The organism is Pseudothauera rhizosphaerae (genome assembly GCF_004801305.1).
GTDB lineage: Bacteria > Pseudomonadota > Gammaproteobacteria > Burkholderiales > Rhodocyclaceae > Pseudothauera > Pseudothauera rhizosphaerae.
The window spans coordinates 1-226758 of sequence record NZ_SSOD01000003.1 but is presented as its reverse complement, the minus strand read 5'-3'; the positions used below and the strand labels follow the sequence as shown (position 1 = coordinate 226758).

General features: G+C 68.7%; 208 protein-coding genes, 3 tRNA genes and 2 pseudogenes (1 of these 213 only partly in view). 107 read left to right on the top strand and 106 right to left on the bottom strand.

Annotated features, from left to right (window positions below; translation table 11 throughout):
- Window positions 1–599, bottom strand: the start of a protein-coding gene (locus E6O51_RS04905) for a YjgN family protein (RefSeq protein ID WP_230976703.1). It extends 748 nt beyond the left edge of the window; only the first 599 of its 1347 coding nucleotides appear in the window; the start codon lies at window positions 597–599; its stop codon lies beyond the left edge, outside the window.
- A gap of 204 nt (window positions 600–803) precedes the next feature.
- Here E6O51_RS04905 and rquA point away from each other — a divergent pair, with 204 nt between their 5' ends.
- Window positions 804–1511, top strand: a complete 708-nt coding sequence (gene rquA / locus E6O51_RS04900) for a rhodoquinone biosynthesis methyltransferase RquA (RefSeq protein WP_136383852.1) — start codon at window positions 804–806, stop codon at window positions 1509–1511.
- A gap of 70 nt (window positions 1512–1581) precedes the next feature.
- Here rquA and E6O51_RS04895 read toward each other — a convergent pair whose 3' ends face one another.
- The 6 genes from E6O51_RS04895 to clpB form a co-directional block, all read right to left on the bottom strand.
- The gene (locus E6O51_RS04895; RefSeq protein ID WP_168735188.1) at window positions 1582–3699 is read right to left on the bottom strand and encodes a putative bifunctional diguanylate cyclase/phosphodiesterase; all 2118 of its coding nucleotides are present in this window, start codon (window positions 3697–3699) and stop codon (window positions 1582–1584) included.
- Between the two features lie 7 nt (window positions 3700–3706).
- Window positions 3707–4474, bottom strand: coding sequence for a substrate-binding periplasmic protein (locus E6O51_RS04890; protein WP_168735187.1), 768 nt, complete (start codon window positions 4472–4474; stop codon window positions 3707–3709).
- Window positions 4475–4541: 67 nt separating this feature from the next.
- Window positions 4542–6194: a DUF342 domain-containing protein gene (locus tag E6O51_RS04885; protein ID WP_230976702.1), complete on the bottom strand. Its 1653-nt coding sequence runs from the start codon at window positions 6192–6194 to the stop codon at window positions 4542–4544.
- A 4-nt stretch (window positions 6195–6198) separates the two neighbouring features.
- The gene (locus tag E6O51_RS04880) at window positions 6199–7059 is read right to left on the bottom strand and encodes an HDOD domain-containing protein (RefSeq protein WP_136383849.1); all 861 of its coding nucleotides are present in this window, start codon (window positions 7057–7059) and stop codon (window positions 6199–6201) included.
- 154 nt (window positions 7060–7213) lie between these two features.
- Window positions 7214–8368: a PQQ-dependent sugar dehydrogenase gene (locus E6O51_RS04875; protein ID WP_136383848.1), complete on the bottom strand. Its 1155-nt coding sequence runs from the start codon at window positions 8366–8368 to the stop codon at window positions 7214–7216.
- 100 nt (window positions 8369–8468) lie between these two features.
- The gene (gene clpB, locus E6O51_RS04870; RefSeq protein ID WP_136383847.1) at window positions 8469–11051 is read right to left on the bottom strand and encodes an ATP-dependent chaperone ClpB; all 2583 of its coding nucleotides are present in this window, start codon (window positions 11049–11051) and stop codon (window positions 8469–8471) included.
- 142 nt (window positions 11052–11193) lie between these two features.
- Between clpB and E6O51_RS04865 the strand changes: the two genes are divergently transcribed.
- From E6O51_RS04865 to E6O51_RS04850, 4 genes are all read left to right on the top strand, one after another.
- Complete coding sequence (locus E6O51_RS04865; RefSeq protein ID WP_136383846.1) at window positions 11194–11433, top strand: AbrB/MazE/SpoVT family DNA-binding domain-containing protein; 240 nt, start codon at window positions 11194–11196, stop codon at window positions 11431–11433.
- Window positions 11430–11864 carry a putative toxin-antitoxin system toxin component, PIN family gene (locus E6O51_RS04860; protein WP_136383845.1) on the top strand — a complete coding sequence of 145 codons (435 nt, stop codon included), beginning with the start codon at window positions 11430–11432 and terminating at the stop codon, window positions 11862–11864. The genes E6O51_RS04865 and E6O51_RS04860 overlap by 4 nt, the downstream gene beginning before the upstream one ends.
- Window positions 11865–11871: 7 nt before the next feature.
- Window positions 11872–12222, top strand: coding sequence for an arsenate reductase (glutaredoxin) (gene arsC, locus E6O51_RS04855; protein ID WP_136383844.1), 351 nt, complete (start codon window positions 11872–11874; stop codon window positions 12220–12222).
- 195 nt (window positions 12223–12417) lie between these two features.
- Window positions 12418–12930 carry a phasin family protein gene (locus E6O51_RS04850; RefSeq protein WP_136383843.1) on the top strand — a complete coding sequence of 171 codons (513 nt, stop codon included), beginning with the start codon at window positions 12418–12420 and terminating at the stop codon, window positions 12928–12930.
- A 150-nt stretch (window positions 12931–13080) separates the two neighbouring features.
- Here E6O51_RS04850 and moaE read toward each other — a convergent pair whose 3' ends face one another.
- From moaE to E6O51_RS04790, 12 genes are all read right to left on the bottom strand, one after another.
- A complete protein-coding gene (gene moaE / locus E6O51_RS04845; RefSeq protein WP_136383842.1) occupies window positions 13081–13560 on the bottom strand; it encodes a molybdopterin synthase catalytic subunit MoaE in 480 nt (159 codons plus the stop codon).
- 3 nt (window positions 13561–13563) lie between these two features.
- The gene (gene moaD, locus E6O51_RS04840; protein WP_136383841.1) at window positions 13564–13821 is read right to left on the bottom strand and encodes a molybdopterin converting factor subunit 1; all 258 of its coding nucleotides are present in this window, start codon (window positions 13819–13821) and stop codon (window positions 13564–13566) included.
- Between the two features lie 42 nt (window positions 13822–13863).
- The gene (locus E6O51_RS04835) at window positions 13864–15069 is read right to left on the bottom strand and encodes a molybdopterin molybdotransferase MoeA (RefSeq protein ID WP_136383840.1); all 1206 of its coding nucleotides are present in this window, start codon (window positions 15067–15069) and stop codon (window positions 13864–13866) included.
- On the bottom strand, window positions 15066–15563 hold the full coding sequence (gene mobB, locus E6O51_RS04830) for a molybdopterin-guanine dinucleotide biosynthesis protein B (protein ID WP_230976701.1): 498 nt from the start codon (window positions 15561–15563) through the stop codon (window positions 15066–15068). The genes E6O51_RS04835 and mobB overlap by 4 nt, the downstream gene beginning before the upstream one ends.
- A gap of 251 nt (window positions 15564–15814) precedes the next feature.
- On the bottom strand, window positions 15815–16123 hold the full coding sequence (locus tag E6O51_RS04825) for a hypothetical protein (protein WP_136383838.1): 309 nt from the start codon (window positions 16121–16123) through the stop codon (window positions 15815–15817).
- Window position 16124: 1 nt separating this feature from the next.
- The gene (locus E6O51_RS04820) at window positions 16125–17849 is read right to left on the bottom strand and encodes a PepSY-associated TM helix domain-containing protein (protein WP_136383837.1); all 1725 of its coding nucleotides are present in this window, start codon (window positions 17847–17849) and stop codon (window positions 16125–16127) included.
- Window positions 17850–17943: 94 nt separating this feature from the next.
- Window positions 17944–20418, bottom strand: coding sequence for a TonB-dependent siderophore receptor (locus E6O51_RS04815; protein ID WP_136383836.1), 2475 nt, complete (start codon window positions 20416–20418; stop codon window positions 17944–17946).
- A 102-nt stretch (window positions 20419–20520) separates the two neighbouring features.
- The gene (locus E6O51_RS04810; protein ID WP_230976700.1) at window positions 20521–21522 is read right to left on the bottom strand and encodes a FecR domain-containing protein; all 1002 of its coding nucleotides are present in this window, start codon (window positions 21520–21522) and stop codon (window positions 20521–20523) included.
- Complete coding sequence (locus tag E6O51_RS04805) at window positions 21485–21994, bottom strand: sigma-70 family RNA polymerase sigma factor (protein WP_330997908.1); 510 nt, start codon at window positions 21992–21994, stop codon at window positions 21485–21487. The genes E6O51_RS04810 and E6O51_RS04805 overlap by 38 nt, the downstream gene beginning before the upstream one ends.
- Before the next feature lie 128 nt (window positions 21995–22122).
- Window positions 22123–23538, bottom strand: a complete 1416-nt coding sequence (locus E6O51_RS04800) for an ABC transporter permease (protein ID WP_136383835.1) — start codon at window positions 23536–23538, stop codon at window positions 22123–22125.
- Between the two features lie 3 nt (window positions 23539–23541).
- Entirely contained in the window at window positions 23542–24519 is a 978-nt protein-coding gene (locus tag E6O51_RS04795; RefSeq protein WP_136383834.1) for an ABC transporter permease, read from the bottom strand.
- A gap of 138 nt (window positions 24520–24657) precedes the next feature.
- A complete protein-coding gene (locus E6O51_RS04790) occupies window positions 24658–26820 on the bottom strand; it encodes an ABC transporter substrate-binding protein (protein ID WP_136383833.1) in 2163 nt (720 codons plus the stop codon).
- Window positions 26821–26977: 157 nt separating this feature from the next.
- Between E6O51_RS04790 and fabI the strand changes: the two genes are divergently transcribed.
- The 3 genes from fabI to E6O51_RS04775 all read left to right on the top strand — a co-directional run bounded on the left by fabI (window position 26978) and on the right by E6O51_RS04775 (window position 30825).
- A complete protein-coding gene (gene fabI / locus E6O51_RS04785) occupies window positions 26978–27769 on the top strand; it encodes an enoyl-ACP reductase FabI (protein ID WP_136383832.1) in 792 nt (263 codons plus the stop codon).
- A 369-nt stretch (window positions 27770–28138) separates the two neighbouring features.
- Window positions 28139–29470, top strand: a complete 1332-nt coding sequence (locus tag E6O51_RS04780) for a sigma-54 dependent transcriptional regulator (protein ID WP_136383831.1) — start codon at window positions 28139–28141, stop codon at window positions 29468–29470.
- 53 nt (window positions 29471–29523) lie between these two features.
- Window positions 29524–30825, top strand: a complete 1302-nt coding sequence (locus tag E6O51_RS04775; RefSeq protein ID WP_136383830.1) for an acetate kinase — start codon at window positions 29524–29526, stop codon at window positions 30823–30825.
- A gap of 9 nt (window positions 30826–30834) precedes the next feature.
- On the opposite strand, the gene E6O51_RS04770 is transcribed toward E6O51_RS04775, so the two are convergent.
- The 9 genes from E6O51_RS04770 to E6O51_RS04720 form a co-directional block, all read right to left on the bottom strand.
- Entirely contained in the window at window positions 30835–31776 is a 942-nt protein-coding gene (locus E6O51_RS04770) for a hypothetical protein (protein WP_136383829.1), read from the bottom strand.
- A gap of 15 nt (window positions 31777–31791) precedes the next feature.
- On the bottom strand, window positions 31792–32508 hold the full coding sequence (locus E6O51_RS04765) for a C39 family peptidase (protein ID WP_230976699.1): 717 nt from the start codon (window positions 32506–32508) through the stop codon (window positions 31792–31794).
- An 11-nt stretch (window positions 32509–32519) separates the two neighbouring features.
- The gene (locus E6O51_RS04760; RefSeq protein ID WP_136383828.1) at window positions 32520–32900 is read right to left on the bottom strand and encodes a hypothetical protein; all 381 of its coding nucleotides are present in this window, start codon (window positions 32898–32900) and stop codon (window positions 32520–32522) included.
- A gap of 70 nt (window positions 32901–32970) precedes the next feature.
- Complete coding sequence (locus E6O51_RS21760; protein WP_168735186.1) at window positions 32971–34593, bottom strand: hypothetical protein; 1623 nt, start codon at window positions 34591–34593, stop codon at window positions 32971–32973.
- Window positions 34594–34620: 27 nt separating this feature from the next.
- A complete protein-coding gene (locus E6O51_RS04740; RefSeq protein WP_136383826.1) occupies window positions 34621–36315 on the bottom strand; it encodes a hypothetical protein in 1695 nt (564 codons plus the stop codon).
- A gap of 330 nt (window positions 36316–36645) precedes the next feature.
- The gene (locus tag E6O51_RS04735; protein WP_168735185.1) at window positions 36646–38688 is read right to left on the bottom strand and encodes a PAS domain-containing hybrid sensor histidine kinase/response regulator; all 2043 of its coding nucleotides are present in this window, start codon (window positions 38686–38688) and stop codon (window positions 36646–36648) included.
- A gap of 143 nt (window positions 38689–38831) precedes the next feature.
- The gene (locus tag E6O51_RS04730; protein WP_136383824.1) at window positions 38832–39473 is read right to left on the bottom strand and encodes a response regulator; all 642 of its coding nucleotides are present in this window, start codon (window positions 39471–39473) and stop codon (window positions 38832–38834) included.
- Window positions 39474–39579: 106 nt separating this feature from the next.
- Window positions 39580–39873 carry a hypothetical protein gene (locus tag E6O51_RS04725; RefSeq protein ID WP_136383823.1) on the bottom strand — a complete coding sequence of 98 codons (294 nt, stop codon included), beginning with the start codon at window positions 39871–39873 and terminating at the stop codon, window positions 39580–39582.
- Between the two features lie 167 nt (window positions 39874–40040).
- A complete protein-coding gene (locus tag E6O51_RS04720; RefSeq protein ID WP_136383822.1) occupies window positions 40041–41942 on the bottom strand; it encodes a SurA N-terminal domain-containing protein in 1902 nt (633 codons plus the stop codon).
- 221 nt (window positions 41943–42163) lie between these two features.
- On the opposite strand from E6O51_RS04720, the gene E6O51_RS04715 reads away from it, so the two are divergent.
- A complete protein-coding gene (locus E6O51_RS04715) occupies window positions 42164–45463 on the top strand; it encodes an EAL domain-containing protein (protein ID WP_136383821.1) in 3300 nt (1099 codons plus the stop codon).
- A 7-nt stretch (window positions 45464–45470) separates the two neighbouring features.
- On the opposite strand, the gene E6O51_RS04710 is transcribed toward E6O51_RS04715, so the two are convergent.
- The gene (locus tag E6O51_RS04710) at window positions 45471–46232 is read right to left on the bottom strand and encodes a hypothetical protein (protein WP_136383991.1); all 762 of its coding nucleotides are present in this window, start codon (window positions 46230–46232) and stop codon (window positions 45471–45473) included.
- A 171-nt stretch (window positions 46233–46403) separates the two neighbouring features.
- Complete coding sequence (locus E6O51_RS04705; RefSeq protein ID WP_136383820.1) at window positions 46404–47120, bottom strand: ABC transporter ATP-binding protein; 717 nt, start codon at window positions 47118–47120, stop codon at window positions 46404–46406.
- Here E6O51_RS04705 and E6O51_RS04700 point away from each other — a divergent pair.
- Window positions 47104–47733, top strand: coding sequence for an arylesterase (locus tag E6O51_RS04700; RefSeq protein WP_136383819.1), 630 nt, complete (start codon window positions 47104–47106; stop codon window positions 47731–47733). The genes E6O51_RS04705 and E6O51_RS04700 overlap by 17 nt on opposite strands.
- Here the strand turns inward: E6O51_RS04700 and selD are convergent, their stop codons facing one another.
- Entirely contained in the window at window positions 47734–48777 is a 1044-nt protein-coding gene (selD, locus tag E6O51_RS04695) for a selenide, water dikinase SelD (RefSeq protein WP_136383818.1), read from the bottom strand.
- Between the two features lie 42 nt (window positions 48778–48819).
- Here selD and mnmH point away from each other — a divergent pair, with 42 nt between their 5' ends.
- Complete coding sequence (mnmH, locus tag E6O51_RS04690) at window positions 48820–49863, top strand: tRNA 2-selenouridine(34) synthase MnmH (protein ID WP_136383817.1); 1044 nt, start codon at window positions 48820–48822, stop codon at window positions 49861–49863.
- Window positions 49864–49976: 113 nt separating this feature from the next.
- Here mnmH and E6O51_RS04685 read toward each other — a convergent pair whose 3' ends face one another.
- Both E6O51_RS04685 and E6O51_RS04680 read right to left on the bottom strand, forming a co-directional pair.
- Window positions 49977–50522, bottom strand: coding sequence for a class I SAM-dependent methyltransferase (locus tag E6O51_RS04685; RefSeq protein ID WP_136383816.1), 546 nt, complete (start codon window positions 50520–50522; stop codon window positions 49977–49979).
- Window positions 50522–51982 (bottom strand): NAD-dependent succinate-semialdehyde dehydrogenase, encoded by a 1461-nt coding sequence (locus E6O51_RS04680; protein ID WP_136383815.1) that lies wholly within the window; start codon window positions 51980–51982, stop codon window positions 50522–50524. Before E6O51_RS04680 ends, E6O51_RS04685 begins: the two co-directional genes overlap by 1 nt.
- 183 nt (window positions 51983–52165) lie before the next feature.
- Here E6O51_RS04680 and E6O51_RS04675 point away from each other — a divergent pair, with 183 nt between their 5' ends.
- From E6O51_RS04675 to E6O51_RS04620, 12 genes are all read left to right on the top strand, one after another.
- On the top strand, window positions 52166–53518 hold the full coding sequence (locus E6O51_RS04675) for a sensor histidine kinase (RefSeq protein WP_230976697.1): 1353 nt from the start codon (window positions 52166–52168) through the stop codon (window positions 53516–53518).
- 189 nt (window positions 53519–53707) lie between these two features.
- A complete protein-coding gene (locus E6O51_RS04670) occupies window positions 53708–56395 on the top strand; it encodes a bifunctional acetate--CoA ligase family protein/GNAT family N-acetyltransferase (protein WP_136383814.1) in 2688 nt (895 codons plus the stop codon).
- Window positions 56396–56439: 44 nt separating this feature from the next.
- Entirely contained in the window at window positions 56440–57285 is an 846-nt protein-coding gene (locus tag E6O51_RS04665; protein ID WP_136383813.1) for a D-hexose-6-phosphate mutarotase, read from the top strand.
- Between the two features lie 154 nt (window positions 57286–57439).
- Entirely contained in the window at window positions 57440–59758 is a 2319-nt protein-coding gene (locus E6O51_RS04660) for a Tex family protein (protein WP_136383812.1), read from the top strand.
- Window positions 59759–59766: 8 nt separating this feature from the next.
- Window positions 59767–60132, top strand: coding sequence for an ArsC family reductase (locus tag E6O51_RS04655; protein WP_136383811.1), 366 nt, complete (start codon window positions 59767–59769; stop codon window positions 60130–60132).
- Window positions 60132–60983, top strand: a complete 852-nt coding sequence (gene hslO / locus E6O51_RS04650) for an Hsp33 family molecular chaperone HslO (RefSeq protein ID WP_136383810.1) — start codon at window positions 60132–60134, stop codon at window positions 60981–60983. Before E6O51_RS04655 ends, hslO begins: the two co-directional genes overlap by 1 nt.
- 20 nt (window positions 60984–61003) lie before the next feature.
- Window positions 61004–61405, top strand: a complete 402-nt coding sequence (locus E6O51_RS04645) for a DUF4870 family protein (RefSeq protein ID WP_136383809.1) — start codon at window positions 61004–61006, stop codon at window positions 61403–61405.
- 106 nt (window positions 61406–61511) lie between these two features.
- Window positions 61512–62279, top strand: coding sequence for a septum site-determining protein MinC (gene minC / locus E6O51_RS04640; RefSeq protein WP_136383808.1), 768 nt, complete (start codon window positions 61512–61514; stop codon window positions 62277–62279).
- Between the two features lie 17 nt (window positions 62280–62296).
- A complete protein-coding gene (gene minD, locus E6O51_RS04635; protein WP_136383807.1) occupies window positions 62297–63109 on the top strand; it encodes a septum site-determining protein MinD in 813 nt (270 codons plus the stop codon).
- Between the two features lies 1 nt (window position 63110).
- Entirely contained in the window at window positions 63111–63371 is a 261-nt protein-coding gene (gene minE / locus E6O51_RS04630) for a cell division topological specificity factor MinE (protein WP_136383806.1), read from the top strand.
- Between the two features lie 7 nt (window positions 63372–63378).
- Window positions 63379–63463: transfer RNA gene (locus tag E6O51_RS04625), tRNA-Leu, on the top strand.
- A 91-nt stretch (window positions 63464–63554) separates the two neighbouring features.
- Window positions 63555–63992, top strand: a complete 438-nt coding sequence (locus E6O51_RS04620) for a DUF1178 family protein (protein ID WP_136383805.1) — start codon at window positions 63555–63557, stop codon at window positions 63990–63992.
- Window positions 63993–64007: 15 nt separating this feature from the next.
- Here E6O51_RS04620 and E6O51_RS04615 read toward each other — a convergent pair whose 3' ends face one another.
- Window positions 64008–65249, bottom strand: coding sequence for an alkaline phosphatase family protein (locus E6O51_RS04615; RefSeq protein WP_230976696.1), 1242 nt, complete (start codon window positions 65247–65249; stop codon window positions 64008–64010).
- A gap of 155 nt (window positions 65250–65404) precedes the next feature.
- Between E6O51_RS04615 and dsrO the strand changes: the two genes are divergently transcribed.
- From dsrO to E6O51_RS04600, 3 genes are read left to right on the top strand one after another with little or no spacing between them, the layout of a single operon-like run.
- Complete coding sequence (gene dsrO / locus E6O51_RS04610; protein ID WP_136383804.1) at window positions 65405–66154, top strand: sulfate reduction electron transfer complex DsrMKJOP subunit DsrO; 750 nt, start codon at window positions 65405–65407, stop codon at window positions 66152–66154.
- Window positions 66155–66164: 10 nt separating this feature from the next.
- Entirely contained in the window at window positions 66165–67262 is a 1098-nt protein-coding gene (gene nrfD, locus E6O51_RS04605) for an NrfD/PsrC family molybdoenzyme membrane anchor subunit (RefSeq protein ID WP_136383803.1), read from the top strand.
- Between the two features lie 60 nt (window positions 67263–67322).
- Window positions 67323–70403 (top strand): molybdopterin dinucleotide binding domain-containing protein, encoded by a 3081-nt coding sequence (locus E6O51_RS04600; protein ID WP_136383802.1) that lies wholly within the window; start codon window positions 67323–67325, stop codon window positions 70401–70403.
- A 38-nt stretch (window positions 70404–70441) separates the two neighbouring features.
- Here the strand turns inward: E6O51_RS04600 and E6O51_RS04595 are convergent, their stop codons facing one another.
- Window positions 70442–71074 (bottom strand): response regulator transcription factor, encoded by a 633-nt coding sequence (locus E6O51_RS04595; RefSeq protein ID WP_136383801.1) that lies wholly within the window; start codon window positions 71072–71074, stop codon window positions 70442–70444.
- Window positions 71067–72773, bottom strand: coding sequence for a sensor histidine kinase (locus E6O51_RS04590; protein ID WP_136383800.1), 1707 nt, complete (start codon window positions 72771–72773; stop codon window positions 71067–71069). The genes E6O51_RS04595 and E6O51_RS04590 overlap by 8 nt, the downstream gene beginning before the upstream one ends.
- A 327-nt stretch (window positions 72774–73100) precedes the next feature.
- Here E6O51_RS04590 and E6O51_RS04585 point away from each other — a divergent pair, with 327 nt between their 5' ends.
- From E6O51_RS04585 to E6O51_RS04570, 4 genes are read left to right on the top strand one after another with little or no spacing between them, the layout of a single operon-like run.
- Window positions 73101–74144: an efflux RND transporter periplasmic adaptor subunit gene (locus tag E6O51_RS04585; RefSeq protein WP_136383799.1), complete on the top strand. Its 1044-nt coding sequence runs from the start codon at window positions 73101–73103 to the stop codon at window positions 74142–74144.
- Window positions 74145–74155: 11 nt separating this feature from the next.
- On the top strand, window positions 74156–77413 hold the full coding sequence (locus E6O51_RS04580; protein ID WP_230976695.1) for an efflux RND transporter permease subunit: 3258 nt from the start codon (window positions 74156–74158) through the stop codon (window positions 77411–77413).
- Between the two features lie 37 nt (window positions 77414–77450).
- Window positions 77451–77660 carry a YgaP family membrane protein gene (locus E6O51_RS04575; RefSeq protein ID WP_136383798.1) on the top strand — a complete coding sequence of 70 codons (210 nt, stop codon included), beginning with the start codon at window positions 77451–77453 and terminating at the stop codon, window positions 77658–77660.
- 19 nt (window positions 77661–77679) lie between these two features.
- Window positions 77680–79053: a TolC family protein gene (locus tag E6O51_RS04570; RefSeq protein WP_136383797.1), complete on the top strand. Its 1374-nt coding sequence runs from the start codon at window positions 77680–77682 to the stop codon at window positions 79051–79053.
- Window positions 79054–79140: 87 nt separating this feature from the next.
- Here the strand turns inward: E6O51_RS04570 and E6O51_RS04565 are convergent, their stop codons facing one another.
- The 4 genes from E6O51_RS04565 to petA are packed head-to-tail and all read right to left on the bottom strand — an operon-like array spanning window position 79141 to window position 83038.
- On the bottom strand, window positions 79141–80133 hold the full coding sequence (locus E6O51_RS04565; RefSeq protein WP_136383796.1) for an SLAC1 anion channel family protein: 993 nt from the start codon (window positions 80131–80133) through the stop codon (window positions 79141–79143).
- A 33-nt stretch (window positions 80134–80166) separates the two neighbouring features.
- The gene (locus E6O51_RS04560; RefSeq protein ID WP_136383795.1) at window positions 80167–80811 is read right to left on the bottom strand and encodes a cytochrome b/b6 domain-containing protein; all 645 of its coding nucleotides are present in this window, start codon (window positions 80809–80811) and stop codon (window positions 80167–80169) included.
- A 4-nt stretch (window positions 80812–80815) separates the two neighbouring features.
- On the bottom strand, window positions 80816–82396 hold the full coding sequence (locus E6O51_RS04555; RefSeq protein ID WP_136383794.1) for a tetrathionate reductase family octaheme c-type cytochrome: 1581 nt from the start codon (window positions 82394–82396) through the stop codon (window positions 80816–80818).
- A gap of 48 nt (window positions 82397–82444) precedes the next feature.
- Window positions 82445–83038 carry a ubiquinol-cytochrome c reductase iron-sulfur subunit gene (gene petA, locus E6O51_RS04550; RefSeq protein ID WP_136383793.1) on the bottom strand — a complete coding sequence of 198 codons (594 nt, stop codon included), beginning with the start codon at window positions 83036–83038 and terminating at the stop codon, window positions 82445–82447.
- A 596-nt stretch (window positions 83039–83634) separates the two neighbouring features.
- Between petA and cydP the strand changes: the two genes are divergently transcribed.
- From cydP to E6O51_RS04520, 6 genes are read left to right on the top strand one after another with little or no spacing between them, the layout of a single operon-like run.
- Window positions 83635–83832, top strand: coding sequence for a cytochrome oxidase putative small subunit CydP (gene cydP / locus E6O51_RS04545; RefSeq protein ID WP_136383792.1), 198 nt, complete (start codon window positions 83635–83637; stop codon window positions 83830–83832).
- A complete protein-coding gene (locus E6O51_RS04540; RefSeq protein ID WP_136383791.1) occupies window positions 83822–85378 on the top strand; it encodes a cytochrome ubiquinol oxidase subunit I in 1557 nt (518 codons plus the stop codon). The genes cydP and E6O51_RS04540 overlap by 11 nt, the downstream gene beginning before the upstream one ends.
- A gap of 14 nt (window positions 85379–85392) precedes the next feature.
- Window positions 85393–86532 carry a cytochrome d ubiquinol oxidase subunit II gene (gene cydB, locus E6O51_RS04535; RefSeq protein ID WP_136383790.1) on the top strand — a complete coding sequence of 380 codons (1140 nt, stop codon included), beginning with the start codon at window positions 85393–85395 and terminating at the stop codon, window positions 86530–86532.
- Between the two features lie 16 nt (window positions 86533–86548).
- Window positions 86549–86680, top strand: a complete 132-nt coding sequence (gene cydX, locus E6O51_RS04530) for a cytochrome bd-I oxidase subunit CydX (RefSeq protein WP_136383789.1) — start codon at window positions 86549–86551, stop codon at window positions 86678–86680.
- Window positions 86631–86951 (top strand): cyd operon YbgE family protein, encoded by a 321-nt coding sequence (locus E6O51_RS04525; RefSeq protein WP_136383788.1) that lies wholly within the window; start codon window positions 86631–86633, stop codon window positions 86949–86951. The genes cydX and E6O51_RS04525 overlap by 50 nt, the downstream gene beginning before the upstream one ends.
- Window positions 86952–86955: 4 nt before the next feature.
- A complete protein-coding gene (locus E6O51_RS04520; RefSeq protein ID WP_136383787.1) occupies window positions 86956–87624 on the top strand; it encodes an MBL fold metallo-hydrolase in 669 nt (222 codons plus the stop codon).
- Window positions 87625–87901: 277 nt separating this feature from the next.
- On the opposite strand, the pseudogene E6O51_RS04515 reads toward E6O51_RS04520, so the two are convergent.
- Window positions 87902–88021: pseudogene (locus E6O51_RS04515) on the bottom strand (GTP cyclohydrolase, FolE2/MptA family); the annotation flags it as partial.
- Window positions 88022–88248: 227 nt separating this feature from the next.
- On the opposite strand from E6O51_RS04515, the gene E6O51_RS04510 reads away from it, so the two are divergent.
- Together E6O51_RS04510 and E6O51_RS04505 are read left to right on the top strand one after the other, a co-directional pair.
- Window positions 88249–88512: a helix-turn-helix transcriptional regulator gene (locus E6O51_RS04510; protein WP_136383786.1), complete on the top strand. Its 264-nt coding sequence runs from the start codon at window positions 88249–88251 to the stop codon at window positions 88510–88512.
- A complete protein-coding gene (locus E6O51_RS04505) occupies window positions 88509–89855 on the top strand; it encodes a type II toxin-antitoxin system HipA family toxin (RefSeq protein ID WP_136383785.1) in 1347 nt (448 codons plus the stop codon). The genes E6O51_RS04510 and E6O51_RS04505 overlap by 4 nt, the downstream gene beginning before the upstream one ends.
- Window positions 89856–89882: 27 nt before the next feature.
- On the opposite strand, the gene E6O51_RS04500 is transcribed toward E6O51_RS04505, so the two are convergent.
- From E6O51_RS04500 to E6O51_RS04490, 3 genes are all read right to left on the bottom strand, one after another.
- On the bottom strand, window positions 89883–93356 hold the full coding sequence (locus tag E6O51_RS04500; RefSeq protein ID WP_168735184.1) for an AAA domain-containing protein: 3474 nt from the start codon (window positions 93354–93356) through the stop codon (window positions 89883–89885).
- A gap of 675 nt (window positions 93357–94031) precedes the next feature.
- A tRNA-Gly gene (locus E6O51_RS04495) sits at window positions 94032–94107 on the bottom strand.
- Between the two features lie 96 nt (window positions 94108–94203).
- Window positions 94204–95220: an isopenicillin N synthase family dioxygenase gene (locus E6O51_RS04490; RefSeq protein ID WP_136383783.1), complete on the bottom strand. Its 1017-nt coding sequence runs from the start codon at window positions 95218–95220 to the stop codon at window positions 94204–94206.
- Window positions 95221–95611: 391 nt separating this feature from the next.
- Here E6O51_RS04490 and E6O51_RS04485 point away from each other — a divergent pair, with 391 nt between their 5' ends.
- From E6O51_RS04485 to E6O51_RS04455, 7 genes are all read left to right on the top strand, one after another.
- Window positions 95612–96337 (top strand): FadR/GntR family transcriptional regulator, encoded by a 726-nt coding sequence (locus tag E6O51_RS04485; protein ID WP_136383782.1) that lies wholly within the window; start codon window positions 95612–95614, stop codon window positions 96335–96337.
- Window positions 96330–97124, top strand: coding sequence for a transporter substrate-binding domain-containing protein (locus E6O51_RS04480; RefSeq protein WP_136383781.1), 795 nt, complete (start codon window positions 96330–96332; stop codon window positions 97122–97124). Before E6O51_RS04485 ends, E6O51_RS04480 begins: the two co-directional genes overlap by 8 nt.
- 68 nt (window positions 97125–97192) lie before the next feature.
- Window positions 97193–97861 carry an amino acid ABC transporter permease gene (locus E6O51_RS04475; RefSeq protein ID WP_136383780.1) on the top strand — a complete coding sequence of 223 codons (669 nt, stop codon included), beginning with the start codon at window positions 97193–97195 and terminating at the stop codon, window positions 97859–97861.
- Entirely contained in the window at window positions 97861–98514 is a 654-nt protein-coding gene (locus E6O51_RS04470; RefSeq protein WP_136383779.1) for an amino acid ABC transporter permease, read from the top strand. Before E6O51_RS04475 ends, E6O51_RS04470 begins: the two co-directional genes overlap by 1 nt.
- Window positions 98501–99229: an amino acid ABC transporter ATP-binding protein gene (locus E6O51_RS04465; protein WP_136383778.1), complete on the top strand. Its 729-nt coding sequence runs from the start codon at window positions 98501–98503 to the stop codon at window positions 99227–99229. Before E6O51_RS04470 ends, E6O51_RS04465 begins: the two co-directional genes overlap by 14 nt.
- A gap of 37 nt (window positions 99230–99266) precedes the next feature.
- On the top strand, window positions 99267–100283 hold the full coding sequence (gene alc / locus E6O51_RS04460; protein ID WP_136383777.1) for an allantoicase: 1017 nt from the start codon (window positions 99267–99269) through the stop codon (window positions 100281–100283).
- Window positions 100280–100783 (top strand): ureidoglycolate lyase, encoded by a 504-nt coding sequence (locus E6O51_RS04455; RefSeq protein ID WP_136383776.1) that lies wholly within the window; start codon window positions 100280–100282, stop codon window positions 100781–100783. The genes alc and E6O51_RS04455 overlap by 4 nt, the downstream gene beginning before the upstream one ends.
- Before the next feature lie 6 nt (window positions 100784–100789).
- Here E6O51_RS04455 and E6O51_RS04450 read toward each other — a convergent pair whose 3' ends face one another.
- Both E6O51_RS04450 and E6O51_RS04445 read right to left on the bottom strand, forming a co-directional pair.
- Entirely contained in the window at window positions 100790–102034 is a 1245-nt protein-coding gene (locus E6O51_RS04450) for a nitronate monooxygenase (protein ID WP_136383775.1), read from the bottom strand.
- A 122-nt stretch (window positions 102035–102156) separates the two neighbouring features.
- Window positions 102157–103113, bottom strand: a complete 957-nt coding sequence (locus E6O51_RS04445; protein ID WP_136383774.1) for an SdiA-regulated domain-containing protein — start codon at window positions 103111–103113, stop codon at window positions 102157–102159.
- 131 nt (window positions 103114–103244) lie between these two features.
- Between E6O51_RS04445 and E6O51_RS04440 the strand changes: the two genes are divergently transcribed.
- From E6O51_RS04440 to E6O51_RS04415, 6 genes are all read left to right on the top strand, one after another.
- Window positions 103245–103718 (top strand): tellurite resistance TerB family protein, encoded by a 474-nt coding sequence (locus tag E6O51_RS04440; RefSeq protein ID WP_136383773.1) that lies wholly within the window; start codon window positions 103245–103247, stop codon window positions 103716–103718.
- A 2-nt stretch (window positions 103719–103720) separates the two neighbouring features.
- A complete protein-coding gene (locus E6O51_RS04435) occupies window positions 103721–104995 on the top strand; it encodes a glycerate kinase type-2 family protein (RefSeq protein ID WP_136383772.1) in 1275 nt (424 codons plus the stop codon).
- 110 nt (window positions 104996–105105) lie between these two features.
- Window positions 105106–105762 carry a leucine efflux protein LeuE gene (leuE, locus tag E6O51_RS04430; RefSeq protein WP_136383771.1) on the top strand — a complete coding sequence of 219 codons (657 nt, stop codon included), beginning with the start codon at window positions 105106–105108 and terminating at the stop codon, window positions 105760–105762.
- An 84-nt stretch (window positions 105763–105846) separates the two neighbouring features.
- Window positions 105847–106458 carry a xanthine phosphoribosyltransferase gene (gene xpt, locus E6O51_RS04425; RefSeq protein ID WP_136383770.1) on the top strand — a complete coding sequence of 204 codons (612 nt, stop codon included), beginning with the start codon at window positions 105847–105849 and terminating at the stop codon, window positions 106456–106458.
- Window positions 106459–106523: 65 nt separating this feature from the next.
- Window positions 106524–107384 carry an HDOD domain-containing protein gene (locus E6O51_RS04420; protein ID WP_136383769.1) on the top strand — a complete coding sequence of 287 codons (861 nt, stop codon included), beginning with the start codon at window positions 106524–106526 and terminating at the stop codon, window positions 107382–107384.
- A 108-nt stretch (window positions 107385–107492) separates the two neighbouring features.
- Window positions 107493–108617, top strand: coding sequence for an HD-GYP domain-containing protein (locus tag E6O51_RS04415; protein ID WP_136383768.1), 1125 nt, complete (start codon window positions 107493–107495; stop codon window positions 108615–108617).
- Between the two features lie 6 nt (window positions 108618–108623).
- Here E6O51_RS04415 and E6O51_RS04410 read toward each other — a convergent pair whose 3' ends face one another.
- Window positions 108624–109568, bottom strand: a complete 945-nt coding sequence (locus tag E6O51_RS04410) for an alpha/beta hydrolase (protein ID WP_136383767.1) — start codon at window positions 109566–109568, stop codon at window positions 108624–108626.
- Window positions 109569–109704: 136 nt separating this feature from the next.
- On the opposite strand from E6O51_RS04410, the gene E6O51_RS04405 reads away from it, so the two are divergent.
- The 5 genes from E6O51_RS04405 (at window position 109705) to E6O51_RS04385 (ending at window position 116127) form a co-directional block, all read left to right on the top strand.
- Window positions 109705–110847, top strand: coding sequence for a trans-sulfuration enzyme family protein (locus tag E6O51_RS04405; RefSeq protein WP_136383766.1), 1143 nt, complete (start codon window positions 109705–109707; stop codon window positions 110845–110847).
- A 189-nt stretch (window positions 110848–111036) separates the two neighbouring features.
- Entirely contained in the window at window positions 111037–113760 is a 2724-nt protein-coding gene (locus E6O51_RS04400) for a DUF2339 domain-containing protein (RefSeq protein ID WP_136383765.1), read from the top strand.
- A complete protein-coding gene (locus E6O51_RS04395; protein ID WP_136383764.1) occupies window positions 113757–115130 on the top strand; it encodes a DUF3999 domain-containing protein in 1374 nt (457 codons plus the stop codon). The genes E6O51_RS04400 and E6O51_RS04395 overlap by 4 nt, the downstream gene beginning before the upstream one ends.
- A gap of 158 nt (window positions 115131–115288) precedes the next feature.
- Entirely contained in the window at window positions 115289–115891 is a 603-nt protein-coding gene (locus E6O51_RS04390) for a YitT family protein (protein WP_211091323.1), read from the top strand.
- An 11-nt stretch (window positions 115892–115902) separates the two neighbouring features.
- The gene (locus tag E6O51_RS04385) at window positions 115903–116127 is read left to right on the top strand and encodes a hypothetical protein (protein WP_136383763.1); all 225 of its coding nucleotides are present in this window, start codon (window positions 115903–115905) and stop codon (window positions 116125–116127) included.
- 7 nt (window positions 116128–116134) lie between these two features.
- Here E6O51_RS04385 and E6O51_RS04380 read toward each other — a convergent pair whose 3' ends face one another.
- From E6O51_RS04380 to E6O51_RS04365, 4 genes are read right to left on the bottom strand one after another with little or no spacing between them, the layout of a single operon-like run.
- Window positions 116135–116647 (bottom strand): DoxX family protein, encoded by a 513-nt coding sequence (locus E6O51_RS04380; protein ID WP_136383762.1) that lies wholly within the window; start codon window positions 116645–116647, stop codon window positions 116135–116137.
- Entirely contained in the window at window positions 116628–117410 is a 783-nt protein-coding gene (locus tag E6O51_RS04375; RefSeq protein ID WP_136383761.1) for an HvfC/BufC N-terminal domain-containing protein, read from the bottom strand. The genes E6O51_RS04380 and E6O51_RS04375 overlap by 20 nt, the downstream gene beginning before the upstream one ends.
- The gene (gene bufB / locus E6O51_RS04370) at window positions 117407–118294 is read right to left on the bottom strand and encodes an MNIO family bufferin maturase (protein ID WP_136383760.1); all 888 of its coding nucleotides are present in this window, start codon (window positions 118292–118294) and stop codon (window positions 117407–117409) included. Before bufB ends, E6O51_RS04375 begins: the two co-directional genes overlap by 4 nt.
- 25 nt (window positions 118295–118319) lie before the next feature.
- The gene (locus E6O51_RS04365) at window positions 118320–118625 is read right to left on the bottom strand and encodes a BufA1 family periplasmic bufferin-type metallophore (protein ID WP_136383759.1); all 306 of its coding nucleotides are present in this window, start codon (window positions 118623–118625) and stop codon (window positions 118320–118322) included.
- A gap of 250 nt (window positions 118626–118875) precedes the next feature.
- Here E6O51_RS04365 and E6O51_RS04360 point away from each other — a divergent pair, with 250 nt between their 5' ends.
- The gene (locus tag E6O51_RS04360; protein WP_136383758.1) at window positions 118876–119502 is read left to right on the top strand and encodes a sigma-70 family RNA polymerase sigma factor; all 627 of its coding nucleotides are present in this window, start codon (window positions 118876–118878) and stop codon (window positions 119500–119502) included.
- A complete protein-coding gene (locus tag E6O51_RS04355; RefSeq protein ID WP_136383757.1) occupies window positions 119496–119729 on the top strand; it encodes a zf-HC2 domain-containing protein in 234 nt (77 codons plus the stop codon). The genes E6O51_RS04360 and E6O51_RS04355 overlap by 7 nt, the downstream gene beginning before the upstream one ends.
- Before the next feature lie 15 nt (window positions 119730–119744).
- Here E6O51_RS04355 and ureG read toward each other — a convergent pair whose 3' ends face one another.
- From ureG to E6O51_RS04300, 11 genes are all read right to left on the bottom strand, one after another.
- Window positions 119745–120368 carry an urease accessory protein UreG gene (gene ureG / locus E6O51_RS04350; RefSeq protein ID WP_136383756.1) on the bottom strand — a complete coding sequence of 208 codons (624 nt, stop codon included), beginning with the start codon at window positions 120366–120368 and terminating at the stop codon, window positions 119745–119747.
- 113 nt (window positions 120369–120481) lie between these two features.
- On the bottom strand, window positions 120482–121201 hold the full coding sequence (locus E6O51_RS04345) for an urease accessory protein UreF (protein ID WP_136383755.1): 720 nt from the start codon (window positions 121199–121201) through the stop codon (window positions 120482–120484).
- Between the two features lie 11 nt (window positions 121202–121212).
- Window positions 121213–121698 (bottom strand): urease accessory protein UreE, encoded by a 486-nt coding sequence (gene ureE, locus E6O51_RS04340; RefSeq protein ID WP_136383986.1) that lies wholly within the window; start codon window positions 121696–121698, stop codon window positions 121213–121215.
- Window positions 121699–121765: 67 nt separating this feature from the next.
- Window positions 121766–123541 (bottom strand): urease subunit alpha, encoded by a 1776-nt coding sequence (gene ureC / locus E6O51_RS04335; protein WP_136383754.1) that lies wholly within the window; start codon window positions 123539–123541, stop codon window positions 121766–121768.
- Complete coding sequence (locus E6O51_RS04330; RefSeq protein ID WP_136383753.1) at window positions 123541–123846, bottom strand: urease subunit beta; 306 nt, start codon at window positions 123844–123846, stop codon at window positions 123541–123543. The genes ureC and E6O51_RS04330 overlap by 1 nt, the downstream gene beginning before the upstream one ends.
- Before the next feature lie 44 nt (window positions 123847–123890).
- The gene (locus E6O51_RS04325; protein WP_211091322.1) at window positions 123891–124193 is read right to left on the bottom strand and encodes a hypothetical protein; all 303 of its coding nucleotides are present in this window, start codon (window positions 124191–124193) and stop codon (window positions 123891–123893) included.
- Window positions 124194–124238: 45 nt separating this feature from the next.
- On the bottom strand, window positions 124239–124541 hold the full coding sequence (ureA, locus tag E6O51_RS04320; protein ID WP_136383752.1) for an urease subunit gamma: 303 nt from the start codon (window positions 124539–124541) through the stop codon (window positions 124239–124241).
- Window positions 124542–124549: 8 nt separating this feature from the next.
- The gene (locus E6O51_RS04315) at window positions 124550–125431 is read right to left on the bottom strand and encodes an urease accessory protein UreD (protein WP_136383751.1); all 882 of its coding nucleotides are present in this window, start codon (window positions 125429–125431) and stop codon (window positions 124550–124552) included.
- Window positions 125432–125573: 142 nt separating this feature from the next.
- Window positions 125574–126872: a TRAP transporter large permease gene (locus E6O51_RS04310; RefSeq protein WP_136383750.1), complete on the bottom strand. Its 1299-nt coding sequence runs from the start codon at window positions 126870–126872 to the stop codon at window positions 125574–125576.
- 7 nt (window positions 126873–126879) lie between these two features.
- Window positions 126880–127398 carry a TRAP transporter small permease gene (locus E6O51_RS04305; protein ID WP_136383749.1) on the bottom strand — a complete coding sequence of 173 codons (519 nt, stop codon included), beginning with the start codon at window positions 127396–127398 and terminating at the stop codon, window positions 126880–126882.
- A gap of 54 nt (window positions 127399–127452) precedes the next feature.
- Window positions 127453–128436: a TRAP transporter substrate-binding protein gene (locus E6O51_RS04300; RefSeq protein ID WP_136383748.1), complete on the bottom strand. Its 984-nt coding sequence runs from the start codon at window positions 128434–128436 to the stop codon at window positions 127453–127455.
- 147 nt (window positions 128437–128583) lie between these two features.
- Between E6O51_RS04300 and E6O51_RS04295 the strand changes: the two genes are divergently transcribed.
- The 4 genes from E6O51_RS04295 to E6O51_RS04280 are packed head-to-tail and all read left to right on the top strand — an operon-like array spanning window position 128584 to window position 131723.
- Window positions 128584–129126, top strand: coding sequence for a winged helix DNA-binding protein (locus E6O51_RS04295; RefSeq protein WP_136383747.1), 543 nt, complete (start codon window positions 128584–128586; stop codon window positions 129124–129126).
- Between the two features lie 19 nt (window positions 129127–129145).
- The gene (pxpB, locus tag E6O51_RS04290; RefSeq protein ID WP_136383746.1) at window positions 129146–129904 is read left to right on the top strand and encodes a 5-oxoprolinase subunit PxpB; all 759 of its coding nucleotides are present in this window, start codon (window positions 129146–129148) and stop codon (window positions 129902–129904) included.
- Window positions 129901–130944 carry a 5-oxoprolinase subunit C family protein gene (locus E6O51_RS04285; protein ID WP_136383745.1) on the top strand — a complete coding sequence of 348 codons (1044 nt, stop codon included), beginning with the start codon at window positions 129901–129903 and terminating at the stop codon, window positions 130942–130944. Before pxpB ends, E6O51_RS04285 begins: the two co-directional genes overlap by 4 nt.
- Window positions 130941–131723 carry a LamB/YcsF family protein gene (locus E6O51_RS04280; RefSeq protein WP_136383744.1) on the top strand — a complete coding sequence of 261 codons (783 nt, stop codon included), beginning with the start codon at window positions 130941–130943 and terminating at the stop codon, window positions 131721–131723. Before E6O51_RS04285 ends, E6O51_RS04280 begins: the two co-directional genes overlap by 4 nt.
- 36 nt (window positions 131724–131759) lie before the next feature.
- Here the strand turns inward: E6O51_RS04280 and E6O51_RS22475 are convergent.
- A pseudogene (locus E6O51_RS22475) lies at window positions 131760–131945 on the bottom strand (phage integrase N-terminal SAM-like domain-containing protein); the annotation flags it as partial.
- Window positions 131946–132089: 144 nt separating this feature from the next.
- Here E6O51_RS22475 and E6O51_RS04270 point away from each other — a divergent pair.
- The 3 genes from E6O51_RS04270 (at window position 132090) to E6O51_RS04260 (ending at window position 134841) form a co-directional block, all read left to right on the top strand.
- A complete protein-coding gene (locus tag E6O51_RS04270) occupies window positions 132090–132461 on the top strand; it encodes a hypothetical protein (protein WP_136383743.1) in 372 nt (123 codons plus the stop codon).
- Window positions 132462–132530: 69 nt separating this feature from the next.
- Window positions 132531–133790, top strand: coding sequence for a DUF5677 domain-containing protein (locus tag E6O51_RS04265; protein WP_136383742.1), 1260 nt, complete (start codon window positions 132531–132533; stop codon window positions 133788–133790).
- A gap of 79 nt (window positions 133791–133869) precedes the next feature.
- A complete protein-coding gene (locus E6O51_RS04260) occupies window positions 133870–134841 on the top strand; it encodes a hypothetical protein (RefSeq protein ID WP_136383741.1) in 972 nt (323 codons plus the stop codon).
- Window positions 134842–135509: 668 nt separating this feature from the next.
- Here the strand turns inward: E6O51_RS04260 and E6O51_RS04255 are convergent.
- The 13 genes from E6O51_RS04255 to E6O51_RS04195 all read right to left on the bottom strand — a co-directional run bounded on the left by E6O51_RS04255 (window position 135510) and on the right by E6O51_RS04195 (window position 149262).
- The gene (locus E6O51_RS04255) at window positions 135510–136226 is read right to left on the bottom strand and encodes an ABC transporter ATP-binding protein (protein ID WP_136383740.1); all 717 of its coding nucleotides are present in this window, start codon (window positions 136224–136226) and stop codon (window positions 135510–135512) included.
- Window positions 136223–136981 carry an ABC transporter ATP-binding protein gene (locus tag E6O51_RS04250; protein WP_136383739.1) on the bottom strand — a complete coding sequence of 253 codons (759 nt, stop codon included), beginning with the start codon at window positions 136979–136981 and terminating at the stop codon, window positions 136223–136225. Before E6O51_RS04250 ends, E6O51_RS04255 begins: the two co-directional genes overlap by 4 nt.
- Entirely contained in the window at window positions 136981–137967 is a 987-nt protein-coding gene (locus tag E6O51_RS04245) for a branched-chain amino acid ABC transporter permease (protein ID WP_136383738.1), read from the bottom strand. The genes E6O51_RS04250 and E6O51_RS04245 overlap by 1 nt, the downstream gene beginning before the upstream one ends.
- 9 nt (window positions 137968–137976) lie before the next feature.
- Entirely contained in the window at window positions 137977–138897 is a 921-nt protein-coding gene (locus tag E6O51_RS04240) for a branched-chain amino acid ABC transporter permease (protein ID WP_136383737.1), read from the bottom strand.
- A gap of 156 nt (window positions 138898–139053) precedes the next feature.
- Window positions 139054–140217: an ABC transporter substrate-binding protein gene (locus E6O51_RS04235; protein WP_136383736.1), complete on the bottom strand. Its 1164-nt coding sequence runs from the start codon at window positions 140215–140217 to the stop codon at window positions 139054–139056.
- Window positions 140218–140314: 97 nt separating this feature from the next.
- Window positions 140315–141502, bottom strand: a complete 1188-nt coding sequence (locus tag E6O51_RS22450) for a GGDEF domain-containing protein (RefSeq protein ID WP_330997907.1) — start codon at window positions 141500–141502, stop codon at window positions 140315–140317.
- A gap of 168 nt (window positions 141503–141670) precedes the next feature.
- Window positions 141671–142360 carry an urea ABC transporter ATP-binding subunit UrtE gene (urtE, locus tag E6O51_RS04225; RefSeq protein WP_136383735.1) on the bottom strand — a complete coding sequence of 230 codons (690 nt, stop codon included), beginning with the start codon at window positions 142358–142360 and terminating at the stop codon, window positions 141671–141673.
- Between the two features lie 149 nt (window positions 142361–142509).
- The gene (gene urtD, locus E6O51_RS04220; protein ID WP_136383734.1) at window positions 142510–143355 is read right to left on the bottom strand and encodes an urea ABC transporter ATP-binding protein UrtD; all 846 of its coding nucleotides are present in this window, start codon (window positions 143353–143355) and stop codon (window positions 142510–142512) included.
- Entirely contained in the window at window positions 143352–144554 is a 1203-nt protein-coding gene (gene urtC, locus E6O51_RS04215; RefSeq protein ID WP_136383733.1) for an urea ABC transporter permease subunit UrtC, read from the bottom strand. Before urtC ends, urtD begins: the two co-directional genes overlap by 4 nt.
- A gap of 21 nt (window positions 144555–144575) precedes the next feature.
- Window positions 144576–146207: an urea ABC transporter permease subunit UrtB gene (gene urtB / locus E6O51_RS04210; RefSeq protein WP_136383732.1), complete on the bottom strand. Its 1632-nt coding sequence runs from the start codon at window positions 146205–146207 to the stop codon at window positions 144576–144578.
- Between the two features lie 125 nt (window positions 146208–146332).
- The gene (gene urtA, locus E6O51_RS04205; protein WP_136383731.1) at window positions 146333–147589 is read right to left on the bottom strand and encodes an urea ABC transporter substrate-binding protein; all 1257 of its coding nucleotides are present in this window, start codon (window positions 147587–147589) and stop codon (window positions 146333–146335) included.
- Window positions 147590–147852: 263 nt separating this feature from the next.
- Window positions 147853–148794, bottom strand: a complete 942-nt coding sequence (locus tag E6O51_RS04200; RefSeq protein WP_136383730.1) for an alpha/beta fold hydrolase — start codon at window positions 148792–148794, stop codon at window positions 147853–147855.
- Between the two features lie 39 nt (window positions 148795–148833).
- On the bottom strand, window positions 148834–149262 hold the full coding sequence (locus E6O51_RS04195; protein WP_136383729.1) for an organic hydroperoxide resistance protein: 429 nt from the start codon (window positions 149260–149262) through the stop codon (window positions 148834–148836).
- 120 nt (window positions 149263–149382) lie between these two features.
- Here E6O51_RS04195 and E6O51_RS04190 point away from each other — a divergent pair, with 120 nt between their 5' ends.
- Both E6O51_RS04190 and sfsA read left to right on the top strand, forming a co-directional pair.
- On the top strand, window positions 149383–150219 hold the full coding sequence (locus E6O51_RS04190; protein ID WP_136383728.1) for an AraC family transcriptional regulator: 837 nt from the start codon (window positions 149383–149385) through the stop codon (window positions 150217–150219).
- Between the two features lie 185 nt (window positions 150220–150404).
- Window positions 150405–151109, top strand: a complete 705-nt coding sequence (sfsA, locus tag E6O51_RS04185) for a DNA/RNA nuclease SfsA (RefSeq protein WP_136383727.1) — start codon at window positions 150405–150407, stop codon at window positions 151107–151109.
- A 39-nt stretch (window positions 151110–151148) separates the two neighbouring features.
- Here the strand turns inward: sfsA and E6O51_RS04180 are convergent, their stop codons facing one another.
- The gene (locus tag E6O51_RS04180) at window positions 151149–152330 is read right to left on the bottom strand and encodes a GGDEF domain-containing protein (RefSeq protein ID WP_136383726.1); all 1182 of its coding nucleotides are present in this window, start codon (window positions 152328–152330) and stop codon (window positions 151149–151151) included.
- A 102-nt stretch (window positions 152331–152432) separates the two neighbouring features.
- Window positions 152433–153644, bottom strand: coding sequence for a formate-dependent phosphoribosylglycinamide formyltransferase (gene purT / locus E6O51_RS04175; RefSeq protein WP_136383725.1), 1212 nt, complete (start codon window positions 153642–153644; stop codon window positions 152433–152435).
- Window positions 153645–153850: 206 nt separating this feature from the next.
- Between purT and E6O51_RS04170 the strand changes: the two genes are divergently transcribed.
- Together E6O51_RS04170 and E6O51_RS04165 are read left to right on the top strand one after the other, a co-directional pair.
- Window positions 153851–156514, top strand: a complete 2664-nt coding sequence (locus tag E6O51_RS04170; protein ID WP_136383724.1) for a chemotaxis protein CheW — start codon at window positions 153851–153853, stop codon at window positions 156512–156514.
- Window positions 156515–156593: 79 nt separating this feature from the next.
- Window positions 156594–157298 (top strand): glutathione S-transferase family protein, encoded by a 705-nt coding sequence (locus tag E6O51_RS04165; RefSeq protein WP_136383723.1) that lies wholly within the window; start codon window positions 156594–156596, stop codon window positions 157296–157298.
- Here E6O51_RS04165 and E6O51_RS22445 read toward each other — a convergent pair.
- Entirely contained in the window at window positions 157295–158404 is a 1110-nt protein-coding gene (locus E6O51_RS22445) for a LuxR C-terminal-related transcriptional regulator (protein ID WP_136383722.1), read from the bottom strand. The genes E6O51_RS04165 and E6O51_RS22445 overlap by 4 nt on opposite strands.
- Before the next feature lie 136 nt (window positions 158405–158540).
- Here E6O51_RS22445 and E6O51_RS04155 point away from each other — a divergent pair, with 136 nt between their 5' ends.
- Entirely contained in the window at window positions 158541–158897 is a 357-nt protein-coding gene (locus E6O51_RS04155) for a hypothetical protein (RefSeq protein WP_136383721.1), read from the top strand.
- A gap of 11 nt (window positions 158898–158908) precedes the next feature.
- A complete protein-coding gene (locus E6O51_RS04150; protein WP_136383720.1) occupies window positions 158909–159295 on the top strand; it encodes a cupin domain-containing protein in 387 nt (128 codons plus the stop codon).
- Between the two features lie 15 nt (window positions 159296–159310).
- Here the strand turns inward: E6O51_RS04150 and E6O51_RS04145 are convergent, their stop codons facing one another.
- The 5 genes from E6O51_RS04145 to E6O51_RS04125 form a co-directional block, all read right to left on the bottom strand.
- A complete protein-coding gene (locus tag E6O51_RS04145; protein WP_136383719.1) occupies window positions 159311–159769 on the bottom strand; it encodes a bacteriohemerythrin in 459 nt (152 codons plus the stop codon).
- Between the two features lie 462 nt (window positions 159770–160231).
- Window positions 160232–160576, bottom strand: coding sequence for a N(2)-fixation sustaining protein CowN (cowN, locus tag E6O51_RS04140; RefSeq protein ID WP_136383718.1), 345 nt, complete (start codon window positions 160574–160576; stop codon window positions 160232–160234).
- 64 nt (window positions 160577–160640) lie between these two features.
- Window positions 160641–161273: a Crp/Fnr family transcriptional regulator gene (locus E6O51_RS04135; RefSeq protein WP_136383717.1), complete on the bottom strand. Its 633-nt coding sequence runs from the start codon at window positions 161271–161273 to the stop codon at window positions 160641–160643.
- Window positions 161274–161276: 3 nt separating this feature from the next.
- Window positions 161277–162227 carry a response regulator transcription factor gene (locus E6O51_RS04130; protein ID WP_136383716.1) on the bottom strand — a complete coding sequence of 317 codons (951 nt, stop codon included), beginning with the start codon at window positions 162225–162227 and terminating at the stop codon, window positions 161277–161279.
- Window positions 162211–165228: an ATP-binding protein gene (locus tag E6O51_RS04125; RefSeq protein ID WP_136383715.1), complete on the bottom strand. Its 3018-nt coding sequence runs from the start codon at window positions 165226–165228 to the stop codon at window positions 162211–162213. The genes E6O51_RS04130 and E6O51_RS04125 overlap by 17 nt, the downstream gene beginning before the upstream one ends.
- A gap of 412 nt (window positions 165229–165640) precedes the next feature.
- Between E6O51_RS04125 and E6O51_RS04120 the strand changes: the two genes are divergently transcribed.
- The 11 genes from E6O51_RS04120 to E6O51_RS04070 are packed head-to-tail and all read left to right on the top strand — an operon-like array spanning window position 165641 to window position 173526.
- Complete coding sequence (locus E6O51_RS04120; protein WP_136383714.1) at window positions 165641–165985, top strand: heavy-metal-associated domain-containing protein; 345 nt, start codon at window positions 165641–165643, stop codon at window positions 165983–165985.
- Entirely contained in the window at window positions 165969–166655 is a 687-nt protein-coding gene (locus tag E6O51_RS04115; protein ID WP_136383713.1) for a ferritin-like domain-containing protein, read from the top strand. Before E6O51_RS04120 ends, E6O51_RS04115 begins: the two co-directional genes overlap by 17 nt.
- 1 nt (window position 166656) lies before the next feature.
- Window positions 166657–166965 carry a hypothetical protein gene (locus tag E6O51_RS04110; protein WP_136383712.1) on the top strand — a complete coding sequence of 103 codons (309 nt, stop codon included), beginning with the start codon at window positions 166657–166659 and terminating at the stop codon, window positions 166963–166965.
- Window positions 166962–167300, top strand: a complete 339-nt coding sequence (locus tag E6O51_RS04105; RefSeq protein WP_136383711.1) for a hypothetical protein — start codon at window positions 166962–166964, stop codon at window positions 167298–167300. Before E6O51_RS04110 ends, E6O51_RS04105 begins: the two co-directional genes overlap by 4 nt.
- Entirely contained in the window at window positions 167284–167727 is a 444-nt protein-coding gene (locus E6O51_RS04100; protein ID WP_136383710.1) for a hypothetical protein, read from the top strand. Before E6O51_RS04105 ends, E6O51_RS04100 begins: the two co-directional genes overlap by 17 nt.
- 10 nt (window positions 167728–167737) lie before the next feature.
- Entirely contained in the window at window positions 167738–169873 is a 2136-nt protein-coding gene (locus E6O51_RS04095) for a heavy metal translocating P-type ATPase (RefSeq protein ID WP_211091321.1), read from the top strand.
- Complete coding sequence (locus E6O51_RS04090) at window positions 169870–170151, top strand: FeoA family protein (RefSeq protein WP_136383709.1); 282 nt, start codon at window positions 169870–169872, stop codon at window positions 170149–170151. The genes E6O51_RS04095 and E6O51_RS04090 overlap by 4 nt, the downstream gene beginning before the upstream one ends.
- Window positions 170148–170375, top strand: a complete 228-nt coding sequence (locus E6O51_RS04085; RefSeq protein WP_136383708.1) for a FeoA family protein — start codon at window positions 170148–170150, stop codon at window positions 170373–170375. Before E6O51_RS04090 ends, E6O51_RS04085 begins: the two co-directional genes overlap by 4 nt.
- Complete coding sequence (gene feoB / locus E6O51_RS04080) at window positions 170375–172699, top strand: Fe(2+) transporter permease subunit FeoB (RefSeq protein ID WP_136383707.1); 2325 nt, start codon at window positions 170375–170377, stop codon at window positions 172697–172699. Before E6O51_RS04085 ends, feoB begins: the two co-directional genes overlap by 1 nt.
- 12 nt (window positions 172700–172711) lie before the next feature.
- Window positions 172712–172933: a FeoC-like transcriptional regulator gene (locus E6O51_RS04075; protein WP_136383706.1), complete on the top strand. Its 222-nt coding sequence runs from the start codon at window positions 172712–172714 to the stop codon at window positions 172931–172933.
- Window positions 172930–173526, top strand: coding sequence for a hypothetical protein (locus E6O51_RS04070; protein WP_136383705.1), 597 nt, complete (start codon window positions 172930–172932; stop codon window positions 173524–173526). The genes E6O51_RS04075 and E6O51_RS04070 overlap by 4 nt, the downstream gene beginning before the upstream one ends.
- A gap of 36 nt (window positions 173527–173562) precedes the next feature.
- Here E6O51_RS04070 and E6O51_RS04065 read toward each other — a convergent pair whose 3' ends face one another.
- Both E6O51_RS04065 and E6O51_RS04060 read right to left on the bottom strand, forming a co-directional pair.
- Window positions 173563–174237, bottom strand: a complete 675-nt coding sequence (locus E6O51_RS04065; protein WP_136383704.1) for a DUF2325 domain-containing protein — start codon at window positions 174235–174237, stop codon at window positions 173563–173565.
- A 116-nt stretch (window positions 174238–174353) separates the two neighbouring features.
- On the bottom strand, window positions 174354–175190 hold the full coding sequence (locus tag E6O51_RS04060) for a sirohydrochlorin chelatase (protein WP_168735183.1): 837 nt from the start codon (window positions 175188–175190) through the stop codon (window positions 174354–174356).
- Between the two features lie 323 nt (window positions 175191–175513).
- On the opposite strand from E6O51_RS04060, the gene E6O51_RS04055 reads away from it, so the two are divergent.
- The 9 genes from E6O51_RS04055 (at window position 175514) to E6O51_RS04015 (ending at window position 188608) form a co-directional block, all read left to right on the top strand.
- Complete coding sequence (locus E6O51_RS04055) at window positions 175514–176773, top strand: MFS transporter (protein WP_136383702.1); 1260 nt, start codon at window positions 175514–175516, stop codon at window positions 176771–176773.
- A gap of 28 nt (window positions 176774–176801) precedes the next feature.
- Window positions 176802–178466, top strand: a complete 1665-nt coding sequence (locus E6O51_RS04050; protein WP_136383701.1) for an MFS transporter — start codon at window positions 176802–176804, stop codon at window positions 178464–178466.
- A gap of 89 nt (window positions 178467–178555) precedes the next feature.
- A complete protein-coding gene (locus tag E6O51_RS04045; RefSeq protein ID WP_136383700.1) occupies window positions 178556–182311 on the top strand; it encodes a nitrate reductase subunit alpha in 3756 nt (1251 codons plus the stop codon).
- 244 nt (window positions 182312–182555) lie between these two features.
- Complete coding sequence (gene narH, locus E6O51_RS04040) at window positions 182556–184103, top strand: nitrate reductase subunit beta (protein WP_136383699.1); 1548 nt, start codon at window positions 182556–182558, stop codon at window positions 184101–184103.
- Window positions 184104–184117: 14 nt separating this feature from the next.
- On the top strand, window positions 184118–184660 hold the full coding sequence (gene narJ / locus E6O51_RS04035; RefSeq protein ID WP_136383698.1) for a nitrate reductase molybdenum cofactor assembly chaperone: 543 nt from the start codon (window positions 184118–184120) through the stop codon (window positions 184658–184660).
- 11 nt (window positions 184661–184671) lie between these two features.
- Window positions 184672–185373, top strand: coding sequence for a respiratory nitrate reductase subunit gamma (narI, locus tag E6O51_RS04030; protein WP_136383697.1), 702 nt, complete (start codon window positions 184672–184674; stop codon window positions 185371–185373).
- 161 nt (window positions 185374–185534) lie between these two features.
- The gene (locus E6O51_RS04025; protein ID WP_230976694.1) at window positions 185535–187499 is read left to right on the top strand and encodes a type IV pili methyl-accepting chemotaxis transducer N-terminal domain-containing protein; all 1965 of its coding nucleotides are present in this window, start codon (window positions 185535–185537) and stop codon (window positions 187497–187499) included.
- Window positions 187499–188185: a response regulator gene (locus E6O51_RS04020; protein ID WP_136383695.1), complete on the top strand. Its 687-nt coding sequence runs from the start codon at window positions 187499–187501 to the stop codon at window positions 188183–188185. Before E6O51_RS04025 ends, E6O51_RS04020 begins: the two co-directional genes overlap by 1 nt.
- Before the next feature lie 15 nt (window positions 188186–188200).
- Window positions 188201–188608, top strand: coding sequence for a putative zinc-binding protein (locus tag E6O51_RS04015; RefSeq protein ID WP_136383694.1), 408 nt, complete (start codon window positions 188201–188203; stop codon window positions 188606–188608).
- 54 nt (window positions 188609–188662) lie between these two features.
- Here the strand turns inward: E6O51_RS04015 and E6O51_RS04010 are convergent.
- Both E6O51_RS04010 and E6O51_RS04005 read right to left on the bottom strand, forming a co-directional pair.
- Window positions 188663–188755, bottom strand: a tRNA-Ser gene (locus E6O51_RS04010).
- A gap of 50 nt (window positions 188756–188805) precedes the next feature.
- Entirely contained in the window at window positions 188806–190029 is a 1224-nt protein-coding gene (locus E6O51_RS04005; RefSeq protein ID WP_136383693.1) for an aspartate kinase, read from the bottom strand.
- Window positions 190030–190481: 452 nt separating this feature from the next.
- Between E6O51_RS04005 and E6O51_RS04000 the strand changes: the two genes are divergently transcribed.
- A complete protein-coding gene (locus E6O51_RS04000) occupies window positions 190482–190778 on the top strand; it encodes a helix-turn-helix domain-containing protein (protein ID WP_136383692.1) in 297 nt (98 codons plus the stop codon).
- Between the two features lie 31 nt (window positions 190779–190809).
- Here E6O51_RS04000 and E6O51_RS03995 read toward each other — a convergent pair whose 3' ends face one another.
- Complete coding sequence (locus tag E6O51_RS03995) at window positions 190810–191661, bottom strand: radical SAM protein (protein ID WP_136383691.1); 852 nt, start codon at window positions 191659–191661, stop codon at window positions 190810–190812.
- 78 nt (window positions 191662–191739) lie between these two features.
- Between E6O51_RS03995 and queD the strand changes: the two genes are divergently transcribed.
- Window positions 191740–192189 (top strand): 6-carboxytetrahydropterin synthase QueD, encoded by a 450-nt coding sequence (gene queD, locus E6O51_RS03990; RefSeq protein ID WP_136383690.1) that lies wholly within the window; start codon window positions 191740–191742, stop codon window positions 192187–192189.
- 66 nt (window positions 192190–192255) lie between these two features.
- On the opposite strand, the gene E6O51_RS03985 is transcribed toward queD, so the two are convergent.
- Together E6O51_RS03985 and E6O51_RS03980 are read right to left on the bottom strand one after the other, a co-directional pair.
- Window positions 192256–192609 carry a DUF5368 domain-containing protein gene (locus tag E6O51_RS03985; RefSeq protein WP_136383689.1) on the bottom strand — a complete coding sequence of 118 codons (354 nt, stop codon included), beginning with the start codon at window positions 192607–192609 and terminating at the stop codon, window positions 192256–192258.
- A 15-nt stretch (window positions 192610–192624) separates the two neighbouring features.
- Entirely contained in the window at window positions 192625–193953 is a 1329-nt protein-coding gene (locus E6O51_RS03980) for an NAD(P)/FAD-dependent oxidoreductase (protein ID WP_230976693.1), read from the bottom strand.
- Between the two features lie 191 nt (window positions 193954–194144).
- Between E6O51_RS03980 and E6O51_RS03975 the strand changes: the two genes are divergently transcribed.
- The 6 genes from E6O51_RS03975 to E6O51_RS03950 all read left to right on the top strand — a co-directional run bounded on the left by E6O51_RS03975 (window position 194145) and on the right by E6O51_RS03950 (window position 199987).
- On the top strand, window positions 194145–195464 hold the full coding sequence (locus E6O51_RS03975; RefSeq protein WP_136383687.1) for a sigma-54 interaction domain-containing protein: 1320 nt from the start codon (window positions 194145–194147) through the stop codon (window positions 195462–195464).
- A 465-nt stretch (window positions 195465–195929) separates the two neighbouring features.
- Complete coding sequence (locus E6O51_RS03970) at window positions 195930–196793, top strand: electron transfer flavoprotein subunit beta/FixA family protein (protein ID WP_136383686.1); 864 nt, start codon at window positions 195930–195932, stop codon at window positions 196791–196793.
- Window positions 196790–197908 (top strand): electron transfer flavoprotein subunit alpha/FixB family protein, encoded by a 1119-nt coding sequence (locus tag E6O51_RS03965; protein WP_136383685.1) that lies wholly within the window; start codon window positions 196790–196792, stop codon window positions 197906–197908. Before E6O51_RS03970 ends, E6O51_RS03965 begins: the two co-directional genes overlap by 4 nt.
- Entirely contained in the window at window positions 197908–199209 is a 1302-nt protein-coding gene (locus E6O51_RS03960) for an FAD-dependent oxidoreductase (RefSeq protein ID WP_230976692.1), read from the top strand. The genes E6O51_RS03965 and E6O51_RS03960 overlap by 1 nt, the downstream gene beginning before the upstream one ends.
- Window positions 199206–199517 carry a ferredoxin family protein gene (locus tag E6O51_RS03955; protein ID WP_136383684.1) on the top strand — a complete coding sequence of 104 codons (312 nt, stop codon included), beginning with the start codon at window positions 199206–199208 and terminating at the stop codon, window positions 199515–199517. Before E6O51_RS03960 ends, E6O51_RS03955 begins: the two co-directional genes overlap by 4 nt.
- Window positions 199518–199525: 8 nt before the next feature.
- Complete coding sequence (locus E6O51_RS03950; RefSeq protein ID WP_136383683.1) at window positions 199526–199987, top strand: ferritin family protein; 462 nt, start codon at window positions 199526–199528, stop codon at window positions 199985–199987.
- A gap of 22 nt (window positions 199988–200009) precedes the next feature.
- On the opposite strand, the gene E6O51_RS03945 is transcribed toward E6O51_RS03950, so the two are convergent.
- The 3 genes from E6O51_RS03945 to E6O51_RS03935 all read right to left on the bottom strand — a co-directional run bounded on the left by E6O51_RS03945 (window position 200010) and on the right by E6O51_RS03935 (window position 202327).
- Complete coding sequence (locus E6O51_RS03945; protein ID WP_168735182.1) at window positions 200010–200498, bottom strand: cytochrome b; 489 nt, start codon at window positions 200496–200498, stop codon at window positions 200010–200012.
- Between the two features lie 19 nt (window positions 200499–200517).
- Window positions 200518–201168 carry an NAD(P)-dependent oxidoreductase gene (locus tag E6O51_RS03940; protein WP_136383681.1) on the bottom strand — a complete coding sequence of 217 codons (651 nt, stop codon included), beginning with the start codon at window positions 201166–201168 and terminating at the stop codon, window positions 200518–200520.
- 145 nt (window positions 201169–201313) lie between these two features.
- Complete coding sequence (locus E6O51_RS03935; RefSeq protein WP_136383680.1) at window positions 201314–202327, bottom strand: zinc-dependent alcohol dehydrogenase family protein; 1014 nt, start codon at window positions 202325–202327, stop codon at window positions 201314–201316.
- Window positions 202328–202430: 103 nt separating this feature from the next.
- Between E6O51_RS03935 and E6O51_RS03930 the strand changes: the two genes are divergently transcribed.
- Window positions 202431–202880 carry a winged helix-turn-helix transcriptional regulator gene (locus E6O51_RS03930; RefSeq protein WP_136383679.1) on the top strand — a complete coding sequence of 150 codons (450 nt, stop codon included), beginning with the start codon at window positions 202431–202433 and terminating at the stop codon, window positions 202878–202880.
- A 266-nt stretch (window positions 202881–203146) separates the two neighbouring features.
- Window positions 203147–203779: a LysE family translocator gene (locus E6O51_RS03925; RefSeq protein WP_230976691.1), complete on the top strand. Its 633-nt coding sequence runs from the start codon at window positions 203147–203149 to the stop codon at window positions 203777–203779.
- A gap of 193 nt (window positions 203780–203972) precedes the next feature.
- Here the strand turns inward: E6O51_RS03925 and E6O51_RS03920 are convergent, their stop codons facing one another.
- From E6O51_RS03920 to E6O51_RS03895, 6 genes are all read right to left on the bottom strand, one after another.
- Entirely contained in the window at window positions 203973–205142 is a 1170-nt protein-coding gene (locus E6O51_RS03920) for a DesA family fatty acid desaturase (RefSeq protein ID WP_136383678.1), read from the bottom strand.
- A gap of 140 nt (window positions 205143–205282) precedes the next feature.
- Window positions 205283–205837, bottom strand: coding sequence for a phospholipase D family nuclease (locus E6O51_RS03915; RefSeq protein ID WP_136383677.1), 555 nt, complete (start codon window positions 205835–205837; stop codon window positions 205283–205285).
- Window positions 205830–207113, bottom strand: coding sequence for an RsmB/NOP family class I SAM-dependent RNA methyltransferase (locus E6O51_RS03910; RefSeq protein WP_136383676.1), 1284 nt, complete (start codon window positions 207111–207113; stop codon window positions 205830–205832). The genes E6O51_RS03915 and E6O51_RS03910 overlap by 8 nt, the downstream gene beginning before the upstream one ends.
- A gap of 8 nt (window positions 207114–207121) precedes the next feature.
- A complete protein-coding gene (locus E6O51_RS03905) occupies window positions 207122–208273 on the bottom strand; it encodes a DUF3108 domain-containing protein (RefSeq protein WP_136383675.1) in 1152 nt (383 codons plus the stop codon).
- 13 nt (window positions 208274–208286) lie between these two features.
- Window positions 208287–208940 carry a phosphoribosylglycinamide formyltransferase gene (gene purN / locus E6O51_RS03900; RefSeq protein ID WP_136383674.1) on the bottom strand — a complete coding sequence of 218 codons (654 nt, stop codon included), beginning with the start codon at window positions 208938–208940 and terminating at the stop codon, window positions 208287–208289.
- 28 nt (window positions 208941–208968) lie between these two features.
- Complete coding sequence (locus E6O51_RS03895) at window positions 208969–209724, bottom strand: hypothetical protein (RefSeq protein ID WP_330997902.1); 756 nt, start codon at window positions 209722–209724, stop codon at window positions 208969–208971.
- A gap of 96 nt (window positions 209725–209820) precedes the next feature.
- On the opposite strand from E6O51_RS03895, the gene mutL reads away from it, so the two are divergent.
- The 3 genes from mutL to E6O51_RS03880 are packed head-to-tail and all read left to right on the top strand — an operon-like array spanning window position 209821 to window position 213170.
- Window positions 209821–211629, top strand: a complete 1809-nt coding sequence (gene mutL, locus E6O51_RS03890; RefSeq protein WP_136383673.1) for a DNA mismatch repair endonuclease MutL — start codon at window positions 209821–209823, stop codon at window positions 211627–211629.
- Between the two features lie 15 nt (window positions 211630–211644).
- Complete coding sequence (gene miaA / locus E6O51_RS03885) at window positions 211645–212601, top strand: tRNA (adenosine(37)-N6)-dimethylallyltransferase MiaA (protein ID WP_136383672.1); 957 nt, start codon at window positions 211645–211647, stop codon at window positions 212599–212601.
- 14 nt (window positions 212602–212615) lie between these two features.
- A complete protein-coding gene (locus tag E6O51_RS03880) occupies window positions 212616–213170 on the top strand; it encodes a DUF1415 domain-containing protein (RefSeq protein WP_136383671.1) in 555 nt (184 codons plus the stop codon).
- 18 nt (window positions 213171–213188) lie between these two features.
- On the opposite strand, the gene E6O51_RS03875 is transcribed toward E6O51_RS03880, so the two are convergent.
- From E6O51_RS03875 to purM, 3 genes are all read right to left on the bottom strand, one after another.
- Entirely contained in the window at window positions 213189–216296 is a 3108-nt protein-coding gene (locus E6O51_RS03875) for an efflux RND transporter permease subunit (RefSeq protein WP_136383670.1), read from the bottom strand.
- Between the two features lie 13 nt (window positions 216297–216309).
- Window positions 216310–217407, bottom strand: coding sequence for an efflux RND transporter periplasmic adaptor subunit (locus E6O51_RS03870; protein WP_136383669.1), 1098 nt, complete (start codon window positions 217405–217407; stop codon window positions 216310–216312).
- Between the two features lie 113 nt (window positions 217408–217520).
- Window positions 217521–218567 carry a phosphoribosylformylglycinamidine cyclo-ligase gene (gene purM / locus E6O51_RS03865; RefSeq protein WP_136383668.1) on the bottom strand — a complete coding sequence of 349 codons (1047 nt, stop codon included), beginning with the start codon at window positions 218565–218567 and terminating at the stop codon, window positions 217521–217523.
- A 142-nt stretch (window positions 218568–218709) separates the two neighbouring features.
- Here purM and E6O51_RS03860 point away from each other — a divergent pair, with 142 nt between their 5' ends.
- The 3 genes from E6O51_RS03860 (at window position 218710) to E6O51_RS03850 (ending at window position 221778) form a co-directional block, all read left to right on the top strand.
- The gene (locus E6O51_RS03860) at window positions 218710–219801 is read left to right on the top strand and encodes an AI-2E family transporter (RefSeq protein WP_136383667.1); all 1092 of its coding nucleotides are present in this window, start codon (window positions 218710–218712) and stop codon (window positions 219799–219801) included.
- Entirely contained in the window at window positions 219798–220469 is a 672-nt protein-coding gene (gene hda, locus E6O51_RS03855) for a DnaA regulatory inactivator Hda (RefSeq protein WP_136383666.1), read from the top strand. Before E6O51_RS03860 ends, hda begins: the two co-directional genes overlap by 4 nt.
- 640 nt (window positions 220470–221109) lie before the next feature.
- The gene (locus tag E6O51_RS03850; RefSeq protein WP_136383665.1) at window positions 221110–221778 is read left to right on the top strand and encodes a histidinol-phosphatase; all 669 of its coding nucleotides are present in this window, start codon (window positions 221110–221112) and stop codon (window positions 221776–221778) included.
- Between the two features lie 16 nt (window positions 221779–221794).
- Here E6O51_RS03850 and E6O51_RS03845 read toward each other — a convergent pair whose 3' ends face one another.
- The 3 genes from E6O51_RS03845 to E6O51_RS03835 form a co-directional block, all read right to left on the bottom strand.
- Window positions 221795–223231 carry an HlyD family type I secretion periplasmic adaptor subunit gene (locus tag E6O51_RS03845; protein WP_136383664.1) on the bottom strand — a complete coding sequence of 479 codons (1437 nt, stop codon included), beginning with the start codon at window positions 223229–223231 and terminating at the stop codon, window positions 221795–221797.
- Window positions 223228–225387, bottom strand: coding sequence for a type I secretion system permease/ATPase (locus E6O51_RS03840; RefSeq protein ID WP_136383663.1), 2160 nt, complete (start codon window positions 225385–225387; stop codon window positions 223228–223230). The genes E6O51_RS03845 and E6O51_RS03840 overlap by 4 nt, the downstream gene beginning before the upstream one ends.
- A 100-nt stretch (window positions 225388–225487) precedes the next feature.
- The coding region (locus E6O51_RS03835) for a calcium-binding protein (protein ID WP_330997899.1) at window positions 225488–226758 on the bottom strand (1271 nt) is incomplete at its 5' end.

Below are 226758 nucleotides of genomic sequence, written 5' to 3'. Positions count from 1 at the left end.
AGCATGGCAAAGGCGATCAGCCGCCCTTTGAGGATCTTCAGCGGGTCGGCCAGGTATTCGAAGCTGGTGCCGTCCAGGCGCGCGTTGCCGTAGAAGTAGCGCTGCGTGCGCACCTTGGCCCATGCCGAGTAGATGCCCAGGGTGACGATGCCGAGCAGCAGGTTGACGATCCAGATGCGGAAGAACTCGAAGCCGTTGCCGGTGAATTCGAAACCGAGTTCGCGGCGTTCGTCGGCAGCACGGGCGGCCGGTATGGCTGTCGCGGCGCCGGCGCCTCCGCCCTGCGAGATCGCTTCAGGCTGTGGAGCCGCAGGCGCCTCGGCGGCGGCTTGCGGTTCCAGCGCGAGCGGCCGGGCAGCCGGCGGGTGCAGGGCATCGAGGCTGACCGCCATGCCGATGCCGGTAAGCTGGCCCAGGTATGCGTCCGCCCTGGCGCGGTCGAGGTTGCGCTTGAGCACGACCCGCGGATGGCCGAAGACCTTGTCCACATCCTCGGCGGTGAGGCCGAACAACTCTCCGAAACGCTGCATGACCTGCTCGCGCTCGAACCCTGCCAGAATGTCGCCCTGGAACACCAGGGCGTAGCTCGCTTCAGCCATCACTCCTCCGCGGAATCGTTTGGGACTGCCCCGGCGGACGGTGCGACGGCCCACTCCGGGCAACCGGGTGCGCCCTGCGTCACGAGCCGGGACATGACGGAATGGTAACATCTGGTTACCGCGGCCGTCATGACGAATAGCACACGGCATGAAACCGTCCGCAGCCCGCCGATCCGCATTCACAAACCGGAGTGACCCCGACCGATGAGCGGCCCCGATCGCGCCAGCGATGCCACCAGCGCACCACCCCCTCCCCTGCTGCCCGAGTACCTGCTGCGTACCTACCGCTGGGCCTACCTTTCCCGCCGCACCCTGCCCTGGCTGGACCGCGACCTCGTGGTTTCGGCCATCCTGTGGGGCAACGCCGGACGCCTGATGCGCGCGGCCTGCGCCGAATTCGCCGTCGGCAGCAAGGTGCTGCAGGCGGCCTGCGTGTACGGCCGTTTCTCGCCCATGCTCGCCGCCCGGATCGGCCCGCAGGGCCGGCTGGACGTGGCCGACGTGTCCCGCCTGCAGCTCGAGAACGCCCGCCGCAAGCTCGCCTCTTTCGCACATACGCACGTGCTGCACGCCGACCTCGCCCACCCGCTCGCGGAACGCTACGACGGCGTGTGCGCTTTCTTCCTGTTGCACGAGGTACCGACGCACCAGCGCCGGCTGATCGTGGACAACCTGCTCGCCGCGGTGGCACCGGGCGGCAAGGCGGTGTTCGTGGACTACCACCGTCCGGCGCGCTGGCATCCGCTGCGCCCCGTCATGCATCTGGTGTTCCGCTGGCTGGAGCCCTACGCGCCGTCGCTGCTGGAAACGCCCATCGAATCGCTGTCGGCCCGCGCGGGCGAATTCGAGTGGCGGCGCATCACGCTGTTCGGCGGCCTGTACCAGCACGTGGTGGCGGTACGGTGCAGGTAGGGTAGGAGCGGGCTTGCCCGCGATCGCGGCCTTTGCTCTCCCGCCGGCCGTATCGCGGGCAAGCCCGCTCCTACGGTTGAACGTCGGCCCCGGCCGGCGTGGCCTGCTGGTGTTCCAGCAGCACCACGAAGGCGCCTGCCGGCATGGGCTTGTGGAAGTGGTAGCCCTGCAGCAGATCGCAACCCAGTTCGTGCAGGAAGGCGTGCTGCGCGGCGGTTTCCACCCCCTCGGCCACCAGTTCCAGGTGCAGGCTGTGGGCCAGGCTCACGGTGGCGGCGCAGATGCTGGCGTCGTTGGGGTCGTTTTCGATGTCGCTGACGAAGGCCCGGTCCAGCTTGAGGCGGTCGAGCGGGAAGAGCTTGAGGTAGGCGAGCGAGGAATAGCCGGTGCCGAAGTCGTCGATGGCCAGCGACACGCCCAGCGCCTTCAAGGCCTGCAGGTTGCCGATGGTGATCTCCGGCTGCTCCATGGCGGCGGACTCGGTCACTTCGAGTTCGAGCCGGGTGGGGTCCAGGGCATGGCGGAGCAGCAGGCGTTCGACGCGGCGCGGCAGATCGGGATCGCGCAACTGCCGGCCTGACAGGTTCACCGCCAGGCGCACGCCGTCGAAGCCGCGTGCCTTCCAGTCTTCCAGGTGTTCGCAGGCGGTGCGCAGTACCCAGTCGCCGATGGCGTTGATCAGTTCGCTCTCTTCGGCGATGGGGATGAAGGCGGCCGGGGAGATCAGCGAGCCGTCCTCCCGCTGCCAGCGGATCAACCCCTCGGCCGCGACGATATGGCAGCCGTCCGGGTTCATCTGCGGCTGGAAATACAGGCGGAACTCGTGGCGCTCCAGCGCCTGGCGCAGTTCGGCCTCCACGTGCAGGCGCTGGGTCACCGCTTCGTTCATGGCCGGCTCGAAGAAGCGGAAACCCGCGCGGCCGGCGGCCTTGGCCTGGTACATGGCGATGTCGGCATGCTTCATCAGCGTGCCGGCGTCGCCGCCGTCGTCAGGGAAGAGGCAGATGCCGATGGAAGCCGACAGACGCAGCTCCAGCCCCTGCACCCGTGCCGGGCGGCTCAGGGCTTCGAGCACCTTCTGCGCCACCGCGGCCGCATCGGACTCATGCATCAGTTCGCCGAGCAGAATGACGAATTCGTCGCCGCCCAGGCGGGCCACCACATCGGCCTCCCGCAGGCAGCCGGAGATGCGGTCGGCCAGGATGCGCAGCAGTTCGTCGCCGCTGGCGTGGCCGAAGGAATCGTTCACCGATTTGAAGCGGTCCACGTCCAGGAACATCAGCGCCAGCCTGTGCCCCTGGCGGTGGGCCTGGCCGATGGCCTGGGCCAGCCGCGCCTCCAGCCCGTAGCGGTTGCTCAGGCCGGTGAGCGCGTCGTACAGCGCGGCATGTTCCAGCGCGCGCTGTGTGGTGGCGAGCCGCTCGACCGCCTCCACCACTTCGCCCAGTTCCGCACTGTGGACGCTGGGCAGGCTGTCGGCCACGTCCTCGCCGCGGCGCAGGCCGGCGAGGCAGTCGGATATCTGCACCAGCGGCGCGAGCAGGTGGCGGCGCATCACCACCACCAGCGCCGCCCCGAGCAGGCCGGCAAACAGCGTGCCGGCCAGGGTCACGCCGAGCACCACGACCGCGCCGCGCGAGATTTCGGCCGAGGCCTGCGACACTTCGCGCACCAGCCTCGCCGCCACCTCGTCGGCCGCCTGCTGCATGGCGGCGCGGCGTTCGTGCCAGAAGGCCGCGCGGCGCTCGGCCATGGGCGCCAGGCCGGCGGGCGCGTGGATCGTGGCCGCGGCCTCCTCCTCGCGCATGGCGAGCAGGCGGTTGGCGGTTTCGAACGCGACGCTGGTGCTGCCCTCCCCGTCGCCCGCCAGCGCTTCGAGGGACGGATGCAGCGCAAGCGCCTGCATGGTGAGCGCGATGCTGCGCCAGCGCAGGGGATCGGCCTCGTCCTGGAACTGGTCGCCGAGCGTGATCATGCGCTCCAGGTTGCCGACCGCGCGCAGTTCGCCCATGCGCGCGGCGGCATTGTCCTGCCCGCCCCGCGCGGCCACGCGGATGGCGGAGACGGAGACGGTGGCCACCACCACCACGCCGATCAGCAGCGCGAGCGCAGCGCCGAGCGCGAGCCACAGCGACAGGCGGCGCAGCGAGAGGCGACGGGGCGCGACGCCTTGCGGAAGGTCGCTCATCGGCGGCTCACAGGATGCTGAAGGGGAAGTAGCGGCGGGCCAGGCGCTCGTGCTCGCCGCTGGCGATGAGGTCGTGCAGTGCATGATCGACGGCGGTGCGCAGGGCGTCGTCGCCCCGGCGCACCACCATGTGCACGCTTCCCCCCAGGCCGTGTTCGCGCAGCGGCGTACCGAGGAAGGCCAGGCCGGCGCCCTGCGGCGTCTTTATGAAAGGCAGCGCCTGCATGGCCGGCAGCAGGGCCACCTGGCAGGCGCCGGAGGCGAGGCCTTCGAGCAGGTCCTGGCCGGTGGGCAGCATGCGCACGTTGGCGGCGTGTTCGCCCGCCTGCCCGCTCAGGTAGCGTTGCTGGGCGGAACCGGCGACGGCACACACCTGCGCCTCGCCCAGCAGTTCGCCCACGGTCTTCATCGGCCGGCCGGCCTTGCCGACGAAGACCGAAGCCGAGCGCCAGAACGGCACGGTGAAGGCGACCTCGCGCTCGCGCTCCGGCGTGCGCAGGAAGTTGGCCGCGCCCAGGTCGTAGCGTCCGGCCGCCACGGCCGGAATGATGTCGGCGAAGGCCGCAGTCTCCAGGCGGCAGGTGCGGCCGAGTTGGGCACAGATCGCGCGCGCCACGTCCACGTTGAAACCGGTCAACTCGCCGTTGGCATCGAGATAGGAAAACGGCACGGAACGCGGCGTCAACACCACGCGCAGTTCTTCCGCTCCGGCCGGTGCGGTGCCGAGCAGCAGCGACAGCAGCAGGACACGGCCGAGCAGTGTGCGGAGGGTCATCGCGGTTTCCTTTGGGAGAGCGCCGCGCAGTATCGCAAACGTCGTACTCCCTGTCATCCGCGTTTCATTACGGAGAGGGCGAATCTCCGGCCGCAAGCAGCCCCAGCACACCGTCGTTGAGGCCGATGGCGGCGGCGCCGTGCTCGCCGCTGACGCTGTAATGCAGCGTTCCCATCTGCACGTTCACCCCTTCGTGCAGGACCTGTTCGGCGGTGACGCGGGCCTGCTGCGAGCGTGCGACGAGCTCGGCGAGGGACTGCTCCTCGTCGCGCAGGGCCTGGATTTCGTCCGCGAGCACCTTGGCGGTGTTGCGGGCGCGCTCCACCATGGCCGGATCGACCCGGCCCGGGTTGTGGCCGGCAAAGGCCAGCAGCTTGCTGATGTCGAGCAGTTGCTTCTCCTTGCCGTCGCGTGTCTTCGCCAATTCGTGCATGCGCTTGTGCGTCGCCGGGCTCACGCCCACCTCCAGGTTCGTGGCGATGCGGTTGGGCGAACCCAGCACTTTGCCGCTGATGGACAGCGTGGCCAGCGCGCGGCCGCCGATGATGTGCCCGCGGCGCTTGTTGCCGACGCGGATGTGGTTGCCCGCGGCCAGGTCGCACTGCATCGCCATGTCGTCGATGAAGATGCTGTCGCCCGCTTCGATGCGCGCCTGCTGGGCGAAGGCCGCGGTGAAGGTGCCGCCGCAACGGATCAGGCTGTCGGCGTGCTCCTTGCGGCCCAGGCCGCCGAGCGCGCCGCCCTTGATGGAGATGCTGCCGCCCGCCTCCAGCACACAGGGGTCGGCGGTGCCGCCGATCTGGATGTCGCCGCTGGCGCGGATGGTCATGCCGGCGGCCACGTCGCCGCGCACCACCACGCTGCCGTCGAAACTGACGTTGCCGGTGGCCATGTTGACCTCGGCGACCGTATATACCTGCTCGACGATCATGCCGCCCGCCACCACCACCGGCTGGCCGGCCACTTCGGCCAGCAGGCGGTCGGGGTCCTCGGGGTCCGGCTGCGCGCCGTTCAGCTTCGCCGCGAAGGCGACCTCCTTGCCCGGATGCGCCGGGATGGCCTGGCCGAACACGGTCACCCCCGGCGTACCGGCTGTCGCTGCCCGCCGCACCATCAGCGGCTGGCCGGGCGCCACGCTGAGGATGTCGCCCAGGTCGCGGTAGTCGGTCTGCCCGCTCGCGTTGAGATGCGGCACGCGGGAGCGGGCTTCGGGCAGCACGCTTTCCAGCCTCCCGTTCTCGCCCGGCACGGCGGGGCGTCCGCGCGCGACGGCCACGCCATCGGCCATGCCGGCGGCGATGGCGCGGGTTATGGCTTCGGGCAGGATGCCTTCGGTCACGCCCCTGGCGGCCAACTCGGCAAACACGGCTTCCTGCGCCACCGGCCTGCCGCCCTGGGCCGGCACGATGGTCAGCAGAGCTTGAAGGCCGTCGGGCGCAATGGCGATGGAGAAGCTCGCATCCACGCATTCACCCAATTTCAGCGCCGCAACGGCGGCACCCGAGTTGTACTGGGCCAGCAGGCCGGTGATGGCCATGGGGTGGTAGCGCAGCGTGCCGTAGCCCTCCTCGGCCAGGCGCGCGCGCAGCCAGGCTTCGTCGATGGGCACGGCCGCCGGGTCCGGCCGCACGCTCGCGAAGAGCGCGCCGGCTTCCGCATCCAGGCGGAAACTCAGCCCGACGCCCTTGCCCTGCCCCACCTCCGCATTCATCTCGGCCATGGTTTCAGCCCCTCACTGCGGCGAGGATCTCCCCGCGCTCTTCATGGGACGCTGCGAGCAGGGCCGCCAGCTCATCCGTGTCGATGCCGAACACCGCCGCGGCGGCGGGGCCGCGTACCGGATTGCGCCCCAGCAGGCCGTCGAAGGGGTTGGGCGCCTCGGACACCAGCGAGGCCAGTTGCACGACATGGCCGAGGTCGGCAGGCGGCCATTCGCCGTCGTAGGTGTGCTCCACTTCAAGGCAGTCGAGAATGCTCTCCGGCATGTCGAACACTTCCAGCACCGCCAGGCCGACGCTCTGGTGCATGTCGTCCACCAGCGCGGCGAAGCGGTCGATGCTGGCTTCCATGGCCGGGTAGTCGGAGGCGCGGGCGAGCAGGAAGAACTGGCCGATGTGGGTCATCATGCCGGCCAGCAGGGCCGCGTCCGGGTTGGCCGCTCGGGTCTGCCGCGCCAGCGCGAAACACCACGACGCCACATCGACGGAACGCAGCCACAGCCCGTGGGCCAGCATGCGCATGTTGGGCGAGCGGTGATCGCCGGCGAGTTGCTCGGTGGCCACCGCGAGCGCAAGGCTGCGCAGCGCGGACAAACCGATGCGGTGCACCGCGTCGCGCACCGTTTCGACGCGGGCGCGGTACGGGTTGAGCGCCACGGTGTTGGCCATGCGCACGGTCTTGGCGCTGAGCACCGGCTCGGCCTGCACCACCGTGGCGATCCGGTCGAGCGTGGAATCCGGATCGTCGGCCAGGCGCTTGATGCGCAAGGACACTTCCATGGACACCGGAAAATTCAGCCGGCGCTCCTCGATTTCCGCGGCAATGCGCTCGGCGAACGCCTCCGCCTGTTCCTCGAAACCCTGCATGACGCCTCCTCCCCGCCGGGAGCACAACACTCTGTGCGGGTTTTTATGTCGTATGGCCGAGTTTAGCGCGCCGCTGCAGCGATGCGGAATAGGCCGACGCCCGGGACGGAAGGCTTTGCTGACATCGGTCAACTGCCGCAGGGCGGATGGAAGCCTACGGGCGTGCCGGCTGCAGGCGCAGGATGCGCCCGTCCGTTTCGTCCAGCAGGTAGAGCAGCCCGTCCGGCCCCTGGCGCACGTCGCGGATGCGGTGGCCCAGCTCGCCCAGCAGGCGCTCCTCGCCGACCACACGCTCGCCGTCCAGCGCGAGGCGTACCAGCATGCTGCCGCGCAGGGCGCCGACGAACAGGCTGCCGCGCCACCGGGGAAAGGCGTCGCCGGTGTAGAAGGCCATGCCCGAGGGCGCGATGGACGGCGTCCATTGGGTGAGCGGCGCTTCCACGTCGGCACGCGCCGTGCCCTCGCCGATGCGAAAGCCGGTGACGTACTCGCGCCCGTAGGTGACGACCGGCCAGCCGTAGTTGCGCCCGCGGCGCACGATGTTGACCTCGTCGCCGCCCTGGGGGCCGTGCTCATGGGCCCACAGGGCGCCGGTCTGCGGATGCAGGGCCGCGCCCTGCACGTTGCGGTGGCCGTAGGACCAGGTCTCGGGCAGCGCGCCCGGCCGGCCGACGAAGGGATTGTCCGGCGGCACGCTGCCGTCGGGCGCGATGCGCACCACCTTGCCCAGGTGGCTGTCCAGGTCCTGTGCCCGGTCGCGGTGGTTGAAGCGGTCGCCCAGGGTCACGTAGAGCAGGCCGTCGCGCCCGAACACCAGGCGGGAACCCCAGTGGTTGCCGCCGGACGGGTCATCGTTCTGGGCGAAGATGCGCTCGACATTGGTCAGGCGCAGCCCGTCCAGGTCGAGCACGGCGCGCGCCACGGCCGTGCGCGCACCGCGGGCGGTGGGCTCGGCGTAGGAAAACCAGATGCGCCGGTCCGTGGCGAAGTCCGGCCCCAGCACCACGTCCAGCAGTCCGCCCTGCCCCCGCCCATACACCGCGGGCACGCCGGCGAGCGGCGCCGACAGGCTGCCGTCCCGCGCGACGATGCGCAGCCGCCCGGGGCGTTCGGTGACCAGCATGCGCCCGTCGGGCAGGAAAGCGAGGGACCAGGGCGTGTCCAGCCCATCCGCGATCTGCACCACCTCCACCGGGCCGGCGGCACTGCGCACGATGGCCACTGTTGCTTGAGCCCAGGCGCTGCCGGCGAGAAGAGCGATGCAGAATGGAAAGCCGATGCGGCGGGCGAAACTGCGGAAGGGATGCATGGCGCATTCTCCGGCGACGAAGCTTGTCGTGGAGACCCGCGCGAAGCCGGTCTGGTTCAACCGGCCCGCGCGGTTCATGCACCGTGGGCGCGCCCCGCCCTCACTCGACGCGGGCGAAGCTCAGCTTGCTGCCGGCCGCATCGACCCGGATGCGGTCCTTGGCGGCGAACTGCCCTTCCAGGATGGCCTTGGCCAGCGGATTCTCGATGCGCTCCTGGATCGCCCGCTTCAGCGGCCGCGCGCCGAACACCGGGTCGAAGCCGGCCGAGGCGATTTCCGCCAAGGCCGCATCGGAGACTTCCATGCTCATCTCCAGCCGCGCCAGCCGCTTTTCCAGGTACTTGAGCTGGATGCGGGCGATGCCGGCGATGTTCTTCTCGTCGAGCGCATGGAACACCACCACCTCGTCGATGCGGTTGATGAACTCCGGCCGGAAGAAGGTCTTCACCTCGGCCATCACCGCCAGCTTGATGACCTGGTAGTCGTCGCCCGACATCTGCTGGATCATCTGGCTGCCGAGATTGGAGGTCATCACGATCACGGTGTTCTTGAAGTCCACCGTGCGGCCCTGGCCGTCGGTCATGCGGCCGTCGTCGAGCACCTGCAGCAGCACGTTGAACACGTCCGGGTGCGCTTTCTCGACCTCGTCGAACAGGATCACGCTGTAGGGCTTGCGCCGCACCTGCTCGGTCAGGTAGCCGCCTTCCTCGTAGCCGACGTAGCCCGGCGGCGCGCCGATCAGCCGCGCGACCGAATGCTTCTCCATGAACTCGCTCATGTCGATGCGGATCAGGTGCTCTTCCGAATCGAACAGGAACTCGGCCAGCGTCTTGCACAGTTCGGTCTTGCCCACGCCGGTGGGGCCGAGGAAGAGGAAGGAGCCGTAGGGCCGGTTCTCGTCGGCGAGGCCGGCGCGCGAGCGCCGGATCGCGTCCGACACCAGCCGCACGGCCTCGTCCTGGCCGACCACGCGGGCATGCAGGCGTTCTTCCATGTGCAGCAGCTTGTCGCGCTCGCCCTGCATCATCTTGCTCACCGGGATGCCGGTCGCGCGCGACACCACCTCCGCGATTTCCTCGGCGCCGACCTGGGTGCGCAGCAGCTTGAACTGGCGCTCGCCGCTGCCCGCGGTTTCCGCCGCCTTCAACTGCGCTTCGAGCTGCGGCAGCTTGCCGTACTGCAGCTCGGCGAGCTTGTCGAACTGGCCCTTGCGCTGCATCTCGGCCATCTGCGCGCGCAGCTTCTCGATCTCTTCCTTGATGTGCTGGCTGCCCTGAACGCTCGCCTTCTCGGCGCGCCAGATCTCGTCGAGGTTGGCGTACTCGCGTTCGAGCTTGCCGATCTCGTCGCGGATCAGCAGCAGGCGCTTCTGCGATGCCTCGTCGGTCTCCTTCTTCACCGCCTCCTGCTCGATCTTCAACTGGATCAGGCGGCGTTCGAGCTTGTCCATGGACTCCGGCTTGGAATCGATCTCCATCTTGATGCGCGCGGCAGCCTCGTCGATCAGGTCGATCGCCTTGTCGGGCAGGAAGCGGTCGGTGATGTAGCGGTGCGAGAGTTCGGCCGCGGCGACGATGGCCGGGTCGGTGATGTCCACGCCGTGGTGCACCTCGTACTTCTCCTGCAGGCCGCGCAGGATGGCGATGGTGGACTCCACCGACGGCTCGTCCACCAGCACCTTCTGGAAGCGGCGCTCCAGCGCGGCATCCTTCTCGATGTACTTGCGGTACTCGTCCAGCGTGGTCGCGCCAATGCAGTGCAGTTCGCCGCGCGCCAGCGCGGGCTTCAGCATGTTGCCGGCGTCGATCGCGCCCTCGGCCTTGCCGGCGCCGACCATGGTGTGGATCTCGTCGATGAAGACGATGATGCGCCCTTCTTCCTGGGCGATGTCCTTCAGCACCGCCTTCAGCCGTTCCTCGAATTCGCCGCGGTACTTGGCGCCGGCCAGCAGCGCCGCCATGTCGAGCGACAGCACGCGCTTGCCCTTCAGGGTTTCCGGCACCTCGTCATTGACGATGCGCTGCGCCAGCCCCTCGACGATGGCGGTCTTGCCCACGCCCGGCTCGCCGATCAGCACCGGATTGTTCTTGGTGCGGCGCTGCAGGATCTGGATGGCGCGGCGGATCTCGTCGTCGCGGCCGATCACCGGGTCGAGCTTGCCCTGGCGGGCGCGCTCGGTCAGGTCGAGACAGTACTTGGAGAGCGCCTCGCGCTGGCCCTCGGCATCCTGGCTGCCCACGTTCTGGCCGCCGCGTACCGCGTCCACCGCGGCCTCCAGCGCCTTGCGGGCGAGGCCGTGCTCCTTCAGCAAGCGGCCGGCCTCGCCTTTGTCGTCGGCGAGCGCGAGCAGGAACATCTCACTGGCGATGAACTGGTCGCCACGTTTCTGCGCTTCGCGGTCGGTGAGATTGAGCAGGTTGTTGAGGTCGCGGCCGATCTGCACCTCGCCGCCGTGGCCTTCCACCCTGGGCAGGCGATCGAGCGCCTTGTGTAGCGTGTTCTTCAGCGGCGGCACGTTGACGCCTGCGCGCTGCAGCAGCGACACCGTACCGCCGTCTTCCTGGTCGAGCATGGCCGCCAGCAGGTGCTGCGGCTCGATGAACTGCTGGTCATTGCCCACCGCGATGCTCTGGGCATCGGCGAGGGCCTGCTGGAACTTGGTGGTGAGTTTGTCGAAGCGCATGGCGGCATTCCCCGTGGATTCTGGCTGCCTTCTATGTGGGGCGGGATCGGCGGCCTTCAAGGGGGCGCTGCAAGCAGCGTTCTTGCCGTGCATCGGACGGCGATCTATAGTAAGGAATCCTTACTTTTGCAGAGACATTGCCATGCTTGCCAAGATGACCGCCAAGAACCAGCTCACTCTGCCAAAGAGCATCACCAACGCGATCGGCCAAGTCGAATACTTCGACATCGAAGCGCGCGACGGACAGATCATTCTCACGCCGGTCCGCATCCAGCGTGCCGATGCGGTGCGCTCCAAGCTGGCCGAACTCGGCCTGGACGAGCAGGACATCGAAGACGCAGTGAACTGGGCACGTGCGGAAAACGGGCGCACCGGCCAATGACGCCGCCGCGGGTGGTGCTGGACACCAATCTGGCGCTGTCCGCACTGGTGTTCGCCAATGGCCGGCTGTCAGCTCTGCGCCGGGCATGGCAGAACGGGCGCTTCCTGCCACTGGTATCACGGGCGACCACGGCGGAACTGATGCGCGTGCTCGCCTACCCCAAGTTCCGCCTCACAGCCGACGAGCAGCGGGACTTGCTGGCCGACTACCTGCCCTGGTGCGAAACGCTGCGGATTCCCGAACCGCCGCCCCCGGTGCCGCCCTGCCGCGACCCGTTCGACGAACCCTTTCTGCTGCTCGCGCTGGCAGGCTGGGCGGATTTCCTGGTGACCGGGGACCGCGATCTGCTCGCCCTCGACGGCACGCTGCCCTGCCCGATCCACAATGCCGATACCTTCCTGGCCACGCTCGCCGCCAACCAACAGGAGTGAACCACCCATGACCGCGACCGTCCGCATCTACCACAACCCGCGCTGCGGCAAGAGCCGTTCGGCCTGCGCCATCCTGGCCGAGAAAGGCATCCAGCCCGAGGTGGTGGAATACCTCAAGACACCGCCCGACCGCGCCACGCTGAAGGGTCTGCTGAAGAAGCTCGGCCTGAGCGCCGAGGAACTGGTGCGCAAGGGCGAGGCCATCTACAAGAGCGAATACAAGGGCCGGACCCTGAGCGAAGAGGAATGGATCGACGCCCTGCTCGCCCACCCTATCCTGATCGAACGCCCCATCGTCGTGGCGGGTGAACGGGCGGTGGTGGCGCGTCCGCCGGAGCGCGTGCAGGAACTGATCTGACCCTTGCCGCTGCGCAGCATTGCACGCTCCTGCCGAGAAAGCCGGACGGGGCTGCAACAGCGGCACATTCGGGTGTGCTATGGTTCAAGGCGAGGCCGAGGGAGCGACATTGCAGTACTGATCGGCGTCATCGCTGTCCGAAATCGGCGCAATAGCGCCTTCATCGACATCAACGCGCGCGTGGGAGAAAACGATATGGCAACGAAGCAAGATCAGATCAACGAACTGCAGAAAAAGAACCTCGAAGCGGCGACGCGCCTGGCGCAGTTGTCCATCGAAAACTCCCAGCGCATCCTGGAACTGCAGGTTGCGACCGCCAAGATCCTGTTCGAGGACGGCGTGAAGAACGCCAAGGCGCTCAGCGCGGCCAAGGATCCCAAGGAAGTGATCGAACTGCGCACCCAGTACGCCCAGGCCACCACCGAGAAGCTCCTCTCCTCCGCCCGCGAGATCGCCGAGATCGCCGCGCGCACGCAGAACGAGGTCGGCAAACTGGTGGGGGAACAGCTCAGCACCGGCAGCAGCGACGTGTTCGAAGCCTTCCAGAAACTGTTCAAGGGCCTGCCCATCAGCGACCAGAACACCCTGGGCGCCATCCAGACCGCGATCGACACCTCGCGCACCGCCTTCGAGCAGATCACCCGCGCCTCGACCGAGGCCTTCCAGGCCTTCACCAACGCATCCCAGCCGCCCAAGGGCCGCAAGTAAGCCGCTGTCCGCTTCCATGAACGAGGGCGCCCGCGGGCGCCCTCGTTCATTTCGTCACCGTCCCGTGGGAACGGCCTTGGCCGCGATAGGGCGGTCGTGGGTATGGATCATCGCAGCATCGCGGGCAAGCCCGCTCCCACCCAACCGGATTCAGCGCCGCGGGTCGACGGCCTCCCAGGATTCGTCCCAGCGCGCCGCCGCCTCGTCGTCGGCCTCGCGCGCATCCACCCAGTGGGCGCCGTCCGGCGTTTCCTCGCGCTTCCAGAACGGCGCACGGGTCTTCAGGTAATCCATGATGAATTCGCAGGCAGCGAAGGCGTCACCCCGGTGCGCGCTCGCCACGCCGACGAAGACGATGCGGTCGCACGGCAGCAGACGCCCGTAGCGGTGGATGACCCGCACCCCATGCAGCCGCCAGCGCCGTTCGGCCTCGGCGACGATGCCGGCGAGGGACTGTTCGGTCATGCCCGGGTAATGCTCCAGGGTCATCGCGGTCACCTGTGCGCCGTGGCCCACGTCGCGCACCAGGCCGACGAAGCTCGCCACCGCGCCCACCTCCGGCCGGCCGGCGGACAGCGCTGCGATTTCCGCACCCGCATCGAAATCCGCTTCCTGCACGCTCACCGCCATGGTTCAGCCTCCGGTCACCGGCGGGAAGAAGGCGACCTCGTCACCCTCCGCCAGCGGCGCGTCGAAACCCGCCATGCGCTGGTTCACCGCGGCACGCACGTTGCGCCCCGCGCCCAGCGCGCTCCAACCCTCGCCGCGGGCGGCGAGGTGTTCGCGCAGCGCGCCCAGCGTGGTCACGCCTTCGGGCAGCGGCAGGCGCTCGCCGGGGCGGCCGACCGCTTCGCGCAGGCTGGCGAAGTAAAGGATGTTCAGTTCTTTCATGAGTCCGGGGTCACGGTCATCGAATGGTGTCGCGTTTCCTTGTCAGGATAGCAAGTCGCCGAACGGCAGGAAACGCACCGCGTCGCCGTGCGCTACCACCTGGCCGGCGGGGATGTCCACCAGGCCGTTGGCCCAGGCGGTCGATTGCAGCGCCGCCGCGCCCTGGTTGGCGAACAGTTCCACGCCGCCGGATTCGGTCATGCGTGCGCGCAGGAACTCGCGGCGGCGGTCTGCGCGCGGCCAGTCGAAATCCGCGCGCAGACGCACGCTCTGGGGCGCCACGTCGGCCACGCCCTGGGAAGCCAGGATGAAGGGCCGCACCAGCAGCAGGAAACAGACGAAGCTCGACACCGGATTGCCTGGCAGGCCGATGAAGGCCGCGCCATGCACGCGGCCGCAGGCAAGCGGCTTGCCCGGCTTCATGGCGACTTTCCACAGGGACAGGCTGCCTTCGGCCTCCACCGCGGGCTTCACGTGGTCTTCCTCCCCCACCGACACGCCGCCGCTGGTCAGGATCAGGTCGTGGCCTTCGGATGCCTCCCGCAGCGCCTGGCGGGTGGCGTCCAGATTGTCCGGCACGATGCCCAGGTCGGTGAATTCGCAGCCCAGCCCGGACAGCAGCGCCCGCAGCAGGAAGCGGTTGGAATTGTAGATGCCGCCCGGCGGCAGCGCCTCGCCCGGCATCGCCAGTTCGCTGCCGGTGGAGAACACCGCCACGCGCAGGCGGCGGTACACCGGCAGTTGCGCCAGCCCCACCGAGGCGGCCAGGGCCAGTTCCTGCGGGCGCAGGCGGATGCCGGCGGGCAGCACCTGGCGGCCGCGGGCGATGTCCTCGCCGGCCCTGCGCACGTTCTCGCCGGGACGCGGCTGATGGTTGATGACGACCTCGTCGCCCACGTGCTCGCACAGCTCCTGCATCACCACCGCGTCCGCCCCCGGCGGCAGCGGCGCGCCGGTGAAGATGCGCGCCGCGGTACCCGGCTGCAGTTCGCGCCCCACGCTGCCGGCGGGAATGCGCTGGGATACGGGCAGCCGCACGCCGGGCGCCGGCACGTCGGCCGCGCGCAGGGCGTAGCCGTCCATGGCGGAGTTGTCCATGGGCGGCAGGTCCATCGTCGAATGCTGGGCGCTGGCAAGCACACGGCCGGCGGCGACCAGGGTGTCCACCTGGTCCACCTCGCGCACCGGGCGCGCCTCCGCCAGCAGTTGCGCCAACGCCTCGTCGAAGGAAAGCAGCTTGTCGCTCATGGATGCTCCGGATGATTCAGGATGAAGTCGGCCACCGCCACCGCATCGTTGAGCGGCAGCAGCGGCAGCGGGCAGGCGGCGAGTTCGGCGTCGCTCGCCACCGCCACCACGTGTTCGTTCTCCGGCCACAGGGGCGGCTTGCCGTGGGCCGGGCGGTGAATCTCGATCTTGGGTACCGACGCGGCCTTGTAGCCTTCGATCAGCACCAGATCGGTGGGTTCGAGCACGCGCAACTGCTCTTCCAGCGTGGGCTCGGGGCTGCCGCGCAGTTCGTGCATCAGCACCCAGCGTTCGTTGGACAGCATCAGCACCTGGGTGGCGCCCGCCTCCCGGTGGCGCCAGGAGTCCTTGCCGGGCTTGTCCAGGTCGAAACCGTGGTGCGCGTGTTTGATCACCGACACGGTGAGCCCGCGGCGGGTGAACTCGGGGATCAGCTTTTCCACCAGCGTGGTCTTGCCGGAGCCGGACCAGCCGGCGATGCCGAACACTTTCATCGGGTCTGTCGGTCCTGAGGAGGGAATCGAGGGCCGGAGGATACTATAGTGCGCCGGGCGCCGGACTTGACTGCGGTCAGGTGGGGCATCTGTCGGGATTCCCGGACGCCACATCGCGGGCTGGCCCCCATGCGGACGCATGGCTGAGTACCGCCGTGCCCCAGTTGCAGAGCCCATCCGCCGTCAACGGGAGATGAAATGAGGGACGAAACGGGCCGAACGCTACACCGCGAAGCAAGGCTCCTCTTTCCTCACTTCACCTCTTCGCCGTCGATCTCCACGACATGTCCCGGCCCAGCGTCGATAAGCACGTAAAAAGGCACGGCCGGTCTTTCGAAGGTGAAGGATGCCTGCGCATCCAGTCGTCCGCCGATCAATATGTTGTCGTCCCCGTCCAGCACGTCGATGCGCAGGCCGGGGATGGGTTTCTCGTCGAAGCCGCCGCTGCAGCGGACGGTTTCCGGGTTCAGGTGGGCGCATTCGCCGAAGGGGTGGTGGGCCAGCGCCGGCGCGGCAGCGAGCAGCAGGCCGGCGGCCAGCGCATAAGGGATGGCGTTCATGTCATTGGCTCCTTTCCTGTGCCCATTTCACGGTGGCGGGCGAGGCGTCGGCCAGCGGAATGGCCTGGCGATGCACGGTGCCGTCCCAGCCTTCCAGCGTCAGCCACAGTTCGACCTCCGGCTGGAGGTTTTCCGGCACGCGCAGATCCGCCGACATCCGGTAGGGGCTGCCGGAGAACAGCACGCCCGAGGTGCGGACGTCGCCGCGCGGCTTGCCGATGCGCAGATAGGCGGCCTTCACCTGAGCGATGCAGTCTTGGCACAAGGCCAGGGTGAAGGATTTCTCGTATTCGCCATCGTGCAGCTTGGGCGCTTCGGTACGCCATTCACCCAGCTTCACCGGCCAGGTGCCGACCATGAACTGCCCGACTTCCCGCTCTCCCAGCCCGAACAGCCGGGCCGGCTTGCGGTCTTCCAGGTACTGCGGCAGATAGACCAGCGGCAGCGCCAGCAGCACGGCGCTCAGGTGGAAGCGCCAGCGCTTCCATTGGCGGGCCAGGCCGGCCGCCGCGCCGCTCTCCGGCGGTGCGAGGGAGGCGGGCAGCGGCGCGTCGATGGCCTCGTCCTCCCCGCCCTTGGCGCCCTTCAGCACCGCCGCCGTTGCCTTCACGGTGCGCTTCGTCCAGATCAGCAGGCCGGAGGCGACCATCAGGGTGAGCAGCAGGCCGAAGACGAAATAGACCAGCTTCAGCCACAGTCCGGCGAAATCGCCGGTGTGCAGCGGCCGCATGGAGCCGGTGAACAATTCCAGCCCGGAACGGTCGGCGATGCGGCGGACGTGCTCCACCTTGGCCGTATACGGGTTGATCTGGGCGAATTCGCTCAGCAAGGGCCAGGCCGCGCCCTGCCCCCGGACGGTGATGGGGCTGAAGGCATGGCTGCCCAGGCTGAGCGAAGCCGGCTCGACGTCGGGGAAATGCGCCCGCATCAAGGCCGCGGCCTGGTTCAGGCCGATGCGCGGCGCCGGCTGGCCGGCCGCCACCACGGGAATGTCGTCGCGGGCCACCAGCACCGGCAGGTCGGGGGCGGTGGAAGGGAGTTCGGTATGGGTATCGGTGAGAATGGCCAGGATCAGGAACCACAGCCCGGTCACCGCCATGATCAGGATGAAGGGAATCGACCAGATGCCGGCCAGCCGGTGCAGGTCGCCCCAGAACACCCGGCTGCCGCGGTCGAAGCGCAGCCGGGGATGCAGGAAGCCGCGCCAGAAGCGCTTGTAGACCACCAGCCCGGTGATCAGCGAACCGAGCAGCGGCAGGGCCAGCACGGAAACGGCATACCAGGCCAGGTTGAAGCCCTCGTCGAACGGCATCAGCAGCCAGCCGTGCAGGCCCCGGATGAACTGGCGGAAGGAAAAGCCGTCCGGCTCGCTGCCCTGGATGCGGCCGGTGTAGGGATTGACGTAATGGTTGACCGTGCGGGTATCCGGGTAGCTGGCGCGCACGGTCCAGGCGAACATGGATTTCACCGGGCGGGAGATGCTCTGTATGGCCGCGTCCGGATGCTCGCGGGCGATGACGGCGACGATCTCGTCGTAGCCCAGCATCTGCGCATCGCCGGAAGGCGGATTGGCGCGCACCTTGGGATCGGCCAGCCAGACGATCTCCTGGCTGACCGTGGCGATGCTGCCGGTGAGACAGACGAAGAACAGGAACACCCAGATGGGCAGCGCCAGCCAGCTATGGGCGAGGAACCACCAGCGGGCAGAGGATTTGGGTTGGGCCATGAAAGGAAGATGCAGTGTGTTGTTGGTGGGGAAAGAGAATTGGCGCTGTTCGCCATGACAGCGCCAATTACCGACAAAGCAGGGAGCCGTGCGTTCAGAAACTGCCGCGCACGGTCAGCGTGAAATTGCGCGGGGCGCCAAAGTAGTTGTACCAGTGCCAATAGTCTTCGACGTAAGAGAAGTAGCGCTTGTCGAACACGTTGTCGATGTTCAGCGCGGCTTGCCAGGTCTTGTCGATCTGGTAGGCCACTCTGGCATTCCACACGGCATAGGCACCCTGGATGGGGTTCTTCTGCATGGCGGGGTTGTTGGACTTCTGCTCGCTGCGGTAGTTGACCCCGACCCCCACCCGCCACTGGTTCAGTTCGCCGGGCAACCGATAGTCCGACCATAGCCGCAGCATATGCTTGGGTGTCACGTATTCGAACGGTTTGCCGACGTTGGTTGCGACATTGTCGTTCAGGTATTCGTTTCGGTTGTAGGTATAGCCCCCAGTGACCTGCCAGCCAGCGGCCAGTTTGCCGTGGGCCTCCAGTTCGACGCCTTCGCTGCGCACCTTGCCGGCGGCTCGCGAGCAGCGGTTCGTACCCGAATCGCCGCAAACCGGCGGCGAAACGAGATCGGTGACCGCCCGGTTTTCCTGATCGATCCGGAAAATCGCCAGCGAGGCGTTCAGGGCGCCGTCGAAGAGTTCCCCCTTGACGCCGACTTCGTAATTGGCGCCGACGATGGGTTCCAGCACCCGGCGGTTGGCATCGGTAGCGGTTTGCGGCTGGAAAATGTCGGCATAGCTGGCATAGGCCGACCACTGGGGCGTCAGTGCATAGACCAAGCCGGCATAGGGCGTCGTTTCGCCGGTTTCCTTCATGGTCGTCTTGCCGTTGCTCTCATACTCATACCAACTGGCGCGCGCGCCCAATACCAGGGTCAGTGCATCGGTCAGGTGGCTGCGCAACATGCCATACAGCCCTTTCTGGCGAGTATCGCTGGTTCCATTCCAGATGCCTGTCGGCGCGGTCGTCCCCAGCCGTGGCACGTCGTGGTCGACGTTGAATACGTCGCCATAGGCCGCGTGGTTCCAGTATTGCAGGTAGCCGTCGTCACGTTCTTGCCTGGCATAGCTGCCGCCCAGCAGCGTTTCATGCTGCACGCCCAGGAAGGAGAATTTTCCGCTCAGGCTGGCATCCAGTCCGGCGCTCTTGGCGCCGTAGCCATAGTCATAGCCCACGCCATAGGGCATGCTGCTGCCACCCACGGGAACCAGTCCCATGCCTGCGGAAGTCGCGGAGTCCCAATCCTCCTCGATATGCGCGCCGGTGATCTTCAGTTTCCAGTCCGGGCTGAAACGGTGCTCCAGATCGACGAAGACCTGGGTTTCGCGCCGCTCTGCGTCGTTCCATTTGGCCCCCACGTAGGTCGAGCGCGAGATGTCCAGTTCCCGGCCGTCCGCGTAGCGCGGCACGCCATAGTAGGAAGAAAGGCTGCCTTTCGAGTATGCGTGCGCGATGCCCAGGCCGAGGGTGGTGTCCGGCGTCAGATCGAAATCCAGCGCGCCATAGACATTGAGATTGCGCCCGGAAAGCGTATCGACGAAGGAATCCTTGTCCTCGTAATCCAGCACGGCCCGGGCGCGCAGGGTCTTGTCCGCATTCAGCGCGCCGCCCGCGTCAAGACGCACGCCATATTTGTCCCACGAGCCGATACGTCCTTCGACCTGGAAGGCGGTGTCGGCCAAGCCGCGTTTGCGCACCACGTTGATGGCGCCGCCAGGGTTCCCCGCGCCTTCCAGCAAACCTTGCGCACCGCGCAGCACCTCGACCCGGTCGAGGTAGGCGGCACTGATGCTGGAAGCGTTGCCGGAAGCGGAGCCCCGCACCAATGGAATGCCGTCGTATTGAATGTTGGTCGTCACGAAGCCGCGGGAATAGATCTCGGTCCAGTTGTCCGGGCGTGTGCGCAGGGTGATGCCGGTGGTGTTGCTGAGCACTTCTTCCAGCGTATCCAGTCCCTGATCGTCCATCTGCTGGCGGGTAACGATGGTGACGGATTGGGGAATCTCTTTCAGGGATTGCGCGCCCTTGAACAGCGTGGAACCGCTGGCGGCGTAGGAGCCGGTGCCCTCGGTCGTCGCGCTGCGTTCGCTTTCGGCCGTCACGTTCACCGCCGGCAGGACGGCCTCGGCCCCGCTCTTCACCACCGGCGGCGTCTTCTGCAGCACGTAATTCCCGCTGCCGCGATGCACTGCTTCCAGCCCGCTGCCTTCCAGCAGGCGGGCGAGGCCGTCCGCGACGCCGTACCGGCCGTTCAGCCCTGGCGACTGCAGGCCGCGGGTCTGGTCGGCTTCGAAGGAAAGGGTGATGTCGGCGGCGGCGGCGAAGGTGCTGAGCACGGTCCCCAGCGGGCCGGCGGGGATGCTGTAGTTGCGGCTGGCATCCTGCGCGTGGGCGGCCGGCGCGACGGTCAGGCCGGCGACAAGGCCGGTGGCGGGGCCGGCGAGGGTGATGCCCAGCAGGGCAGCGCGCAGCGCTCGGGGGAGCGGGCGGAGGCGGGTGAGGCGGCGGTGCGGCATGAAGAGGGTTCCTTTCCTGACGGGTTACCGGATGTGCAGTTTTTCTGCGCCTATCTGGTTGGCCGTTCAGGCCGGGAAAAGAGCAACCCCCTGATGAAAAAATTACCGCGCCTCGATCCGCACCCAATAGCGCGTCCGGTAGCGCACCCTGACCGGCAGCGAGGCGGCCAGATTGTCCAGCACGGCGTCGGTGTCGGCGAGGCGGAAGGCGCCGGACAGGCGCAGGTCGGCAATGGCCGGGTCGCAGCCGAGGATGCCCGGCCGGTAGCGGGCGAGTTCGGCGAGGAAGTCCTCCAGGCGCTGGTCGATGGCGACCAGCTTGCCCTCCGCCCAGGCGGCCTGGCCGGCATCGACGGGACGCGGCGCGTCGGCCGCCTGCGCCGAGAAGTCCGCCCGCTGTCCGGCTTCGAGGCGCAGCGGCGGCCCGTCCGCATGGGCCGGCCGGATTTCGACGGCGTGCTCGAAGACCGCCACCCGCGTGCGCCCGTCGCCGTCGCTGCGCACGCTGAAGCGGGTGCCGAGGGCGCGGATGCGGCCTTGCCCGGTGCGTACCTCGAAGGGGCGCGGGTCGCTGGCCGTCCGCACCAGGATTTCGCCGGCATGCAGGCGCAGCAGGCGCAGGCCGGGGCCGTAGTCGATGTCGACCGCGGAGGCGGTGCCGAGGTCGAGGGTGCCGCCGTCGGCAAGTTCGATCCGGCGATGCTCGCCGGTGCCGGTCCGGTGGTCGGCGGTGGCAAGCTGCCAGGGCGTGCTCTGCCGCGCGGCGAGGCCGGCGGCACCGCCGGCGAGCAGCAGGGCGAGCAGCTTGACGGTGCGGCGCCGGCCGGCCCGGGCGCCGTTCAGGGTGGGGACGACGATGTCCCGCGGCAGGCCGCCCAGGCGCCGCTCCAGCGCCTGCATGCGTTCCCAGGCGCGGCGGTGGCGGGCGTCGGCGGCCAGCCAGGCTTGCCAGGCCTGCCGGACGTCCGCGCCAGCGTCGCGGTCGTTGAGCTGGACGTACCAGTGGGCGGCGGCTTCGAGAACGTCGGCGGGCAGGTCGGTGCCCGCGGCCAGCGCGGCCATCGCGTCAGTCGGCCGCCAGCGCCAGGCATCTCGCCAGGGCACGCACGAGATGCTTCTTGACGGTGGTGACGGAGACCCCCAGGCGTTCGCCGATCTGCGCGTAACCCAGCCCCTCGAACTGGGCGAGCAGGAAGATCTCGCGGCTGCGCGGGCCGAGTTCGTCGAGCATGCGATCGATGGCGAACAGGGTTTCGAGGATCAGCGCGCGGGTTTCCGGCGAGACGGCCAGCGGCTCGGGGCGGGCGGCGAGCGTTTCGAGGTAGGCGCTTTCGATGGCCTGGCGGCGGAAGCGGTCGATGACCAGCCCGTTGGCGATGGTCACCAGGTACTTGCGCGGTTCGAGGATGTCGGCGGCATGGCGGCCGGCGAGGATGCGCAGGAAGGTGTCGTGGGCCAGGTCGGCGGCATCGCTGGCGTTGCCCAGCTTGCGCCGCAGCCAGCCTTGCAGCCAACCATGATGGTCACTATAGAGGGATTCGATTTCCTGCTGCATTGCGGATTCGGCGGCCGACACGGCGGGCTCCTGTCGTTGGGCGGTCGGACGCTGGCGCGGACCATGATGAGTTTGAGAATTATTCTCATCATAAGCCAGACGATCCCGCCCGGACAATCCGGTCCGGCCGGATGCCGCCGAAACAAGAGTTACCCGCGCCGGGGGTCGAAGGCGTCGCGCACGGCGTCGGCGAACAGGTTGGCGGCCAGCACCAGCACGAACATGAAGCAGAACGCTGCGGCCAGGGACCACCACACCATGGGCTCGCGGGCGAGTTCGGCGCGCGCCATGTTGATCATGGTGCCGAAGCTGGTCATGGTGGGGTCCACGCCGATGCCGATGTAGGACAGCACGGCTTCGGCGAGCACCAGGCCGGAGAAGTCCATCACCAGCGCGATCAGCACGATGTGCATGACGTTGGGCAGCACGTGGCGGCGCAGGATGGACGGGGTGCGCACGCCGAAGGCGCGGGCGGCCTGCACGTATTCCAGCTCGCGCAATTTGAGCGTCTCGCCCCGCAGCAGGCGGCACAGGCCGGTCCAGCTCGTGATGCCCAGGATCAGGCACAGGGCGAGCAGGCGCGCATCGGCCCGTTCCGCGGCGGTGGCGAACCACTGCGGGTGGGTGTCGATGACCACCTGCATCATCAGCACCGCGGCGGCGATCAGCAGCACGCCGGGGATGGCGCTGAGCACGGTGTAGAGGTACTGGATGACGTCGTCCACCCAGCCGCCCAGATAGCCCGCCAGCACGCCCAGCGCCACCGCGAAGGGCAGCATGACCAGCGTGGTCAGCGTGCCGATCACCAGCGCCGTGCGCACGCTCTTCAGGGCCTGGTAGAACACGTCCTGCCCCACCTTGTCGGTGCCGAAGACGTGATACCAGGGTGCGAGCACCGCAGCGATGCAGGCCAGCAGCAGGATCACCGCCAGCGCGGCGAGCACCGCGCGCCAGGCCAGTGCGGTGTCGCCTTGGGCGAGCCGCCGCAGGCCCGCGGTGAAGGGAATGCCGGCCTTGCGCGCCACGCCGGCCGCCGTGAGCAGGACGGGCAGCAGCCACAGCACGGCGGCGGCCAGCATCCCGCCCGCCAGGCGGCGGGCCACGTCCGCCGTCCGCTCGGCCTCCGGGTCGGCCAGATGGGCGGCGCCGTATTCCAGGCGCGGATGGATGCGCGCCTGCCCGCCCTCGGGCAGTTCCGCGGTTTCCCGCACGTAGAGGCGATCCGCGAACGGGGCCGAATAGGTCTTCTCGGTGCGCGTGCGCAGGGGTTCCAGCACCACGTCCAGCACGGACAGCACCTCGGACGAATACACGGCTGCGGCGTCGGCCGACGCGCCTTCCACCGGTGGCAACTGGGGGCGGAAGTGCAGGCTGTCGGCCACGCCGACGAGCAGGAAGACCGCCAGCACGGTGGCCGAAGCCATGCCCACCGGCCGCCGGCCGACCTTGCGCCAGGCTGCCCGCAAGGGCACGCTGCGGCGCACATGCAGCACGGTGGCCACGCCCGCAGCGAGCAGCAGGAAGAACAGCAGGTCGGTCCACAGCAGCACAGGCTGGAAGTCCATCATCTATTCCAGCCGCACCCTGGGATCCACCAGGGTGTAGGACAGGTCGGTGAGGATGAGCCCGACGATGTAGAGCACCGAGCCGATGAACACCATGGCCCGCACCACGGCGAAGTCCTGGGCGCTGATGGCGTCTATGGTGTAGCTGCCCAGCCCCGGCACGCCGAAGAAGGATTCCACCAGCAGGCTGCCCATGAAGAGCATCGGGATCACCACCACGACGCCGGTGAGGATGGGGATCATGGCGTTCTTGAGCACGTGGCGGAACAGCACCACCAGTTCCGACAGGCCCTTGGCGCGGGCCGTGCGCACGTAGTCGCGGGAGATTTCCTCCAGGAAGATGGTGCGGTACCAGCGCACGCTGGAGCCCACCCCGGCGATCACGCTGATCAGCACCGGCAGCACCAGGAAGCGCGCCGCGTCCAGCCCCGGCGCGTAGCCGGAGATGGGCACCAGCGCCCAGATCTTGGACACCAGCCACTGCCCGCCGATGATGTAGAACAGACTCGATATGGACATCATCGCCACGCAGGCCACCACGCCCCAGAAATCCAGGTAGGTGGCGCGGAAGAACACCAGCAGCAGGGCGAAGGAGACGGCGGCGAACAGGCCGAGAATGAAGGTGGGCACGGCGATGGCCAGCGACGGCCCCATGCGGTCGCGGATCTCGCGGCCGATGTCGCGCCCGTCGTCGGCGCTGCCGAAGTCGAAGGCGAACATGCGCAGGGACTTGTCGAAGAAGATGGTGTCCGTGAGCCGCCCCGCCCCGTCGGCCTCCGCGTTCCAGAAGGTGGGTTTGTCGTAGCCGCGCTCCACCTTCCAGCGCTCGATGCCCTCCGCGCTGGCGTGGCGCGCGCCCAGGTGCATGCGTGCCATGTCGTCGGGGGAATTGACCACGAAGAAGAGCAGGAAGGTGAGCAGGTTCACGCCGATCAGGATGGGCACGGCGTAGATCAGGCGGCGGACGACGTAGGCGAACATGTCAGTACCTGCCGGGCTGTCCAGGCCGCACCGGCGCTTCCCGGTAGGAGCGGGCTTGCCCGCGATGGCCGCCTGCGGGAAAACGAACGCCGCAATCGCGGGCAAGCCCGCTCCCACCGCACGGACGAATCGTTCCGTTCATCGCTGCACCTCCGCGGCCGTGGCGCGCTCGTGCCGGCGCCAGTGCGCCACGGCCGGTGCCACCATGGCCGCCAGCAGCGCGAGCACCACGGCGATGGGCCACAGCACCGGGCGGTTCCACGCCGCGCGGGCGGCTTCGCGGGCGGCCACGTCCACGCGCTGGTACTTGAGCGTGCCGCGCACGATGACGCCCGGCTTGCGGTTGTACACCCAGCCGTGCTGCAGCGAATAGGCCTTGGGGTGGAAGCCGAAGGCCCACGGCGCGTCGTGCTGCAGGATGGCCACCATGCGGTCGATGATGGCTTGGCGTGCGGGTCCGTCGGGCATGGTCTTCATCTGCTCGAAGAGGCGGTCGTACTCGTCGTTGTGGTAGTTGGCGGCGTTCTGCCCCGAATATTTCACCTTGCCCTGGGCGCCGTGGAGCAGGAAGAGCAGGTTCTCCGGGTCCGGGTAGTCCGCGTTCCAGCCCATGAAGAAGAGCTGCGCGTTGCCGGTACGCATCTTCTCCTGGAAGCGGTTCCAGTCCGTGGCGCGCACGACGAACTGCACGCCCAGGTCGCGGAACTGCTTGGCGAGCCAGTCCGAGCGCGCCTTGTCGCCCAGTCCGCCGGGCGTGGTGTCCAGGTTGATGATCAGCGCCTCGCCGGTCTGGGCATTGCGCCCGTTGGGCCAGCCGGCCTCGGCCAGGAGCCGCCGGGCGACGTCCTTGCCGCGCCGCGCGGGACGGCCGTCGCGCCATTCGTACACCACCGGGTTGATGCCCGCCTCCCCTTCCCGCGCGCCGAACAGGCCGGGCGGGATCGGATGCATGGCCGTCACGCCGCGGCCGTTGAGGAAGATGGAGACGAATTCCTCCATGTCGAGCGCGATGGAGATGGCCTGCCGCAGCTTGCGCGCCTTTTCCTTTCCTTCCGCCGTGTCGCCGCCCACCAGCGGGTCGAGCATGTTGAAGCCCAGGTAGAAGATGGACGGGGACACCGAGGTGAGGAGCCGGATGCCGCGCTCGGTCATGTCGTCGGAGAGGGTCACCTCGCCCTGGCTGGTCAGGCTCACGGCCTGGTCGAAGTTGTCCGAGGACACCCCGGAGGCGTCGTAATAGCCCTGCAGGAACTTGTTCCAGTACGGGATGCCCTCCCGCTCGCGGGTGAACACTACCCTTTCGATGAAGGGCAGCGCCTTGCCGCAGTCGGCCAGCAGGCCGGCCTCGGCATCGCCCGGCTCGCCGTCGCAGGGGTAGGCGTCGCCCCGGTAGTGGGGGTTCCTTGCCAGCACCATGCGGGCGTTGGGATTGTTCTCCACCAGCATGTAGGGGCCGGTGCCCACCGGCCACCAGTCCAGGGTCAGGTTGCGCTCGGCCATGCCGGGCTGGCCGAAGAAGCGGTCGGCTTCCGGCGGCACCGGGGAGAAGAAGGGCATGGTGAGCCAGTAGATGAACTGGGGGTAGCTGCCCTGCAGGGTGATACGGTAAGTGTGGCGGTCCACCACCTCCACGCCGGGCAGTTCGAAGCGGGTGAGGTCCAGCCAGCCCGGCTCCTGCTTCGCCGCTTCCGCCAGTTGCGTCTGCAGGGCCTTGAGGCCGGGCAGGTATTCGGCGATCAGTTCGAAGATGGGCGAATGCAGGCGCGGGTGCGCCAGGCGCTTGATCTGGTACACGAAGTCCGCCGCTTCCAGTTCCCGCGTGCCGGTCTCGGCGAAGTCGCCCACCCCGCGCACGGCGGCGAGATCCGCGGGGCGCAGGTCCAGGTAGCGCGGCGAGCCGTCCGGGCGGCGGGCGAAGGCCGGATGGGGCTGGTAGAGGATGCCGGGCAGGACGCGGATTTCGTACACGCTGGTCGCCACCCGCTCGGCCGGCGCGTCGTCCGCCAGCAACCGGCCCTCGGCGTCGTAGCGGCGCACGGTCGGCAGTTCGGCGGAACCGGAGCGCAACTGGTAGGGCCGCCGCAGGTAGTGGTATTCCAGCGGCGGTTCGACGATCTGGTACAGGAAGACCGCCTCGTCCTCGCTGTAGGACTGCACCGGGTCCAGGTGCTTGGGGCGCTCGGTGAAGGCGGTGTACAGGATGTTGCGCCCGCGCTCGGCGGCGGGGTACGGGTCGTTCCACGCACCGCCGCAGGCGGTCAGGAAGGCGACGAGCAGGAAAGTGCCCAGGCGGCGGATCATGGCGCGATTCTATCGTCTGAACGGCCGGCGTGCGCCGCCCGTCGCACGCCGTGCAAGGGCGGCCGCCAAGGCGTTGGCAATATGTAGAAAGCGAACCATTTCCCTGCTGCCGCATCGGCTATAATCCGCCGCTTGAACCAACGGAGAACATCGAACAATGGGCTTTCTTGCTGGCAAACGCATCCTGATCACCGGACTGCTGAGCAATCGTTCGATTGCATACGGCATTGCCAAGGCCATGCACCGTGAAGGTGCCGAGCTGGCCTTCACGTATCAGAATGAGCGCTTCCTGGAACGGGTGGCGAAGATGGCGGCCGACTTCGGCAGCGAACTGATCCTTCCCTGCGACGTCCAGAACGACGCCGAGATCACCGCACTGTTCGAGCAACTCGGTCAGAAGTGGGACGGCCTGGACGGCCTGGTCCACTCCATCGCCTACGCACCCACGGACGCGCTGGAAGGCGACTTTCTCGACGGATTCTCGCGCGAGGCCTTCCGCGTTTCGCAGGACGTGTCGGCCTACAGCTTCCCGGCGCTGGCCAAGGCCGCACGGCCGCTGATGAAGGGCCGCAACGGCGCGCTGCTGACGCTGACCTACCTGGGCGCGGTGCGCACCATGCCCAACTACAACATCATGGGCCTGGCCAAGGCCAGCCTGGAAGCCTCGGTGCGCTACCTCGCGGTCTGCCTGGGGCCGGAAGGCACCCGCGTGAACGCGATCTCCGCCGGCCCGATCAAGACCCTGGCCGCCTCGGGCATCGGCAGCTTCGGCAAGCTGCTGGCCTTCAACGAGCACAACGCCCCGCTGCGCCGCAACGTCACCATCGAGGAAGTCGGCAACGCCGCGGCCTTCATGTGCTCCGACCTAGCCAGCGGCGTCACCGGCGAGATCATGTACGTGGACGGCGGTTTCAACACCACGGCGCTGGGCAATCCGGACCAGGGCTGAGCCCTTCCGCAGCATCCGCCCAGCACGACGCCCGGCCCCGCGCCGGGCGTCGCGTTTCCGGGCCGGCGTGAATATGTCACGCCGGCCCGGTGGAGTACCGGAAGCCGGTAATCAAAATACCCCCGTCCCGGTATCTCCATCCCCCCCTGCGCAATCTAGGATTGATCGCAAGAAGCGCGACGCCACGGGCATTTCGCCGTACCCGGCGGAAGAATCGGCCTGCGCGAACGGCAAGCTGCCGGCCCGACGGCAGGGTGGGCTTGCGCGGTACGTCGGCCGATGCGCCGTCTTCGAGCCGCATAAGAACACAAGACGGCCACCGGCTGTCACGGCCCCCGAGGGCCGACCCAAGCAACAGGGGGCTTGCTAATGTCCAAGCGCAAGGGTTTGCTGCTTGACCAGCAGGGTACCGTCAGCGCGGCACTGCACGACCTGGAACTGCCCGAATGGGAATTCCTCACCCTGACGACGCTCGACGCCGCGCGCCGCGCCCTGTCGGGCAAGGTACCGCTGGTCGGCCTCGTGGTTTTCGATTCGGCCCGGGACTGGCCGGTTCGCGAGCTCGAAGCGCTGATCGCCCGCCATCCCATCGAGTGGATCGCCATCCTGGGCCGCGGCCTGATGCGCGATACCCAGCTCGCGCCCCTGGTGGCGCGCAATTTCCATGACTTCCACACCCTGCCCCTGGACCGGGAACGCCTGCTGATCACCCTCGGCCATGCCCACGGCAAGGCGCTGATCACCCGCGCCGCGAGCGGGACGGCGCAGGAATGCGGGCGCTTCGGCATGACCGGCAACAGCCCGCGCATGCTGGAGCTGTACCGGCAGATCGAAAAGATCGTCACCGTGGACGCGCCGGTGCTGATCGGCGGCGAATCCGGCTCCGGCAAGGAGTTGGTGGCACGCGCCATCCATTCCCATTCCGAACGCGCGCGCGGCCCGTTCATCGCCATGAACTGCGGCGCGATCCCGCCCAACCTGATCCAGTCCGAACTCTTCGGCCACGAGCGCGGGGCCTTCAGCGGCGCGCACCAGCGCAAGATCGGCAACATCGAGGCGGCCAACGACGGCGTGCTGTTCCTCGACGAGATCGGCGACCTGCCGCTGGATCTGCAGGCCAACCTGCTGCGCTTCCTGCAGGAACGCACCATCGTGCGGGTCGGTTCCACCGAGCGCGTGCGCGTCAACGTGCGGGTGATCGCCGCCACCCACGTGGATCTGAACCGGGCTGTCGCGGAAGGCCGCTTCCGCGAAGACCTCTACTACCGCCTCAACGTCGTGCATCTCAAGGTGCCGGCGCTGCGCGAGCGTCCGGGGGACATCCCCCCGCTGGCGGACGGCATCTTCGCCGAGCACAGCCACCAGAAGGCGCCCCAGGTCAAGGGCTTCAGCTCCGAGGCCCTGCGCGCCATGCAGGAATACGCCTGGCCGGGCAACGTGCGCGAACTGACCAACCGCATCCAGCAGGCCATGATCATGAGCGAGAACCGCCTTATCACGGTCGCCGACCTGGGCCTGCCCATCGGTGAAGGCGCCGCGGACGCGCGCACGCTGGACGAGGCGCGCGCCACGGTGGAGAAGGAAATCATCGTCAGCAACCTGCGCAAGTACCGCAACAACGTCTCCGAAGTGGCCCGCCAGCTCGGCGTGTCCCGCGTCACCCTGTACCGCATGATCGATCGCCTGAACATCGTCCTGTAGCCGACTCCGGGCTGTCCCCCGCAGGCGCGCGCAACGACAAGGGAGGAGAGAAGATGAAGACGCCTGTTTCCGCCTCGGCGGCGATCATGGGGCACGGGCTGGCGGGCGCCCTGCTCGTCCTCGGCGGCAGCGCGGCCCAGGCGGCGGACGACGGTGCCGGCTCGGTCTCCCGGCTGCAGGAGCAGGTGGACGAGCAGGCGGAGCAGATCCGCCAGCTCAAGGAAAGCCTGCTGCGCCAGAACCTGGCCATCAACGAGCTGCAGCGCATGGTGCAGATCGACCGCATCACCGGGCGCGGGGCCGCCCCCGCCGGCAGCTACGCCCCCCGGCGCGAACAACTCGCCCAGGCTTCCCAGCAGGGCGAAGCGCCGCCGCAGCCGGTCGGCCAGGCGCCCGAACAGCCCGCCGACAGCCGCCCGCCCGAGGTCGCGCCTATCTTCGAGCAGCCCGGCGTGCTCACCCCGCGCGGCAAGTGGATCGTGGAGCCGTCGCTGCAGTACAGCTATTCGTCGAGCAACCGCATCGCGCTGATCGGCTACACCATCATCCCCGCCATCCTGATCGGCCTGATCGACGTGCGCGAGGTCAAGAGCAATTCCTTCGTCGCCGCCCTCACCGTGCGCCGCGGCATCACCAACCGCCTGGAACTGGAAGCCAAGGTGCCCTGGGTGTACCGCTCCGACGACACCATCAGCCGGGAGGTCTTCACCGGCAGCGCCGACGAACGCGTGTTCGACACCACCGGCAGCGGCCTCGGCGACGTGGAGGTGACCGGCCGCTACCAGCTCAACGACGGCGGCGTGGACAGCCCCTACTACATCGCATCGCTGCGCCTGAAGACGCGCACCGGCAAGGACCCGTTCGAGGTCAAGACCGTCTTCGTGCCGGGCGCGCGCGAAGGCGGCATGCAGACCGAGATGCCCACCGGCTCCGGCTTCTACACGCTGACGCCCGGGCTGACGGTGCTGATCCCTTCCGACCCGGCCGTGTTCTTCGGCGGCGTGAGCTACCAGCACAGCTTCAAGCGCGGCAACGTCAAGACGAGACGGGAAGGGGGCAGCGTGCTGGTGGGCGACGTCAAGCCGGGACCGACCTTCGGCTTCAACTTCGGCATGGGCCTGGCGCTCAACGAACGCTCCTCGTTCAGCATCGGCTACGACCACCTGTCGGTCGGCAAGGTCGAGGTCGACGGCAACACCGCGCCGGGCTCGGTGCGCGTGCAGCTCGGCACCCTGCTGCTCGGCTACTCCTACCGGACGGCCAACGGGCAGACGCTGAACCTGTCGCTCGGCGCCGGCCTCACCACCGACACCCCCGACCTGCAGCTCACGCTGCGCATGCCGCTGACGCTCTGAGCCGGCGGCTCAGCGCAGCCGCAGCACGTCGCGCATCGATTCGCCCAGGCGCTGCGCGCGCATCATCTCCAGGCTGTTGGCGGTGACGTCGATGGTGGTCACCGTGCGGATGTGCTGGTTGTTCAGGGAATTCTGGATCACCGTGGCCAGCGCGGACGAGGACACGGCGTTGCCGATCAGCGTGTTGTTGGGTCCGTTCTGGATCACCGCCACGGTGCTGCCCAGCGCCGGCAGGCCGGCGGCGTTGACGCTGCCGCCGGTGAGCTTGCCCAGGTCGGCCACCGTGAGCCGGGTGGCACTGGCCAGTTCGCCGTTGATGTACACCAGGCGCTCGACGCCGAAGCTCACCTTCAGCCCGCCCGGCATCTCGAAGCCGCCGCGCAACGTATCCATGGCGCCCGCGTCCACCCGCTTGAGTTCGACCCCGGCCACCACCACCGGCGGCTCGCCCGCCTCCACCGGGAGATCGCCGTACCAGTAGGGCACGGCATCGTCGCCCTCATTCTCCGGCGCCCTGGGCCAGTTCTCGCGGGCGGCCTCGGCCATGCGCGCCACGTGGGCCGCCAGCGCCGCGTTGCGCGCGAGGGCCGGGTGAATGCTCAGGGATGGCCCGCCGGCCACCGCCTGCGGCGGCGTCGCGGCGGCGGCGGGCGCCAGATCGTTCCAGGTGCGCTCGACCACCTCGACCGCGCGCACGGTGAAATCCGACCAGCTCAGTTCCACCACCTCGGCCGCCCCGGCGCCTTCCCCCCGCACGGCGGACTGCCGCACCACGTCGCAGCCGTGAGCGCTCCCATCTAGCGGCCAGTCCGCGATGGCCAGCAGTTCGGCCGGCGGGGCCTGTTCGCACAGGGCCGGCGTGAAGGCCGGCGGCGCGACGTCGCCGCGCGAGACGCCCAGGCCCGCCACCGAGAGGGCGATCAGTCCGGCGAGCGTGCTGTAGCGGGGCATGATGGCCTGACCTCGTCAGAAATCGTTGGGGCCGGGACGGAAGAGCAGCACGTCGGCCAGCCCACCCTGCCCCACGCCCCTGCCCATCGGCGCGCGCGGACGGATGGACCAGTCTTCCGCGCGGTTGAAGCGGGCCAGCTCCACCCGCCCCATGACCACCAGCAGGATGCCGTTGGTCCAGTACTTGCCGAAATCCTCCCGCGACAGCACCCGCGTGCCGGTCGCCGGATCGCCGAGCACCACCGCGTCCTCACGCACGCCCTTGATGACGACGAAGTGGGAATAGCCGTTTTCGTTGATCAGCGCGATGGCCGGCACGTTGGCCTGCACGAGCTGGTCGAGGCGGGCTTCGACGCCGGCGGAGGGAAAGCCCATGGCATCGAGGTACTGCTTCATGTCGAGCATGGAGAAGCCTTCCTGGCGGATCTTCGCCTGGTCGCCGCGCTCGAACATGTGCTGGAATACCTGCTCCTCGCTCGCCTTGAAGCCGTAATGGTGGGTCAGCAGCGTGGCCACCGCCGCCGAGCCGCAACTGAAGTCGTACTGCTGGTGCATGGTGTGCACGTAGCGCGCGCCCTTCATCGTCGTCACCGGCACCGCGTAGGTGGCGCCGGTGGGCGAGATCAGGCGGGGCACATCGGCCTTGACCGTCTCGGCCAGCGCCGCCCCGCCCGCAAGGCCGAGCGCCGCAAGGCTGGCCAGTGCCGCCCCGATACGCCGCATCGCGCGCATGGCGGCGCCCCTCATTGGACCTCGACGTTGAGGATCACCGCGTTCTGGATGAGCACGCCATTGCCGCTGTTCTGGATCAGCATCGGCATGCCGTTGGCGTTCGCGAAAGAACCGCCGGACACGACGTTGTGCCCGGTCACCAGATCCGAGGCGCTGACCTCGCTCACCGTGCCGGAAGCGATGATCTTGCTGAGCCTGTTCTCCGCACCGCCGCGCAGTCCGTCCAGCCGCGCGTCGTCGAGTGTTGCATGGGCAGCGAACGCGGCGACCGGAATCCGGCCCGCGTCCTCCATCTGCCCGGGCGCCTGCCCTTCGGCCCACGCCGGGGTGCCGGCGACCACCAGCCCGCTGATCGCGACGGCCAGGGTCAGCAGTGGAATGATCCGTTTCATCGCGCAACTCCCGCTTGGGTGCATCGCATGCCGGGGGACCTCGCGGCCCCCCGGCCCAACCTGGGGCTCCTTACCTGACGCTCAGGTTGGCCTGCACGTTGGCGCTCTGCTGAATCAGCGAGCCGATGCCGGTGTTCTGGGCATTGATGATGATGCCCGCACCATTGGTGAAGCTGCCGCTGATGGTGTTGGACAGGTTGAAGTGTCCCGCATCCACCGTGATGGTGCCTCCGGCGCCGCCGGAGCCGCCGGAGCCGCCCTGGCCGGCTCCGCCCGTGGCATCGCCCGCGGTATTGGTGCCGCCGTCACCGCCGTTGCCGGCGGTGTTGCCGCCACCGCCCGCGCCGCCTGCGCCGCCGTTGCCGGCGGTGGCGCTGCCGTTGGTCGCGTTGCCGCTGGTCGCGGTTCCGCCGTCACCGCCGTCACCGGCGTTGTTGGTCGCGGCACCGCCCGCGCCGGCACTGGCCGTGGCCGCGCCGCCGTTGGCGGTGGCGTCACCCGTCGACCCCGCGCCGCCGTTCGCCGTACCGGCGCCGCCGATACCGCTGCCGGCGCCCGCGGTGGAGGTCGCTCCGCCGGAGGAGCCCGCACCGCCGGTGGCCGTGCCCGCACCACCGGTCGCCGTGGCGGCCTGGTCGTTGCTGCCGCTGGTGGCCGTGCCCGCACCGGAGGTCCCGCCGGTCACCGTGCCGCCATCGCCGCTGCCGCCGGCGCCACCAGTTCCGGTCGCCGTATTCGTGCCGCCGGTCGCATCGCCGCCGCCGGCCGCAGCGTTCGCCCCGAAGGCCCCGCCGATCGCGGGGCCGCCGGCACCGCCGCCGCCATCGCTCGCCGCACCGCCGGCAGCGCTGCCCGCGCCCGCCGGGCCGGTGCCCGCGCCGTTGCCGGACCCGGCACCGCCGCCGATCGCTCCAGCGTTGCCGCCGCCGGCATAGTCGGCCGAAATGGCGCTGCCACCCACGCCGCCGGCGCTGCCGCCGCCGGCACCGGCATGGCCTCCCGCCGCCACGTTGCCCGCGCCGGCACTGCCCGCGAAGGACGCCGCGCTGCCGCCATCGCCGGCCTTCGCCTTGCTGGCGTTGCCGCCGTCGCCGCCGCTGGCACCCCAGGCACTGCCGCTCTCGGCGTCGCCGACCTTGGCCCAGCCGCCGTCGGCACCCTTGGCACCGTCGCCGCCCTTGGCATTGCCGCCGTCGCCGCCGGAGCCCTTGGCGCTGCCGCCGTAGGCGTTGCCGCCATTGCCGCCGTAGGCCTTGCCGCCATCGCCGCCGTTGGCGCTACCCGCGTTGATCGCGGTATTGCCCAGCCCATGCACGTAGATCTTGGTGACCACGCCGCTGAGCTTGGACAAGGCCACGACCGAGGTCTTGTTGAACGCATCGGTCACGGCCGCCGACGCGGTGGCGCCGTTGTTGGCCGCCACGGCGCCCAGGCCCAGCGCGGCCGCCACACCGCTGTTCTTGCGGTTGTCGCCGGAACTGCTGTCGTTGTTCTGGTTGGAGTTGTCGCTCTGGCTGACCGAGGAGAACTCGTTGGCCTGCGGACTGTTGTCGCCGCCCTGGGTGTTCGTCGCGGTCGCGGTCTGGTTGTTGTCGCCGGCGACCCCGAACACGCCGTTCACCGGATTCGCGAACGCCTGGCCGGAAACGCCGAACGCAAGCGCGATCGCAGCAGAAATCAAAGTCTGTTTCATCTCTCTATCCCCTTCGTATGGGTCGGATTACTGGGTAACCCCGGTGCTGCGCACCGCGAGGTTGGCCTGCACGTTCGCGCTCTGCTGCACCAGTGCGCCCAGGGCGGTGCTCTGCGCGTTGACCAGGATCCCGGCGCCGTTGGTGAAGCTGGCACTCGAGCTGTTGGACAGGTTGAAGTGGCCGGCATTGACGCTCAGGCTGCCGCCGTTGCCGCCATTGCCACCCGTGCCGCCCTGCCCGCTGCCGCCGTTGGCCGCACCGGCGAGGTTCGTGCCGCCGCTGCCGCCGGCACCGCCAGTGTTGCTGCCGCCGCCATTGCCGCCGTTGCCGCCGCTGCCGGCGAGCGCGTCGCCGTTGCTGGCATCGCCCGAGGTGGCCGTGCCGCCCGCGCCGCCGTTGCCGGCGTTGTTGGTGGCGTCGCCGCCCGCGGCCGCGGTGGATTCGGCATTCCCCGCGCTGGCCGTGGCGTTGCCCGTGCTGCCCGCGCCACCGGTCGCGCTGCCGTCGCCGCCCGTTCCAGTGCCGTCGCCGGCATTCGCGGTCGCGCCGGTGGTCGATGCCGCACCCCCGTTCGCCTCGGCCGCACCGCCGGCCGCATCGGCGGTCTGCGTGTTGTTGCCGCTGGTGGCGTTCGTGTCGCCGGAGGTGCCGCCTGCCACGGTGCCTCCATTGCCGGCACCGCCATCGCCGCCGGTCGCCTCGGCACTGTTGTCGCCGCCTTGGGCGGTCACGCTGCCGTTGGCTTGCAGCGTGGTCGGCTCTTCGGACGGTTCCGCCGGGGGCGCGATGGCGAACGCATTGGCCCCGCCCGCCCCGGCCGCGGCACCGCCGCCGGAGCCGCCGCTACCGTTGCTCAGAGCCCCGCCGGCAAGCGACGAGGCACCGGCCGCGCCGGTGAAGCCTGCGTTCCCAGCCGCCCCTGCACCGCCGCCGCCAACGGCGCCGCCGCCCGTGGCCGCATCCTTGGCCGCCGCATGGCCGCCGGCACCGACTCCGCCGCCGCCGACACCCACGGCACTGCCGCCGCCGGCCGCATTGCCGGCCGTGGCACCGCCGCTGACCGACCCGGCATGGCCGCCGTCGCCGGCGCTGGCCTTGTAGGCACTGCCGCCGTCGCCGCCGTTGGCACCCTTGGTGAAGCCGGTCTCGGCGTCGCCGACCTTCGCGCTGCCGCCGGCACCGCCCTTGGCGCCGTCGCCGCCATAGGCGTTGCCGTCGTCGTCGCCGCGGCCGCTGGCATCGCCGCCGACCGCCTTGCCGCCGTCACCGCCGGTCGCCGCGCCGCCGCTGCCGCCGGCGGCATTGCCGAAGTTGGATGCCCCGTTGCCCAGGCCGAAGGTCTGGATCTTGGTGACCAGCCCGCCCAGCTTGGACAGGGCGACCAGCTTGGAGCTGTTGAAGGCGTCGCCGAACGTGGCGATCGCGCTGCCGCCGTTGTTCGCCGCGGCCGCTCCCTGCCCGGTCGCCAGCGCCTCGCCGCGGTTGTTGCGGTTGCTGCCGGCGCTGGCGTCGTTATCCCGGTCGGAGTTGTTCTGGACGGTGACGTGCGAGAACTCGTTGGCCTGCGGGCTGTTGGCGCCGCTTTGCTGGGACTCGGCCGACGCTTCCTGCGTGTTGTTGCCGAATACGACGACTGCCCCATTGATCGGATTCGCCCACGCCTGACTGCCGGCCAAGCCGAAAGCCAGCGCGAGCGCGCTTGAAAGTAAGGTTCGTTTCATAGCGTTTTCCCCTTCACGATGACGGAACCGGACGCCGTGTCCGGCCCGGTGCGACCCTTGCGCAAGCCTTGTGCCAAGGCCGGGAAAACGCATTTAACTGATTGAAATTACTTGCTATTCACATACTCTGCAATGAATATGCAATGGACTTTCGGCGCGGCTCTGTTCAGTTTCGATACAACCGGTCCGCCCGCCCGCACCCGGAATCCGGCGCCATTTGGCGGAAAATGACGAATAATCATGCACTTGATTGAGTTTACAGGCTTCGCGCCGGTGCCTCTTCGATGAAACAGAAGGGCGTGCCGCGCCCTCTGTACGCCCTGGCGGAGGTCAGCCGGCGCGGCGCTCCGTGAGCCCCGCGATGCACGGGGCGAGACGCTCGGACGCCACCGGCTTGTGCTGCACGACGATGCCGCGGTCGGCCATGCTGCGCATGATGTCGGGGTCGTGCTCGCCGGCGAGCATCACCGCGGGCAGGTGTTCGCCATGGTGGCGGCGCACCAGTTCGATGGCGTCCAGGCCGTTCTCGCCCTCCCGCAGCCGGTAGTCGGCCACGACCACGTCCGGCGGCCGCCCGTCGAGCATGAGGAGCAGACCGGCACCGTTCGGGGCGACGATGACCTGATGCCCCAGCCGGGTCAGCGCCCGGCCGATGCGGCGGGCCGCGCGGGGGTCGTCCTCCACCAGCCCGATGCGCACCTTGCGCAGCGGCGGCACCGCCGTGTCGCCGTGGTGCAGTGCCCGGCCCGGCGGCATTTCCACCGCGAACATGGACCCCCTGCCGGGACGCGACGCGACACGGATGCGCAGCCCCAGCAGGCGCGCGAGCTTTTCCACGATGGCCAGGCCGAGCCCGCTGCCGCGCGTGCGGTCGGCGTTGTCGAGCTGGCGGTACTCGTCGAAGATTTCCGCAATGGACGCCTCCGGGATGCCGACGCCGGTGTCCCACACCTCGATCCAGCGCCTGCCGCCGGAGCGCCGGCAGCCGACCAGCACGCCGCCGCCGTTGGTGTAGCGCACCGCGTTGGACACCAGGTTGTCCAGGATGCGGCCGAACAGGACCGGGTCCGTGCGCGCGCACAGCCCCGGCGCGCAGCGCGCCCGGCGCAGCGACAGGTGCTTGAGCATGGCCTCCGGCGTGTTGACCGAGACGATGCGGTCGAGCAACTCGTCGATGGGGAAATCGGTCATCTGCGGCTGCAGCGCGCCGGCCTCCAGCCGGCTCAGGTTGAGCACGTCGGTGAGCAGCGCGGAGAGACTCGCCACGCAATCCTTCATGCTGCGGATCAGCATCGCCTCGCTTTCGTCGCGGTGGCGGTCGAGCAGGCCGACGTACAGCCCGAGCGCGGAAAGCGGCTGGCGCAGGTCGTGGCTGACCGCGGCGAGCAGGCGGGACTTGGCGTTGTTGGCCCGTTCGGCCTCCAGGCGCGCCTGCTGCAGCGAATGCTCCGCCCGCTTGCGCGCGGAAATGTCCTCGTGCGCCACCACCACGCCGCGCTGGGGGGCGACCAGCGGGTAGGCGGTGAGCTGGTACCAGCGCTGCTCGCCGGGCGAATCGCAACTGTATTCCATGGTGAAGCGCTCGACGCCGCCGCGCATCACGCGCTCGATGCCTTCCCAGGCGGCGCGCGCCTGCGCGGAATCGGGCTCCTCCGGCGGCAGCAGGCAGGCGTCGCGATAGCTCATCCCCACCGGGTGCAGCGCCAGCGCTTCGGCGCCGTTCTCGATGGCGAAGCGCTGCCACGCGGTATTGACCGCGCGGATCACCCCGTCCGGATCGAGCACCGCGATCTGGGAGGGCAGCGCGTTGAGCACGCCGATGCCGAAGGCCTCGACCTCGCGCAGCGCGTCGTCCGCGTGGCGGTGCTCGGTGAGGTCCACGAGCATGAGCAGGCAGCGCTGCCCGATGGCGTCGGCCGCGGCTTCGGCCAGCACGGTGGGTTCGGGGCCCCGCTTGTGCGGCCGCAGCCCCAGTTCGCAGCCGCCGGCGCGGCCGCGGACGAAGGCCGCGGCGAGGAAGTATTCGAAGGCGGTGCGCTGGGCCTCGGCCACGTAGTCCGCGAACCGCCGCCCCTGCAGGCCCGCGGGCGAGCCGCCGAGCAGGCGGGCGGCCGCCGGATTGAGGCGGGCGATGTGGCCCTCGCGCGTCAGCGTCAGGCAGGGGCTGCTGGAATAGCGGTAGAAGCGGCGCAGGTCGGCGGCCTCGTCCAGGCCATCGCGCAGGTAGTGGATCGCCGCCTCGGGAAGAACGCGGTGAGCACGGCCTTCGGTATAGACGCCGCCGACCACGCGGACGCCTCCGCCGGGGATGTACACCCCGTCGGGACGCCCCTCCAGCGCGTCCATCCGGTCCTCATCGGGTTTCCCGTGCATCGCCGCCTTCCCGTGAAGTGCACCCGCTACTTCTTTCATAGACTAGCGGGGCTTGTTTGCATTTTTTGTCAGGCAAACAAGAGCGGGAAGGCCTTAGATGCCCAGTTCGGGCAGTAATGCAGCGGAACGGCGCGGCAACGGGCTCAGCGCGCGGCGGACGTGAGCCCGGTACGGATGGCGAACTTGGTCAGCGCCGCCACGCTGTGCAGGTCGAGCTTGCGCATGATGTTGCGGCGGTGCACCTCGACGGTGGATACCGCCAGGTGCAGGCGCCCGGCGATGCTGCAGGAAGTGTGGCCCTCGGCGATGAGCTGCAGGATCTGCCGTTCGCGGGCGGTGATGCGCGGCCCCAGCGGGCCGGCCTGGGTCTGGTCGCACAGGGCGTCCTTGACCGTGGCGGCCACCTCCGGGCACAGATAGGTGCGCCCCATGGCCACCATGCGGATGGCGCGCAGCAGCTCGTCGCCGGCCTCGGTCTTGGTGACGTAGGCCTTGGCGCCCACGTTGAGCATGTCGAGTACCACCTGGCGGTCGGAAAAGGCCGACAGGCCGATCACCTTGACGTCCGGCTTGAGCATCAGCAGGCGCCGCGTCGCCTCCACGCCGTTCATGCCGGGCATGGCCACGTCGATGCACACCAGTTCGGCCGCCTCGCGCACCACGGCGGTCAACAGTTCGTCGCCGTTGCGTGCCTCGCCCACGACCTTGAGGTCCGGCTCGCGTTCGAGCAGGGCCCTGAGCGCATGGCGGAATATCTGGTGATCGTCGGCAAGCACCACGCGCATCGTCTCGGTCCCTTTTTGAACTCCTGTCAGGAGTTCTTCCCGACCTGTGCGGGCGGTCAGATCATTATGGCCGCGATCCACGGCGATACAAACCCGCTCGCGGCGGTCAGTTGCCCTGGCACCGGAGGTCCCGATGCGCGCGCACCGCGGCCCCCGCGGCATAGCCGGCGGCCGGCATGCTGATCTCCGTCCACGCGGGGGATGGGGTGCGGGCGGCGGCGCGCGCCGCCGGCCCGGACAGCAGGATGCCCATCGACCGCTGCAGCAGGCGGTGCCCGGCGCGCAGCACCCCGATGTCCTCGGCGGAGCGCTGCAGGGCCTCCTCTAGCCGGGCGATGCGGGCATGCAGGGCCCTGTTCTCCGCCCGCAGGCGTTCGACCTCGTCGTACCTTGCGCTCACCGTCGCCTCCTTGCGCCGTCCCTTCCGTGCGCCCCCGCAGGCGAATGCGGCGGGGGCCGTTCAGGAGAAGATGTTAGGAAGCTCGCCGGCGGGGGGGAATACCGTATTCCCGGTATGTTCCCGGATCATATTTCCGGCGCTGGGCGAAGGCCGGCGAACGGTCCGGCCTACTGCTGGCGGGGAGGATTGACCGCCTCGGCGCGAATCTCGACCCCATAGCGTTCGCGCAGCAGGGCAAGATAGGCGCTGAAATCGCGCTCGGCCATGAGCTGCGCGTACTGGCGGGTCATGCCGGCGAGACGCGGATCGTCGGCGGCGAGTTGCGGCCGGTTCACCGCGTCGATGCGATACACCGCGTAGCCCTGTGCGCCCTGCGCCACGCCGACGTAGGCCGGCAGGCTGGCCGTGGCGGCGCCGAACACGGCCTGCGTCGCGGCCGGCGACAGCACGGTGGCGCCGCGCTGGAGAGTCAGCGTCTCGCTCCACTTGCCGTCCACCGCCTCGCCCTTGCCTGCCGCCGCCAGCGCCGCCTCGCCGGCGGCCGTGGCCAGGCGCACGGCCTCTTCGGCACGCAGGGCGTCCTCGATCTCGCCCTTGACCTGGTCGAAGGGCAGGCGTTGCGCGGCCTCGTGCTCGACCACGCGCGCCGCGACCAGCGTACCGGTGCCCACTTCGATGGCTTCGGTGTTGCGCCGCTTCTCCAGTCCGTCGTCCGAGAACAGCGCCGCCACCAGGCGCTCGCTGGTATACGGCCCCACCGCGGCGCTGCCGCGCTGGATCCAGTCGCTGTGGCGGATTTCGAGCTTCAGCAGTTCGGCCGCGGGCGCCAGGCTGTCGGGCTGCTCATAGACGGTGTTGGCGAACAGCTCGGCCAGCTCGGCCTGGCGCTGGCCGGCCTTGCGGCCCTTCAGTTCGGCCTCGATCTCGGCGCGCACTTCGTCCAGGGGGCGCAGCGCGGCCGGCTTCACGTCGGTGACCTGGATGATGTGGTAGCCGAATTCGGAGCGCACCGGGCCGACGATCTCGCCCTTGGCCGCGGCGAACACCGCGTCCTCGAAAGGCTTGACCATCACGCCGCGGCCGAAGAAGCCCAGGTCGCCGCCGCGGGTGGCCGAGCCGGGGTCCGCCGAGCGCTCGCGCGCCAGCGCGGGGAAGCCGTCCGGCGCCGCCTTCACGCGTGCGGCCAGGGTATCGGCATCCGCCTGCACCGCCTTGATCTGCTCCTCGCCAGCGTCGGCCGGCAGTTCGAGCAGGATGTGGCGCGCACGGCGTTCCTCGGCCACGCCGAAACGCTCCGGGCTGCCCTCATAGACCTGGCGCACCTCTTCCTCGGTGACACCGACCTGGCCGAGCAGCGCGGTCTCGTCGAACACCAGGTACTCGGCCTTGATGCGCGCCGGACGCTCGAAACGCGCCGGATTGGCATCGTAGAAGCGCTGCGCCGCGTCCTCGGCGAGCTGCACCTTGGCGAGCTGGTCCGCGGCCGGGAACGGCAGTTCGCTCACGCGGCGCTCCTCGAGCTGGGCGGAAAGGAAGCGGCGCGGCGACTCGGCGGCGGCGAACGAGGCGTCGCCCACCGCGAGCGCGAGCTGCTGGATACGGATGTCCTGGCTCAGGCGCGCTTCGAAGCTCGCCGGGGTCATGCCCTGGGCGCGCAGCAGGGCTTCGTAGCGTTCCATGGAGAAGCGGCCCTCGTCCTGGAAGGCCGGCACCTCGACGATGGCCTCCTGCAACTGCGCCTGGGTGACCACGAAACCGTTCTCCGCCGCGTACAGGGCCAGCACGCGCTGGTTGACCAGGTTCTCGAGCACCGCGCTGCGCAGTTCGGGCGAATCGAGCAGGCTGCGGTCCACCTGGCCGCCCATGGTTTCGCGCAGGCGGTCCTGCTGGGTGCGCAGCGCCTCCTCGAATTCCACCGTGCCGATGCGCGAGCCGCCCACCACGGCGACCTCGCTGCCGGTCGGGCCGTCGGTGAAATAGGCATCCATGCCGAAGAAGGCGAAGGGGATGATGAGAATGGCCAGGATGATCTGCGCGAAGCGCTTGTTGTTGCGTACAGCCTCGAACATCGTGATTTCCGTGGAAAAACGAAGAAATGAGCGAAGAAACGCGCGAAAAAATACGCGAAGGAATTTCGCGAAAAGGGTGTGCCGCGCGCTTGGACGCGGGCGCAAAGGTGGCGATTATGGCATCGGCCGCCGCTCGAGGCCAGAACGGGCGCGCCCGGCACGGCATGCGGGGCCGGCGCCATGCACTTGACAAACGTAATACGCCGCTATAAACGGCCGCAATGCGCCGTCTTCTCATCGTTTCCGGGTTCATCGCCCTGGCTTATGCCGCCACCGGCTGGATTTCGCTCCAGATCGCGGTGCCACCGGGCTATTCGGCACCCTTCTTCCCGCCCGCCGGCATCGCCCTCGCCGCGCTGCTGATCTTCGGCCGGCGCCACGTGGGCGGCGTCATCCTCGGCGCGTTCGCGGTACAGGTGATCGGGGTGCTGCGCAGCGGCGCACCCCTCGACCTGTCGTGGACGCCTTTCGTCGTACCCCTGTCCGCCGGACTGCAGGCCCTCGCCGGAGCGTGGCTGGCACGGCGGCTGATCGGTTTTCCCAACGCCCTCGACACGCCCGGCGCGATCCTGCGCTACATGCTGCTGGTCGCACCGCTCGGCTGCCTCGTCAACGCCAGCATCGCGGTGCCGCTGCTGACCCACGGCGGCCTCATTCCGCCCGGCGAGGCGCTGTTCAACTGGTGGAACTGGTGGGTGGGCGACACCCTGGGGGTGCTGATCGCCAGCCCGCCGATGTTCGTGTTCTTCGGCAACCCCCGCGAGGACTGGCGCACGCGCCGGCTCGCCGTGGCCCTGCCCATGTCGATCGCCATCGTGCTCACCGGCGCAGCCCTGTACCAGTTGAGCCGCTGGGAGACGATGCGCATCCAGACCCAGTTCAACCGCGACAGCGAGCAGCTCGCCGGCGCGGTGCGCAAGCGCCTGGATGCGCAGATCGACATGATGCTGGCGGTGGACCACTTCATGGCGATCTCCAGGGCCGTCGACCGGCACGACTTCCGCGAATTCGTCACGCCTTGGCTGGAACGCCATCCCGGCACGCAGAACTTCGGCTGGAGTCCTTACGTCGAGGGCCGCCGGCGCGCGGCCTTCGAGACCGCGGTACGCGCCGCGCACGGCGACGGGTTCACGATTCTCGCCCGCGACCTGCAAGGCCGCACCCTCCCCGCCCCGCCCGCCGCCGAACACCTGCCCATCGTCTTCGTCGAGCCCTTCGCCGCCAACGCCGCGGTTTATGGCCTGGACCCCCTGTCGCTGCCGGCCACCGCGCAGGCCATCGGGCATTCGCGCCGGACGCGCGCGCCGGTGGTCTCCGAAGGCATCCGTCTGGTGCAGGAACGCGGCACCCAGCGCGGCGTGGTGGTGTACAGCGCAGTGTTCGACCATCCCGCCGGCGGCCGCGAACCCGCCCTGCTCGGCGTCGTCTCCGGGGTGCTGCGCATGGACGACATCCTCGCGGCGATCCTCGACAGCAGCGGCCCGACCGATCTGGAACTGTGCCTGGCGGACCCGGCCGCCGCTCCCGGCAACCGGCGCCTGTACGGCCCGGAAGGCTGTACCGGCGACGGCTGGCTGCGCCAGCACATCGGCCGCGCGGTGCCGGTGCGCTTCGCCGGGCGCGAATGGCAGCTCCGCGTACGCGACACCGTGGCCTACATCCACCAGTTGCGCAGTTGGACGGCCTGGACCACGATCCCCATCGGCCTGGGCACCCTGGGCATGCTCGGCGCCTTCCTGCTGATGACCAGCGGCCACACGCGGCGCATCTCCCACCTGGTGGACGAGCGCACCGCCCAGTTGGCCGACGCCACGCGCACCCTCGCGGCGCAGGGCGCGGCACTCAACCGGGCGCAGCGCATCGCGCGGCTGGGCAGTTGGGAGTGCGAACCGGACGGCAGCGGCCTCGCCGGCTCGGACGAACTCGGCGCCCTGCTGCACCTGCCGGCCGCCGCATCGCTCACGCTGGAAGACCTGTCCGCCGCGGTGCATGAGGACGACCGTCCGGCCCTGCGCGGAGCCCTGGCTGCGGCGGCGCAATGGACCGGCGAGCAGGCGCTCGACTGCCGGCCGCGGGACAACCCCGGCCGGGTGCTGCACTTCCAGATCGCGAGCGAGTGGCGGGACGAACGCCCGGTACGCCTGCGCGGCACCGTGCAGGACGTGACCGCCACCCGCCAGGCCGAGGCGCACATCCAGTATCTGGCCCACTACGACGCGCTGACCGGCCTGCCCAACCGCAGCCTGTGGCTGACCCGGGCGCAGGGCGCGCTTCACGTGGCGCAGCGCCACGGCGACAGCCTGGCGGTGCTGTTCCTCGACCTGGACCAGTTCAAGACCGTCAACGATTCCCTCGGCCACCCCGCGGGCGACCTGCTGCTGGCCACGGTGGCCAGCCGGCTGGCCCCCTGTCTGCGCGAGGAAGACGTGCTGGCGCGGCTGGGCGGCGACGAATTCGTGGCCCTGCTGCCCCGCCTCGCGCACCCGGAGGATGCCGCCATGGTGGCGCGCAAGATGCTCGCCGCCCTCGATGCGCCGATCGACATCCACGGCCAGGAACTGCGCCCCACGATCAGCATCGGCATCGCCGTGCATCCGGCCGACGGCGACGACGTGGACACCCTGCTCAAGCATGCCGATACCGCGATGTACGGCGCCAAGGAGGCGGGGCGCAACAACTTCCAGTTCTTCGTGCCCGAGATGAACGTGCGCGCCCGCGAGCGCCTGATGCTGGAAAACGCCCTGCGGCGCGCGATCGAGCGTGACGAACTGAGCCTGCACTACCAGCCCCAGTTGCGCGCCGACGACGGCCGCCTGACCGGCTGCGAGGCGCTGGTGCGCTGGCTGCATCCGGAGATGGGCGCCGTCATGCCCGCCCAGTTCATCCCCGTGGCCGAAGATTCCGGGCTCATCGTGCCGCTGGGGGAATGGGTGCTGCGCCAGGCGTGCCGGCAGCAGGCCGCCTGGGCGCGCGCCGGCCTCGGCGGCCTGATGGTCGCGGTCAACATCTCGGCGCTGCAGTTCCGCCGCGCCGATTTCACCGGGGCGGTCACCCGCATCCTGGCCGAAACCGGCGCCGATCCGGCGTGGATCGAACTGGAGATCACCGAGAGCGCGCTGATGCAGCCTTCGACCGAGCTCCACGAACGCCTGGTCGCGCTCGGCCGCATGGGGCTCACGCTGGCGCTGGACGATTTCGGCACCGGCTATTCCAGCCTCGCCTATCTCAAGCGCCTGCCCATCAGCCGCCTGAAGATCGACCGTTCCTTCGTCAAGGACCTGCCGGGCGACCAGGAAGACGCCGCGGTGGCGTCGGCCACGCTGTCGCTGGGGCGGGATCTGGGGCTGGAAGTGGTGGCCGAAGGCGTGGAGCAGCCCGAGCAGTTCGCCTGGCTGCAGGCGCGCGGCTGCGCCAAGATGCAGGGTTATCTCTTCGCCCGCCCGATGCCGGCGGACGAGTTCGCGCGCTGGGCCGCCGCCCACGACCCGGCGGCGGTCGGCATGCTGCTCGCCACCGGCTGACCGGCGCTCAGTGCGGGCGGTTGGCCTGCCGCCACCCCGCCACCGCCTGCGCGGCATGGGCCATCACGGCGTCGCGCGACTCAGGCGGCAGTTCGCGCGCCAGCGCCGCGAACAGCGCCTCGGTGGCTTCCCGTCCCGGCCCTTCGGCGGCCAGCCCGTGGGCCAGGCACTGCACCTGGATGTGCGCCAGCGCGTCGGCCACCAGGCGCCAGCCCAGGGCCGGCATCTCGCGCGCCACCGCGAGCAGCGTGCCGCCCAGTTCGGCGGCCAGGCGCAGCGCCTCGTCGCGCTCCTCCGCGGCGATCGCACCGTGCCACAGGGCGAGGTGGATGGCGCGGCGCAGATCGATCTTGAAGTCCACGGCGTTTTCCTCGGCCGCGCCCAGGGCCTCGAACTGGACCAGGAAGCGGGCTTCGGCGCGCGCGTCGAGGCCGGTGCGCAGGGCACCGACCAGTTCGCTCAAACCGGGCAGCGCATTCAGCCCGAAGGCACGGCTGTAAGCCATGCCCCACTGATCCAGCCCGGACAGCAGCATCGCCAGGCGCAACGCCGGCCCGGCCTCGCCGCCGCCGGCCGCGCTCCAGTTGGCCAGCGCCTCGCGCACCTCGGCCACGCCGCGGGCACGCCCGGCATCGTCTTCTTCCACGCTCAGGCGGAACACGCGGGCGAAGGCGTCCTGCGCCATGCGCGCGGCGCGGCGCTGTTCCTCGGGCGGAGCAAGGGCGGCGAGCGGATCGGGGGGAAGCGGGGCCTGGGTCATGGCGGGCATCCGGAAAAAGAGGCGCATTGTGCCGCTTCGCCACGGCCGGGCGCAAACCGGGAGCCCTGTGGGAGCGGCCTTGGCCGCGATGCGGCGGTTCCGGATGCAAACGGCGCCGCATCGCGGGCAAGCCCGCTCCCACGGCCCGCCATCGGGCGTCCGTGCGCTTGCCCCGCCGGGTCAGCCGGCGGTGGCCGCCTCGGCTTCCAGCGTGCCAGCCTGCATGCGCAGCCGGCGCCCGCAGCGCGCCGCCAGCGCCTCGTCGTGGGTGACCAAGATCAGCGTGGTGCCGGCCTCCCGGTTGAGGGCAAACATCAGTTCGATGACCGCGGCGCCGGTGGTGGCGTCCAGGTTGCCGGTGGGCTCGTCCGCCAGCAGCAGGCGCGGGTTTGCCGCAAAGGCACGCGCCAGCGCCACGCGCTGCTGCTCGCCGCCGGACAGGTGCTTGGGATAGTGGCCGGTGCGCCCGGCGAGCCCCACGCGCTCCAGCCACTGCAGCGCAACGGAACGCGCATCCGCCCGCCCGGCCAGTTCCAGCGGCAGCATCACGTTTTCCAGGGCGGTAAGCGCGGGCAGCAACTGGAAGGACTGGAACACGAAGCCGACCGCCTCGCCGCGCAGCGCGGCGCGCGCGTCTTCGTCCAGGGCGAACAGTTCGCGACCCAGGATGCGCACCGAACCGGTGCTCGGAACATCCAGGCCGGCGAGCAATCCCAGCAGCGTGGACTTGCCCGAGCCGGAGGCGCCGACGATGGCCACCGATTCGCCCGGACCCACGGTAAACGCGATCTCGCGCAGAATATGCAGCTCGCCCTGGCCGTCGGCCAGGGGCACCGATTTGGACAGTCGGTCCACTTCGATTACGGGAGGGGAAAGTTCGATGCCGCTTCGATCCATGGTGATCTTCTTGTTCGTCCTTGTGTCGGGCACCGCACAGGCGGCAACCATCCTGGTGTGGGGCGACAGCCTTTCAGCCGGCTACGGCCTGCGCAACGGCGAAGCCTGGCCCACCCTGTTGCAGACGCGCCTGGCGCGGGAGGGGTTCCCGCATCAGGTGGTCAATGCCAGCGTCAGCGGCGAAACCTCGGCCGGCGGACGCTCCCGGCTGCCCGCCGCGCTGGCCCGCCACCAGCCCCAGGTGCTGATCCTGGAACTGGGCGCCAACGACGGCCTGCGCGGACTGCCGCCGGCCGCGCTGGCGGACAACCTGGGCGCCATGATCGCCGCCGCCCGCGAAACCGGTGCGCGCGTGCTGCTCATCGGCATGCAGATGCCCCCCAACTACGGCCCGGCCTACACGCAGCGCTTCGCCGCCACCTTCGAGAGCGTCGCCGCCGCCCACGAAGTGGCCCTGCTGCCCTTCCTGCTCGACGGCTTCGCCCAGCGCAAGGAGCTGTTCCAGGCCGACGGCATCCACCCCACGGCGGAAGCGCAGACCCTCATCCTCGACAACGTGTGGCCCCGCCTGGCGCCCCTGCTCGGCCGCGGCAGCACGGCCGGGGCACGCTGATCAGAGCACGCGGACGCCCGCCGCGCCGGCAAGGAGCCGCCCGATCACGTAAGCCTCGCTGCCCTGTACTTCGCGCACAGCGGCGAGCACCGCATCCACCGCATTCGGCGCGCAGGCCACCAGCAGGCCGCCGCTGGTCTGCGGGTCGGTGACCAGCTTGCGCTGCCACTCCGGCGCGTCGGCCGGCAGTTGCACGGCCTCGCCGTAGCTCGCCCAGTTGCGCCCGGACGCGCCGGTGGCGATGCCCTGGTCGCGCACCAGGGCGAGCGCCTCGTCGATGAGCGGCAGGTCGGCGAAGGCCAGTTCCGCACCCAGTTGCGAGGCGCGGCAGACTTCCAGCAGGTGGCCGGCGAGGCCGAAGCCGGTCACGTCGGTGATCGCATGCACGCCGTCCAGTTCCGCCAGCCGTTCGCCGGCGCGGTTCAGGGTGGTGGTCCAGCGTACCATCTCGGCGTAGCCTGCCCCGGACAACAAATCCTTCTTGAGCCCGGCGGACAGGATGCCCACGCCCAGCGGCTTGGTCAGCACCAGCACGTCGCCCGCCAGCGCGCCGGCATTGGTCTTGACCCGGGCCGGGTCCACCACGCCCAGGCCGACGAGGCCGTAGATGGGCTCCAGCACGTCGATGGAATGCCCGCCCGCGAGCGGGATGCCGGCCTCGCGGCACACCGTGGCGCCGCCTTCCAGGATGCGGCCGATGACCTCGGCGGGCAGCTTGTCGATGGGCATGCCGACCACGGCCAGCGCCAGGATGGGGCGCGCGCCCATGGCGTAGACGTCGGACAGCGCGTTGGTCGCGGCGATGCGGCCGAAGTCGTAGGGGTCGTCCACGATGGGGGTGAAGAAGTCGGTGGTCGCCACCACCGCCTGGCGGTCGTTGAGGCGATACACCGCCGCATCGTCGGCGTGCTCGGTGCCCACCAGCAGCTCCGGCGGCAGCAGGCCGGCCGGCATCTTGCCGAGCAGGTCGGTGAGCACGGCCGGGGAGATTTTGCAGCCGCATCCGCCGCCATGGGAAAATTGCGTCAGTTTGATCCGATCCATGAATCCCGCTAAGGAAAAGGCGCCCGGCGGGTGCCGCACGCAATGAAGAAAGGCCTCGCGACCGTAGCACAGCACACCGAGTTCGACCAGATCATCGACGCCCGCACGCCGGCCGAATTCGCCGAGGACCACCTGCCCGGCGCGATCAACCTGCCCGTGCTGGACAACGAGCAGCGCATCATCGTGGGCACCACCTACAAGCAGCGCTCGGCCTTCGAGGCGCGGCGCATCGGCGGTACCATGGTGCTCGACAACATCTCCCGCCACCTCGCCGGCCACCTCGCCGACAAGCCGAAAAACTGGCGCCCGCTGGTGTATTGCTGGCGCGGCGGCATGCGCAGCGGCGCCTTCGTGACCTGGCTGCGCATGGTGGGCTGGGACGCCCACCAGCTCGCGGGCGGCTACAAGTCCTGGCGCCGCATGGTCATCGCCGAGCTGGAAACCCTGCCCGCCCGCCTGCGCTTCCGCGTGCTCTCCGGCCCCACCGGCAGCGCCAAGACGCGGGTGCTGGAAGCCCTCGCCCGGCGCGGCGCCCAGGTGCTGGACCTGGAAGATCTGGCCGCCCACCGCGGCTCCGTGCTGGGGGCGCTGCCCGGCCGGCCGCAGCCGACGCAGAAATCCTTCGAGACCGCGCTGTTCGCCGCCCTGCAAGGCTTCGACCCCGCGCGACCGGTGTTCGTCGAGGCGGAAAGCCGCAAGATCGGCGTGGTACACCTGCCCGAGGCGCTGATCGCCCAGGTGCGCACCAGTCCCTGCGTGGCCATCGCCGCCAGCCGCTCGGCACGGCTGGACTTCCTGCTGCGCGACTACGCCTGGCTGGGCGACGATCCGGCCGGCCTGCAGGCCAGCCTCGCCCGTCTGAAAGGACTGCAGAGCAACGAGACGCTGGAACGCTGGCACGACTGGGCCGGGCGCGGGGCGCTGGCGGAACTGTTCGGCGAGTTGATCGACCTGCACTACGATCCCCACTACCGGCGCTCCCAAGGCCAGCACTACGCCCGCCTGGAGGCCGCGCAACGCCTGGAAACGGACCGCCTCGACAAGGCCGGCATCGAGCGGCTGGCCGACGCGATCCTGGCGGCATAGGGTGCCTAGCAATCCGGCGGATGGAATGAAGCACGAACACTCCCTCCCCTTCAAGGGGAGGGTTGGGATGGGGATGGGTTTATCGCCGTGCTGAACCGAAACCCATCCCCCTCCTAGCCTCCCCCTTGAAGGGGGAGGAATACGGCCGCCCGGCCGTCGCCGCGCAGCGCACACACCCGCTGCACCACTGCCGGCCGCGGCAACGCCACCTCGCCCTGCTCGAAGGCGACGACCGTGCAGTCGCCCGCTACACGCTCCAGCAGTTCGTTCGGCCGCAGCAGGAAATCCGGGCTGGACGGCTTGCCGAAGCGCTCGTTGCCCGCCATGAAGGTCTCATAGAGCAGCACGCCGCCCGGCGCGAGGCAGGCCAGCAGGTCGGCGAAGCGCGGGCGGTACAGGTAGTTGGCGACCACGATGCCGTCGAACTGGGCGCCGGCGTAGGGCCAGGCGCCCTCTTCCAGGTCCGCGTGGCGCGTGGTGACGCCGGCCGTGCCCCGCAGCGCCGCCAGCGCCTCGGCATCCCGGTCCGCCGCCTCCACCGCGTAACCCCGTCCGGCCAGCCAGCGCGCATGCCGTCCGCTGCCGCAGGCCACGTCCAGCACCCGCCCGCCGGCGCGGATCAGGGGCGCGAAGCGGACGACCCAGGGCGAGGGCTGCATCAGCGGTCGATGCCGGCGATGTGCAGGGCCTTGATCTCCAGGTACTCGTCGATGCCGTGGGTGGAGCCTTCGCGCCCCAGGCCGGACTGCTTGATGCCGCCGAAGGGCGACACCTCGTTGGCCAGGATGCCGGCATTGACGCCCACCATGCCGTATTCCAGCTCCTCGGCGACGCGGAAGATGCGGCCCACGTCGCGGGCGTAGAAATAGGCGGCCAGGCCGTATTCGGTGTCGTTGGCGAGGCGGATGGCCTCGGCTTCATCCTCGAAGCGGAAGATGGGCGCCACCGGGCCGAAGATTTCTTCGCGGGCCACGCGCATGGCCGGAGTCACGTCGGCCAGCACGGTGGGCTGGTAGAAGTTGCCGCCCAGCGCATGGCGCGCGCCACCCGCCACGGCCCGGGCGCCCTTGGCGACCGCGTCGGCCACCAGTTCCTCCACCTTGGCGATGGCCGCCTCGTCGATGAGCGGGCCGACGTTCACGCCCTCGTCCACGCCGCGGCCGACGCGGAAGCCCGCCATGGCCTCGGCAAGTCTGTTGGTGAAGCGCTCATACACGCCGGCCTGCACCAGCATGCGGTTGGCGCACACGCAGGTCTGGCCTGCGTTGCGGTACTTGGAGGCGAGCGCGCCTTCCACCGCGGCATCCAGGTCCGCGTCGTCGAACACGATAAAGGGGGCATTGCCGCCCAGTTCCAGGGACAGCTTCTTGATCGTCGGCGCGCACTGGGCCATCAGCAGCCGGCCCACCTCGGTGGAGCCGGTGAAGGACAGCTTGCGCACCACGGGATTGGCGGTCAGTTCGCCGCCGATGGCCACCGGGTCGCCGGTGAGCACGTTGAGGACACCGCGCGGAATTCCGGCCTGCTCCGCCAACGCCGCCAGCGCAAGCGCGGTGAAGGGGGTCTGCTCGGCGGGCTTGATGACCACCGTGCACCCGGCGGCCAGCGCCGGCGCGGCCTTGCGGGTGATCATCGCAGCCGGGAAGTTCCACGGCGTGATCATGGCGCACACGCCCACCGGCTGGCGGATGGCGAACAGGCGGCGGTCGGCGCCGCTGGTGGGGATGACCTCGCCGCCAGCGCGCTTGGCTTCCTCGGCGAACCATTCCACGAAAGAGGCGCCGTAGATCACCTCGCCCTTTGCCTCGGCCAGGGGCTTGCCCTGCTCGGTGGTCATCAGCAGCGCCAATTCGTCGGCATGGGCGAGGATCAGTTCGAACCAGCGCCGCAGCAGCGCGGCGCGTTCCTTCGCCAGGCGCTTGCGCCAGGCGGGCCAGGCCGCCTCGGCGGCGGCGATGGCGCGACGGGTTTCCGCCGCACCCAGGTCTGGCACGCGGCCGAGGGTTTCGCCCGTGGCCGGGTCGGTGACGGCGAAGCTGGCGCCGCCGTCGGCGTCCACCCAGGCGCCGTCGATGTAGGCCTGCTGGCGGAACAGGGGGGATTCGATGATCTTCTGCATGGCGTTATTCCCGCAATGGACGAGGCGAACCGGGCACCGAACCGCCCGGCGAGCGGAAGATTCTAGCCCGCATCGGCCTGCGTCACACCCCCGTGCGCGGAAAGGCCCCAAGCCCGTGTCGATATGTGATATAGAAATGCCCACCATGCGGCAAAGGAGACGTCGTCCACCGACGGATGCCTTGTGAAGCGGTATGTTTCCCACCTCCCGGCGCTGGCGCTCGCGGCGGTCGCCCTGCATCCCGCCATGCTGCATGCGGCCGACGCGCCCTCCGCCCCCTACGCCTGGTTCGCTGGCGCCGTCGTGCTCGCCGCGCTGATCCTCGCCGTACCCCTGAGCCTGCGCATCCTGCGCGACTGGCAGATCGCCAGCCTGCAGCGCGCCGACGACGACACCGAGCGCCAGGCCACCGAACGCGCGCTGCGCGAAAGCCAGGCGCGCTACCAGGAGGTGGTGGAATCGGTCAACGAAGTCATCCTGCGCACCGATGCCAGCGGCCGCCTCACCTTTCTGAACAGTGCCTGGGAGCGCATCAGCGGCTACCCGGTGGCCGTCAGCCTGGGCAAGAGCCTGGTGGATTTCCTGCACCCGGACGACGTGCCCGCCGCACGGGAGAACCTCAGGCGGATCGCCGCCGGCGAATGCGCCGAGACCCACAGCGAACTGCGCCTGCGCACCCGCAACGGCGAGGTGCGCTGGATCGAGGCGGCCGGCCGCGCGGTGCACGACGGCAACGGCGACCCGCCGGGACTGGCGGGCACGCTGGACGACATTTCCGCGCGCAAGGTCGCCGAACTGACGCTGAAGAACATCAACCAGGAACTGGAAACGCGGGTGCGCGTGCGCACCGCCGAGCTGGAGGCCTCCAACCGCGAGCTGGAGGCCTTTTCCTATTCGGTGTCCCACGACCTGCGCGCGCCCCTGCGGGCCATCGACGGCTTCGCGCGCATCCTCGAGGAAGAACTGGAAGACAGGCTGGAGCCCTCCTCGCGCGCCCACCTGGAACGCATCCGCAAGGCGACAGACCGCATGTCGCAGCTCATCGACGACCTCATCGACCTCGCCCGCCTGACCCGCCAGCCGGTCAACCGCGAACTCGTGGATCTTTCCGGGATCGCCCTGCAGGTGGTCGACGAGCTGCGCGCCGAGGAGCCCGAACGCAAGGTGGAAGTGCAGATCACCCAGCGCATGCAGGTCAACGCCGACCGCAACCTGATGCGCATCGTGCTGGAGAACCTGCTGCGCAACGCGTGGAAGTTCTCCGCCCGCCAGCCGGTGGCGCACATCGTCTTCCGCGCCGAACGGGACGGCGAGCGGCGGGTGTTCTCGGTGAGCGACAACGGCGCCGGCTTCGACATGGCCTTCGCCGCCAACCTGTTCCGCCCCTTCCACCGCCTGCACAGCGACAGCGAGTTCGCCGGCACCGGCATCGGCCTGGCGACGGTCGAGCGCGTCATCGCGCGCCACGGCGGCCTGATCTGGGCGCAATCCCGCCCCGGCGAAGGCGCCACCTTCTACTTCACGCTGGACAGTTGATGGAAAGAAGGCAGGTCGCGGCGCCCGGCGCGGAACAGGTGTTTGACTTGTGTCACAATCCATCATTGTGCACCGCACTATCCTTGCCGGCGCACGCGGCCCGTCCAACAGGGCGGACGCCGCACCGGCCGGCCCGCGAACGACGCGGCCGGCGCGACAGGACGAACAGACCGTAACGGGTACTGCACCATGAAAGAAAAACACTACCTCACGCCCCTGCTGGAACCCCGGTCGGTGGGCGTCATCGGCGCCAGCGAGCGGGAATCCTCCCTCGGCAACGTGCTGATCCGCAACATGCTCGATTCGGCCTTCAAGGGCCGTCTGTTCGCCATCAACCCCCGCCACGAATCGGTGCTCGGCGTACCCTGTTACAAGTCGGTCGAAGACGTGCCCCACCGCCTCGATCTCGCCGTGATCGCGGTGCGCGCGGAAAAAATCCCGGACATCGTCGATGCCTGCGGGCGCGCCGGCGTCAAGGCGGTCATCGTGCTCTCCGCCGGTTTCTCCGAGACCGGCCCGCGCGGCGCCAAGCTGGAACGCCAGGTGGTGGAGGCCGCGCGCCGCCACCGCATCCGCCTGCTGGGCCCCAATTGCCTGGGCATCATGCGTCCGGAACTGGGGCTCAACGCCACCTTCGCCCACGCCAGCGCCAACAAGGGCAGCATCGGCCTGATCTCCCAGTCCGGCGCCCTGTGCGCCGCCATCCTGGACTGGGCCAAGCCCAACAACGTGGGCTTCTCGGCCGTGGTGTCGCTCGGCTCGTCCTCCGACATCGACTTCGGCGAAGTGCTCGAATACATGATCTCGGACCCGCGCACGGAGAGCATCTTCCTGTACGTGGAAGGCATCCGCGACGCGCGCCGCTTCATGAGCGCGCTGCGGGGCGCGGCGCGCGTCAAGCCGGTGCTGCTGATCAAGGTGGGCCGCCACCCGGACGCCTCCAAGGCGGTGCTGCAGCACACCGGCGCGCAGGTGGGCGAGGATGGGGTCTTCGACGCCGCCCTGCGCCGCGCCGGCGTGATCCGCCTGTACAACATGGGGCAGCTCTTCGCCGCCGCCAACGCGCTGTTCTCCCACTTCCGCCCGCGCGGCAACCGCCTGGCCGTGATCACCAACGGCGGCGGCCCGGGCGTGATGGCCGCCGACCGCTGTGCCGACCTGGGCATTCCGCTGTCCGAGTTCTCCGAAGGCACGATGGAGAAGCTCAACGCCGCCCTGCCCGCCGGCTGGTCCCACGGCAACCCGGTGGACATCCTCGGCGACGCCGACGTGGAGCGCTACCGCAAGACGGTGCAGGCCGTGCTGGAAGGCCCCAACGTGGACGGCGTGATGGTCATGCTCACCCCCCAGGCCATGACCGAGCCCACCGAGGTGGCCCAGGCGATCATCGACCTGGAGAAGAACGCCGACAAACCGGTGCTGACCTGCTGGATGGGCGAGGAACTGGTGCTGGAAGCGCGCCACATGTTCATCGAGGCGGGCATCCCCACCTTCCGCACGCCGGAGCCGGCGGTGGAACTGTTCAGCCACATCTCCGCCTACTACCGCAACCAGAAGCTGCTGATGCAGACGCCGGCTTCCCTGTCGCACCTGAATCCGCCGTCCATCGAAAGCGCCCGCCTGGTCATCGAAACCGCGCTCGCCGAGCGCCGCAAGGCGCTCAACGAGATGGAATCGAAGGCCCTGCTGGCCGCCTTCCGCATCCCCATCGCGCAGACCGTGGTGGCACGCTCGGCCACCGAGGCCATGGTGCTGGCCGAGGAAATCGGCCTGCCGGTGGTGATGAAGATCGACTCCCCCAGCATCATCCACAAGAGCGATTCCGGCGGCGTGCGCCTGAACCTCGGCAGCCTGGCCGCGGTGCGCACCGCCTACCAGGAAATCCTCGACGAGGTGCGCAAGAACAAGCCGGACGCGGCGATCAACGGCGTGGCCATCGAGCCCATGATCCTCAAGCGCAACGGCCGCGAACTGGTCGTGGGCGTCAAGCGCGACGCCGTGTTCGGGCCGGTGATCACCTTCGGCGAGGGCGGCAACCGGGTCGAGGCCAACCGCGACCTGGCCGTGGCCCTGCCGCCGCTCAACAACTTCCTGGTGCGCGACCTGATCCGCTCCAGCCGCGTCGCCCCGCTGCTCGACGAGTTCCGCAACATGCCCGCGGTGGACATGGATGCGCTGGAACTCGTGATGCTGCGCGTCTCCGAGATGGTCTGCGAGCTGCCGTGGATCCACCAGATGGAGATCAACCCGCTGATCGTGGACGAAAAGGGCGCGGTGGCGGTGGATTGCCGCATCATCGTGGACAACGTCTCGCCCACCGCGGATCGCTACGACCACATGGCGATCCACCCCTATCCGTCGCACCTCACCCACAAGTGGACCGTGCCCGACGGCACCGAGGTCACCATCCGCCCGATCAAGCCGGAAGACGCGGAGCTGGAGATCGAGTTCGTGCGCAAGCTGTCGCCCGAAACCAAGTATTACCGCTTCATGAACACCATGCGCGAACTGCCGCCCGCGATGGTCGCCCGCCTCACCCAGATCGACTACGACCGGGAGATGGCCTTCGTCGCCACGGTGGAAAAGGACGGCGCCGACATGGAAATCGGCGTGTGCCGCTACGCGGTGAACCCGGACGGCGAATCCTGCGAGTTCGCCGTGGTGGTGTCCGACGAATGGCAGCACCGCGGCCTCGCCCGCCGCCTCATGGGCGTGCTCATCGAAACCGCGCGCGGCAAGGGCCTGGCCTACATGAACGGTGTCTTCCTCGCCAACAACGAGCGCATGCTGAAGTTCGTCCAGGGCCTGGGTTTCGTGCTCTCCAACGACCCCGAGGACAACACCGTCAAGCTCGGGGTGCTGGCGCTGCAGGACTGAGCCGGGAGTATCATCGCCGCCTTCTCCCGGACCACACGGACACCATGCCCGGCATCGAAACCATAGAATTCCAGGGCCTGCCGGCCCTGCACCTGAGCACCGCCGACGGTGCCAGCGCCGTCGTCACCCCTTACGGCGGCCAGGTGCTGTCCTGGGCGCCGACGCGCGGACGCGAACGGCTCTACCTGAGCGACCGCGCCCGCTTCGACGGCAAGAGCCCCGTCCGCGGCGGCGTACCGGTGTGCTTTCCCCAGTTCTCCACCCTGGGCAAGCTGCCGCGCCACGGCTTCGCACGCACCGCCCTGTGGGAGATCACCGAACAGCGCAGCGGCGGCGACTACGCGCTGGCCACGCTGCAACTGGCCGACAACCCCGAAACCCGTGCCTTGTGGCCGCATCCCTTCCTGCTGGAACTCACGCTGGCCATCGAGGGCGGCCGCCTGGACCTGGAGCTGGAAGTGGAGAACAGCGGCCACGCCCCCTTCGCCTTCAGCGCCGCGCTGCACACCTATCTGCGCGTGGCCGAACTGGAGGAATCCCGCCTGGAGGGCCTGCACGGCTTCGAATACCGGGACGCCCTGCACGGCGACGCCGTCCGCCGCGAATCCGGCGAGGCGCTGATTTTCGAGGCCGGCATCGACCGGGTCTACCACGACGTGACCCGACCCCTGCTGCTGCGCGAGTCCGGCCGTGCGCTGGGCATCAACGCCGACGGCTTCCCGGACGTGGTGGTGTGGAACCCGTGGGAAGACGGCAGCGCGCAGATCGCCGACATGGCGCCGGGCGACTTCCGCCGCATGCTGTGCGTGGAAGCCGCCGCCGCGCACCAGCGCATCGAGCTGGCCGCCGGCGAATCCTGGGTCGGCCGCCAGACCCTGGTCACCCTCTGACTCCCTGTGGGAGCGGGCTTGCCCGCGATGGGGCGGTCATGAGCACTTGGAACCGCCCCATCGCGGCCAAGGCCGCTCCTACAGCCCGACTTGCCCCCTGGCCCCATCTGGGGCACCATCCCCGCCCCGTTTTTCGATTCCCCCGCCGCCCCGCATGCTGCCACCCATCGAACACCGCATCGCCACCGAACTGGGCGTTCAGCCCCGCCAGGTCTTCGCCGCCGTCGCCCTGCTGGACGAAGGCGCCACCGTGCCCTTCGTCGCCCGCTACCGCAAGGAAGCCACCGGCGGCCTGGACGACACCCAGTTGCGCACGCTGGAAGAACGCCTGGGCTACCTGCGGGAACTGGAAGAGCGCCGCGCCACCGTGCTCGCGTCCATCGAGGAACAGGGCAAGCTCACCCCCGTGCTGCGCGAGGACGTGGAGAACGCCGACACCAAGCAGCGCCTGGAAGACCTCTACCTGCCCTACAAGCCCAAGCGCCGCACCAAAGCGCAGATCGCCCGGGAGGCCGGCATCGGCCCGCTGGCCGAGGCCCTGCTGGCCGACCCCACGCTGAACCCGGAGACCGAAGCCGCCGCATATTTGAACGAGGAAGCCGGTTTCCCGGACGCGAAAAGCGTGCTCGACGGCGCCCGCCAGATCCTCATCGAGCAGTTTGCCGAGGATGCGGAACTGCTCGGCACCCTGCGCACCCTCCTGGCCGACGAGGGCGAGGTGGCCTCCACCGTGGTCGAGGGCAAGGAGAACGAAGGCGCGAAGTTCCGCGACTGGTTCGACTTCCGCGAGCCCATCGCGAAGATTCCCTCCCACCGCGCGCTGGCCCTGCTGCGCGGGCGCAACGAGGGTGTGCTGCGCCTCGCGCTCGCCCTGCCCCACGACCCGGAGGCCGGCCCCCACCCCTGCGAACGCCGCATCGCCGCCCGTTTCGGCATTCGCGACCAGGGCCGCGCGGCCGACCGCTGGCTCGCCGACACCGTGCGCTGGGCATGGAACGTGAAGATCTCCCTGCACCTGGAACTGGAGCTGATGAACCAGTTGCGCGAGCGCGCCGAGGAAGAGGCCATCCACATCTTCGCGCGCAACCTCAAGGACCTGCTGCTGGCCGCCCCGGCCGGCAGCCGCAACACCATGGGCCTGGACCCTGGCATCCGCACCGGCGTCAAGGTGGCCGTCGTGGACGCCACCGGCAAACTGGTGGATACCGCCACCGTCTATCCCTTCGAGCCGCGCCGCGACGTGGAAGGCACGCTCGCCACCCTGGCCGCGCTGGCGAAGCGCCACGGCGTGGATCTCGTCGCCATCGGCAACGGCACCGCGTCGCGGGAAACGGACGCGCTCGCCGCCGAACTGATCCGCCGCCACCCGGAACTGCGCCTGACCAAGGTCATGGTGTCGGAGGCCGGCGCCTCGGTGTATTCCGCCTCGGAACTGGCGGCGCGCGAGTTCCCGGACGTGGACGTGTCCCTGCGCGGCGCGGTGTCCATCGCCCGCCGCCTGCAGGACCCGCTGGCCGAACTGGTCAAGATCGACCCCAAGTCCATTGGCGTGGGCCAGTACCAGCACGACGTGAACCAGTCCCGCCTGGCGAAGAGCCTGGACGCGGTGGTGGAGGACTGCGTGAACGCGGTGGGCGTGGACGTGAACACCGCCTCCGCCCCACTGCTGGCGCGCATCTCCGGCCTCAACGGCACGCTCGCGGCCAACATCGTCGAACACCGCAACGCCAACGGCCCCTTCCACTCCCGCGAGGCGCTGAAATCCGTGCCCCGCCTCGGCCCCAAGACCTTCGAACAGGCGGCTGGCTTCCTGCGCATCCCCGCCGGCGACAATCCGCTGGACGCCTCGGCCGTGCACCCGGAAGCCTATCCGGTGGTCGAACGCATCCTCGCCCGCGTGCAGAAAGGCGTGCGCGAACTGATGGGCAACGGCAGCTTCCTGAAGAGCCTGAGGCCCGCCGAATTCACCGACGAGCGCTTCGGCCTGCCCACCGTGCAGGACATCCTCGCCGAACTGGAAAAACCCGGCCGCGACCCCCGCCCCGAGTTCCGCACCGCCACCTTCCGCGAAGGCGTGGAGACGCTGAAGGACCTCGCCCCCGGCATGATCCTGGAAGGCGTGGTGACCAACGTCACCAACTTCGGCGCCTTCGTGGACATCGGCGTGCATCAGGACGGCCTGGTGCACGTCTCCGCGCTGGCCGACCGCTTCGTCAAGGACCCCCACAGCGTGGTCAAGGCCGGCCAGGTGGTGAAGGTGAAGGTGCTGGAGGTGGACCTGCAGCGCCAGCGCATCGCGCTGACCATGCGCATGGGCGACGAAGCCGCGACGAAGCCGCGCGGCGAGCGTCCTCCACAGCCGGCCGAACGCCGCCACGACCGCCCCCAGGGCACCCGCAACCCGGGACGCGAGCGCGAACCGGCCGCCAACAACGCCCTGGCCGCCGCCTTCGCCCGCGCCCGGCAAAAATGAGCCCGAGCATGAAGACCACGATCTACGGCATCAAGAACTGCGACACGATGAAGAAGGCCTTCGCCTGGCTGGACGAGCGCGGCATCGCCTATGATTTCCACGACTACAAGAAGTCCGGCATCGCCACCGCCAGGCTGCACGCGTGGAGCAAGGCGCTGGGCTGGCGCACGCTGGTGAACACCCGCGGTACCACCTGGCGCAAGCTCACGCCCGAGCAGCAGGCCGTCGACACCCAGAGCGCCGCCGTGCAACTGATGGCCGAACACCCCAGCCTGATCAGGCGGCCGGTGGTGGAGACCGCATCCGGCCACCTGCTGGTGGGCTTCGATCCCGCCACCTTCTCCAGTTTCATCAAGTCCGAGGACAACGCCTGATGCCCGCCAGCTACGTGCAGCCCTTCCTGCTCGACAAGCTCGACATCCGCGGCGCGCTGGTGCGCCTGGAGGACGTGTGGCAGGCCCTGCAGGCCGGGCGCGACTACCCGCTCGCGGTGGCCGCCCTGCTCGGCCAGATGAGCGCCATCGCCGCGCTGATCACCGCCAACCTCAAGCAGCCCGGCCGCCTCACCTTCCAGATCCAGGGCCACGGCCCGGTGGGCCTGCTGGTGGTGGACTGCAACGCCCAGCTCAACCTGCGCGGCTACGCGCGCATCGACGCCCCCGCCGCCGGCCGGCACCTGGACGAACTGGTGGGCGACGGCCGCCTGCAGCTCACGCTGGACGTGGAAGGCCTGGACCAGCCCTACCAGAGCGTGGTGCCGCTGGAAGGCGACAGCATCGCCGCGACCTTCGAACACTACCTGGCCCAGTCCGAGCAGCAGCCCGCCGGCCTGTGGCTGGCGAACGACGGCAACGCCGCGGTGGCCCTCTTCCTGCAGAAGATGCCCGGCGCCGACGGAAAGGACCTGGACGGCTGGGACCGCGTCCACCACCTGGCCCGGACCGTGCGCCCGGACGAACTCCTCGGCCTCGCGCCGGAACAGTTGCTGGGGCTGCTTTTCGCCGAAGAGGACGTGCGCCTGTTCGACCCCCGCCCGGTCATCCACCACTGGCCGCCGGACCGGGACAAGGTCGCCGGCATGCTGCTCGGCCTGGGCGAGGAGGAAGTGCGCGCCATCCTTGCCGAGCACGGCGAAGTAGTGGTCAAGGACGACCTCACCAACCACAGCTACCGCTTCGACGCCGCCGACGTGGACGCCCTGTTCCAGCCCCCCACCCTGCACTGACCCTCTCGGGAGAGACGCCGATGAACACCGAACGCACCCCCTCCGCGGGCATGCTCCGCCTCACCCACTTCATCTACGCCCTGCACGCCTTCGCGGTGTTCTCGGCCGTGCTCGGCTCGGCCACCATCGTCTTCAGCTTCGTCGCCAGCCTGCCGTCCCTGGCGGCCATCGTGCTCAACTACTGGAACCGCAGCGCGGTGCGCGGCACCTGGCTGGATTCCCATTTCAGTTGGCAGATCCGCTCCTTCTGGTGGACGCTGGCGTGGATCGTCATCGCCGCCGTGGCGGTATTCACGCTGATCGGCATCCCGTTCGCAATCGCCGCCTTCGGGATCGTCTCCGTGTGGGTGGTGTATCGCGTGGTGCGCGGCTGGTGGCGGCTGGCCGACGGCCAGCCCATGCCGATGCCGCCGGCGGCGTGAGGCCACCGCGCACTACGCCACACCCTGCGGGCCCACGCCCTACGGCTGCCTTGCCCGAAACCCTGCTGCTCAGTAGACTCCAAGGCTTTTGAGGCCGCCTAAGCCGATGACCCAGCTTCCCTCCGCCACCCGCGCCATCGAGTTCCGCAATGCAACGCTCGGCGCCACCGTCGCCGTGCTGCGCGAGACCGAACCCGCAGGCCTGGCCGACGCCCTGCACAAGATGCTGGGCGGCATGCCGGATTTCTTCAGCGGCGAGGCCACGGTGCTGGACTTCGGCACCCTGGAGGGCAGCCCCGAGCGCATCGACTGGGCCGGCCTGCTGAGCCTGCTGCGCCGCTACCAGTTGCAGCCGGTGGGCGTACGCAACCTTCCGCCGGATTTCGCCGAAGGCGCCCGCCGCGCCGGACTGGCGCTGCTGGACGGCGCCGAACTGCGCGAACGCCAGGGCGCGCCGGCCCCCGCCCCGGTACGCGCCGAACCGCCCCCGCCGCCGCCCGCGCCCGCCCCGGCACCGATCAGTGCCGGCACCATGTTCGTGGACCGTCCGCTGCGCTCCGGCCAGCAGGTCTATGCCCGCGGCGGCGACCTGGTGGTGCTGGCGGGCGTCAGCAACGGCGCGGAGATCATCGCCGACGGCAGCATCCACTGCTACGGCCCCCTGCGCGGCCGCGCGCTGGCCGGCGCCCAGGGCGACACGTCGGCGCGCATCGTGGCCACCAACTTCGGCCCGGAACTGGTCTCCATCGCGGGCGTCTATCGCACCTTCGACAAGGGCATTCCCGAACACCTCGCCGGCCGCGCCGCCCTCGTGCGCCTGACCGGCTCGGCCAACGACTACAAACTCGACCTCCAGCCGCTGCATCTGGACTGAACCAACAAGGGGAAACCGTGAAAGTCATCGTCGTAACTTCCGGCAAGGGCGGTGTGGGCAAGACCACCACCAGCGCGGCTTTCTCGTCCGGCCTCGCCCTGCGCGGCTTCAAGACCGCGGTCATCGACTTCGACGTGGGCCTGCGTAACCTGGACCTCATCATGGGCTGCGAACGCCGCGTGGTGTACGACCTGGTCAACGTCATCAACGGCGAAGCCAAGCTCAACCAGGCGCTGATCAAGGACAAGCACTGCGAAAACCTCTACGTGCTGCCGGCCTCGCAGACCCGCGACAAGGACGCGCTGACCGAGGAAGGCGTGGAGGCCGTGCTCAAGGAACTGGAGCACCTGGGCTTCGAATACGCCGTGTGCGACTCGCCCGCCGGCATCGAGCGCGGCGCGGTCATGGCGCTCACCTTCGCCGACGAAGCCATCGTCACCACCAACCCGGAAGTCTCCTCGGTGCGCGACTCCGACCGCATCCTGGGCATCCTGCAGTCCAAGTCGCGCCGCGCCTCCGAAGGCCGCGAGCCGGTCAAGGAGCACCTGCTGGTCACCCGCTACTCGCCCAAGCGCGTCGAGGAAGGCGAGATGCTCTCCTACAAGGACGTGCAGGAACTGCTGCGCGTGCCGCTGATCGGCGTCATCCCGGAATCCGAATCCGTGCTGCAGGCTTCCAACCAGGGCACCCCGGCCATCCACCTGAAGGGCAGCGACGTCTCCGAGGCCTACCACGACGTGGTCGCGCGCTTCCTCGGCGAGGAACGCGAACTGCGCTTCGTGGACTACGAAAAGCCGGGCCTGATCAAGCGCCTGTTCGGAGGCAAGTGAGATGTCCTTCCTTGCCAAGCTCTTCGGCGAAAAGAAGAAGACCGCGGAGATCGCCAAGAACCGCCTGTCGCTTCTCATCGCCCACGAACGCAGCGGCGGCGCCGCATCCGCCGATTTCCTGCCCGCGCTGCAGAAGGACCTGATCCAGGTGATCTCCAAGTACGTCGCCGTCAACCCGGACGACATCAAGGTGCAACTGGAAAAGCAGGACAACTACGAGGTCCTGGAAGTCAACATCGTGCTGCCCGAGAACAGCCGCTGAGCAGCGCGCCCGGATGGTGAAACTGGTAGACACAAGGGACTTAAAATCCCTCGGCGCAAGCCGTGCGGGTTCGAGCCCCGCTCCGGGCACCAGCATGCAGGCCCCCGGCGCCCCGCGCGTGGTCGGGCACCCCGCTGTTGAGTGCGAGTCCGACGCTCAGCAGGGTGTTGCGGAGATCGGCACGTGATCGTCTTCAATCTGGCTTGCGACGGGGATCATCGCTTCGAGGGCTGGTTCGCTTCGGCGGAGGCTTTCGACGACCAGCGGGCACGCGGCCTGGTGGCCTGTCCGGTGTGCGGCTCGGACACGGTCGAGCGCCTGCCGTCCGCGCCCTACGTGGTGACCCGCCACGAACAGCGCCCCGTGGAAGCCGCCAAACCCACCCCTGCACCAGCCCCTGCGCCGACCGTCGAAGCCGCCGCGGTGATGGCGCTGCTGCGCCGCATGGCGCGCGAATCCGAGGACGTGGGCGAACGCTTCCCCGACGAGGCGCGCAAGATCCACTACGGCGACGCGGAAGCGCGCAGCATCCGCGGCCAGGCGGGCCGCGACGATCTGGAAGAGCTGATCGAGGAAGGCATCATGGTGCTGCCGGTCCCCGGCGAGGAAGACCTGCACTGAGCGTCCGCCCGCGGCTCAGGCGCAGCGCGCCCTGATCAGCGGAATCCACATCTCCTCGGCGCTCAGGCCGCCGTGCACGCCGATCAGTTCGTGGTGCCGTTCCCCCGGCACATGGTCGGACACCGTCCAGCCCGCTTCCATCAGCAGCGCATGGGTGCCGACGCGCTCCGCGAGCCGCTTGTGGCGGGCGCCGTGGCCGAACAGGCCCTCCGCCACCAGTTCGGCGGAACGGCGCACCACGCCCTTCCCCGCCAGCGCCTCGCGCGCCCACGCCTCGAACTCCTCTTCCGCCCCCGCCTTGACGTGACAGAAGGCCGCACGCCGCTCGCCGAAGAGCGGTGCGTTCAGCATGGCGGACACGTCCGGATGGGCATCGAGCTGCACGCGGCGCTCGGGCGGATTGTCGATGAAGCCATGGTCGGCGCTCACCAGCACTTCCGCCCCGCTGCCGGCGAGGCGATCGCACAGAGTACGGAAGGCGACGTCGATGCGGCCGAACTCCTCCACCACCGGCGCCGAATGGCAGCCGTGGCGGTGGCTGAGCGCATCGAAACGGTCGTGGTAGGCATAGACGTAGCCGCCGCCGGCCCGGCCCAGTTCGCGCACTGCCTCGGCCACGCGGCCGACGAGGTCGTCCACGCCGTCGTGGGCGACGATGCGCGCGCCGCGGGAGTGGCGCAGCGAGTAGCCGGACCAGGCGATGGGGCGCGGCGCCACGACGACGGCCGGCCGGCGGGTGCGCTGGAACAGGCTGCGATAGGGAAACAGGCGCGGGATCAGGAAGGGGCCGTGCAGCGCACCGCCGCCGCGGCGTTCGATGGGCAGCGGCGCGAGCACGCCGCCGAAGCGGCGGTCGTGGATGAACCAGCCGGTGAGGCCGTGGGCCTGGGGCATGAGGCCGGTCATCACGGTGGTGATGGCGCTGGCGGTGGTGGACGGGAACACGCTGGTGAGCCGCCCCCGCCGGTGCGCGAGCAGCGCGCTGCCGGCTCCGAAGCGCTGCAGGAAATCGTCTCCCAGGCCATCGACCAGCCAGAACACCAGCACGCCGCCGCCTGCCTGCTGCGGCTCGTCCGACGCCATCCACGGCAGGCCCGCCCGTTCGCCGGCCAGCCAGCGCCGCACGCCGGCCGCCAGGCCGTAGAGGCCGCCGCAGCCGTAATCGGGCCGCACGGCACCGCCGGGCAGCCTGCGGGCGGAGCCGGGGTCATCGGGCATGTCGCGCACGTCCGGGGGAAATTTCGTCGTCTTCTCCATGGCTCCATCTTCTCAAAGCTTGGAGCCTCCGCGATACCCGGGGTGATCCGGATAGGTAAAACCATCTAGCCGCCTGCATCATCACCCCAATTCCGCCATGGTCTTTACCGGCCTAATCTGGCTGCGACTCCACGAAAGTGATAGGGAGCACAGCCATGAAATTCGACTCATCCCAAACGCCCGCAGCCGGCTGCGACCCGTCGCGGCGCGCCTTCCTGCGCGGCCTGCCGGTGCTCACCGCCGCGGCGGCCGTACCGGTCCCGGCGCTGGCGGCCGCCGAGACCCGCCACTGGGGCATGCTGGTGGACGTGCGCCGCTGCATCGGTTGCCAGGCCTGCACCGTCGCCTGCATGCAGGAGAACGCCGTACCGGAAGGCAGTTTCCGCACGGTGGTCTCCACCTACAGCGTCGAAGTCACCGACGCCCCGCAGCCGGCCGGCACCTACGTGCTGCCGCGCCTGTGCAACCACTGCGACGATCCCCCCTGCGTGCCCGTGTGCCCGGTGGGCGCCACCTTCAAGCGCGCGGACGGCGCGGTGCTGGTGGATGCGGAGCGCTGCGTGGGCTGTGCCTACTGCGTGCAGGCCTGTCCCTACGACGCCCGCTTCATCAACCACGACACCAACAAGGCCGACAAGTGCACCTTCTGCGCCCACCGGCTCGATGCCGGGCTGCTGCCCGCCTGTGTGGAGACCTGCGTGGGCGGTGCGCGCATCTTCGGCGACCTCAACGACCCCGAGGGCGAACTGCGCCGCCGGCTGGACGAGGCGGCCGGCGAGGTGAAGGTGCTCAAGCCGGAACAGGGCACCTCGCCCCAGGTGTTCTACATCGGGCTGGACCAGCGCTTCGCCGGCAAGGTGGAAGGACAGGGCAGTCTGTGGAAGCCGCAGGCGTCCCACGGCTAAGGAGTCCATCATGAACACGGCCATCGTCGAAACCATCAACGTCACCCGCGAAGTCGCCTGGCTGCCGTGGGCAGTGTCCTACTTCTTCCTCATCGGGCTGTCCTACGGCGCCTTCCTGCTGTCCCTGCCCGGCATCGTGCTGCGCCGTCCGGGCTGGGAAGGCATCTCCCGCCTGGCCCTGCTGGGCGCCCTGGTGTGCGGCCTGACCGCACCCGTGGCGCTGCTGGCCGACCTGCACCAGCCGGGCCGCTTCTGGCACTTCTACGCCCACTTCACCCCCACGTCCTGGATGTCCTGGGGCGCCTTCTTCATCCCCCTCTACCTGGGCGGCCTGCTGCTCTACGCCTGGCTGGCCTTCCGTCCGCTCCTTGCCGCCCACGGCAACGAAGGCGGCCGCCTGGCCGGGCTCGCCCGGGTGCTGGCCTACGGCGGCCTGGAAAGCCGTCCGGCCCTGCTCGGCGCCGCCGCCGTGGCGCTGCTGGGCGCGGTGCTGGTGGCCCTCTACACCGGGGTGGAGGTGATGGTGGTGCGCGCCCGTCCCCTGTGGGATACGCCCCTGCTGCCGGTGCAGTTCGTCCTCACCGCCCTGGCCGGCGCCGTCGGGCTCGCCCTGCTGTTCAACCGCTTCGGCGCGGCGGCACCCAACGGCACGGCCGTGGTCCGCATGGCGCGGGTGCTGGCCGCCATCGAACTCGCCGTGCTGCTGGCCGGCGCCCTGTGGCTGGCCCTGGGCCTCAGCGGGCTGGGGCCGACCCATGCCGAAGCCCTGGACCAGGTGGCCCATTCCCCCGCCTGGCGGCTCACCGCGGCGTGGGCGGCGGGCGCCACGGCGCTGACCCTGCTGCTGGCTTGGCTGCGGCCCGGCTCCGGGCTGCTGATCGGCCTGCTGGCCCTGCACTCGGCGTGGATGATGCGCTGGACCGTCTTCATCGGCGGCCAGGAAGTGCCCAAGACCGGCGCCGGCTTCTACAGCTACGAGCTGCCCCTGGGCCCCGAGGGCCTGCTGGGCATCGCCGGCACCGCGGGCCTGTGGATCTTCATCCTGGTGCTGGCCACCACCCTGCTGCCCCTGGACCGCCTGGCCCCCGCCGGCCGTTCGGGCGCCTGACCGAGAACGCATCGCACGGTGCCGGCCGGCGAGGCCGGTGCCGCCCACAGGAGAATCATCATGAAAATCCAACGACGCGACGTGATCGCCGCCGGCGGCCTGGCCGCCTTCGCCGCGGGCTTCTCCCAGACCCTGGGCCGCATGGCCGACGCCTTCGCCGGCCCCGCCGACGGCCGCCACCAGCACTACGGTGCGGGGCTGGAACCCGAGTTCCGGGTGGACCCGGCCACCGGCGAACTCACCCCCAACCCCGATCAACAGGTGAGCTACACCGGCTGCATGGGCTGTACCACCCTGTGCGGGGTGCGGGTGCGCATCGACAAGGCCACCGGCAAGATCCTGCGCGTAGGCGGCAACCCTTACAGCCCGCTCTCCACCGAACCCCATCTGCCCATGAAGGCCACGGTGAAGGAAAGCTTCGTCGCCCTGTCCCGCTTCCAGGACAAGGGCCTGGCCGGGCGCTCCACCACCTGCGGACGCGGCAACGCGGCCCTGGCCCAGATCGATTCCCCCTTCCGCGTACTGACGCCCCTGAAGCGGGTAGGGCCGCGCAATTCCGGCCAATGGGAACCCATCTCCTTCGAACAACTGGTGAAGGAAGTGGTGGAAGGCGGCGACCTTTTCGGCGAGGGCCACGTGGACGGCCTGCGCGCCCTGCGCGACCTGAAGACCCCCATCGACCCGGACAACCCGGCCTACGGCCCGCGGGTGAACCAGGTGGGCCACATCGTCAGCGTCAATGACGGCCGCGACCTCCTGGGCCGGCGCTTCTGGCAGCAGGCCTACGGCACGCAGAACTACGTGGGCCACGGCTCCTACTGCGGCGGCGCCTACCGCTCCGGCTCCGGCGCCCTGTTCGGCGACCACCGCGCCATGCCCCACGCCAAGCCGGATCTGGCCAACGCGGAATTCGTCCTCTTCATCGGCACCGCGCCGGGCAACGCCGGCAACCCCTTCAAGCGCACCGGCAAGATGCTGGCCCACGGCCGCACCGACGGGCGGCTGGAATACGTGGTGGTGGACCCGGTGCTCACCAATGCGGACAACCGCGCCGCCGCCGAACGGGGGCGCTGGGTGCCGATCCGGCCGGGCACGGACGGCGCCCTGGTCATGGCCATGATGCGCTGGCTGTTCGAGAACGGCCGGGTGCACACCGCCTACCTCGCCAACCCCAGCCTGGCGGTGGCCGAAGCCCGCGGCGAACCCTCCTTCACCACCGCGAGCTGGCTGGTGATCGCCGAACCGGGCCACCCGCGGGACGGCCGCTGCCTGCGCGGCTCGGACATCGGCCTCGCTGCCGGAAGGCAAGGAACGCTCGGCGAGGCCGACCCCTATCTGGTCATGGGCGAGGACGGCCGCCCCCTGCCCGTGTCCACGGCCACCGCCCCCGCGCCCCTGGACGTGGACAGCACCGTGGATCTGGGCGGCAAGGCGGTACGGGTGCGCACGGGTTACGCCCTGCTGCGGGAATCGGCCCTGGCGAAGACCCTGGACGAATACGCCGCCGCCTGCGGCGTGCCGGTGGAAGTCATCACCGGGCTGGCGGACGAGTTCTCCAGCCACGGCCGGCGCGCCTGCGCGGTGGCCCACGGCGGCATGATGTCCGGTGCCGGCTTCTACAACGCCTACGCCGTGGTCACCCTCAACGCCCTCATCGGCAACCTCAACTGGAAGGGCGGCTTCGCCATGAACGGCGGCGGCTTCCCCCATGTGGCGGCCGGCCCCCGCTACGACCTGGTGAACTTCCCCGGCAAGATCCAGCCCAAGGGCACGCCCCTGGGCCGCAACGTCCCCTACGAGCGCACCGCCGAGTTCGCCAGGAAGCGAGACGAGGGCAAAGCCTATCCGGCGCGGGACCAATGGTTCCCGGGCGCCCCCGGCTTGGCCACGGAATTCTTCTCCAGCGCCTTCGAGGGCTATCCCTACGGCCTCAAGGCCCTGGTGCTGTGGATGGCCAATCCGGTGTACGGTATTCCGGGGCTGAAAGAGCGCTTCGGCAAGGATTTGGCCGATCCGCAGAAGCTGCCGCTCATCATCTCCATCGACCCCCTCATCAACGAGAGCAATGCCTACGCGGACTACATCGTCCCGGACACGCTCATGTACGAAAGCTGGGGCTGGACCACGGCCTGGAACGGCGTGCCCACCAAGATGCTGACCGCCCGCTGGCCGGTCGTCGAACCCCGCCTGGCCAAGACCCCCGACGGCCAGCCCATCTGCATGGAAACCTTCGTCTTCGCCCTGGCCCGCGCCATGGACCTGCCCGGCTTCGGCCCCGAAGGGCTGGCGGACGCGGAGGGCAACCGCCTGCCCCTGGAGCGCCCGGAGGACTGGTACCTGCGCGCCGGCGCCAACGCGGCCTACGCCGGCCAGCCAGTGGCCGACGCCAGCGACGAGGACATGGCGCTCACCGGCGTGGCCCGCATCCGCCCCGCGCTGGAAGCGGTGCTCAAGCCCGAGGAATGGCGCAAGGTCGCCCTGCTCTACACCCGCGGCGGACGCTACCAGCCGGCGAACCAGGCCCAGGACGCGAACAACCCGGAATGGCAGGCCCAGCGCTTCGCCAAGCCCCTGTGGATATGGAGCGAACACGTGGGCGGCGCCAAGAACGCCCTCACCGGCAAGCGCTATTCCGGCTGCGCCACCTGGCAGGAGCCGGCCTTCGCCGACGGCACGCCCATGCGCGCCGTCCATACGGAATCGGACTGGCCGCTGCTGGCCATGAGCTTCAAGTCCGCCCTGCAGAGCGCCCACAGCATCGCCACCCCCATCACCGGCCTGCACCCGGAAAACGCCCTCGTCGTGCATCCGGAGGATGCGGCGGCGCGGGAACTGGCGACCGGGGACCAGGCCTGGCTCGCCACCCCCGGCGGGCGGGTGAAGTGCACGGTGCTGGTACACCACGGCGTGATGCGCGGCGTGGTCGCGGTGGAGCACGGCTTCGGCCACCGGGAACTGGGAGCGCGGCCCCACCGTATTGGCGGGCAGAGCCAGCCGGACCGGCCGCAACTGGCGGCAGGCATCAACATCAACGATCTCGGCCTGGTGGACCCCACCCGCGGCGGGCGCAACGTCTGGGTGGACGCGGTGTCCGGCACCTCGGTGCGCAACGGGCTGCCGGCCCGGCTGGAAAAGGCCTGACGCAGGGCGGGGCGTGCTGCGGTACGCCCCGTGGGCGATCAGTCCAGCGCGTGGGGGTCCGCCCGCAGCATCAGGCGGGCCAGTTCGGCGGCGCTGCCCAGTCCGGTCTTGTCCATCACGTGCTGGCGATGCACGTGCACCGTCTTCTCGCTGATGTCCAGCTCCCGGGCTACGACCTTGTTGGGCAGGCCCAGGGCCACCAGGCGGGCGACCTCGCTCTCCCGCGGCGACAGGCGCGCCAGCACGGCGGCGGCCTCCTCGCGCCGTGCGGCGTCGGCCCGCTCGCTGTTGCCCTTGCGCACCGCAGCCGTCACCGCGTCGATGAGGGCCTGATCCCGGAAAGGCTTTTCCAGGAAGTCGCTGGCGCCGTGCTTCATGGCCTGCACCGCCAGTTCCACGTCCCCGTGGCCGGTGATGAACACCACCGGCACCGTCCATCCGCGCTGTGCCAGGCGCTGCTGCAGTTCCAGCCCGCTCATCATGGGCATGCGGATGTCCAGCACCAGGCAGGCCAGGCCGGCGCAGTCGTCGCCGCAGCTCGCCAGGAAATCCTCCGCCGAGGCGTGGGCCACGGCCTGCCAGCCCACGGATTCGAGCAGGAAGACGAGCGAACGGCGGAAGGCCGCGTCGTCGTCCACGATGTGTATGGTCTGCGGGCTGCGGTCAGTCATGGGCGGGAATGCTCAGGGTGAACACCATGCCGGGGCCGTCCCCGGCCACGCGCGCTTCCAGCCGGCCGCCGTGGGCCTCGGCGATGGTCTTGCAGATGGACAGGCCCAGCCCCAGGCCATCCGGCTTGGTACTCAGGAAGGGTTCGAACAGGCGCCCCTGGACCGCCGCATCGAGGCCGGGGCCATGGTCGCGCACGGCGATACGCAGGCTGCCGTCCACGATGGCCAGCGCCACTTCCAGCCGGCAGCGCCCGGGGCCGAGGCCGCGGCAGGCATCGTAGCCGTTCTTGAGCAGGTTGAGCACCACCTGCTGGATCTGCAGGGCGTCCATATCTACCGCCCTGCCCGCCGGCAGGCGGTCGTCCAGCACCACGTCCGGCGCCTGGGCCAGCATGCCGCGGAACAGGGCGACGGCCTCCACCACCACCTCCCGCGGATTGCGCCGTTCGCGCTGGCCGGCGCGCTTCTTGGCGAAGGCGCGGATGCGCGCGAGGATGGCCGCGGCCCGCTCGGCCTGCTCGGCGATCTCCCCCGCTGCCTCGCGGCTGGCCTCTTCCGTGAGGCGGCCCGCGTCGGCCCGGCGCAGCACGCTCTGGGCGTAGTTGCCGATGGTGGCCAGGGGCTGGTTGAGTTCGTGGGCCAGGGTGCCGGACAGCTCCCCCAGCACCGACAGGCGGGTCAGGTGGTCCACCTGCTCCTGGTTGGCGCGCATGCGCGCCTCGATGGCCCGGCGTTCGTCCAGGGCCGCGGTCAGCGCCTGGGTGCGCACATGCACCAGGTGCTCCACCCGCACCGTGTAGATGACCCACCCCGCCACCGCGGTCATCAGCAGCGCCACCCAGGGCCAGTAGCGCTCGGCCAGCGCCATCAGCGTGGGCGCGCGCAGGTAGGCGTAGGGGCCGATCTGCAGTTCGCGGAAGAGTTCGTGCACCGACTGGTAGTCCGCCGGCACCGACCAGGACAGGCCGTTGGCAGCCGGCGGCATGGACAGCAGCGCCACCGCCACGCTTTTCGCCAGCGATGCGGACGTGTGGCGCAGGGTGGCGATGGGCCAGTCCGGGTACAGGCGGGAGGTGGTGGCGCAGGGGAAATCCGGCTCGTTCCGCGGCGCCACCACCCGCAGGCGCGCCGCGTATTCGGGCATGGATTCCAGCAGGCAGGCGCGCACGATGCCGAAATCGGCGCGGCCGTCCAGCACCGCATCGAACACCCCGTGCATGGGGAAACCCACCTCCACCCAGGAGCGGAAGGCGCCTTCCGGATCGATGCCGGCCCCGTCCAGTTCCCGCCACAGCACCCGGAAGCCGCCGAAAGCCTCGCGGGACACCAGCGCCACGCGCTTGCCGCGCAGATCCTCCAGGCGGGAGATGTCCGCCATCTCCTTCGGCACCACCACCGCCGAGCCTATGGCCCGGTCCGGCCTGCCTTCGCTGAAGGCCAGGGTAAGGATGCGGCTGGCGCCCAACTCAGCTTCGAGTTCGACGTAATACCCGGGGTTGGTGATGATGAATTCCAGCTCGCCCCGTTCGGCGCTCGCAAGCATGCCGTGATGATCCAGCGGCACCAGCTCGAAGCGGTGTTCCGGCAGCCGGGCCTGCAGGTGGGCGAGCACCGGCTGCCAGGATTCGACGGCCGTTTCCGCGCCGAGAAAGGCGAGCACACCGATGCGCACCGTCGCCGCCTGGACATGGAACGGCATGCAGAACAGGCCCAGCGCGAGAAGCGCGGGAAGCAAGCCGGCACGGAGCGATCGACGAAAGAGAACGGGCATTGCGCAGGCATTGTAAAGGTTCGGATTGCCACCGCGCCGACCACGGCGCCGCGCATGCCGGGTGGCAGCGGCGGCACTTCTTGCCAATTCCACCCACTTGAACGCGCCCGGGCAATAGGTAGAACCATCTACGGTGGTTTGTACATTAAATTAGAACTTACTTATATAATTATGCCCATCAACAAACAGATGAGACCTCCAGCCCGCGAGGCTCCCCCACCATCCATCCCGCGCGCCCGCGCACAAAGCACGCCCATGCTCCGCCAGACAATCCCGGTCCTGATGCTGCTGTCGGCCACCTGCCTCCCGCTGCAGCCTGTACTGGCCAGCCCGCCCGACGGGGCGGCCGCACTTGAAACGGTATCCGCCCATGCGGCCGACGCCGGTGCCGCTACCGCCCATGCCGGCCGCGTGGAGGCCGTGCGCAGCGCCACGGTGGCCGCGCAGGTGGCCGGCACGATCACCGCGCTGCACGTGAAGGCTGGCGACCGGGTGGTGGCGGGCCAGGAACTGGTGCACATCGACAGCCGCGTGGCGGGGAAGACCGCAGTGGCCAGCGCCGCGCAGACCGACGCCGCCGTCGCGATGCTGGCCGCCGCCCGCAGCGAGTTCGAGCGCCAGCAGCGCCTGTTCGAGAAACAGTACATCAGCCAGGCGGCGCTGGAGCGCGCCGAGGCGCAGTACAAGTCCGCCGCCGCCCAGGCCAGGGCGCAGCAGGCCGCGGCGGACGCGGCGGGCACCCAGGCCGGGCTCTTCGTGCTGCGGGCGCCCTTCGACGCCATCGTCGCCGAGGTGCCGGTGGAAACCGGCGACATGGCCATGCCCGGCAGCCCGCTGCTGGCGCTGTTCGCCCCCGATGCGCTGCGCGTGGTCGCCGACGTGCCGCAGGGCGCCCTGCCGGCCGACGCCGCGGCACAGGACATCGAACTGGAACTGCCCGATGGCCGTATGCTCTCCCCCACCGCCGTGGAAGTGCTGCCCACGCTCGATGCGCGCAGCCATACGGTGCGGCTGCGGCTGGCGCTGCCGCCCGCGGCCGGGGTGGTGGCGCCCGGCAGCTACGCCCGCGTCTGGCTGCCGGGTGCCGTGCCGCGTGCCGCCGTGCTGGTGCCGCGCCAGGCCGTCGTGCGCCGCGCGGAAATGACCGGGCTGTATGTACTGGATGCGCAGCAGCGTCCGCTGTTGCGCCAGGTGCGGCTGGGCGCCGAGCACGGGGACCTGGTGGAAGTGCTCGCCGGCGTCGATGCCGGCGACGCCGTAGTACTGGACCCGCAGGCCGCGGCGCGGCTGCGCCGCTGAGGGGGTCCGGCTTGAGCACCGCAGAACACGGCACCGGCCAGGGTCTCTCCGGCCGCATCGCCGCCGCCTTCCAGGCCGCGCGGATCACCCCCCTGCTGGCCCTGCTCGGGCTGCTGATGGGGCTGTTCGCCATGCTGGTGACGCCGCGCGAGGAAGAACCGCAAATCGACGTCACCATGGCCAGCGTGATGGTCGCCTTCCCCGGCGCCTCGGTGCGCGAGGTCGAGCAGATGGTCGCCTCCCCCGCCGAACAGGTGCTCGCCGGCATGGCGGGGGTGGAACACGTCACCTCCGCCTCCTACCCCGGACAGGCGCTGCTGACCGTGCAGTTCGAAGTCGGCGTTCCGCGCACCGAAGCGCTGGTGCGCCTGCACGACGCCCTCGATTCGCATGCCGACTGGCTGCCCGCCGGCCTGGGCGTGCTGCCGCCGATCGCCAAGCCGCGCGGCATCGACGACGTGCCCATCGTCAGCCTGACGCTGTTCACCGCCGCGCCGGACCAGGGGGCCTACGATCTGGCGCGCATCGCGCACAGCATCGAGGCGGAACTCAAGCGCGTGCCGGGCACGCGCGAGGTGTGGACCATCGGCGGCCCCGGCCGCGCGGTGCTGGTGCAGCTCGATCCGGCGCGCCTGCGCAGCCACGGCGTCAGCGTGGGCGAACTGCACCAGGCGCTGCAGGCCGCCAATGCGGGCGGGCCGGTGGGCGAACTGCTCACCGGCAACCAGGCCATCCAGGTGGACACCGGCGCCTTCCTGCAGGACGCCCGCGACGTGGCCGAACTGGTGGTGGGCGCGCACGACGGCCACCCGGTACTGCTCGGCGACGTGGCCGAGGTGCGCCTCGGCCCGCCGCCCGCGGCCAGCTACGTCTGGCACGGCACCACCGGCGAACGGCCGGCCGAATACCCGGCGGTGACGCTGGCGATCAGCAAGAAGCCCGGCGAGAATGCCATCGACGTCGCCAACCGCCTGATGGAACGGGTGGAGAGCCTCAAGGGCACGGTGATCCCCGACGCCGTGCAGGTGGCCGAAACGCGCAACTACGGTGCCACCGCCGACGACAAGGCGCGCCAACTGATCCAGAAGCTGCTGTTCGCCACCGCCTCGGTGGTGGCGCTGGTGTTCTTCGCGCTGGGGCGGCGCGAGGCGGCCATCGTCGGCATCGCCGTGCTGCTGACCCTGACCGTGACCCTGTTCGCCTCCTGGGCCTGGGGCTTCACCCTCAACCGCGTGTCGCTGTTCGCGCTGATCTTCTCCATCGGCATCCTGGTGGACGACGCCATCGTGGTGGTGGAGAACATCCACCGCCACCAGCACCTGCACCCCGCCCGGCCGCTCGCCGAAATCATTCCCGCCGCGGTGGACGAGGTGGGCGGCCCCACCATCCTGGCGACCTTCACGGTGATCGCCGCGCTGCTGCCGATGGCCTTCGTCAGCGGCCTGATGGGCCCTTACATGAGCCCCATCCCGATCAACGCCAGCATGGGCATGCTGCTGTCGCTGGCGATCGCCTTCACCGTCACCCCCTGGCTGGCGCGCCTGTGGATGCGCGAAGTGCCCGCCGGCGCCCACGCCACGGCGCATGAAGGCGCCGCCCCCGACGGCGCTGCCCCTCGGCCTTGGCTGGCGCGCTTGTTCCACCGCATCTTCGATCCGCTGCTGGACGAACGCCGCGGCCCGCGCAACCGCCGGCTGCTCGGGCTCGCGGTGGTGCTGCTGATCGCGGCCTCGCTGGTGCTGCCGGTCACCGGGCTGGTGCTGCTGAAGATGCTGCCCTTCGACAACAAGTCGGAGATCCAGGTGGTGGTGGACATGCCCGAGGGCACGCCGCTGGAGAAGACCGCCGCGGTGCTGCGCGAACTGGGCGCGCATCTGGCCGCGGTGCCGGAGGTCAGCGACTACCAGGCCTACGCGGGCACCGCCGCGCCCATCAACTTCAACGGCCTGGTGCGCCAGTACAACCTGCGCAGCGGCGGCGCGGTGGGCGACCTCCAGGTCAATCTGCAGCCCAAGTCGGCGCGCAGCGAGCAGAGCCACGCCATCGCCACCCGCCTGCGCGCGCCGCTGCAGGCCATCGGCGCGCGCCACGGCGCCAACGTCAAGATCGTCGAAGTGCCGCCCGGCCCGCCGGTGCAGGCCCCCATCGTCGCCGAGATCTACGGGCCGGACGCCGACGGCCGGCGCGAACTCGCACGCACGGTGCGCGGTGTGTTCGAACGCACCGCAGGGGTGGAAGACGTGGACGACAGCACGGCCAGCGCCGCGCCGCGCATCCTGCTGCAGGTGGACCGCCGCAAGGCCGCCGCGCTGGGCGTGGCGCAGGCCGAGGCGGTGCGGGCGCTGCAGGCCGGCCTGGGCGGCGCGGCGGCCACCTATGTGCACGACGGCAGCCGCTACCCGGCGCCGGCCTGGCTGCAACTGCCGCCGCAGGCGCATGGCGACCTGGCGGCACTGCTGCAACTGCCGGTGCGTGCCGCCTCAGGTAGCCTGGTGCCGGTGGGCGAGGTGGTGCGCATCGGCGATGCCCTGCGCGAACAGCCGGCCTTCCACAAGGATCTGCTGCCGGTCGAATATGTGACCGCCGACATGGCCGGCACGGTGGACAGCCCCTTGTACGGCATGTTCGCGATGCGCGGCGAACTGCTCGCCCTGCCCACCCCCAACGGCGGCGCGCTGGGCGAGTACTTCATCCGCCAGCCCCAGGACCCCTGGCGCGAATACGCCGTCAAGTGGGACGGCGAATGGCAGATCACCTACGAGACCTTCCGCGACATGGGCGCCGCCTATGCCGTCGGGCTGCTGCTGATCTACCTGCTGGTGGTGGCGCACTTCGGCTCCTACCTGATGCCGCTGGTCATCATGGCGCCGATCCCGCTGACGCTGATCGGCATCCTGCCCGGCCACGCGCTGCTGCACGCGCCGTTCACCGCCACCAGCATGATCGGCATGATCGCGCTGGCCGGCATCATCGTGCGCAACTCCATCCTGCTGGTGGACTTCATCCGCCTGCAGCAGACCCGTGGCGTGGCGCTGGAACGGGCCATCGTGCAGTCGGCGATCATCCGCGCCCAGCCCATCGCGCTGACCGCGCTGGCGGCCATGCTGGGTGCCTTCTTCATCCTCGACGACCCGATCTTCAACGGCCTGGCGATCGCGCTGATCTCCGGCATCCTGGTATCCACGCTGCTCACGCTGGTCGTCATCCCCCTGCTCTACTATGTCGCCTACCGCCCGCGCGGCGGCGGCACAGGGCAGGCCCATGCCTGATCCTTCCCCCACCGTCGTCCCCTCAAGGAGAACATCCATGACATCCTGGCAGATCGTGCGCATCGCCGCCGGCTTCTTCATCCTGCTGTCCCTCGCCCTGGGCGTGCCGGGCAGCCCCGTCTTCGTGAGCCAGTGGTGGCTGGCGTTCACCGTCTTCGTCGGCCTCAACCTGCTGCAGAGCGGCTTCACCCGCTGGTGCCTGCTGGAGACCCTGCTGCGCAGGCTGGGCGTGCGGCCTGGCTGCTGAACCGCCGCAGGAACACGCCATGATCCGCCGCCTCACGCTGGCTCCGTTGTGCGCCGCATTGGTACTGGTCGCCGCCAACGCCCGCGCCGCGCCCCTGCCGCAGTTGTGGGAAGCTGCCCAGGCCCATGCGCCCCTCATGCACTCGGCCCGCGCCGCCCGCCTGGCGGGACAGAGCCGCGGCGAGCAGGCGCGCGCCCTGTGGCGGCCCGATCTGGTCATCAGCGGCGCGGCGGGTTATGCCGATGCCAGCAGCCTCACCCGCGGCGCACAGTTCGCCGCGCCCGGTTTCGGCAGCACCGGCGGCGTGCGCTTCGAGACCGACGTCGGCCACGCGCGCAGCGGCAACTGGAGCCTGGTGCTGATGCAGCCGCTCTACAGCCCGCAGCGCAGCGCCCGGCAGGACCTGCTGGATATCTCCGCCACGAGCGCCGAACTGCAGTGGCAGGCCGCCCGCCAGGATCTGATGCTGCATCTGACGGAAGCCTATTTCTCCCTCGCGCTGGCGGAGGAATCGCTGCACGTGCTGCGGCGGCAGCAACAGGCGGTGGAGCGCATCCTTGCCGAGACCCGCGACCGTTTCGAACTGGGCGACCTGCCGGTGACCGATACCTACGAGGCGCAGGCGCGCGCCGAAGCCGTGCGTGCCCAGGTGCTGGCCGCCGAAACCGAACTGAGCCTGCGCCGCGACGCCCTGGCCGACCTGACCGGCATCAGCCTGCCCGACGGCGAGGCACGCCTGCCGCAGACCCTGCGGCAGTTGCCCCCGGCCGCCCCCCTGGCCGACTGGCAGACCCGTGCCCTGCAACGCAATCCCCAGTTGCTGCTGATGGAACGGCAGGCGGCCGCGGCCGCCCGCGAAGCCGCCCGCCACGGCAGGCTGGACGACGCACGGGTGGACCTGGTGGCCCGGGTCGGCGGCGAGCACCTCAGCGGCGACGGACCCGGCGGCAGCGCCTCCGCCCGCAACCGCGAGGCATGGGCCGGCGTGCAGTTCAGCCTGCCGCTATCCACCAGCGGTCTGCGCAGCGCGCAGGAACGGGAAGCCGTGCATCTGCTCGACAAGGCCCGGGCCGACCGCGACCTGGTCCGCCAGCAGATCGATCAGCGCATGCGCGGCGCCTGGCTGGGGCTGAGCACCGGCAACGCCCGCGTGCAGGCGCTGCAGGCGGGCGCAGAGGCCAGCCAGGCGCGGCTGGACGCGACCCGGCTCGGCCTGGAGGCGGGCGACCGCAGCACGCTGGATCTGCTCAACGCCGAAAACGAATACGCCGCCGCCCGGCTGGCACTGGACGAGGCGCGCGTGCAACTGCTGCTGCACCGCCTGCAACTCGACGCGCTGGCCGGCGGCCTGGACGAAAGCGCACTGGACTGGGCCTGGGAACAGACCCGGTAAGTCTGGAAAGCGGGCTCCGCTCGACGGGAGCATCCGCGGCCGTTTCGTCAGCCGCCGCGGCCGGCGCAACGGAACCCCATGCGCCCCCTACTCCGGCACGCAGATGCGCCCGGCCCGGGCTTCCAGCAGCGTCTTCACCACCAGCGCCAGCACGACCGCGCTGAGCACCGCCAGCAACACCCAGCCGAGACCGCCGTAGAAGGCCCCGCCGCCGTGGGCGGCCATCTCGAAGGTGGCGATGGTCATGGCCGCGAGGGGGAAGGAATAGGCCCACGCCGAGATGAAGAACGGCAGGCGGAAGAAGCGCAGGGCGTTGCTGGCGAGCAGCAGGGTCAGGAACAGGGCGACGAAGTACAGCACACGGGCGAAGGCGTCCACGACCCCCGTGAGCGCCACGTAGGAAATGAAGCCCACGGCGGGCGGCGCGATCAGGATGAACAGCGTGGGCGTCAGGCGCGCCGGCAGCGGCTCGTGGAAGAACAGGCGGTAGAGCACGATGGTCATCAGCACCAGCCAGAACACCAGGCCGATGCTGAAGAAGAACCAGCTCAGGTCCATCGGCGCCACCTTGACCCCCGCGATCGGCACCAGGATGTTGCCCACCACCGGGATGAACCAGGCCGGGTTGGCGTGCTTGATGTCGTAGTGGGTGTGGTGAATCCAGCTACTCATGGTCCACAGGGTGAAGCCCAGGTGCACGGCGGCACCCACGTACCACGTCCAGCGCGCCGCGCCCGGCGCCTGCGGCACCCAGGCGATGGCGAGCAGCAGCAGGCCGATGGAAATGGCCGGAAAAAAATTGAGCTTCACCGGATGGGCCCGCTCCGCCGCCACCGCAGCCGGGTGGCGCAGAATCTTGAAGCCGTACACCGCGAGCAGGAACACGAACAGGCCGGTGGCGGCCCAGCGCAGCGCCTCGCCGATGCCGGCCGGCACGCCGACGGCGTGGTGTGCCTTGAGCCAGGCGAGGGTCAGGCCGGCGACGCCCATCACGGTGGAGAACAGCGCCACCGGAAAGTGGGCGAGCCGGCTTTCGGAATGGCTGCCGGCGGCGGCCGGGGCGGACGTGGATTGGGACATGGGTGGGGCCTCCTGGGCCGTAACGGGCTGGGATCAGTACTCGGACCGGGCGGGATCGCCTTCGGGTTCACCGTCCTCCCAGCCGGTGATCATCGCCTTGATGTGCGCGAACACCGTGTGCCCGGTGGTGGTGAGGTACACATGCACGATGAAGAACACCAGCATCATGAAGGCGCCCGCGGTGTGGGCGGTGGCCACCCACTCCAGTTCCAGCCAGCGGTCGATGCCGTATTCGCCCCACCAGGCGTAGAAAAGATAGAACAGGCCGGATATCCAGATGACGGGCGAAACCACTGCGAGCAGTGCGAGATAGGCCAGGCGCTGCAGCGGGTTGTGCTTCTTGAGCGCGGTCTTGTGGTAGGGGTGGGGTGCGCCGCGGAAGATGCCCCAGGCGTAGTAGCGCGCCATGGCGTCCACCTTCTTCAGCGTGGGGATGTATTGCCGCCATTCGCCGGTGGTGAATTGCCAGAAGATGGTGAAGGCCCACAGCACCAGCAGCGCCCAGGCGGCCAGGGTGTGGTATTCCACCGCGCGGCCGAAGCCGAAGTTCCCGTAGGCGCCGGAAATCTCGAAGCCGGTGAGCATCATGAAGACGATCAGCGCGGCCTGGGACCAGTGCCAGAAACGCTCGTAGCGCTTGAAGACGTAGAGGCGGTGCACGGTCTTGTGTTCGCTCATGGTGTCACTTCCCCCGGTAGTGGGTGAGGATGCGCAGCGCGCCGTGGATCAGCACGCCGGCCAGGGCCGCAGCCGCGGCCAGCCAGCCGGCGACACGCAGCCACGGCAGGCCGTCGCGGCCGGGCAGATAGATGCCTTCGATGCCGGCCAGGCGGCCGTCGCGGCTGTGGCATTCGCGGCAGGCCACGGCCTGCTCCTTGGGCGCCACCATGTGGGTGATGGGCCAGATCATGCGGGTGGCGGCGAAGTCGAAGCTGCCGCTGTAGGGCTGGCCCGTGGCCGCGGCGCCGGCGGCCAGCGCCTTGGGCCAGTCGAAGTTGTACCAGAAGGCGGTGTCGTCCGGCGTGGCGGTGTGAGGCACCAGCAGGGTGCGGTGCTCCACGTCGTAGGGCTGTTTGCCGTGGAAGATCTTCACCGGCCAGATGCGGGCGTCCGGGTCGTCGGGGCCGCCGTGGTAGGCGTTGATCGCCACTTCGGCGGACGGATCGATGGGGGTATCGGCCGTGGTCCAGGTGACCTTGCCGTTGAACCACAGGTATTCGGGCACCACGTTCTCGCCGAGGACGAAGTCGCCCTTCTTGCTGTCGTAGATCACGTGGCCGTGCTCGTCCTTCTTCTGGAAGGGTTTGCCGGCCTCCGTCAGCTTGCCCGCGGTGGACCAGTCCCAGCCCATCTTGGTGGGCACGCCGCCGCGCGCGAAGCTGGGGATGTGGCAGGCCTGGCAGGCCAGGGTGTCGGTGTGGGCGTTGAGGCGGCCGGCGGCAAGCAGGCTTTCCTTGTGCGGCTTGTCCCCGTGGCAGGACTGGCAGGTGGCCGGGTTGCGTTCGCTCTTCTCGCCGCGCACCAGCGGGCCATGGGGGTCGGCGGCCGTCATCGCGATGCGGCTGCCGGACACCCTGTGCTCTTCGGCCCGGTGGCAGTCGCTGCAGGCGAAGTTCAGGCCGTCCTTCGCCATGTGCACGTCCAACTCGCGCGTGGCCGTGTTGAGGGAGGAATCCAGGTCGCCGTGCTTCACGCCATCCCCGCCGCCGCCGTAGTAGTGGCAGGTGCCGCAGGTTTCCCGCGAGGTGGGCCCCACGTGCTGCGCCACCCGGGCCAGATCGGTGGCCTCGACGAACTTGCCCGACCGGGGCGGCCATTCCATGCGTTCATAGGCGGGGTGTCCGGCCAGTCCGGAGAGTTTCCTGTAGCCGCCCGTGTTGTGACAGGCCAGGCAATCCACCTTCTCCTCGGCGGAGAAGTCGAAGCCGTCGTCCTGCCAGCCGTAGCCCACGTGGCAGGACTGGCAGAACGCTTCATTGGACTTGTCGCCGATGCAGAAGCCATTGAGCATGGTCTTCTTGCCCAGTTTGCTGCCATCGGCCGGGTTCTCGTATTCCCAGGTCCAGTGGCGGGTGGCCATGACCTGCCTGGCCGCCTCGGTGTGGCAGGACAGACAGGCGCGGGTGACTTCCTCGCCGCTGGCGAAAGGCCCCTGCAGTTCCTTGAACTTGCCGTGGTCGGCGGTGGCAGCCAGGGCGCTGCCGCCGGCCCATAGTGCGATGCCGAGCGCGCATGCCGCGGCCCGGCCGATAACGGTCTCCATGCTCCTCTTCCCTTTCTGTTTATTGTGGTTGGATGAAACGTGCCTGTGTCAGGCCGTGTTGCCGCTGCCGTCGTCGCCGATCAGCAGCTTGGTGGCGGACAGCCACTTGTGGGGCGGAATCTCCAGGTTGGTCGGTGCCGGCTGGTGGCGGAACACCCGTCCGGCGAGATCGAAGATGGAGCCGTGGCAGGGGCACAGAAAGCCGCCGGGCCAGTCCTCGCCCAGCCCGCTGGCCTTGCCCGGCTGCAGTTTCTCGCTGGGGGAGCAGCCCAGGTGGGTGCAGATGCCGATCACCACCAGGTACTCGTCGTTGATCGAGCGGTGGCGGCTGACCGTGTAGTCCGGCTGCAGCGAGTCGGCGGAGCCCGGATCGGCGAGGCGGTCTTCGTGGCCCGCGAGGCCGGCGAGCATTTCCGGCGTGCGGCGCAGTATCCACACCGGCTTGCCGCGCCATTCGACGGTCATCATCTCGCCGGGCTGCAGTTTCCCCACGTCGGCTTCCACCGGCGCGCCGGCAGCCCTGGCGCGCTCGGACGGGGTCAGGCTGGCGACGAAGGGCACGGCGGTCGCCGCGGCGGCCACGGCCCCGGCAGCCGAGGTGGCGATGAGCAGATTGCGGCGGTCCTGGGCAATGTCGGACATGGGGAGTTCTCTCCGTCGGCTCGTAAAAAAACGCCGGGCATCCGAGATGCCCGGCCAGGAAGACGAAACGGGAGCCCGGGCGAAGAAGGCTGGCATGACGGCCCCTGCCAGGGGGTTGGGGCGTCGAGGTGACGTTGCAGTGGCCGTCCGGGCAGAAACACCGTTTCTGGCCGATACGCATTCAAGGAACGTGCCAGGGTTCGGGGCCAGCCGGGTGCCGCATTCGATTTCTTTTAAATCAATGCACTAAGCGAACCACCAGGCAGTTTCAAAAGAGGCTCCGCGCTGCCAATGACGATCGTTCTGGCAGAACATGGCAGGTTCTGGCGGCTTCCTGGCGGTCCCCTCAGCCGGAACTGCGGAAGATCGTTGCACGCGAGCGGGCAGATTCTGGAAAAGGGGAGCGCTTTTCGGTCGGCATCGTACTGTCCAGGTTGGCAGCGAGATGGCAGTTTGCGCTGGCAGATCGGGCGACACTGGCAGTGCGGCCGCCGCTCCCGGCGACCGGACAAAAGCCGAAAATTGATACAAAACAAGATCATGGCAGCCTTGGCACGACACTTGTATCGGGACCGGCATTCCCCCGGGAGAAAACGATGCAACTGGCCGACCGGAAACTGCTGCGCGAGATCGTCGTGGTCGTCGTGCTCAAGCTTCTGCTGATCACCGCCCTGTGGTGGGCGTTCATCCGCGACCACAGGGTCGAGGTGGACGTCCAGCGCATGGCGGTGCATGCGTCCGGCACGTCCACTGGGGGCCTTCCCAACCCTGACGGAGAGACCGATGGTCACTGAGCAACTCGTTGACCTCTCGCGGCTGCAGTTTGCCGCCACGGCGATGTACCACTTCCTGTTCGTGCCGCTGACCCTGGGCATGGTCTGGCTGCTGGTCATCATGGAAAGCGCCTGGGTGATGACCGGCAAGCTCGTCTACAAGGACATGACCCGCTTCTGGGGCAAGCTCTTCGGCATCAACTTCGCCCTGGGCGTCACCACCGGCATCACGCTGGAATTCCAGTTCGGCACCAACTGGGCCTACTACTCCCACTACGTGGGCGACATCTTCGGCGCGCCGCTGGCCATCGAGGGGCTGATGGCCTTCTTCCTGGAATCGACCTTCATCGGCCTGTTCTTCTTCGGCTGGGACCGCCTGTCGCGCACCCAGCACCTGATGGTGACGGTGCTGATGGCGGTGGGTACCAACCTCTCGGCGCTGTGGATCCTCGTTGCCAACGGCTGGATGCAACACCCCGTGGGTGCCGAGTTCAGCTATGAGACCATGCGCATGGAACTGGTGGACTTCTGGGCCGTGCTGTTCAACCCGGATGCCCAGGCCAAGTTCGTGCATACCGTGTCGGCCGGCTACGTGACCGGGGCCATGTTCGTGCTGGCGATCTCGGCCTGGTACCTGCTGCACGGCCGCGACCGGGAGTTCGCCCGCCGCTCCTTTTCCATCGCCGCCGCCTTCGGCTTCGCCTCGGTGTGCTCGGTGATCGTGCTGGGCGACGAATCCGGCTACGTGGTCAGCGAGGCGCAGCAGACCAAGCTCGCCGCCATGGAGGCCATGTGGGAGACCGAGCCGGCGCCCGCGAGCTTCAACGTCATCGCCCTGCCCAACGAGGCGGAGATGAAGAACGACTACGCGCTGCACATCCCCTGGGTCATGGGCCTTCTCGGCACGCGCTCGCTGGACCAGGAGATGCCGGGCATCCGCGACATCGTGGCCCGGAACCGCGAGCGGGTCGAGGTAGGCGTGGAGGCCGTGCGCCTGCTGGAAGCGCTGCGTGCGGACCCGTCCAATGCCGATCTGCGCGAACGCTTCGACGCGGTCAAGGAAGACCTCGGTTTCGGCCTGCTGCTGAAGAAGTACGCGGCGTCCATGGACGAGGTCACGCCCGAACTGATGGACCGCGCCGCCCGCGACACCATCCCGCAGGTCGCCCCCATGTTCTGGAGCTTCCGCCTGATGGTGGCCTTCGGCTTCGCCCTGCTGGCGCTGTTCGGCCTGGCCCTGTGGCATTCCGTCAAGGGCACGTTCGAGGGCAAACCCTGGCTGTTGCGCTGGGCGCTGTGCTTCCTGCCGGTACCGTGGGTCGCCTCGGAACTGGGCTGGTTCGTCGCCGAATACGGCCGCCAGCCCTGGACCATCTACGGCGTGCTGCCCACCCACCTGTCCGTTTCCACCCTGTCGGTGGAAAGCCTGTACGGCTCGCTCGCCGGCTTCGTCGGCTTCTACACCCTGCTGCTGATGGTGGAGATGTACCTGATGGTGCGCTTCGCCCGCCAGGGGCCGGGCAGCCTGGGCACCGGCCGCTATCTGAACGAAACCGCCCACGCCTGAAAGGAACCCAGGACATGATCCTCGACTACCCGACCCTGAAACTCATCTGGTGGCTGCTGGTGGGCGTGCTGCTCATCGGCTTCGCCATCATGGACGGCCACGACATGGGCGTGGGCACGCTGCTGCCCTTCGTCGGCAGGAACGACACCGAGCGCCGCGTGGTGATCAACACCGTCGGCCCCCACTGGGACGGCAACCAGGTGTGGTTCATCACCGGCGGCGGGGCCATCTTCGCCGCCTGGCCCATCGTCTATGCCACGGCCTTCTCCGGCTTCTACTGGGCCATGCTGGCGGTGCTGTGGGCGCTGTTCTTCCGCCCGGTGGGCTTCGACTACCGCAGCAAGATCCACAACGCCGCCTGGCGCAGCACCTGGGACTGGGGCCTGTTCGTGGGCGGCTTCGTGCCGCCGGTGATCTTCGGCGTGGCCTTCGGCAACCTGCTGCAGGGCGTGCCCTTCCACTTCGACGACAGCCTGGTACCGTACTACACCGGCAGCTTCTGGCAGTTGCTCAACCCCTTCGCCCTGCTGTGCGGGGTGGTCTCCAGCGCCATGGTCACGCTGCAGGGCGCGGTGTATCTGATGCACCGCACCGAAGGCGAGGTCTACGAACGTACCCGCAAGGCCATGCTGGGCGCCGGGCTGGTGCTGCTCGCCGGCTTCACCGTGGCCGGCGTGTGGGTGCAGGAGATTCCGGGCTACGTCATCGCCGGCGCCATCGATCCCTCCGCCCTGCCCAACCCGCAGGCCAAGGAGGTCGTGCGCGAGGCCGGCGCCTGGATGGCCAACTACCGCGACCTGCCGGCCACGCTGCTGATCCCCGTCCTGGCCTACCTGGGCGCGGCCGCGGCGGTGTGGCTGGCCTGGCGGGGACGCACGCTGGCGGCCTTCGTGGCTTCGTCGTTGGGCATCGTGGGCGTGATCGGCACCGCCGGGGTGTCCATGTTCCCCTTCGTCATGCCTTCCATCACCGTGCCGGACGCCAGCCTCACCGTGTGGGACGCGGTGTCCAGCCACCGCACGCTGGCCATCATGTTCTGGGCCACGCTGATCTTCATGCCGCTCATCGTGCTCTACACCGGCTGGGCCTACAAGGTGATGGCCGGCAAGGTCACGGCCGCCTACGTGCGCGAAAACGAACATTCCGCCTATTGAAAGAGGGAGAACTCGCATGTGGTACTTCACCTGGGTGCTGGGCATCGGCTTCGCCGTGCTGCTGGCGATCCTGAACGTGCTGTGGATGGAGAACGAAAATGGACGCAACGGAAGCCTGCGGGCACGGCGCGACGCCGAAGACGCCTGAGACGGGCGGAGCGTGTGCCAACCCCCTCGCCATCGCGGTGGCGGTGGCGATCACGCTGGGCGTCACCGTCTATCCCCATGCCCTGGCCGGCCCGGACGGCGCCGCCGACCACTGGGCCGCCATGGCGGCCTTCTGGGCGATGAGTGCCGGCTACGTCAGCGGCGTGGGGTTCCGCCCGCGCCGGCCGGCTTTCCGGCTGCTGTTTTCCGGCTGGTCCTGCCTTGCGGCGCTGGCGGCGGCCGGTACGCGCATGGCCTGGCTGTGGGGATAGGGCGATGTATTTCCGCGTGATCGAGGATGCGCGCTCCAGCACGCTGGGTTATCTGCTGGCCGACCTCGACACCCTGGACGCGGTGGCGATCGATCCGCCGCCCGGGCAGGAGGCGCTCATCGGCGCGCTGCTCGACGAGCGCGGACTGCGCCTGCAGTACGTGGCGCGCACCCACGTGCACCGGCCGGACCACGCGGACTGCAGCGCCCTGTGCGCACACAGCGGCGCAGCCTGTGTGGCGGGAACGGAAATCGCCGGCGTGCCGGCCGTGCTCCGGCTCGGCCAGGGCGACACGCTGGTGTTCGGCGGCGAGGTGCTGCGCGTGCTGGCGACTCCGGGGCACACGCCGGCCTGCGTCAGCTACCAGTGGCGCGACCGCCTGTTCTGCGGCGACGTGTTCGACGTGGGCGGATGCGCAGTGGGGGACAGCGAATCCGACCCCGGCCTGCTCTATGACACGCTGACCCTGCGCATCTTCGCCCTGCCCGGTGAAACGCTGGTGTTCCCCGCGCACCGGCTGAAGGGCCGCACCGTTACCATGGTGGCCGAGGAACGCCGCCGCCATGCCCATGTGGCCGGCATCTCGCGGGAATCCTTCGTCACCGGGATGGCTTTCCGCCGCACGGTACGCCCGCGCATTGCGCCGGCTCCGGATGGGCGGTCGGGCGGATGAGCAAATTCCGATGGGGCCCGCCGGAATGAAAAATGGGGCTTTCGCCCCATTTTCTTGATGATCCACAGACTTCAGCAGAACGCTGCAGAGCAAATTCTGGAGCGGGAGATGGGACCTTAACATACATCCCAACCATTTGATTAACAAAGAATTATCTGTTTTCATGCATCACGAATTGACAACGTTTTAGATTTGTTTCTGTAACGTGTCAAATCTAAATCTACCCGCCAGTGTCGCCGGCAGATGGAGCCGCCGTCGGGCGGATACGTCCACCTTCTCAGTCCCTGCGCTTGTCGCGTTCGATCAACGCGTAGGCCGAATGGTTGTGGATGGATTCGAAGTTTTCCGATTCCACCACATAGGCGTCGATGCGCGGTTCGGCATTGAGCAGGCCGGCCTCGATTTCGGCGTTGATCCAAGCCATCGTTTCAAAGAGATATTTGCATCTTATGAGCTACATTCCAGCTCTATTTTCCACTCTTGAAGCCCAGAAGCCACAAGACGGAGCAAGAGCGCTTTCTTTGGCTTAAGTGTCTCTGATCCTGCGGCCTTCTGCTTGTTGATTTGCATCCCATAGGGTACATTTATGAATAAATAGCCTATTTTTGAAGCCCAGGGGATACAGTGTCCACACTAGCCGACGTTGCAGACATGTTGCGCAGCGCCCGCCGGGAAGCCGGTCTGAGTCAAGAAGCGCTCGCCCAACGCGCCGGAGTTTCACGTACCACCGTTGCCAGGATGGAAACGCTGGCAAAGGGAGACATGAGCGTTTCCGCTCTGGTACGCCTGCTGGAAGCTGCTGGCTACGACCTGAAGCCGGTCAGGCGGGGGCATGTCCGTACCGTCGAAGACATTCTGGCCGAACAGCGTCGAGGTGACGTCGAATGAAACTCGGCGTGCATGTCTGCGGACGGACCGTTGCGAACCTCTATCGGGAACGCGATGAGTATGTCGTGAAGTACCTGCCCGGTACGGACCCGGCAGACTTCATCAGCCTGACCATGCCTGTGCGTGAGGAACCCTGGCGCTGGCCACGCGACCTGCATCCATTCTTTCGCCAGAACCTGCCCGAAGGTTATTTGCTGAGCGTCATCCGTGAAGAGTTCGGACCGCTACTCGATGGCACCGATCTTTCGCTGCTGGCCGTCGTGGGCGGCATGGGTATCGGACGAGTCACCGTCACATCCGAAGGAGGCGCACCAGGCGAAGAGATGGCACCTCTGCAGGTCGAGCAGCTACTGAAGGCAGAGAACACCACGGAACACTTCGCCAGCCTGGTACGCCGATATGCCCGCGCATCCATCTCAGGCATGGTGCCCAAGTTCATTGCGCCGGAGGAAGGTCCGGGGGAACCGGATCATCCACTGGGCAAACCTACGTTGCGCACCAGCCATCACATCATCAAGGGGTCGGACGACAGCACACCCTATCTGGGCTTCAACGAGTTCTACACCATGCGGGTGTTGGAACGCCTGAACGTCGTACCGGTCGCCAAGACACGCATGTCCGATGATGGCCGCGTGCTGGTCGTGGATCGTTTCGACGTTGATGCAAATGGCGTGCCGACGCATGGTGTCGAAGATGCCTGCGGTCTGCTGGGGCTTCCGCCACACGAGAAGTACGCAACGACTACCGAGCGTGTCCTGAATGCGTCCCGGGTGTATCTGCCGGCTGCGAATGTCCGAACGCAACTGGGACAGTTTGGCTGGCATCTGCTGACCAACTATGTGGTGCGCAATGCCGATTTCCACGCCAAGAACATCGCGCTGTACTATGCCGGGCTGCAAAATGTAGCCTATGCGCCGGTCTACGATGTCGTGACGACGCAGGCTTATCCACGCCATGCCACCAATCCACCAGGGTTGTCCATCGATGGGCGCCAAACTTGGGTGGTTGGTAAAACCCTGGAACGGTTCTTCAAAGCAAGGCTGGGAATCGCACCCACGCAGTATGCGGAAATGGTGGAGTGCCTGTGCGAGTCAGCTGTCGAGGTAGGCCAGGAAGTGATTGAGGCCGCCAGGAATGAGCCCCGATGGCATACCGTAGCCAAGCAGATGGTGCATGCCTGGAATGAAGGAATGGCATCGCTGCGCAGTCCGAAAAGCTTGGTGGCGTTCAGGGGTCTGGAAGAGGTGATTGCTCGGGCGGGGTTTTCGGACCCGGAACGGCCAGAGAGCGGACGGACGGTTATTGGGAGGTCGGAGTTGTTGGGTAGACCACCTAAGCGATAAATATCTGTTTGGTGGCCAGGATGTCCACTAGGCCTCGCCGATAAGCGCCTTCAGATCGCCCAGGGTGCGCCCGATCATTTCGAATGCCTCCGCGCCGTCATACCGTAGCGACGACTCGTACCTGGCATATGGGCTGGCCGGACTGCGCACGGCGGACAGCCAGTTGAACGACCCCACGATCAGCCAGGCCAAGTCCACCAGTATCAACTTGCTGTGCACGCCTTGGGGGCTGGCCTTGTGTATCACGGCGCCGGCTGTGCTCAACTGCTCGATGCAATGGTTGAATTCCGGGACTTTCTGCTGGTTCAGACTCGGATCGGTAACGATGGTCACCCTCACGCCTCGGGCGCTAGCTTTCGTGATCAAGGCCAGAATATCGTCCGCCTGGATCGCGGCCATAGTCAGGAAGGGAGACACCACGACCAAGCGGGTTCGCGCGGTCTGAAAAGCTTCCACCAGTGCACTGCGATGATCGGCCAGATCGCGGATCAAGGCCACAGGTGACAGATCGAAGCCGGGTGCGAGCAGATCTGCCGGCACGTCGGTGATCTCATTCTGGCCTCCCATGAAAAGCGCGCGCCCGACGATGGCTGAGGGATGCTCGCCGACGGGGCGAAAGAGATGCATATTGCCGAACACGAGAAAGGCATCCTGCGCACGGGAAACTGCCACGTTCAGGATCGATGGATCTCTGTCGAAAAACGTCCGGCCCGGCTCGGCTTCCAGTCCGCAAGTGGGCGAAAAGATGACGACCCGCTGCTCGGCACCCTGCAGCGCGAAGACAGTTCCCACGGTGATATCGTGGCCCTTCCCGAATGCGTCATCCAGCGCGCGACGGATGGCATGCACCTGGGCAGCAAATGGCGTAATCACCGCAACCAGCTGACCGAAGGCCTTGTCGTCTTCCTTGAAGGCGTCCTCGATTTCCGTCTTGCGCTGTGCGAGCCATTTAGCGATAGCGGTCGCCTCCAGTAGATTGCGGCGGCTGGAGCCCCGCTTCTGCGACAAACCAGGCAGGTGGACATAGCCCAGGGTCGGCACCAGCTTGCGGGGGCCTTCTTCTCGGCACGGCTGTAGCAACCCCTGATAGGCCAACCGGTTGCTGATACCGATGATCTCCGGCCAGCAACGCCGATGCTCGCACAGAAACATCCCGCGACCGCGCAATGGATGCTTGGAGAACGGCGTAGCCCGTTGCCCCAATTGCATCAGGCTACCGGCAGACGCGGCGATGCCGGCGGCAAGGAAGTCGGTTTCCTCTGCGAATGCGGGGATGAGTCCGCACTGCGCCGCATTGGTCAAGTCAAGGGATCGAGGTACGGACCAGACGGGCTTGATCTGGTCGACATCGCCAACCACCAGCGCACGCTGTGCCAAGGAGAAAGAGGGAGCCCCGATCTCCGGAGAAACCTGCCCGGCTTCATCGACGATCAACAGGTCAATGGCGTTGTAAAGAGGCTTGGGCTTTCCGCGGAATCCCTCGAAGCGCCCTGGCAGGGTGAAGAGTGTCGACACAAAGCAAGGAAAGAGCTTGGCGAGCCGCCGGTATTGCCGAAGCAGTTTCTCAGGAGCCTTATTGTCTTCCATCTTGCCAGCACGGCCGAGGCTCTCGCTGACCTCCGTCAGGTAGCGTACCTCCCAGTAGTGAGTCGCCAGCTTGAACGCGGCGAAGCGGGGACCGATGTCCAATGCCGCCTGCGCATTGGCAAACGTCAGCACTTCCGGTTCGGGCACGAGACGCCGGAGTTCCTGCACTGCCTGGTCGAACCGGACCAGCCGCTGCCGATGTTCGCCAAGTGCCGCGCCGACCGTCTCGCGCGTGTCTTCCCCTGTATCCAGCATTGCGCGTAGGGCACGGTCCACCTCGTCTCGTTCCGGATGAAAGCGGAACCGCTTGCCGAGCAGCGCGGCATGCTCAGCCTCAGCGTCGGCCAGGAAGGCCAGGTCGCGTCGCCGCCGCATGCCGAGAATGCCTATGCCGGCCAGCAGCGCCATCCACCATCGTTCAGCCGCGCAATGATGGTGCCATTGCCGATACAGCGATCGGGCTTCACTTTCGTCTGCCGACGCTTTTGCTAGCTTCGCCTCCAACGCGGCCACATCAGCCTGCAGCGCTTTGCGTGCGCCGGAGGTATCCGCCGAGCTGAGCCCCTGTTCGCCGACATGCTCGTGCAGCAGTTGCAGCGCCTTCACCGCCGACCGGATGCTGCTTGCCACTTCCTGCAGTTTTCCAGCCAGCAGTTTGCGAACCGCATCGAGGTCATTTATCGTCTCTTCAGCAAATGCCGCCCTTGCCTTTGCCAGAAGCGCGTCGCGTGCTGTCGTGAAACCTGCATCCGTCTCGTATGCCTGCGCTTCATATTGCGCCTCTTTTCCCATCCCCTTCATGGCATGAACCTTGAAGCTCTTCTCGATCTTGGCCGTCTGGGAGGGCAGGAAAAGGCCATAGCTGGCGAGCTCAGGCAGCCAACGTCCGGCCAGCGCATCCGTTGGCTCCTTGACTTCGGCGAACGCCCGCAGGATGTTCAGCACAGCCTGGTTATTCGTCGAGGCAGCGACGATAAGCGGAGGTTCGCCGCCCGCCAAGGCCGCCTTGACCCATTCGGTGGCAATGACGCTGAGCAGCAGGGTCGTCTTGCCCGTACCGGGCGGACCATCGACTGTGAGCACGCTGGGCGCCTTGCCCGCCAGGTAATGCGCCAGCGATTCGCGCTGTGAATCCGCCAGCCCGTACCGGCACTCCATCTGACCCAGGTGGTCGATGGTTGCTGCCAGTTGCTCGGAGGCAGTTAACAGGCGTTGATCGCCAGCTTTCCTGGTCAGCGTTTCATACAACTGCACGTCAGGTGCATCGGGAGAGCGCAGACGATCGACCAGGGCTTCTATCGCGGCCGTCGCCGGGCTGGGGCCACGCAGCCAGAGGTGGCCGCAGTCCAACGGCACATAATCGTCAATGGCCAGTTCGGCCAGCGTCTGGCCGGTCAAGGCAAACGTCAGAGCCTCCGCTTGCGTCACCAGGGCCGACCATGAGCCTCGCTGATCGTTGTATCTGGCATACGCGGTATCGGCGCCTTCAACCGTACCCAAGGTCACTTCCCAAGGGGTGGGCTCAAGTAAATTGCGTGGCATCAATACTGATGCATTCGCTTTCTCGTCGTCGATCAGTTGGCCATCCTGGCGTAATTTGGCGTAGATGACGATCGGGGCGATCTTCGATGGGAGTCGATCGCTCACGTAGCCGTGCTCTGCACGCAAGGCAAAGACCCTGGGGCAAACGAGCACAGGAATAGGCCAAAGACGCTCATCGTCAATCGAGCCATTGGCAGCCTTCTTGGCGTGTGCGAAAAGCGTCTTGGTGGCGTGTTCACCAACCTTCCCGTCGGGAAGCAGATCCATCTGGACTTCAACGGTTCTGTCACTGCCAAAGCTTGGCGAAAGCCTCGACGCATCGGCAAGACTTGCCTGCAGGTAATCCAGGTAAGCCTTACTGTGTGGATTCATTGTCATTTTTCACGAGCACGCACGCTGCATCCGGCTACAGCCGATCATCGCTGTTAGCAACGATTTCCAGCCGATAGTGTACCCATGATTCCGGCCAGGATCTTGTCCATCGCCCGCTTCGCGGGTCAAGATGCACCGATTCTGCGTATACGCCCTGACCAGAGGATGCCTCCCCGCTGCCACCACACCGGTCCCGCAAGGAATCACCGCCAACAGCGAGGGCTCAACGAATCAACCATGACTATTCTCTTGCTCACCAATATCCTAAAATCATAAATTTAACATATCCCTATAGAAAACCTACACAGGTACTGAACTTGAAAACAGAGACCTGAGCATGAAGGCGAAAGAAGAGGTCAAGCAGTGGACCAGCCAAGCGTAAGAGTGTGCAGGTGCCGTCATCACTCAAGGCAAGACAACGATAGCCGAGGCCAGCCGGGCCCATGAACTGAGGCCTACGGAAATCGAGAGCAGGATGGATGGCGCCAAGCACGGCATGGAAAACTCGCTACGCACCAAACCCGAGGGCGTGTACGCGCAGCCGAAAAATAGACTTACATCGCGTGGCTGTGGGTGAATCTTAGAAACGTCGCTGGAAAGCAAAAAAGGCCAAAAACAGAGTTTTCGGCCTTTTTCAATCTATGGACTCCAGATGACGTCCATGGACATGAATTCTGGAGCGGGAAACGAGTCTCGAACTCGCGACCTCAACCTTGGCAAGGTTGCGCTCTACCAACTGAGCTATTCCCGCAGTGTCTTGCGCCGCGTCGTTTCGCGACGGGGGCCAACTATACCGCTCTTCGATTGGCGGTGCAACCGCCCGCGGCAGGCGCGGACGGCCGCCGGATCAGTATGCGCTCGCGGGCTCTCCCGTCGGCGCATGGACGTCCGCGTAGTAGCGCGCGGCGACGTCCGGGTGGGAGCGCAAACGGCCTTTCAACGCGTTGTCGCCGGCATTGTAGAAGAGCGGATTGTGCGGGTCCGATTCGGGGCCGGTGGCCTGCCACGCCAGCGCATCGGGCAGTTGCAGCAGCGGAATCGTCACCCCCAGCCGGGGGCCGGGGAAGAAGGCCACCGACAGGCGATCGCGCCCGGCCGGGGGGCTGAGCACGCGATGGACGGTGGCGCGCAGATAGCCGTTGGAGGCGAGTTCCAGCGCTTCGCCGATATTGACGACGAAGGCGCCGGGAATCGGCGGCGCGTCGATCCAGCGGCCATCGCGCTCCACCTGCAGACCGGGTTCCCGCTCCACCCACAGGAGGGTCACGAAGCAACTATCCTTGTGCGCGCCGCAACCCTGGCCGCCGCCCTGACCTTGCCCGGGATAGCGGATGATCTTGAGCTGCTGGGTCGGGTCGGGGAGGAAGCTGGCGTCGAAGACGTCCTCGGGCTGCTCCAGGGCCACGGCGAACGCGCGCAGCAGCTTGTGGGCGATCCCCACGCCCAGGGCCTGCCAGGTTTCGATGGCGGGACGCAGTTCCGGCAGTTCGGTGGGCCACTGGTTCGGCCCCTGCAGGCGGCGCCAGGCCGGGTCGCCCGCCTGCAGGCGGAGCGCCGGGCGTTCGGCGCCGAAGTCGATCTGTTCGCGCCAGTCCGGCTTGCCGCGGGTGATCTCGCGTCCGGTCCGCGTGTAGCCGCGGAAATGGGGCGAATGGATCATCTCGATGCCGAGCTTGGCGGCCTCGGGCAGGTCGAAGAAGGCGCGCGACTGGCTGAACACGGTAGTTATCAATTCGTCGGGCACGCCGTGGCCGACGAGGTAGAAGAAGCCGTCGGTACGCGCGGCCTCGCGCAGATCGGCGAGAAAACCGGCCCGGTCACTGTCGAAGCGCCGCAGATCGAGGATGGGAAAGGCATTGCTCATGGTTTCGCTCCTTTGCAGTCGGGCCTGTCGGGCGCGGGGTCGTGGCGACGCGGGATCGGTCTGGATGTTAGGAAGGCGGCATGAGACATGCCAACGAATGATTTCTGCGTTGCATACATGGGAAACCCGCAACGGTGTGCTGCCGGGGCATCCCGCGGCCGGTGCCTGCAGACCCGGCCACGGCGCACGCCAGGCGCACCAGCACGAGGCACCTCCGCACCGGGCTTCACCACGATAGTGCGCCGCCGGATTTCACGATTACTGCTGTTATTCAACATTCAACGCTCTTGATGGAAGTTCGAAGAATTTAGTAGCTGGCATGCCTGATGCTTTTGATTGGCCTGACTGGTCTGACCAGTCATAACAGTGAGTCGATAACCCGAACCGAACCATGCCCAGCATCTCCAGCATCGCCGCCCAAACCCTCCAGCGCCGCATCGTCTCGGGCGAGTTCGCCCAGGGCGACACCCTGCCCGCCCAGCGCGAACTGGCCGAGAGCCTGAACATCAGCCGCGCGTCGCTGCGCGAGGCGATTTCCATGCTCGAAGCCCTCGGCCTGGTGCGTTCCCAGGCCGGCAAGGGGGTGTTCGTGACCTGGGGCCGCAAGTCCGACCCGGAGCAGTTGCCGGCCGGACCGGCCGCGGTGCCGCCCCACGCGCTGTTCGAATTCCGCCACGCGCTGGAGCCGGCCTGGGCCGGCCTGGCCGCGCAGCGGGCGACGGCGGCGGAGCACGCGGCGCTGCGGACGATCCAGGCCGGCATGGAAGCCGCGCTGGCGGCGGGCGACCTGGTGCAGGCCTCGGAGCTGGACCTGCAGTTCCACCTGCGCCTGGCCGACCTGTCCGGCAACCCGCTGCTGCGGGCCGCAGCCGGCCAGTTCTCCGCCCAGATCGCCCACAGCCTGCGCCTGCCCTTTGCCGACGTGGGCGGCATGTGGGCGCCGGCCGACGAACACCGCCACATCCTCGCCGCCATCGAGGCGGGCGACGGTGCGGCGGCGGCGGCGGCCATGCGGGCGCACCTGGACGCGGCCGCCGCGCGGGTCGGCATCGACTTCCTCAGACCGGACACTTCCCTTCCCTCCCCTTCCTCCACCAAGGAGCCCAGCCATGCCTAAGCAACGCCGCAACTTCCTCCGCAGCCTCTTCGCCGGTGCCGCCCTGTTCGCGTGTGCCACCCTGCCCGTCCAGGCCGACGTGCTCGCCGACATCCAGCGCAACGGCACGCTGCGCGTCGCCGTGCCGCAGGACTTCCCGCCCTTCGGCAGCGTGGGCACCGACCTCAAGCCGCAGGGCTACGACATCGACATGGCGAGCCTGATCGCCAAGGAGCTCGGCGTGAAGGTCGAGCTGATCCCGGTGAGCAGCACCAACCGCATCCCCTTCCTGACCACCGGCAAGGCCGACCTGGTGATCTCCAGCCTGGGCAAGAACGCCGAGCGGGAGAAGGTCATCGACTTCTCCGACGCCTACGCGCCTTTCTTCAACGGCGTGTTCGGCCCCGCGGACGCGGCGGTGTCCGCGGTGGGCGATCTGGACGGCAAGACCGTGGGCGTGACCCGTGGCGCCGTGGAAGACCTGGAACTGAGCAAGATCGCCTCCCCCAAGGTGACGATCAAGCGCTTCGAGGACAACAACGCCACCATCTCCGCCTACCTCACCGGCCAGGTGCAGTTCATCGCCACCGGCAACGTGGTGGCCGCGGCGGTCAACGACATGACCAAGCTGCGCGGCCTGTCGGCCAAGTTCCTGATCAAGAACTCGCCCTGCTACGTGGGCGTGGCCAAGGGCGAAGCCGCGCTGCTGGCCCGCGTCAACGCGGTGATCGCCAAGGCCAAGGCCGACGGCTCCCTGGAACAGATCGCCCAGCGCTGGCTGAAGGCGCCGCTGCCGACGGACCTGTGAGCCAGCTCCGGCCGGGCATGCACGCCGCCTGCCCGGCCGGCGCCACCTGAACCCCATCGGGACTTTCCATGGCCTACCAGTTCGACTTCGCCCCGGTATTCGAGAACGCCGACCTGCTGCTGCAGGGTGCGGCCGCCACGCTGGGGCTGACTGCCGCCGGCGCCGTGCCGGGCATCGCCCTGGGCATCGCCGGCGCCATCTGCCGTGCCTGGCGCATCCAGCCCTTCGCCGCCCTGTTCGGGGTGTATGTGGAGGCGATCCGCAACACGCCTTTCCTGGTGCAGTTGTTCTTCATCTTCTTCGGCCTGCCGTCCCTGGGCGTCAAGCTGAGCGGCTGGGAGGCCTCCATCCTGGCGATGGTGATCAACCTGGGCGCCTACTCCACCGAGATCGTGCGCGCCGGCATCGAAGCCACGCCCCGCGGCCAGTTGGAAGCCGCCGCCTCCCTGGCGCTCTCCCGCGCCCAGACCTTCCTTTACGTGGTGCTGCGCCCGGCGCTGGCGCGGGTGTGGCCGGCGCTGGTGAGCCAGGTGATCATCGTCATGCTGGGCTCGGCGGTGTGCTCGCAGATCGCCGCGGAGGAACTCACCTTTGCCGCCAACTTCATCCAGTCGCGCAACTTCCGCGCCTTCGAGACGTTCTTCGTCGCCACCGCGGCCTACTTCGTCCTGGCGCTGCTGGTGCGCCAGGCGCTGATGCGCTTCGGCCAGCGCGTCGTCGTTGGGAGGCCGCGCTGATGTTCGTCCAGTTCACCACCTGGGACATCGTCCGCAACCTGCTGGAAGCGGGCAGATGGACGCTGGCCCTGTCTCTCCTCGCCTTCATGCTGGGCGGCGCAGTGGGCCTCTTGGTGCTCTTCCTGCGCATCTCCCACAACCGGGTGGCACAGGCTTTCACCAAGGGCTACATCGAGATCTTCCAGGGCACGCCGCTGCTGATGCAGCTCTTCATCGTGTTCTTCGGGTTGCCGCTGCTGGGCATCGACGTCTCGCCCTGGCTGGCCGCCGCGCTGGGCCTGACGCTCTTCACCAGCGCCTACCTGGCGGAGATCTGGCGCGGCTGCGTGGAGGCGGTGCCGCGCGGGCAGTGGGAAGCCTCGGCCAGCCTGGCGCTCTCCTTCCCCCAGCAGATGCGCCACGTGGTGCTGCCCCAGGCGCTGCGGGTGGCCATCGCGCCCACCGTGGGCTTCTCGGTGCAGGTGGTGAAGGGTACGGCGGTGACGTCCATCATCGGCTTCGCCGAGCTGACCAAGACGGGCTCCATGCTGGCCAACGCCACCTTCCAACCCTTCCTGGTGTTCGGCCTGGTGGCGGCCGGCTACTTCGCCCTGTGCTACCCCCTGTCGCTCTACGCGAAACGCCTGGAGAGGAGATTCCATGTCGCTCGTTAACATCGCCGGCCTGCACAAGCACTTCGGCACCAACCACGTCCTGAAGGGCATCGACCTCGCCGTCGAGGAAGGCGACGTGATCGCCCTGATCGGCCGCAGCGGCTCGGGCAAGAGCACCCTGCTGCGCACCATCAACGGCCTGGAGAGCATCGACAAGGGCGAGCTGGTGGTGGACGGCACCGCGGTCCACGACGGCAAGGGCGACCTGCGCGCCCTGCGCCAGAAGGTGGGCATGGTGTTCCAGCAGTTCAACCTCTTCCCCCACCTCACCGCGGGGCAGAACGTGATGCTGGCGCCCACGGTGGTCAAGAAGACCGCGAAGCGCGAGGCCGAGGACATCGCCAAGGAGGTGCTGCTCAAGGTGGGCCTGTCGGACAAGTTCGACAGCTACCCGGACCAGCTCTCCGGCGGCCAGCAGCAGCGCGTGGCCATTGCCCGCGCGCTGGCCATGCGCCCCAAGGTGCTGCTGTGCGACGAGATCACCTCCGCGCTGGACCCGGAACTGGTCAACGAGGTGCTGGCCGTGGTGCAGCAGCTCGCCGCCGAGGGCATGACGCTGATCATGGTCACCCACGAGATGCGTTTCGCCCGCGACGTGGGCAACAAGCTGATCTTCATACACCACGGGCGCATCCACGAAAGCGGCGATCCGAAGACCATACTGACCAACCCCGAAACGCCGGAACTGGCGAACTTCACCCGCGCGGTGATGTAGCCTCCCGACCCGACCCCCGAGAAGGATTCCCGCGACCATGCTGATCGCCCCGCCCGCCGAACTGCCCGACTGGGCCCGCCGCACCATCAACCTCGCCGACCCGCGCCTGGGCGCGCGGGCGCTCCACGCCAGCGACGACTTCTTCGCCGAGGTCGGACGCATGCTCGACCCCGGGCCGGCCGTGTTCATCCCCGGCAAGTACGACGACAACGGCAAGTGGATGGACGGCTGGGAAACGCGGCGCAAGCGCACCGCCGGCCACGACTGGTGCCTGGTGAAGCTGGGGCGCAGGGGCACGATCCGCGGCTTCGACGTGGATACCTCCCACTTCACCGGCAACTACGCCCCGGCCGTGTCCATCGACGCGGTGGCGGCCGACACGGACGATCCCCAGGCCCTGGCCGGCCTGGCGTGGACCTGCATCCTGCCGTCCGTGTCCCTGTCCGCGAGCGCCCACCACCTGTTCGAGATCGACTCCGCCGAGGCCTGGACCCACCTGCGGGTGAACATCTACCCGGACGGCGGCGTGGCCCGCCTGCGCGTGTATGGCCAGCCCGTGGGCGTGTTCGACCCCGCCGACCCGGACCGCCTCTACGACCTCGCCGCGCTGGAGAACGGCGGCCGGCCCGTGGCCTGGAACGACGCCCACTACGGCGCCGTCTCCAACCTGCTGCTGCCCGGACGCGGCGCGAACATGGGCGAAGGCTGGGAGACCCGGCGGCGGCGCGAGCCAGGCAACGACTGGTGCATCGTCGCCCTGGGAACGGCCGGCTTGATCGATCACGTGGAAGTGGATACCGCCCACTTCAAGGGCAACTACCCGGACCGCTGCAGCATCCAGGCGGCCCTCGTGGAGGGTGGCACCGACCAGTCCCTGGTCACCCAGAGCATGTTCTGGCCGGTGCTGCTGCCGGAGCAGCCGCTCACGGCCGACGCCATGCACATGTTCGCGGCCCAGGTCGCCGCCCTCGGCCCGGTGAGCCACGTGCGCATCAACATCTTCCCGGACGGCGGCCTGTCCCGCGTACGGCTGTGGGGCAAGGTGCGCCCATGACGGCGGTGCTGCGCCTGCGCACCGAACCGCTGACCGCGGCGGCCTTCGCCCCTTTCGGCGAGGTGATCGAGGTGTCGGACGCCGCGCGCCACTACCCCATCAACGGCGGCAGCACCGAGCGCTACCACGATCTGGCGCGAATAGCGCCGGGCGCGGGCGGGCGGGCCATCGTGTCCATTTTCCGCGCCCGGCCGTGCGCCCTGCCCTTCATCGTGGAGATGCTGGAGCGCCACCCGCTGGGCAGTCAGGCCTTCATGCCCCTGTCGGGACGGCCCTATCTGGTGGTGGTGGCGCCGGGAGGCGAAGCGCCGGCGGCGGACGGCCTGCGGGCCTTCCTCGCCGGCGGCACGCAGGGGGTGAACTACGCCCCCGGCGTGTGGCACCACCCGCTGCTGGCGCTGCAGGCGGTGAGCGACTTCCTGGTCATCGACCGCGCCGGGCCGGGCGAGAACTGCGACGAGGCCGTGCTCACCGGGGCGGTGCGCATCGATCTCGTGTGACCCGGGTCATTCCGGCAGCGCGATCCGGTTGTCGGTGGAAAACCGGTAGTCGTGGAACACGTGCTCGGCCGTGAGGATTTCGTAGCGGCCGCTGTCGTCCTTGCGGCTGGTGTCCTTGAGCCGGTAGGCATAGTGGCCGCAGGTCCAAAGGTCGAAGTTGCGCATGTGGGTACACAGACAGGTCTTGTCCCACACCCTGACCTTGGCGCCTTCCGGGTGCAGCGCCACCTCGCGGTTGTAGGCGTCGATGTACTGGCAGTGGCCCTTGGCGTCCAGCAGATAGCCGTAGGCCTCGCAGTTCGGGCGGATGCCGTTGCCGATGGCCGGGCTGCCCTTGAGCATGCGCATCAGATAGCCGGTGGGGGAAATGTGATTGACCTCGATGTCCCCCTCGCTGGCCTTGAAGTACTCCTGCTGCACGTCTTCCGGCAGGCCGCACTCGCGGGTCACGGTGAAGCGGGTGGCCACCTGCACCGCCGCCGCGCCGGCTTCGAGGAAGTTCACCGCGTCGCTGCCGGTGAAGATGCCGCCGGCCGGGATCAGCGGAATGTCGAGCTGTTCGGCCGCCAGCCAGTCGCGGATTTCCACGACGATGGCGGCCAGATCGAACTGCGCCCAGTCCTCGCCGAAACCCAGGTGGCCGCCGGCCAGCGGGCCTTCCACCACCACGTAGTCGGGCAGCCGCCCGGTGCGCGCGCTCTTCTTCAGGAAGAGCTGCAGCGCGCGCAGGGACGAGACGATGATGCCCAGCTTGGCGTCACGGAAGCGCGGATGGTCCTCGATCAGCGCGAACGAACCCAGGTGCAGGCCCGCGGCCAGCGTGATGCCGTCGATGCCGGCATCGAGCGCGGCCGACAGGCGCACGCGCAGGGTTTCCCTGGGGGCGTTCATCGTCAGCTTTTCCATGCAGTTGATGAACACCATGCCGGGGCCGCGCTTGGCTTCCATGGTGCGGCCCACGTGCAGCGCGGTGGCTTCGGCGAGCAGGCCGAGGTCGAACTGCACCACCGATTTGTCGGGGTTCTCGACGTTGAACTTGTACTGCTGCAGCTTGTTCTTGACGTACTTGGTCTTGAAGCGGCGGTCCGAGACCGTGGGGACCATGGCATCCGAGATGTGGCCGATGCCTCCCAGTCGTGCGGCTTCCAGCGAGAGCTCGGCGGTCGAGATGTCCACCCCCATGCCGCCTATCATGATCGGCACCAGTTCCTGCTTGCCGAACTGCAGGCGAAAATCGTCCACACGCTTCATTACTTCCGTATCCCCTCTGGCGTAGCCCGCGATTATGGCCTGAGAAGGCCCTCCGGGGCTAGGAAAACCGCCGCCGCACCGGCGCCCGACCCGCCCGGCATGCGTCCCCGCGAACCGCCCCGTCAGCGCCCCGCCGCTGCCCGCTGCGGCTGCCAGGCGGCCGGGGTGGTGCGCTCGAAGCGGTAGAACAGGTTGGGCTCGGAGAGCAGGTAGAGAGCGCCTTCGTCGTCCAGCGCCACGCCCTCGGCCTGGGCGATGCCGTGCGCCAGGCCGTGCCAGCCGGGCCACAGCGGCATCAGGCTGACCAGCGTGCCCGCGGCGTCGTACTCGACCACCAGCCGCGACTCGTCGCTCAGCAGCAGCATGTGGCCGGTCGGTTCGTGCAGGGTCAGCGACGACAGATCGTGCATGAACAGCCCCGACGAACCCGGCTCCTTCCATTCGCTGATCTGCAGGTCCAGACGCCCGCCGCTCAAGGCTTCCGGCAGGCCGTTGATCTCGTAGATGCGCAGCGGCGACTTCTCCTTGACCACCAGCAGGCGGCCGCGCACCGAATCCCAGGACACGCCCTCGAAACCGCGATTGCCGTCCAGGTCAATCGCCAGCCCGAGGCGCGGCGCATCGCTCGCGTCCACTGCGGTGGCATCCGCGCCGATGCGCACCAGCACCAGTTGCTGGCTGCGCTCGTCGGCGATCACGAACAGATCGCCGCGCACATGGGCGATGCCTTCCGGGTCGGTGATGCCGCGCAACGGCAACAGCCGCAGCGGCTTGCCCTCGCGGGACACTTCGAACACCGCGGGCGGCTTGTTGGTCACCGTATACAGCGAGCCGCGCACCGGATCGAAGGTCAGCCCCGAGGCGTTGCCGTCGATGCCTTCTATGACACGAGCATCGATCGTCACACTGTACGCCGGCAGCCATATTCCCGCCGCCGCCCAGCGCGACTCCCCGGCCTTCATCTGCAGCCAGTGGCGCGTCAGGTTGAGCGGCTGGAAGCGCCATTCCAGAACGCCCAGCGCCGCTGCCAGCACCAGCGCCGCCGGCAGCCACCGCCGCCATCCTCTCCTGTCCGCCATCCCGTCTCCGCCTGTGGTCGCACCGCACCGGGGCGGTCCGCGGCACGAGTTCCGCGGCGGAACTCTTTCCCGCCTCTCCCACTCAGCCGATACTACATTCTGCCCGAGAACAGCCCCCGTTCCGATCTGCCATGCTCCGCACCCTCAAGGAACTCTTCAACGCCCTCGCCGAACCGTCCGCCGCCGCCCTCCCGGAACAGCGGGAACACCGTCTGCAGCTCGCCACCGCAGTGCTGATGGTGGAAGTCATGCGCGCCGACGCCAAAGCCAGCGAGTCCGAACGCCAGGCCATCCTCGACGCCCTGCGCGAGCGTTTCGCGCTCGCCCCCGACGAAGTCGACGGACTCTACGAACTGGCCCGCAGCACCTCCCACGACGCGCCGGACCTGCACAGCTTCACCTCCCGCCTCAACAAGGGCTACAGCGCGGAGGAGAAGGTGCGCATCGTCGAATACCTGTGGCAGATCGCCTACGCCGACGGCCACCTGAGCCACCACGAGAACCACCTGATGCTCAAGCTCGGCGACCTGCTCTACATCCCCCGCGGCGATTTCGTCGCCGCCAAGCAGCGCGCCCGCGCCGCCGCGGGGCTTGGCGCCGGCTGAGGATGCGCCCCGCCCGCGATCCGCCCGTGCTGCTGCGGCGCCTGTTCGACGCGGCCATCGCCGCGGCGCAGCCCATGGCACGCCTGCCGGCCGTGCTGGCCGGCATCGCGCCAACCCGCGGGCGCACCGTGGCCGTCGGCTGCGGCAAGGCCTCGGCCGCCATGGCGCAGGCGCTGGAAGCGCACTGGCCGGGCGAACTCTCCGGCCTGGTGGTCACCCGCTACGGCCACGGGGTGCCGTGCCGCCGGGTGGAAATCGTCGAAGCCGGCCATCCGCTCCCCGACGCGGCCGGCGAAGCCGCCGCGCGGCGCATGCTCGACAGGGTGCGCGGACTCACGGCCGACGACCGGGTGATCTGCCTCGTCTCCGGCGGCGGCTCGGCGCTGTTGCCGCTGCCCGCGCCGGGACTGACGCTCGCCGACAAGCAGGCGCTCGGCCGCGCACTGCTCCAGTGCGGTGCCGCCATCGCCGAGATCAACTGCGTGCGCCGCCACCTCTCGGCGATCAAGGGCGGACGGCTGGCGGCGGCCTGCCATCCGGCACCGGTGGTGAACCTGCTGATCTCCGACGTGCCGGGCGACGACCCCATCGACATCGCCTCCGGCCCCACCGTGGCCGATCCCACCACCTGCGCCGATGCGCTGGCGGTGCTGCGGCGCTACCGCATCGAACCCCCGCCTGCGGTACGTGCGCTGCTCGAAAGCGGCGCCGGCGAAACGGTGAAGCCGGGCGACCCATGCCTGCCGGCCATCACCACGCGCTTCGTCGCCACCCCGCAGATGGCGCTGGAAGCCGCGGCCGAGGTGGCCCGCGCAGCCGGCGTCACGCCGCTGATCCTGGGCGACGCCATCGAAGGCGAAGCGCGCGAAGTGGCCCGCGCGATAGCCGCCATCGCCCGCCAGGTGCGCCGCCACGGCCAGCCGGCGAACCCCCCGGCGGTGCTGCTGTCCGGCGGCGAGACCACGGTCACCGTGCGCGGCCAGGGGCGCGGCGGACGCAACGTGGAATTCCTACTCGCCCTCGCGCTGGCGCTGGACGGCCAGGCGGACACCTGGGCGCTGGCGGGCGACACCGACGGCGTGGACGGCCAGGAGGAAACCGCCGGCGCGCTGATCACGCCGGACACGCTGGCGCGCGCCCGCGCCGTGGGGCTGGCCCCCCGTGCCGCGCTGGCCGACAACGACGGCCACGGCTTCTTCGCCGCCCTGGGCGACGGGGTGGTCACCGGGCCGACGCTGACCAACGTGAACGACTTCCGCGCCATCCTGGTGCTGTAGACGACCCCGTCCGCCGCCGGCGAATCGACCTGCGGGAACATTCCCCACCCTGTTAAGATCAACGGCTTGCGCGACAGACGCGCGGCCTCCATCCACGGGGTGTTCCCATCATGTTCTACGGCATCACCGACCTGACCACCTTCATCCTCGGCACCATCTTCATCGTCCTGCTGCCCGGCCCGAACTCGCTCTACGTGATGTCGGTGGCCTCGCGCTGGGGCGTGGCGCCGGGCTATCGCGCCGCCTGTGGCGTGTTCGCCGGCGACACCATCCTGATGATCCTCGCCGCCACCGGCACCGCCTCGCTGCTGCGCGCCACGCCGGAACTGTTCATGGTCATCAAGTACGCCGGCGCGGCCTATCTGGCCTGGGTCGGCCTCGGCCTGCTGCGCGCCTCCATCGCTTCCTGGCGGACCGGGCCGGCGGAAGCGGCACCGCAACCGTCCGCGCCGGCGCCCGCCGCCAAACGCCCGTTCCGCACGGCGCTGATGATCAGCCTGATGAACCCCAAGGCCATCCTGTTCTTCGTCTCCTTCTTCATCCAGTTCGTCGATCCGGCCTACGCCCACCCGGGCCTGTCCTTCGTCATCCTGGGTGCCATCGTGCAGGTGGCCAGCGCCCTCTACCTGTCCACGCTGATCTTCGGCGGCGCCTATCTGGCCGCGCAGTTCCGCCGCCGGCGCCGCTTCGCCGCGGCGGCCACCGGCGGCGTGGGCGGGCTCTTCATCGGTTTCGGCGCCAAGCTCGCCACCGCCACGCTGAACTGAACACGCCCGCCCATGCGCTAGAATCGCGCCCCTGTCCTTGAGTCGCCCCCGGTCGCGGGGGCTTTTTCGTTTCGGCCCCACTGCATGAACATCAACATCAGCGACCTCACCGCACCCTACCCGCCCCTGGTCCATCGCATCGAAGCGGAGGCCACGGTCATCGGCGACCAGATCCTCAAGATCGACCACTTCCTCAACCACCGCATCGAACCGGCCTTCATCGTGGACATGGGCCGGGAACTGGCACGCCGCCTGTCGGCCTTCCATCCGACCCTGATCCTCACCGCCGAGGCCAGCGGCATCGCCCCCGGACTGGTGGTGGCGCAGGCGCTCAACGTGCCGCTGGTGTACGCGAAGAAGTATTCGCCGCAGGTGGAATCGCCCTTCATCTCGCGCCTGATCCCCTCGCCCACCAAGGGCGGCGAGACCAAGCTGGTGCTGGCGCAGCGCTACGTGCCGGCCGGCGCGCGCGTGGTGCTGGTGGACGACTTCCTGTCCAACGGCCGCACCGCGGTGGCGCTGGTGGAGATGGCGCGCGAGGCCGGCGCGGAAGTGCTGGCCGCGGGCTTCATCGTGGAAAAGCGCTTCAAGCGCGGCCACGAGGCGGTGGAAGCGCTCGGCATCCCGGTGTCCACGCTGGCCCAGGTGGAGCGCCTGGAGGGTGGCAAGGCCATCCTGCGCCAGGCGGAAGAGTGAGGTAGGCAGCCAGGAAAGGCCCCCGCGCGCTACACTGCGGCATCCGCATCCAGGAGATAGGCGATATGCAGGAATTCGAAGAACAAGCCCAGGCCTTTGCGTCCCGCATCGAGGAGGAACTGCAGGAGGGGCGGCTCAACTTCCCCACCGCGCTGGACGTATCGCTGCGCATCAAGCGCCTGGCGGACAATCCGGAATCCACGCTGGACGAGATCGCCGCGGTGGTGAAGGCCGAGCCGGTGCTCAGCGCCAAGGCCGTGCGCATGGCCAACGCGGTGCTGCTCAACCCCTACGGTGCACAGATCACCGCAGTCAGCGACGCGGTCAAGCGCATCGGCCTCTCGGCCCTGCGCTGCCTGGCCTTCGCGGTAGCCGCCGAGCAACTCGCCCAGGACCACCGGTCGCGGGAGATGCGCCTGGTGGCCTCGGGGCTGTGGATGCATTCGGTGGATGTGGCCGCCTGGTCCTACGCCTTCGCCCGCCACCTGCGCACCATCAATCCGGACACCGCCATGCTCGCCGGCATGATGGTGGACATCGGCCAGTTCTTCCTGCTCGCCCGCGCGGCGGACTACCCGGCGCTGGAAAGCAACATGAACCGCTTCGCCGAGTTCGTCTCCACCTGGGACGAACCGGTGGGCCGCGCGATCCTGGAAGCCTTTGAACTGCCCGAGGCCATCCTCGACGCCTTCCAGTACGAGGACCCCTACGGCGGCAACTGGCCGCCCGAAGACCTGGGCGACCTGATCTTCATCGCCGGGCTGGCGGCCGAGACGCCCAATCCCTTCGACTCCCTGCAGGGCATCAACAACAAGGCCGCGCTGCTGGAAACCTGCACCGCCGGCATCGACCGCAGCAAGTTCGACGAACTGCTCGATGCCGCGCGCGCCGGGCGTCAGGATCTGCTCTCGGCCGTGGCTGGCTGACCCACGGCACGGCGGAAGAAGTTCACACCGGATTCCCCGGAACGGGGAATTCATCCTGGCGGCCCCAGTCACACCGGCACGAGGACATTCGTCCGGGGAGCGAAATCCATGACTGCCGTGCCCGTCCGCAGCGACCGCCAGATCGCCGACGCCTTTCTCGCCGCCACCCTCCCCGCGCGCCTGGTCGATCTGCGCGTGCAGATCGGCAGCGTGCTGCCCGACGTCGTGCGCGTCGGCATCTTCCTGGTGGACGACGAGCAGGCCCGCCTGACCCACTGGGCCGACAGCGAAGGGCGCGTGCGCCCCTGCCCGCCCGGTGTCGCCAGTCTCCCGGACAACCCGGCCCTGTCGCGCTGCGGCGCCTTGGGCTGTGCCCAGACCCCCTTCGTCCGCCTCGACCCGGCGCTGGAATGGGCGGCCGACGGACGCACCTGTCCGCTGGTCGTGCTGCCGGTGAGCCGCCTGCGGCGCTTCTACGGTTTTCTCGTCGTCGAAGCCGATCCGGCGGTCGTACTGCCGACCTGGGACGTGCGTCAATTGCTCACCTGGGGACGGATCGCCACCGGCCTGCTGGCGCAGGGCATCGAAGCGATACACGCCCTCATCGGCGCCACCCGCTTCGCCCTCGACTTCACGCTGATGCGCGACCGGGAAACCGGCGAGCACCAGTTGCGCCTGCGCGACTACATCCGCGTGCTGACGGAGGAACTGTCCGCCGCCCACGGCCTCTCCGACGAGTTCATTGCCGAACTGACGCTGTTCGGCCCCCTGCACGACATCGGCAAGGTCGGCATCCCCGACGCCATCCTGCTCAAGCCCGGCCGCTTCGAGCGCGACGAATGGGAGCACATGAAGGAACACGTCATCATGGGTCGGCGCATGGTCGAGCGCCTGGTGGACAACTTCGACCTGCAGGACATCCCCGGCATCCGCACGCTGCACGCGGTGGTGGCCCACCACCACGAACGCCTGGACGGCAGCGGCTACCCGGAAGGCATCCACGGCGACGCCATTCCGCTGGCCGCACGCATCGTCAGCACGGCGGACATCTTCGACGCGCTGACCTGTCTGCGCAGCTACAAGCGTCCCTGGAGCCTGGACGACGCCTTCGCCCAGATCGAAGCGCTGGCCGGCGACAAGCTCGACCTGGAATGCGTACGCGCCATGGTGTGCGCCCGCCCGCGCATCGAAGCGGTGTGGCGGCGCCACGCCTGCGCACCCGCGGCGGACTGACGGCCCTCAGTCCTCCAGCGCCCGGCGCAGCGCCTGGGCCGCGGCGCGCACCGTGTCGCTGGCCTCGGCGAAGAACTTCCCCAGCGGCAGGAAGCCATGGACCATGCCGGCCACCGGCAGGTGCTCCACCGTGCCGCCCTCGGCGCGCACGCGCTCGGCGAAGGCGAGGCACTCGTCGATCAGCGGATCGCATTCGGCGGTCATCAGCAGCATGGCCGGCAACCCGGACAGCGACGCCGCGCGCAGCGGCGAGGCGCGCCAGTCTTCGGTTTCACCGTCTGGCAGGTAGCGCTCGAAGAACCACGTCAGACTCTCCCGGTCGAGGAAATAGCCGTCCCCGTAGCGCTCCCGCGAGGGCCGCGCGCCGAGTATCTCCGTGCTCGGATAGGCCAGCAGCAGGAAGCGCGGCTGCACCCCGCCCGCATCCCGCAGGCCGAGCGCGGTGACGATGGAAAGATTGCCCCCCGCGCTGTCGCCGCCCAGCGCGATGCGCCCCGGGGCGATGCCCAGCAGGTCCGCTTGGTCCGCCGCCCACTCGAAGGCCAGGCGCGCGTCCACGACCGCCGCCGGGAAGGGATGCTCCGGCGCCAGGCGGTAATCCACCGACAGCACCGCACAGCCGGACGCGTTGGCCAGTTCCCGGCACAGCACGTCGTAGCTCTCCACGTCGCCCACGCACCAGCCGCCGCCGTGGTAGTAGATCAGCAGCCCCAGCACGTCGTCCCGGTGGGCGGCAAAGGGGCGGTAGAAGCGCGCCAGCAGCGCACTGCCGTCCGGGCGCGCCATGGGCACCTCGGTCACCGACGCCACCGCCGGCGCCTCCGGGCGGAAGGCGAACAGCAGCTTCTGGAAGGAATGGCGGGCCTGCGCCACCGACAGTTCGTGAAAGCGCGGCGCGCCCACGCGGTAGACCATGTCGAGCAGCGCCCGGGCCTGGGGAGATAGCGGCATGTTCGTCGAAGCCGCACCGGCGGGCGCGGCAAGCTTGGAGCGTTGTCAGGGCCGGGTATTGTAGGTCCATTGCCCGAACCCGGAGTCGCATGGCCCGTGGTATAAGAATCCACCCCACCCCGCCGGACCGCCACCGATGACCGCCCCCAAGTCCCTCTCGCCCGACACCCTGGCCGCCCAGGGCCTGGGCTGGATCACCCAGCCGCACCACGACATCGCCCCCGCCATTCATCCCGCCAGCACCTTCGAGCGCGCCGGCGACGGCAGCTACCCCGGCGGGCGCGTGTATTCCCGCGACCAGAGCCCGGCCTACGACCAGGCCGAAGCCCTGCTCGCCGCCCTTGAAGGCGGGCACCAGGCCCTGCTCTTCCCCTCCGGCATGGCCGCCGCCACCGCGCTGCTGCAGGCGCTGGAGCCGGGCGCGCGCGTGCTGGCGCCGCGCGCCATGTACTGGGCGCTGCGCAACTGGCTGATCGAACTCTCCGCGCGCGGGCACATCGCGGTCGAGTTCTACGACAACGCCGACACCGCCGGATTGACCATGGCGCTCGACGCCCTGCGGCCGCGCCTGCTGTGGATCGAGACCCCGGCCAATCCCACCTGGGAAGTCACCGACATCGCCGCCGCCTGCGCCGCCGCGCGCCGGTACGGCACGCTGGTGGCGGTGGACTCCACCGTGCCCACGCCGGTGCTCACCCGGCCGCTGGCGCTGGGCGCGGACTTCGTCATGCACTCGGCCACCAAGTACCTCAACGGCCATTCCGACGTGGTGGCCGGCGCGCTGGTGTGCCGCGAGGACACGCCCACCTGGCAGCGCGCGCGGCAGAACCGCGCCCTGGGCGGCGCCGTGCTCGGCCCCTTTGAAGCCTGGCTGCTGCTGCGCGGCATGCGCACCCTCTACCCGCGCGTGCGCCAGGCCAGCGCCTCGGCGCTTGCCATCGCCCGGGCCTTCGAGCGCGACCCGCGCGTCGCCGCCGTGCTCTACCCCGGCCTGCCCTCCCATCCCGGCCACGCCGTGGCCGCTGCGCAGATGCAGGGCGGCTTCGGCGGCATGCTGGCCCTGCGCGTGGCCGGCGGCGAGGGGGCCGCCATCGCCGCGGCCGGCCGGCTGCAGGTGTTCAAGCGCGCCACCTCGCTGGGCTCCGTGGAAAGCCTGGTCGAACACCGCGCCAGCGTGGAAGGCCCCGGCTCCCTGTGCCCGCCCGACCTGCTGCGCCTGTCGGTGGGCATCGAGGCGGTGGAGGATCTGATCGCCGACCTCGATCAGGCGCTGGGCTGAACCTGTACCGCCTGGCGATACCCCGCAGCCGAACGGCGCGAACCCGTACCGCTGCCGCGACGCCGGGCGGCTGGATTGCCCCGGACGGAGTATTCTTGCGCCATCCCGCGCGCCGTCCATGCCATCGGCTTGCCGGCGCGTGATGTCTGCATGGCGCGGAAACGCCGCGCATCGACCGGAAGGTGAATCATGGGGATCATCGTTTTCGCCATCGGCGGATTGCTGCTGATCGGTTTCTTCGGCGGCCTGCTCGGCGGGCGTCTCGGCCGGCGCCCGGATGCGGAACAGCTGCAGCGCATCGAGGAGCGCCTGGACCTGCTCCAGCTCGCGCAGAACCGGCTGATCCGCCAGGTGGCAACCCTGGAAGCGGCCGCGCGCGTGCCGGCGGATGCCGCGGCACCCGCCGCACCAGAACCGGCCATTGCGCCCGAATCGGCGGCACCGGCCGCCGCGGCCGGGCCGGACATTCTCGAATTCGATCTGCCGCTGCCATCCAGGACACAGGCCGCGCCGGCAGACGCCCTGCCTCGCCCGACGCCGCTGCCCCAGCCGCCGTCCTTCGACACACCCTCCCCGGCCGGCTGGCTGCGCGACTGGCTGTTCGGCGGCAACACCGTGGTGCGGGCCGGCATCGTCATCCTGTTCTTCGGCGTGGCCTTCCTGCTCAAGTACGCCTACGAGCGCGTGCAGGTGCCCATCGAACTGCGCCTGACCGGCGTGGCGCTGGGCGCCGTCGTCCTGCTGGTGCTGGGCTGGCGCCTGCGCGAGCGGCGCGCGGGCTACGCGCTGGCGCTGCAGGGCGGCGCGGTGGGCCTGCTCTATCTCACCGTGTTCGCCGCGCTGCGCCTGTACCAGTTGATCCCGGCACCGGCGGCCTTCGCGGCGCTGGTCGCCATCGCGGCCTTTTCCGGCGTGCTTGCGCTGCTGCAGGAGGGACGCTCGCTGGCGGTGCTGGGCACCTGCGGCGGCTTTCTCGCGCCGCTGCTCGCTTCCACCGGCAGCGGCAGCCACGTGGCGCTGTTCTCCTACTACGCGGTGCTCAATGCTGGCGTGCTGGCGCTGGCGTGGCGGCGCGCATGGCGGGAGCTTAACCTGCTGGGCTTCGTCTTCACCTTCGTCATCGGCGCCCTGTGGGGCGCGCGTTACTACCGACCGGAACTGTTCGCCAGCGTGGAACCCTTCCTGCTGCTGTTCTTCCTGATCTACCTCGCCGTACCGGTGGGCTACGCGCTGCGCCGCCGGGTCGAGGACGACCAGGGCCGCACGGCAGCCTACGTGGATGCCTCCCTGGTGTTCGGCGTGCCCCTGGTCGCCTTCGGCCTGCAACTGCGCCTGGTGAGCGGCTTCGAGTACGGCGCGGCGTTCAGCGCGGTGGCGCTGGGCGCGCTCTACCTGCTGCTGGCCCGCGGCCTGTGGCGGCGCGCAGGCGAAAAGCTGCGCCTGCTGGTGGAAGCGTACTACGCGCTGGGCGTGGCCTTCGCCACGCTGGCCGTGCCCCTCGCGTTCGAAGGCCGCTGGACGGCGGCGGCCTGGGCGCTGGAGGCAGCCGCCATCCTGTGGATCGGGGTGCGTCAGGCGCGGCTGCCGGCGCGGGCCTTCGCGCTGCTGCTGCAACTGGGCGCGGGCGGCGCCTTCCTGCTGGACCTGCCCGGCGGCGGAGACCTGCCGCTGCTCAATGCGCAGTTCCTCGGCTGCACGCTGATCGCCTTCGCCGGGCTGTTCAGCGCCTGGTATCTGGCGCGCCACGGCAAGGCCCTGCATGACGCGGAACGCGCCGCGGCGCCCGCGCTGCTGATCTGGGGCCTGGGCTGGTGGGTCGCCGCCGGCCTGCTGCAGGCGGGCCACCACCTGCCCTACCCGGTGGAGGTCAACGCCTTCCTGCTCTTCCTGGCGATTTCCGCCGCCGCGCTGGCGGCCTTCGCCCACCGCAGCGGCTGGGCGCAGGGCGGCAGCGCCAGCCTGTTCATCGGGCCGGCCATCGCGCTGGCCGCGGTGCACGCGCTGGACCAGTCCCACAACCCGCTGGCTGCGCTCGGCTGGCTGGCCTGGCCGGCGCTCCTGGGCGCGCATCTCTTCGCCCTGTATCGCCATGAAGCCGCGCACCCGCGCACCGCGCCCTGGCTGCACGCGCTGGGGCTGTGGGTGCTGGCGCTGGTGGGCGGGCTCGCCGCCGCTCGCGGCATCGACCAGGTGGTGGACGGCGCTTCGGCCTGGGCCCTGCTCGGCATCGTGCTGGTGCCCGGCGCGCTGATCGCCGGGCTGGCGTCGCTGGACACCGAACGCTGGCCTTTCGGTCCGCATCGCCATGCCTATCTGGTGCCGGGTGGCGCGCCGCTGGCGGTCTTTCTGCTCGGCTGGAGCCAGTTCGCCAACTGGGCGCACGACGGTTGGGCCGATCCGCTGCCCTATGTTCCGCTCGTCAATCCGCTCGAACTGGGCCTGGTCGCGGCGCTGTTACTGGCCGTCTGGTGGCTGGCCGCACTGCACCGGGAGGAACCGGCCGGCGCAGCGCAGACCGGCGGCATGGCGGGTGCGATCCTCGGAGCGCTCGCCTTCCTGATCGCCAACGGCGTGCTGATGCGCAGCCTGCACCACTTCGCAGGCATACCCTGGGACATCGACCTGCTGCTCGCTTCTCGCCTGGTGCAGGCGGCGCTCTCCATCTTCTGGACGCTGATCGCGCTGGCGGTCATGGTGGCCGGCGCACGGCGCACGCAGCGCGCGCCGTGGATCGCGGGCGCGGTGCTGATGGGCGTAGTGGTGGGTAAACTCTTCCTGGTGGACCTGTCCAACGTCGGCGGCATCGAGCGCGTGGTGTCCTTCCTCGGCGTCGGCGTGCTGATGCTGGTGATCGGCTGGTTCGCTCCGGTTCCGCCCAGGAGCCTGGAAAACAGCATGGAGAACGCACGATGAATTCAGCCCTGGTCCGCTGTGCAGCCGCCCTGCTGGGGGCATTCGCCGCTGCCGGCGCCCTGGCCGAGACGGTGGACGACTACGCCTGGGCCGCTCCCATCGCGCTGGAACGCCCCGCGCCCTTCCAGCGCATCGCCCTGCCGCCGGCGGTCTATCGCGGCATGACCCATGGAGACCTCGCCGACCTGCGCGTATTCAATGCCGACGGCGAAGTGGTGCCCCACGCCCTCGAACCGCGCGCCCTCGAACTGAGCACGCCCGGCACGCCGGTCGCCGTACCCCTGTTCGTGCTCGGCACCGCCGCCGACAGCGGCCGGGCGCTGAACCTGCGCATCGAGACGCGCACGGACGGGGCGGTGGTCAGCCTGGGGCCGGAAACCGGCCGCCCGCGCGGGCCGGCCGGCGCCTGGCTGGTGGATGTGAGCCAGCTCGGCCAGCGCATCCGGGCGCTGGATCTGACCATGAACGACCCTACCCGCCAGTTCTCCGGCCGCATGCGCGTGGAAGCCAGCAATGACCTCGCCCAGTGGCGCACGCTGGTGGCCAGTGCGCCGCTGCTGCAACTGCAGGCCGAGGACCACGAACTCGCGCGCCTGCGCATCGAATGGCCGGCCACCCAGGCCCGATACCTGCGCCTCACCTGGTCCGGCTCGCCGCCGGCCGGCCTGCGCGAGCACGTCTTCGATGCCGCGCGCGTGGAACCGGTGCCCGCGCTGGTGGAGGCCGAACGCACCTGGCTCGCTCTCGATGCGCCGCAGGTGCACGAAGTCGGCGGCCGTCACGAATACCACTTCGCGCTGCCGCGCGCGGTGCCCGCGGACCGGCTGCGTGTCGAACCGCCCCAGGCCAACAGCGTGGTGCCCGTGGAGGTGTTTACCCGCGAGCGGCCGGACGCCCAGTGGCGTTCCCTGGGCCGGCACAGCGTATGGCGGCTGACCGAGGACGGCGCCGAGCGGCGCAACGCCGACCTGCCGCTGCGCCCCGCGGGCGAGTTGATGTTGCGCCCGGACGAGCGCGGCGGCGGCTTCGGCACCGGCGTGCCGGCGGTGTCGATCGGCTGGGTGCCGCACGCGCTGGTGTTCGCCGCCCGCGGCACGCCGCCCTTCACGCTGGCCTTCGGGCGCTACCGGGCCGATCCGGCCGCCTATCCCATCGACGGGCTGGTGCCCGGCTACGGCAAGGCGGATGCTGCAACGCTGCCCATCGCCGATGCCCGGCTGGGGGAATCCGCCGCCGCGGGCGGCGACGCCCGGCTGAAGGCACCCATCGACACCCGGCGCTGGATGCTGTGGGGCAGCCTGCTGCTCGCCGTGGCACTGCTCGGCGCCATGGCGTGGAAGCTGTCGCGCCTGGTGGCTACGGACCGGTAGGGGCGGCTACTAACCCGGCAATCAACTGCGAAATTCAGAAACAGGGCGACACCGCAGCTCCCTCCCCTTGAAGGGGGAGGAACAACACATCCAAACCACTGCGTGTATTTGATTGCCGGGTCAATAATCTCCCCTGCTCCCGCTTCCAAAGGAAATCCATGTCATCCACCGCCCGCCACAACATCCTCGAAGACGTCCAGGGACTGCTGGTGGGCTCGCTCTTCGTCGGCCTCGCGGTGGTGTTCTTCAAGCACACCGGTCTGCTGATCGGCGGCACCGCCGGGCTGGCCCTGCTCACGCACTATGCCAGCGGGTTCAACTTCGGCCTGCTCTACTTCCTGATCAACCTGCCCTTCTACGTGTTCGCGGTGCGCGCGATGGGGTGGGTGTTCACCATCAAGACCTTCTGCGCGGTCGGCCTGCTGTCGGCGTATGCGGAAGTGCTGCCACGGGTGATCACGCTGGACGCCCTGCACCCGGCCTTCGGTGCCGTGATGGGCGGCCTGCTGGCGGGCACCGGGCTGTTGATGCTGATCCGCCACCATGCCAGCCTGGGAGGTGTGGGGGTGATGGCGATCTGGCTTCAGCGCAACCGCGGCTGGCGGGCCGGCAAGGTACAGATGGTGGCCGACTTCCTGATCCTTGCCGCCGCGCTGCCCTGGGTGCCGGTGCCGCTGGTGGCCCTGTCGGTGCTGGGCGCGCTGGCCCTGAACCTGGTGATCGCCATCAACCACCGCCCCGGACGCTATTTCGGCGTGTGAATGCAGCCGCCATGCAGATCGCCGAACCGAAACGCTGCGCCACCTGCAAACGCTGGGGCGGCGTGCGCGAACTGGCACCCGACGGCAGCACCGTGCTGCCCGACCCCGCGCGTCTGCGCGGCCCCTGCATCGAAGGCCCCTGGCACGGCAGCCTGCGCGGCCCGCGCAATGCCTGCGGGCAGTGGGTGGACTGGCGCGAGGCGGCGCCCCCACCGGCAACGGATGGCGAGACCTGAACCCGCGTCAGGCCCAGCGGCGCACGATCCAGTGATCCAAGGACAAGCGCCCCGGCCCGTGCGCGATCAGGTACAGCAGCACCGCCGCCCACACGCCGTGGGTGGGCCAGGCGCCGGGATAGACCAGCACCTGGATCACCAGCGTCATCCCCAGCAGCGCCAGGGCGGAGAAGCGGGTCGCCAGACCGACCAGCAGCAGCACGGGAAACAGGTGCTCGGCGAAGGCCGCCAGGGGCGCGGCGAGTTCCGGGGGGATCAGCGGCAGTCGGTATTCCTCGCGGAACAGGTACACCGCGCTGTCCGCCAGCCGCGGCCAGCCCAGGCTGAATTCGCCTTCGACCAGGTCGATGGCAAGGCCCTCGATCTTGGTCTGGCCGGACCGCCAGAACACGCCGGCGATGGAGAAACGTCCGACGGCGGCGATCAGGTCCGCCGGCACCCGGCCGCACAGGGCCACCAGCCGCCTCACCAGCGCGGCAGCCGCGGGCGGCGCGGATGGGTCATTCGTGCTGCCATTCATGTTCCGGCCCTCCTTCCCCGATGGCGACGATGGCCCGCCAGCGCAGCAGGGTCGCCAGCGCATCCGCCGCATCCAGGCCGGGCTCCGCGACCGCGAATGCGTCGCCCAGCGTCGCCCCTGCCTGCACGCGCTCGATGAAGGCCGCGGCTGCCGCGGGCAGCGCGACCACATACACCTCGCCGCCGGCACGCACGACCAGCGCCGCCTGGGCGCTGGCCGGGTCGACCGCGGAAAGGTCCACCTCCTCAACCTGGTGCGCGGCCCACAGATCCACCACCGCATGGGGCGAGCGCAGCACGCCGAGCGCCGGGTGCAGCACCAAGCGCAGCAGGGGAAGGCGGCCCGGATCGCCGAGCAATGCTGCCAGTTCCGCGTCCGGCAGCGGCTCCGCATCGGCCGCGTGGCAGACACGCACGCGCAGCATCTCCAGCCGGGCCACGTCGGCCAGCCAGGGCAGTGCCGCGGCGGGCGGGAAGGCGGCGACGAAGTCCGCGAAGCCCTCGCCATAGAACGCCAGCAGCCGCGAGCGCGGCGGCGCCGCCGTGACGTAAACCTGCGCCATGGCGCCAAAGAAGTCGTCACCCACCAGCGCGCGCGTCACCGGAAAGCTGTCCGCCAGCGCATCCACCAGGGACACCACCACGTTGTTGCGATACACCGCGAAGCGCAGTGCCGGGTCCGAGCCGTTCCACGCCACCAGCCCGGGCGGACAGGGCAGCCCCGCATCCAGCAGGGCGGCGGCGAATTCCGTTTGCGTCGTCATGCGGGCACCGCCTCGTCGCGCGCCGCGAGCAGGCGCTCGGCCTCGCGGGCCTCGCCCAGCAAGGTGTCGAACGGCGGAATGTCGTGGTCGCGCTCGATCAGCGTCGGCGTCGGGCCGAGCCGTTCCAGCGCGAAGGCGTAGAGCGCCCATACCGCGCGATCCACCGGCGAGCCGTGGCTGTCGATCAGCAGGTCGGCGCCCGCGGCATCCTGCTGGCGGGCGAAGCCGGCCAGGTGGATTTCCCCCACCGCCCCCAGCGGCAGGGCCTGCACGTAGGCACGCGCATCGCTCCCGTGGTTCGTGCAGGACACGTAGGCATTGTTCACGTCCAGCAGCAGGCCGCAGCCGGTGCGGCGCACCACCTCGGCGATGAACTCCGCCTCGCCCAGCGTGGATTCGGCGAATTCCACGTAGGTCGCCGGATTCTCCAGCAGCATGGGCCGGCGCAGGCGCTCCTGCACCCGGTCCACGTGGTCGCAGACGCGGGCGAGGGTTTGCGGCGTCCAGGGCAGCGGCAGCAGGTCGTTGAAGAAGGCGCCGCCGTGGCCGGACCAGGCGAGATGCTCGGAAAAGGCCTGCGGCGCGTAGCGTCCCAGCAGCGCGGCGAGCCGGTCCAGATGCGCCTCGTCCAGCGGCTCCTCGCCGCCGATGGACAGGCCCACGCCGTGGATCGATAGGGGATAGTGTGCGCGGATGCGGGCCAGATGTTCGTGGAACGGCCCGCCGGCCACCATGTAGTTCTCCGCGTGCACTTCGAAGAAGCCCACCGCGGGCCGGGTGTCGAGGATCTGCCGGACGTGCGCCGGCTTGAGCCCGAGCCCGGCCCGGGCCGGCAGCGCGGCAACGCCCGCCGCGGACGATGCGCAAGGGACGATGGTCGTCATGACGGACGCTCCGCGCTCGCGCCGCTCAGGACTTCTTTTCCTGGAACGGCATCAACTGCCCCTGGCCGGTGGGCGAGGCGGGCGACTTCATCTGCTCGCAGGTGCCCTTGGGGACGAACTTCCACGCATTGCCCTGGTAGTCCATCTTCGCCGTGCCGGCGCAGGTGGTGCCGGGACCGGCGGCGCAGTCGTTCTTGCCCTTCATCGCGACGCCGTAACATTTCTCCTTGTCGTCGTCGGCGGCGGACGCCGGCGCGGTGGACAGGGTCAGCGCGGCGCCGAGGGCGAGCGCGAGGGCGGCGGCGTGACGGGTGGCGGTAGTGCGGTTCATGTGTCTCTCCTGATCATGAATGGGTCGGCATCGCCGGTGCGGTGAATCCGTGCCGGCTGCGACAGGGGTCAGTCGAGGCACGGTGCCGATTCCTTACACGCCATTCGCGGGTACGGCCGGACTGTAAGATTCGCCCACGCCCGGACGACGATGCCCGATGGCCCCTACAATTGCATCAGCGCGAGGAGAACTCCATGCACCGTCGTTCGACGCCGTCCCACCGTGCCCGCCGCCGGCGAAAGGTTGCGGCATGAGCGCGGCCCCCTCCCCGGCCGCGGCGACCGACACGACGGCCGCACTGTCCGACCCGGCCCAGCTCGCCGCCCTGCACCGGGACATGCTGCGCTTCGCCCGCCTGCAGTTGCGCGATCAGGCACTGGCCGAGGACGCGGTGCAGGAAGCCATCGAGGCCGCACTGGTCGGCGCGGCGGCCTATGCGGGCAAGGCCGCGCTGCGCACCTGGGTGTTCAGCATCCTGCGCAACAAGATCGTGGACCTCCTGCGCCGCGGCAGCCGGCTGACGACGCTGGGATGCGTGGTGGGCGAGGATGACGAGGAAGGCGCCATCGACGCCCTGTTCCGCGCCAACGGCCACTGGCAGCCAGACTGTCGCCCCCGGGGCTGGGAAGCGCCCGAGGAATCCCTGGAGAACAAGCAGTTCTGGGCCGTGTTCGAGGCCTGCCTGGACCACCTGCCCCAGAGCGTGGCGCGGGTATTCATGATGCGCGAGATGCTCGGCTTCGAGACCGCCGAGATCTGCGCAAAGGCCGGCATCACCGCCAACAACTGCCACGTCATCCTGCACCGGGCGCGCACCGGCCTGCGCCAGTGCCTGGAACGCAACTGGTTCGTCACGGGGGAATGCCGCGCATGCTGACCTGCAAGGACGCCACCCGACTGTGCTCGGAAGCACTGGACCGTCCCCTCACGCTGCGCGAACGGCTCACGCTGCGCGCGCACCTGCTGATTTGCACGGGCTGCACCCGCTACAACGAGCAGATGGCCGCGCTGCGCCGCATCGCCGCACGCTTCGCGGATGGCGGCTTCGCCCGCCCCGATGGGGAGACGGACGCAGACGGCGGCAACGGCAGCGAAGGGAAGTAGCGCCCTGCGGCAGGCTCAGGCCGTCGCGGCCTGCAGCAGCCCCTGCCGTTCGATGAAGGCGATGATCTCCGCCAGGCCCTGGCCGGTCTTCTGGTTGCTGAACACGAAGGGGCGCTCGCCGCGCATCTTCTTCGCATCCCGCTCCATGACTTCCAGCGACGCCCCCACCAGCGGCGCGAGGTCGACCTTGTTGATCACCAAGAGGTCGCTGCGGGTGATGCCGGGGCCGCCCTTGCGGGGGATCTTGTCGCCGGCCGAGACGTCGATGACGTAGATCGTCAGATCCGAGAGTTCCGGCGAGAAGGTGGCGGCCAGGTTGTCGCCGCCGGATTCCACGAAGACGATGTCCAGGCCGGGGAAGCGGCGGTTCAGGCGGTCGACGGCCTCCAGGTTGATGGAGGCGTCCTCGCGGATCGCGGTATGCGGACAGCCGCCGGTTTCCACGCCGATGATGCGCTCCGGCGCGAGGGCCTGGTTGCGCACGAGGAATTGCGCGTCTTCGGCGGTGTAGATGTCGTTGGTGACCACGGCGATGTCGTATTTGTCGCGCAGCGCCAGGCACAGGGCCAGGGTCAGCGCGGTCTTGCCGGAGCCCACCGGGCCGCCGATGCCGACGCGCAGGGGATGCGGGTTGCTCACTGTCGAATGCTCCTTGTGTCATCAAGCTCACAGTGATCCGTTCGCCCTGAGCTTGTCGAAGGGCACGAGGGCTTCGACGAGCTCAGCCCGAACGGATAGCGGGGCCACACCGTTTACGAACGGAACAGCCGGGTGTGCTGCGTCTCGTGCCGGCTGCTGGCGATGGCCAGCGCGGGCGAGAAATTGCTCCACTGGGCGCGCGGCAGCGCCAGCGCCCGTTCGGCCAGGGCCGGGATGCGCTCGCCCAGGCCGGCGAGCAGGCGCTGGCCGGCACTCTGGCCCAGGGGCACGGCCTTGATCGCCGCCATGACCTGGTTCTCGGCCCAGGCCCACAGGTAGGCGGCGATGGCCTCCTCGGGCGGCACCCGCCATGCCGCCGCGGCGGCCGTCCAGGCGGTGGGAAAGGCCGGTTCCTCCACCGCCTCCAGCCGCGCCGCCCAGCCGGGCAGTCCGGCGAAGGCCGGCAGCCCGGTCAGCAGGCGCACCAGCGAATAGCCCATCTGCACGGTCTCGGCGCGCAGCTCGGCGGTTTCGCGGCTGGCGAGGAAGTCGGCGTTGAGGGCGGCGATCTCCCGTTCCGCCTCGCTCGCGTCGCTGCCGCAGCCGCCCTCGCTTTCGTCCGCCTGCGTCCATGCCGCCAGCAGACGGGCGGCGAGCGGGGCCTCGAAGGCGCCGATGCCGTGCTCCAGCAGGTCGCCGATCCAGCGCGCGGCGTCGGCCTCGCTCCTCACCATGCCGGCCTCCACGGCCCATTCCATCCCCTGGGAATAGGTGTAGGCGCCCACCGGCAAGGCGGGGCTGACCAGTTGCAGCAGGCGCACCAGGGGCAGCATGGCGGCGCGGCCTAGTAGTTGCCGTCCATCATGTGGATGCGCGCGCCCTTGGCGCCTTCGCCTTCGTGCTGGTGGCCGTGGGAGTATGCGCCGGCTTCCGGCTCGAAGGGCGCGGTGACCGGCGCCACCGAGGCGCCCAGGCCGGCGAGCATGTCTTCCAGCACGTGGTCGGCCTGGATGCGCAGCCAGCTTTCGCCCAGTTCCACCGCCACGTGCCGGTTGCCCAGGTGGTAGGCGGCGCGGGCGAGTTCGAAGGCGTCCGCGCAGCGCACTTCCAGCAGTTCCTCGGGGGCGGCCACCACCTCGACGATGCGCCCGTCGGCCGCGGCGAGCTTCATGCCGCCGCGCAGGATGGTGCCGCGGGGCAGGAACAGGCCCACTTCCTCGCCGGACTTGAGTCTGGCGCGCAGCCTGCTCTTGGTGCGGTATTCGAAGGACAGTTCCAGTTGTTCGCCGGCCACCCCGTGGCCGGTGTGGAGGTGTTCGATCAGCAGCATGGCGGAGTTCCGGACGGCGGTTTCTGCGACAGGCGGAATATCGGTGGCGATCATGATCCTCTTCCCATCAGAACAGGAAATAGCGTTGCGCCAGCGGCAGCTCGGCGGCCGGTTCGCACACCAGCAGCTCGCCGTCGGCGCGTACCACGTAGGTTTCCGGGTCCACCTCGATGGCAGGGGTGGCGCCGTTGTGCACCATGTCGGATTTGCGCACCGTGCGGCAGCCGCGCACCGCCACCAGCGGCTTTTCCAGCCCAAGCGCAGCCACCGCCGGGTTGGCGAGCGCCGCTTGCGAGACGAAGGTCACGGAGGTCTTCAGCCCCTTGCCGAAGCTGCCGAACATGGGCCGGTAATGCACCGGCTGCGGCGTCGGGATGGAGGCGTTGGCGTCGCCCATGGCCGCGGCGGCGATCATGCCGCCCTTGAGGATGAGGCTGGGCTTGACGCCAAAGAAGGCGGGCCGCCACAGCACCAGGTCGGCGAGCTTGCCTTCCTCCACCGAGCCGACCACGTGGGCGATGCCGTGAGTGATGGCCGGATTGATGGTGTATTTGGCGATGTAGCGCTTGACGCGGAAGTTGTCATTCGACCGGCTCGCCTGCGGTGCAGGCGACACACCACTCCCCTCTCCCCCCGCGGGAGAGGGGCTGGGGGAGAGGGCCGCGGCAGGAGGCGCCAGCCAGCCGCGCTGCACCTTCATCTTGTGGGCGGTCTGCCAGGTGCGGATGACCACCTCGCCGACCCGGCCCATGGCCTGGGAATCTGAACTCATCATCGAGAAGGCGCCCAGGTCGTGCAGGATGTCCTCGGCGGCGATGGTCTCGCGGCGGATGCGCGATTCGGCGAAGGCCACATCCTCGGCGATGGCCGGGTCCAGGTGGTGGCACACCATGAGCATGTCGAGGTGCTCGTCGATGGTGTTCACCGTGTAGGGCCGGGTCGGGTTGGTGGAGGACGGCAGCACGTTGGGCACGCCCACCGCGCGGATGATGTCCGGCGCATGGCCGCCGCCCGCGCCCTCGGTGTGGAAGGTGTGGATGGCGCGGCCCTTGAAGGCGGCCAGCGTGGTTTCCACGAAGCCGGATTCGTTGAGGGTGTCGGTGTGGATGGCGACCTGCACGTCCAGTTCGTCGGCCACGGTGAGGCAGTTGTCGATGGCCGCGGGCGTGGTGCCCCAGTCCTCGTGCAGCTTGAGGCCGATGGCACCGGCCTCCACCTGCTCCCGCAGCGGCTCCGGCAGGCTCACGTTGCCCTTGCCCAGGAAGCCGATGTTCATGGGAAACGCTTCGGCCGCCTCCAGCATGCGGTGGATGTGCCACGGCCCCGGCGTGCAGGTGGTGGCGTAGGTGCCGGTGGCCGGCCCGGTGCCGCCGCCGATCATGGTGGTGACGCCGCTCATCAGCGCTTCGTCGATCTGCTGCGGGCAGATCCAGTGGATGTGGGTGTCGATGCCGCCCGCGGTGAGGATCATGCCTTCGCCCGCGATGACCTCGGTGCCCGCGCCCACGGGAATCGTCACGCCCGGCTGGATGTCCGGATTGCCGCCCTTGCCGATCTTCCAGATGCGGCCGTCCTTGATGCCCACGTCCGCCTTGACGATGCCCGCGACCGCATCGACGATCAGCGCGTTGGTGATGAGGGTGTCGGCCACCTCGGCCGCGAGCTGCTGGCCCTGGCCCATGCCGTCGCGGATGACCTTGCCGCCGCCGAACTTCACTTCCTCGCCGTAGATGGTGTAGTCCTTCTCGACTTCGATGACGAGTTCGGTATCGGCCAGCCGGACCTTGTCGCCGGTGGTGGGGCCGAACATCTCCGCATAGGCGCAGCGCGAGATTTTCGCCATCACAGTGCTCCCATCACGTCGCCGTTGAAGCCGTAAACCTTGCGCGCACCGGCGAGCGCGACCAGTTCCACGGTGCGCGACTGCCCCGGCTCGAAGCGCACCGCGGTGCCGGCGGCGATGTTGAGCCGGAAACCGCGCGCCGCGGCGCGGTCGAAGGCGAGCGCGGCGTTGGTTTCGGCGAAGTGGTAGTGGGAGCCGACCTGTATCGGCCGGTCGCCGGTGTTGGTGACCGACAGCGTCAGCGTGGCGCGGCCGGCGTTGAGTTCGATGTCGCCGTCGGCCGGCAGGATTTCACCTGGAATCATGGTCGTCCTTCTGGGCTATCTCATGGCAAGAACACGCGGGCGGCTCAGCCGCGGGCGCCGAAACGGTAGTCGCGCACGGCAGGCGTCGCCGGCTTCACAACTTCCTCGTTGGCCGGCTCCACCACGGGTGCCGGCTGATACTGGGCGCGCAGACGGTCACGCAGGCGGACCACCATCAGCAGCAGTTCCTCGTCCTCGGCGCGCTCCTCGACTTCGTGCAGCAGCTTCTCGGCATACTGCTCATCGGCGGTCAGCGCGGCCAGATCGACCGCCATGTCGAGGCTGCGACGCACCTGCAGCTTGAAACGGGCCAGCAGCCTTGCGGTTTCCAGTTCCATCTCGCTCATGGTTTCCCCTTGTTTGTATGCAATGGTTATCGGTAAGGCCAGTTTTCAGACGATGGGGTTATGCACCGTGACCAGCTTGGTGCCGTCCGGGAAGGTGGCCTCCACCTGGATCTCCGGGATCATCTCCGGCACCCCGTCCATGACCTGTTCCCGCGTGAGCAGCGTGGCGCCGTAGCCCATCAGCTCGGCCACGCTGCGGCCGTCGCGGGCACCTTCCAGGATGGCGCAACTGATCAGCGCCACCGCCTCCGGGTAGTTCAGCCTCAGGCCGCGGGCCAGGCGGCGCTCGGCCAGCAGGCCGGCGGTGAAGAGCAGCAGCTTGTCCTTTTCGCGGGGAGTGAGTTCCATGCGTACTCCTAGGTGTTCCAGATTCGGGGGGCCTCGGCGGCGCGACCGGTGAGCGCCGGACGCAGCACGCGCCACAGGGCGCGCAGCCATTGCTGTCCGGCTTCCGCGTGGAGGCCCAGCCAGCGCGCCACCAGCAGGCCGGGCAGCAGGGTCACGCCGCCCTCGCCCGCCGCGGGCGGCACGGCGCGACAGGCATCCAGCAGGGCGGCATCGAGTCCCGGGCCGGTCGCCAGCAGGGTGCCGGTCACGGGCTGGCCGGCCAGGCCCGCCGGCGAATCCAGCAGCGCGCCGCCGCCGTCGATGCGGCCCGCTTCCAGCCACAGGGGCCGGCCGTCGCGGGCGATACGGGTGGACAGGGAAAACGCACCGCGCTGAAAACGCTCGCCCGCGCCGGTGCGGCCCAGGCACAGCATCTCGCTGCCGATGAAGACGGCATCCTCCGCCAGTTCCACTTCCAGCGCCTGCTCGCCCACGGCGCCGTCATAGACGATGCTCTCCTGGGGCAGCCATTCGCACACGGCCCCGGCCGCCACGTCCAGCCGCTGGGTGAAGCTCCCCGGCGCCACGCCGGCCGCGGAGCGATACCACTTGCCGGCGCCGGGCGTGGTCAGCAGCACGTGGGCGCCCTCCCCCAGCGTGGCGGAGAATTCGAGCTGGTCGCCGCCGACGATGCCGGCGGGCGGATGCACCAGAATGGTGTGGCAGATCGCCTCGCCCTCCGGGTAGAGGGGGCGCTGCACCACCAGCGGCCCATGGTGGCTGCGCGCCGCCAGCACCGTGCGCGCGCCGCGGCGCGCGTAATCCAGCGCCAGCCGGGCGCGCCAGCCCGCACGGGGCGGGACGGCAGCCGATCGGGCGAGAAGGTCCGAGCGCTCGGAGACGGCATTCATGCACGACCCATAGCAATCGGCGCGCCAGCGGCCAGTCACCTCTTATGAATCATGCACTTGCCTCGCCCGGCCGGAGCACGGCCGGGCGAGGCCGGAGAACATGCGCACCATTGCGGTGCACAAGAGTCTTCAGCCGGGGCGATCAGCCCATCATGTGGGCAGGCAGCCAGGTCACCAGACCCGGGAAAACGTAGAGCAGCACCACCGCCAGCACCATCAGCAGGAAGTACGGCAGCGCATAGCGCGCGATGGTGGTGATCTGCCGGCCCGTCAGCCCCTGCAGCACGAAGAGGTTGAAGCCCACCGGCGGGGTGATCTGCGCCATCTCCACCATGACCACGACGAAGATGCCGAACCACAGGGGATCGATGCCGGCGGCCTGGATGGTGGGCAGCAGCACCGCCATGGTCAGCACCACGATGGAGATGCCGTCCAGGAAGCAGCCCAGCACCACGAAGAACACCGCCAGCACCAGGAGCAGCATGCCCGGCGTGAGGCCCAGCGTGGCAATCCACTCCGCCAGATGGCGCGGCAGGCCGATGTAGCCCATGGCCAGGGTCAGGAAGGCCGAACCGCCGAGGATCAGCGCGATCATGCAGTACAGCCGGGTGGCGCCCAGCAGCGCCTCGATGAAGCTCCGGCGGGTGAGCGAGCGCTGGCTGGCGGCGATGATCAGGCTGCCGATCACGCCGATGGCCGCCGCCTCGGTGGCAGTGGCGATGCCGGCATAGATGGAGCCGAGCACGCCGCCGATGAGCAGGATCACCGGGATCAGGTTGCGCGAGGCGCGGATCTTGTCGGCAAAGCCGGTGCGCAGGTCGGCGGGCGGAATCCGGTCCCGGTTCAGCAGCGACCACAGCACCACCCAGCCCATGAACAGGACGGCCAGCATCACGCCCGGCAGCACGCCGCCGATAAAGAGCTTGGCGATGGACACGTCCGCCGACACGCCGTAGACGATCATGATGATGGAGGGCGGAATCAGCAGGCCCAGCGTGCCGGCGCCGGCCAGCGTGCCGAGGGCCATGGATTCCGGGTAGCCGCGCCGGGTGAGTTCCGGCAGCGCGATCTTGCCGATGGTGGCGCAGGTGGCCGCCGACGACCCGGACACCGCCGCGAACAGCGTACAGCCGATGACGTTGGTGTGCAGCAGGCGGCCCGGCAGGCGCTCCAGCCAGGGGGCGAGGCCGCTGAACAGGTCTTCCGACATCCGGGTGCGGAACAGGATCTCGCCCATCCACAGGAAGAGCGGCAGCGCGGTCAGCGTCCAGCTGGAATTGACGCCCCACACCGCCACCGCCAGGCCGTCGCCGGGCGCACGCGGGGTGAAACCGAACAGGCCGAGGATGCCGATGGCCATCAGCGCGAGGCCGATCCACAGGCCGCCGGCCAGCAGCACCAGCATCGTGCCGATGAGGATTGCAGCGATGGTCAGATCCATGTCGGCCTCACTCCATGCGCGCCGCTTCGGCGCCGGCCCCGGCCAGCCGTGCCGGCGTACGCCCCAGCGTCGTCAGCACCAGGTCGTCCACCAGGGCGATCAGCAGCACCACGGTGCCGAAGGCCATGGACAACTGGGGTATCCACAGGGGCGTGGCATCCACGCCCTGGGAGACGTCCCCGAAGGCATGGGACTCCCAGGCCAGGTGCACCGCATGCCAGGCGAGCATGCCGGCCACGACGGTCGCGCCGGCCAGCGAGAACCACTCCAGCGCGCGGCGCAGGCGCGGCCCGGTGCGTTCCAGCACCAGGCTCACGCGGATGTGCTCGCCATGCTTGAAGGTGTAGGCCAGGGCGAGGAAGCCGCAGGCCGCCATGGCGTAGCCGGCGTAGTCGTCGGTGCCGGGCAGGTAAATGCCCAGCGGCCGGCTGACGATGCCGGTGGACACCATCACCAGCGTGCCCACCATGCCGACCGCAGCCAGCGCTCCGGACAGGCGGTAGAGGAAATCGAGGAAGGCTCGCATGGCGGGCTCCGGGCAGAAAAAAGCCCGGCGGGCCGGGCTCGGGAGGAAACGGACTTACTTGCGGTAGGCGGCGAGGATCGCCTGTCCGTCGGCACCGGCCTTCTCGACCCATTCCGCGGCCATGCGCTCGCCCACCTGGAGCAGGTCGGCGCGCAGCGCGTCGGAGGGCGGCAGCACCTTCATGCCGTTGGTCTTGAGCTGATCCACGTACCAGGCGGTCTTTTCCTCCGACAGCTTCCAGCCGCGGGTCTCGGCCGCCGCAGCGGCGTCCAGCACGGCCTGCCGGGTGGCCCCGTCGAGCGCGTCGAAGGCCTTCTGCGACACGAACACGATGTTCTTCGGCAGCCAGGCCTGCACGTCGAAGTAGTAGTCGAGCTGTTCCCAGCTCTTGGAGTCGTAGCCCGTGGCCGACGACGTGAGGTTGGCCGACACCACGCCGGTGGACAGGGCCTGGGTCAGGTCCGCCGCCTGCACGGTCACCGGCTGCGCGCCCATCAGCTCGATCATGCGCGCCACGGTCGGGCTGTAGGAGCGGATCTTGATGCCCTTCAGATCCGCCATCGAATTCAGTGCGGTCTTGGAATAGATGCCCTGGGGCGGCCAGGCCACCGCGTACAGCAGCTTGAGCCCGTTCTTCGCCAGCCGCGCCTCCACCGCGGCCCGCGAGGCCCGCCACAGCTTCAGCGCGTCGGCGTAGCTGGTGGCGAGGAAAGGCACGGTGTCCAGCGCGTAGAGCGCATCCTCGTTGGCCAGGCTGGACAGCAGCACCTCGCCGATCTGCGCCTGGCCGCCCTGCACCGCGCGCTTGATCTCGTTGGCCTTGTACAGGGAGCCGTTGGCATGGACGGTGATCTTGAGCTTGCCGACGCTGGCCTGCGCCACGTCGTCGGCGAACTTCTGGATGTTCTCGGTGTGGAAGTTGGTGGCCGGATACGGGGTGGGCATATCCCAGGCGGTCTGCGCATGGGCAGCGCCAGCAATGCCGAGCGCGGCGATGGAACACGCCGCGGTGTGCAGGATGCGGTGCTTCACGTTCATGGGGAAAGTCTCCGTGGAAAGGGCTGAGGGGTGTGAGGCCAGCGGGAAACTCAACGGCGAATCCGTTATCCCGGATGCGCCGTTGTTGAAAGGTTGGGATTTCATCTATAAATTGTCAACAATTCGTAAACGAAACGTGAGAAAAAAATGGGCAATCCGAAGTCGCCCCCCTCCGCCCTGGAAGGTGGACGCATCGTGTCCTCCCAGCACCTGGTATCGCCGAAATCCCCCGAACTGTCGGAGCTGGAGTTCGGCCTGATCATCGCCTGGCACGCCTTCGCCCGCTGGATGATGCGCTGCATGACCGCGGCCGGGGTCAAGGACATGACGCCCATCGACGTGCTGGTACTGCACCACGTGGCGCACCGGGACACGGAAAAGCGCCTGGCCGACATCTGCTTCGTGCTCAACGTGGAGGACACCCACGTGGTCTCCTATTCGCTGCGCAAGCTCGCCGGGCTGGGGCTGGTGCAGAGCACCCGGCGCGGCAAGGAGGCCTTCTTTTCCGTCACCGGAGAGGGGCGCGAAATCTGCCTCGCCTACCGGGACGTGCGCGAAGCCTGCCTGATGCCCGGCTTCACCGGCAGCGCCGAGGACAACGCCCAGATCGGCGAACTCGCCCGCCTGCTGCGCACCCTGTCCGGCCGCTATGACCAGGCCGCCCGGGCCGCTTCCACCTCCGCGCTGTGAGCCGCAGGGGCCGCCGGCCATGAACGTCCGCGTGCTCGACGCCGGCGACGCCGCGCTCACCATCGAATTCGGCGACGCCATCGATCCGCGCCTGCTGGCATCGGTCAACGCCCTCGACGCGGCAATCTCCCGGATGCACGCCGAAGGCGGCCTGCCGGGGCTGATCGAAACCATGCCCACCTTCCGCTCGCTGACGGTGTTCTTCGATCCCCTGGCGACCTCCCGCGCAGCCCTGCGCAACGCCCTCGAACCCCTGCTCGCCGCCGCGGAAACGGTTGCGCCGCCGGCCGCGCGGCACTGGCGCCTGCCCGTGTGCTACGAGGGCGAGGCCGCCCCCGACCTGGCCGAGACCGCCCGCGCCATCGGCCGCAGCGCAGATGAGGTGGTGGCCCTGCACAGCGGCACCGAATACCTCGTGTACATGCTCGGCTTTCTGCCCGGCTTCCCCTTCATGGGCGACCTGCCCGCAGCGCTGCGCCTGCCCCGCCGAGGGGAACCGCGGGTGCGCGTGCCGGCCGGCAGCGTGGCCATCGCCACCGGACTGACCGCCATCTACCCTTGGGAAAGCCCGGGCGGCTGGCATCTGCTGGGGCGCTGCCCGGTGCCCCTGTTCGACGCCGGGCGGGGCGCCCCCGCCCTGCTCGCCGCAGGCGACCGGGTGCGCTTCGAACCGGTGGGCACAGCCGAATACCGGCGCCTGACCGCCGCCATCGCAGCGCGGGAGATCGCCCCGCAGCACTGGCTGGCCGCCGACGGCGCCCACGAGACCCGCCCATGAACGGCACGGCCCAGGCCGAGATCCTCTCCCCCGGCGCCTACGCCTCCCTGCAGGACGCCGGACGTCGCGGCTGGCGGCATATCGGCGTGCCCTGGGCGGGCGCGCTGGACGCCCGCCTGATGCGCATCGCCAACGTGCTGGTGGGCAACGCGGAGAACACCCCGGTCATCGAATGCTTCGACGGCGGCCTGCACCTGGCCGCCTGCGACGGCCCGCTGCACGTGGCAGTCGCCGGCCATGCCGCACTGGAGGTGGACCGGGGCGCAGAACGCCGCGCCGCCGCCCCCTGGCGCTCCCTTACGCTCGCCCCCGGCGACAGCCTGCGCATCCGCCGCATGGAGGCGGGCCGCATCGCCGTGGTGGCGATCGCCGGACTCACCGTACCGCGGATGCTGGGCAGCGCGGCCACCTACACCCGGGCGCAACTCGGCGGCATGGACGGCCGGGCGCTCGCCGCCGGCACCCGATTGCAGGCCGCCGCCGCCCCGGGCCATGCCGAGCGCGTGCTGCCCGCAGCGCCCGCGCCGGAAACCGGCCCCTGCACGCTGCGCGCCGTGCCCGGCCCGCAGGACGACCACTTCACGCCCGAAGCGCTGCACACCTTCTTCTCCGCCGAATACCGCGTCAGCCCCCAGGCCGACCGCATGGGCGTGCGCCTGGACGGCCCGGCCCTGGCCCATCGCGGCGCGCCGGAGATCGTGTCGGACGCCACCGTGCCCGGTTCCGTACAGGTGCCGGGCAACGGCCTGCCCATCGTGCTGCTGGCCGACGCCCAGACCGCTGGCGGCTATCCCAAGATCGCCACCGTGATCGGCGCCGACCTGCCCCGCCTGGCGCAATGCCGGCCCGGTGACGGTCTACGCTTCACGGCGGTGAGCGCGGAAACCGGCGAAGCCGCCGCCCGCGAGCGGGAGACGGAAACGCGCCGCCTGCTGGCCGCCATCCGCCGCCTGGCCGGCGGGCTGGACGAAGCCGCCCTGTACGATGCCAACCTCGCCGGCAACGCCGTCGATGCGCTGAACCCGGAGCACACCCCATGAGCCGACCGATCAACCTCAACGCCGACCTAGGCGAATCCTTCGGCCCCTGGAAGATGGGTGAGGACGAAGCCCTGCTGCAGGTGGTGGCAAGCGCCAACATCGCCTGCGGCTTCCATGCCGGCGACCCCCTGGTGATGCGCCGCACCGTGCGCACCGCGCTGGATGCCGGCGTGAGCCTGGGCGCCCACCCCTCCTGGCCTGACCTGCAGGGCTTCGGCCGCCGCCCGCTCACCATGGCGCCGGCGGAGCTGGAAGCCCTGGTGATCTACCAGATCGGCGCGCTCGCCGCCATGGCCGCAGCCGAAGGCGGCCGGCTCACCCACGTGAAGCCCCACGGCGCCCTCAACAACCAGGCCTGCGAGGACGCGGCACTCGCCGAAACCATCGCCCGCGCCGTCAAGGCCGCCGACTCCACGCTGATCCTCCTCGCCCCGGCCCTGTCGGAACTGCACAAGGCCGGCGAACGCGCCGGCCTGCCCGTGGCCGCCGAAATCTTCGCCGACCGCGCCTACACCGAAGCCGGCACCCTGGTCCCCCGCAACCAGCCCGGCGCCGTCATCCACGACCACGCCGCCCTCACCGTCCACGTGCTGCGCATGCTGGAGGCCGGCGGCATCGTCACCGTGAGCGGACGCACCCTGCCCTGCCCCGTGGACAGCATCTGCGTGCATGGGGATACGCCGGGTGCGGCGGACAACGCCCGCCGACTGCGCGCTACCTTGGAGGCCGAGGGCTGGCACATCGCGCCATTGCCGGAAGTGCTGGAAACCCGACCGTAGGCTGGGCTGCGCGCAGCGAAGCCCAACGTCACCCTCCCCCATCTCCCGTGGATAGCGCATGCCCTGATGCCTTATGAGCGCCAGAACCCAATAGACATAGACCTTCTCGGTTCGTATGCTGTAACGCTTGTAACGGATGCACGCCCGAACCTGTTCGAGCAGCCTTGGCGGCTTGGCAGCCGCGGGGTCTTGAGACTTGCCGGGTTTGGGGTAGCCGCCCATGCTGTTCATGCATACAGAATTGGCGTGTAAGGGATTGAACACAATGACAAAAGCGAGTAATGATGTGTACCGGGTTATCCAGCATCGCCCGGGTTATCCATCATTTTTGATGTCTACAACACATTAGACATTGGAGGTGGTCACTTGAGTGGAATCAGCATCAAGGCAGTTCTTATTGCAGCAATCGTCGTACTATTTGCGGACGTTATTGCCGCATTCGGACTATCGTTTGCTCTGGGGCAACCACTAGGTGTGCCACCCAATACCAAGTTTTTCATTGGCAGCATCGTATTGGGTACTCTTACAACAATTCTAGGTGGTTATGTCGCTGCACGAATAGCAAAGAAACGCTTATACGTTAACGCTGGCGTGGTGGGGGGGCTAGGCATTTTAATTGGCTTACTTCCTGCACAAGACAATCCACTTTGGTTCAATATCATCTGTTTTCTAACCGTCGTCCCAGCAGCGATCCTGGGAGGATATTTAGCCAAATCCTCTCGTGTGAAAGATGTCTAACCCTGCGCTCAACCCGACCTGCGCGAAAAGCCGCGCAGTCGGGTTAGCTCCACGTTAGACATCGTCATCGTGACTCTCCCACTTCCTCTCAGTGCAAACCCTCTCGCGCTCATCCGTGGGTTGCCGACAAAAAAGATTCCGCTGGATCAGATCGTTACGAAGGAGGGCGCCGTCACAGACGAGATATTTCTCAACAAGTATCTTGGCTATCTGAAAGGTAAGGTGACGATCTACGCCACCCGCATGCCCCTGAGTCGAATCAGACCTGGATTTTGGCGCCCAAGCAATCCGGGGTTCGAATACATCTGCGACAACGTCACCGATGACGATGTTCGATTCATGGAAGACCTGATTCGGCTGGGAGATCGCTCTGCATTACACGTCTATCCCAATCCGAACAAAGCTGATCCGTTTGACTTTGTTTGCCCGGACGATGTGGCGTCGTATCGGGCGTATGAGTCGTTAGGCATTCGTACACCGCCCGTAATACTCATAGGTAAGCCGGAATCACTCGATGAATCGGGTATAGGAATCAGGCAATACAAATGCACATACAACCCGCTTACATCTCACATGGATGGCATTGTCAGCGTCACCCATAAGATGGTGCCATCTATTCTTGGGACCAATCGGCCCGATCATGCCAGTGCGCTTGCACGACTTATCGAGACGGTTCAAACAACAAAGGAAAAGGTTAAGAACTTTCACCGCGGCGGAGTAACCACACTCCATTATCACCATACGCTGTACTCAGTACTCTTGCGTGCTCAGGAAACACTGGAGGCTATAAAGCTTCTCTCCGGGCACGGCCTACATCTGAATGCAGCCTCCCTCGTCAGGACTTTGTATGAGCTTGCCCTAACCTTCTACGTAGATTGGATTGCTCCTACACAGATGTATCGGTACCTGCAAATTTCTGCCGTAATGTCCGAGAAGGAATGGGAGAAGTATTGCGACGAGACCTATCACGAACAGGTAAAGGCTGGGCTATCCGCCTACGATGCAAAACGACTGAAGGACGCCAAGATGTTCGGCTTCCGATTGGTAAGCGTTGTTGCCGAGAAAGCTCGGTTATTCCCGCTAGGGCTTGAGCATCACAAGGATCTATATTCCTTTCTGTCTGACATCACGCACCATGATTTCAGCATGACGGCGCGTTACACCAACACACTTGAGCACGGCGACGAGAGCGTTTTCAACGAAGATGCTGCGAGTACCACAATTTACTGCGCCGACCTTTTCACCGCTGCCATTGTGGCTCGTGTTCTAGACGACATTGGTGAACCCAAGGCTCATGACACCACTCGCGCAGCCCTATCCGATGGCTAACCTCTCGGTCGACACGGACCTCGCGCAAGAAGCGCGCGAGGCCGGTCACCTCCAACGTTAAGCCCCTACGCACACGAGCATGACCAACACTCTTAGTCTCGCGAAGGCTCTCCTTCCCGCTTTGGCCGGAATCGCTGCCTTTTGTTACTACATGGCCCATCTCGCCGAGAAGGGCTCGTCCGAACTGGCGAGGCAACGGTTACGTGAACTCCTGCTTGAGCGCAAATTGCTCCCGGCCATGCGTGGTGCGTTTGTATATTTCCTTCGCGCGTCAGATCGATACTTTGGACCGAAGCTGTTTTCATGGAAGGCGCTATTACGGTCAATTGCGCTGAGCATCTTCTGGATAGCTGGCGTGCTCGCAGCCTGCATTGCTGTCTATCCCAACTACAGCAGTTGGCTTGGCGGCAACATATCGAGAAAGCTAATATTGCAGAGCGCCGGTGTATTGCTCGCAGCTTCACTTGTAGCCGACTATGTATCCGTTTGCGTGACTCGTGCAATCGCACGAGCAGTGATGGCCAAAGGAAGGCTATGGCTGATGTCCGCGGTCGCCGTAGATCTCGTGGCTTCCGTGCTGGTTTTCTACTTTCTGTTCACCTCCGCGAAGCTAGTCGTTCATCCAGCAAACGGAGCACTCGGACTGTTGGACTCGCTTCGAGTGTGGTTCAACCCCGCTGGGTTGCCAATCGGCATCGAATTTCTCCGACCACTATCGGCGGACATGCTGGTTGCACGAGGTGACGGCAACTTTGACATCAAAGGCGGCCTACTTACTGAAATCGTCTACGCGTTTCCAGAGTCGGTGCTATTCCTTTCCAGCCTGCTCACCTCTGTTTGGTTGTGGCTCTACGTGCTGGGCTATCTCATTCTGTTTGCGGCAGTGCGACTGGATCGAATCGGAGTCTCCGCAAGAAGGTTTCTCAAGACGACTGAAGACCCAATCAACAGCTTGGCGCTGGCGATCGTCATCGCGAGTGCTGTACTATTCACGATCATTCTTGCATTTACGGCTGTTGCAGACGGGCTTGCTTATCTATCACAGTCCTAACAGGGTGATGCAAAACTCGTCGAAAGCGTGAATATGACGATCTTCGGGGATAGTCCGACCCTTCCCTCGGTAGCGAAAACGGCTTATAGGTCCTTTTTTGAGAGGTCAGATTTTTCGTCACTCGCGTAGAGAGCACTTTTGCATCACCCTGCTAACCTCCGCTTGTACCCGGACGCTAAGCCAGCGGGCTCTGGCCCGCTGGCTTAGCGCCTGTGAAGCGGCTCGTTATGCATAAAGGCCTGCGCGCACTTCTGGCATCAACTGCTGCTCTTGTCAGCGCACCCGCATTTGCATGGCTTGCGGCAGAGCTTGCTGCCTACTACGAGATGTTCTCGACTGGCATGAACTCTCGGGCCGAGTTGGGCGACGACTTAGGCTTTGGCATTCTCTTATTCATGGTTGTGCCGCCTTTCACATTGGCTGGTGCGGTGCTTGTAGGGTGGCTTGTTTGGTCTCGCACTGGGCGCGCGAAAACTACACTCACAAATGAGGACGCAAATTCATAACATCCCACTCCAGCCGACCGGGTGGTTCCTACGGTTTGTTGGGCCACCCTGAACAAACAGTTCGGCCCGCGTAGGTTGGGCGGGGCGCAGCGAAGCTCAACGCAGACCACCCGATCCGCCCCCCATGTTGGGCTTCCTTCGTCAGCCCAACCTGCCAGGCTTTCACACCCCCAAGTACCGCGACCAAAGCTCCCGATCCGCATCCAGTTCCACAGAAGTCCCGCTCCAGGCAATACGCCCCCGTTCCAGGATGAGGTGGCGGTCGGCCAGTTGGACGAGTTTTTCCACGTACTTGTCCACCACCAGCGTGGTCTGGCCGTCGGCCTTGAGGCGGGCCAGGCAGTGCCAGATTTCGTCGCGGATCACCGGGGCCAGGCCCTCGGTGGCTTCGTCCAGGACCAGCAGGCGCGGATTGGTGGAGAGCGCCCGGGCGATGGCCAGCATCTGCTGCTCGCCGCCGGAGAGCTGGTTGCCCGTATGCCCGGCGCGCTCCTTCAGGCGCGGGAACAGGGCGTAGAGGCGGTCCAGCGTCCAGCCGTCGCGCCGGCCGTTGCGGGTGTCGGCGAAGGCGACTAGGTGCTCGCGCACGGTGAGGTTGGGGAAGCACTGCCGCCCTTCGGGCACGATGGCCACCCCCAGGCGCGCGATGGCGTCCGCCCGCGCGCCGTGGATGGGCGTGCCGCCGAAGTGGATTTCGCCCTTCTTCGCCCGCAGGCCGCCCACCAGGGTCTTGATGGTGGTGCTCTTGCCCATGCCGTTGCGGCCCAGGAGTGCCACCACCTCGCCGGCGCCGACGTCGAAGTCCAGCCCGAACAGCACCTGGCTGGCGCCGTAGCCGGCTTCCAGGCCGCGGCAGGTCAGGAGGGGTTCGTGCTTCATGTTTCCGTGTCCGTCCCCAGGTACACCGCCTGCACTTCCGGGTGGCCCTTGATGTAATCCACGTCGCCCGAGGCCAGCACGCGGCCGTAGTCCAGCACGGAGACGCGGTCGGCAAGCTGGAACACGGCGTCCATGTCGTGCTCGATGAGCAGGATGGCGGTCTGCGCCCGCAGCTTTTCGATCAGCGCCACCATCTGCAGGGAATCCTCCGGCCCCATGCCGGCCATGGGCTCGTCCAGCAGCAGCAGGCGCGGCCGGGCGGCCAGCGCCAGGGCCACGTCGAGCTTGCGTTGCGCACCGTGGGGCAAGGTGCCGGCGATGCGGTGCAGGGCGCCGGCGAGATCCACGGTTTCGGCCAGGGCCAGCGCGGTGTCCATCAGTTCCTTCTCGGCCGAGCGCCGGGACAGGAAGCGGAAGCTGGAGCCGGCATGAGCTTGGGCGGCAAGCAGCAGGTTGTCCAGCACGGTGTCGTGGCCGAACACGCTGGTGACCTGGAAGCAGCGGGACAGCCCGGCGCGCACGCGCTGGTGGGGGGCGAGGCCGGTGAGTTCCACGCCGTCCAGGGAGAGGCTGCCGCCGTCCAGCGGCAGCAGGCCGGAGATCAGGTTGACCAGCGTGGACTTGCCGGCGCCGTTGGGGCCGATGAGGGCATGGATCTCCCCCTTCTCCACGGCAAGGTCCACGTGGTCCGTGGCAAGCAGGCCGCCGAAGCGCTTGACCAGCCCGCGGGCCTGGAAGAGGCTCGCGGCGCTCATCACCCTTCCCCCCGGCGGCGTTCGAACAGAGCCGCCACGCCCCGCGGCGCGAGGAACACGACGAGGAGCAGCATCAGGCCCAGGGGCCAATGCCAGTATTCGGTGTTGATCTTGAGCACTTCCGCCAGCGTGTACCAGATCGCCACGCCCAGGGGCGCACCCCAGCGCCGGCCCCGGCCGCCGAGCACGACCATCACCAGCAGCGTGGCCGATTCCGTCCAGTGCATCAGGGACGGGCTGACGAAGGCGTTGTGGCTGGCGAGGAGCCCGCCGGCCAGCCCCGCCAGCGCGCCCGCGCCGGTGAAGGCAGCGAGCTTGATGCGATAGACCGGATAGCCCAGCGCGGCCATGCGCGTTTCGTTGTCGCGGATGCCCATCAGCGCGTGGCCGAAGCGGGACACCGCCAGCCGGCTGGCGAGCGCGAACACCAGCGCGGCAAGGGCCAGTACCACCCAGTAGAAGACGTCCCCGTGCACGCCGTCCAGCCAGCCCAGGGAGAGGGGCGTGTAAAGCCCGTAGCCGTCGTCGCCGCCGTAAGTGCGCAGGGACACGGCCAGGTAGTAGAGCATCTGCGCGAAGGCGAGCGTGATCATCAGGAAATACACGCCCCGCGTGCGCAGGGACACTGCACCGGTCAGCGCGGCGAACACTGCCCCCGCGGCCAGCGCCCCACCCCAGGCCAGCCACGCGGAGCCGACGCCTGCCTCCACCAGCGCCACCGCGGCATAGGCGCCCACGCCGACGAAACCGGCGTGCCCCAGGGCCACCATGCCGCCATAGCCCAGGATGACGTTGAGGCTGGTGGCGGCGATGGCCACGATGAGCATGTGGCGCACGAAGCCGACGTAGTACTCCAGGCCGAAGTGAGGCGCGATCAGCGGCACCGCCGCCAGCAGGGCGAATACCGCCCACGGCAGGATGCCGGCCGCGTCGAACCGACGTGCGGGGACAGTGGCGGACGGGGCGATGCGCTCGCTTTGCGTCATGCCCCGTCCTCAGGCCCGCGCCGGGAAGAGTCCCGCCGGTTTGAACGCGAGCACCGCCGCCATCAGCACGTACATGGCGATCCCGGCCAGCGCCGGCCCCAGGTCGGCTGCCAGGGACGGCGGCAGCACGGCGCGCAGCGCGGGCGGCAGGAAGGCGCGGCCGGCGGTGTCCACCAGCCCCACCAGCAGCGCGGCGACAAAGGCGCCGCGCACCGAGCCGATGCCGCCGATGACGATGACCACCAGCGCCGGGATCAGGATGGCTTCGCCCATGCCGATCTGCACCGCGCCGATAGGCCCCATCAAGGCGCCCGCCAGCGCGGCCAGCGCGGCGCCGAGGGCGAACACGAAGGAAAACACCCGCCCCACCCGCACGCCCATGTACTCGGCCATGACCCGGTTGGAAGCCCCGGCGCGCACCAGCATGCCGGTGCGGGTGTGGTTGACCAGCACGTAGAGCCCCACAGCCACCGCCAGACCGGCGCCCAGCAGCACCAGCCGGTAGGCGGGATAGGGCAGCTCGGGGAGGAGCTGCACCGGGCCGGCCAGCGCGGCGGGCGTGGGCGCCAGGATGGGCGACGGCCCCCAGATGGCTCTGACCGCGTCGTCGGCGATGAGGATGAGGCCGAAGGTGGCCAGCACCTGGGCCAGGTGGTCGCGGGCGTACAGGCGGCGGATCACCAGCACTTCGACGACCGCGGCCACCAGCACGGTGAGCGCGATGGCCACCGCCACCGCGCCGACGAAGGAGCCGCTGGCTTCATGCACCTTGGCCGCGATGTAGGCGCCGGCCATGTAGAGGGAGCCGTGGGCGAGGTTCATGGTGTCCATGATGCCGAACACCAGCGTGAGGCCCGCGGCGAGCAGGAACAGCATGAGGCCGTAGCCCAGGCCGTTCAGAAGCTGCTCGAAGATGAAGATGGCGTCCATCGGGGAGATTCGGGGGTAGCAACTCCCTCCCCTTCAAGGGGAGGGTCGGGGTGGGGATGGGTTTCGGTTCAGCGCGGAGATGAACCCACCCCCACCCCAGCCCTCCCCCTGAGGGGGAGGGAGCAATCGGGCTGCATTACGAAGGGAGTTCCCCCCTCACATCCCGCACTCGCCCACGTAGGCGTCCTGGTGCTTCTCCAGCACCGTGCCCACCAGCTTGTTGGTGAGCTTGCCTTCCGCGTCCTTGTCCACCACGCGCAGGTAGTAGTTCTGCACCGGATAGTGGTTGCGGCCGTAGGCGAACTCGCCGCGCACGGACTGGAAGCTGGGCTTGGCGAGCGCGGCCGCCACGGCGGCGCGGTCCTCGATCCTGCCGCCCACGTCGCGCACCGCGGCGTCGATGGCCATGATGGTGTCGTAGGCCATGGCGGCGTACACGGTGGGATAGCGGCCGTCGTACTTCTTGCGGAAGGCGGCGACGAACTCGGCGTTGGCGGGGATCTGCAGGTCGTGGGTCCAGTGGGCGGTGTTGTACAGGCCCAGCATGGGCTCGCCCACGGCCTGGATCACGTCCTGGTCGGCGGAGAAGCCCGGCGCCACCAGCGGGATGTCCTTCAGGCCGCCGCCGACGAACTGCTTGACGAAGTTGATGCCCATGGCGCCGGGCAGGAAGAAGAACACCGCATCCGGCTTGGCGGCGCGGATCTGGGCGATCTCGGCGGCGTAGTCGATCTGGCCGACCTTGGTGTAGATCTCGTCCTTGAGCGCGCCCTTGTAGAGGCGCTTGAAGCCGTTCAGGTGGTCCTTGCCCGCCGGGTAGTTGGGGGCGACGATGACCATGTTCTTGTAGCCCTTCTCGTTGGCGAGCTTGCCGGCGGCCTCGTCGTAGGTGTCGTTCTGGTACTGGCCGAAGAAGTACGGGTTGCACTGCTTGCCGGCATAGGGGCTGGGGCCGGGGTTGCTGGAAATGAAGGGCACCTTGGCGGCGAACAGCGCCGGGCCGACGGCCAGCGCCGAGTTGGACGCGATGGGGCCGGTGAAGAAGTCGATCTTCTCCCGCTGCAGGTAGCGCTGCACCAGTTGCACGGCCTGTTCCGGGCTGCCGCCGAAGTCCGTCTTGACGACCTCCGCCGGCAGGCCGCCGAGCTTGCCGCCCAGCTTTTCGATGGCCAGGTCGAAACCGTCCCGCGACTCGGCGCCGAGGGCCGCGAAGGGGCCGGAGATGTCCAGCGCGATGCCGACCTTGACGGAATCGGCGGCCTGGGCGGCAAAGGCGGTACACAGGGCGGCAGCGAGCGCCGCGCGTTTCAGCATGGGCATGGATGACTCCTTGGGTGATCGGGGGATGCAAGCCGCTCCTTATACCGCCATCGGCATAGGGACGTCGACCACTCGCAATGCAAAGGCGTGCCTGTTCCTACACCGCCGCCGGCCCCAGCGGCACGCTGACATCGCCCGGCAGCACGGCGCGGTCGCGTCCGCCGCGCTTGGCCTCGTACATGCGCTGATCGGCCAGTTCCACCAGCACCGGCCAGTCGAGCACGCCGTCGGCCAGGCTTTCGGTGACGCCGATGGAGGCGGTCAGCGGGCTGCCGTCCGGGCGTGTGCCGAAGCCGGCCTCGCGCAGGCGCCTGAGGAAGGCGGGCATCTGGTCGGCGGGCATCTCCGGCAGGATGGCGATGAACTCCTCGCCGCCCCAGCGCACCAGCACGTCGCCCCGGCGCAGGGTCTGGCGCAGGCGTTCCACCAGCGCGCACAGGACCTGGTCGCCCGCATCGTGGCCGTACTGGTCGTTGATGGTCTTGAAGCGGTCCAGGTCGAAGAAGGCCACCGCGAGCGGCTTGGCGGACATGGAAGAGAGGCGGAACATCAGCTCCAGCGCCTCGGTGCCCGAGCGCCGGGTGTAGGCGCCGGTGAGCGGGTCGGTCATGGCCTTGTGCACCAGGCTTTCCATGTAGTGGGACTGGCTCATGCCGGAGAACATCGCCACGCCCATCATCATCAGCATGAACCACAGCGTGGCGCCGTGCTGGTCCAGCGCCAGCTCGGCGCCGCCGGAGACCATGCCGGTAACGGCGATGCCCAGCACCGGCAGCGAAAACAGCAGTATCTCCAGCGCCGTGAGCGGAAAGATCGCCAGCCCGCCCAGCACGATGGTGGGCATGAAGGCGTAAAGCTGCATCACCAGGAACTGGCCATTGACCAGCGCGGAGGCGTCGATGAGCTGCAGCGACACCAGATAGAAGGCCGGCGGCACCATCAGCATGATGAGCAGCATGATCACTGCCTGGAGATAGGGATGCGAGGGCGACACCTGGCGCGGCCAGGCCAGCCCGACGAACACGGCGGCCGAAGCCAGGCGCAGCACCACCAGCCACGCTGCGGTATGGCTGTCGAACACCAGCACGTCCACCACCGACCACAGGGGCACCAGGACGGCGAACAGGGCGGAAATCAACTGCACCCGCGCGATGATCACCAAGGCTGCGTGGCGGCGCATATGCACCGAGCGGCCGAACGGCGTCAGCAGCCCCAGCAGTTGCCCGCGGGTGAGCTGCGTCGGCGCGACGATGTGCTCGCTGATGGTGTTCCAGAGCTTGTTCACGATCTGTGTCCGAAGGTGGACCGAGGCGACGAGGCGGGAGCCGGAAGCGGCAAATCGTATATCTTAAGGCGTAAGCCCGGCAAGGCGGCCGAACGCCGTTGTCAGCACTGCGGAATATTCCGCAGCCCACGTCAACCTGCTCCGGAACGGAATGCGCCGGGCAAGGATTCAGACGGACAGCGCCTCGCGCACCCCGTCGGCGTCCATGTCGGCACCCGCGCCGCGCATGACGATCTCGCCGCGCTCCATGACCAGGTAGTGGTCGGCCAGCGAGCGCGCGAAATCGTAATACTGCTCCACCAGCAGGATGGCCATCTCGCCCGTTTCCGCCAGGCTGCGGATGGCGCGCTCGATGTCCTTGATGATGGAAGGCTGGATGCCCTCGGTGGGTTCGTCAAGGATCAACAGGCGCGGCCCGAAGGCCAGCGCCCGGCCGATGGCGAGCTGTTGCTGCTGCCCGCCGGAGAGGTCGCCGCCGCGCCGCCCCAGCATCTGCCGGAGCACCGGGAACATGCCGAACACGCGTTCCGGCACCGCCGTGCCGCGGGGCCGGGTGGCGAGGCCCATCAGCAGGTTCTCCTCCACCGTCAGGCGGGGGAAGATCTCGCGCCCCTGGGGCACGTAGCCGATGCCGGCGCGCACCCGCTCGTAGGACGGGGCGCGGGTGATCTCCCGGCCGTCGAACACCACATTGCCGGAAGCGGCCGGCACCAGGCCCATCAGGGTCTTGAGCAGCGTGGTCTTGCCCACGCCGTTCCTCCCCAGCAGCGTGGTGACCCCGAGCGGCACCTCGAAGGACAGGTTGCGCAGGATGTGGCTGCCGCCGTAGTACTGGTTGAGCTTGTCGACCTTCAGCATGCTTGTACTCGTTCCTGTTTCCTTGGCGCACCCCCTCCCCTTCAAAGGGAGGGTTGGGGTGGGGATGGGTTTTCGCGGCACTGGACCGAAACCATCCCCCTCCTGGCCTCCCCCTTGAAGGGGGAGGAATGACCTTGCCCTCCTGCGCGTCAACGCCCCAGATAAACCTCGATCACCCGCTGGTCGTTCTGCACTGCGGCCAGATCGCCTTCGGCCAGCACCGAGCCTTCGTGCAACACCGTCACCTTGCCGCCCAGCGCCTCCACGAAGGCCATGTCGTGCTCCACCACCACCAGGGAATGCTCCCCCGCCAAACTCACGAACAGCTCCGCGGTGCGCTCGGTCTCGTCGTCGGTCATGCCGGCCACGGGTTCGTCCAGCAGCAGCAGCTTCGGCTCCTGCATCAGCAGCATGCCGATCTCCAGCCACTGCTTCTGGCCGTGGGAAAGCAGCCCGGCGCTGCGGTCCGCCGCCCCCGCCAGGCGGATGCGCTCCAGCACCGCGGCGATGCGGTCGCCCTCCTCCGCCGTCAGGCGTGCGAAGAGGCTGCGGCGCACGCGCTTGTCGGCCTTCATCGCCAGTTCCAGGTTCTCGAACACGGTGTGCTGCTCGAACACGGTGGGCTTCTGGAACTTGCGCCCGATGCCGGCATGGGCGATCTCGGGTTCGCTCATGCGGGTCAGGTCCAGGGTCTGGCCGAAGAAGGCCTTGCCCTCGTCCGGCCGTGTCTTGCCGGTGATGACGTCCATCATCGTGGTTTTGCCCGCGCCGTTGGGGCCGATGATGCAGCGCAGTTCGCCGGCGTCGATGGCGAGGCTCAGCTTGTTCAGCGCGCGGAAGCCGTCGAAGCTCACCGTGATGTCGTCCAGGTAGAGGATGACGTCGTGGGACAGGTCCAGCTCGCCCGGCTGCACCACATGGCCGATGTTGGCCCCGCCCTCCCACTGCTCGCGCTGGTTGGCCTGCTCGGCGTCGCGGTCGATGACGGTGCTCATGCGGCGGCTCCGCGGGTGGATTCGGTGGGGGGAGCGGTCAGCACGGCGGGTTCTGCCGCAGGTGCCGGCGCCGGCTCCGCTTCCTCTTCCGTGGCAGGCGCGTGCCGGCCGCGCAATTTGCTCCACAGCCCGATCACGCCATTGGGCAGGAACAGCGTCACCGCGATGAACAGGAAACCCAGGAAGAAGGGCCAGTATTCCGGGAAGGACACGGTGAACCAGCTCTTGGCCAGATTGACGATACCCGCCCCCAGCACCGCGCCCACCAGCGTGCCGCGCCCGCCCACCGCCACCCACACGGCGATCTCGATGGAGTTGGCCGGGCTCATCTCGGAGGGGTTGATGATGCCCACCTGGGGCACGTAGAGCGCACCCGCCAAGCCGCACAGCACGGCGGACAGGGTCCAGATGAAGAGCTTGTAATGCAGCGGGTTGTAGCCGATGAACATGACCCGGCTCTCCGCATCGCGGATCGCCGTCAGCACGCGGCCGAAGCGGGAGGTGACGAGATAGCGCCCCAGCAGCAGCACGCCGGCCAGCAGCGCGGCGGAGAGCGCGAACAGGATCACCCGCATCTCCGGCGTGGTGATGCCGTAGCCCAGGATGCGCTTGAAGTCGGTGAAGCCGTTGTTGCCACCGAAGCCGGTCTCGTTGCGGAAGAACAGCAGCATGGCCGCGTAGGTGAGCGCCTGCGTGATGATGGCGAAATACACCCCCTTGATGCGCGAGCGGAAGGCGAAGTAGCCGAACACCCAGGCCAGCAGCCCCGGCACCGCCACCACCAGCAGCAGCGCCCACAGGAAGGAATCCGACCCCGTCCAGTACCAGGGCAGTTCCTTCCAGTCCAGGAAGACCATGAAGTCCGGCAGGTCCGCGCCGTAGCTGCCGTCGCGGCCGATCTGGCGCATCAAATACATGCCGAAGGCGTAGCCGCCGAGGGCGAAGAAGAGCCCGTGGCCCAGGCTGAGGATGCCCGCGTAGCCCCAGATCAGGTCCATCGCCACCGCCACCACCATGTAGCACAGGATCTTGCCCAGCAGGCTCACCCAGTAGGACGACAGGTGCAGCGCGTGGTCCGCCGGCAGCGCCAGGTGGGCCACCGGCACCCACACCCAGGCGAACAGGGCGAAGAGCGCCAGCGCCGCCCAGCCGGCGCGCGGCAGCTTGGCGAACAATCGGACCGTCAATGGGGTGCGCATGCGGCGCGTCCTCCGTGGGTATCAGTTGTCTGCGAAGCGGCCCTTGAGGGCGAAGATGCCCTGCGGACGCTTCTGGATGAAGGCGATGATGAACACCAGCACCAGGATCTTGGCGATCACCGCGCCGGCCCAGCCTTCCAGGAACTTGGAGACGATACCCAGCCCCATCGCCGCCCACACCGCGCCTGCGAGTTGCCCCACCCCCCCCAGCACCACCACCATGAAGGAATCCACGATGTAGCCCGTACCCATGGCCGGGCCCACGTTGGAAATCTGCGACAGGGCCACCCCGCCCAGCCCGGCGATGCCCGCGCCGATGGCGAAGGCCAGCGTATCCACGCGCGCCGTGGGCACGCCCACGCAGCCGGCCATGGCACGGTTCTGCGTCACCGCGCGCACGAACATGCCCAGCCGGGTGCGGTTCATCATCAGCCACACCAGGAACAGCACGAAGGCCGCGAAGCCCAGGATGACGATGCGGTTCCACGGCAGCACCACGCCGGCCGCCAGCTCCACGCCGCCGGACATCCACACCGGGTTGGCGAGTTCCACGTTCTGCGGGCCGAAGACCACCCGCGCGGCCTGGATCAGCACCAGGGAGATGCCCCAGGTGGCGAGCAGCGATTCCAGCGGCCGGCCGTACAGGAAGCGCAGCACACTGCGCTCCATGACCACGCCCACCGCGGCGGCGGCGAGGAAGCCGGCCGGAATGGCGGCCACCACGTACCAGTCCACCCACTCCGGCAGATGGGCGCGGAACAGGCCCTGCACCACGAAGGTGGCGTAGGCGCCGACCATCAGCAGTTCGCCGTGGGCCATGTTGATGACGCCCATGACCCCATAGGTGATGGCCAGGCCGAGGGCCGCCAGCAGCAGGATGGAGCCCAGGGACAGGCCGGAGAACACCGTGCCGATGTTCTGGGCGACGGCCACGCGACGCTCAATGGCCGCGATGGACGCGGCGGCGGCCTCGCGCACCAGGGCGTCGGGCTCGCGCCAGGTGCCATTGTCCTGGGCCATGAAAGGTTCCAGCAGCGCCTTCACCGCCGGGTCGGAGGATTCGCCGAGCGCCGTCACCGCCTTCAGGCGCTTGGCCGGATCGTCCGCGTTCAGGTTCACCTTCGCCGCGGCCAGCAGCACGATCTCGCGGATGGCGTCGTCCTGCTCGCTTTCCAGTGCCCGTTCGAGCACCGGCAGCAGGGTTTCGGAGGCGTTGTCGCGCAAGGTCTGCGCGGCGGCCAGGCGCCGCGTGGCATCGTCCGCGGACAAGTCCAGCGCCGCATTGGCCGTAGCCAGCGCGCGGCGCACGCGGTTGTTCACGCGCAGCAGGTCCACCGCATCGGGCGCGGCCTCCACCACGGCACCGCCCACGTCGGTCACCCTGCCATCCCGCACGATCACCACGCGGCCGTCCAGCACGCCCAGTTCGCCCGCCCCCAGCGCAGCGATCACCCGGCGCGCCTCCTCGCCGCCGCCCGCGCCGATAGCTTCGATGGCGGCGATGCGCGCGCCGAAGTCGCCCGTCGCCAGTTGCTGCAGGGCGCCCTCGTCCACCGCCGCACGCGCCTGGCCGGCGGCGGCGAGCAGCAGAAAGGCCGCCAGCAGCGGCAGGATCAGCCAGGCGCGCTGCGCCCAGGGGGAGGTTCTCTTCATGTCAGTGCCCGAAACGGCCGTGTAGCGAAGATGCCGTGGGAGCGGGCTTGCCCGCGATGCGGCGGTCGTTTCCCCGCAGGCCGCATCGCGGCCAAGGCCGCTCCTACAGTAGAGTCAAGCCGGCATCAAAGCCCCTGCTTGCCCTCATTACCGTCGATGAACGGGCTCCACGGCTGGGCGCGGATCGGCGACTTGGTCTGCCACACCACGTCGAACTGGCCGTCCGCACGCACCTCGCCGATCAGCACCGGCTTGTGCAGGTGGTGGTTGGTCTTGTCCATGGTCAGCGTGAAGCCGGACGGCGCCTTGAAGGTCTGGCCGCCGATGGCCGCGATGACCTTGTCCGTGTCGGTGGACTTGGCCTTCTCCACCGCCTGCTTCCACATGTAGATGCCCACGTAGGTGGCTTCCATCGGGTCGTTGGTGACCACGGTGTCGGCATTGGGCACGCCGTTCTTCTTCGCCCAGTCCTTGTACTTCTTGATGAAGGCGTCGTTCTCACCGTTCTTCACCGTCATGAAGTAGTTCCACGCCGCCAGGTGGCCCACCAGGGGCTTGGTATCCACGCCGCGCAGTTCTTCCTCACCCACCGAGAAGGCCACCACCGGCACGTCGGTGGCCTTCAGGCCGGCGTTGCCCAGTTCCTTGTAGAAGGGCACGTTGGAGTCGCCGTTGATGGTGGACACCACCGCCGTCTTCTTGCCCTCGGAGGCGAACTTCTTGATGTTGGCGATGATGGTCTGGTAGTCCGAATGGCCGAAGGGGGTGTAGTCCTCCATGATGTCGGCTTCCGCCACCCCCTTGCTCTTCAGGAAGGCGCGCAGGATCTTGTTGGTGGTACGCGGATACACGTAGTCGGTGCCCAGCAGCACCCAGCGCTTCGCGCCGCCGCCTTCCTCGCTCATCAGGTATTCGACGGCCGGAATCGCCTGCTGGTTGGGCGCGGCGCCGGTGTAGAACACGTTCTTCTCCAGTTCCTCGCCTTCGTACTGCACCGGGTAGAACAGCAGGCCGTTGAGTTCCTTGAACACCGGGTTCACCGACTTGCGGCTCACCGAAGTCCAGCACCCGAACACCGCCGCCACCTTGTCCTGGCTGATGAGCTGGCGAGCCTTCTCGGCGAACAGCGGCCAGTTGGAGGCCGGGTCCACCACCACCGGCTCCAGCTTCTTGCCCAGCACGCCGCCGTTGGCGTTGATCTCCTCGATGGTCATCAGCGCCACGTTCTTCAGCGCCGTCTCGGAAATCGCCATCGTCCCCGACAGGGAATGCAGGACGCCCACCTTGATGGTATCGGCCGCCTGCGCGCCGAACGGTACGCCGATGGCGGCGATAGAAGCGGAAAGGGTCAGCGCCTTGAGGAAGTTGCGACGAGTCTGCATGGAAGTCTCCCTTGAAGTGATCGGAAATGCCGGACACCCGGCCTTGCTGCGTTGCACGATCAAAGATTAGGGAGACGGGGGGATGCATGAAATACGCAAGGTTGCGTAGGGGGCAGGCAGACGAGCCGGCCCACACGGGACGACTGCCGGGCTCTGCTATCGGGCGCTGAACCGGCCATGCCCCTGCGAAGCCAGGAACCGCCCCTCCGAGCTGACAGCGGCCGCAGGGAACAACCTGCGGCCGGCACAGCGCAGTTGCTCACTCAGTCCTTCAGGAACTCCAGCAGATCCTGGTTGAAGCGATCCTTGTGCGTGTCGGTCAGACCATGCGGCGCGCCGGGGTAGATGATCAGCTTAGCCCCTTTGATCTGCGCGGCGGAGGCCTTGCCGGAGATGTCAATCGGCACGATCTGGTCGTCGTCTCCGTGGATCACCAGCGTAGGCACGTCGAATTTCTTCAGATCTTCGCGGAAATCGGTGGCCGAGAACGCTGCGATGGAATCGTAGGTGTTCTTGTGCCCGGCCTGCATACCCTGTGACCGCCAACTGTCGATGAGACCTTGCGAAACCTTGGCGCCCGTCCGGTTGAAACCGTAGAACGGGCCGGATGCAAGATCAAGGTACAACTGTGCGCGGTTCTCCAGCGAGGCCTTGCGGATGCCGTCGAACACTTCGAGCAGCAGGCCGCCCGGATTGTCGGCGGTCTGCAGCATCAGCGGCGGCACGGCGCTGACCAGCACGGCTTTCTTGACCCGTTCGGTACCATGGCGTCCGATGTAGCGCGCCACTTCACCGCCCCCGGTGGAGAAGCCGACCAGGGTGACGTCCTTCAGGTCGAGCGTCTCGATCACTGCGGCCAGATCGTCGGCGTAGTGATCCATGTCATTGCCGTCCCACGGCTGGCTGGAGCGGCCATGGCCGCGGCGATCGTGAGCGACCACGCGATAGCCCTTGCCGGCCAGAAAGATCATCTGGGATTCCCAACTGTCCGAATTCAGCGGCCAGCCATGGCTGAAGGTGACGACCGGGCCGTCCTTCGGGCCCCAGTCCTTGTAATAGAGCTGCACGCCGTCGGCTGTGGTGACGGTGCTTGCGGTGTGGGCAATGGCGGTATCGGACACCGGCTTTGCGGCGTGCGCGGCAAAGCCGGACTGCAGCGCGATAGCCAGCAGCGGCGTGGCAACGATGCGGGTGATGACGTTCATGGTGCTGGTTTCCTGTTCGTATGCGAGGGGTGACTCAGATCAGTCGGCGATGACGAGCGTCACGTCGATGTTTCCACGCGTGGCGTTCGAATAAGGGCAGACCACATGGGCCTGGTCGACCAGCGCCTGCAACACGCCACGGGCAATGCCGGTGGCGGCGATGGTCAGTTCGGCCTCGATGCCGAAGCCGGTAGGGATCTGGCCGATGCCGACCTTGCCGGTAACGGTGGTGTCCGCAGGCAGTGCAACCTTCGATTTGCCGGCGACAAACTTCAGCGCGCCAAGAAAGCAGGCCGAATATCCAGCGGCGAACAATTGCTCCGGGTTGGTGCCGGGGCCGCCAGCGCCACCCAACTCGCGAGGCGTGGACAACTGCACATCGAGTACGTTGTCGGAGGAGGTGGCGCGGCCTTCCCGGCCGCCTGTGGCGGAGGCTACGGCGGTGTAAAGGATCTTTTCGATGGACATGATGGTGGTTCCTGTGTTGGTGGATTGCCGGGCGGGGGTTGCTCGGTGAGACGAATTCTGCTCGCCCAACAGGAACTATTGGTGATATAAAATCCAGAAAATTTGATCTGGAGTATTGCCATGACCGATCGACTCGCTGCGCTGATGCTGCACTTCCCGGTGAGCGCACAAATGTTCAATGCCGGGGCGCTGTGCGGCATCAACGCCCTGGAAAGCGACCGTGCGCACGGACAGTTGCACTTGGTGCGCAGCGGCGCAGTCGAGGTGCGATACGGCAAGGAATCACTGCACGTCGAACGACCCAGCTTGCTGCTGTTCCCGCGGCCGCTGACGCACACCTTTGTCACCGACCCCGAGCGCGGTGCGGACATGGTTTGCGCGAACCTGTCGTTCGAGGGCGGCGCAGGCAATCCGATCGCATCGGCGTTGCCGGATGTCGTCTGCCTGCCGCTGGACGGGATACCGGGTGCCGGGCCGGTACTGTCGCTGCTGTTCGAGGAAGCATTCGAACGGCGATGCGGGCGCGTGGCGCTGGTCGAGCGCTTGTTCGAAGTGGTGATGATCCAGGTCTTGCGCCAGTTGATGGAAAGCGGCGAAGTGAAAGGCGGGATGCTGTCGGGCTTGTCGCATCCACGTCTGCGCAATGCGCTGGTGGCGATGCACGAGGCGCCGGCACGGGAATGGACGCTCGAGGAACTTGCCAGCGCGGCCGGCATGTCGCGCAGCGTATTCGCCACGACTTTCCGCCAGAAAGTCGGCATCACGCCGGGACAGTATCTGCAAGGCTGGCGCATGCGGCTGGCACAGGAAGCCCTGCGGCGCGGACGTCCTTTGAAAGTGATCGCAATGGAAGTCGGCTACGGCAGCGAAGCCGCACTCTCGCGCGCGTTCAAGGCGCAATCCGGGCAGTCGCCTCGGGAGTGGAAAAGCCGGTTGCCCATGGCGGCCCATGACTGAGCACACCACGAATCGGGGGCGATGCGCATAGGCGGAATAACAGAGGCCGGACCTGCCCCCTTCCTGCCGGAGCCGTACCATCGCCTCCGCGGAATGCGTGGGGACCAAGGCAGGCGGACGTCCTCACTGGATAACCGGCGCCGATCCTGACAAGCTACGCCCCGCGTCCATCGACCCGACCCGCCATGCACTTCCCCACCCCCCTCCAGCCCGGCCATCTGATCCGCCGCTACAACCGCTTCCTCGCCGACGTGGAGACCTCCGGCGGCATCCTCACGGCCCATTGCCCGAACACCGGCTCCATGATGGGCTGCGCCGAGCCCGGCATGAAGGTGTGGCTGTCGCCTGCGGCGAATCCGGCGCGCAAGCTGGCGTGGACCTGGGAACTGGCGGAAGCCGAACCCGGCGTGCTGGTGGGCGTGCATACGGGGCGCAGCAATGCCCTGGTGCGGGAGGCGATCGAATCGGGGCGGGTGGCTGCGTTGGGGGGTTATCCGCGCATCCGGGGCGAGGTGAAGTACGGGGCGAACAGCCGGGTGGATCTGCTGCTGGAGGCGGACGGGCGGCCGCCCTGCTACGTGGAGGTGAAGAACGTTACCGCCGCGGTGCAGGACGGCATCGGCCACTTTCCGGACGCGGTGACGCTGCGGGGCGCCAAGCATTTACGGGAACTGGCGGGCATGGTGGCCGCGGGCCACCGGGCGGTGCTGGCGTTCTGCGTGCAGCGGGAGGACGTGCGGGAGGTGCGGCCCGCCGATCACATCGACCCGGCCTACGGACGCGCGCTGCGGGAAGCGATGGCGGCGGGCGTGGAAGTGCTGGCCCTGGGGGCGACGGTATCGCCGGCCGGCATCGAACTGAGCCGGATGCTGCCGGTGCACGTGCCGTGAAAGGTTCAGGGCGAACGCTGTCTCCGGTTTGATTGCCGGTTAACAGGCGACAGTTTCCGCCCCGGCGAGTACCGTGCGGTCCCGGCCGCCGTGCTTGGCGGCGTAGAGCGCGGCGTCGGCGCGGTGCTGCAGGGTGTCGAAATCCACCTCGTTCCAGCGGCCGGATGCAACGCCGATGCTGACGCTCATCGGCACCTCGGCCAATGCCGGAATCGCACGGCAGCGGCGGCTGAATTCGGCGCGGATGCGCTCGGCGCCGGCATATGCGCCGCTGCCGCCGGTGTCCGGCAGCAGCGCGCAGAACTCCTCTCCGCCCCAGCGCACCGCCGTGTCGACGCCGCGCAGCACGTCATTCAGCACGGCGCCCATCACACACAGCACTTCGTCGCCCATGGCGTGGCCGAAGCGGTCGTTGAGATGCTTGAAACGATCGATGTCCACCACCAGCACCGAACCGGTCTGCCCCTGGCGCCGGCCCTGCTCCAGCAGCGGGCCGATGCGCTCGAAGAAGCCGCGCCTGTTGGGCAGCCCGGTCAGGCTGTCGTAGTGGGCCGAGCGCTTCAGATCGTCCAGCAGCCGGGAAAGGGCCAGCAGCATCAGCAAGGGCGTCGCCACCGCCGTGGAGAGCAGCATGGTGATCCAGGTCAGGATGAAGGGATCGTTCTGCTCGCTGCCCGTGATCAACGGCACTACGCCGGCAAGGCCGATGTGTGCATGCAGGGCGAGCACCCCGGCGTCGATCAGCATGACCAGCGCCACCGCCAGCGCCACCGCCCGCCGGCCGAAAGTACCGCTGAAACGCAGCAGGACGATGGCACTGAACAGGCGCAGGATCGCGGCGGTACTGGCGGCCAGGAAGATGCGCAGTGCGCGGTCCGGGCTCACGACACCGAGCCAGACCGTGGCCACGATGCTCAGGATCAGCAGCGCCGCCAACGGACCGGCCGCCACCCGACGGCCGAAGAAGTGCAGCGTACCGACCAGCCAACAGGCATGCCCGAGCAGAAAGAAACTGTTGAAGAGCGGCCCGAGCCAGGGCGACCCGGATTCCGCCAGGATCAGCACCATGGACGCAGCCAGCGCCGCCAGCCCGTTGGCCGCCGCCCAATACAGCAAGGGCTGGCGACAGGCCCCGAGCAGCGCGCCCCAGACCAGCACGACCGCGTTGGCCGCGCCGACCACGGTGACGGCGAACATCAGGGTGGGATCGTCGAAGTACATTGTTTCCTTCCAGGGTGGCCTTCAACAGCGGGCGGCCGGCACACCGGCCCTGCGGAATCCGACGGCTGCGTGAGTCGGGCTGGTAGAGAACGGATCATACGATCAGCCGCGCCCTCCGCCCTGCACCGGCCTCACCTTGCCCGCCGCCAGCTTCGCGCGCTGCCGCGCCTCCTCCACCGTCGCACCATTCGCCACCGCCACGCCCATGCGCCGTTTGGCGAAGGATTCCGGCTTGCCGAACAGGCGTAGATCGGTGCGCGGCACGGCCAGCGCCTCGGCCACGCCCTCGAAGGCGATGCCGGGGGCGTCCAGGCCGCCGTAGATCACCGCGGAGGCGCCGGGCTCGCGCAGGGCGACATCCACCGGCAGGCCGAGGATGGCGCGGGCGTGCAGTTCGAATTCGGAGAAGCGCTGGGAGCACAGGGTGACCAGGCCGGTGTCGTGGGGGCGCGGGCTGACTTCGGAGAACCACACCTGGTCGCCCTTCACGAACAGTTCCACGCCGAAGATGCCGCGCCCGCCCAGGCTGCCGGTGACGGCGGCGGCGATTTCCCTCGATTTCGCCAGCGCGGCGGGGCTCATGGGCTGGGGCTGCCAGGATTCCACGTAGTCGCCGCCGACCTGGACGTGGCCGATGGGCTCGCAGAAATACGTCTGCACCGTGCCGGCCCCGTCGCGGGCGCGCACGGTGAGCTGGGTGATCTCGTAGTCGAAGTCGATGAAGCCTTCGACGATGACCCGGCCCTGGTTCACCCGCCCGCCGGCGGCGGCGTATTCCCAGGCGCGGGCCACGTCCTCCGGCCCGCGCACGGTGGATTGGCCCTTGCCGGAGGAGGACATGACCGGCTTGACCACGCAGGGATAGCCGATGGCGCCGTCGATGGCGGCCTGCAGTTCGGCCAGCGAATCGGCGAAGCGGTAGGGCGAGGTGGGCAGGCCGAGTTCCTCGGCGGCCAGGCGGCGGATGCCTTCCCGGTTCATCGTGAGGCGGGCGGCGCGCGCGGTGGGGATGACCTCGGCCAGTCCCTCGGCTTCGATCTCTGCCAGCGTATCGGTGGCGATGGCCTCGATTTCCGGCACGATCAGGTGCGGGCGCTCGCGCTCCACCAGCGCGCGCAGGGCCGCGCCGTCGGTCATGGGGATGACGTGGGCGCGGTGTGCGACCTGGTGGCCGGGCGCATTGGCGTAGCGGTCCACCGCGATCACTTCCACGCCCAGGCGCTGCAGGGCGATGATCACTTCCTTGCCCAGTTCGCCCGAGCCCAGCAGCATGACCTTCAGCGCGCTGGCCGACAGCGGTGTTCCCAATCTCATCGCAATGCTCCCTGGTTCGAGAGCCGCAACGATCCACCCGTGCGCCCCCTTGCGTCAAGCCTCCGGAACGAAAAGGGAATGTTTCTTGCATGCGTTGAACGGATTTCAGTCCCGGACCTCCGGCCCGGACCGCCCCGCCGGCCCGAACCGACGGCAGACCGCAACGCCTGAAGTCTGGCCCACCCATTGCAAGGGAGGAGACGAAAGTGAGCATTTACAAGGGCATAGACTTCGACGATACGCTGAGCGCGGTGGTCCGCCACATGGACCCGGTGCAGGACTACCGCGAGACGCTGCAAAGCCTGCAGGCAGTGTGGGACAACCTGACGCTGTTGGGACAATTGTCGGGCAGCGGCACCGACATGAGCGAAACCCGACAGGCGTTCGCCGCCCTCACCGCGGATCTGCTCAACCGCCTGGGCATCGAGATCCGCAACAAGGCCGTGCAGGCGCTCAAGTCCAAGGCCCAGGTGGCGGTGGACATCATGGTGCGCAACCTCTTCGAGCGCACCGCCGACATCGGCTTCCTGGCGCAGGACGACGACATCCGCGGCTTCGCGCGCTGCATGCGCGACCTGCTCGCCCGCGGCGAGGACACGCAGTGCTGTACCGGCCACCGCCAGCGCATCGAGCAGCGCTTCCGCGAGTACGTACGCAAGTACTCGGTCTATCACGACATCATCCTGCTCGGCACCGACGGGCGGGTGCTCGCGCAACTGGACGCAAGCAATCCCGTGCGCCAGTCCGCCGACCCGCTGGTGCGCGAGGCGCTGGAGACGCCCGAGGCGTACGTGGAGGTGTTCCGCCGCTCCGACCTGCTCGCCGAACCGCGTCCCGGCCTGATCTACGCCTATCGGGTGACCGAGGAGGACGGCACGCCCCTGGCGGTGCTGTGCCTGTGCTTCAGGTTCGAGAACGAGACCCGGCGCATCTTCGCCAACCTGGGCAAGCCGCGCGACCGGACGGTGCTGGCGCTGCTGGACGCGGACGGCGGGGTGATCGCCAGCAGCGATCCCTACCACCTGCCGGTGGGCGCGCCGATGGAACGGGTGCTGGAGGGCGACTGGGGCGTGGTGCTTTTCGGCGGGCGCGAATACCTCGCCACCACCCGCCCCACCCAGGGCTATCAGGGCTACATGGGGCCGGGCTGGATGGGCCATGCGATGGTGCCCATCGAGCACGCCTTCGCCCACCAGGGCGCCGACCGCCTGGCCGCGCTGCCCGCCGGCGTGATGGCGGCGGTGATGAAGAGCCCCACCCTGTTCTCCGAGGAACTGCGCAACATCCCGCGCCAGGCCGAACAGATCCAGCGCGCGCTGAACCGCTCCGTGTGGAACGGCAACGTGCGCCAGAGCAGCAGCGAGGTGCCGGCCAACACCTCGTTCTCCAAGGTGCTGCTGTGGGAGATCGGCAACACCGGGCTGAAGACCACCGACGTCTTCGAGCGCTCCATCGGCAATCTCAACGAGACGGTGGTGTCGTCCATCCTCGACGACACCCGCTTCCTCGCCTCGCTGGCCATCGACATCATGGACCGCAACCTCTACGAGCGCGCCAACGACTGTCGCTGGTGGGCGCTCAACGCCTCCCTGGCGCGCCAGCTCGGGCGGCTCGCCGAGGCCCCGGACGAGGCCCGCGCCGCCATCACCCGCGTGCTGGAGGCGATCAACGCCCTGTACACGGTGTACGACAACCTGGTGGTGTTCGACGCCGCCGGCACCGTGGTGGCGGTTTCCAACCCGCACTACGGCGAGTGCATCGGCCACGCGGTGGGCGAGGAATGGGTGCGCCGCTGCCTGGCCCCGGCCGACACGCAGAGCTACGTGGTATCGGCCTTCGCGCCCACGCCGCTGTACCACGGCCGCCACACCTACATCTACGCAGCCGCCATCGCCGACACCGACGCGGGGCACGGCGGCACCTGCGGCGGCATCGGCATCGTGTTCGACGCCGAGCCCCAGTTCCGCGCCATGCTGCAGGACGCCCTGCCGCGCAACGCGCGCGGCGAGATCATGCCCGGCAGCTTCGCGGTATTCGCCGACCGCGGCCGGCGCGTGATCGCCAGCACTGACGCGCGCTACCCCATCGGCACCGAACTGCCGCTGCCCGAGGCACTGTTCCAGCTCGCCAACGGCACCGACAGCGCCACCATCCATGCGCTGGACGGCTGCTACCACGCGGTCGGCGCGCGCATGTCGGCCGGCTACCGCGAGTTCAAGTCCGCCGACGACGCCTACCACAACGACGTGGCCGCGCTGGTCTTCGTGCCGCTGGGCGCGGTGCCGGCCGCCGGCGAAGTGCCGGCCGGGGAGCCGGGCCTGGTGCGCCTGCCGCGCCTGCGCCAGACCGGCGCGCCCGGCGGCAGCACCGAGATCGCCACCTTCTTCATCGGCGACGAATGGCTGGGCATCGTCTCCGCCCACGTGCTCGAAGCGGTGGACGCGACGGGCATCACCTCGGTGCCCGGCCTGCCCGATCACGTGCAGGGCGTGTTCATGTACCAGGACCGCCCGCTGCTGGTGCTCGACCTCAAGGCCCACCTGCGCCTGCGCCGGCCGGTGGATGCCGCCGGCTATCGCCAGATCGTCGTGGTGCGCGGGCGCGGCAAGGAGCCGTTCGGCATCCTGGTGCACCGCCTGGGCGAGATCCCGGAAGTCGCCAACAGCCGCATCGACCCGGTCAACCTGCTCTACCAGAGCGAGGCCGCGCTGGCCGAGCACGTGGTCCGCCCCGACACCGCCAACGACGGGCACGGCATCCTCATCGTGCTCTCGCCCGAACGCATCGTCGCCCGGCTGCTGGGCGGCAGCACCGCCCTCGCCGAGCCGGCGCTGGCCCTGCGCGCGCTGGCGGGCGTGGTGCTCGAATGAACCCCGGACGCGCCCGCGCGGTGCCGGGGCACAGACGACAGGCGTATGATCCCGGCAGCCCCCCACCCGCGGAGCCGCCATGGAAAACCGCTACGTTCTCCACATCGCCAACAAGACCTACTCGTCCTGGTCCCTGCGCCCTTGGGCGCTGATGCGCACGTTGGGCATCCCCTTCGAGGAGCGTCTGTCGCCCTTCGCGCCGGGCTCCAACTGGAATGCCTTCCGGGCCTTCTCGCCCAGCGGGCGCGTGCCCTGCCTGCACCACGGGGCGCAGGTGGTGTGGGATTCGCTGGCCATCGCCGAATACCTGGCCGAGCGCCATGCCGGAGTGTGGCCGGAGGACGCGAAGGCGCGCGCCTGGGCGCGCTGCGCCGCGGCCGAGATGCACAGCGGCTTCGGGGCGCTGCGCGAGCAGTGCTCCATGCACGTCGCCCTGCGCATCCGCATGCGCGCCATCGGCCCCGCGCTGCGCAAGGATCTCGACCGCCTGGACGAACTGTGGCGCGAGGGCCTGGAACGCTTCGGCGGCCCCTTCCTCGCCGGCGGGCAGTTCGGCGCGGTCGATGCCTTCTTCGCACCGGTGGCGTTCCGCGTGCAGGCCTATGACCTGCCGCTGTCCGCTGCGGCGCGCGGCTGGGTCGACCGCGTGCTCGCGCTGCCGGCGCTGCGGGAATGGGAGGCCGCCGCGCTGGCCGAACCCTGGCGCGACGAGGACCACGAACGCGAGGCGCTGGCCGCCGGCACGCTGATCGAGGACCGCCGCCCGTCCGCGACGCCGCGTTAGCCGGTCGGGCCGCCGGACGCCCAGCCGACCGTCAGCCCCCGCACCACGGCCGCGGTGCGGCTTTCCACGCCGAGCTTGGCGAGGATGTGCTCGAAGTGCTTTTCCACGGTGCGCGGGCTGGCGCCCAGGATGAGGGCGATCTCCGGATTGCTCTTGCCGGCCGCGGCCCATTGCAGCACCTCGCGCTCGCGGGCCGTGAGCGGCAGGTCGGCGAAGCGCGCGGCCACACCGCGGCCCACCGGCCGGCCCACCAGCAGCAGGTGGCCGTCGGCCTCGGCGGCGTCGGGCAGCAGGTGGATGTCCAGCTCCGTGTCGCCCTCGACCAGGCGCAGCGTGCCGGTGCGCGGCCCCAGCAGCGGATCGGGCGAGTCGGCGAGCAGCGTCGCCAGCCAGCGGTCGATCTGCGCCGGCAAGCGGCGGCCGGGCACCACCCGCGCACCGCCGCAGAAACCCGCCAGGCGCAGCACGGCGCGCTCCGAAGCGCGGCGCACGCGGCGCAGCGGGTCCAGGCCGATCTCGTACCAGCCGGCCTCGCCGCACACCTCTTCCAGCCGCGCCGCGGCGGCGCTCAGGCGTTCCAGCGCCAGCGCGTGGCGGAACATGAGCGCCAGTTGCGGGCGCACCAGGTCCAGCAGCGCACGCTCCCGTTCGTCGTAATCCCGCCCGCTGCGCTGCACGACGAAGCTCACCAGCAGGTGCTGGTCCACGAACAGCGGCATGGCCATCACATGGTCGATGCCGATGCGGCGGTAGTACTCGTTGTACAGCTCGGTGCGGTGAAAGCGCGCGGACGGCAGGGAATCGCTGATCTTGCGCGTGGCGCCGCGCGGGTGGGCGGCGTGGTACTGCACCAGCGGGTGGTCGAAGAACATGCGGTCGAAGATCGCCCGCTCCTCCCGGCCGATGGCGCCGGGGTCGCTGCTGTACACGGTGCGCCGGCCGCGCACCAGATCGCAGATCGACAGCGTGGTGAGTTCCGAATCCACCAGCTCCGGCAGGCCGTCCACGCCTTCGCGCGCAAAGCGCGCCACCGCCGCGGCCTGTTCGGCCATGCGGTGCAGAAAGCCGAGCGCACGCCCCTGGGCGCCGTGCGTGGATGCGGGCATGGAACGCGCCGGCGGCCCGCCCTGCGCGGGCCTGCGGACCTACGTGGGGTCACGTATTCCGCGGCTTGCCGCCGGCTGCTAAAAGTATAGTCAGCCGGCCGGAACAAGCCCGGCGCAGGCACGACAGGAGGACGACATGGCACAGACACTCGAAAACACGGCCACCGGCACGGCCGCCGGTCTGCTGGACGGCAGGCGCTTCGCCGGGGTGATCCTCGAAAAGGGCCAGACCAGCGGCGACGCGGACACCCTGGTCTTCGCCGACGGCCGCTTCAGCTCGACCGCCTGCGAGGAATACGGCTACGGGGGAGCGCCCTACACGGCGACGCGGGAAGGCGACGCGATCCGCTTCTCCTGCGAAACCCGCAGCTCCCGTTACGGCAGCCTGGAATGGAACGGCCAGGTGCGCGGCGACAAGCTGGACGCCACGGTCATCCGGCGCGACGAAGGCAAGCCGCCGCAGGAATACTGGGCGGTTGCCGGCCAGGACTGAAGGAGGTTTCCATGAACACGCAAGTGGCAAGCACGCTCGACGAACGCGCCGAACTCAAGGCCTTCGACCGGCCCGACGAAATCCGCGAATTTCCCAAGGGCCGCCTGGAGCTGGTGAAGGTGGGCGGCGCCATGATAGGCCGCGCCGTGTTCCAGCCCGGCTGGCGCTGGTCGGAGTCGGTGAAGCCGATCGCGCGGACCGCGAGCTGCGAGGCGCCGCACTTCCAGTACCACGTCTCCGGCATCCTGATGGTGCGCATGGACGACGGCACCGAACTGGAATGCCGGCCGGGAGATGTTTCTCTGCTGCCGTCGGGTCACGACGCCTGGGTGGTGGGGGACGAACCCGCGGTGGTGGTGGATTTCCAGGGCATGGTCGATTACGCGCGGGGGCACTGAGCCCGCCCCCGCGGCTCAGGAGGAGCGCAGCAGGCGGCCGAAGAAGCGGCCGAGAATGCCGCCGTGCTGCCCGCGCTCGTACGCCTTGGCGTAGCCGCGGTCTTCGGCCTGGATGTGCTCCACCAGCCAGTCGCGCAGGAAGTGGAGCAGGTCCAGGCTGATCTGCTTGCCCTGCTGCAGTTCGACGCGCGCATCGTGGATGCGCTTGACGAACTGGGCGTGCAGCTTGCGGTGCTCGTCGAAGTTGGGATAACCCGTCGACTGCATGAAGTTCTCTTCCGCCGTGAAGTGCGAGACGGTGTAGCTTTCCAGCTCGTCGAGAATCTTCAGCATCTCGCCGTCAGCGGCCCGGTTCACGATGGCCGACCACAGGTGGTTCATGATGTCGAACAACACCTTGTGCTGGTCGTCGATCTGCTCCAGCCCCAGGCTGTAGCTGTCGTCCCATTGCACGAGACTGTCTCTCGCTCCCATTGCTGTCCTCCGCTAATCGATGATGTGGCCATGACGCCCACCGGCCGTGGCGACCGGGATGTTCGGCTCGTTATGTCTTTAGCAATACTTGTTCCACCCTCTTGACTGCGTTCGCACCCGGCATCGCCGTGTTCCCGCCCGCCGGAAAGTATCGCAACACGATGTTACACAACTGCGCACGTCATGCAAGGGGAGCGGAATGCCGGAAAGATCGCAGATTGGGCGGAACCCAGGCGGGGCAAGGCATTCAACCGGCCGGCTCCGGCAGGCCGGAATGGCCTCATCCGGGCCGGCGCGACAGGAGCGGGTCCGGCATGGCGGCGATGCCGTCCGCGCAACGACCCGGACACAATGGCGGACGAGGTGTGCTCCACGCGGTACGCCGCCTCTGCCTAATGGACGAAAGCGGACACGGCGGCGGGATCCCCGCGCGGCACCGGGCCGCAGGGAACCCGCCCCCGTTCAGCAGCACTCCTCTTCGATCTTGTCGAGCAGCGCCAGGGCCTCGTCGTCTTCGTAGGTCTCGAACAACTCGCGGATCATGTTGATGTAGCTGTGCACCAGGAAGAGTTCGTCGCAGCGCTGGCTGCTGCGCCCTTCCAGCTTGTCGCGGAACTGGTCCCAGAAGGCGTTGCTCTGCCCCGGCACGTCGATGTGGCGGCGCACGTACTGCATCAGCAGGCGGGCGTTGCCGTCGCAGTCGATGCCGCAGAAGCTCACGTAGCGGTCGGGCTTGTCCAGCGCCTGGGCGAAGGGGTTGGCGGCGAGCGCGGCGGCGTAGGGATCGTTGGAGCTGTCGTCGGACATGGCGGATTCGGGGTGCGAGGGTTCGGAGCCCGGGATTGTCGCCGCCCGGCGGCGCCCGCGTCTGTCAGCCAGCCGACAGACCGCCCGCGCGGCGCTGCAGTTCGGCCGGATCGCGCACCACCAGGGTGCGCCGGCCTTCCCGCGCGAGCACGCCGTCGCGCACCAGTTGGGCGATGAGCGAGGACACGGTCTGGCGCGTGGTGCCGAGCAGGCGGGCGATGTCCTCGGTGCGCAGCGCCAGCGGCACGCGCAGGCCGGGCGGCAGCGCCGGATCGGCCGCGCGCGCGAGGCCCAGCAGAAAGTTGGCCAGCCGCGCCGGCACGTCGCGGAAGGCGAGGTTCTCGATGATGTCGATGGAGCCCGCGAGCAGGCGCGCCAGCACGCGGATGACCACCGGGGTGAGCTGGGGCTCGGCCAGCAGGCGGGCGCGGAAGCTCGCCGTGTCGGCCACCTGCACGCGGCAGTCGGTCACCGCCTCCACCCAGGCGCGGCTGTGGGTGGAGAAGATTTCGCCCGGTTCCAGGAAGGCCAGCGTCAGTTCCTTGCCTTCTCCGGCCAGGAACACGCGGGCACGCCCGTCCTGCAGCAGGAACACCGAATCGCTGCGCCGGCCCGGCGTGCAGATGAACTCGCCGCGGGCGTAGCGGCGCAACTGCTGGCTGGCGAAGAGTTCGGGCGGCATGCCGTGGGGATGCACGCTTCAGCCCTCCCCGCCCGCGCCGCGGATCTTGCCCATGGCCATGGAGGCCGCGGCGGTGCGGGTCTCCACGCCCAGCTTGTCGAACACGTGCTCCAGGTGCTTGTGCACGGTGCGCGGGCTGGTGCCGAGGATGTCGCCGATGTCCCGGTTGGTCTTGCCGCGGATCACCCAGTACAGCACCTCGGCCTCCCGCGCGGTGAGGCGGAAGGCGGCCACCAGCGCCTCGATGGCGGAGGCGTCGCTTTCCTCCCGCAGCACGATCAGCCATTCGTCCTCGCCCTCCTCCGCGCTGCGGTCGTGGAAGGTGGCGAGCAGGCGCCGCGGGCCGTCCGCATGCACGAGCTGGGGCGCCTCCTCGCCGGCGCGGCGGGCGCGCTCCGCGTGTTCGGCCCAGCCCAGCAGACGGGGCGGCGTGGCGCCGCCGGCATCGGGAAACCATTCGGCCAGCAGCGTGCGTGCCAGCGCGGTCTGCCACACGATGCGCCCGCTGGCGGTGTGGATGGCGATGGTGCCCTGGCCGAAGGCGTCCAGCGCACTGCGGGCCTGGCGCATCTGGCGCGCGCTCTGCAAATGGGCGGCGATGCGGGCCAGCACCTCCGCCGGGCGGATGGGCTTGGTCACGTAGTCCGAACCGCCCGCGGCGAAGGCCGCCACCAGGTGCTCGGTCTCCGTGAGCCCGGTCATGAACACGATGGGAATGTGCTGGGTGACGAAATCCGCCTTGAGCCGGCGCGCCACCTCGAAGCCGTCCATGCCGGGCATCACCGCGTCCAGCAGCACGATGTCGGGCAGGCTCTGGCGGGCGCGGGCGAGCGCCGCCTCGCCGTGGGTGGCGACCAGTACGGTGTAGCCGGCCTCGTCGAGGGCGTCGTGCAGCAGGGAGAGGTTTTCCGGCACGTCGTCCACGATCAGGACGATGTCGTTGTCGATGCGGTTACGGACGGGACTCATGGCCTGCCAGGACAAGGGTTTTCATGGCGTCGAACTGGAATTCCCGCGCCTGCACGCGCAGGCGGCGCACGAACTCGGCGCAGGCCGGCTGCGCGGCTTCGATTTCGTCGAGCTTTTCGAGGATGCCGCGCAGATAGCCCAGGCCGATCAATTCGTCCAGGGCGTGCAGCGCGGCGACTTCAGGGTACACCAGCACCGGCGCGGGCGGCGGGGCCGGCGCACGGCGCGGGGCCGGGCGCGGACGGGAAGCCCGGGGCGCTTCGGCCACGCGCGGCAGGAAGAGACGGACGCGGAAGGTGGTGCCCCGCCCCGGCGTGCTTTCCACCTGCATCTCGCCGCCCATCAGGTCGGTGAGCATGCGCGCGATGGTCAGCCCCAGCCCGGTGCCGCTGGCTTCCGCGCTGCCGGAAACGCCGCGCGCGAAGGGCTCGAAGATGCGCGCGAGGTCTTCCGCGGCGATGCCCGGCCCGCTGTCCTGCACCTCGAACACGGCCATTTCCCGCGCATAAGCAAGTCGCAGCACCACCTCGCCGCGCACGGTGAACTTGACCGCATTGCCGACGATGTTGATGAGGATCTGGCGCAGGCGCTTTTCGTCCGCCCGCACCGCGGCGGGCAGTTCGCCCTGCTGCTCGTAGCGGAAGGCGATGCCCTTGTCCCGTGCCTGCAGTTCGAACATGCGCACCAGGTCGTCCACGAACTCGGGAAAATCCAGCGTGCCCACCTCCAGCTTGAGCTTGCCGCCTTCGATGCGGGCGATGTCCAGCGTGCCTTCGATCAGGGACAGCAGGTGCTCGCCACTGCGCCGCAGCACCCGCAGGGCCTGGCGGCGGTTCGCCGGCACGGCCGGATCGTCGGCCAGCATCTGCGCGTAGCCGAGGATGCTGTTGAGCGGCGTGCGCATCTCGTGGCTGATAGTGGTGATGTAGCGCGTCTTGGCCTGGTTGGCGTGCTCGGCCTGCTCCCGCGCGCGCTGCAACTGCTCGTCGGTGCGGCGGTGCAGTTCGATCTCGCGGGTCAGCAGATGGGTCTGGCGGTTGGATTCCTCCTGCGCCACCTGCCGGCTCTTGTGGGCCAGCACCAGCCACCAGGCCGCCACGCCCGCCACCAGCAGCAGGGCCGCATAGGCCTTGACGAAGCTCGACTGCAGCGCCGACACCAGCGCGGCGTGTTCCCATCCGAGCGCCTGGATCTCGTGCAGGTAAAGGAGGCCGAGCAGCAAGGCCAGCGCCGGCACGATCAGCGCCATCAGCAGCAGGAAATGGCCCAGCCCGGAATGCAGCCAGGGCTGCAGCGCGGCCGGCAGGCGGCGTTCGACGACCGCCGCCCACTGGGCGGCCAGCGTGGCCTGGGGCTTGCACAGGTCGTGGCAGCGGGCGTCCAGCGAGCAGCACAGGGAGCAGATGTGGCCCTGGTAGGCGGGGCAGTGGGCCATGTCGTCGGATTCGTATTCCCGCTCGCACACCACGCAGCGCCGCAGCCCGCCGCCGGCCGGCGCGTGGTCCGCGCGGGCCAGGTAGTAGCGCCCGCCGGTGGCCCAGGCGATCAGCGGCGCCGCGGCGAAGGCCACGCCCAGGCTGATCAGCGTGGCGTAGGGCTGCACCGCCGGGCCGAAGGCGCCGAGAAAGGCCGCCACCGACAATGCGGAGGCCAGCAGCATCGCCCCCACGCCCACCGGGTTGATGTCGTACAGGTGGGCGCGCTTGAATTCGATGCCCTTCGGCGACAGGCCCAGGGGCTTGTTGATGACCAGGTCGGCGGCCACCGCCGCAAACCAGGCCACCGCCACGTTGGAGTACAGCCCCAGCACCTGGCCGAGGGCCTGGAACACGTCCAGCTCCATCAGCATCAGGGCGATCAGCGTATTGAACACCATCCACACCACCCGCCCCGGATGGCTGTGGGTGACGCGGGCGAAGAAGTTGGACCAGGCCAGCGACCCGGCGTAGGCATTGGTGACGTTGATCTTCAACTGCGAGACCACCACGAACACCGCCGTCACCGCCAGCACCACCCTGGGGCTGTCGAACACGTAGGAGAAGCCCACCAGATACATCTGGTTGGGGTCCACCGCCTTATCGGCGGGCACGGCGGCGGAAAGCGCCAGCCAGGCCAGCAACGCGCCGCCCAGCATCTTCACCGCGCCCATCACCACCCAGCCCGGCCCGCCCAGCAGCACCGCGAACCACCAGCGCCCGCGGTTGGCGCGGGTCTGCTCCGGCATGAAGCGCAGGTAGTCCACCTGCTCACCAACTTGGGTGATCAGCGCGATGCCGACGGTCACAGCCGCACCAATCAGGTGCATGTCGAAGCCGCCGCCCCGCCCGTCCTGCCCCGGATAGGCGAACAGCCCCTGCAGCACTTCCGGCTCCTGCTGCAACAGGAAGACGTAGGGCAGCACCAGCAGCACCAGCCACAGGGGCTGGGAGAGCGTCTGCAAGCGGCTGATGTTGGTGATGCCGTGGGTGACCAGCGGAATCACCACCAGCGCGCACACCATGTAGCCCCACGCCGGGGCGAGGCCGAAGGCCAGTTCCAGCGCGTAGGCCATGATGGCCGCTTCCAGCGCGAACAGGATGAAGGTGAAGCTGGCGTAGATCAGCGAAGTGATGGTGGAGCCGATGTAGCCGAAGCCCGCGCCGCGCGTGAGCAGATCCATGTCCACACCGTGGCGCGCCGCATACACGCTGATGGGCAGGCCGGTGGCGAAGATGATCAGGCTCATCACCACGATGGCCCAGAAGGTGTTGATGAAGCCGTAATTGACCAGCAGCGTGGCGCCCACCGCCTCCAGCACCAGGAAGGCCGCCGCGCCGAAGGCCGTGTTGGCCACGCGCAACTCGCTCCACTTGCGGGAACTGCGCGGCGTGAAGCGCAGCGCGTAATCTTCCAGCGTCTCCCGCGCCACCCAGGCGTTGTAGTCGCGCCGCACCTTCATGACGCGCTGCACCGGTTCGGCGTGCGCGGCAGGCGGCAGGACGGAAGGGGGCGGGAGGGACATGCGGATTCCGGCGGCGTTGTCTCCGGCTTTGCAGCAATCCCCATGCCAGACTATGTTTAATCATGGTGGACGGCACGGGCCGGCGCGGCCCGGAAACGCCGATGTGGTGCGGTATTGATACCGATCAACAACACGCGGCGCCGGATTCTTCACACTAATGCAACGTCGAGACGAAAGGGCGGGCGGACTCCGCCGGCTGCCCGTTCGCCGAGATGCGTTTTCCCACTGAACAGCGGTTCGTTAGCCAGCCTGCTCCCGCAAGCCAGGGGCCGCGCCACGGAGTTCGTTCCGATGGTTGCCGCTCGTCTTTCCGTTTCCGCGACAGTCCAGCTCGCCACGTCCGTACGGCGCGGCGCTTCCTTGCCGCCCTCCGGCGGCGACAGCCATTCCGTCCCATGTACGAGGTCCGGCCATGGACGGCTTTGAGCACGTGCGCGCCGTCGCCACCTGTGTGCGAGTCGTCCACCACCTGCGCGGACGCATCCGCCTCAAGCTCGCCGAGACCGGGCCGGAACTGCCCCGCCCGAGCGAGACCCAGGTCCGCCACCTGCACCGGGTGATCGAGGCCGCGGAAGGCGTCCGGTCGATACGGCTGAACCTGCTGGCCCGCTCGTGCACGGTCGAGTACGACCCCGCCGTCATTCCGATGGATGCGTGGACGGACTTCCTGGCCGGCACCGGCTCCGAGGCGGCGGGCATTCTCGAGGACATCCTGCGCGCCAAGTATCGGGAGATCGTCCATGCTCAATTACGATGAATCCATCCTGCGCATGCGCATCGTCGATCCGCGCGCGCCCTTCCCGGTGCTGCACCAGGCCGTGCGCATCGCCCTCTTCGACGAATACGCCGCGCGCGCCTTCTACAAGCGCGTGGTGGAATCTTTCGGGCCGCGGCCGCCGTTCGCCAACATCGCCAACGCCGAGGAGCGCCACATCGCCGCGCTCGGCGGGGTGTGCGAGCGCTACGGCATTCCGCGTCCGCTGGACCCCTTCCCGACGGAAACGACGGTGTCGCCGAGCTGGCTCGCCAACTGTCAGCGCGCAGTGGCGGGCGAAGTGGCCAACCTGCGGCTCTACACCTACCTCCTCGCCCAGGTGCCGAACCCGGACGTGCGCCGGGTGTTCGAGCAGTTGCAGGCCGCCACCCTGGAGAACCATCTGCCCGCCTTCCAGCAGGCGGCGGCCGAAGCCTGGGCCCAGGAGCGCTATCACGTCGCCCATGGCATACCGCCGCAGCAGGCCTACGTGCGCCACGGGCCGCTGTCGGATTTCATCGAACGGGCGCTCGCGCAACTGGGGCCGCAGGCCGGACTGCTCGGTACCCTGCTGCGCCACGTCCACCCCGCCCTGCTCGCCGGCATGGCAGTCGGGGGCACAGGTGCCTATGCCCTGAAAGGCAAACTCCGCCGGACTCGAAAGGAGAACTGAAATGTTGCCGCTCATCCCCTTCGCCGCCGGTCTGCTGACCGGCCTCGTCGCCGTGAATCTGCTCAAGACCAACAAGACCCGCGCCGGACTGGACAAGGCGCAACAGCGTCTGCGCGAGGCGACCGCCTCCAGCCTCGCCGCCATCGAAAGCGCCTCCGCGCGGGCGCGCAGCAAGCTCGAAGCCTCACCCGAGGCGGAAGCCGCACCGGCCGTCAAGCCCACTGCCGCGCCCCGCAAGGCTGCGCCCAAACGCAAGCCGAAGGCCAAGCCTGCCGCCGCCGCGCCGCAGACCGGTAAGGAGGCATCGTGAACTATCCCGTCAGAACCCTGCCGGCCGTAGCCGGCACGCCGGTCATCGAACGCAGCTTCGTGCGCGGCTTCGTCGCCTCGGCCTGCCTCAGCGCGATCCAAGGCGGGCAGCGTTCCCCCTCCTCCGCCGAGGTCAGGCGCGTCCTGCGCTACGCCCTGCAGGGCGGCACGGCGCTGGCCGCCGGAGCCGGAGCGGCGGCGGCCATCGAACGGCGCGACTACACCGGTGCGCTGGTCGCCGCGGCGGTGGGTGCGGCCGGCGTATTCGTCATCGAACGCATGCTGCGCGACGCGGCGCAGCGTTCTCAGGAGAAGCATGATGGGCAAGAAGCATAAGAAGCACGGCCGCCGCAACGGCGCGCCGAACGATTGGGGCATGGCGCAGCAGTACGGCGGCTGGCCGGGTGCCGGCTATGACGCCGGACAGGCCGCAGGCATGGGTGCGGCGCCGGGCATGGGCGCCGGGACGGGTCCCGGCATGACCGCAGGCATGGGGCCAGACCTGGGTCTTGCCGGCCTCGACGCGGGCTTCCTGCAAGGTCTGCCGGCCATGCTGCGCTCGCGCCATACCGAGCAGTTCCTGCTCGGCGCGCTGCTCGGCGCGGCGGCGGCCTGGGTGCTCGCCGACGAGGAACTGCGCGGCAAGCTGGTCAAGGCCGGGATCAAGCTCTATTCGGGGCTCGCCGGCGGCATCGAGGAAATGAAGGAACAGATGGCCGACATCAAGGCCGAGGTGGAGGCGGAACGCCACGGCGACGCCTGACGGACGGTGCATGATGGATGGTAGCTGGTTCTCCTTCGTCGAGCCGGCGCATGCGACGCGGGGGCGGGTACGCTACCGCTACCGCTGCCGCCCCGGCGCACCGCGCGATGCCGGGCGCATCGAGCACGCCGTGGCCGCGCTCGCCGGAGTCGAGGCGGTGCGGGCCAACACCAGGGCGTGCACGCTGGTGGTGAACTTCGATCCCCAGCGCACCACGGCCTCCGCCCTCGGCGCCGAACTCGCTGCGCTGGCACCGCCGGCCGTCCCTGCCGTGACGGGCAAGCCGCACGGCTTCGCCGACGGGCATCGCCTCGGCGCGGTCGCGCTGGCGGCTTCCACGCTGGTCGCCAGCCGCCACCTGGAGGAACCGCTGCAGGCGCCGGTGGCGCTCGCCACCGCGATCCCGCTGATGGGCGAGGCGCTCGACGACCTCATCGACAAGGGCATCACCTCCCACGTGCTCGAGGCGCTGGCGGTGGCGATTTCCATCGGCCGGCGCGACTTCCTCGCCGCCAACACCACCTCCTTCCTGCTCGCGCTGGGCGAGTACATGGAGCACTCCATCGAGCGGCGCTCGGACGAGATGCTCAAGCACCTGCTGCAGCCGGCCACCGGCGAAGTCTGGGTCGAGCGCGACGGCCAGGAGCAGCAGATCGAGGCCGACGAGCTGCAGATGGGGGATGTCGTCATCGCCGCCGCCGGCACGGTGATCCCCATCGACGGCACCGTGCTGGGCGGCGAGGCCCTGGTCAATGAGGCCACGATGACCGGCGAGAGCGTGCCGGTGGCCAAGTCCCGCGGCGCCCGGGCGCTGTCCGGCACCGTGGTGGAGGAAGGCCGCATCCGCATCTACGCCGAACGGGTCGGGCACAACGCCGCCGCGGCGCGCATCGCCGACTTCGTCGAGCAGTCCCTGGGCGCGAAGAGCCGTACCCAGCTCGAAGCCGCGCGCCTGGCCGACCGCCTGGTGCCCATGGTGTTCGCGCTGGCGACGGCGACCTGGCTCGCGTCGGGCGACTGGCGCCGCGTGTCGGCGACGCTGCAGGCGGACTACTCCTGCGCCCTCAAGCTGTCCACACCGGTGGCCTTCAAGGCCGCCATGTACCGCGCCGGCAAGGGCGGCATGCTGATCAAGGGCGCCTCCGCCCTCGAACAGCTCGCCGAAGCCGACACCTTCGTGTTCGACAAGACCGGCACGCTCACCAGCGGCGCACTGCAGGTCACGGATTCCATCGCCTTCGACGCCAGCTACAGTTCGGAAGACCTGGTCCTGCTCGCGGCTTCGGTCGAAGAGCACTACTTCCACCCCCTCGCGCTGGCGGTGGTCGAGGCCGCGCGCCGCATCGAGCCGCATCACCACTTCGACCACAAGGCGGTGGAGTTCATCGTCGCCCACGGCGTGGCCAGCGTCATCGACGGCAAGCGCATCGTCGTGGGCTCGCGCCACTTCGTCGAGGACGACGAAGGCATCGACACCGCCCCCCACCACGAAGTCATCGAAGAACTGCGCCGCGCGGGCAAGACCCTGCTCTACATCGGCTTCGGCGGCGAACTGCTGGGCGTGCTGGCACTGCGCGACGCAGTGCGTGCCAACAGCGCCGCCACCGTGCACCGCCTGCGCCGGCTGGGGGCGAAGCGGATCGTCATGCTCACCGGCGACCACCGCGAGCGGGCCGCGGCGCTGGCGAGCGAACTGGGTCTGGACGCCTTCCACGCCGAACTGCTGCCCCACGAGAAGGCCGGCATCCTGCAGGCGCTCGCCGCCGACGGCGCGCGCATCGCCTTCATCGGCGACGGCGTCAACGACGCGCCCGCGCTCACCGGCGCCCACGTGGGCATCGCCATGCACCACGGCGCCGACCTGGCGCGGCTCGCTTCGGACATCGTGCTGCTGGAAGACGACATCGCCCACATCGCCGACGCCAAGGCGCTCGCCAACGCTACGCGGCGGCTCATCGATTCCAACTTCAAACTCACCGCCGGCATCAACACCACCATCCTCGCCGCTGCGGCGCTGGGGCTGCTGAGCCCGGTATCCGCGTCGATGCTGCACAACGGCAGCACCATCGGTATCCTGCTGCGCGCGCTGGCCGGCGCCGGCCTGCCGCGCCCCGCGCCGGAGCGCACCCTCTCCCTCTCGTCATGACCGCTCCCTCCCGCCCGACCTTCCCCCTCAGCCTCGCCGAAGAAGGCGCCACCGTGCGCGTGATCGCCATCCGCGGCGGAAGCGCCTTCGTGCTGCGCGTGGCGGAGCTGGGCATCAACGTGGGCTGCGAACTCGCGGTGCGCCAGCGCGAAGGCGGCGGGCTGGTGGTCGCCCGCGGAGCCGCGCGCTTCGCCCTCGGAGCCGGCATGGCCCAACGAATCCTGGTGGCGGCCGAAGGCGCCGCCGACGAATCTTCGCAAAGGAGTAAGCAGTCATGACACTCAAGGAACTGTCGGTGGGAGACCGGGCGCGGGTGCTCGGCTTTCTCGCCGAAGGCGGCGCCTACCGCCGCAAGCTGCTGGCCATGGGGCTGACCCCCGGCGCGGAGCTCAGCGTGACCCGCGTCGCGCCCATGGGCGACCCGGTGGAAATCCGCGTCCGCGGCTTCGCGCTGTCCCTGCGCAAGGACGAGGCCGACGCGCTGAAAGTGGAGAAACTTTGATGAAAACCCACTACACGCTCGGCCTCGTCGGCAACCCCAACTGCGGCAAGACCACCCTGTTCAACGCCCTGACCGGCGCCCGCCAGCGCGTGGGCAACTGGCCCGGTGTCACCGTGGAGCGCAAGAGCGGCGAGTACCGCGCGGGCGACGTACGCTTCGAGGTCGTGGACCTGCCCGGCACCTATTCCCTGGACGTGGCCGACGCCGAGGTCTCCCTCGACGAAAAGCTCGCCCGCGATTACGTGCACGCGGCGGAGGCCGATCTCGTCGTCAACATCGTCGATGCCTCCAACCTGGAACGCAACCTCTACCTCACCACCCAGCTCGCCGAAATGCGCGTACCGCTGCTGGTGGTGCTCAACATGACCGACGTGGCCGAGTCCAAGGGCATGCAGGTGGACGCCGAGGCGCTGGCCCGCAAACTGGGCTGCCCGGTGGTGCCGGTGGTCGCCTCCGAGGGCACCGGCATCGACGCGCTGAAGGCTGCGATCCTCAAGGCGGCGGCCGAACGCCCGCAATCCGGCGTCGACGTCGCCTACGGCGAGGCCCTGGAAAAGGCCGTCGCCACACTCGCCCCGCTGCTCGTCGACGCGGCCGCCAGGCACGGCACCGCCGCGCGCTGGCTGGCGGTGCGCCTGCTGGAAGGCGACGGCCTCGCCACCGCCGCGGCCGGCCCGACGGCGGCGGAAGCCGCCGGGCGCGAACGCGAGACGCTGGGTGAGGACGTGGACATCCTCGTCGCCGATGCCCGCTACGGGCTCGCCAACCGCGTCGCGCGCACGGCGGTGAAGCACTCCGGGCGGATTGCCAGCGACCTCACCGACCGCATCGACCAGGTGGTGCTCAACCGGGCGCTCGGCATCCCCATCTTCCTCGCCATGATGTACCTGATGTTCATGTTCACCATCAACATCGGCGGCGCCTTCATCGACTTCTTCGACCAGTTCTCCGGCGTGCTGCTGGTGGACGGCTTCGCCGAACTGCTGGACGGCCTGGGTTCTCCCGCCTGGCTCACCGTGATGCTCGCCCAGGGCATCGGCGGCGGGCTGCAGGTGGTGGCCACCTTCATCCCGGTCATCGGCTTCCTCTACCTCTTCCTCTCCGTGCTGGAAGACTCCGGCTACATGGCGCGCGCCGCCTTCGTCATGGACCGCTTCATGCGCTGGGTGGGGCTACCGGGCAAGTCCTTCGTGCCGCTCATCGTCGGCTTCGGCTGCAACGTGCCGGCCATCATGGCCACGCGCACCCTGGAACATCGCCGCGACCGCCTGATGACCATCGCCATGGCGCCCTTCATGTCCTGCGGCGCGCGCCTGCCGGTGTACGTCCTGTTCGCCGCCGCCTTCTTCCCCCTCGGCGGACAGAACGTGGTGTTCGGCCTCTACCTGATCGGCATCGTCGTGGCGGTGCTCACCGGGCTGGTGCTGAAGAACACGCTGCTGCAGGGCGAGGCCACGCCCTTCATCATGGAGCTGCCGCCCTACCACCTGCCCACCGTCAAGGGCATCCTGATCCACACCTGGGACCGCCTGAAGAGCTTCATCTTCCGCGCCGGACGGGTCATCGTGCCCATGGTGCTGGTACTGAACTTCCTCAACGCCATCGGCACCGACGGCAGCTTCGGCAACGAGGACAGCGACCGCTCCGTGCTCGCCGCGGTGGGACGCGGCGCGGCGCCGGCCTTCGCGCCCATGGGCCTGACCGAGGACAACTGGCCGGCCACGGTGGGCATCTTCACCGGCGTGCTGGCCAAGGAAGCGGTGGTGGGCACGCTGGCGGCGACCTACGCCTCGCTGGCCGCGGCCGACGCGGGTGAAGCCGGCGAGGAGGAACCCTTCGATCTCGCCGCCGGCATCGCGGAAGCCTTCGCCACCATCCCGGCCAACCTGGTCGATGCGCTGGGCGCCTGGGCCGATCCGCTCGGCCTCGGTGTGGGCGACGCGGCCGACATGGAGGCCGCGTCCGAGGAACAGGGCGCCTCGGCCGACACCTTCGGCGCCATGGCGGCGCGCTTCGACGGCGCGGTAGGCGCCTTCGCCTACCTTCTCTTCATCCTGCTGTACTTCCCCTGCGCCGCCGCCGTCGCCGCCATTTACCAGGAATCCGGCCTGCGCTGGACCGTCTTCGTGGCAGCCTGGACCACGGGGCTCGCCTACGGCTTCGCCACGCTGTACTACCAGCTCGCCACCTTCGCCGCCCATCCGGCAAGCTCGCTGGCGTGGAGCGCCGCCGTGCTCGTCGCCTTCGCCGCAGCCGTGCTGGCGCTGCGCCGCTACGGCCGCCGCGATCCACGCGCGCCAGCGGCGGTGCCCCACGGCGCATGAGGAGAACCGATCATGATCCTGTCCCGGCTCACCGACCATCTGCGTAGCCACGGACGGGCGAGCCTGGCGGATCTCGCCCGCGCGCTGGACACCACGCCGGATGCCCTCGAAGGCATGCTCAAGCTGCTGGAACGCAAGGGTCAGGTGCGGCGCCTGGAGGGCGCCCCCTGCCCCGGCGGGTGCTGCAAGTGCGACCCGGCCACGCTGACCCTGTACGAGTGGGCCGGCAGATGAACGCGGACAACCGGCAGGCCGTATCCGCCGCCGCGCCGGTCCTGCTCGTCGTCGGCATCCACCGCGAGGAACTGCCTTTCGGCGAAGCCGTCGCCGCCCGCGTCGACCGCGGGGCCGTCGACGTGCTGGCCATTCCGGACGGCCTCACCGGACGCCGCCCACGCCCGGACCAGCGCTTCCATCACGCCATGCTGCACCGGGAGCTCTACCTCCAGCTCCTGCCCCACGTGGTCGGGCACTACCGCCTGCTGGTGGACCTGCACACCGGGCAGGACCGGCACGGCCCCAGTGCCGAGCTCTACTGCGCGGACGAGGCCCTGCGCACCTGTCTCGCCGCCACCATCGGCCGCCATCCCGACGACACGGTGCGCGCCACGCGGATCGTACCCTTCGCCGCAGCGGCCAAAACGCCCCACGAGGCGGGACACGCACCGCCCCACGCGGTCACGGTGATACCGGGAGAAGTGTGGGAAAACGCCGCCTTCCGCTACCTGGGCATGGAAATCTACCTGCCCGCGCCGGGCGCAGGCAGCGAGCGCGCCTGGTTGCTGGCGGACGAGCTCATCGACATCGCCACCGCCTGTGTGCGCTAAAAGCCCCTGACAACGGGCATCCGCCGCGCCGAGCGCTCAGCCGCGCTCCGCCGCCCGCTGCCGCAGAACCTCCAGCGCGCGCGGCTGCTCCACCAGCACGCACTGCTTGCCGGTACGCCGGCAGTGGTCCTGCACGCGCCAGTAGGCGTTGTGGCCGACGCAGCCGGACTGGCAGATCACCAGGTCGGCGGCCACCAGGCTGGCCTCCAGCGCGGCATGGTCGTCCGCCTCGTCGGCCGTGTGGTGGAGGAACTGGCCACCGGCCATCTCCACCATGCGCCGGGCGACGTGGGCGCCGGATTCGTCGCGGCCGATGCACAGCACCGCTTTTTCGCGCAGATCGGCGAGCGCGGTAGCCCGCATGAGCGGTACCGCCGCCGTGGAACCCGCAGCCGCACGCAGCGCACGCCGCTCCCGCATCAGTTCCTGCACGCGCTGCATCAGCGCTTCCACCCGCCGCGCCAGCGCAAGCCGCCGCGGCAGCCCCGGAATGGCGGCACGCAGCGCGGCCAGATCCTCGCGCGCATAGGCGAGCGCGGTGTCGCGGGTGATCACATGGGCGCGCAGGCGCATGACCTCGCCCCGCAGGCGCTCGATCTCAGCCGCCTGGCTGGCCAGCAGATCGCTGCAACGCTGCTGGACGCGGCCGAGGCGGCCGACCAGCACCCGGTGCTCTTCGGCCAGAAAGTGGAAATCGGCGGACAGTCTCATGATCCCCTCCCATGCATGGTGGCGGCGCGTGATGCGATGATGCTAGCACAGTTGCTAACAATTCTCATTACCAAGCGTAAGCAATTGTGCGCCCACCGCCACGGCACGGGACAGGACTATTCGGCGCCGATGCTGCCCTGGCCCAGCAGCGATCCCGCCATGGTCTCGACCCAGCGCCCGATGTTCGGATGGGGCATCAGCGGCCGGGCGAAGCGGTAGGGGAGCCCGGCCAGGTCGCCTTCCACCTCCGCCTCGATGCCCCCGGCCGACAGCAGTAGCGGCACCACCACCACGGGGCCGCCCTGCCCCGCCTCGGCCACGTTGCGGCGGAAAGCCTCGCGCGCGGCGTCCTTGACCGGCGGCGGAGCGTCGTTGCGGTGGGTCAGCACATCCACGCGGCGAAAGCCGCCGCGTTCGCGCAGGAAGCGGGCATGGGCCTCCATGTCCCGCAGCCAAAGGGCGTTCTCGCCCTCGTCGTTGGGGCCGTGGGCGATGACCACGACGCTGGTGGCCGCGGCATCGTCCGTGGCGGCCAGGGCGCGTTCCAGCAGGATTCCGCTCACCAGCGGGTGAGCGTCCATGGCGCCGGCGAAGTGGAAGCGCGCGCTGCTCGCCACCCGGTCGAGCCGGCGCACGCGCGTGGTCTTCGCCAGTTCCGCTTGCAGCCCGAGGATGTAGCGGAAGTTGCCGATGATGGGGCTGTGGGAGGACACGAACAGCGGCACCGCCGCGATCTCGCGCACACCCCGGCGCTCCAGGCGCTCCACCGCCGCCTGAATGGCCTGCGGATCGGCCATGCCGAACGCCACCTCGGTGGGCAGACGCTCGTCCAGGCTGCGCGCCACCTGCTCCACGTTGGCGTTCCACACGTTGGCCGGCCCATGCCCGGCGTGGTCGCCGTGGCCATGGCCGCCAGGGGCATGGGAGCCGTGGGCCAGCAGCAGGATTCCCATACCCTGCGCGGACCAGGCGACCGGACTGCAAAGGAGTATCAGCAGCGCGGCAAACCGCGCGACCGAGGGGATTGGAGACCGGATCATCACTGCTTCCTCCCGTTATCTGGATCGGTGCTGCTCCCGATCATCGTAGCCGAAGCAGGCCCGGACGGCCCACGTTCTCCCCATCTCGCCCACCCGGCCTAGTACCGGCACGCCATACCCCACCCGAAGGACTAGTCCTTGCCCCCTGCTTCCGGCGAATGTTCGCCGGACCCGCGAATCGCCAGACTCTGGTCCCGCATGGAGCCGCACGGCATCCACGGATCGAGGTAAGGGAGATGGCGACGCGACGCCGGCAGCAGCTTTCGGTACTGGTCATGAGCACCACGGCATTCACGATGTGCTTTGCCGCGTGGATGCTGTTCGCGGTGATCGGCATCCCGATCAAGGAACTGCTGGCGCTCAACGAGACCCAGTTCGGCCTGCTGGCCGCCACGCCGGTGCTCACCGGTTCGCTGGTGCGCCTGCCGCTGGGCATGTTCACCGACAAGTACGGCGGCCGCGTCGTGTTCTTCGCGCTGATGCTGGCCACGGTGCTGCCGACCTGGCTGATCTCCCAGGCCACGCAGTACTGGCAGTTCCTGCTCGCCGGGCTGTTCGTGGGCCTGGCCGGCGGCTCGTTCTCGGTGGGCATCGCCTACTGTGCGCGCTGGTTCGAGCGGCGCAACCAGGGCTTCGCGATGGGCGTGTTCGGCGCCGGCAACTCGGGGGCGGCGCTCACCAAGTTCGTCGCCCCGGCGATGGTGGTGGGCTTCGGCTGGCAGTTCGTGCCGCAGGCCTTTGCCGCGGCCATGCTGGTCGTGGCGCTGGCCTTCTGGTTCTTCACCTACGACGACCCGGAACACCGGGTGGGTTCGCACGTGGGTTTCGCCGACCAGTTGCGCGTGCTGCGCAACCCGCGGGTGTGGAAGTACTGCCAGTACTACTCCATCGTGTTCGGCGGCTACGTGGGGCTGGCGCTGTGGATGACCAAGTATTACGTGGCCGAGTTCGGCCTGGGGCTGGAGGCGGCCGCGCTGCTGGCCGCCTGTTTCTCGCTGCCCGGCGGCGTGCTGCGCGCGGCGGGCGGCTGGCTTTCCGACCGCTATGGCGCCCACAAGGTCACCTGGTGGGTGATGTGGGTGTCGTGGATCTGCCTGTTCCTGCTCTCCTACCCGCACACGCAATTCACCGTGCTCACGGTGGATGGGCCGCGCACCTTCGAGATCCATCACAACGTGTGGTTCTTCACCGCGCTGATGTTCGTCGTGGGCGTGGCCTGGGCCTTCGGCAAGGCCTCGGTGTTCAAGTACATCGCGGACGAATTCCCCCACGAGATCGGCGCCGTGTCCGGCATCGTCGGCCTGATCGGCGGGCTGGGCGGCTTCCTGCTGCCGATCATGTTCGGCGCCCTGCTCGACCTCACCGGGGTGCGCTCCAGCGCCTTCATGCTGCTCTACGGCGTCACCTGGGTGTCGCTGATCTGGATGTACTGGACCGAGGTGCGCCGCACCGACGTGCTGCACGCCGACGCCGCACCGGCCGCAGCTTCCCGCTGATTCGCCCAGACCTTCCCGGAGACACTTCATGAACACTGCCAAGGTCCAGACGCTGCCCCTGCCCCCCGGCGGCGACGGCGCCGAAATCGACTACTGGAACCCCGAAGACGAGCACTTCTGGCGCAGCACCGGCCGCCGCATCGCCAGCCGCAATCTGTGGATATCCATTCCCAGCCTGCTGTGCGGCTTCGCCGTGTGGCTGATGTGGGGAATCATCACCGTGCAGATGGCCAACGCCGGCTTCCCGTTCACACCGGAAGAGCTGTTCACCATCGCCGCCATCTCCGGGCTGTCGGGCGCCACGCTGCGCATCCCGGCCTCCTTCTTCATCCGCATCTGCGGCGGGCGCAACACGGTGTGGCTGACCACCGCGCTGCTGATGATCCCCGCGCTCGGCACGGGGCTGGCGCTGCGCGACACCGCCACGCCGCTGTGGGTGTTCCAGTCGATGGCGCTGCTCTCGGGCATCGGCGGCGGCAACTTCGCCTGCTCCATGGCCAACATCTCCACCTTCTACCCGAAGCGCCTGCAGGGCACCGCGCTGGGGCTCAACGCCGGGCTGGGCAACTTCGGCGTCACCACCTCGCAACTGCTGATCCCGGCGGTGATGACCGTGGGCGTGTTCGGCGCGCTGGCCGGCGCCCCTATCCCGCTCGCCAAGGATTCGGCCACGCTGATCGGCTCGATTGCCGCCGGCACGCCGACCTGGGTGCAGAACGCCGGCTTCGTCTGGCTGGTGCTGCTGGTGCCGCTGGCGGTGGTGGGCTGGTTCGGCCTCAACAACCTCAAGACCGTCTCCCCCAACATCGGCTCCACCGGCGTCGCCTTCGGCCGCATCCTGCTTTTCTACGGCGTCGCCCTGGTGGTGGCCGGCATCGGCCTCTGGCTCTACCTGCCCGCGCCCAGCGGCTCGGGCCTGCTGTCGGGGGCCGGCATGTGGATCGTGCTGCCGCTGGTGATCTTCGGCACGCTGTTCGCGCTCAAGGCGGTCGCCACGGGCGACATGAAGGCCAACCTGGACAGGCAGTTCGGCATCTTCCGCAACAGCCACACCTGGTCCATGACCGCGCTCTACGTGGTGACCTTCGGCTCCTTCATCGGCTTCTCCATGGCGCTGCCGTTATCCATCACGGTGATCTTCGGCAACACCCACGAGTTCGACGCCGCCGCCGGCACCTGGGTGCATGCCAGGAATCCCAACGCTCCGTCAGCGCTGATGTACGCCTGGATCGGCCCCTTCGTCGGCGCGCTGATCCGCCCGGTGGGCGGCTGGATCTCGGACAAGCTGGGCGGCTCCATCGTCACCCAGTGGATTTCCGTCGTGCTGGTCGTCGCGTCGGCCATCACCGGCTACGTGATGCACCTGGCCTACCAGTCGGCCACGCCGGAACAGTACTTCCTGCCGTTCATGGTGCTCTTCGTGGTGCTGTTCGCCGCCTCCGGCATCGGCAACGGCTCCACCTTCCGCACCGTGGGCGTGGTGTTCGACAAGGACCAGCGCGGCCCGGTGCTGGGGTGGACCTCGGCGGTGGCGGCCTACGGCTCCTTCATCGCCCCGGTGGTGATCGGCGGCCAGATCAAGGCCGGCACGCCGGAGTACGCGATGTACGGCTTCGCCGTGTTCTACGCCCTGTGCGTGCTGATCAACTGGTGGTTCTACCTGCGCCGCGACGCCTGCATCCGCAACCCCTGACGCCCCCCAAACCCCGGACAAAGACCGCGGCGCCCCCGCGCCGCAGCCCATAAGAAATACCGCCGCATCCCTGGAACAAGGAGCACACCATGAGTCATTTTCTCGACCGCCTGCGGTTCTTCGACAAGGTGCAGGACACCTTCGCGAACGGCCACGGCATCGTCACCAACGAGGACCGCAACTGGGAGGATGCCTACCGCAACCGCTGGCGCCACGACAAGGTGGTGCGCTCCACCCACGGCGTGAACTGCACCGGCGGCTGTTCCTGGAAGATCTTCGTCAAGAACGGCCTGGTGTCCTTCGAGATGCAGCAGACCGACTACCCGCGCACCCGCGAGGACCTGCCCAACCATGAACCGCGCGGCTGCCAGCGCGGCGCGTCCTTCTCCTGGTACCTGTACAGCCCGCACCGCATCAAGCACCCGATGATCCGCGGCCGCCTGCTGGAGCTGTACCGCGCCGAGAAGAAAACCGGCAAGGACCCGGTGCAGGCCTGGGAAGCCATCCAGGCGGACGACGCCAAGCGCGACAAGTACGTCAAGGTGCGCGGCCTGGGCGGCTTCCTGCGCACCACCTGGGACGAGGTGCTGGAGATCATCGCTGCGGCCAACATCTACACCATCAAGAAGTGGGGCCCGGACCGCATCTACGGCTTCTCGCCGATTCCGGCGATGTCGATGATCTCCTACGCCGCGGGTTCCCGTTACCTCTCGCTGATCGGCGGCGCCTGTGGCTCCTTCTACGACTGGTACTGCGACCTGCCCGCGGCCAGCCCGCAGACCTGGGGCGAACAGACCGACGTGCCGGAGGCGGCCGACTGGTACAACTCCACCTATCTCATCATCACCGGCGCCAACCTGCCGATGACCCGCACGCCGGACGCCCACTTCGCCACCGAGGTGCGCTACAAGGGCGCGAAGATCGTCTCCATGGCGCCGGACTACGCGGAATACGTCAAGTTCGCCGACCTGTGGATGCCGGTGCGCCAGGGCACCGACGCGGCGGCCTTCCTGGCCATGGGCCACGTGGCGCTGAAGGAGTTCTTCATCGACCGCGAGGAGCCCTACTTCCAGGAATACGCGCGCAAGTACACCGACCTGCCGATGCAGGTCATCCTGCGCCCCCACGAGGACGGCTACGTGTCCGGGCGCAACCTGCGCGCCTCGGACTTCGACGGCGCACTGGGGGAGGCCAACAACCCCGAGTGGAAGACCGTGGTCTATGACGCCCGCTCGCACGCCTTCGTCGCGCCCAACGGCTCGATCGGCTTCCGCTGGGGCGAGGAAGGCAGGTGGAACCTGCTGCCGAAGAACGGCGCGGCCCAGGAGGAGATCGAGGCGGAACTGTCCTGCCTGGCCGAGCGCGACGAGGTGGTGCCGGTGGGCTTCCCCCACTTCCAGCCGGGCGAACCCGGCCTGCTGTACCGCAACGTGCCGGTGCGGCGCATCCGCCTCGCTTCCGGCGAGGAGGCCCTGGTGACCTCGGTGTTCGACCTGCAGGTCGCCCAGTACGGCATCGACCGCGGCCTGGGCGGCCCCAACGTGGCCAGCAGCTACGACGACGCCGACGTGGCCTACACCCCGGCCTGGGCGGCCCGGGTGACCGGCGTGAAGGCGGCCGACATCGAACGCACCGGGCGCGAGTTCGCCGACAACGCCGCCAAGACGCGCGGCAAGTCCATGGTGATCATGGGCGCGGCGATCAACCACTGGTACCACAACGACATGCAGTACCGCTCCATCATGAACCTGCTGCACCTGTGCGGCTGCGTGGGCCAGACCGGCGGCGGCTGGGCGCACTACGTGGGCCAGGAGAAGCTGCGTCCGCAGGCGGGCTGGGCGCCGATCGCCTTCGCCACCGACTGGCAGCGCCCGCCGCGCCACCAGAACTCCACCTCCTACTGGTACTTCCACACCGACCAGTGGCGCTACGAGACCATCGACGCCGACCAGTTGATGCACCCGGCGGCCAGGGCCCGGTACAAGGGCTACCGCCTGGCGGACTATAACGTGGTCGCCACCCGCCTGGGCTGGCTGCCCTCAGCGCCGCACTTCAACGCCAACCCGCTGCAGATCGTCGCCGACGCCGAGAAGGCCGGCGCGAAGGACGAGGCCGGCATCGCCCGGTACATGGTCGAGCAACTGAAGAACGGCGAGCTGGACGTGGCCTTCGCCGACCCGGACGCGCCGGAGAACTGGCCGCGCAATCTCTTCGTGTGGCGGGCCAACCTGATCGGCACTTCGGCCAAGGGCCACGAATACTTCCTCAAGCACCTGCTGGGCGCGCAGAACGGCGTGCTGCAGGAAGGCGGCGACGGCAAGGGCACGCGGGAAGTGAAATGGCGCGAGGAGGCGCCGGCCGGCAAGCTGGACCTGATGGTGGACATCAACTTCCGCCTCAACTCCACCGGCGCCTACTCGGACATCATCCTGCCGACGGCCACCTGGTACGAGAAGAACGACCTCAACACCACCGACATGCACCCCTTCATCCACCCCCTGTCGGAGGCGGTGACGCCGGGCTGGGAGTCGAAGAGCGACTGGCAGATCTTCAGGTCCATCGCGAAGAAGTTCTCCGACCTGGCCGAGAAGCACCTGGGCGTGGCGAAGGACGTGGTGGCCCTGCCCATGCAGCACGACTCCCCCTTCGAGCTCGCCCAGCCCTTCGGCGAAGTGCGCGACTGGAAGAAGGGCGAATGCGAGCCGGTGCCGGGCAAGACCCTGCCGCTGCTCAAGGTGGTGGAGCGCGACTTCCCCAACACCTACCGCAAGTTCATCGCCCTGGGCCCGCTGATGACGAAGATCGGCAACAACGTCAAGGGCATCGACTGGAACACCGAGCAGGAATACGAGGAACTGAAGAAGGGCAACCGCACGGTAGAACTGCCCGGCATCTCCCACGGCATGCCCTCGCTGGAAGAGGACATCTCGGTGTGCGACGCCATCATGCGCATGGCGCCGGAAACCAACGGCGAGGTGGCCCACAAGTCGTGGAGCGCCCTGTCCAGGAAGACCGGCCTCGACCACCACCACCTGTACGCCGGACGCCACGAGGACAAGATCACCTTCCGCGACATCCAGGCCCAGCCGCGCAAGATCATCACCGCGCCCACCTGGTCGGGGATCGAGTCGGAGACCGTGTCCTACACCGCCGGCTACACCAACATCCACGAGCACATCCCCTTCCGCACGCTCACCGGCCGCGCCCAGTTCTACCAGGACCACGAGTGGTTCCTGGACTTCGGCGAGGGCCTGTGCACCTACAAGCCGCCCATCGACCTGAAGGCGCAGGACAAGGTGCCCGACAGCGTGCGCCGCAAGCCGCACCTGACCCTGTCCTGGATCACCCCCCACTCCAAGTGGGGCATCCACTCCAGCTACCAGGACAACCTGCGCATGCTGTCCCTGTTCCGCGGCGGCCCCTACGTGTGGGTGTCCGAGGACGACGCGAAGGAGATCGGCCTCGCCGACAACGACTGGGTGGAGGCGATCAACGCCAACGGCGCCACCATGGCCCGCGCCGTGGTGTCCCAGCGCGTGCCCCGCGGCATGGCGCTGATGTACCACGCCCAGGAGAAGAACGTTAACGTGCCCGGCTCGCCCTCCACGGGCAAGCGCGGCGGCATCCTCAACTCGGTCACGCGGGTCATCGTCAAGCCCACCAACATGGTCGGCGGCTACGCCCAGCTCGCCTACAGCTTCAACTACTACGGCACGGTGGGCTGCCAGCGCGACGAGGTGGTGGTGCTGCACAAGGTGGCCGACGGGGACATCGACTGGCTGGAACGGCCGCTCACGCCGGAACGGGAGGCGCAGCGGAATCCGGTGGGGGTGGGGGCGCAGTAAGAACTGGAGACAAGCGGGGGTCTGCTCCCTCCCCTTCAAGGGGAGGGCCGGGGTGGGGAGCTGCTTCCTGTTCGAGACGCTCGGCGGGGTCTGCTCCCTCCCCTTCAAGGGGAGGGCCGGGGTGGGGATGGGTTTCCAGCGGCGGCTTCGATAAGCCGTACCGCCCGACCCGACCGAAACCCATCCCCCCTCCCGACCTCCCCCCTTGAAGGGGGGAGGAGGAATCAGCTAACGGAGAAAACGCATGAAAATCCGCGCGCAATTCGCGATGGTGTTCAACCTGGACAAGTGCATCGGCTGCCACACCTGCTCGGTGACCTGCAAGAACGTGTGGTCCAACCGCAAGGGCATCGAGTACGCCTGGTTCAACAACGTGGAATCCAAGCCCGGCATCGGCTACCCGAAGCAGTGGGAGAACCAGGAGAAGTGGAAGGGCGGCTGGGAGAAGATCAACGGCAAGCTGGAACTGAAGGCCGGCGGCCGGGTGAAGAAGCTGGTGCAGATCTTCGCCAACCCCAACATGCCGCAGATCGACGACTACTACGAGCCCTTCACCTACGACTACGCGCGGCTGCAGAACGCCCCCCTGTCGGAGGCCGCGCCCACCGCGCGCCCGGTATCGCAGATCACCGGCGAGAAGATGGACAAGATCACCTGGGGGCCGAACTGGGAGGACGACCTGGCCGGCGAGTTCGCCGCCCGCGCCCAGGACCCCAACTTCTCGCGCATGGAAAAGGAGATCTACAAGCAGTTCCAGAACACCTTCCACCTCTACCTGCCGCGCATCTGCAACCACTGCATCAACCCGGCCTGTGTCGCATCCTGCCCGTCGGGCGCCATGTACAAGCGCGAGGAGGACGGCATCGTGCTCGCCGACCAGGACCGCTGCCGCGGCTGGCGCATGTGCATCTCCGGCTGCCCGTACAAGAAGGTGTTCTTCAACTGGGAATCCTCCAAGGCCGAGAAGTGCATCGGCTGCTACCCGCGCGTGGAATCCGGCCTGCCCACGGTGTGCTCGGAGTCCTGCGTCGGCCGCATCCGCTACAACGGCATCATCCTGTACGACGCCGACAGGCTGCTGGACGCCGCCGGCACCGACGATCCGCAGGATCTCTACCAGGCCCACCTGGACCTCTTCGTCGACCCGAACGACCCGGCCATCATCGCCCAGGCCCTGGCCGACGGCGTGCCGCAGGCCTGGATCGACGCCGCGCAGAAGTCGCCCATCTACAAGATGGCCGTGGAGTGGAAGATCGCCTTCCCGCTGCACCCGGAGTTCCGCACCCTGCCGATGATCTGGTACGTGCCGCCGCTCTCCCCGGTGCAGTCCCAGATCGACCAGAAGAACCTGCCCACCGAGGCCGACGGGGTGATCCCCAAGGCCGAGGCCATGCGCCTGCCCGTGCAGTACCTGGCCAACCTCTTCACCGCCGGCCGGACCGCATACGTCACCTCGGCCCTCAACCGGCTGATCGCCATGCGCTCCTACATGCGCTCGGTGCACGTGGACGGCAGGCCGGACACCCGGGCGCTCGCGGCCGCCGGCATCGACGAGCACACCGCGAAGCAGATGTACCGCTACCTCGCGATCGCCAACTACGAGGACCGCTTCGTCATTCCGACCTCCCACGAGGAAATCCGCCTGGACGACTACTACGGCTTCCAGGGCCAGAACGGCTTCACCTTCGGCAATGACTCCTCGCCGGGCGTGTCGCCCAACTCCCTGTTCCCCGAGCGCCGCCGCGAGACCGTGGAATCCCGCGAACCGGCCCCCCTCGCACCGCGCGACTGATGGAGACGACCACGATGAAAATCTTCCGCCTGCTTTCCGCCCTGCTCGACTACCCGACCGACGCCTTCCTCGCTGCCCTGCGCGAGGCGGCCGGGTCCGACCCCGCAGGCTTCGTGGCCGCCGAAGACGGTGCCGGCGTGCTCGGCACCGGGGAACACGCCACGCTGGCGGCCTTCGTCGCCGATCTGCTCGCCGCCGATCCGGCCGGGCGCCAGGCCGAATACGTGCAGACCTTCGACCTCACCGCCGAGCACAGCCTGCACCTCACCCATCACCTCTTCGGCGAGGAGAAGACCCGCGGCCCGGCGCTGGTGGACCTGGGCGAGTTCTACCGCGGCTACGGGCTCCAGGCCGACCCGCGCGAACTGCCGGACTTCCTGCCGCTGATGCTGGAGTTCGCCTCCACGCTGGGGCTGGACGAGGCGCACGTGTTCCTGGCCGACGTGGCCAAGGTGCTCGCCGTGCTCGCCGCCAACCTGGAAAAGTCCGCCAGCCGCTACGCGCCGCTGGTGCGCATCGTCGAACAACAGGGCAGCCTCGCCCGCCTCCCCGTCTGAAGGAGCACCCCATGAACCTGCTCAAACTCGTCTTCGGGGTCTATCCCTACATCGTGCTGACGGTGTTCTTCGTCGGTAGCTGGATTCGCTACGACCACGAGCAATACACCTGGAAGACCGATTCCTCCATGCTGCTCTCCAGGCGCCACATGGTGCTGGCGAGCAACCTGTTCCACGTGGGCATCATCTCCATCTTCCTCGGCCACTTCGCCGGCCTGGTGCTGCCCCACGCCCTGTGGATCGCGCTCGGGGTCTCGGACATGGCCCACCAGTGGCTGGCCATCGCGGCCGGCAGCGTGTTCGGCACCCTGTGCCTGGTCGGCGCGACGATCCTGTGGCTGCGCCGGGTGTTCAACCCCCGGGTGCGCGCCGCCAGCCGCTACATGGACAACGCCATCCTGTCGCTGATCCTGGTCACGCTGCTGCTGGGGCTCTCGACCCTGCCGGTGTCCATCGGCCACGCCGGCCACGGCGACGCCTCGGTGATGCTGGCGCTGGCGGCCTGGGTGAACAGCGTCGTCACGCTGAACCCGCAGCCCGAACTGCTGGCGGACGTCGAACCGGTGTTCCGCCTGCACATGTTCCTCGGCATGACGGTGTTCCTGCTCTTCCCCTTCTCCCGCCTGGTGCACGTATGGACCGCGCCCTTCACCTACCTCGGGCGCGCCTACCAGATCGTGCGCAGCAAGCGCCGCGCGCGGGCCTCGGCCTGAAGCCGGCCGGCCCGGGGTGATTGACTGCGGTCAAGGCACCCCGGCCGGCGGCGCTCCAGAATCCGCGCATCGAATCGCTCCCCCAGGCCGCAGCGCCCCATGATCCGCCCCCCATGCGTGCCGCCCCCTCCCGATCCGCCCCGGGCGCGGAGCAGACGGCCGTGAAACCGGTGCCGCCGCCGTCCGCCTGGTTCGGCCAGCGCCTGTCGGGCAAGATCGTCGGCATCCTGCTCGGTTTCTTCGTGGTGGCGCTCGCCGCCATCGCGCTCACCCTGTTCATCTCCTGGCAGCTCGAAGGCGCGGCGGCCGCGATCAACGATGCCGGCAGCCTGCGCATGCGCGCCTACCACATCGCCTACCACCTGGCACGGGCCGACGCCGAGCCGGGCGACCGCAGCGCCTTCGCCGCCCTCATCCACACCGAAATCCGCGGCTTCGAAGACACGCTGGCCAAGCTGGGCCGCGGCGACCCCACCCGCCCGCTGTTCATCCCCCGCGACGACGAGATCCCCGCCGACCTCGGCCACCTGGTCCGGATATGGACGCTCGACATCCGCCCGCTGCTCGAACGCCTGGCCGCCACGCCGGAACCTTTCGCCCTGCGTCTGGACATGAACGGCTTCGACGCCACGGTCGGCGCCTTCGTCACCGGCATCAACGACGTGGTGCTGAAGATGGAGCACAGCTACGCGCGCAGCACCAACATCCTGCGCACCTCGCAGGTGGTGCTAATCGGGCTGGCCGTGATCGGCACGCTGGCACTGGTCCGCTTCTTCTTCGTGCTGGTGATCCGCCCGGTGTCCGAACTGACCGAAGGCGTACGCCGCATGGCCGCCGAGGACTTTTCCGTGCGCGTGCCGGTATTCGCGCGCGACGAACTGGGCGAACTGTCCGAAGGCTTCAACACCATGGCCTGCCACGTGCAGGACCTGCACGCCACACTGGAACAGCGCGTCGAGGACAAGACCCGCCGGCTCACCGAGAAGAACCGGGAACTGGAGATCCTCTACACCACCAGCGGCTTCCTGCACGAACCGAACGACATCGACGGCCTGTGCCGCGGCTTCCTGCAGCGCGTGCAGGACACCCTGGGCGCGCGCGCCAGTTCCGTGCGCCTGCTCGACCGGGATTCGCAGAAGCTGTGCATCACCGTGTGCGAGGGCCTGGACGAACACTTCCTCGACGACGAGGCGGTACTGGCCTGTGGCCAGTGCGTGTGCGGTGCGGCCGTGGAGCACAACGTCGCCTTCATCACCGACGTGGCCCGCAACCCGGCGCTGCTGCCCCTGGACACCTGCCGGCGCGCGGGCTTCCGCACCGTGGCCGCGGCCACCGTCAGCGCCAACCGGCGCCCCATCGGCGTGTTCAACCTGTATTTCGACGAGTTGCGCCCCGCCGACGAGTCCGAACGCCAGTTGCTTGCCACGCTGGGCCAGCAGCTCGGCACCGCCATCGACAACCTGCGCCTGCAGGCGCGCGAGCGGGAGATGGCGGTGTCCGAGGAGCGCAACCTGCTGGCGCTCGAACTGCACGACTCCATCGCCCAGTCGCTGGCCTTTCTCAACCTGCAGGCGCAGTTGCTCGAAGAGAGCATCGGCGGCGGCGACGAGGCCGAGATGCGCGGCATTCTGGCAATGATCCGCCAGGGCGTGCAGCAGAGCTACGAGGACGTGCGCGAACTGCTGGTGCATTTCCGCACCGGCGTGGGCGTCCAGCAGGACCTGGACGCCGCCGTGGACGCGGCGCTGCGGCGGCTCGCCGAACAGACCGGCATCGCCACCGACCTGGACATCCAGGGCGACGGCGCACCCCTCGACCCGCAGACCGAAACCCAGGTGCTCTACATCGTCCAGGAAGCGCTCTCCAACGTGCGCAAGCACGCCGACGCGCGCACCGCTACCGTGCTGCTGCGCCGCGGGCTGGAAGGCCTGTCCGTCACCGTGCGCGACGACGGCGTGGGCTTCGACGCCGAACGCCGCGCCGACGACGGCCAGGCCCACATCGGCTTGCAGATCATGAAGGAGCGCGCCGCCGGCATCGGCGCCCGGTTCTTCGTCCGCTCCTCGCGCGGCAAGGGCACTGAAATCCGCCTGGAACTGCACCGCAAGCAAGAGGAGGCCGCCTGATGGACCCGTCCGCCGAAACACCCATCCGCATCCTGCTGGTGGACGACCACAGCCTGTTCCGCAGCGGCATCCGCTCGCTGCTGCAGCGCCACCCGGAATTCGAGATCGCCGGCGAGGCCGGCGACGGCATGGAAGGCGTCAAGCGCGCCGCCCAGCTCAGGCCCGACGTGGTGCTGCTCGACCTGCACATGCCCGGCCTGTCCGGGCGCGAGGCCGCGCAACTGATCAGCCGGGAGACGCCGGAGTCGCACGTGCTGATGCTGACCGTGTCGGAAGAGGCCGAAGACCTGCTCGAAACCCTGCGCGCCGGCGCCTGCGGCTACCTGCTGAAGAACATCGAGACCGACACCCTGGTGGCCGCCATCCACGCCGCAGCGCACGGCGAATCGGTGGTTTCCCCGCGCATGATGGGCAAACTGCTCGGCGGCCTGCGCGGAGCGCCCGCCGAACGCCCGGCGGCGCCCTCCCTGCGCGGCGAGGGCCCCGAGCGGCTCACCCCACGCGAGCGGGAAATCCTCGGCTTCATCGCCCGCGGCGCGAGCAACAAGGAGATCGCCCGCGAACTGGACCTGGCCGAGAGCACGGTCAAGATCCACGTACAGAACACCCTGCGCAAGCTGGGGCTGGCGAGCCGCGTGCAGGCCGCGGTGTACGCCGTGGAGCACGGCATCGCACCGCCACCCTGACCGGAGAGCACCGCCATGAATCCGCCCACCCCGCGCACCATCCGGCCGCCGCTGGTCTATTCCTGCTCCGGCTGTTCCAGCGCCGCCCAGCTCGCCAACCACCTGGCGCTCGAACTCGACACCCTGGGAGCGGCCGAGATGTCCTGCATCGCCGGCGTCGGCGGCAAGGTGCCCGCGCTGCTGAAGACCGCCCATTCCGGCCGCCCCATCCTGGCGCTGGACGGCTGCGTGCTCGCCTGCGTCAGGGAAACGCTCGCCACCGAGGGCCTCGTCCCCGCCGCGCACGTGCGCCTGGACCTGCTCGGGGTACGCAAGCGTCGGAAAGCCCGCTTCGACCCGGCCCAGGCCGCCGCCCTGCTGCCCGCGCTGGCCAGGACGGCCGCGCGGCTCGCCGGTGCCGCTTCGGAACCCAAACCGCGCTGAACCGGAGCGTGCCAAAGAAAAAAGCCCTTGAATCTCAAGGGCTTTTTCATTCGATGGCGGAGACGAAGGGATTCGAACCCTTGATACCGGTTTTGCCGGTATGCTCCCTTAGCAGGGGAGTGCCTTCGACCTCTCGGCCACGTCTCCGTCAGGAAGGCGCGATCATAGCGGCTCGGCGCCCCCCGGTCAATTTGCGCTCAGGCGGTTTCCAGGCCGAAGGCCTTGTGCAGCACGCGCACCGCCAGCTCCAGGTACTTCTCGTCGATGACCACCGAGATCTTGATCTCGGAGGTGGAGATCATCTGGATGTTGATGCCTTCCTCGGCCAGGGTGCGGAACATCCTGGAGGCCACGCCCGGGTGGGAGCGCATGCCCACGCCGACCACCGACACCTTGGCCGCGGCCTTGTCGCTTTCGATGGCACGGGCGCCGATATGGGCCTTGACGCCGTCGAGGATGCGGACAGTCTTGTCCAGATCGCCGCGCGACACGGTGAAGGAGAAGTCGGTGGTGCCGTCGTGGCCGACGTTCTGGATGATCATGTCCACGTCGATGTTGGCATCGGCCACCGGACCGAGGATCTGGTAGGCGATGCCGGGCTTGTCGGGCACGCCCAGCACGGTGATCTTGGCCTCGTCGCGGTTGAACGCGATGCCGGAGATGACGGGTTGTTCCATGTTCGTGTCTTCCTCAACAGTGATGAGCGTGCCCTCGCCTTCCTCCTGGAAGCTGGACAGGACGCGCAGCTTGACCTTGTACTTGCCGGCGAACTCGACCGAGCGGATCTGCAGCACCTTGGAGCCCAGGCTGGCCATTTCCAGCATTTCCTCGAAGGTGATGGTGTCGAGCTTGCGCGCTTCCGGGACGATGCGCGGGTCGGTGGTATAGACGCCGTCCACGTCGGTGTAGATCTGGCACTCGTCGGCCTTCAGCGCGGCGGCCAGCGCCACGCCGGTGGTGTCGGAGCCGCCGCGGCCCAGGGTCGTGATGCTGCCCTTCTCATCCACGCCCTGGAAGCCAGCCACCACGACCACCTTGCCTTCTTGCAGGTCGCGGCGGATAGGCGCTTCGTCGATGTTCAGGATGCGCGCCTTGGTGTGCGCCGAGTCGGTCAGGATGCGTACCTGGGCGCCGGTGTAGCTCTTGGCCCGCAGGCCGATGTCCTGCAGCGCCATGGACAGCAGGCCGATGGTGACCTGCTCGCCGGTGGACACCACCACGTCCAGTTCGCGCGGATCGGGGCTGGCGGCCACCTCCTTGGTCAGCGCGATCAGGCGGTTGGTCTCGCCGCTCATCGCCGACACCACGACCACCACCTGGTGGCCCTGAGCCTGGAACTTCGCCACCCGCTTGGCGACGTTCTTGATCCGCTCCGGGCTGCCCACCGAGGTGCCGCCATACTTCTGAACTATCAGTGCCATCGTCGTATCCAGTGCCTGTGGATAAAAGGCGTGATTTTAACGAATGTGGGCCCTTTTTGCGTGTCCGACGTAGCGCGCAGCGCGGCATCCACGCCCTGTCCGCTCCGCTGCCGGGAACCGGCCCGGGCCAGGTCGGCGTGCAGGGAAGCGTGCACTACTTCCCAGTACCTCCTCTGGCCTTCGCATTAGGCTCTCGCGCATGCCCTTCCGGGGGCTCGAAGCGTCGGGCACCGGCGACAACCCGGAACAGGTCGATGGCATCCGATTACCCGTCTAGTTACATGGTCTTACGGCTTTGACCTGTGGTTAACCGCAATTATGTTCATATCGTGCTTGTATGTTCCGGACATGCTGATCTATACTGCAGCCAACATACAACTTAAGTTGTATGGAACCCTCAACGGTCAGCCGTGTCTCATAACTCGCCTGACATTACTCAACAGGAAGAGGCAATGAAGAATCTTGAAAACATCGACGTTCGTGAGATCCGCCGCAAGCTGGGCATGAACCAGTCCCAGTTCTGGTCCAAGATCGGCGTGACTCAAAGTGGTGGTTCGCGCTATGAGAGCGGCCGCAACATCCCCCGCCCGGTGCAGGCCTTGCTGCGCCTGGTGCACATCGAGCAGATCGACATCAACAAGGTCAAGAAGGAAGACGTGGAAGTGGCCGAGTACCTCAAGGCCAGCAACCCCGAACTGTACAAGACCCTCAAGAAGGAAGCGCGCGCCAAGCGCAAGGAGCGCAACTGAACATCCCGACGGCCTGTAACGGGCTGCCGGTTCAGGGGCTGACCGTAACGGTCAGCCCTTTTTCCTTTATGGCCTCGGCGATCGCCTCCAGCTCGTCGAGGGGCAGTTGCGACACCCGCGGCGCCTCGGACTGCATGGACGGGCGCGCCACGCCATAGAGCAGCACGCCGCGCAGACGGGCCGTGCCGGCGCGCTCCAGCACGTCCAGGTAGGCCGCCAGCACCTCCGCATCCGGCCCCTGCCCGTCCCAGCGGAACATGCAGGTCTGCACCCAGGTCGGGCACAGCGCCGCACAGGCCGCCAGGTTGCGCACCACGCGCTCCACCGGCAGCTTCACGCCGTTGATGCGGGCGATGTCCTCGCCGCGCCCGGCATCCACCTTGAACCACACCTCGCCGCCGATTTCCCCCATGCGCGCGATGCCCGCCCGCACGCGGGGGCGGCCGAGCAGGCTGCCGTTGGTGATGAGGCGCAGCGGCACGCGCTCCAGGCCGTGTTTCACCCGTAGGCGATGGATCAGTTCGACCACGTCGGGAAACTCCGCCGCGCTGGTGGGTTCGCCATTGCCCGACAGGGCGATGTCACGGATTTCCCGCCCGCCGGCCGGCGCGTGGCGGGCCAGCCAATCGCCTTCCACCAGGGCCGTCAGGAAACCGTCCAGCTCGGCTTCGAGCTGCGCCAGATCGATCTTCGGCGCCGCACCGCGCACCAGGTTCGGCACCTGGCAATACACGCAGTGCCAGTTGCAGGCGTTGTTAGGGTTCAGGTTCACCCCCACCGACACGCCCCCCGCACGGCGCGACAGCACGGGGTACACGTAGGTCATCCCCGCCAGGTCGCGGTCGTGGTTGCGGACGGTGAGTCGGACGCTGCTGGAAGTCATTGTGGCGGAAGGGAAAACGGCCGGCGGCGGGAGGCCGGGCGGTGCTATAATCCGCGCCCTTTACCGCCGAGATCGAACATGCGCATCACCCGTCGACTGGAATTCGACGCCGGACACCGGATTCCCGATCACGCCAGCCAGTGCCGCCATATCCACGGCCACCGCTACGCGATCGAGGTGACGCTCTCAGGCCGCATCATCGACGCGGCCGGCCAGCCGGTCAACGGCATGGTGATGGACTTCGCCGACGTCAAGGCCATCGCCAAGCACCATCTGGTGGACCTGTGGGACCACGCCTTCCTGGTATATCGCGGCGATACCGTGGTGGTGGAACTGCTGGCGCGCATTCCCGGGCACAAGACGGTGGTGCTCGACGTCATCCCCACCGCGGAGAACCTGGCCCATCTCGCGTTCCGCATCCTCGACCCGCTGTACCGGGACACCTACGGCAACGATCTGCGCCTGGAGCAGGTGCGCCTGTACGAAACCCCCAACTGCTGGGCCGACGCGATCCGCGGCGCCGAGTAAGCGGACAGGACACACTGACGCCCCGCACGGCCTGGCCGTGCGGGGCGTTTTCTACCCAGGGATGGCTCAGCGCGAACCGCTCAGCGCATCCTTCCAGCCCGCCAGCGCATAGACCAGGACGGTGGTGCCGGCCAGGCCCAGGCCGAACACCAGCGCGATCAGGAACCAGTCCGCCGGCCCGCCCGCGTCCGTGAAACCGGACGAGGACACCCTGGCCATCAGCACCAGCGCCAGCGCACCGCCCACCAGGCCGAGCAGTTCCGACCGCACCAGGCGGCGGCTGACGATCTTCCGCTCCTTCGCCAGCACGGCGAGGAAGGCCACGATGCCGCCCACGGCGAGCAGCACCAGCACCCACAGCAGCGGCCCCAGCATCTCCTGGAACACCGCCAGGAACACCATCGCATCGAGTTCTTTCATGGTCCTTTCCTCCTCTCAGGCGCGCCCGCGCAGCATGCTGACGTAGGTGGGCTTGAGCGCCATGGTCTTCATCACCCAGCTCACCCACAGTTCCTCCAGCGGCGCGACGACGCCGGGGAAGGACGGGACGAGGTTGTTCTCGTAGTCGAACTCCACCAGCATGGCGCGGCCCAGCCGGGTGATCAGCGGGCAGGACGTGTAGCCGTTGTACACCGCATCGCTCTTGCGGCCGGCGATGTCCGCCACCAGGTGGTCCACGGCCACAGGCACCTGCCATTTGACGCTCGCCGCGGTCTTGCCCTTGGGCACGCCGGCGATGTCGCCCACGCCGAACACCTCGGGGAAGCGCTTGTGGCGCAGGTTGCCCTTCTCCACGTCCATCCAGCCCTCGGCCGCCCAGGGGCCTTCCTGCCAGCGCAGGGCGCTGTTGCGCACCGCGTCCGGCGCGCGCATGGGCGGAATCACGTTGATGAAGTCGTAGGGCTGCTCCACCGTGCCCTCGGGGCTGCGGAAGGTGGCGATGCGGCGGCCCGGGTCGATGGCCTGCAGCACGCGGTCGTAATGGGTCTTGATGCCCCGGTCGCGGAACAGCATGCGCACCTTCTCGTGGACGATGGGCACGCTGAATAGCACCTTGTTGTTGGCGTTGTAGATCAGCTCCGCCTTGCCCCGGTTGCCGCGCCGGCGCAGGTGGTCGTCGGTGATGAAAGTGTATTTTAGGGGCGCGCCCGCGCACTTCATCTCGGTGGCCGGACGGCAGAACACGCCCACCCCGCCCTTGTCCGCGAACTCCTGCAGTGCTCCCCAGGTGGCCGACGCGGCGGCCGGGCTGTGGTAGATGCTGCCCAGGCCGTTCCTGCCGATCCGCGCCACGTCCATGCCGGGGATCGCCTCGTAGTCCAGCTTCAGCCCGGTGGCCACCACCAGGTAGTCGTAGGCCACCGCGCGGCCGCTTTCGGTGACCACGCGCTTGCCTTCGGGGTCGAATTCGGCGACGCGCTCCTCGATCAGCTCCACACCGCCCGGCACGTATTCCGCCGTGGTGGATACCACGTAGGAGGCCGGCTTGACCCCCGCCCCCACCAGCGTGAAGCCGGGCTGGTAGTAGTGCTCCTTGCGCGCGTCGATCAGCGTGATCTTGGCGCCGTCGAGCCGCTCGGCCAGGCGCGAGGCCGTGGCCAGGCCGGCCGCACCGGCACCGGCGATCACGATGCGGGCCGAGGTCCTGACCCGTTCGGCCGCCCCGGCGGGCGGCGCCCTCAGCATCAGGGCACCGGCCCCCGCTGCGCCCAGCATGAGGAAGGTCCGCCGGTCCAGCGGCCTGCCGCCTATGCTTTCGAGCAATTTCCTTTCGTCTCCTTGCGCACTCATACTTACCTCCTCCGCAGGCCGGTTACGGCTGGATTGCCGCCCGGCTGTGTAACAAGATAATTAATTTTAGAATATCACTATACGTTTATATTGTTGAGCGTATTCCCCCATCCGAATCGTTTGCCGGCCTGGACTGCCGGCCCGCTGCCAACCTGGACAGGACGATGCCGATCGAAAACCGCCCCCTTCCCGAGCTGCTCTCCTTCCTCGACACCCTGCCAGAGCCGCACATCCTGTGCGACCGCGACTACCGCATCGTCGCCGCCAACGCCGCCTACCGCGCCGGCTTCGCCACCGGGCGCAGCGTCGTCGGGCGTACCTGCTACGAAATCTCGCACCACTACAGCGTGCCCTGCGACCAGGCCGGCGAATCCTGTCCGCTCGCGCGCGGGCTGAAGTCCGGCCAGCGCGAGCGCGTGCTGCACCTGCACCACACGGCGCGGGGCGAGGAATATGTGAACATAGAGCTGTCGCCCATCCGCGACGCCAGCGGCGAGATCGCCTGGTTCGTCGAGAAGATGGAACCCATGAACGCCGCCCGCGGGCTCAGCGACCATCATGGCCTGGTGGGCCGCGCACCGGCCTTCCAGCACATGCTGGGGCTGGTCGCACGCGCTGCGCCGTCCAACGCCAGCATCCTGCTGCAGGGCGAATCCGGCACCGGCAAGGAGCTGGTGGCCAACGCCATCCATGAAGCAAGCCACCGCGCCGACCACCCCTTCGTCGCGGTCGATTGCTCCGGCCTGCCCGAGACGCTCTTCGAAAGCGAGCTCTTCGGCCACGAGCGCGGCGCCTTCACCGGCGCCACCAGCCGCAAGGCCGGGCTGGTGGAAGCGGCCAGCGGCGGCACGCTGTTCCTCGACGAACTGGGCGACATCCCGCTCGGCATGCAGGTCAAACTGCTGCGCCTGCTGGAAACCGGCACCTATCGCCGCGTGGGCGCCACCGACCTGCGCCGCGCCGACATCCGCCTGGTATCGGCCACCCACCGGCCGCTGAAGCAGATGATCGCCGAGGGCCGCTTCCGCCAGGACCTCTACTACCGCATCAACACTTTCCCCATCACCGTGCCGGCGCTGCGCGAGCGCGCCAGCGACATTCCGCTGCTGATCGAGTCGCTGCTCGGCCGGGTCGCACCGGGTCGCCGCCTGAACGTCTCGCCCGCCGCCATGCAGGTGCTGTGCCGCTACGCCTTTCCGGGCAACGTGCGCGAACTGCGCAACGTGCTGGAGCGCGCCAGCCTGATGTGCGACGGCGAGGAGATCGGACCGGAACATCTGGCCGAGGACATCCGCGCCCCCGTGCAGGCCGCCGCCCTCGCGGAGGTACAGGCCACAGGCGGCGTGCACTGGCAAGACATCGAGCGCAACGGCTTCCTGCAGGCGGTGCACAGCCACCGCGGCAGCCGCAAGGAACTGGCCCAGAAGCTCGGCCTGAGCGAACGCACCCTTTACCGCAAGCTCAGGCAGTATCAAGCGGACTAGCCGGCGAACCGCCAGATCACTGCCAATTGCTGCCATGACAGCCATCAATGGCAGTACGGAACCGGCCGGGCGGGCGCCCGAGATGCCGCCTATCATGCTGTTTCCAGACACTTTCCGGACGCCAAGGAAACGGCAGCCGTTCCTGGCACATTCCTTGAGTGCACCTATACCGGAAGTGGGAACACTTGCCCTACGGTCACTGCAATGTCACCTCGACATCCCTCAGCCCCAAGCAGCACCGCAGACCGAGTCTCCATCCTCCAGGCTCCCGCTTCGCTTTCATGGCCGGGCATCGACGATGCCCGGTTTTTTTTGAGCAACCGACAGGGGGTGTATATTAGTGTTCGCTACAATTTCTCTGCAGCCGTAGTTCCAGTGCTGGTAATCGCGAAGCCTCAGCCTTCTCGCCGGCATACCGAACCATCGGGCCGGCAGCGCTTTCTCCCGTAGCCATAGCGGAATTCCATGCATATTGCCGTCTGTATCAAGCAGGTCCCGGACAGCGCACAGATCCGGGTGCATCCGGTCACGAACACCATCATGCGGCAAGGTGTTCCAACCATCATCAACCCCTACGATCTGTTTGCCCTCGAAGAGGCGCTGCGCATCAAGGACCGGACGGCGGCCAAGGTCACCGTGCTGACCATGGGGCCTCCCCAGGCCGACGACGCGCTGCGCAAGTGTCTCGCCTTCGGTGCGGACGAAGCCGTCCTGATCACGGACAAGGTGTTCTCCGGCGCGGACACCCTTGCCACGTCCTATGTGCTGGCGGCCGCGCTGAAGACGCTCGATGCGCGGGAACCGGTCGACCTGGTTTTCACGGGCAAGCAGACCATCGACGGCGACACGGCCCAGGTCGGGCCCGGTATCGCGACCCGGCTCGGCTACCAGCTCCTCACCTACGTCTCGAAGATCCGCGAACTGGACGCCGATTCAAGGCGCATCCTCGTCGAACGCAGGGCCGAAGGCGGCGTGCAGGTGCTGGAATCGGCGCTTCCCGCCGTGGTGACGATGCTCGAAGGCACGAATGAAATCCGCTTCGCGGACATGCCGGGCATGTTCAGGGCGGCACGTCAGGAAGTGGAGCGCTGGAATCGCGATGCAATCGGCGTGGACCTCGCGAAGGTCGGATTGAAGGGCTCGCCTACGGTCGTCGCCCAGGTCTTCGGCCCCAAGCCGAAGGCGGTCAAGGCCTTCCGTGTCGCCGGGGACACACCCGCCGCGATGGCGGAGGCGTTCGTCGACAGGCTGTTCGCCGATTATCCCCACCTTGAAGAGGCGATGCTCGAGCATCTCGAACAGGTAGACCGCCAGGGGGCGAAAGAATGAGCGACGCACTCGACACCGCGGCGAAGCCGATCAAGAAACCGAAGCGCGTCCTGCCCGAGCACTTCAAGTCCTACAAGGGCGTCTGGGTCTTCATCGAACACGAACACGGGCACCCGCATCCCGTCTCGTGGGAACTGCTCGGCAAGGGGCGCGAGCTTGCGGACAAACTGGGGGTTGAACTGGCGGGCGTCCTGCTGGGAGGCACCGGTGGCGAGGTAGCGGCGCTCGTCAAGGACGTCGGCGCTTACGGCGCAGACCTCTGCTATGTCGCCCGGCATCCCGTTCTGGACGACTACCGCAACCAACCCTACACGCTGGGGATGACCGAACTGGTCAACACCTATCAGCCGGAAATCCTGCTCCTCGGCGCCACCACCCAAGGGCGGGATCTGGCCGGGTCGGTTGCTACGACCCTCCTCACGGGACTGACCGCGGACTGCACCGGACTGGACATCGACCCCGGCGACCGCTCGCTGCTGTCGAGCCGCCCGACCTTCGGCGGCAGCCTGATGTGCACCATCGTCAACCTGGCCACACGCCCGCAGATGGCCACGGTGCGCCCGCGCGTCATGCCCATGCCCGCCCGGGTGCCCGACCGCCCGCTGCGGGTCGTCGAGCACGCCCTGCAACTGGACGAGTCCGCCATCGTCACCAAGGTGGTCGATTTCATCCCGGACGCCCGGGCCGACAAGCCCCAACTGCCGTTCGCCGATTTCATCGTCTCCGGCGGCCGCGGCCTGGGCAAGCCGGAAAACTTCGCCCTCGTCGAGAGCCTGGCGAGGACCATCGGCGCCGAAGTGGGTGCCTCCCGCCCCGCGGTGCATGCGGGCTGGGCCGAGGTGGAACGCCAGGTGGGCCAGTCCGGCAAGACGGTACGGCCCAAGCTGTACATCGCCGCCGGCATCTCCGGCGCCGTCCAGCACCGGGTCGGCATGGAGGGCGCGGACGTCATCGCGGGGATCAACCTGGACCCGGAGGCACCGATCTTCGATTTCGCCAATTACGCCCTGATCGGCAACGTGACCGAACTGCTGCCCGCCCTGGAACAGGCCTTCGCGCGGCGCCTGGCCGCGGCACGGACGAGGCGCGCAAACCCGGCCGAGGAGACGGTCTGATGGAGAAGTTCGACGTCATCGTCGTGGGCGCCGGACCTTCCGGCAACGCCGCGGCCTACACGCTCGCCAGGGCCGGTCTCTCCGTGCTCCAGCTCGAACGGGGCGAATCGCCGGGCACGAAGAACGTGCAGGGGGCCATTCTCTACGCGGACGCGCTGGAGAAGATCATCCCCGACTTCCGCGATTCGGCGCCGCTGGAACGGCACGTGGCCGAGCAGAGGATGTGGCTGCTGGACGAGAACCAGTCCTGCACCGGGGCGACCTACCGGGACGCGCGCTTCTCGCAGGAGCCGCACAACCGCTACACCATCATCCGCGCCCGCTTCGACCGCTGGTTTTCCGGGAAGGTGAAGGACGCCGGCGCGCTGGTCATCTGCGAAACGACGGTGACGGAACTGCTCCGGGACCCGGCCGGAAAAGTCATCGGCGTGCGCACAGAGCGTGCCCAGGGCGACATCCTGGCCGATTGCGTCATCCTGGCCGACGGTGCCAACGCGCTGCTCGGGGAACGCGCCGGCCTGCGCCCCCGCGTGAAGGCCGAGGACATGGCCCTCGCGGTGAAAGAGGTCATCTTCCTGCCGCGGGAAACGATCGAATCACGCTTCAACATCGCCGACACGCAGGGCGTGGTCATCGAGATCGCCGGCAACATCACGCACGGCATGGTGGGCACGGGCTTCCTCTACACCAACAGGGATTCGCTGGCGATCGGCATCGGCTGCATGCTGGCCGACATGAAGCGGCAGAGCCTCACGCCCTGCCAGCTCCTGGAAGGGCTGAAGCGGCACCCCGCCGTGCAGCCGCTCATCGAAGGCGCGGAGATGAAGGAGTATTCCGCCCACCTCATCCCCGAAGGGGGCTACAGAGCCCTGCCGCAGTTGTATGGCGAAGGCTGGCTCGTGGTCGGCGATTCCGCCGGGTTCGTGAACGCCGTGCATCGCGAAGGGTCGAATCTGGCCATGACTTCGGGGCGTTTCGCGGCGGAAACGCTGATTGGATTGCGCCAGGCCGGCAAGCCGTTCACGGCCGCCAATCTGGCGGCCTACAAGCGGCGCCTGGACGACAGCTTCGTCATGGCCGACCTGAAGAAATACCAGGGCGTGCCCGAACTGCTCCACGACCACCCCCACATCCTCGGCACCTATCCGCGTTTCCTCGGCGACGCCGCGCGGGAAGCCCTCACGGTCGATGGCGAGCCGAAGCGCGACAAGCAGAAGAGGATTCTCGGCGAGTTGACCCGGAAGCGTTCCGTGCTCGGCCTCCTCGGCGATGCCTACAGATTCTGGAGGGCTTTTCGATGAACGCACCCGCTGAATTCGCGCTGCCCAAGGTCAATGTGGAAGAGAAGCTGTTCCAGGACAGATACCGCGTCGATGTGGGAAAGCCCCACATCAAGGTCCGCGACGCCGGGGTCTGCGCGTCCTGCGCGGCGAAACCCTGTACCGTGTGCTGCCCGGCGGGCTGCTGGAGCATTGACGAGGACGGCGGCATCGACCTCATGGTCGACGGCTGCCTCGAATGCGGCACCTGCCGGCTGGTGTGCGACGAGGGCAACGTGGACTGGAACTATCCCCGCGGCGGCTTCGGCATCCTTTTCAAGTTCGGGTGATCGCAGCCATGGACAGCATCCGCAAGTTCCTCGCCCATGCCGTGCGCCTGGAGGCCGAGGCCGCCCGGCGTTTCGACGAACTGGCCGAGCACATGGCCACCCACGGCAACGCGGCGGTGGAGTCGGTGTTCCGCCAGTTCGCGGATTTCTCCCGGCTGCACCTCCAGACGGCGATGTCCCGGGCCGGATTCAGGTACATCGAGGACCTGCCCCGGGACGGCTACGAATGGCCGCACGGGGAATCGCCCGAAGCGGCACCCTGGTGGGGCGTCGACGGACTGATGGACGTGGAAGCGGCGCTGCGCCTCGCCTTGGAAAGCGAACAGGGCGGGCTGGACTTCTATCGCTCGGTGGCACTCGGTTCGGCCGACCCCCGCGTGCAGGCCATGGCCCAGGAGTTCGCCGCCGAGGAAGCGGAGCACGTGGCCAGGCTGCAGGAACTGCTGGCCGAAGCAAGCGGCAGGACTTGAGGGCAGCACATTCGCGGCCGGCTCAGTCCGGGCGGTCGCTGTCCGGCAGGTCGTAGCGGTCGGCGATGTAGGCCGGCCCCTTCATCACCAGCACGACGAAACAGAAGATGCCCACCGTGAGCAGCACGGCCCAGAACCGGGTCACGCTGCCCAGGGTCCAGATGTCGGCCACATGTACGGCGCGACAGATTTCGGGACTGGAGCTCGCCCCCCAGGCCGCGCGCGCGAACAGCGCCGACAGCAGCGCCACCGCCAGATGCACCAGCACGGTGGTGAACAGCAGCCAGGCCAGCAGGCTGTGGGCATCGCGCAGCAGCGCGTACCATACCGGGCCGACCGGCGCGATGGGTGGCAGCTCGAAGCCCTTGAGCATCGTCACCGGGTAGCCGGCCGCCGACAGCGTGGCCCAGCCGAGCAGCGCCAACGCCAGCATCAGCACATACAGCAGCCAGTGCAGCAGGCGCGCCGTCACGTTGAAATGCTGGGACTGGAGCATAGCGCCGCCTGTCATGGCGCGTCCTCCTTGCCGATCAGTAGGCGAAATGGATCTGGTCGCGCCGCAGCGTCGGCGACTCGATCTCGTCGACGACCGCCAGCGCGAAATCCGCCCCGCCGATCGCGGACTTGCCTTCGGCGTCGAACAGCGCGACATCGCCCGATTTGCGGTAGACGCCGCGCCGCTCGCCCGGCGCGAAGGCACCGAACTGCGCGCCTGGGCTGACGAACAGCCAGTCCAGTGCCTGCGGCGCCTCGGCCTGCAGCAGGTCGAACGCATCATGGGTCGCACGCGCGCCGTCGAGGAACTCGGGCGGCACGTCGCCGCTGTCGATGAAGCGCGGCGCACCGGGGGCCGGACGCAGCCCGCTGAAGCCACCTATGACGACGAAGCGCGCCCCGGCCCGGGCGATCGGTGCCAACGCTGCGCGGTAGATCGATATGAATTGCGCGGCCAAGTCGGGCTGGAACGGCGACAGCGCGCCCACCACCACGTCCGCGCCCGCGATGACGCGTTCGAGCGTTTCCAGGTCAGCCGCCGAGCCGGTCTCGTGGCGCACGCCCGGTACCGGCTCGGCCGGCTGCGAACGGCCCAGCGACACCACCTCGTGGCGGCGGGCAGCGGCCTCACGCACGATGTGCGAGCCGGCATAGCCGTTGCCGCCAATCACGATGATCTTTGCCATGTTCATTGCTCCTTGGGTCATTGCTGCTGATGTTTGCCGGCTCATTCCGCGGTCACGTTCAGTGCCACGTCGATGTTGCCGCGCACCGCGTTGGTTGAAGGCAGGGGCCGTCTCGCTGGATCAGGCGGCCACCGTTGAAAGCAGGTCAAAGTGTGTAATCCAGTCCGATCTTGCCGAAGTGCCCCCCCGCCTGTTGCAGACGGAAAGCATCGGCGATGTCGCGCAGGGCGAAGATGCGGTCGATCACCGGGCGGATACCGGTCGCGTCGAGGGCGCGCACCAGTTCGATCTGGTGCTGGCGACTGCCTACACCGATGCCGGTGACGCGCTGCTGGCGCGCCATCAATTCGATGGTGGGCACCACGCCGGCAAAGCCGGTGAGCATGCCGATCAGCGCGATGCGACCACCGATGCGGGTTGCGTTGATCGACTGCGCCAAGGTGCCGGGACCACCGACCTCAACGGCCAGATCGACACCGCGCCCGGCGGTGATCTCCAGCACCCGTTCAGCCCATTCCGGCTGCCTGCGGTAATTGATGAGGTGATCTGCGCCCAGTTGGCGGGCGCGTTCGAGTTTTTCGTCCGAGGACGAGGCCAGCAGCACCGTCGCGCCCGCCGTTTTGGCGAGTTGCAGGGCGAATATGGAAACACCGCCGGTGCCCAACAGCAGCACGGTGTCGCCGGGTTTGATGCCGCCTTCGACCACCAGCGCCCGCCAGGCGGTCAGACCGGCGGTGGTCAACGTGGCCGCCTCGACATGGCTGTAGCCCTTGGGCGCATGCGTGAAGGCGGTAGCAGGGCGCACTGTCACTTCGGCGGCATAGCCGTCGATGCCATCACCGGGCGTGTGCGCGAACCCGGCAAACTGTGGTTCGCCGGCCAGCCAGGGCGGGAAGAAGGTGGAAACCACCCGGTCGCCCACGGCGAACTCGCTGACCCCGGCACCGATGGCCTCGACCACGCCGGCGCCGTCGGACAGCGGAATGCGGCCGTCGGCGACCGGAAGCTGCCCCAGCACCACCGCCAAGTCATGGGCGTTGAGCGAACTGGCGTGCAAGCGCACGCGGATTTCGCCGGGTCCGGGCACGCCGGGATCGGCCAGTTCGACCTGCTCGAAGTGCTCCAGGCCAAAGGGGCTGCGCAAACGAATGGATTTCATGCCTGGGAACCTCTCTTTCTAAGATCCGTAAAGTTGACTTGTGACTTGTGCTGCACTCTAATCCGGTTCATTCCATTCAGTAAGTACGCACCTCAGAGTTAGTATGAAAGGCCACCCTGGTGCCAACTCGCTTTCCGACGCTTCAGCCCAAACCCTGGATGAAGGGACATTGACCTCGCGCGTCCGGCGCGGGGATCTCTTCATCGGCCCCGGAAACTGTGAATCGCGTGAAGTTTTTTCCCACATCACCAGCCTGTGGGGCGTTCTGTGCCTGATCGCATTGCGTGATGGCACCTTGCGCTTCAGCGAGTTGCGTCGAAAGGCCGGCGGAGTCAGCGAGAAAATGCTGGCGCAGACGCTGCAGCGCCTGGAAGCGGACGGATTGGTCCGCCGGACCTCCTATCCGGTTGTCCCGCCGCACGTCGAGTACGACCTGACCACCCTGGGGGAGGAAGCGGCTGCGCATGTCGCCGCACTTGCGGATTGGCTTGAAATCAATCTTCCCCGTATCAGGCAAGCCGCAAGCCACCGCACGCATCCGCCCAAGGTCTAGATCAAGCGGCTCTGAGTCCGTCCAGCAACCGATCCAGCACATCGCCGAGAACGGTGCGCGCGCCCCTGTGTGCCGAACCGCACGCAAGCGAAGCGCGCATGCCCGAATCTAGGAATCCGGGCCATAGGCGTCAGCGATGGAAGCCCGAAAGGGGGAGAGACGCCGCAGGCGGCTTGATGCGGAGGACGACAGCGCGCCCTGGCTACGCCGGGAGACGCTAGTGATACGCTTGAATCTACCCGGATTAACGTGACTGGTGATTCGCTGTGTCCATTGAAACCATGCTTGCCTTCTTTGCAGTAGCTTTGCTTCTCGCCTTTGTGCCTGGGCCAGACAACGTATTCGTCATGATTCAAGCTGCTCTACGAGGGCGCAACGCAGGTCTTCTCGTTGTTCTCGGCCTGTGCACGGGGTTGATCGTTCACACCACGGCAGTGGCCTTGGGTGTCGCCGTCATATTTCAGAAGTCGCAGCTCGCGTTCAGCCTGTTGAAATACGCCGGATCGGTCTATCTGGTGTATTTGGCTTGGCAGGCGTTTCGGGCCAAACCCATGAATGACGAGGAAAGTGAAAACCCGACAAATCCAGCCGTGGATGGTGCCAAGCTGTATTTGCGCGGCATCCTGATGAACATCACGAACCCGAAGGTTTCCATCTTTTTCCTGGCCTTCCTCCCGCAGTTCGTCGATCGGCAAGCTGGGCACGTCAGCCTGCAAATGTTCGCGTTAGGCGGTATCTTCATTCTGGCTGCCCTCTTGGCCTTTAGCGTGATGACGGTCGTGGCGGCGAGCTTCGGCGCGAGGTTCGGGCAATCGCCCCGTGTGCAAAAAAACATGAACAGGCTCGCGGGGGTCGTTTTCCTGGGACTTGCCGCCAAGCTGGCAACGGCAGAACGTTAATTCGCCCCTGGCTGCACTTCTCGCAGCGCCGCAGGCGCGAAGGCAGACGGCCTGCGCCTGGGGTTGTGCCGCATCGACTGCGGACTCGGGGATATCGTGCCTCTGCGTAGTCCAGAGAAGTTCGGTGCTGGAGCCATGGTGAAATGAAAGGGGCGGGGACCACGCCCCGCCCCTTCCGTCCGAGCCTGCCGGCTCAGACCGCGTAGCGGCGCAGGCGCAGCGAGAATTCCTGCAGTTGCGCGATGCCGCTCTGTTCGGCACGCTCGATCCAGTCGCGCAGTTGGGCCAGCAACTGTTCGCGGGTGGCGTTGGAGCGCGCCCAGATGGCTGCCAGTTCCTCCCGCATGGCCATCACCGTGGCCAGCGCCTTGCTGTCGCGCAGCACTTCGGACAACTGGCGCTTCTCGTGCTCGGCCAGGTGGCGGTCCTCGCCGGAGAGCACCCAGCGGGTGAGGGCCTTGGGGTCGAATTTACCGGCGTGGCGGGTCTTGAGCTGGGCGATCTCGTCCCGGCAGATGCGCTTGAGCGAATCCACGTAGCGCGTCATGACGTCGTAGCGGTGGGTGATGACCGCCTGCAGGGTGTCGAAATCGGGCACGTGCTTGGCCGCACCGAACTTCGGCCGCGGGATCACCTTGCGCGGGGTGGCCAGGCCCAGCAGGGCCAGGGTGCGGATGTAGAGCCAGCCGATGTCGAACTCGTACCACTTGGCCGACAGCTTGGCCGAGGTGGCGAAGCTGTGGTGGTTGTTGTGCAGTTCCTCGCCGCCGATCAGGATGCCCCAGGGCACCAGGTTGGTGGAGGCGTCCGCGCAGTCGTAGTTGCGGTAGCCCCAGTAATGGCCCACGCCATTGACCACGCCGGCCGCCCAGAACGGGATCCACACCATCTGCACCGCCCACATGGTCAGGCCGATGGGGCCGAACAGCAGCAGGTCGATGCCCAGCATGAGGGAGATGCCCAGGATGGAGTGGCGATAGACCTTGCGCTCCAGCCAGTCGTCCGGCGTGCCGTGGCCGTAGCGGGCGAGCGTCTCGGCGTTCTTCGCCTCGGCCCGGTAGAGTTCCGCCCCTTCCAGCAGCACCTTGAGCAGGCCGCGGGTCTGGGGGCTGTGGGGGTCTTCGGGGGTTTCGCACTTGGCGTGGTGCTTGCGGTGGATGGCGGCCCACTCCTTGGTCACCATGCCGGTGGTCAGCCACAGCCAGAAGCGGAAGAAGTGGCTGGGGATGGCGTGCAACTCCAGCGCCCGGTGGGCCTGATGGCGATGCAGGAAGATGGTCACCGAGGCGATGGTGACGTGGGTCAGCGCCAGCGTGGCGAGGACGTAGCCCCACCAGGGGAGTTCGATCAGGCCGTGATACATGCGTGCGGGTTTCCTTCGGATGGATGCGCGCCGGCGATTCTACGCGGCGCCTTGCGGCGGACAAGTGGGGTTCGCCCGTAGGGGGCGCCGCCATGGGCGGAGACTCAACAGAGACCGTGCGGCTGCGCTTTGGTTCAGGCTCAGGGCTTCCACGGCAGGCTGCGCACCAGGGTGGCGGCCTCCCGGTGGCGTTGCCAGTTGCGCAGATAGGTCTGGGCCAGCGGGCAGTGATTGCGCAGCACGAGGAGATTCTCCGCGTTGCGCTCGCGGGCCGACCAGGTGTAGTTGTACGAACCGGTCGCCACCGCGCAGCCGGGACCGGCCGCGTCGGCGATCAGCACCTTGTTGTGGGCGGCGGCGTAGCCGGTCTCGAAGGCCACGGGAATGCCCGCCTCCAACAGTTGCGGCAAGGCGTTGCGCCCGCGCTTGTGCATCTCCGCATCGGCCAGCACCTCCACCTTCACACCGCGGCGGTGGGCTTCGATGAGCGCAGCAGCCAGCTTGCGGCTGGTGAAGATGTAGGCCTGCACGTGCAGCGTACGGCGTGCCGCGCCGATCACGCCCAGCAGCACGCTCTCCGGGTCGTCAGCAGGAGAAAAGGCCACTTCCACGCTGCCCTGGGCGGGCAGCACTTGCCCGGCCACGGCCGGCAGCGCGGCAAGGGCCAGCAGCAGCACGCCAGCGCGTTTACGCATCCGGCGCCGCGCGCTCCAGCACCGCGGCGAAGAAGCCGTCGGTGTCGTGCTCGGCCGGGGACAGGTGCAGGCGCCTGCCGGTGGCGAGTGTTATGCCCTGCTTCGCCAGCACGTCCTGGGCGTCCCCTTCGCGGAATTCGGGATGGGCGGCCAGGAAGGCATCCACCACGCCGTCGTTCTCCTCGGCGAGCAGGCTGCAGGTGGCGTATACGAGGCGCCCGCCGGGGCGCACCAGACGGGCCGCGGCGGCGAGGATGCTGCCCTGCTTGGCCACCATCTCGGCCACGGACTCCGGGCTCTGGCGCCATTTCAGGTCCGGGTTGCGGCGCAGCGTGCCCAGGCCGCTGCAGGGGGCATCCACCAGCACCCGGTCGGCCTTGCCGGCCAGGCGCTTGACCTTGGCGTCGTTCTCGTGGGCGATCACCGTGGGATGCACGTTGGACAGCCCTGCCCGCGCCATGCGCGGCTTGAGCTTGGCGAGCCGCCGCTCGGACACGTCGAAGGCGTACAGGCGCCCGGTAGAGCGCATCATCGCGCCCAGTTGCAGGGTCTTGCCGCCGGCGCCGGCGCAGAAATCCACCACCAGTTCGCCCCGCTTGGGCTGCACCAGGAAGCCCAGCAGTTGCGAGCCCTGGTCCTGCACCTCGAAGCTGCCGTCCAGGAAGGCCGGATGCTTCTGCAACGCGGGCTTGCCGGCCAGGCGCACGGCCTGGGGCGAGAGCACGCCCGGCTCGGCGGCGATGCCGTCGGCGCGCAGGCGGGCGATGAGCGCATCCCGGTCGGTCTTGACGAGGTTGGCGCGCAGGTCCAGCGGCGCGGGGCGGTTGAGACTCCGGGCCAGGGCCAGCAGGCCGGCCTCGTCGGTGCCGGCGAGCAGGCGCTCGGCCAGCCAGTCGGGCAGGTCGGCACGGTCGGCGAGGCTGCCCTCGTCCACCGCGGCGCCCTTCAGCTCCGCCAGCCATTCCCGCTCGGTGGCGTTGGCCAGCCCCTCGAAATTGCGCAGCGGCCAGTTTTCGCCGCGGGCCAGCCAGGCCAGCACCAGTTCGCGCGGGCTGGCCGCCTCGCCGACCAGGCGGCGCAGCCAGCGCAGGCGGCGCAGCACGGCGTACACGGTCTCTGCGACGAAGCCGCGGTCGCGGTGGCCAAGGGCCTTGTGGTCGCGGAAATGGCGCGACAGCACGGCGTCGGCGGGATGTTCGAAGCCGAGCACCAGCCCCAACACCTGGACGGTCTGCACCAGCAGCGGGCGGGTGACGGCGAATTGCGGATTCTTCATGTCTTCCTTCAGTTGTTCTGCTGGAAGATGTGGGCGAGCGGGTCCACTTCCTCCTCGAGTTCGATCATCGCCTCGGGCTCTCCGGCATCAGCCGCGGCGGCGGCCGCACCGGGCGGCGACAGACGCAGTTGGATGGCCTGCTGGTCGAGCACCTCGCCGTCGTCGTCCGTCATGCGGATGCGCACCGGCAGCATGCCGTAGTTGCGAGCGAGCCAGATGTCTATGGTCATGGAACCGTCGGCCGCCTGGGCGCGCAGGCGCAGCGTGTCCAGCCGGCCGATGGGCAGTTGCACCGTCTCCTCGCCCACCCGCTCCAGGCGCGCCGGCTTGGCGCTCCTGCCGCTGACCACGGTGAGTTCGGCCGGCAGGCCGGCGGTGCCGATGATGCCGATCTGGTGCCACAGGCTGAGCACGTCCTGGTCGCCGGGCCGTACCGACGCTGCCCGGCGTTCCTTGCCGCCGCGCTGCAGGCTGACCCGTCCGGCCGTCCAGTCGAAGGCGGCGAGTTGGGTCGGCCGTCCCTGCTGCTCCACGGTGAAGCGCTCCGGCTTCAGCCCGCGCCTGCCCACCTCGCCCTCGCTGCGCTGGACGTAGCGCAGGCCGCTCAGCAGCGCCGCCACGCCGGTGGTCTGCACCAGCACGCTCATGCGGTAGCGGCGTTCGTCGTGGGACCACTCGTGGCGCGATTCACCCACCTGCATCCCGCCCTTGCCGAGGAAGACCCGGAACACGATGGAGCCCTGCGCCGGCCAGCCTTCCACGTCCAGCACCTCGGCCGCGGCCACCGGCACGGCCTCCGCCAGCGGCGCAGGCTCGGGCGGCGGCGCTTCCACGGCCGGCAGTTCGTGGGCCAGCGCCGCCACCTCGGCCGGCGGCGCGGCCTCCTCCACCGGCGCCGGCTCTGCGGTGATGGCGGCCGGCGGCGGGGGCGCCGGCTTCGCCCGCCGCGGGGCCGGCACCACCGGCACGGGCTTCAGCGCGGCTACCTGCACCGGCTCGGGCGCGGGCGGCGGAGGCGGGTCGATCAGCGCCGCGCGCACGACGAAGGGTTCGGGCAACTCGGGCCGGTCGGCCGTGGGCAGGGGCAGCCCGCCGCCGAGCAGCCAGGCGTGCATGCCCACCGACAGGCCGAGAGCGAGCAGTGTGTTGCGGATGCTCATGGACGCGGTCCGCTCAGCACCCGCCGCCGTCCAGGCAGGGCACGATCAGCGCCGGGGCGGCCGGGCCTTCGCCGCGCACGCGCATGCGGTGGCCGCCTTCCAGTTGCAGGCGGCCCTCCACGAACCAGCGCACGGCCTGGGGGTAGATGCGGTGTTCTTCGGCCAGCACGCGCGCGGCCAGGCGCTCCTCGTCGTCGTCCGGCAGCACCGGCACCACGGCCTGGATCACCACCGGCCCGCAGTCCAGCGCCGGGGTGACGAAATGCACCGTGGCGCCATGCACCCGCACGCCGGCTTCCAGCGCGCGGCGGTGCGTGTGCAGGCCGGGGAAGGACGGCAGCAGGGAGGGATGGATGTTGAGCAGCCGCCCTTCGAAGCGGCGTACGAAGTCGTCCGTGAGCACGCGCATGAAGCCCGCCAGCACCACCAGGTCCGCGCCGTGGCCTTCGATGACCTCGGCCAGCGCGGCGTCGAAGGCGGCACGATCCGGGTAGTGCCTGTGGTCCACCACGGCGGTCGGGATGCCTCGGCCCGCGGCGAACTGCAGGCCCTGGGCATCGGGCCGGTTGCTGATCACCGCGGCGATCCGCGCGCCGGGAATGGCCGCGCGCACGATGGCCTCCATGTTGCTGCCGCGGCCGGAAACGAGAATGACGATGGACTTCATGATCCTGTGGCGTGAAGCGCCCGCACGTTCAGCGCACGGGCAGGAAGACGGCGGTGGCCATGTTCTGGACCACCCGGGTGACGGTACGTTCGGTCTTTTCCTCGACGACGTCGGAGAGCACTTCGAGCTGGCCGATGATGCGGCCGAACTCGCGCTCGAAACTGAGGTTGGCGACCTCGCCGATCTCGTTCGAGAGCAGCAGCGGCGCGCCCCGCTCGTCGCGCGCGGTGGACAGTTTCCAGGCCGCGATCTCCACGTTGCGGGCCGCATTGTAGATGCGCTGGGCGTTCAATTCATCAAGAAGATAGAACTCCACCTTGTCGCCGAAGGCGCCCTGCACCATGCTGGCCAGCCCGACGGTGAAGGCGGCGACGCGGTCGCCGCGGTATTCGGGATGAAAGGCGATCTGCAGCGCCTCGATGTCGCGCCGGTAGCCCAGTTCCTCCAGCCGCCAGCCGTGCCTGCCGTCGAACAGGCGGGCGACCGCCTCCTCCGGCCCCGCCGCCCCGCTCTTGCGCCACTCGCGCGGATTGCGCCGGTAGAGCTTCTCCGCCAGCCGGCGCAGGCTGATGAACACGCGGCGCTGGTGGGCCTCCGCGAAGCGGTCGATGTCGGTCTTGGCCAGATGCTGGGGCGCGAAGGACGGCAGGCGCCCGTCCCGCGGTGCGGTGCCAGGCGACGAGCAGGCGACCAGCACCATCCCCGCCGCGAGCAACGCCGGCAGCCCGCGCCGGCCTGCGGGGCGGCCGGACGGCGGCAGGGAACGGGGCGGCGAGCTTTGCAAGATCTGTTGCGCCAAATGGATAACGCCGCATGATACCGGAAGGCCCGCCCCGCCGCGGTGCGTATAATTCCTCCCTTGTTCCCACCTTCACCACCCATGTCCGTCATCCATCGCCTGCCCGACCTGCTGGTCAACCAGATCGCCGCCGGCGAGGTGGTGGAGCGTCCCGCCTCGGTGCTCAAGGAAGTGCTGGAAAACGCCGTGGATGCCGGCGCGCGCGCCATCGAGGTGCAGCTCGAACAGGGCGGCGTACGCCGCATCCGCGTGGCCGACGATGGCTGCGGCATCGCCCGCGACGACCTGGAACTCGCCCTGGAGCGCCACGCCACCAGCAAGATCGCCAGCCTGGACGACCTGGAGCGGGTCGGCACCATGGGTTTCCGCGGCGAGGCGCTGGCGGCCATCGCCGCCGTGGCCCGCACCACCATCACCAGCCGCGCCGCGGGAAGCCCGCACGCCTGGCGCATCGCCGGCGACGACCGCGGCACGGCGCCGGCCGCCCTCAACCACGGCACCGTGGTGGAAGTCGCGGACCTCTATTACAACACCCCGGCGCGGCGGAAATTCCTCAAGTCCGAGGGCACCGAGTTCGCCCACTGCGACGAGATGTTCCGCCGCGTGGCGCTGGCCCGGCCGGACATCGCGCTGCAGCTCGCCCATAACGGCCGCATCAGTCATCGCCTGGCCGTGGCCGCACCGCTGGCCCGCGTGGCGGCGCTGATGGGCGACGACTTCGTCGCCCACGCCCGCGAGGTGGAGGCCGAATCCGGCGCGCTGCGCCTCACCGGCTTGGCCTCGCTGCCGGCCTACTCGCGCGCCAGCCGCGATGCGCAGTACTTCTTCGTCAACGGCCGCTTCGTGCGCGACAAGCTCCTCACCCACGCGGTGCGTCAGGCCTACGCCGACATCCTGCACGGCGCGCGCCACCCCGCTTACGTGCTGTTCCTGACCCTGGACCCGGCGGGCGTGGACGTGAACGTGCATCCGGCCAAGATCGAGGTGCGCTTCCGCGACGCGCGGGCGGTGCACCAGTTCGTCTTCCATGCGCTGACGCGCGCGCTGGCCGAATCGGGTGCGGCCCAGGCCGGCATGGCGGCGGAAATCCGCGCGGAGAACGCACCGGCCGCAGCCCCCCGCCCGGCCTACCCGGCCCCCGCTCCCGTGCAGGGCCGGCTGGCGATGGAGCCGGCCAGCCGCGCCTACTTCGACTTCGTCGCCGGCGCCCGGCCGGATGAAGCGCCCGCCACTCTGGCCGAGCGCCCCGCCCCCGCGCCGCTACCGTCCGCCGCCGTACCGGCACAGCCCCTGCCGGCCAGCGAGTACGCGCCCCCCCTCGGTTTCGCACTGGCGCAACTGCATGGCGTCTACATCCTGGCGCAGAACGAACAGGGCCTGGTGCTGGTGGACATGCACGCCGCCCACGAGCGCATCCTCTACGAAAAGCTCAAGACCGTGCTGGACGGCCGCCCCGCGGTGCAGCGCCTGCTGATCCCGGCCGTGTTCGGCGTCGGCGCGCGGGACATGGCCGCGGCCGAGGAGCACCAGGACGTGCTCGCCCGCATGGGTTTCGAGATCGCCCCGGCCGGCCCGCAGGAACTCGCCGTGCGCAGCGTGCCGGCCCTGCTCGCCAACGCGCCGGTGGCGGAACTGGTGCGCAATTTGCTGGAAGAATTGCGGGAATACCCGGCCACCGAGGTGGTGAGCGCCCGGCGCAACGAACTCCTCGCCACCATGGCCTGCCACGGCGCCGTGCGTGCCAACCGCCAACTCACGGTGCCGGAGATGAACGCCCTGCTGCGGGAGATGGAAGCCACCGAGCGCGCCGACCAGTGCAACCACGGCCGCCCGACCTGGACCCAGCTCGGGATGCAGGAGCTGGACCGCTTCTTCATGCGCGGGCAGTAGCCCGCACGGCACGCCGTGACCGCCGTCCATCCCCCCGCCCTGCTCCTGCTCGGCCCCACGGCCAGCGGCAAGACCGCCTGCGCGCTGGCGCTCGCCGCGGCGCTGCCGGTGGAGATCGTCAGCGTGGACTCCGCGCTGGTGTATCGCGGCATGGACATCGGCACCGCCAAGCCCACGCCCGCGGAACTGGCGGCCTGTCCGCACCACCTGATCGACATCGTGTCGCCGGAGGAAGCCTACTCCGCCGCACGCTTCCGCGCCGACGCCCTGCGGGTCATGGACGAAATCGCCGCCCGCGGGCGCATTCCCCTGCTCGCCGGCGGCACCATGCTGTACTTCAAGGCGCTGCGCGAGGGCCTCTCCGACCTGCCTCCGGCGGACGCCGGACTACGCGCGGAAATCGACCGCGCCGCCGCCATCCGCGGCTGGCCGGCGCTGCACGGGGATCTGGCCGCCCTCGACCCGGAAGCCGCCGCCCGCCTGGAACCCACCGACGCCCAGCGCATCCAGCGCGCGCTGGAGATCGTGAAACTCACCGGCCGGCCCGTCGCGGAAAGCTACGCCCGCCGCGGGATGCCCGCCCCGCCCTGGCGCCTGCTGCCGATCGCGCTCGCGCCCTCGGACCGCAGCGTGCTGCACGAGCGCATCGCGCAGCGCTTCGAACACATGCTCGCCGCCGGCCTGGTGGACGAAGTGCGCCGGCTGCGCACGAAATACCGCCTGGACCTCTCCATGCCCTCGATGCGCTGCGTGGGCTACCGCCAGGCCTGGGAGCACCTGGACGGCCTGTACGATCTCGACACCCTGCGCTTCAAGGGCGTGGCCGCCACGCGCCAGCTCGCCAAGCGCCAGCTCACCTGGCAGCGCCAGTTCCGCGAAACCTGGCCCGGACTGACGGAAATCGACTGCCTGCAACCCAATCTCGCCGGCGCGGTGCTGGATGCCGCCCGCCGGCTGCTGGATCAGACCTGAAAGGAAAACACCCCATGGACGACAAGGCCGAAATCGAACAGCAGACCCGCCGCTGGCTGGAGGACGTGGTGATCGGGCTCAACCTGTGCCCCTTCGCCCACCAGCCCCACCAGCACGGGCGCATCCGCATCACGGTCACCGAGGCCGCCGACGAGGAAAGCCTGCTGGAAGCGCTGCAGGAGGAGATGAGCCTGCTCGACGCCGCCGAGGAAACGGAGATCGAGACCACGCTGCTGGTCACGCCGTACATGCTCGACGACTTCGAGCAGTACAACCAGTTCTTCGACCTGGTGGACGTCTGGCTGCAGGAGTTCGGCTGGGAAGGCGACTACCAGGTGGCGAGCTTCCACCCGGACTACCGCTTCGCCGATACCGACCCGGACGACCCGGGCAACCTCACCAACCGCTCGCCGTGGCCGGTCTTCCACCTGATCCGCGAGTCCAGCATAGACCGGGCGCTGGCGAGCCACCCGGACGTGGACGGCATCCCCGCGCGCAACATCGAGCGCGTGAAGGCGCTCGGCGCGGACGAACGGCGGCGGCTCTTCCCCTATCTCTTCGGCGGCTGACCCCGCGCCGGACCGTCCTCACGCGCCCCGGTCGGCGGCGAGTTCCGGCTCGCCGCCCGCCGGCGGCGCATGGTGGTCGGCCGCAAGCGGGTTGCGCTCGCGGCGGGCGAGCAGCGTATACACCGTCGGCACCACGAACAGGGTGAAGAAGGTGCCCAGCAGCAGGCCGCCGACGATCACCCAGCCGATCTGCTGGCGGCTCTCGGCGCCGGCCCCGTGGGCGAGCGCGAGCGGCACCGCGCCCAGCACCATGGCGCCGGTGGTCATCAGGATGGGGCGCAGGCGCAGCACGGAGGCTTCGATGACCGCCTCGAACAGCCCCTTGCCGGCGTCGCGCAACTGGTTGGCGAACTCCACGATCAGGATGCCGTGCTTGGTGATCAGGCCGACCAGGGTGATCAGGCCGATCTGGCTGTACACGTTGAGCGTGCCACCGGTCATGTACAGCGCGCCGAGGGCGCCGGCCATGGACAGGGGCACGGTGAGCATGATGATGAGCGGGTCGCGGAAGCTCTCGAACTGCGCGCACAGCACCAGGTAGATGAAGGCCAGCGCGAGCACGAAGGTGAGCGCCAGGCTGGCGGTGCTGGTCCTGAACTCGCGCGACTGGCCGTCGTAGTCGATGGCGTAGCCGGGCGGCAGGATGCGCGCGGCGACCTCTTCCAGATGGGTGAGCGCTTCGCCCAGCGCGTAGTCCGGCGCCAGGTTGGCGGTGATCTTGACCGCGCGGCGCTGGCCGAAGTGGTTCAGCTCGCGCGGGCTCACCGTCTCGTGCACGCTGACCACGCTGGCCAGCGGTACCATGCCGCCGTCGCGCGCGCGCACGTAGAGGTCGCGGATGTCGGCGGGGTTGGTGCGGCTCGCCTGCTCCACCTGCACCAGCACGTCGTACTGTTCGGAGTCTTTCTTGTAGCGCGTCACCTGGCGGCCGCCGAGCATGGTTTCCAGCGTGCGGCCGATGACTTCCACCGACACGCCGAGGTCGGCGGCGCGCTCGCGGTCCACCTCCACCGACAGTTCGGGCTGGGTGAGCTTGAGGTCGGATTCGGGCGAGATGAAGCCGGGGTGATCGGCGATCTCGTCCAGGATCAGGTTGGTGTAGTGGGACAGTTCCTCGTAGGACGCCGAGGCCGCGACGACCATGGACACCGGGCGCGAGCGCGCGCTCTGGCCGAAGGAGGCCGGCAGGCTGGGATAGGCCTGCACGCCGGCCACGTCGCGCATCTGCGGACGCAGCTCGGTGGCGATGTCGGTCGCCTTGCGCGGGCGCTCGTTCCAGTCGGTGAAGGCGACGAAGGAAATGCCCTGGGACAGCGTGGGGTTGCCGCTGATCACCATGTAGAGGTTCACGTCCTCGGTCTTGGCGTAGATGCGCTCGATCTGCTGCGCATAGCGCGCCATGTACTCCATGGTGGCCCCTTCGGGCCCGGAAAAGAGACCGATGACCCGGCCGCGGTCTTCGATCGGGGCGAGCTCCTGCTTGAGCTGGCCGAACAGGAACACCGCGCCGCCGGCCACCACGGCGAAGGCCAGCATGACCACCCAGCGCGCCCGGAGCGCCGCGCCCAGCACCCCGCGGTAGCCTCCGGTCATCCATTCGAGGAAGCCCTCGATGGTGTTGTAAAGGCGGCCGTGCTTCGGCTCGTGGCGCAGCATCTTGGAGCACATCATCGGCGACAGGGTCAGGGCGACGAAACCCGACACCAGCACCGCGCCCGCCAGCGACAGCGCGAACTCGGTGAACAGCTTGCCGGTGCGCCCGCTCATGAAGGCCACCGGGGCGTACACGGCGGCCAGCGTCAGCGTCATGGCGATGACCGCGAAGGCGATCTCCCGCGAACCCTGGAAGGCCGCCTTGAGGGGCGGCACGCCCTCCTCGATGTGGCGGTAGATGTTCTCCAGCATCACGATGGCGTCGTCCACCACCAGGCCGATGGCCAGCACCAGGGCGAGCAGCGTCAGCGTGTTGATGGAAAAGCCGAAGACCAGCATGAGCGCGAAGGTGCCGATCAGCGACACCGGGATGGTGACCAGCGGCACCAGCGTGGCGCGCCAGTTGCGCAGGAAGAACAGGCAGATCAGCGCCACCAGCAGGATGGCCTCGAAGATGGTGGAGAACACCGCCGAGATGGAGCGCTCGATGAACACCGTGTTGTCGTTGGCGATGGTCATCGTCATGCCTTCCGGCAGTTCGGCTTCCAGCGCCGGCATCATTTCCACCAGGCCGCGCTTGAGATCCAGCGGGTTGGCGGTGGCCTGCTTGATGAGGCCGATGGAGGCCGCCGGCTTGCCCATGAAGCGCACCAGGCTGCGTTCGCTGGCGGCGGCCTCCTCCACCCGGCCGATGTCGCGGATGCGCACCGGGTAGTCGCCCGGCGTGGGCGGGGCGCGCACCACCACGGCCTCGAACTGGGCCGGTTCGGTGAGGTCGGTGGCGGCCACCACGGTGAATTCCCGCCGGGTACTCTCGATGCGCCCGGCCGGCACCTCCACGTTCTGCCGCCGCAGGGCGTCCTCCACGTCCTGCACGGTGAGGCCGTAGGCGGCCAGGCGGTCCCGGTCCAGCCAGATGCGCATGGAAAAGTCGCGCCCGCCGTAGACCCGCGCGTCCGCCGCCCCCGGCAGGGTCTGGAAACGGGGCTTGACGATGCGGGTGGCGAAATCGGTGACTTCCAGCGGCGAGTGGCGGTCGGACGAAAACGCCACCCAGATGATGGGGCTGGCGTCGGCTTCCACCTTGGCGATCACCGGCTCGTCCACGTCGTCCGGCAGGCGCCGGCGCACGCGGGAGACGCGGTCGCGCACGTCGGCCGCGGCGCTGTCGGGATCGCGCTCGATGCGGAAGCGCACGGTGATCTGGCTGCGCTCCTGGCGGCTGATGGACTGGATGACGTCCACCCCTTCGATGCCGGCCAGGGAATCTTCCAGCGGCTTGGTGACCTGGGATTCGACGATCTCGGCGCTGGCGCCGCGGTAGGTGGTGTCCACGGTGACCACCGGCTCGTCGATGTTGGGGTATTCGCGCACCGTGAGCTTGGTCCACGACACCACCCCGACCAGCACCACCAGCAGCGACAGCACGGTGGCGAACACCGGGCGGCGGATGCAGGTATCGGAAATCACCATGGCCGTCCCTCCTTCAGTCGGCCGCCGCTTCCGCCGCGGCGTCCGCCACCACGCGGACCGCTGCGCCTTCACGCAGCTTGAGCTGGCCGGCGGTCACCACCTCGTCGCCGGGGGCGAGGCCCTCGACCACTTCCACCAGCGATTCGCGCCGCGCGCCGGTGCGGATGTTCACCCGCTCGGCACGGCCGTCCACGACCCGGTAGACAAACTGCGCGTCGCCGGGTGCCGGCACCAGCGCCTCTTCCGGTATGGCCGCCACGGCGGGGCGTTCCTGCAGGATCAGGCGCACGCGCGCGAACATGCCGGGGCGCAGGCGGCCTTCCGGATTGGCCAGGCTGGCGCGGATGACCGCGGCACGGCCCTGGGCATCCACCAGCGGATCGATGGCGTCCACGCGCGCGGCGAAGCGCTCGCCGGGCAGGGAATCGCTGCCCACTTCCAGGGCCTGCCCCACGCGCAGGCGCGGCAGCAGGGTCTCGGGCAGGCGGAAGTCCACCTTCAGCACCGAGATGTCCTCCAGATTCACCAGCGGGTCGCCGTCCTTGACGAAGTCGCCCACGCTCACCTGGCGGATGCCGACGATGCCGTCGAAGGGCGCCACCAGGATCATGCGCCGGTAGCGCGCGTCGGCCAGTTCCACCGCCGCCCGCGCCACCTCCAGCCGGCTGGCGGACTCGTCGCGCGCGCTCTGGCTGACGAAGCGGCGCTCGAAGAGGTCTTCGGTGCGGCGGGAGTTGGATTCGGCCAGCGCCAGTTCGGCACGCGTCTGCTGCAGTTCGGCGCGCTGCACGGCGGCGTCCAGTTCCACCAGCACCGCGCCGCGTTTCACCGGCGTGCCTTCGCGGAACAGGATCGCGCTGATGCGCCCCGAGACTTCCGGGCGCAACACCACCGATTCGTTGGAGCGCAGCGTGCCGACCGCCGCGGCCTCGTCGGCCATCGCCACGATGCGCACCGCGGCGGTTTCGACGACCGCCTCGCTGCCGTTGGACGCGGCCTCGGCCGGTGGCGGTGCCGACGACGGCGCGCGGTTGATGTACCAGGCCACACCGCCCAGCAGGACGATGCCCGCCAGGCTCGCAGCGACGATCAGCTTCGGTTTTCCCGCCATACGGATTCGGTTCCGTTCGGAGCGCCCGGCCGCGGGATGCGGCCAGGTCGGTTCAGGCAGCGCTGGATTCAAGAGACCGGCGCGGGGGAAGCAAGTTGCACCGCGCGCCGCAGTCAGCCGACGATGGTAGCCGCCTCGCCGGGGCCGCGCGTGTCGATGCGGCCGATGCGGAACACGGTCTCCCCGGCCGCGGCGAGCGCCGCCTGGGCGGCATCCGCATCCGCGGCGGAGACGATCGCCACCATGCCGATGCCGCAATTGAACACGCGGTACATTTCCTGCGCGTTTACGTTGCCGGCGTCCTGGAGCCACTGGAAAAGCGGCGGCAGCGTCCATGCGGCGGCGTCGATGCGGGCGGTGAGCCCGTCCGCGAGGATGCGCGGCACGTTCTCGGTGAGGCCGCCGCCGGTGATGTGGGCCAGTCCCTTGACCGCGCCCGGCTGTGCGCGCATCAGCGCGAGCAGCGGCTTCACGTAGATGCGGGTCGGTTCCAGCACCGCGTCGCGGAAGGGACGGCCGTGGAAGCCGGCATCCAGGTCCGGCTTGGCGAGGTCGATGATCTTGCGGATCAGCGAGTAGCCGTTGGAGTGCGCCCCGCTGGAAGCCAGCCCCAGCACCACGTCGCCCGGCGCGATGCGGCTGCCGTCGATGATTTCGGACTTCTCCACCGCGCCCACCGCGAAGCCGGCCAGGTCGTATTCGCCGTCCGGGTACATGCCGGGCATCTCGGCGGTCTCGCCGCCGATCAGCGCGCAGCCGGCCAGTTCGCAGCCGCGGGCGATGCCGCCGACCACGGCCGCGGCGGTATCCACGTGCAGCTTGCCGCAGGCGAAATAGTCGAGGAAGAACAGCGGCTCGGCGCCCTGCACCAGAATGTCGTTGACGCTCATGGCCACCAGGTCCTGGCCCACGGTGTCGTGCCTGTTCCACTGGAAAGCGAGCTTGAGCTTGGTGCCCACCCCGTCGGTGCCCGACACCAGCACCGGCTCGCGGTACTTGCCGGTCAGCTCGAACAGCGCGCCGAAGCCGCCGATGCCACCCAGCACCTCGGGGCGCATGGTGCGCTTGGCGAGCGGCTTGATGCGGTCGACCAGGGCGTCGCCGGCGTCGATGTCCACGCCGGCGTCACGGTAGGAAAGGGAGGGTTTGGAGGCGGTCAAGATCGGTCCTCGGAGGAGCAGTGTGCGAAAGCCTGTCCAGCCGGCGCGTCGCCCGCAAGCTTGAGGGCGTCACGCCGAATGGCTACATTTACGGATTCTGCGGGGCCGCCGGCCCCGCGCCAAGTCCGCGATTTTACTCGAAATGACCCCTGCCCGCGCGTCGGAATCCTGGCAAACCCTGGTCTGGGCCGGCGTCGGCCTGGCCCTGCTGGGCCTGTTCTACCTGCTCTCCCCCATCCTCGCCCCGTTCGCCATCGCCGCGGTGCTGGCCTACATCTGCGACCCGGCGGTGAACTGGCTGGTGGCGCGCCGCCTGCCGCGCCCCCTCGCGGTGCTGCTGGTGATCGCCGGCATCGGCCTGCTGCTGGTGCTGCTGGTGGGCATCCTGGTGCCCATGGTGGTGTCCGAGACCAGCGCCCTGGTGCGCCGCCTGCCCGACCTGGTGGATATCTTCAACCAGCGCACCGCCCCGTGGCTCGCCGAACGCTTCAACGTCGAAATCCAGCTCGACGCGGCCTTCCTGCGCGAACTGGTGCGCGAACACGGTACCAACGCCCAGGATGCGCTGCGGGTGCTGTTCGCCCACGCCCGCAGCGGCGGCATGGCGCTGATCGGACTCGCCGCCAACCTGTTCCTGATTCCCATCGTCATGTTCTACCTGCTGCAGGAATGGCCGCGCCTGCTCGCCGAACTGCGCAACATCGTGCCGCGCCCGTGGCTGGAACGCGGCATGCGCATCGTCCGCGACATCGATTCGGTGCTGTCCGAATTCCTGCGCGGGCAGCTCTCGGTGATGCTGCTGCTGGCGGTGTTCTACAGTGTGGGGCTGTGGCTGGCCGGGCTGCGCTTCGCGCTGCCGGTGGGCGTGATCACCGGCCTGCTGGTGTTCATCCCCTACGTGGGCTTCGGCGGCGGGCTGGTGCTGGCGATCATGGCCGCCCTGCTGCAGGGCGAAGGCTGGACGCCGCTGATCGGCGTGGCGGTGGTCTACAGCCTGGGCCAGCTCATCGAAAGCTTCATCCTCACGCCCTACATCGTCGGCGACCGCATCGGCCTGCACCCGCTGGCGGTCATCTTCGCGCTGATGGCCTTCGGCCAGCTCTTCGGCTTCGTCGGCATGCTGGTGGCCCTGCCGGTGAGCGCCGCGCTGCTGGTGGGCCTGCGCGAACTCAGGGGCGCCTGGCTCGCCAGCCGGCTCTACCGCGGCGACACCCCCGACGAGGGCCAGGCGTGAAGCAGTTGGTGCTGGACATCCGCCGCGACGCCCCGCCCTCCTTCGACAACTTCGTGGCCGGCGCCAACGGGGAACTCGTCGCCGCCCTGCGCGCTACCATCGTGGGCGAATCCCACCTCTACCTGTGGGGCGCGCCCGGCTGCGGACGCAGCCATCTGCTGCGCGCCAGCGTGGCCGAAGCCCAGGCCGCCGGCCGGCCCGCGCTCCACCTGGCGGGCGCCGAAGCCGCGGACGCCCTGCCCGACACACCGGACGCCCTGCTCGCGGTGGATGACATCGACCGCCTCGCCGAACCCGCCCAGATCGCCCTCTTCAACGCCTTCAACCGCGCCGGCGCGCTGCGCCAGACCCTGCTCCTCACCGGCCCCAGCGCGCCGCGGGAACTCGCCCTGCGGGAAGACCTGCGCACCCGCGTCGGCCAGTGCCTGATCTATGAAGTGCAGCCCCTGGACGACGCCTCCCGCACCGCCATCCTGGCCGGCCAGGCGCAGCGCCGCGGACTGCGCATCGGCGACGACGTGGTGGACTTCCTGCTGCGCCACGGCCGGCGCGACCTGCCCAGCCTGCTGGCGACGTTCGACGCGCTGGACCAGGCTTCGCTGGAACGCAAGCGCCCGGTCACCCTGCCCTTGCTGCGCGAACTGATGCAGGGCGGGCTGGAAATCTGAAGTGAAACTGCACGACGTTCGCCAAGTGCCCGAGCCCCTCCCCCCTTGCGGGGGAGGGGTTGGGGAGAGGGGGAGTGCGGCGGCGCCACGCCACCTGTACCTGCCGCAGCCCCCTCTCCCCGGCCCTCTCCCACGAGGGGAGAGGGAGTGCATGCCCTGTCGAGCATCTTCCTCGACACGTCTCCCCGGCCCTCTCCCACGAGGGGAGAGGGAGTGGCGCTCCCGTTTCATCGGCTGCGGGTGGCGCGCAGCGCAATGGATAACTGAAATGAAACTGGACGACATCCGCCGAAAGTCCGGGCCCCCTGACGGGGGACGGGGAGCTTGCCGCCTTTCTCCCTCCCCCCTTGCGGGGGAGGGCCGGGGAGAGGGGGCGTCCCGCAGGGACGTAAGCGGCCGTCGTGCCGACCCGGCCCGCGTCCCTCGTCCGCCCGCCCCCTCTCCCCAACCCTCTCCCACGAGGGGAGAGGGAGCAAAACCACCACGTTTCATGCGTCGTGGGACGCGCAACGCGCGGTGGAGCAACTGAAATGAAACGCTCCCCACGCTCACTTCGTTCGCTGCCCCCGAGGGGGCTGCAGTACGCTTGAGGCGGCTCGGCGCGTACTGAAATCTCCCCAACCCTGGACGGAAACACCCCGTGGACCTGGTTCTCTTCGATCTCGACAACACCCTGCTCAGCGGCGACTCGGACTTCGCCTGGGCGCAGTTCCTCATCGCCAAGGGCGTGCTCGACCGGGAAGTGCAGGAGGCGAGGAACGTCGCCTTCTACGAACAGTACAAGGCCGGCACCCTGGACATCTTCGAATTCCTCGACTTCCAGCTCGCCCCCCTCGCCCGCCATCCGCGCGCCCAGCTCGACGCCTGGCACCGGGAGTTCATGGAAACCTCGATCCAGCCCATGATCGGCCCGAAGGCCCGCGCACTGGCGCGCCAGCACCTGGACCGCGGCGCCCTGGTGGCCGTGGTCACCGCCACCAACGCCTTCGTCACCGGCCCCATCGCGCGGGAATTCGGCATCGACCACCTGGTAGCCACCATCCCCGCGGTGGAAAACGGCGCCTTCACCGGCAAGCCGCGCGGCACGCCGGCCTTCAAGGCCGGCAAGATCGAGCGCGTGGAGGCCTGGCTGGAATCCCTCGGCCTCTACCTGGGCAGCTTCGAGCGGACCTGGTTCTACAGCGATTCCCACAACGACCTGCCACTGATGAAGCGCGTGGACCGCCCGGTGGCGGTGGACCCGGACGACACCCTGCTCGCCCACGCGCAGGACAACGGCTGGCCGGTGATCTCGCTGCGGGGCGAATGACCCGGCAGGCAGAGGTTCACCGCTCCCGCAGGCTCTCGTCCGCATAGCGCAGGAGCGGCCCGAGGAAGTATTCGATCAGCCGCCGCTTGCCGGTCTTCACCTCCACCGTCACCGCCATGCCCGGAGACAGGCGCACCGTGCGTCCTTCCACCAGCAGCGTGTCGCGCGCCAGGCGCACCCGCGCGGCGAACACCAGCCCCAGCTTCTCGTCCTGGATCGCATCCGAGGACACGTCCACCACCTCGCCCGCAAGGGTGCCGTACTTGGTGAAGGGGAAGGTCTCCACCTTGATCTCCACGGCCTGGCCCGCATGCACGAAGCCGATGTCCTTGTTCGGCACCAGCGCCTCCACCTCCAGCGGATTGTCCAGCGGCACGATCACCATCAAGGGCTGCGCCGGGGTCACCACCCCGCCCTGCGTATGCACCGCCAGTTGCTGCACGCGGCCATCGACCGGCGCCGCCAGCAGCATCAGGCGGTCGCGGCTCTCCGCCTTGAGCAGTTCCTGGGCCAGGGAGGCCGCGCGCTCCTGCGCCGCCTGCTGGCGGTCCAGCCATTCCCGCCGTGTCTCGGCCACCAGGCGGGCTTTCTGGTGTTCCGCCTCCAGCCGCGAGGCGGCGATCTCCGCCAGCTTCTCGCGCTGGGCGGCCAGGTCGCGCTCCTGCTCGATGCGCGCCTGCTCCAGTTCCAGGTAACCGTGGCGCGAGACGAAGCGCCTTTCCATCAGGTCGCGGTAATCCCGTGCCCGCTGCTCGACGATGGGCAGTGTCTGGCGCAGTTTTTCCACCACCGCCAGCGTGGCGCGCCGTTCCGCCTCGCGCCGGGCCACCTCGGCATCCAGTTGGTCGAGCGCCGACGCATACGCCGCATAAGTCCCACCCACCAGGCGTTGCTCCGCCTCCAGGCGCGGCGGCTCCAGGTCCGGCGGCAGCACGTCCCGCAGCGCGGCGAGTCCGGGCGGCTGGCCGGCTTCCAGTGCGGCCAGCAGCGCACGGCTGCGCCCCGCGTCCAGCACGGCGGCGTTGAACTCGCTGCGCAGCCGCTCCACGTCCGCCCGCGCCACGGTGGCATCCAGTTCGATCAGCGGCTCCCCGCTGCGCACCACCTGCCCGTCGCGCACGTGGATGGCGTGGATGGTGCCGGTTTCCTGCGGCTGCACCACCTTGCTGCGGCTGTCGGGCACGATCTTGCCGGCGGCGGTGGCCACCACATCCACGTGGCCGAACACCGCCCACAGCAGGGCCAGCAGCGCGAACAGCAGGATCAGCCCCATCGCCACGCGTGGAGCCGGATGCACCGGCGTCTCCTGCAGGGCGAGGGTGGCCGGCAGAAAGCGCGCCTCGTGGGGCAGGCGCACGGGCGGGTCCATCTCGCGCCGGTGGCGCCAGGCGTGGGCGAACACCGCCCGGTAACGCGCGAACAGATCGCGCAGGGCCTGCAGGCGCGGCCTCATCCGGCACCTCCCTGCAGGGCGAGCAGATGCGCGTAGCGCCCGCCCTCGCGTTGCGCCAGATCGGCATGGGGGCCGGCCTCGACGATCTCCCCCTTTTCCATCACCACGATGCGGTCGGCCCCGCGCACGGCGGAAAGCCGGTGGGCGATGATGATCACCGTGCGCCCCCGGCAGATGGCGCGCATGTTGGTCTGGATGATGCGCTCGGACTCGTAGTCGAGCGCGCTGGTGGCCTCGTCGAAGATCAGGATGCGCGGGTCGCCCATCAGCGCGCGCGCAATGGCGATGCGCTGGCGCTGCCCGCCCGAGAGCGTGGCGCCGTGCTCGCCCACCACCGTGTCGTAGCCTTCGGGCAGTTCCAGGATGAAGTCGTGCGCGCCGGCCAGCTTCGCCGCCTCCATCACCGCCTCGATGGGCGCGCCGGGGTCCACCAGCGCGATGTTCTCGCGGATCGTGCGGTTGAACAGCAGGTTCTCCTGCAGCACCACGCCGATCTGGCGGCGCAGCGAAGCGGCGTCGGCCTGGGCCAGGTCGATGCCGTCCACCAGCACCCGCCCGCGCTCGGGCACGAACAGGCGCTGCACCAGCCGCGTGAGCGTGCTCTTGCCCGAGCCGGAGCGGCCGACGATGCCGATCACCTCCCCGGCCGCTATCGTCAGGCTCACCCCACGCAGCGCCTCCGGGCCGTCCGGCCGGTAGCGGAAGCGCACCTGGTCGAATTCGATGCCCCCCGAGATCGGCGGCAGCGTGGAACGATTGCCGGCGGCCAGTTCCGTGCGCGTGTTGAGGATATCCCCCAGGCGCTGCACCGAAATGCCCACCTGCTGGAAGTCCGTCCACAACTGCGCCAGCCGCATGATGGGCTGCGCCACCCGCCCGGCCAGCATGTTGAAGGCGATCAACTGCCCCACCGTCAGGTCGCCGTCGATCACCAGCCGCGCGCCCAGCCACAGCGTGCCCACGGTGACCAGCTTGCCCACCAGGTTCACGCCTTCGTGCGCGATCGTGGACAAAGTGTTGGCGCGGAAGCTCGCCGACACGTAGGCCGCGAGCTGGTTGTCCCAGCGGCGGGTCATCTGCGGCTCCACCGCCATGCTCTTCACCGTATCCACGCCGGATACCGCCTCCACCAGAAAGGCCTGGTTCTCCGCACCGCGGTTGAACTTCTCGTGCAGGCGCGCGCGCAGCAGCGGCGTGATGCTGAGCGAAATCGCCGCGTACAGCGGCAGCGATGCCAGCACCACCAGCGTGAGCCAGCCGCTGTAGAGCAGCATCACGCCGATGAACACCACCGAAAAGAACACGTCCAGCACCACCGTGATGGCGTTGCCGGTGAGAAAGGCGCGGATGTTCTCCAGCTCGCGCACGCGCGCCACCGAATCACCCACCCGGCGCGCCTGGAAATAGGCCAGCGGCAGCGCCAGCAGGTGGCGGAACAGGCGCGCGCCCAGTTCCACGTCGATGCGGCTGGTGGTGTGGGCGAACACGTAGCTGCGCAGGCCGGAGAGCAGCACCTCGAACACCGACACCGCCAGCAGCCCGATGGCGATCACGTCCAGCGTGGTCAGCCCCCGGTGCACCAGCACCTTGTCCATCACCACCTGGAAGAACAGCGGCGTGACCAGCGCGAAGAGCTGCAGCGCGAAAGACACTGCCAGCACCTCGCCGATCAGCCGCCGGTGCTTGACCAGCGCGGGCACGAACCAGGAAAAGTCGAAGCGCGCCATCTCCCCCGCGAGCGAGGCGCGGGAGGTGAACAGGATCACCTCCCCCGTCCAGCCGGCCGCGAAATCCGCCCGTGCCAGCACCTGCGGACGACCGGCGGCGGGGTCGTGGATCAGCACCTTGTCCTCGTCCGCGCGCGCCAGCACCACGAAGCCACCTTCGCGGGTGAATGCCATGGCCGGCAACGGCGTGCGCGCCAGGCGCGCCAGCGTGGTCCTCACGCGCTTGGCCTGCAGGCCGAGCCTCTTCGCCGCCAGCAGGATCTCGGCCACGCCGAAGGGGGCGCCGTCTATGGCATGCTCGTGCGCCAGTTGGTCCGGGTCCGCCGCCACGCCGTGGAAGCGCGCCAGCATCACCAGGCAGGCCAGGCCGCTATCGGGCGCGGGCGACGGCTCCGCACCGCGGGGGGCTGCAAGAATTTCTTCTGTCATTGGGTACCAAAGCGCACGCGGCCGGCCAAGCCGCCCCGCGCGCAAAGCAGAGGGGATGAAACCGCCCCGGCGGACCACCCGGCCCGCCGGGGCGTCGGCGCTATTGCCAATTGGCCGCGATCACCGCATCGAGCGTCTCGCGGTAACTGCCCGGCAGGCTGGTCTCCCCGGCAGCCGGCGGCGAAAACGCCGCCATCGCCGACACCAGCGCATCCACCTGGTTTTGCAGCAGGATCGATCCGTCGCCGGCATGGAACTGCTCCACCCGGTAGGCCGCGCCGGAGTACCAGTTGTTGATGGTCACCTTGTCGTCGGAGCCGATCACGCCCACCTGCAGGTGGTTGCCGTTGCGGCTGAACCAGAGCTGGTCGGCGGCGATGCCGTCGGCGAAGACAAGGCGGTCGGTGTTGCCCGAGGTCGTGTCGTAGTCGGATATCGTGTCCTGCCCATCACCACGGTGAAAGCTGTAGGTATCACTACCCTTGCCCCCCTCCAGGAAGTCATTGCCTGCCCCACCGTACAGCGTGTCGTTGCCCCCGCTGCCGTATAGGCGATCATTGCCCACACCACCGTCGAGCACATCGTTGCCGTCCTCCCCGTACAGTGTGTCGTTGCCTTCGCCGCCGTACAGGGTGTCGTGGCCGGCGGCCCCTTCCAGCTTGTCGTTGCCGGCTCCGCCTTCGAGCACGTCCGCTCCGCTCGTGCCCCGGATCGAGTCCGACCCGGCCGTGCCCGCCAGCGCCAGAGCCACGATCTGGGCAGGGCTCCACACCGTGCCGTCCGCAAAGCGCACCGCCTGGATCGGGTTCGAGACGTGCGACGGATTGTCGCCGCTGTCGAAGAACTGCGTCACCGTCACCTGGTCCGTGCCGCCAGCCAGTGTGAACACCAGGCTGCCGCCCGAGCGCCGCACGCTCACCTCATCGACCGTCACCCCCGCCTTGAACTGCAGCACGTTGTGCTTGGTCGAGGACGTGTCGCGGTCCGAACCGATCGTGTCCTGGCCGTCGCCATGCCCGAACAAATAGGTGTCGTTGCCCGCGGCCCCGTACAAATGGTCGTTGCCGGCCCCGCCGTCGAGCACGTCGTCGCCAGCTTCCCCGTACAGCGTGTCGTTGCCTTCGCCACCGTACAGGGTGTCGTGGCCCACGGCCCCTTCCAGCTTGTCGTTGCCGGCTCCGCCTTCGAGCACGTCCGCTCCGCTCGTGCCCCGGATCGAGTCCGACCCGGCCGTGCCCGCCAGCGCCAGAGCCACGATCTGGGCAGGGCTCCACACCGTGCCGTCCGCAAAGCGCACCGCCTGGATCGGGTTCGAGACGTGCGACGGATTGTCGCCGCTGTCGAAGAACTGCGTCACCGTCACCTGGTCCG

Bases quoted from the DNA above. Each gene is read 5' to 3' on its own strand.
- rquA (WP_136383852.1), top strand. From the start codon at position 804: ATGAGCGGCCCCGATCGCGCCAGCGATGCCACCAGCGCACCACCCCCT.
- E6O51_RS04895 (WP_168735188.1), bottom strand. From the start codon at position 3,699: ATGAGCGACCTTCCGCAAGGCGTCGCGCCCCGTCGCCTCTCGCTGCGC.
- E6O51_RS04890 (WP_168735187.1), bottom strand. From the start codon at position 4,474: ATGACCCTCCGCACACTGCTCGGCCGTGTCCTGCTGCTGTCGCTGCTG.
- E6O51_RS04885 (WP_230976702.1), bottom strand. From the start codon at position 6,194: ATGGCCGAGATGAATGCGGAGGTGGGGCAGGGCAAGGGCGTCGGGCTG.
- E6O51_RS04880 (WP_136383849.1), bottom strand. From the start codon at position 7,059: ATGCAGGGTTTCGAGGAACAGGCGGAGGCGTTCGCCGAGCGCATTGCC.
- E6O51_RS04875 (WP_136383848.1), bottom strand. From the start codon at position 8,368: ATGCATCCCTTCCGCAGTTTCGCCCGCCGCATCGGCTTTCCATTCTGC.
- clpB (WP_136383847.1), bottom strand. From the start codon at position 11,051: ATGCGCTTCGACAAACTCACCACCAAGTTCCAGCAGGCCCTCGCCGAT.
- E6O51_RS04865 (WP_136383846.1), top strand. From the start codon at position 11,194: ATGCTTGCCAAGATGACCGCCAAGAACCAGCTCACTCTGCCAAAGAGC.
- E6O51_RS04860 (WP_136383845.1), top strand. From the start codon at position 11,430: ATGACGCCGCCGCGGGTGGTGCTGGACACCAATCTGGCGCTGTCCGCA.
- arsC (WP_136383844.1), top strand. From the start codon at position 11,872: ATGACCGCGACCGTCCGCATCTACCACAACCCGCGCTGCGGCAAGAGC.
- E6O51_RS04850 (WP_136383843.1), top strand. From the start codon at position 12,418: ATGGCAACGAAGCAAGATCAGATCAACGAACTGCAGAAAAAGAACCTC.
- moaE (WP_136383842.1), bottom strand. From the start codon at position 13,560: ATGGCGGTGAGCGTGCAGGAAGCGGATTTCGATGCGGGTGCGGAAATC.
- moaD (WP_136383841.1), bottom strand. From the start codon at position 13,821: ATGAAAGAACTGAACATCCTTTACTTCGCCAGCCTGCGCGAAGCGGTC.
- E6O51_RS04835 (WP_136383840.1), bottom strand. From the start codon at position 15,069: ATGAGCGACAAGCTGCTTTCCTTCGACGAGGCGTTGGCGCAACTGCTG.
- mobB (WP_230976701.1), bottom strand. From the start codon at position 15,563: ATGAAAGTGTTCGGCATCGCCGGCTGGTCCGGCTCCGGCAAGACCACG.
- E6O51_RS04825 (WP_136383838.1), bottom strand. From the start codon at position 16,123: ATGAACGCCATCCCTTATGCGCTGGCCGCCGGCCTGCTGCTCGCTGCC.
- E6O51_RS04820 (WP_136383837.1), bottom strand. From the start codon at position 17,849: ATGGCCCAACCCAAATCCTCTGCCCGCTGGTGGTTCCTCGCCCATAGC.
- E6O51_RS04815 (WP_136383836.1), bottom strand. From the start codon at position 20,418: ATGCCGCACCGCCGCCTCACCCGCCTCCGCCCGCTCCCCCGAGCGCTG.
- E6O51_RS04800 (WP_136383835.1), bottom strand. From the start codon at position 23,538: ATGGACTTCCAGCCTGTGCTGCTGTGGACCGACCTGCTGTTCTTCCTG.
- E6O51_RS04795 (WP_136383834.1), bottom strand. From the start codon at position 24,519: ATGTTCGCCTACGTCGTCCGCCGCCTGATCTACGCCGTGCCCATCCTG.
- E6O51_RS04790 (WP_136383833.1), bottom strand. From the start codon at position 26,820: ATGATCCGCCGCCTGGGCACTTTCCTGCTCGTCGCCTTCCTGACCGCC.
- fabI (WP_136383832.1), top strand. From the start codon at position 26,978: ATGGGCTTTCTTGCTGGCAAACGCATCCTGATCACCGGACTGCTGAGC.
- E6O51_RS04780 (WP_136383831.1), top strand. From the start codon at position 28,139: ATGTCCAAGCGCAAGGGTTTGCTGCTTGACCAGCAGGGTACCGTCAGC.
- E6O51_RS04775 (WP_136383830.1), top strand. From the start codon at position 29,524: ATGAAGACGCCTGTTTCCGCCTCGGCGGCGATCATGGGGCACGGGCTG.
- E6O51_RS04770 (WP_136383829.1), bottom strand. From the start codon at position 31,776: ATGCCCCGCTACAGCACGCTCGCCGGACTGATCGCCCTCTCGGTGGCG.
- E6O51_RS04765 (WP_230976699.1), bottom strand. From the start codon at position 32,508: ATGCGCGCGATGCGGCGTATCGGGGCGGCACTGGCCAGCCTTGCGGCG.
- E6O51_RS04760 (WP_136383828.1), bottom strand. From the start codon at position 32,900: ATGAAACGGATCATTCCACTGCTGACCCTGGCCGTCGCGATCAGCGGG.
- E6O51_RS21760 (WP_168735186.1), bottom strand. From the start codon at position 34,593: ATGAAACAGACTTTGATTTCTGCTGCGATCGCGCTTGCGTTCGGCGTT.
- E6O51_RS04740 (WP_136383826.1), bottom strand. From the start codon at position 36,315: ATGAAACGAACCTTACTTTCAAGCGCGCTCGCGCTGGCTTTCGGCTTG.
- E6O51_RS04735 (WP_168735185.1), bottom strand. From the start codon at position 38,688: ATGCACGGGAAACCCGATGAGGACCGGATGGACGCGCTGGAGGGGCGT.
- E6O51_RS04730 (WP_136383824.1), bottom strand. From the start codon at position 39,473: ATGCGCGTGGTGCTTGCCGACGATCACCAGATATTCCGCCATGCGCTC.
- E6O51_RS04720 (WP_136383822.1), bottom strand. From the start codon at position 41,942: ATGTTCGAGGCTGTACGCAACAACAAGCGCTTCGCGCAGATCATCCTG.
- E6O51_RS04715 (WP_136383821.1), top strand. From the start codon at position 42,164: ATGCGCCGTCTTCTCATCGTTTCCGGGTTCATCGCCCTGGCTTATGCC.
- E6O51_RS04710 (WP_136383991.1), bottom strand. From the start codon at position 46,232: ATGCCCGCCATGACCCAGGCCCCGCTTCCCCCCGATCCGCTCGCCGCC.
- E6O51_RS04700 (WP_136383819.1), top strand. From the start codon at position 47,104: ATGCCGCTTCGATCCATGGTGATCTTCTTGTTCGTCCTTGTGTCGGGC.
- E6O51_RS04705 (WP_136383820.1), bottom strand. From the start codon at position 47,120: ATGGATCGAAGCGGCATCGAACTTTCCCCTCCCGTAATCGAAGTGGAC.
- selD (WP_136383818.1), bottom strand. From the start codon at position 48,777: ATGGATCGGATCAAACTGACGCAATTTTCCCATGGCGGCGGATGCGGC.
- mnmH (WP_136383817.1), top strand. From the start codon at position 48,820: ATGAAGAAAGGCCTCGCGACCGTAGCACAGCACACCGAGTTCGACCAG.
- E6O51_RS04685 (WP_136383816.1), bottom strand. From the start codon at position 50,522: ATGCAGCCCTCGCCCTGGGTCGTCCGCTTCGCGCCCCTGATCCGCGCC.
- E6O51_RS04680 (WP_136383815.1), bottom strand. From the start codon at position 51,982: ATGCAGAAGATCATCGAATCCCCCCTGTTCCGCCAGCAGGCCTACATC.
- E6O51_RS04670 (WP_136383814.1), top strand. From the start codon at position 53,708: ATGAAAGAAAAACACTACCTCACGCCCCTGCTGGAACCCCGGTCGGTG.
- E6O51_RS04665 (WP_136383813.1), top strand. From the start codon at position 56,440: ATGCCCGGCATCGAAACCATAGAATTCCAGGGCCTGCCGGCCCTGCAC.
- E6O51_RS04660 (WP_136383812.1), top strand. From the start codon at position 57,440: ATGCTGCCACCCATCGAACACCGCATCGCCACCGAACTGGGCGTTCAG.
- E6O51_RS04655 (WP_136383811.1), top strand. From the start codon at position 59,767: ATGAAGACCACGATCTACGGCATCAAGAACTGCGACACGATGAAGAAG.
- hslO (WP_136383810.1), top strand. From the start codon at position 60,132: ATGCCCGCCAGCTACGTGCAGCCCTTCCTGCTCGACAAGCTCGACATC.
- E6O51_RS04645 (WP_136383809.1), top strand. From the start codon at position 61,004: ATGAACACCGAACGCACCCCCTCCGCGGGCATGCTCCGCCTCACCCAC.
- minC (WP_136383808.1), top strand. From the start codon at position 61,512: ATGACCCAGCTTCCCTCCGCCACCCGCGCCATCGAGTTCCGCAATGCA.
- minE (WP_136383806.1), top strand. From the start codon at position 63,111: ATGTCCTTCCTTGCCAAGCTCTTCGGCGAAAAGAAGAAGACCGCGGAG.
- E6O51_RS04615 (WP_230976696.1), bottom strand. From the start codon at position 65,249: ATGGAGAAGACGACGAAATTTCCCCCGGACGTGCGCGACATGCCCGAT.
- dsrO (WP_136383804.1), top strand. From the start codon at position 65,405: ATGAAATTCGACTCATCCCAAACGCCCGCAGCCGGCTGCGACCCGTCG.
- nrfD (WP_136383803.1), top strand. From the start codon at position 66,165: ATGAACACGGCCATCGTCGAAACCATCAACGTCACCCGCGAAGTCGCC.
- E6O51_RS04600 (WP_136383802.1), top strand. From the start codon at position 67,323: ATGAAAATCCAACGACGCGACGTGATCGCCGCCGGCGGCCTGGCCGCC.
- E6O51_RS04595 (WP_136383801.1), bottom strand. From the start codon at position 71,074: ATGACTGACCGCAGCCCGCAGACCATACACATCGTGGACGACGACGCG.
- E6O51_RS04590 (WP_136383800.1), bottom strand. From the start codon at position 72,773: ATGCCGTTCCATGTCCAGGCGGCGACGGTGCGCATCGGTGTGCTCGCC.
- E6O51_RS04585 (WP_136383799.1), top strand. From the start codon at position 73,101: ATGCTCCGCCAGACAATCCCGGTCCTGATGCTGCTGTCGGCCACCTGC.
- E6O51_RS04575 (WP_136383798.1), top strand. From the start codon at position 77,451: ATGACATCCTGGCAGATCGTGCGCATCGCCGCCGGCTTCTTCATCCTG.
- E6O51_RS04570 (WP_136383797.1), top strand. From the start codon at position 77,680: ATGATCCGCCGCCTCACGCTGGCTCCGTTGTGCGCCGCATTGGTACTG.
- E6O51_RS04565 (WP_136383796.1), bottom strand. From the start codon at position 80,133: ATGTCCCAATCCACGTCCGCCCCGGCCGCCGCCGGCAGCCATTCCGAA.
- E6O51_RS04560 (WP_136383795.1), bottom strand. From the start codon at position 80,811: ATGAGCGAACACAAGACCGTGCACCGCCTCTACGTCTTCAAGCGCTAC.
- E6O51_RS04555 (WP_136383794.1), bottom strand. From the start codon at position 82,396: ATGGAGACCGTTATCGGCCGGGCCGCGGCATGCGCGCTCGGCATCGCA.
- petA (WP_136383793.1), bottom strand. From the start codon at position 83,038: ATGTCCGACATTGCCCAGGACCGCCGCAATCTGCTCATCGCCACCTCG.
- cydP (WP_136383792.1), top strand. From the start codon at position 83,635: ATGCAACTGGCCGACCGGAAACTGCTGCGCGAGATCGTCGTGGTCGTC.
- E6O51_RS04540 (WP_136383791.1), top strand. From the start codon at position 83,822: ATGGTCACTGAGCAACTCGTTGACCTCTCGCGGCTGCAGTTTGCCGCC.
- cydB (WP_136383790.1), top strand. From the start codon at position 85,393: ATGATCCTCGACTACCCGACCCTGAAACTCATCTGGTGGCTGCTGGTG.
- cydX (WP_136383789.1), top strand. From the start codon at position 86,549: ATGTGGTACTTCACCTGGGTGCTGGGCATCGGCTTCGCCGTGCTGCTG.
- E6O51_RS04525 (WP_136383788.1), top strand. From the start codon at position 86,631: ATGGACGCAACGGAAGCCTGCGGGCACGGCGCGACGCCGAAGACGCCT.
- E6O51_RS04520 (WP_136383787.1), top strand. From the start codon at position 86,956: ATGTATTTCCGCGTGATCGAGGATGCGCGCTCCAGCACGCTGGGTTAT.
- E6O51_RS04505 (WP_136383785.1), top strand. From the start codon at position 88,509: ATGAAACTCGGCGTGCATGTCTGCGGACGGACCGTTGCGAACCTCTAT.
- E6O51_RS04500 (WP_168735184.1), bottom strand. From the start codon at position 93,356: ATGAATCCACACAGTAAGGCTTACCTGGATTACCTGCAGGCAAGTCTT.
- E6O51_RS04490 (WP_136383783.1), bottom strand. From the start codon at position 95,220: ATGAGCAATGCCTTTCCCATCCTCGATCTGCGGCGCTTCGACAGTGAC.
- E6O51_RS04485 (WP_136383782.1), top strand. From the start codon at position 95,612: ATGCCCAGCATCTCCAGCATCGCCGCCCAAACCCTCCAGCGCCGCATC.
- E6O51_RS04480 (WP_136383781.1), top strand. From the start codon at position 96,330: ATGCCTAAGCAACGCCGCAACTTCCTCCGCAGCCTCTTCGCCGGTGCC.
- E6O51_RS04475 (WP_136383780.1), top strand. From the start codon at position 97,193: ATGGCCTACCAGTTCGACTTCGCCCCGGTATTCGAGAACGCCGACCTG.
- E6O51_RS04470 (WP_136383779.1), top strand. From the start codon at position 97,861: ATGTTCGTCCAGTTCACCACCTGGGACATCGTCCGCAACCTGCTGGAA.
- E6O51_RS04465 (WP_136383778.1), top strand. From the start codon at position 98,501: ATGTCGCTCGTTAACATCGCCGGCCTGCACAAGCACTTCGGCACCAAC.
- alc (WP_136383777.1), top strand. From the start codon at position 99,267: ATGCTGATCGCCCCGCCCGCCGAACTGCCCGACTGGGCCCGCCGCACC.
- E6O51_RS04455 (WP_136383776.1), top strand. From the start codon at position 100,280: ATGACGGCGGTGCTGCGCCTGCGCACCGAACCGCTGACCGCGGCGGCC.
- E6O51_RS04450 (WP_136383775.1), bottom strand. From the start codon at position 102,034: ATGAAGCGTGTGGACGATTTTCGCCTGCAGTTCGGCAAGCAGGAACTG.
- E6O51_RS04445 (WP_136383774.1), bottom strand. From the start codon at position 103,113: ATGGCGGACAGGAGAGGATGGCGGCGGTGGCTGCCGGCGGCGCTGGTG.
- E6O51_RS04440 (WP_136383773.1), top strand. From the start codon at position 103,245: ATGCTCCGCACCCTCAAGGAACTCTTCAACGCCCTCGCCGAACCGTCC.
- E6O51_RS04435 (WP_136383772.1), top strand. From the start codon at position 103,721: ATGCGCCCCGCCCGCGATCCGCCCGTGCTGCTGCGGCGCCTGTTCGAC.
- leuE (WP_136383771.1), top strand. From the start codon at position 105,106: ATGTTCTACGGCATCACCGACCTGACCACCTTCATCCTCGGCACCATC.
- xpt (WP_136383770.1), top strand. From the start codon at position 105,847: ATGAACATCAACATCAGCGACCTCACCGCACCCTACCCGCCCCTGGTC.
- E6O51_RS04420 (WP_136383769.1), top strand. From the start codon at position 106,524: ATGCAGGAATTCGAAGAACAAGCCCAGGCCTTTGCGTCCCGCATCGAG.
- E6O51_RS04415 (WP_136383768.1), top strand. From the start codon at position 107,493: ATGACTGCCGTGCCCGTCCGCAGCGACCGCCAGATCGCCGACGCCTTT.
- E6O51_RS04410 (WP_136383767.1), bottom strand. From the start codon at position 109,568: ATGCCGCTATCTCCCCAGGCCCGGGCGCTGCTCGACATGGTCTACCGC.
- E6O51_RS04405 (WP_136383766.1), top strand. From the start codon at position 109,705: ATGACCGCCCCCAAGTCCCTCTCGCCCGACACCCTGGCCGCCCAGGGC.
- E6O51_RS04400 (WP_136383765.1), top strand. From the start codon at position 111,037: ATGGGGATCATCGTTTTCGCCATCGGCGGATTGCTGCTGATCGGTTTC.
- E6O51_RS04395 (WP_136383764.1), top strand. From the start codon at position 113,757: ATGAATTCAGCCCTGGTCCGCTGTGCAGCCGCCCTGCTGGGGGCATTC.
- E6O51_RS04390 (WP_211091323.1), top strand. From the start codon at position 115,289: ATGTCATCCACCGCCCGCCACAACATCCTCGAAGACGTCCAGGGACTG.
- E6O51_RS04385 (WP_136383763.1), top strand. From the start codon at position 115,903: ATGCAGATCGCCGAACCGAAACGCTGCGCCACCTGCAAACGCTGGGGC.
- E6O51_RS04380 (WP_136383762.1), bottom strand. From the start codon at position 116,647: ATGAATGGCAGCACGAATGACCCATCCGCGCCGCCCGCGGCTGCCGCG.
- E6O51_RS04375 (WP_136383761.1), bottom strand. From the start codon at position 117,410: ATGACGACGCAAACGGAATTCGCCGCCGCCCTGCTGGATGCGGGGCTG.
- bufB (WP_136383760.1), bottom strand. From the start codon at position 118,294: ATGACGACCATCGTCCCTTGCGCATCGTCCGCGGCGGGCGTTGCCGCG.
- E6O51_RS04365 (WP_136383759.1), bottom strand. From the start codon at position 118,625: ATGAACCGCACTACCGCCACCCGTCACGCCGCCGCCCTCGCGCTCGCC.
- E6O51_RS04360 (WP_136383758.1), top strand. From the start codon at position 118,876: ATGAGCGCGGCCCCCTCCCCGGCCGCGGCGACCGACACGACGGCCGCA.
- E6O51_RS04355 (WP_136383757.1), top strand. From the start codon at position 119,496: ATGCTGACCTGCAAGGACGCCACCCGACTGTGCTCGGAAGCACTGGAC.
- E6O51_RS04345 (WP_136383755.1), bottom strand. From the start codon at position 121,201: ATGCTGCCCCTGGTGCGCCTGCTGCAACTGGTCAGCCCCGCCTTGCCG.
- ureE (WP_136383986.1), bottom strand. From the start codon at position 121,698: ATGCTGCTGATCGAACACCTCCACACCGGCCACGGGGTGGCCGGCGAA.
- ureC (WP_136383754.1), bottom strand. From the start codon at position 123,541: ATGGCGAAAATCTCGCGCTGCGCCTATGCGGAGATGTTCGGCCCCACC.
- E6O51_RS04330 (WP_136383753.1), bottom strand. From the start codon at position 123,846: ATGATTCCAGGTGAAATCCTGCCGGCCGACGGCGACATCGAACTCAAC.
- E6O51_RS04325 (WP_211091322.1), bottom strand. From the start codon at position 124,193: ATGAGCGAGATGGAACTGGAAACCGCAAGGCTGCTGGCCCGTTTCAAG.
- ureA (WP_136383752.1), bottom strand. From the start codon at position 124,541: ATGGAACTCACTCCCCGCGAAAAGGACAAGCTGCTGCTCTTCACCGCC.
- E6O51_RS04315 (WP_136383751.1), bottom strand. From the start codon at position 125,431: ATGAATGCCGTCTCCGAGCGCTCGGACCTTCTCGCCCGATCGGCTGCC.
- E6O51_RS04310 (WP_136383750.1), bottom strand. From the start codon at position 126,872: ATGGATCTGACCATCGCTGCAATCCTCATCGGCACGATGCTGGTGCTG.
- E6O51_RS04305 (WP_136383749.1), bottom strand. From the start codon at position 127,398: ATGCGAGCCTTCCTCGATTTCCTCTACCGCCTGTCCGGAGCGCTGGCT.
- E6O51_RS04300 (WP_136383748.1), bottom strand. From the start codon at position 128,436: ATGAACGTGAAGCACCGCATCCTGCACACCGCGGCGTGTTCCATCGCC.
- E6O51_RS04295 (WP_136383747.1), top strand. From the start codon at position 128,584: ATGGGCAATCCGAAGTCGCCCCCCTCCGCCCTGGAAGGTGGACGCATC.
- pxpB (WP_136383746.1), top strand. From the start codon at position 129,146: ATGAACGTCCGCGTGCTCGACGCCGGCGACGCCGCGCTCACCATCGAA.
- E6O51_RS04285 (WP_136383745.1), top strand. From the start codon at position 129,901: ATGAACGGCACGGCCCAGGCCGAGATCCTCTCCCCCGGCGCCTACGCC.
- E6O51_RS04280 (WP_136383744.1), top strand. From the start codon at position 130,941: ATGAGCCGACCGATCAACCTCAACGCCGACCTAGGCGAATCCTTCGGC.
- E6O51_RS04260 (WP_136383741.1), top strand. From the start codon at position 133,870: ATGACCAACACTCTTAGTCTCGCGAAGGCTCTCCTTCCCGCTTTGGCC.
- E6O51_RS04255 (WP_136383740.1), bottom strand. From the start codon at position 136,226: ATGAAGCACGAACCCCTCCTGACCTGCCGCGGCCTGGAAGCCGGCTAC.
- E6O51_RS04250 (WP_136383739.1), bottom strand. From the start codon at position 136,981: ATGAGCGCCGCGAGCCTCTTCCAGGCCCGCGGGCTGGTCAAGCGCTTC.
- E6O51_RS04245 (WP_136383738.1), bottom strand. From the start codon at position 137,967: ATGACGCAAAGCGAGCGCATCGCCCCGTCCGCCACTGTCCCCGCACGT.
- E6O51_RS04240 (WP_136383737.1), bottom strand. From the start codon at position 138,897: ATGGACGCCATCTTCATCTTCGAGCAGCTTCTGAACGGCCTGGGCTAC.
- E6O51_RS04235 (WP_136383736.1), bottom strand. From the start codon at position 140,217: ATGCCCATGCTGAAACGCGCGGCGCTCGCTGCCGCCCTGTGTACCGCC.
- urtE (WP_136383735.1), bottom strand. From the start codon at position 142,360: ATGCTGAAGGTCGACAAGCTCAACCAGTACTACGGCGGCAGCCACATC.
- urtD (WP_136383734.1), bottom strand. From the start codon at position 143,355: ATGAGCACCGTCATCGACCGCGACGCCGAGCAGGCCAACCAGCGCGAG.
- urtC (WP_136383733.1), bottom strand. From the start codon at position 144,554: ATGCGCACCCCATTGACGGTCCGATTGTTCGCCAAGCTGCCGCGCGCC.
- urtB (WP_136383732.1), bottom strand. From the start codon at position 146,207: ATGAAGAGAACCTCCCCCTGGGCGCAGCGCGCCTGGCTGATCCTGCCG.
- urtA (WP_136383731.1), bottom strand. From the start codon at position 147,589: ATGCAGACTCGTCGCAACTTCCTCAAGGCGCTGACCCTTTCCGCTTCT.
- E6O51_RS04200 (WP_136383730.1), bottom strand. From the start codon at position 148,794: ATGAACGTCATCACCCGCATCGTTGCCACGCCGCTGCTGGCTATCGCG.
- E6O51_RS04195 (WP_136383729.1), bottom strand. From the start codon at position 149,262: ATGTCCATCGAAAAGATCCTTTACACCGCCGTAGCCTCCGCCACAGGC.
- E6O51_RS04190 (WP_136383728.1), top strand. From the start codon at position 149,383: ATGACCGATCGACTCGCTGCGCTGATGCTGCACTTCCCGGTGAGCGCA.
- sfsA (WP_136383727.1), top strand. From the start codon at position 150,405: ATGCACTTCCCCACCCCCCTCCAGCCCGGCCATCTGATCCGCCGCTAC.
- E6O51_RS04180 (WP_136383726.1), bottom strand. From the start codon at position 152,330: ATGTACTTCGACGATCCCACCCTGATGTTCGCCGTCACCGTGGTCGGC.
- purT (WP_136383725.1), bottom strand. From the start codon at position 153,644: ATGAGATTGGGAACACCGCTGTCGGCCAGCGCGCTGAAGGTCATGCTG.
- E6O51_RS04165 (WP_136383723.1), top strand. From the start codon at position 156,594: ATGGAAAACCGCTACGTTCTCCACATCGCCAACAAGACCTACTCGTCC.
- E6O51_RS22445 (WP_136383722.1), bottom strand. From the start codon at position 158,404: ATGCCCGCATCCACGCACGGCGCCCAGGGGCGTGCGCTCGGCTTTCTG.
- E6O51_RS04155 (WP_136383721.1), top strand. From the start codon at position 158,541: ATGGCACAGACACTCGAAAACACGGCCACCGGCACGGCCGCCGGTCTG.
- E6O51_RS04150 (WP_136383720.1), top strand. From the start codon at position 158,909: ATGAACACGCAAGTGGCAAGCACGCTCGACGAACGCGCCGAACTCAAG.
- E6O51_RS04145 (WP_136383719.1), bottom strand. From the start codon at position 159,769: ATGGGAGCGAGAGACAGTCTCGTGCAATGGGACGACAGCTACAGCCTG.
- cowN (WP_136383718.1), bottom strand. From the start codon at position 160,576: ATGTCCGACGACAGCTCCAACGATCCCTACGCCGCCGCGCTCGCCGCC.
- E6O51_RS04130 (WP_136383716.1), bottom strand. From the start codon at position 162,227: ATGAGTCCCGTCCGTAACCGCATCGACAACGACATCGTCCTGATCGTG.
- E6O51_RS04125 (WP_136383715.1), bottom strand. From the start codon at position 165,228: ATGTCCCTCCCGCCCCCTTCCGTCCTGCCGCCTGCCGCGCACGCCGAA.
- E6O51_RS04120 (WP_136383714.1), top strand. From the start codon at position 165,641: ATGGACGGCTTTGAGCACGTGCGCGCCGTCGCCACCTGTGTGCGAGTC.
- E6O51_RS04115 (WP_136383713.1), top strand. From the start codon at position 165,969: ATGCTCAATTACGATGAATCCATCCTGCGCATGCGCATCGTCGATCCG.
- E6O51_RS04110 (WP_136383712.1), top strand. From the start codon at position 166,657: ATGTTGCCGCTCATCCCCTTCGCCGCCGGTCTGCTGACCGGCCTCGTC.
- E6O51_RS04100 (WP_136383710.1), top strand. From the start codon at position 167,284: ATGGGCAAGAAGCATAAGAAGCACGGCCGCCGCAACGGCGCGCCGAAC.
- E6O51_RS04095 (WP_211091321.1), top strand. From the start codon at position 167,738: ATGATGGATGGTAGCTGGTTCTCCTTCGTCGAGCCGGCGCATGCGACG.
- E6O51_RS04090 (WP_136383709.1), top strand. From the start codon at position 169,870: ATGACCGCTCCCTCCCGCCCGACCTTCCCCCTCAGCCTCGCCGAAGAA.
- E6O51_RS04085 (WP_136383708.1), top strand. From the start codon at position 170,148: ATGACACTCAAGGAACTGTCGGTGGGAGACCGGGCGCGGGTGCTCGGC.
- feoB (WP_136383707.1), top strand. From the start codon at position 170,375: ATGAAAACCCACTACACGCTCGGCCTCGTCGGCAACCCCAACTGCGGC.
- E6O51_RS04075 (WP_136383706.1), top strand. From the start codon at position 172,712: ATGATCCTGTCCCGGCTCACCGACCATCTGCGTAGCCACGGACGGGCG.
- E6O51_RS04070 (WP_136383705.1), top strand. From the start codon at position 172,930: ATGAACGCGGACAACCGGCAGGCCGTATCCGCCGCCGCGCCGGTCCTG.
- E6O51_RS04065 (WP_136383704.1), bottom strand. From the start codon at position 174,237: ATGAGACTGTCCGCCGATTTCCACTTTCTGGCCGAAGAGCACCGGGTG.
- E6O51_RS04060 (WP_168735183.1), bottom strand. From the start codon at position 175,190: ATGGGAATCCTGCTGCTGGCCCACGGCTCCCATGCCCCTGGCGGCCAT.
- E6O51_RS04055 (WP_136383702.1), top strand. From the start codon at position 175,514: ATGGCGACGCGACGCCGGCAGCAGCTTTCGGTACTGGTCATGAGCACC.
- E6O51_RS04050 (WP_136383701.1), top strand. From the start codon at position 176,802: ATGAACACTGCCAAGGTCCAGACGCTGCCCCTGCCCCCCGGCGGCGAC.
- E6O51_RS04045 (WP_136383700.1), top strand. From the start codon at position 178,556: ATGAGTCATTTTCTCGACCGCCTGCGGTTCTTCGACAAGGTGCAGGAC.
- narH (WP_136383699.1), top strand. From the start codon at position 182,556: ATGAAAATCCGCGCGCAATTCGCGATGGTGTTCAACCTGGACAAGTGC.
- narJ (WP_136383698.1), top strand. From the start codon at position 184,118: ATGAAAATCTTCCGCCTGCTTTCCGCCCTGCTCGACTACCCGACCGAC.
- narI (WP_136383697.1), top strand. From the start codon at position 184,672: ATGAACCTGCTCAAACTCGTCTTCGGGGTCTATCCCTACATCGTGCTG.
- E6O51_RS04020 (WP_136383695.1), top strand. From the start codon at position 187,499: ATGGACCCGTCCGCCGAAACACCCATCCGCATCCTGCTGGTGGACGAC.
- E6O51_RS04015 (WP_136383694.1), top strand. From the start codon at position 188,201: ATGAATCCGCCCACCCCGCGCACCATCCGGCCGCCGCTGGTCTATTCC.
- E6O51_RS04005 (WP_136383693.1), bottom strand. From the start codon at position 190,029: ATGGCACTGATAGTTCAGAAGTATGGCGGCACCTCGGTGGGCAGCCCG.
- E6O51_RS04000 (WP_136383692.1), top strand. From the start codon at position 190,482: ATGAAGAATCTTGAAAACATCGACGTTCGTGAGATCCGCCGCAAGCTG.
- E6O51_RS03995 (WP_136383691.1), bottom strand. From the start codon at position 191,661: ATGACTTCCAGCAGCGTCCGACTCACCGTCCGCAACCACGACCGCGAC.
- queD (WP_136383690.1), top strand. From the start codon at position 191,740: ATGCGCATCACCCGTCGACTGGAATTCGACGCCGGACACCGGATTCCC.
- E6O51_RS03985 (WP_136383689.1), bottom strand. From the start codon at position 192,609: ATGAAAGAACTCGATGCGATGGTGTTCCTGGCGGTGTTCCAGGAGATG.
- E6O51_RS03975 (WP_136383687.1), top strand. From the start codon at position 194,145: ATGCCGATCGAAAACCGCCCCCTTCCCGAGCTGCTCTCCTTCCTCGAC.
- E6O51_RS03970 (WP_136383686.1), top strand. From the start codon at position 195,930: ATGCATATTGCCGTCTGTATCAAGCAGGTCCCGGACAGCGCACAGATC.
- E6O51_RS03965 (WP_136383685.1), top strand. From the start codon at position 196,790: ATGAGCGACGCACTCGACACCGCGGCGAAGCCGATCAAGAAACCGAAG.
- E6O51_RS03960 (WP_230976692.1), top strand. From the start codon at position 197,908: ATGGAGAAGTTCGACGTCATCGTCGTGGGCGCCGGACCTTCCGGCAAC.
- E6O51_RS03955 (WP_136383684.1), top strand. From the start codon at position 199,206: ATGAACGCACCCGCTGAATTCGCGCTGCCCAAGGTCAATGTGGAAGAG.
- E6O51_RS03950 (WP_136383683.1), top strand. From the start codon at position 199,526: ATGGACAGCATCCGCAAGTTCCTCGCCCATGCCGTGCGCCTGGAGGCC.
- E6O51_RS03945 (WP_168735182.1), bottom strand. From the start codon at position 200,498: ATGACAGGCGGCGCTATGCTCCAGTCCCAGCATTTCAACGTGACGGCG.
- E6O51_RS03940 (WP_136383681.1), bottom strand. From the start codon at position 201,168: ATGGCAAAGATCATCGTGATTGGCGGCAACGGCTATGCCGGCTCGCAC.
- E6O51_RS03935 (WP_136383680.1), bottom strand. From the start codon at position 202,327: ATGAAATCCATTCGTTTGCGCAGCCCCTTTGGCCTGGAGCACTTCGAG.
- E6O51_RS03930 (WP_136383679.1), top strand. From the start codon at position 202,431: ATGAAAGGCCACCCTGGTGCCAACTCGCTTTCCGACGCTTCAGCCCAA.
- E6O51_RS03920 (WP_136383678.1), bottom strand. From the start codon at position 205,142: ATGTATCACGGCCTGATCGAACTCCCCTGGTGGGGCTACGTCCTCGCC.
- E6O51_RS03915 (WP_136383677.1), bottom strand. From the start codon at position 205,837: ATGCGTAAACGCGCTGGCGTGCTGCTGCTGGCCCTTGCCGCGCTGCCG.
- E6O51_RS03910 (WP_136383676.1), bottom strand. From the start codon at position 207,113: ATGAAGAATCCGCAATTCGCCGTCACCCGCCCGCTGCTGGTGCAGACC.
- E6O51_RS03905 (WP_136383675.1), bottom strand. From the start codon at position 208,273: ATGAGCATCCGCAACACACTGCTCGCTCTCGGCCTGTCGGTGGGCATG.
- purN (WP_136383674.1), bottom strand. From the start codon at position 208,940: ATGAAGTCCATCGTCATTCTCGTTTCCGGCCGCGGCAGCAACATGGAG.
- mutL (WP_136383673.1), top strand. From the start codon at position 209,821: ATGTCCGTCATCCATCGCCTGCCCGACCTGCTGGTCAACCAGATCGCC.
- E6O51_RS03880 (WP_136383671.1), top strand. From the start codon at position 212,616: ATGGACGACAAGGCCGAAATCGAACAGCAGACCCGCCGCTGGCTGGAG.
- E6O51_RS03875 (WP_136383670.1), bottom strand. From the start codon at position 216,296: ATGGTGATTTCCGATACCTGCATCCGCCGCCCGGTGTTCGCCACCGTG.
- E6O51_RS03870 (WP_136383669.1), bottom strand. From the start codon at position 217,407: ATGGCGGGAAAACCGAAGCTGATCGTCGCTGCGAGCCTGGCGGGCATC.
- E6O51_RS03860 (WP_136383667.1), top strand. From the start codon at position 218,710: ATGACCCCTGCCCGCGCGTCGGAATCCTGGCAAACCCTGGTCTGGGCC.
- E6O51_RS03845 (WP_136383664.1), bottom strand. From the start codon at position 223,231: ATGAGGCCGCGCCTGCAGGCCCTGCGCGATCTGTTCGCGCGTTACCGG.
- E6O51_RS03840 (WP_136383663.1), bottom strand. From the start codon at position 225,387: ATGACAGAAGAAATTCTTGCAGCCCCCCGCGGTGCGGAGCCGTCGCCC.